159 protein-coding genes, 3 tRNA genes, 2 pseudogenes and 1 riboswitch (2 of these 165 running past the window's edge) are annotated in these 230,686 nt (G+C 35.4%); of the genes and pseudogenes, 101 read left to right on the plus strand and 63 right to left on the minus strand.

Annotated elements, in window-relative coordinates:
* From GCQ56_RS04020 to GCQ56_RS04085, 14 genes are all read right to left on the minus strand, one after another.
* A protein-coding gene (locus tag GCQ56_RS04020) for an MGH1-like glycoside hydrolase domain-containing protein (RefSeq protein WP_152733091.1) crosses the window boundary here: on the minus strand, positions 1-353 show its 5' portion. 1,675 nt of this gene lie to the left of the window's left edge; 353 of the gene's 2,028 nt are visible here — the first part of the coding sequence; the start codon lies at positions 351-353; its stop codon lies off the left edge, out of view.
* A gap of 218 nt (positions 354-571) precedes the next feature.
* Positions 572-3,721: a glycoside hydrolase family 2 TIM barrel-domain containing protein gene (locus GCQ56_RS04025; RefSeq protein WP_152733092.1), complete on the minus strand. Its 3,150-nt coding sequence runs from the start codon at positions 3,719-3,721 to the stop codon at positions 572-574.
* A 118-nt stretch (positions 3,722-3,839) separates the two neighbouring features.
* Positions 3,840-5,468, minus strand: a complete 1,629-nt coding sequence (locus GCQ56_RS04030) for a dipeptidase (RefSeq protein WP_152733093.1) — start codon at positions 5,466-5,468, stop codon at positions 3,840-3,842.
* A gap of 81 nt (positions 5,469-5,549) precedes the next feature.
* Positions 5,550-6,848: a S28 family serine protease gene (locus GCQ56_RS04035; RefSeq protein WP_152733094.1), complete on the minus strand. Its 1,299-nt coding sequence runs from the start codon at positions 6,846-6,848 to the stop codon at positions 5,550-5,552.
* Between the two features lie 15 nt (positions 6,849-6,863).
* Complete coding sequence (locus GCQ56_RS04040; protein WP_152733095.1) at positions 6,864-7,904, minus strand: proline racemase family protein; 1,041 nt, start codon at positions 7,902-7,904, stop codon at positions 6,864-6,866.
* Positions 7,905-7,914: 10 nt separating this feature from the next.
* Positions 7,915-10,173 (minus strand): DPP IV N-terminal domain-containing protein, encoded by a 2,259-nt coding sequence (locus tag GCQ56_RS04045; protein ID WP_152733096.1) that lies wholly within the window; start codon positions 10,171-10,173, stop codon positions 7,915-7,917.
* Positions 10,174-10,176: 3 nt separating this feature from the next.
* Positions 10,177-11,136 carry an ornithine cyclodeaminase family protein gene (locus GCQ56_RS04050; RefSeq protein ID WP_193323707.1) on the minus strand — a complete coding sequence of 320 codons (960 nt, stop codon included), beginning with the start codon at positions 11,134-11,136 and terminating at the stop codon, positions 10,177-10,179.
* Positions 11,137-11,197: 61 nt separating this feature from the next.
* Positions 11,198-12,580, minus strand: a complete 1,383-nt coding sequence (locus GCQ56_RS04055; protein WP_152733098.1) for an aminopeptidase P family protein — start codon at positions 12,578-12,580, stop codon at positions 11,198-11,200.
* Positions 12,581-13,322: 742 nt separating this feature from the next.
* Positions 13,323-13,928 carry a lysine exporter LysO family protein gene (locus GCQ56_RS04060; protein WP_152733099.1) on the minus strand — a complete coding sequence of 202 codons (606 nt, stop codon included), beginning with the start codon at positions 13,926-13,928 and terminating at the stop codon, positions 13,323-13,325.
* A gap of 25 nt (positions 13,929-13,953) precedes the next feature.
* Complete coding sequence (locus GCQ56_RS04065; protein ID WP_152733100.1) at positions 13,954-14,226, minus strand: LysO family transporter; 273 nt, start codon at positions 14,224-14,226, stop codon at positions 13,954-13,956.
* Between the two features lie 136 nt (positions 14,227-14,362).
* A complete protein-coding gene (locus GCQ56_RS04070; RefSeq protein ID WP_152733101.1) occupies positions 14,363-15,895 on the minus strand; it encodes a RagB/SusD family nutrient uptake outer membrane protein in 1,533 nt (510 codons plus the stop codon).
* Positions 15,896-15,913: 18 nt separating this feature from the next.
* Positions 15,914-19,099, minus strand: coding sequence for a TonB-dependent receptor (locus GCQ56_RS04075; RefSeq protein WP_152733102.1), 3,186 nt, complete (start codon positions 19,097-19,099; stop codon positions 15,914-15,916).
* 693 nt (positions 19,100-19,792) lie between these two features.
* Positions 19,793-20,812, minus strand: coding sequence for an aldose epimerase family protein (locus GCQ56_RS04080; protein ID WP_152733103.1), 1,020 nt, complete (start codon positions 20,810-20,812; stop codon positions 19,793-19,795).
* Between the two features lie 92 nt (positions 20,813-20,904).
* Positions 20,905-21,177, minus strand: a complete 273-nt coding sequence (locus GCQ56_RS04085) for a DUF493 family protein (RefSeq protein WP_152733104.1) — start codon at positions 21,175-21,177, stop codon at positions 20,905-20,907.
* A 242-nt stretch (positions 21,178-21,419) separates the two neighbouring features.
* Between GCQ56_RS04085 and GCQ56_RS04090 the strand changes: the two genes are divergently transcribed.
* From GCQ56_RS04090 to GCQ56_RS04100, 3 genes are read left to right on the plus strand one after another with little or no spacing between them, the layout of a single operon-like run.
* Positions 21,420-22,541 carry an efflux RND transporter periplasmic adaptor subunit gene (locus GCQ56_RS04090; RefSeq protein WP_152733105.1) on the plus strand — a complete coding sequence of 374 codons (1,122 nt, stop codon included), beginning with the start codon at positions 21,420-21,422 and terminating at the stop codon, positions 22,539-22,541.
* Between the two features lie 6 nt (positions 22,542-22,547).
* Positions 22,548-25,712 carry an efflux RND transporter permease subunit gene (locus GCQ56_RS04095; RefSeq protein WP_152733106.1) on the plus strand — a complete coding sequence of 1,055 codons (3,165 nt, stop codon included), beginning with the start codon at positions 22,548-22,550 and terminating at the stop codon, positions 25,710-25,712.
* A 53-nt stretch (positions 25,713-25,765) separates the two neighbouring features.
* Positions 25,766-27,058 (plus strand): TolC family protein, encoded by a 1,293-nt coding sequence (locus GCQ56_RS04100; protein ID WP_152733107.1) that lies wholly within the window; start codon positions 25,766-25,768, stop codon positions 27,056-27,058.
* Between the two features lie 70 nt (positions 27,059-27,128).
* On the opposite strand, the gene GCQ56_RS04105 is transcribed toward GCQ56_RS04100, so the two are convergent.
* The gene (locus GCQ56_RS04105; RefSeq protein ID WP_152733108.1) at positions 27,129-27,593 is read right to left on the minus strand and encodes a PaaI family thioesterase; all 465 of its coding nucleotides are present in this window, start codon (positions 27,591-27,593) and stop codon (positions 27,129-27,131) included.
* Positions 27,594-27,704: 111 nt separating this feature from the next.
* Here GCQ56_RS04105 and GCQ56_RS04110 point away from each other — a divergent pair, with 111 nt between their 5' ends.
* From GCQ56_RS04110 to GCQ56_RS04165, 12 genes are all read left to right on the plus strand, one after another.
* Complete coding sequence (locus GCQ56_RS04110) at positions 27,705-28,832, plus strand: glycerate kinase (RefSeq protein WP_152733109.1); 1,128 nt, start codon at positions 27,705-27,707, stop codon at positions 28,830-28,832.
* Between the two features lie 77 nt (positions 28,833-28,909).
* A riboswitch (cobalamin riboswitch) is annotated at positions 28,910-29,129 on the plus strand.
* A 129-nt stretch (positions 29,130-29,258) separates the two neighbouring features.
* A complete protein-coding gene (locus GCQ56_RS04115) occupies positions 29,259-31,787 on the plus strand; it encodes a TonB-dependent receptor (RefSeq protein WP_152733110.1) in 2,529 nt (842 codons plus the stop codon).
* 83 nt (positions 31,788-31,870) lie between these two features.
* On the plus strand, positions 31,871-33,367 hold the full coding sequence (locus GCQ56_RS04120; protein ID WP_152733111.1) for a PepSY domain-containing protein: 1,497 nt from the start codon (positions 31,871-31,873) through the stop codon (positions 33,365-33,367).
* A gap of 375 nt (positions 33,368-33,742) precedes the next feature.
* Positions 33,743-34,324 carry an RNA polymerase sigma-70 factor gene (locus GCQ56_RS04125; protein ID WP_152733112.1) on the plus strand — a complete coding sequence of 194 codons (582 nt, stop codon included), beginning with the start codon at positions 33,743-33,745 and terminating at the stop codon, positions 34,322-34,324.
* 165 nt (positions 34,325-34,489) lie between these two features.
* Entirely contained in the window at positions 34,490-35,479 is a 990-nt protein-coding gene (locus GCQ56_RS04130; protein WP_152733113.1) for a FecR family protein, read from the plus strand.
* 205 nt (positions 35,480-35,684) lie between these two features.
* Positions 35,685-38,984 (plus strand): SusC/RagA family TonB-linked outer membrane protein, encoded by a 3,300-nt coding sequence (locus GCQ56_RS04135; RefSeq protein WP_152733114.1) that lies wholly within the window; start codon positions 35,685-35,687, stop codon positions 38,982-38,984.
* 120 nt (positions 38,985-39,104) lie between these two features.
* Positions 39,105-40,682 (plus strand): RagB/SusD family nutrient uptake outer membrane protein, encoded by a 1,578-nt coding sequence (locus GCQ56_RS04140; RefSeq protein ID WP_152733115.1) that lies wholly within the window; start codon positions 39,105-39,107, stop codon positions 40,680-40,682.
* Positions 40,683-40,688: 6 nt separating this feature from the next.
* Positions 40,689-41,753 (plus strand): glycoside hydrolase family 18, encoded by a 1,065-nt coding sequence (locus GCQ56_RS04145; protein WP_152733116.1) that lies wholly within the window; start codon positions 40,689-40,691, stop codon positions 41,751-41,753.
* Between the two features lie 6 nt (positions 41,754-41,759).
* On the plus strand, positions 41,760-42,902 hold the full coding sequence (locus GCQ56_RS04150; RefSeq protein WP_152733117.1) for a DUF1735 and LamG domain-containing protein: 1,143 nt from the start codon (positions 41,760-41,762) through the stop codon (positions 42,900-42,902).
* A 25-nt stretch (positions 42,903-42,927) separates the two neighbouring features.
* Positions 42,928-44,331, plus strand: coding sequence for a BT_3987 domain-containing protein (locus GCQ56_RS04155; protein ID WP_227005983.1), 1,404 nt, complete (start codon positions 42,928-42,930; stop codon positions 44,329-44,331).
* A 112-nt stretch (positions 44,332-44,443) separates the two neighbouring features.
* Complete coding sequence (locus tag GCQ56_RS04160; RefSeq protein WP_152733118.1) at positions 44,444-45,406, plus strand: hypothetical protein; 963 nt, start codon at positions 44,444-44,446, stop codon at positions 45,404-45,406.
* Between the two features lie 539 nt (positions 45,407-45,945).
* Positions 45,946-46,380: a hypothetical protein gene (locus GCQ56_RS04165; RefSeq protein WP_152733119.1), complete on the plus strand. Its 435-nt coding sequence runs from the start codon at positions 45,946-45,948 to the stop codon at positions 46,378-46,380.
* A gap of 183 nt (positions 46,381-46,563) precedes the next feature.
* Here GCQ56_RS04165 and GCQ56_RS04170 read toward each other — a convergent pair whose 3' ends face one another.
* A complete protein-coding gene (locus tag GCQ56_RS04170) occupies positions 46,564-46,947 on the minus strand; it encodes an HU family DNA-binding protein (protein WP_152733120.1) in 384 nt (127 codons plus the stop codon).
* Between the two features lie 541 nt (positions 46,948-47,488).
* Positions 47,489-50,170, minus strand: coding sequence for an NB-ARC domain-containing protein (locus GCQ56_RS04175; RefSeq protein ID WP_152733121.1), 2,682 nt, complete (start codon positions 50,168-50,170; stop codon positions 47,489-47,491).
* A gap of 371 nt (positions 50,171-50,541) precedes the next feature.
* Here GCQ56_RS04175 and GCQ56_RS04180 point away from each other — a divergent pair, with 371 nt between their 5' ends.
* Both GCQ56_RS04180 and GCQ56_RS04185 read left to right on the plus strand, forming a co-directional pair.
* On the plus strand, positions 50,542-51,048 hold the full coding sequence (locus GCQ56_RS04180) for a DUF3124 domain-containing protein (protein ID WP_152733122.1): 507 nt from the start codon (positions 50,542-50,544) through the stop codon (positions 51,046-51,048).
* A 239-nt stretch (positions 51,049-51,287) separates the two neighbouring features.
* Positions 51,288-53,849 (plus strand): DUF3857 domain-containing protein, encoded by a 2,562-nt coding sequence (locus GCQ56_RS04185; protein ID WP_152733123.1) that lies wholly within the window; start codon positions 51,288-51,290, stop codon positions 53,847-53,849.
* 126 nt (positions 53,850-53,975) lie between these two features.
* Here GCQ56_RS04185 and GCQ56_RS04190 read toward each other — a convergent pair whose 3' ends face one another.
* Entirely contained in the window at positions 53,976-62,852 is an 8,877-nt protein-coding gene (locus GCQ56_RS04190; RefSeq protein ID WP_193323708.1) for an MBG domain-containing protein, read from the minus strand.
* Between the two features lie 642 nt (positions 62,853-63,494).
* Here GCQ56_RS04190 and GCQ56_RS04195 point away from each other — a divergent pair.
* The 3 genes from GCQ56_RS04195 (at position 63,495) to trxB (ending at position 67,249) form a co-directional block, all read left to right on the plus strand.
* The gene (locus GCQ56_RS04195; protein WP_152733125.1) at positions 63,495-64,853 is read left to right on the plus strand and encodes a phospholipase D-like domain-containing protein; all 1,359 of its coding nucleotides are present in this window, start codon (positions 63,495-63,497) and stop codon (positions 64,851-64,853) included.
* A 91-nt stretch (positions 64,854-64,944) separates the two neighbouring features.
* Positions 64,945-65,985: a DNA cytosine methyltransferase gene (locus GCQ56_RS04200; protein ID WP_152733126.1), complete on the plus strand. Its 1,041-nt coding sequence runs from the start codon at positions 64,945-64,947 to the stop codon at positions 65,983-65,985.
* Positions 65,986-66,256: 271 nt separating this feature from the next.
* Positions 66,257-67,249: a thioredoxin-disulfide reductase gene (trxB, locus tag GCQ56_RS04205; RefSeq protein ID WP_227005984.1), complete on the plus strand. Its 993-nt coding sequence runs from the start codon at positions 66,257-66,259 to the stop codon at positions 67,247-67,249.
* A gap of 109 nt (positions 67,250-67,358) precedes the next feature.
* On the opposite strand, the gene GCQ56_RS04210 is transcribed toward trxB, so the two are convergent.
* Positions 67,359-68,609 (minus strand): aminotransferase class I/II-fold pyridoxal phosphate-dependent enzyme, encoded by a 1,251-nt coding sequence (locus GCQ56_RS04210; RefSeq protein ID WP_299992822.1) that lies wholly within the window; start codon positions 68,607-68,609, stop codon positions 67,359-67,361.
* A gap of 140 nt (positions 68,610-68,749) precedes the next feature.
* Between GCQ56_RS04210 and GCQ56_RS04215 the strand changes: the two genes are divergently transcribed.
* The 9 genes from GCQ56_RS04215 to cysN all read left to right on the plus strand — a co-directional run bounded on the left by GCQ56_RS04215 (position 68,750) and on the right by cysN (position 77,489).
* A complete protein-coding gene (locus GCQ56_RS04215) occupies positions 68,750-69,580 on the plus strand; it encodes an outer membrane protein assembly factor BamD (RefSeq protein WP_227005985.1) in 831 nt (276 codons plus the stop codon).
* A 23-nt stretch (positions 69,581-69,603) separates the two neighbouring features.
* A complete protein-coding gene (locus GCQ56_RS04220) occupies positions 69,604-69,939 on the plus strand; it encodes a DNA-directed RNA polymerase subunit omega (protein WP_152733127.1) in 336 nt (111 codons plus the stop codon).
* A 65-nt stretch (positions 69,940-70,004) separates the two neighbouring features.
* The gene (locus GCQ56_RS20465; protein ID WP_227005986.1) at positions 70,005-70,562 is read left to right on the plus strand and encodes a flavoprotein; all 558 of its coding nucleotides are present in this window, start codon (positions 70,005-70,007) and stop codon (positions 70,560-70,562) included.
* 44 nt (positions 70,563-70,606) lie between these two features.
* A complete protein-coding gene (locus tag GCQ56_RS20470) occupies positions 70,607-71,230 on the plus strand; it encodes a phosphopantothenoylcysteine decarboxylase (protein WP_299993104.1) in 624 nt (207 codons plus the stop codon).
* Positions 71,231-71,267: 37 nt separating this feature from the next.
* A complete protein-coding gene (locus tag GCQ56_RS04230; protein WP_152733128.1) occupies positions 71,268-72,164 on the plus strand; it encodes a DUF4835 family protein in 897 nt (298 codons plus the stop codon).
* Between the two features lie 70 nt (positions 72,165-72,234).
* Positions 72,235-73,890 (plus strand): DNA repair protein RecN, encoded by a 1,656-nt coding sequence (recN, locus tag GCQ56_RS04235; protein ID WP_152733129.1) that lies wholly within the window; start codon positions 72,235-72,237, stop codon positions 73,888-73,890.
* Positions 73,891-74,008: 118 nt separating this feature from the next.
* Positions 74,009-74,848, plus strand: coding sequence for an enoyl-ACP reductase (locus GCQ56_RS04240; RefSeq protein WP_152733130.1), 840 nt, complete (start codon positions 74,009-74,011; stop codon positions 74,846-74,848).
* A 363-nt stretch (positions 74,849-75,211) separates the two neighbouring features.
* Entirely contained in the window at positions 75,212-76,117 is a 906-nt protein-coding gene (gene cysD / locus GCQ56_RS04245; RefSeq protein WP_152733131.1) for a sulfate adenylyltransferase subunit CysD, read from the plus strand.
* 100 nt (positions 76,118-76,217) lie between these two features.
* Positions 76,218-77,489: a sulfate adenylyltransferase subunit CysN gene (gene cysN / locus GCQ56_RS04250; RefSeq protein WP_152733132.1), complete on the plus strand. Its 1,272-nt coding sequence runs from the start codon at positions 76,218-76,220 to the stop codon at positions 77,487-77,489.
* 72 nt (positions 77,490-77,561) lie between these two features.
* Here the strand turns inward: cysN and GCQ56_RS04255 are convergent, their stop codons facing one another.
* Positions 77,562-79,031, minus strand: a complete 1,470-nt coding sequence (locus tag GCQ56_RS04255) for an OmpP1/FadL family transporter (protein WP_152733133.1) — start codon at positions 79,029-79,031, stop codon at positions 77,562-77,564.
* A 136-nt stretch (positions 79,032-79,167) separates the two neighbouring features.
* The gene (locus GCQ56_RS04260) at positions 79,168-80,685 is read right to left on the minus strand and encodes a hypothetical protein (RefSeq protein ID WP_152733134.1); all 1,518 of its coding nucleotides are present in this window, start codon (positions 80,683-80,685) and stop codon (positions 79,168-79,170) included.
* 101 nt (positions 80,686-80,786) lie between these two features.
* Between GCQ56_RS04260 and proS the strand changes: the two genes are divergently transcribed.
* The 4 genes from proS to GCQ56_RS04280 all read left to right on the plus strand — a co-directional run bounded on the left by proS (position 80,787) and on the right by GCQ56_RS04280 (position 86,532).
* Positions 80,787-82,262 carry a proline--tRNA ligase gene (gene proS, locus GCQ56_RS04265; protein WP_152733135.1) on the plus strand — a complete coding sequence of 492 codons (1,476 nt, stop codon included), beginning with the start codon at positions 80,787-80,789 and terminating at the stop codon, positions 82,260-82,262.
* An 89-nt stretch (positions 82,263-82,351) separates the two neighbouring features.
* Positions 82,352-83,035, plus strand: coding sequence for a hypothetical protein (locus tag GCQ56_RS04270; RefSeq protein WP_152733136.1), 684 nt, complete (start codon positions 82,352-82,354; stop codon positions 83,033-83,035).
* A 102-nt stretch (positions 83,036-83,137) separates the two neighbouring features.
* Positions 83,138-84,364 (plus strand): peptidase T, encoded by a 1,227-nt coding sequence (gene pepT, locus GCQ56_RS04275; protein ID WP_152733137.1) that lies wholly within the window; start codon positions 83,138-83,140, stop codon positions 84,362-84,364.
* A 149-nt stretch (positions 84,365-84,513) separates the two neighbouring features.
* The gene (locus tag GCQ56_RS04280) at positions 84,514-86,532 is read left to right on the plus strand and encodes an ATP-binding protein (RefSeq protein ID WP_152733138.1); all 2,019 of its coding nucleotides are present in this window, start codon (positions 84,514-84,516) and stop codon (positions 86,530-86,532) included.
* 11 nt (positions 86,533-86,543) lie between these two features.
* Here the strand turns inward: GCQ56_RS04280 and GCQ56_RS04285 are convergent, their stop codons facing one another.
* Positions 86,544-86,858 (minus strand): helix-turn-helix domain-containing protein, encoded by a 315-nt coding sequence (locus GCQ56_RS04285; RefSeq protein WP_152733139.1) that lies wholly within the window; start codon positions 86,856-86,858, stop codon positions 86,544-86,546.
* Positions 86,859-86,994: 136 nt separating this feature from the next.
* Here GCQ56_RS04285 and GCQ56_RS04290 point away from each other — a divergent pair, with 136 nt between their 5' ends.
* From GCQ56_RS04290 to GCQ56_RS04315, 6 genes are all read left to right on the plus strand, one after another.
* Positions 86,995-87,987: a YhdH/YhfP family quinone oxidoreductase gene (locus GCQ56_RS04290; RefSeq protein WP_152733140.1), complete on the plus strand. Its 993-nt coding sequence runs from the start codon at positions 86,995-86,997 to the stop codon at positions 87,985-87,987.
* A 254-nt stretch (positions 87,988-88,241) separates the two neighbouring features.
* The gene (locus GCQ56_RS04295; protein ID WP_152733141.1) at positions 88,242-88,808 is read left to right on the plus strand and encodes a hypothetical protein; all 567 of its coding nucleotides are present in this window, start codon (positions 88,242-88,244) and stop codon (positions 88,806-88,808) included.
* Positions 88,809-88,949: 141 nt separating this feature from the next.
* Positions 88,950-89,390, plus strand: a complete 441-nt coding sequence (locus GCQ56_RS04300) for a DUF6265 family protein (protein WP_152733142.1) — start codon at positions 88,950-88,952, stop codon at positions 89,388-89,390.
* A gap of 475 nt (positions 89,391-89,865) precedes the next feature.
* Complete coding sequence (pabB, locus tag GCQ56_RS04305; RefSeq protein WP_152733143.1) at positions 89,866-91,179, plus strand: aminodeoxychorismate synthase component I; 1,314 nt, start codon at positions 89,866-89,868, stop codon at positions 91,177-91,179.
* 36 nt (positions 91,180-91,215) lie between these two features.
* The gene (gene tilS / locus GCQ56_RS04310; protein WP_299992802.1) at positions 91,216-92,538 is read left to right on the plus strand and encodes a tRNA lysidine(34) synthetase TilS; all 1,323 of its coding nucleotides are present in this window, start codon (positions 91,216-91,218) and stop codon (positions 92,536-92,538) included.
* Between the two features lie 113 nt (positions 92,539-92,651).
* On the plus strand, positions 92,652-93,737 hold the full coding sequence (locus GCQ56_RS04315; protein WP_152733144.1) for a S9 family peptidase: 1,086 nt from the start codon (positions 92,652-92,654) through the stop codon (positions 93,735-93,737).
* Between the two features lie 38 nt (positions 93,738-93,775).
* Here GCQ56_RS04315 and GCQ56_RS04320 read toward each other — a convergent pair whose 3' ends face one another.
* The 5 genes from GCQ56_RS04320 to GCQ56_RS04340 form a co-directional block, all read right to left on the minus strand.
* Complete coding sequence (locus tag GCQ56_RS04320) at positions 93,776-94,375, minus strand: YdeI family protein (RefSeq protein ID WP_152733145.1); 600 nt, start codon at positions 94,373-94,375, stop codon at positions 93,776-93,778.
* A 93-nt stretch (positions 94,376-94,468) separates the two neighbouring features.
* Positions 94,469-96,004, minus strand: a complete 1,536-nt coding sequence (locus tag GCQ56_RS04325; RefSeq protein WP_227005987.1) for an acyl-CoA carboxylase subunit beta — start codon at positions 96,002-96,004, stop codon at positions 94,469-94,471.
* A 61-nt stretch (positions 96,005-96,065) separates the two neighbouring features.
* Complete coding sequence (locus tag GCQ56_RS04330) at positions 96,066-96,575, minus strand: biotin/lipoyl-containing protein (protein ID WP_152733146.1); 510 nt, start codon at positions 96,573-96,575, stop codon at positions 96,066-96,068.
* A 22-nt stretch (positions 96,576-96,597) separates the two neighbouring features.
* Positions 96,598-98,121, minus strand: coding sequence for an acetyl-CoA carboxylase biotin carboxylase subunit (gene accC / locus GCQ56_RS04335; protein WP_152733147.1), 1,524 nt, complete (start codon positions 98,119-98,121; stop codon positions 96,598-96,600).
* Positions 98,122-98,468: 347 nt separating this feature from the next.
* Positions 98,469-99,785: an SO_0444 family Cu/Zn efflux transporter gene (locus GCQ56_RS04340; RefSeq protein WP_152733148.1), complete on the minus strand. Its 1,317-nt coding sequence runs from the start codon at positions 99,783-99,785 to the stop codon at positions 98,469-98,471.
* A 203-nt stretch (positions 99,786-99,988) separates the two neighbouring features.
* On the opposite strand from GCQ56_RS04340, the gene GCQ56_RS04345 reads away from it, so the two are divergent.
* The gene (locus GCQ56_RS04345; protein WP_152733149.1) at positions 99,989-101,158 is read left to right on the plus strand and encodes a hypothetical protein; all 1,170 of its coding nucleotides are present in this window, start codon (positions 99,989-99,991) and stop codon (positions 101,156-101,158) included.
* 76 nt (positions 101,159-101,234) lie between these two features.
* Positions 101,235-101,780, plus strand: a complete 546-nt coding sequence (locus tag GCQ56_RS04350) for an FMN-binding protein (protein WP_152733150.1) — start codon at positions 101,235-101,237, stop codon at positions 101,778-101,780.
* On the opposite strand, the gene GCQ56_RS04355 is transcribed toward GCQ56_RS04350, so the two are convergent.
* The 6 genes from GCQ56_RS04355 to GCQ56_RS04380 all read right to left on the minus strand — a co-directional run bounded on the left by GCQ56_RS04355 (position 101,777) and on the right by GCQ56_RS04380 (position 110,644).
* Positions 101,777-102,343 carry a manganese efflux pump MntP family protein gene (locus tag GCQ56_RS04355; protein ID WP_152733151.1) on the minus strand — a complete coding sequence of 189 codons (567 nt, stop codon included), beginning with the start codon at positions 102,341-102,343 and terminating at the stop codon, positions 101,777-101,779. The two genes, GCQ56_RS04350 and GCQ56_RS04355, sit on opposite strands and share 4 nt — an antisense overlap.
* A 113-nt stretch (positions 102,344-102,456) precedes the next feature.
* Entirely contained in the window at positions 102,457-104,604 is a 2,148-nt protein-coding gene (locus GCQ56_RS04360; RefSeq protein WP_152733152.1) for a tetratricopeptide repeat protein, read from the minus strand.
* Between the two features lie 279 nt (positions 104,605-104,883).
* On the minus strand, positions 104,884-105,810 hold the full coding sequence (gene nadA, locus GCQ56_RS04365) for a quinolinate synthase NadA (protein WP_152733153.1): 927 nt from the start codon (positions 105,808-105,810) through the stop codon (positions 104,884-104,886).
* A 16-nt stretch (positions 105,811-105,826) separates the two neighbouring features.
* Complete coding sequence (nadC, locus tag GCQ56_RS04370; RefSeq protein WP_152733154.1) at positions 105,827-106,678, minus strand: carboxylating nicotinate-nucleotide diphosphorylase; 852 nt, start codon at positions 106,676-106,678, stop codon at positions 105,827-105,829.
* 12 nt (positions 106,679-106,690) lie between these two features.
* Positions 106,691-108,274: an L-aspartate oxidase gene (gene nadB / locus GCQ56_RS04375; RefSeq protein WP_152733155.1), complete on the minus strand. Its 1,584-nt coding sequence runs from the start codon at positions 108,272-108,274 to the stop codon at positions 106,691-106,693.
* A gap of 162 nt (positions 108,275-108,436) precedes the next feature.
* Positions 108,437-110,644, minus strand: a complete 2,208-nt coding sequence (locus GCQ56_RS04380) for a bifunctional alpha,alpha-trehalose-phosphate synthase (UDP-forming)/trehalose-phosphatase (RefSeq protein WP_152733156.1) — start codon at positions 110,642-110,644, stop codon at positions 108,437-108,439.
* Positions 110,645-110,877: 233 nt separating this feature from the next.
* Between GCQ56_RS04380 and GCQ56_RS04385 the strand changes: the two genes are divergently transcribed.
* Positions 110,878-112,689 carry a glycoside hydrolase family 15 protein gene (locus GCQ56_RS04385; protein WP_152733157.1) on the plus strand — a complete coding sequence of 604 codons (1,812 nt, stop codon included), beginning with the start codon at positions 110,878-110,880 and terminating at the stop codon, positions 112,687-112,689.
* A gap of 141 nt (positions 112,690-112,830) precedes the next feature.
* Here GCQ56_RS04385 and GCQ56_RS04390 read toward each other — a convergent pair whose 3' ends face one another.
* The 3 genes from GCQ56_RS04390 to purL all read right to left on the minus strand — a co-directional run bounded on the left by GCQ56_RS04390 (position 112,831) and on the right by purL (position 121,175).
* A complete protein-coding gene (locus tag GCQ56_RS04390) occupies positions 112,831-116,946 on the minus strand; it encodes a PKD domain-containing protein (RefSeq protein ID WP_152733158.1) in 4,116 nt (1,371 codons plus the stop codon).
* A 23-nt stretch (positions 116,947-116,969) separates the two neighbouring features.
* Positions 116,970-117,368, minus strand: coding sequence for a hypothetical protein (locus tag GCQ56_RS04395; protein ID WP_152733159.1), 399 nt, complete (start codon positions 117,366-117,368; stop codon positions 116,970-116,972).
* Positions 117,369-117,485: 117 nt separating this feature from the next.
* On the minus strand, positions 117,486-121,175 hold the full coding sequence (purL, locus tag GCQ56_RS04400) for a phosphoribosylformylglycinamidine synthase (protein ID WP_152733160.1): 3,690 nt from the start codon (positions 121,173-121,175) through the stop codon (positions 117,486-117,488).
* A 504-nt stretch (positions 121,176-121,679) separates the two neighbouring features.
* Between purL and mce the strand changes: the two genes are divergently transcribed.
* The 7 genes from mce to citF all read left to right on the plus strand — a co-directional run bounded on the left by mce (position 121,680) and on the right by citF (position 129,123).
* Entirely contained in the window at positions 121,680-122,084 is a 405-nt protein-coding gene (mce, locus tag GCQ56_RS04405) for a methylmalonyl-CoA epimerase (RefSeq protein ID WP_152733161.1), read from the plus strand.
* A 37-nt stretch (positions 122,085-122,121) separates the two neighbouring features.
* Complete coding sequence (locus tag GCQ56_RS04410) at positions 122,122-123,678, plus strand: acyl-CoA carboxylase subunit beta (protein ID WP_152733162.1); 1,557 nt, start codon at positions 122,122-122,124, stop codon at positions 123,676-123,678.
* Positions 123,679-123,689: 11 nt separating this feature from the next.
* Positions 123,690-124,040 carry an OadG family protein gene (locus tag GCQ56_RS04415; protein ID WP_152733163.1) on the plus strand — a complete coding sequence of 117 codons (351 nt, stop codon included), beginning with the start codon at positions 123,690-123,692 and terminating at the stop codon, positions 124,038-124,040.
* Positions 124,041-124,045: 5 nt separating this feature from the next.
* Positions 124,046-124,468 carry a biotin/lipoyl-containing protein gene (locus GCQ56_RS04420; RefSeq protein WP_152733164.1) on the plus strand — a complete coding sequence of 141 codons (423 nt, stop codon included), beginning with the start codon at positions 124,046-124,048 and terminating at the stop codon, positions 124,466-124,468.
* A 555-nt stretch (positions 124,469-125,023) separates the two neighbouring features.
* A complete protein-coding gene (locus GCQ56_RS04425; protein ID WP_193323717.1) occupies positions 125,024-126,136 on the plus strand; it encodes a sodium ion-translocating decarboxylase subunit beta in 1,113 nt (370 codons plus the stop codon).
* A 211-nt stretch (positions 126,137-126,347) separates the two neighbouring features.
* The gene (locus GCQ56_RS04430; protein WP_152733165.1) at positions 126,348-127,574 is read left to right on the plus strand and encodes an aldolase/citrate lyase family protein; all 1,227 of its coding nucleotides are present in this window, start codon (positions 126,348-126,350) and stop codon (positions 127,572-127,574) included.
* The gene (citF, locus tag GCQ56_RS04435; protein ID WP_227005989.1) at positions 127,564-129,123 is read left to right on the plus strand and encodes a citrate lyase subunit alpha; all 1,560 of its coding nucleotides are present in this window, start codon (positions 127,564-127,566) and stop codon (positions 129,121-129,123) included. Before GCQ56_RS04430 ends, citF begins: the two co-directional genes overlap by 11 nt.
* A 32-nt stretch (positions 129,124-129,155) precedes the next feature.
* Here the strand turns inward: citF and GCQ56_RS04440 are convergent, their stop codons facing one another.
* The 3 genes from GCQ56_RS04440 to GCQ56_RS04450 all read right to left on the minus strand — a co-directional run bounded on the left by GCQ56_RS04440 (position 129,156) and on the right by GCQ56_RS04450 (position 131,956).
* A complete protein-coding gene (locus tag GCQ56_RS04440) occupies positions 129,156-129,377 on the minus strand; it encodes a (2Fe-2S)-binding protein (protein WP_152733166.1) in 222 nt (73 codons plus the stop codon).
* Between the two features lie 117 nt (positions 129,378-129,494).
* Positions 129,495-130,274, minus strand: coding sequence for an HD domain-containing protein (locus tag GCQ56_RS04445; RefSeq protein ID WP_193323709.1), 780 nt, complete (start codon positions 130,272-130,274; stop codon positions 129,495-129,497).
* A gap of 218 nt (positions 130,275-130,492) precedes the next feature.
* Entirely contained in the window at positions 130,493-131,956 is a 1,464-nt protein-coding gene (locus GCQ56_RS04450) for an aminoacyl-histidine dipeptidase (RefSeq protein ID WP_152733168.1), read from the minus strand.
* Positions 131,957-132,326: 370 nt separating this feature from the next.
* On the opposite strand from GCQ56_RS04450, the gene GCQ56_RS04455 reads away from it, so the two are divergent.
* The 5 genes from GCQ56_RS04455 to GCQ56_RS04475 all read left to right on the plus strand — a co-directional run bounded on the left by GCQ56_RS04455 (position 132,327) and on the right by GCQ56_RS04475 (position 143,452).
* A complete protein-coding gene (locus GCQ56_RS04455) occupies positions 132,327-135,497 on the plus strand; it encodes a TonB-dependent receptor (protein WP_152733169.1) in 3,171 nt (1,056 codons plus the stop codon).
* Positions 135,498-135,515: 18 nt separating this feature from the next.
* Positions 135,516-137,129 (plus strand): RagB/SusD family nutrient uptake outer membrane protein, encoded by a 1,614-nt coding sequence (locus tag GCQ56_RS04460; RefSeq protein WP_152733170.1) that lies wholly within the window; start codon positions 135,516-135,518, stop codon positions 137,127-137,129.
* Between the two features lie 27 nt (positions 137,130-137,156).
* Entirely contained in the window at positions 137,157-138,083 is a 927-nt protein-coding gene (locus GCQ56_RS04465; protein ID WP_152733171.1) for a hypothetical protein, read from the plus strand.
* Between the two features lie 548 nt (positions 138,084-138,631).
* Positions 138,632-141,889 (plus strand): SusC/RagA family TonB-linked outer membrane protein, encoded by a 3,258-nt coding sequence (locus tag GCQ56_RS04470; protein ID WP_152733172.1) that lies wholly within the window; start codon positions 138,632-138,634, stop codon positions 141,887-141,889.
* 18 nt (positions 141,890-141,907) lie between these two features.
* Positions 141,908-143,452, plus strand: a complete 1,545-nt coding sequence (locus tag GCQ56_RS04475; RefSeq protein ID WP_152733173.1) for a SusD/RagB family nutrient-binding outer membrane lipoprotein — start codon at positions 141,908-141,910, stop codon at positions 143,450-143,452.
* Positions 143,453-143,895: 443 nt separating this feature from the next.
* Here GCQ56_RS04475 and GCQ56_RS04480 read toward each other — a convergent pair whose 3' ends face one another.
* The 3 genes from GCQ56_RS04480 to GCQ56_RS04490 all read right to left on the minus strand — a co-directional run bounded on the left by GCQ56_RS04480 (position 143,896) and on the right by GCQ56_RS04490 (position 150,439).
* The gene (locus GCQ56_RS04480) at positions 143,896-146,286 is read right to left on the minus strand and encodes a TonB-dependent siderophore receptor (protein ID WP_152733174.1); all 2,391 of its coding nucleotides are present in this window, start codon (positions 146,284-146,286) and stop codon (positions 143,896-143,898) included.
* A gap of 107 nt (positions 146,287-146,393) precedes the next feature.
* The gene (locus GCQ56_RS04485; protein ID WP_152733175.1) at positions 146,394-148,046 is read right to left on the minus strand and encodes a Zn-dependent hydrolase; all 1,653 of its coding nucleotides are present in this window, start codon (positions 148,044-148,046) and stop codon (positions 146,394-146,396) included.
* 260 nt (positions 148,047-148,306) lie between these two features.
* Complete coding sequence (locus tag GCQ56_RS04490) at positions 148,307-150,439, minus strand: HD family phosphohydrolase (RefSeq protein ID WP_152733176.1); 2,133 nt, start codon at positions 150,437-150,439, stop codon at positions 148,307-148,309.
* Positions 150,440-150,629: 190 nt separating this feature from the next.
* Between GCQ56_RS04490 and GCQ56_RS04495 the strand changes: the two genes are divergently transcribed.
* Entirely contained in the window at positions 150,630-151,421 is a 792-nt protein-coding gene (locus tag GCQ56_RS04495) for a C40 family peptidase (protein ID WP_152733177.1), read from the plus strand.
* Positions 151,422-151,459: 38 nt separating this feature from the next.
* A complete protein-coding gene (locus GCQ56_RS04500) occupies positions 151,460-151,909 on the plus strand; it encodes an NUDIX hydrolase (RefSeq protein ID WP_152733178.1) in 450 nt (149 codons plus the stop codon).
* On the opposite strand, the gene GCQ56_RS04505 is transcribed toward GCQ56_RS04500, so the two are convergent.
* The 7 genes from GCQ56_RS04505 to thrS form a co-directional block, all read right to left on the minus strand.
* The gene (locus GCQ56_RS04505) at positions 151,883-152,530 is read right to left on the minus strand and encodes a WbqC family protein (protein WP_152733179.1); all 648 of its coding nucleotides are present in this window, start codon (positions 152,528-152,530) and stop codon (positions 151,883-151,885) included. The genes GCQ56_RS04500 and GCQ56_RS04505 overlap by 27 nt on opposite strands.
* A gap of 95 nt (positions 152,531-152,625) precedes the next feature.
* Positions 152,626-154,014, minus strand: a complete 1,389-nt coding sequence (gene lepB / locus GCQ56_RS04510; RefSeq protein WP_152733180.1) for a signal peptidase I — start codon at positions 154,012-154,014, stop codon at positions 152,626-152,628.
* 38 nt (positions 154,015-154,052) lie between these two features.
* Positions 154,053-154,766 carry a 4-hydroxy-tetrahydrodipicolinate reductase gene (gene dapB, locus GCQ56_RS04515; RefSeq protein ID WP_152733181.1) on the minus strand — a complete coding sequence of 238 codons (714 nt, stop codon included), beginning with the start codon at positions 154,764-154,766 and terminating at the stop codon, positions 154,053-154,055.
* A 229-nt stretch (positions 154,767-154,995) separates the two neighbouring features.
* Complete coding sequence (rplT, locus tag GCQ56_RS04520) at positions 154,996-155,349, minus strand: 50S ribosomal protein L20 (protein ID WP_152733182.1); 354 nt, start codon at positions 155,347-155,349, stop codon at positions 154,996-154,998.
* A 92-nt stretch (positions 155,350-155,441) separates the two neighbouring features.
* The gene (gene rpmI / locus GCQ56_RS04525) at positions 155,442-155,639 is read right to left on the minus strand and encodes a 50S ribosomal protein L35 (protein ID WP_054722596.1); all 198 of its coding nucleotides are present in this window, start codon (positions 155,637-155,639) and stop codon (positions 155,442-155,444) included.
* A 33-nt stretch (positions 155,640-155,672) separates the two neighbouring features.
* The gene (infC, locus tag GCQ56_RS04530) at positions 155,673-156,269 is read right to left on the minus strand and encodes a translation initiation factor IF-3 (protein WP_370452663.1); all 597 of its coding nucleotides are present in this window, start codon (positions 156,267-156,269) and stop codon (positions 155,673-155,675) included.
* The gene (gene thrS / locus GCQ56_RS04535) at positions 156,245-158,197 is read right to left on the minus strand and encodes a threonine--tRNA ligase (protein WP_152733183.1); all 1,953 of its coding nucleotides are present in this window, start codon (positions 158,195-158,197) and stop codon (positions 156,245-156,247) included. The genes infC and thrS overlap by 25 nt, the downstream gene beginning before the upstream one ends.
* Positions 158,198-158,595: 398 nt before the next feature.
* On the opposite strand from thrS, the gene GCQ56_RS04540 reads away from it, so the two are divergent.
* The 3 genes from GCQ56_RS04540 (at position 158,596) to GCQ56_RS04550 (ending at position 161,210) form a co-directional block, all read left to right on the plus strand.
* Entirely contained in the window at positions 158,596-160,809 is a 2,214-nt protein-coding gene (locus GCQ56_RS04540) for a S9 family peptidase (protein ID WP_152733184.1), read from the plus strand.
* A 194-nt stretch (positions 160,810-161,003) separates the two neighbouring features.
* Positions 161,004-161,076 (plus strand) — tRNA-Gly (locus GCQ56_RS04545).
* 61 nt (positions 161,077-161,137) lie between these two features.
* Positions 161,138-161,210 (plus strand) — tRNA-Gly (locus tag GCQ56_RS04550).
* A 144-nt stretch (positions 161,211-161,354) separates the two neighbouring features.
* On the opposite strand, the gene GCQ56_RS04555 is transcribed toward GCQ56_RS04550, so the two are convergent.
* From GCQ56_RS04555 to GCQ56_RS04575, 5 genes are all read right to left on the minus strand, one after another.
* Positions 161,355-162,647 (minus strand): DUF3570 domain-containing protein, encoded by a 1,293-nt coding sequence (locus GCQ56_RS04555; RefSeq protein ID WP_193323711.1) that lies wholly within the window; start codon positions 162,645-162,647, stop codon positions 161,355-161,357.
* On the minus strand, positions 162,638-162,865 hold the full coding sequence (locus GCQ56_RS04560; protein WP_152733186.1) for a DUF4266 domain-containing protein: 228 nt from the start codon (positions 162,863-162,865) through the stop codon (positions 162,638-162,640). The genes GCQ56_RS04555 and GCQ56_RS04560 overlap by 10 nt, the downstream gene beginning before the upstream one ends.
* 34 nt (positions 162,866-162,899) lie before the next feature.
* Positions 162,900-163,895: an FAD:protein FMN transferase gene (locus GCQ56_RS04565; RefSeq protein WP_152733187.1), complete on the minus strand. Its 996-nt coding sequence runs from the start codon at positions 163,893-163,895 to the stop codon at positions 162,900-162,902.
* 7 nt (positions 163,896-163,902) lie between these two features.
* Positions 163,903-164,346 (minus strand): thioredoxin family protein, encoded by a 444-nt coding sequence (locus tag GCQ56_RS04570; protein ID WP_152733188.1) that lies wholly within the window; start codon positions 164,344-164,346, stop codon positions 163,903-163,905.
* Positions 164,347-164,508: 162 nt separating this feature from the next.
* Positions 164,509-165,057 (minus strand): hypothetical protein, encoded by a 549-nt coding sequence (locus GCQ56_RS04575; RefSeq protein WP_152733189.1) that lies wholly within the window; start codon positions 165,055-165,057, stop codon positions 164,509-164,511.
* A gap of 156 nt (positions 165,058-165,213) precedes the next feature.
* Here GCQ56_RS04575 and GCQ56_RS04580 point away from each other — a divergent pair.
* Positions 165,214-165,297: transfer RNA gene (locus tag GCQ56_RS04580), tRNA-Leu, on the plus strand.
* 53 nt (positions 165,298-165,350) lie between these two features.
* Here GCQ56_RS04580 and GCQ56_RS04585 read toward each other — a convergent pair.
* Positions 165,351-166,760, minus strand: a complete 1,410-nt coding sequence (locus GCQ56_RS04585) for a M64 family metallopeptidase (RefSeq protein WP_152733190.1) — start codon at positions 166,758-166,760, stop codon at positions 165,351-165,353.
* A 187-nt stretch (positions 166,761-166,947) separates the two neighbouring features.
* Here GCQ56_RS04585 and GCQ56_RS04590 point away from each other — a divergent pair, with 187 nt between their 5' ends.
* The 9 genes from GCQ56_RS04590 to GCQ56_RS04630 all read left to right on the plus strand — a co-directional run bounded on the left by GCQ56_RS04590 (position 166,948) and on the right by GCQ56_RS04630 (position 175,621).
* Positions 166,948-167,649 (plus strand): DUF554 domain-containing protein, encoded by a 702-nt coding sequence (locus GCQ56_RS04590; protein ID WP_152733191.1) that lies wholly within the window; start codon positions 166,948-166,950, stop codon positions 167,647-167,649.
* 94 nt (positions 167,650-167,743) lie between these two features.
* Positions 167,744-169,183, plus strand: a complete 1,440-nt coding sequence (locus GCQ56_RS04595; RefSeq protein ID WP_152733192.1) for a phosphotransferase — start codon at positions 167,744-167,746, stop codon at positions 169,181-169,183.
* Positions 169,184-169,490: 307 nt separating this feature from the next.
* Positions 169,491-170,225, plus strand: a complete 735-nt coding sequence (locus tag GCQ56_RS04600; protein ID WP_227005990.1) for a nucleotidyltransferase family protein — start codon at positions 169,491-169,493, stop codon at positions 170,223-170,225.
* 74 nt (positions 170,226-170,299) lie between these two features.
* Positions 170,300-170,929, plus strand: coding sequence for a hypothetical protein (locus tag GCQ56_RS04605; protein ID WP_152733193.1), 630 nt, complete (start codon positions 170,300-170,302; stop codon positions 170,927-170,929).
* Positions 170,930-171,288: 359 nt separating this feature from the next.
* Positions 171,289-171,954: a hypothetical protein gene (locus tag GCQ56_RS04610; protein ID WP_152733194.1), complete on the plus strand. Its 666-nt coding sequence runs from the start codon at positions 171,289-171,291 to the stop codon at positions 171,952-171,954.
* 375 nt (positions 171,955-172,329) lie between these two features.
* Entirely contained in the window at positions 172,330-172,929 is a 600-nt protein-coding gene (locus GCQ56_RS04615; protein WP_152733195.1) for a hypothetical protein, read from the plus strand.
* 4 nt (positions 172,930-172,933) lie between these two features.
* Positions 172,934-174,586 (plus strand): M43 family zinc metalloprotease, encoded by a 1,653-nt coding sequence (locus tag GCQ56_RS04620; protein WP_152733196.1) that lies wholly within the window; start codon positions 172,934-172,936, stop codon positions 174,584-174,586.
* A gap of 203 nt (positions 174,587-174,789) precedes the next feature.
* A complete protein-coding gene (locus GCQ56_RS04625) occupies positions 174,790-175,239 on the plus strand; it encodes a hypothetical protein (protein ID WP_152733197.1) in 450 nt (149 codons plus the stop codon).
* Between the two features lie 13 nt (positions 175,240-175,252).
* Entirely contained in the window at positions 175,253-175,621 is a 369-nt protein-coding gene (locus GCQ56_RS04630) for a hypothetical protein (RefSeq protein WP_152733198.1), read from the plus strand.
* 59 nt (positions 175,622-175,680) lie between these two features.
* On the opposite strand, the gene mnmA is transcribed toward GCQ56_RS04630, so the two are convergent.
* On the minus strand, positions 175,681-176,853 hold the full coding sequence (mnmA, locus tag GCQ56_RS04635; RefSeq protein WP_152733199.1) for a tRNA 2-thiouridine(34) synthase MnmA: 1,173 nt from the start codon (positions 176,851-176,853) through the stop codon (positions 175,681-175,683).
* Positions 176,854-177,060: 207 nt separating this feature from the next.
* Between mnmA and GCQ56_RS04640 the strand changes: the two genes are divergently transcribed.
* Complete coding sequence (locus tag GCQ56_RS04640) at positions 177,061-177,945, plus strand: DUF3078 domain-containing protein (RefSeq protein WP_152733200.1); 885 nt, start codon at positions 177,061-177,063, stop codon at positions 177,943-177,945.
* A gap of 60 nt (positions 177,946-178,005) precedes the next feature.
* Here the strand turns inward: GCQ56_RS04640 and GCQ56_RS04645 are convergent, their stop codons facing one another.
* Both GCQ56_RS04645 and GCQ56_RS04650 read right to left on the minus strand, forming a co-directional pair.
* Entirely contained in the window at positions 178,006-178,410 is a 405-nt protein-coding gene (locus tag GCQ56_RS04645; RefSeq protein ID WP_152733201.1) for a DUF6146 family protein, read from the minus strand.
* A 172-nt stretch (positions 178,411-178,582) separates the two neighbouring features.
* Positions 178,583-182,464 (minus strand): fibronectin type III domain-containing protein, encoded by a 3,882-nt coding sequence (locus tag GCQ56_RS04650; protein ID WP_152733202.1) that lies wholly within the window; start codon positions 182,462-182,464, stop codon positions 178,583-178,585.
* 372 nt (positions 182,465-182,836) lie between these two features.
* Here GCQ56_RS04650 and GCQ56_RS04655 point away from each other — a divergent pair, with 372 nt between their 5' ends.
* The 4 genes from GCQ56_RS04655 (at position 182,837) to GCQ56_RS04670 (ending at position 188,866) form a co-directional block, all read left to right on the plus strand.
* Positions 182,837-186,094, plus strand: coding sequence for an exodeoxyribonuclease V subunit beta (locus GCQ56_RS04655; protein ID WP_152733203.1), 3,258 nt, complete (start codon positions 182,837-182,839; stop codon positions 186,092-186,094).
* Between the two features lie 70 nt (positions 186,095-186,164).
* Entirely contained in the window at positions 186,165-186,971 is an 807-nt protein-coding gene (locus tag GCQ56_RS04660; RefSeq protein WP_152733204.1) for a toxin-antitoxin system YwqK family antitoxin, read from the plus strand.
* A 147-nt stretch (positions 186,972-187,118) separates the two neighbouring features.
* Positions 187,119-188,312, plus strand: a complete 1,194-nt coding sequence (locus tag GCQ56_RS04665; protein ID WP_152733205.1) for an isocitrate/isopropylmalate dehydrogenase family protein — start codon at positions 187,119-187,121, stop codon at positions 188,310-188,312.
* Between the two features lie 2 nt (positions 188,313-188,314).
* The gene (locus GCQ56_RS04670; protein ID WP_152733206.1) at positions 188,315-188,866 is read left to right on the plus strand and encodes an HDIG domain-containing metalloprotein; all 552 of its coding nucleotides are present in this window, start codon (positions 188,315-188,317) and stop codon (positions 188,864-188,866) included.
* Between the two features lie 45 nt (positions 188,867-188,911).
* On the opposite strand, the gene GCQ56_RS04675 is transcribed toward GCQ56_RS04670, so the two are convergent.
* Positions 188,912-189,577, minus strand: a complete 666-nt coding sequence (locus GCQ56_RS04675) for a DUF2284 domain-containing protein (protein WP_152733207.1) — start codon at positions 189,575-189,577, stop codon at positions 188,912-188,914.
* Positions 189,578-189,631: 54 nt separating this feature from the next.
* Between GCQ56_RS04675 and GCQ56_RS04680 the strand changes: the two genes are divergently transcribed.
* From GCQ56_RS04680 to GCQ56_RS04705, 6 genes are all read left to right on the plus strand, one after another.
* Positions 189,632-191,410 (plus strand): SLC13 family permease, encoded by a 1,779-nt coding sequence (locus GCQ56_RS04680; RefSeq protein ID WP_152733208.1) that lies wholly within the window; start codon positions 189,632-189,634, stop codon positions 191,408-191,410.
* A 41-nt stretch (positions 191,411-191,451) separates the two neighbouring features.
* The gene (cysQ, locus tag GCQ56_RS04685; protein WP_152733209.1) at positions 191,452-192,261 is read left to right on the plus strand and encodes a 3'(2'),5'-bisphosphate nucleotidase CysQ; all 810 of its coding nucleotides are present in this window, start codon (positions 191,452-191,454) and stop codon (positions 192,259-192,261) included.
* Positions 192,262-192,299: 38 nt separating this feature from the next.
* Entirely contained in the window at positions 192,300-195,116 is a 2,817-nt protein-coding gene (locus GCQ56_RS04690; RefSeq protein ID WP_152733210.1) for a S9 family peptidase, read from the plus strand.
* A 703-nt stretch (positions 195,117-195,819) separates the two neighbouring features.
* The gene (locus GCQ56_RS04695; RefSeq protein ID WP_152733211.1) at positions 195,820-196,281 is read left to right on the plus strand and encodes an Lrp/AsnC family transcriptional regulator; all 462 of its coding nucleotides are present in this window, start codon (positions 195,820-195,822) and stop codon (positions 196,279-196,281) included.
* A gap of 86 nt (positions 196,282-196,367) precedes the next feature.
* Entirely contained in the window at positions 196,368-199,709 is a 3,342-nt protein-coding gene (locus GCQ56_RS04700) for a PAS domain S-box protein (protein ID WP_152733212.1), read from the plus strand.
* A gap of 83 nt (positions 199,710-199,792) precedes the next feature.
* Entirely contained in the window at positions 199,793-200,713 is a 921-nt protein-coding gene (locus GCQ56_RS04705) for a hypothetical protein (RefSeq protein WP_152733213.1), read from the plus strand.
* Positions 200,714-200,733: 20 nt separating this feature from the next.
* Here GCQ56_RS04705 and GCQ56_RS04710 read toward each other — a convergent pair whose 3' ends face one another.
* Entirely contained in the window at positions 200,734-202,176 is a 1,443-nt protein-coding gene (locus tag GCQ56_RS04710) for a bifunctional UDP-sugar hydrolase/5'-nucleotidase (RefSeq protein ID WP_152733214.1), read from the minus strand.
* Between the two features lie 229 nt (positions 202,177-202,405).
* On the opposite strand from GCQ56_RS04710, the gene GCQ56_RS04715 reads away from it, so the two are divergent.
* Entirely contained in the window at positions 202,406-203,041 is a 636-nt protein-coding gene (locus GCQ56_RS04715; RefSeq protein ID WP_152733215.1) for a 7-carboxy-7-deazaguanine synthase QueE, read from the plus strand.
* Between the two features lie 99 nt (positions 203,042-203,140).
* Here the strand turns inward: GCQ56_RS04715 and GCQ56_RS04720 are convergent, their stop codons facing one another.
* Positions 203,141-203,884 (minus strand): hypothetical protein, encoded by a 744-nt coding sequence (locus GCQ56_RS04720; RefSeq protein WP_152733216.1) that lies wholly within the window; start codon positions 203,882-203,884, stop codon positions 203,141-203,143.
* Between the two features lie 461 nt (positions 203,885-204,345).
* Between GCQ56_RS04720 and rbr the strand changes: the two genes are divergently transcribed.
* Positions 204,346-204,924, plus strand: a complete 579-nt coding sequence (gene rbr, locus GCQ56_RS04725; RefSeq protein ID WP_152733217.1) for a rubrerythrin — start codon at positions 204,346-204,348, stop codon at positions 204,922-204,924.
* 55 nt (positions 204,925-204,979) lie between these two features.
* Here rbr and trmD read toward each other — a convergent pair whose 3' ends face one another.
* On the minus strand, positions 204,980-205,657 hold the full coding sequence (gene trmD, locus GCQ56_RS04730) for a tRNA (guanosine(37)-N1)-methyltransferase TrmD (protein WP_152733218.1): 678 nt from the start codon (positions 205,655-205,657) through the stop codon (positions 204,980-204,982).
* A gap of 268 nt (positions 205,658-205,925) precedes the next feature.
* Here trmD and GCQ56_RS04735 point away from each other — a divergent pair, with 268 nt between their 5' ends.
* The 4 genes from GCQ56_RS04735 to yidC all read left to right on the plus strand — a co-directional run bounded on the left by GCQ56_RS04735 (position 205,926) and on the right by yidC (position 212,309).
* Positions 205,926-206,363, plus strand: coding sequence for an Hsp20/alpha crystallin family protein (locus GCQ56_RS04735; protein ID WP_152733219.1), 438 nt, complete (start codon positions 205,926-205,928; stop codon positions 206,361-206,363).
* Positions 206,364-206,637: 274 nt separating this feature from the next.
* Positions 206,638-208,605 carry a DUF349 domain-containing protein gene (locus GCQ56_RS04740; protein ID WP_152733220.1) on the plus strand — a complete coding sequence of 656 codons (1,968 nt, stop codon included), beginning with the start codon at positions 206,638-206,640 and terminating at the stop codon, positions 208,603-208,605.
* Between the two features lie 199 nt (positions 208,606-208,804).
* Positions 208,805-210,409, plus strand: coding sequence for a CTP synthase (locus tag GCQ56_RS04745; RefSeq protein ID WP_370452664.1), 1,605 nt, complete (start codon positions 208,805-208,807; stop codon positions 210,407-210,409).
* Positions 210,410-210,449: 40 nt separating this feature from the next.
* On the plus strand, positions 210,450-212,309 hold the full coding sequence (yidC, locus tag GCQ56_RS04750; RefSeq protein ID WP_152733221.1) for a membrane protein insertase YidC: 1,860 nt from the start codon (positions 210,450-210,452) through the stop codon (positions 212,307-212,309).
* Positions 212,310-212,526: 217 nt separating this feature from the next.
* Here the strand turns inward: yidC and GCQ56_RS04755 are convergent, their stop codons facing one another.
* Positions 212,527-212,916, minus strand: a complete 390-nt coding sequence (locus GCQ56_RS04755) for an endonuclease domain-containing protein (RefSeq protein WP_152733222.1) — start codon at positions 212,914-212,916, stop codon at positions 212,527-212,529.
* A gap of 670 nt (positions 212,917-213,586) precedes the next feature.
* On the opposite strand from GCQ56_RS04755, the gene GCQ56_RS04760 reads away from it, so the two are divergent.
* The 15 genes and pseudogenes from GCQ56_RS04760 to GCQ56_RS04825 all read left to right on the plus strand — a co-directional run.
* A complete protein-coding gene (locus GCQ56_RS04760) occupies positions 213,587-214,717 on the plus strand; it encodes an amidohydrolase (protein WP_152733223.1) in 1,131 nt (376 codons plus the stop codon).
* A 221-nt stretch (positions 214,718-214,938) separates the two neighbouring features.
* Complete coding sequence (locus tag GCQ56_RS04765) at positions 214,939-215,610, plus strand: peptidoglycan DD-metalloendopeptidase family protein (RefSeq protein WP_152733224.1); 672 nt, start codon at positions 214,939-214,941, stop codon at positions 215,608-215,610.
* 115 nt (positions 215,611-215,725) lie between these two features.
* The gene (locus GCQ56_RS04770; protein ID WP_152733225.1) at positions 215,726-217,084 is read left to right on the plus strand and encodes a S41 family peptidase; all 1,359 of its coding nucleotides are present in this window, start codon (positions 215,726-215,728) and stop codon (positions 217,082-217,084) included.
* 656 nt (positions 217,085-217,740) lie between these two features.
* A pseudogene (locus GCQ56_RS20740) lies at positions 217,741-218,964 on the plus strand (malic enzyme-like NAD(P)-binding protein); the annotation flags it as partial.
* A 72-nt stretch (positions 218,965-219,036) separates the two neighbouring features.
* Positions 219,037-219,999, plus strand: a pseudogene (locus GCQ56_RS20745) (phosphate acyltransferase); the annotation flags it as partial.
* Between the two features lie 734 nt (positions 220,000-220,733).
* Complete coding sequence (locus tag GCQ56_RS04780; protein WP_152733227.1) at positions 220,734-221,258, plus strand: UpxY family transcription antiterminator; 525 nt, start codon at positions 220,734-220,736, stop codon at positions 221,256-221,258.
* An 18-nt stretch (positions 221,259-221,276) separates the two neighbouring features.
* A complete protein-coding gene (gene wecC / locus GCQ56_RS04785; protein ID WP_152733228.1) occupies positions 221,277-222,563 on the plus strand; it encodes a UDP-N-acetyl-D-mannosamine dehydrogenase in 1,287 nt (428 codons plus the stop codon).
* Positions 222,564-222,631: 68 nt separating this feature from the next.
* Complete coding sequence (gene wecB, locus GCQ56_RS04790) at positions 222,632-223,855, plus strand: non-hydrolyzing UDP-N-acetylglucosamine 2-epimerase (protein WP_152733229.1); 1,224 nt, start codon at positions 222,632-222,634, stop codon at positions 223,853-223,855.
* Positions 223,856-223,865: 10 nt separating this feature from the next.
* Positions 223,866-225,326, plus strand: coding sequence for an MOP flippase family protein (locus GCQ56_RS04795; RefSeq protein WP_152733230.1), 1,461 nt, complete (start codon positions 223,866-223,868; stop codon positions 225,324-225,326).
* Entirely contained in the window at positions 225,305-226,486 is a 1,182-nt protein-coding gene (locus GCQ56_RS04800) for a DegT/DnrJ/EryC1/StrS aminotransferase family protein (protein ID WP_152733231.1), read from the plus strand. Before GCQ56_RS04795 ends, GCQ56_RS04800 begins: the two co-directional genes overlap by 22 nt.
* Positions 226,487-226,491: 5 nt before the next feature.
* Complete coding sequence (locus GCQ56_RS04805) at positions 226,492-227,454, plus strand: glycosyltransferase (protein WP_152733232.1); 963 nt, start codon at positions 226,492-226,494, stop codon at positions 227,452-227,454.
* 18 nt (positions 227,455-227,472) lie between these two features.
* Entirely contained in the window at positions 227,473-228,249 is a 777-nt protein-coding gene (locus tag GCQ56_RS04810) for a WbqC family protein (protein ID WP_152733233.1), read from the plus strand.
* A gap of 70 nt (positions 228,250-228,319) precedes the next feature.
* Positions 228,320-229,522, plus strand: a complete 1,203-nt coding sequence (locus GCQ56_RS04815; RefSeq protein WP_152733234.1) for an acetyl-CoA carboxylase biotin carboxylase subunit family protein — start codon at positions 228,320-228,322, stop codon at positions 229,520-229,522.
* Positions 229,523-229,526: 4 nt separating this feature from the next.
* Complete coding sequence (locus GCQ56_RS04820) at positions 229,527-230,486, plus strand: hypothetical protein (protein ID WP_152733235.1); 960 nt, start codon at positions 229,527-229,529, stop codon at positions 230,484-230,486.
* Positions 230,483-230,686, plus strand: the start of a protein-coding gene (locus GCQ56_RS04825; RefSeq protein ID WP_152733236.1) for an O-antigen ligase. Its footprint extends 1,065 nt past the window's final position; 204 of the gene's 1,269 nt are visible here — the first part of the coding sequence; it begins with the start codon at positions 230,483-230,485; its stop codon lies beyond the right edge, outside the window. Before GCQ56_RS04820 ends, GCQ56_RS04825 begins: the two co-directional genes overlap by 4 nt.

The following is a 230,686-nucleotide window of genomic DNA, read 5'->3' on the forward strand; positions in this document are numbered from 1 at the left end:
TTAGCGTCGCTCAAATCGATTATTTCATTATTACTTGCATTGGTCAATTCCAACTGACAAAGATTCTTACCCAGCCATTGTCCCCACATTTTCATGCTTAAAGGACCGGCAAATCCTCCATAATAACTTGTACTATCCTGATGAGGCAAAGCGTAACCATGCCATGCACCCATATCGGAAAAACCAAATGGTTTTAAATCGTATTGCTTTGCAGGAATGCCCTGAATATTTAGCACGTTTGTATATTTATCCTGCAAGTCTGTGGCATTATTCCCTTTCTTCTCTTCCGCTTTTTGAGCACAAGAGGAGAGAGAGAGAATTGCTGCGATTAAACTAATGTGTATGAATTTCATTGTATCATTTGTTTTCCCCCTTCGGGGATTTATTTTTATTTCGATGTTTGCCACCCATGTAATGAGTGGTTATTTAAATTTAGTCACTCCGTGACAAAATGTTTTAATTCTTTGATTGCCCTCAAAGAGCTAAATTTGAATAACCGTCCGTTACGCGGACGGTTACACTATGCTTTTTCGTATACCCCCTTCGGGGAAAACGATCTGTTACTGATAGTTTACTTTGCTCTAAGCTTACTCAACTGATTCAAATCCTTTTCACCATTAATTGGTCTAAGAATAAAACTGTAATGATAAGGTTGAGATGGAATGCAATATTCTGCATGAACAGGAGCTCCCCATGAGTTGTCACCACCGACTCCCATTTGCTTGTAATCTATCTGGAAACTGATAACATCTCCTTGTTTGATTTCATTACCATGTTTGTTAGGCTTATCTTTGCCACCGTGATACAATTGTTTGTAATCAAATCCTAAGGCAGAAGCAGAAAGTAAAGGGGCTCCAATTGCCATTAATCCTTTGCCATCATTGTTTGTCAAGGCAATCCATCGTACATCGGTTTTGTTTCCCGTTTCCTGTGGACGAACGTAAGGGTGATATTGCTCCCAAACGCTTCCTTTGTAATGATCAACAATAGCGGCAGATTTTCTATCCGACATAGTTTCCTGAGGACCTCTTCCGAACCATTCCAAGTTGGCAAATTCTTTTGGCAATTGCATTTGCATCCCCAAACGAGGAATCATTGGCAAATCATTCGATTCAGGAGTAAAAGTGTTTTCAATGGTGATATCACCATTTCCTGATATGATGTATTTGCTTGAATATTTACTTGTAACTGTTGGAAGATCCAACTTCACAAGAATCTCAATTTGCTGAGGAGTATTTTGATTAACACCAATCGAAATCATTTTGCGTTTTTCTCCTGCATCCTTCCAGACCTTGCATCTGGCAGGGGTTCCATTCCCTAAGTCATTATCGGTAACCGCCCGCCAGAAGAAGGGTTCCAAACCTTTTTCGATTAATTCTGTTCCATCAAAACTGTATGAGTTAATGCTGCCATTCATTTTAGAAATGGTCAACTTAAATTCTTTTCCCTCAATGGATATTTCTTTCTGATTTTCCTTCATTTTCAATTTAGCCAATTGATTTGCTTCGCTCGCGACTATTGGCTTGTGAATCGGCAATTGGAATTGCTCCCAAGCTATTCGGTGTCCTTTTGGAACTAAAGGTTCTTCCTGAGTACTGTGCGCCTCAAATAGAATAAAGTATTCCTTACCTGGTTTAGCTTCAATTTTAGGAAGATTGATTTCAAACTCCCTGCTATTATGTGCTGACAATTCCGAAGAGTTTACTGTGCCTTTTGCAATTTCACTAGCATCTTCTTTTAGGTTCCAGCTAATTTCAACATGATCAAGATTGATAAAATCATATCGATTGGTTAGTTTGAATCTATTCGTAGTGTGGTCAATTTTCTCAATAGCTATGGGCTGATATACTTTCTTAACTTCCCAAATGTGTGGGTGAAGTTTTCTATCGGCAGTTACCAATCCGTTGGCACAGAAATTGGAATCGTTTTTTACTTTGTAAACACCCATATCGCCCCCATAGGCAAAAATAGTATCGCCTTGTTCATTTACTTTTCTGAATGTTTGATCTACCCAATCCCAAATAAATCCACCTTGTAATTGACGATGTTTGTAGATTAAATCCCAATAATCTTTAAGGTTGCCAACACTGTTGCCCATAGCATGTGCATACTCACACTGAATTAATGGGCGCTTTTGTACGTGTTCTACATATTTTATCATTTCCCACATACGATCGTACATTGGGCAGAAAATATCAGTATTAAACTCGCGTCCCGAATCTTCAGATTGAACTGGGCGACTTTTATCTCGTTCCTTTATGTACTTGTAGGTGGCATGGAAGTTTTGTCCTCTTCCGGTTTCATTCCCCAATGACCAGATAATGATAGATGCGTGATTTTTGTCTCTTTCAACCATGGAAACCGTTCTGTCCATGAATGCCTTTTTCCAGCTTGGTTTGTTGGCTAAGGTCTTTTCTTTGTTGTAAGGTTCGCAACCATGAGCTTCAATATTCGCTTCATCAACCATATACAATCCATACTCATCGCAGAGCTCATACCATCGTTCACGGTTTGGGTAATGTGAGTTACGAACCGAATTGATATTGAATTGCTTCATCAATAGAATATCCTGAATCATGGATTCTTCAGTAATAATACGACCGTTATCCATATCGTGTTCATGACGGTTTACTCCACGAACAGTGATTGGTACACCATTGATTTGGAGTAATCCATTTTTGATTTCACTGGTACGAAAACCAATTTTTCTTCGGATTACTTCTTCTGTTTTATTTCCTGATTTTAATTCTACTTGTAAGGTATATAAGTTTGGAGTTTCGGCAGTCCACTTACGAACGTTCGGGATTTTACTTTCAAAAGTAAATAGGTTATCTCCTTGCTTCAAATTACTTTCAGAATTTAAATCGATAATAGTTTTCTTCCCATCAAATACAGTAACCTGTACTGATTTGTTGGTAGTTTTTGTAGGAATTTGATTCACTTTAACATCAAGAGAGAATGTTCCGTTGGTATAGTTTTCATCCAATCCTGCTTGCACAAAGAAATCTCTGATGTGAGTTTTAGGGCGAGCATAAAGATATACATCGCGTTCAAAACCACTCACTTTCCAGTAATCCTGATCTTCTAAATAACTACCATCGCTAAAACGATAAATCTCAACTGCCAATTGATTTTTTCCAGGCTTAACGTATTTGCTTAGATTGAATTCAGCTGGTGTTTTACTTCCTTGAGTATAACCAACTTTTTTCCCATTAACCCATACATAAGCGGCAGATCGAACACCTCCAAAATGGATGTAAATTTCTTCGCCTTTCCAACTCTTTGGAATGGTAAAAGTACGTTTGTATGATCCTACAGGATTGTAATCGTGAGGAATGTAAGGTTCGTTATTTGGAAAAGGGTAAGAAACATCTGTATAAATTGGTACGCCATATCCTTCCAGTTCCCAATGTGCAGGAACTTTTATATCGTTCCATTTGGAAACATCATAGTCGTTTTTGTAAAAATCGATTGGTCTGTCAGCAGGTTTTCTCACCCAGTTGAATTTCCACATTCCATTCAGACTAATATAATAAGGGGAATTTGCCTTATCATTTAAAATGGCTTTTTTCTCTGTTTTATAGGCAAAGAAGGAAGCTCTTGCTTTTTCCTTATTAATTCCAACTACCTGAGGATTTTCCCAGTCGTTGTTGCTTGTTTTCTCTTGGGCAATAATACCCTGGTAGAAGAGAATTAGCATGATTGTTAAAAGTGTTCTCATTATTTGCGTTATCAAGTTTGAAGTTATTTATTTTTTTTATGAGTTGAAAAAGGATTCCGGATAAAAAATGAATGCAAGCTTCTGGAAACCCCTTTTCTCTCATTAGTGTTGGAATCGGTTAAGATCCTTGTTTGTTGTTTGTGTATTTAGTAATTAATGTATTCCTGATTTGCTTGTACACGTCAACAACTTTTTGCATGTTTTCGTGGCATTTTTTGGTCAGGAATTCTTTTGCCTTTTTTGGGCTTTTATCGTAAAGTGCTTTTGCTTGCTTGTCGTTTTCTTCAATTTGCTGAAAGAAATCATTTTGAAGAGGTTCTCTCATTTTAAATAAATCTTCAATGGCATCTTGCCAACGTAAGTAGAGAAGATTATCTACAAAATCAATTGCCCAACGTGCCGATCGAGGATCATATTGATTGGGATCATAAATTTTGTAAGATTCATGTATTTCTTGTGTTCCACAGTAAATAGGAATGTATGGCGATGTGTACTGATTATCTTGAAATACCCAGTAAATTCCACCAATTGGATCAGGTAACCACGATCTCAACTGACAAATCATTCCATAATTCCCCTTGGATACATTTCTTCGATTGGTGATATCCAATAATTCTCTCATTGCCTTGGTTGGGAATGGGGTGGTCATTGGGCTTTTTACCAGCTTACCTTCTTTGTTTGGAACATACCAATCAGGATCGGATGTTTTGTCGTAAATGGTACCTTCAAAAGTTGATCGCTGGAAAGCCATAATATCCTTGACAGATATCTTTTTCTCTGGCTTTACAGAGAACGGATACATAGAAATATCTTCAACATATTGATGATAGGCATCTTGTCCTTTAAAAGGATCACTTAATTTTCTATTGGGCCATTCCTTTAGATTTGGAGCAAATTGTGAATAGAACAGCCAGAATCTGCCACTTGACCATTCGCGTAGCGTTGGACTGTATGCTTCTTGCCAAATAAAAGGTTTGCCTGATTTAGGATTGTACCAACCCTTATCAATAGCAATTTGTTGATAATTTTTTGAAGCCATGAACCATTCAGGTTGGCTCAAATCAATTTCTTTAATGATACTCCAGTTAGGAACGATAGCAATGTGATCGTCTGGGACACGTTGTGCAGCCCAAATGGCACCTGACTTACCTGAATTTGGTTCCCAATCTTTTCCAACAGCAACAATTTCCAAAACCCAAACTTCGTTAGGATCCGCAATACACAGTGCTTCTGATTCAGGCCCACAAGACGGAAGGAAGCCATATTCTTCCATTAAGGATGTAATTAGTTTAATGGCTTCGCGAGCAGTTTTGCAGCGCTGTAAGGCAAAGATTTGAGCTTGCTCCACAGTCATGATCTGTTTGCCACTCTCGCGATCAACCTGTAGTTCTTTTCGTTGGCTCAATGTACTTTCTGCGATAGCCAATTGAAACTCATTCATGTGTGAATAGGCTGAGTGGAAATAGGTAAATGTCTGCTGCACTTGTGGAATGTAGCCAAGGATTTCACCATATTCATCTAAATCTCCATTAATTTCCTGTAATCCATAATAGACAGCAGCTTTTGATCCTGCGGGAAACTTTTTACCATGAACTACTCGAATACGAGTATCATTTCCACCATATGTGTGAGAGGTTATAACTGAACCATCAACAGTTGCTTTCTTACCTGCAACAATATCAGTACAAGCATAACTTTTGGGTAAAAGCATGCAGGCAAGTACTGTAAGTATGAATAGTTTTTTCATGATTTTATATTTTTACCTTATCCTCTAACTCCTTCTCATCAAGGAGAGGGAGTTAGAGGATGAGGTCTTAATTGTTCATTATTAATTCTCGATTGGCAATTCCAACCACTCCTCCAATGTTTTGATGATCTCATTTCTCATCTCAGCAGGAAAGTGTCTAATTCTGGTGCCATGTGCTCCTTCAGGATTCACGAACTTTTTGCAATTAGTATTTTCTTTCAGGTTAACAGCAGTTGCCGACCAGGTGTCCCATTCTCCATAAATGAAAAGTATTTTTTCGGCATCAGATTGCAACCAGGTATTCACTTTTTGCATTGATTCCGGATTGAATTCTCTGATTGGATCATTTGGAAATACATGATCAAAAGTCAAATCCTTATTGTAGCTAATGTATTGCTTGAAAGGCTTAACTTCGTAGCTGTACATTCCAATTTCAGTAAGTGCCTGATGGTAGAAAGCCAAACTTGGTTTTAAACTGATTTCATCGAAGAAATCCATGCCAGAAACTCGTTTTAAGTGATTGAATAAATCTTCAGGATTCGCATTGGTAGAAGGAATATCTTTGCATTTAATGCCTCCCCATTGCCAGAATGCAAAAGAATACTCCAAAATGCTTAAATCAAGTGCTTTTTCCAATCCCATCGAGAAGGAATATCCCTTTTCTTCGGCATGAGATTTAGCTAATGGAAGAAGTTCTTTTTTATTTTTAAAGCACGCCAATTGAAATTCATAAATTTTATCTCTACACTCTTTACTACCTACCGTAGCCAAATGCTGGTGTATTCTTTTATCTTCACGAGCGAAATTAAGAGGTGCTACGTAGGGAACACTTACATCTACATCATTTGGATAAAAGTATCGATGATACATGGTAGTTTGTCCACCTTTACTAATACCGGTTGTAATCCATTTGTTTTTATAGATTTTTTTCAATGCCTGAATTACTACATGTTGATCAGCGGCAGCTTGTTTGATGTTCAAATATTGCCAATCCAAACTATCTGGCATAGAATTTTTAAAGTATCTGTGCTCAATAGTTAACTGATTTGCATTTAGAAGTTTACTTAGTTCACCTGCTTTTTCTGTCCAGATATTATATCCCTGAATTTCTACAACCATTGGTTTTTCGATGGCATAATGCCCAAGCAGAACTCTTTGTTTAAAAGTTCCAGCTTCTGGATTTTCATGATCTAAAGGTTGAGTGAAATACAATTCGTAGTATTCAGAATATGTTGTGTCTCCTGTTATTTTTTCAACACTAACATTTGGAAGCGCCCTTAAACTTTCTTCCAGATTTAATGGTTTTGTCTGAAAACAGGATGACAGACCTATGGTCAGAATAAAAAGGAGGCTGTAAAAATTGATAGTTAGTTTGTTCATAATTAGGTTTTGTTTTTATCTGAAAATAAATCCATTTTTTAATGGATCTTTTGGATCGAAATAGAATTCATTTTGTCCGGTGATTGAGGCAGTTCCACTCACTTCAGGTATGATTGCATCAATACCTTCGTAGTTGCATGTTTCAGCAACTTTTACACTCATTGTAGAACCTAAAATACTTTCAATGATTATTTTTTCATTTAACTGCAACTCACCTTTCCCAAAATGGATGGCAGCTCTTCCACTTACACCGGAACCAGTAGCAGAACGATCTACTTCACCTTCAGCAAAAATGCAGACGTTGCGTGAATGATGAGTTGAATCTTTGGCTTTGCCAATAAAGATTGTACCATAAAGGAAACTCAAATCGTCTTCAAGCGGATGTTTTATTTCAAATTGATCCATTACGGCAGACTTTATTTTTCTACCGTAGTCAATCAGTTTATTGTAATCAGTTTCGTCCAATTTTAATTCCAAATCTTCGGCTTGTACATAAGCGTAGAATGCTCCACCATATCCCAAGTCAAATTTTACTTTTCCAATTTCAGGAACATCAACAACTTGATCTTTTAAAGACATAAAAGATGGAACATTTTTAAAGGATACTTTCTCCACCTTACCATTTTTACGGAATGCCTTACAGGTAATTCTTCCTGGAGGTGCATCAATTCTGATGATTGGATTTTCTTCATCTAGAACAATCATTCCGGTATCCAGAACAAGGGTAACCAAAGCTATCATTGCATGTCCACACATGGTGCTATAGCCTTCGTTGTGAAGGAAAAAGGTGCCAAAATCACCATCTTCGGTGGTGGGTTCTGTAATAATAGCACCATACATATCGGCATGACCACGAGGTTCCCACATGGTTCCAGTTCTTATATAATCGAATTTATCTCTAAAATACTTTCTTTTTTCAAGAATGGTATTGCCTTTAATTTCAGGAAGCCCACTGGTAAAAACACGTAATGGTTCACCTCCTGTATGAAGTTCAATCGTTTTGATTTTTAACCAATCCTTTGGAGCTTGCCAGTTCCAATTATCTGTAATTTTCATAGCTAATAGATTAGTTGATTTTGTACTCTTTTGGAGCATCTTTGTGTAATAGATTATTTACAAAAAAGTCCCAACGCTTACGTATGAAATATTTGTCGTAATAGCATGTTCCATGATCTTTTCCTGGAAGTAGAATTAATTCAAAATCTTTATTGGCTTTGATCAACTCATCAGCCATACGAACAGAAGCTGCAGGATTCACATTGTTGTCCATATTGCCATGAACCATTAATAATTTCCCTTCTAACTTCTCCGCTAAAAAGAAATTTGATTGCTCATCGTAATGTTTTTGCGCTGGAAATCCCATATACAATTCAGGCCACCAGGCTTTCGCACTTCTGTGATCATGATTTCCGGCAGATGAAACACCAACCTTGTAAAAATCAGGATGTGTTAGTAAGGCATGAGTGGCATCATAACCTCCAGCTGAATGCCCATAAATTCCAACATTCTCGATATCCATGTATGGATATTTTTTTGACAGATCTTTTATTGCTTTGATGTGATCAGGCGCACCGATATCACCAAGGTTTTTATAGGATACATCGTGAAATTTCTTTGACCTGAATGCGGATCCTAATCCATCCACAGTAACAACTACAAAACCGATTTGAGCCATTGGTACATCCATATTCACCAACCCTCTTCTGAAGGTTTTTGGGGTACGAATGGTTTGCGGACCTGAGTAGGTAGCGTCGAGAACAGGATAGTTTTTTGACTTTTCAATATTAAATGGACGATAAATAAGCCCATAGATATCGGTTTTATTATCACGAGCTTTTACGGTATACATTTCAGGAGCTTTCCAACCCATTTTAAGAATGTCTTCAATATCGGTTTTGTCAATATCCATTACCTTCTTGCCATTCCTTGCATTTCTAATTACAAAACGATCTGGAAGATCAACTCGAGAGTAATTATCAAATACATACTTGCCATTTGGACTTACATTGCAAATGTGATAAGCATTTTCAGGAGAAAGTAATTTTAATCCGCTACCATCAAAGTTGATAGAGTAGAGGTAAGTATAGTATGGATCTCCTTTCTCTTTTCCACAAGCTCTGAAGTAGATTTTTTCCTTTTTTTCATCCACTTTACAGATTTCTCTAACTACATAATCTCCATTGGTAACTTGATTTTTCAATTCTCCACTTTGATAATTGTAGCGATAAATGTGATGCCATCCATCTTGTTCCGATGTCCAGAAAACATTATTTTCATCTTTGTTTACTTTGTAAATATGCATGTTGGGATCCACATAAGTATCAGCTGTTTCTGAGATAATAGCTCTTGATTTTCCAGTTTCTACATCAACCTCTATCAATTCACGTTTCTGATAACCACGGTAGTAACGAAGAGTGTACGCTTTGGTGTTAGATTTCCATTGAAACCCATATTCCAGAAAAGTAGCATTTTCAGGAAGATCACAATCAATTTTTTTGCCAGTTTTGGTATCGAATATTGAATAGCAAACTCTGGTTAAATCTTTATCACCGGCAATTGGTCTTTCGTATGAAAACACTTCAGCTCTGAATCCTTCTTTGGGTGTGCTCTTATACATATAAAGTTTCTGAGTGTGCTCTCTATTGTACTTTGCACAAATCAAATATCTTGAATCAGGAGACCAATAGGCGTCAATTTCATACTCCATTTTTTGATTAGCACTTTCATTTTTTACGAAGTACCACGAAATGGAAGTTCCATAACTCAAGCTTTCATTTCCATCAGTCGTCAACTGTTTTTCCTGTTCACCTTCCTTTAGGAATAGATTATATTCTTTTATGTAGGCAACTTTCTTTTTATCAGGTGAAACCAATTGCTGGTCGTTGTATTTTTTAGGCTTTACTCTCCTGCTGATTTTATAGGTTTTTAAATCAGCTTCAAGTAAGAAAGTATCTAATGCGAATTGTAATTGAGTTTTATTTATCAGCTCAATACTTTTCAATTTTAGATCAAAAGGCTTTGCTTCTTTTCCAGTCAATTCACTTAATTGCTTGCCTAATTTTTCCTGATCAAAAAGCATTGATTTCTTTTTGCTTTTGATATCAACAAGGAAATATTCCAATCCTTTTCTGGTTTTTGTGGAGTACCAAAGAGAATCTCCTTCACCAATCCAGTTAGGATGAATATTGGAATTGTATATTTTATCTTCGATATTGCACCAAAGCCATTTTTCAGCTTCTTGGTAATCCTTTAATTCACCCTGTGCAAACAGTTTGCAAGATGACAGGAGAAGAAACAAGATGATTAGAGTTTGTTTAGTTTTCATGAGTTAGAGTTCTACTTGTGTGCCAATGTTTTCTTGAATTGCTTTTTGATACATGTACTCTGCTACCACGACATCGAAAAGTGCCATGCCAACAGATTTAAAGAATGTGGTTTCGGAATTATCCTTTTTCTTTGCGACTATCAGATTACTAATTGGATGAATTTGCTCCTTTGCCAAGATTTTATTGGACAATGGAATTACCAGATCACCACTTTCTTTTGAGGCAAAAGGAGTGTCGACCCAAACCTTATCAAGTAAAAGAAAAAGTTCGTCCGGAAATTCTCTCATGTCAGGTTTATAGGATCCGATTCCAATAAATGTTTTTCCGCTTAATAGTTTCTTATTATTTGGAATTACCGGCATTTTTGAAGAGGTTGTACAAATAATGATATTTGATTTGAGAACCAATTCTTCGGTACTTTTAGCCGATCTGATATGAGTTTCAGGTAAGGATTGTTTTAGTTTCGAAATGAATTTATTTAGCTTCTTATAGTCCAAATCGAAAACAGTAATTTCTTCAATTGGTCTTACATTGGAGGCAAAAATAGTTTGAGTGAATCCTTGAATACCTGTTCCTATTACCCCTAGTTTACTTGAGTTTTCAGCGCTGATGTGCTTGATACCAATTCCACCAACAGCTCCTGTTCTGATTGCTGTTAAAGCAGCACCGTTTAACAAAGCTAAAGGTTCTCCACTTTTACCATCGTTAAGGACCATGGTGCCATAAATAGATGGCTTTCCTATTGTTGGATTGTTTGGATTCACACTCACCAACTTGGTTCCGAAATAATTCTGCGTGAAACATGGCATCAACAAAAGGGTATTGTCATTTTGATGAGCATGCATGCGATCGGGCATGTGAAAAGAATCTGTATGAAATAGAGTAAAAGCCTTTTCAATAGCTTTCATTACCTCTTTGGGTGACAGTAAATTTTCTATTTCAGATTTATTTAGAATGAGCATGTGATTGGAATAGAGGAGGGGAGAAATCGATTTCTCACCCTCCATATAAAAACAAACCTAACTATGATCTTTGTGCTTCAACCTCTTCGATGGTTTTAGGAATTGGTTTACCAAGCAAACGAGCGCCATTTTCTGTAATTAAGAAATCTTCCTCGTTACGTAAACCACCAAAATCTTTATATTCTTCAACCTTATCGTAGTTGATAAAGTCTGTAAAGCGTTTCTCGGCTTTCCACATATCAATTAATTCGGGAATAAAATAGATTCCAGGTTCAATGGTTAAAACGAATCCAGGTTCCAGTTCTCTACCTAAACGCAACGATTTTAATCCAAACTGAGTACTCTTGGCTTCACCGTTATAACCAACATAAACTTCACCTAAGTTTTCCATGTCATGCACGTCCATACCCATCATATGTCCTAAACCACACTGAAAGAAAAGTGCGTGAGCTCCCTGTTGAACAGCTTCATCTAAATCACCTTTCATAAAGCCCATGTCTTTCATTCCTTCTGCAATTGTTCTTGCCGCTTTTAGATGTACATCTTTAAATTTAACTCCAGGACGCAATTCTGCAATTGCCGCTTCGTGAGAATTTAAAGCTATTTGGTAAATCTCTCTTTGTCTTTGTGTAAAAGTTTTATTCACTGGGAATGTGCTCGACATATCACCAGCGTAGTGCATGCCATTTTCGGCACCACAATCAATCAGCATCATGTCTCCACTTTTTAAGGTATTGCCATGATAATGATTGTGTAAAGTTTGACCGTTAATTGTTGCAATTACAGGAAAGGAAAGTTGTCCACCAGCTCCAATTGCAATTTCTTGTACCGCGGCAGCAATTTCAGATTCTTTCATTCCTGGTTTTGCCATTTTCATTGCTGCAAGATGCATATCAGCGGTAATATTTACAGCATCTTCAATTTGAATAATCTCTTCAGTTGATTTGTAATTTCTTTGGTTTACAACAGCATTGATAAATTTAACAGATGCATTCTTTGCTGCAATATTTGGGTGAACTTGTAGCAAATCAAATAGTTTTATTTGATGTTCTGGACGATAGGGTGGCAAATAATGAATTGTTCTGTTTTGCTTTACGGCTTTTTCCAGGTAAGATTTCAAATCTGCAGCAGGCGCTGTTTCATTTATACCAACAGCAGCACTTTTCTCTTTAATGGTTGGCTGGGTTCCCATCCAAACAATGTGGTCGATTGTCAATTCATCGCCAAAAATAATTTCCCGGTTTTCATCAATATCGATTATGGCATTTAAACCTGCATAATCAGAACCAAAAAAATATAGAAAGGTACTATCCTGGCGATAATGGTAGGTATTGTCAGTATAGTTCATTCCACATTCATCATTACCTAAAAAAAGTAGGATTCCGGAGTTAACTTGTTTTTTTAATAGATCTCTACGTTTTTGATAAGTCTCTTTTGTAAACATAAATTCAGGGTTTTGGGTGTTAACACAAATTCGACAGGATACAAGAATCCTGATTCGATATGTACTGATTGATATAATTTATTGAATTATTGGATGGTAGAGAGAAGGTTATTAACAAATCCAACATTCGTACAGACCTTTGTACGAATTGTTATAGTGAGTTATGTAGTCGTTAAAAAGAAACATACAAATGAATTTGTTCATGGTAAATTTAGAAAAAAAACGCAAAAAAGTATTTTAAATTCGTAAAAACTACACCCGATTAAATATTTATTAATCAGGTAAAAGTTCAATTTTTATTGAATTGATAATTTTTAGATTATTATGTTTCTATAAGGATTTTAGTGGGTAATAATTAAAAACGTTTTTTGCTTTACCTAAACAGGCAAGGCTCAAAAAAGCAATTTTTTGTCTTTGTCTAAACTTACAAAGCTTAAAAAAGCAATTTTTTGATCTTTGTCTAAACTTACAAAGCTTAAAAAAGCAATTTTTTGATCTTTGTCTAAACTTACAAAGCTTAAAAAAGCAATTTTTTGATCTTTGTCTAAACTGATAAAGCTTAAAAAAGCAATTTTTTGATTTTTGTCTAAACTGACAAGACTTAAATACTAATATTTCACGCTTTACTATTTTAATAAAAGGTTAAATTTCTGACGCATAAGTTTCTTCTATAGGGCAATCATTATTTATTTCCAATAAACAACAAGAATCCGATAAGTTGTGCGTTTGAACAAGAATGGCATTAAAGTACTTCCAATATAAAGGGAACTAGAAATGGGACAAGAATTGTGAGTACTATTCCACTAAAAACTGCAATAATGGCCCATTCTTTACCTGTATATTTCGAGATAATTGGCAATGTTGTATCCATTGCTGTTGCACCACCGGAAGCTATACCTGCAAGTTTTCCGAAGTATTTTACAAAAATAGGAACTGCAAGTAATGTTATAATTTCGCGTAATATGTTTGAAAGTAAGGCTATTACTCCTAAGGTTTCGCCACTAATTTGAGTTATGAAAATGGAGGATAAACTATAGTATCCAAAACCAGCACCTACAGCTAAGGCTTCTTTTATTTGAATTTCGGGTGTGAAAATTGAGATTGCAGCAACACCAACTAATGATCCGACGATTACACATAGTGGTACGAGAATAATTTTAATGTTGGTTTCTTTAATTACTTTCCAGGATGATCGGTCGGCTCCAATGCCAATTCCAACCAGAAACATAAGCAAGTAAAGTGCGTACATTGAAAAATCAGATTCCATTATTACGTCAGGTAGAAATCTGGTTAATCCTAAAATCAATCCTAATGCAAAAAATCCAAGTATAATTAAGCTGTTCTTCATGGTTCAGAAAATTCTGTTCGTTAGGTTATTTACTTTTAAAAAATAGTCTATAGGTAATGTATGCGAAAATTAAACTCCCCAATACTGCACCAATGGTAAGTATCAAAGCTTGCAAACCAATAGTGTGCAAATTGTTTATAATCTTCTCATTCAATCCTACTCCTATCCCCAATAGGAACAACAATAAATAGATCGACCAAGTGGTCATTTTGTCAACTCCTTTAATGATTTTTGGAAACTTACCAAGGAAGAATCCCAATCCTATACCCAGAGTCATTAATACTAAAACTGTAATCATGATAAATTAATCTTTTTTGTTCTTTGGGGTGAAATTACATAAATTTTATTGTAATATTTTCGACTATCGATTTAGAAGAAGTGCCCTCGCTAAAAAGAGGGCACTTCGAGCTAACCATAACTAATAATTACCTAACCTAATCGATGCTATTGTTTGAGTTGGTTTCGGTTTCAGGGATAGGGAAGAAGTGATCTGAGTCAGTTACGCCTGATCTGCCATGATTATTCATGGTTTCAGTTAATTTTCCCCATCTTCTTAAATCGTGGAATCTTGATGCTTCCATTGCAAATTCACAAATTCTTTCATGCTCAATTTGGGTTCTAACATCTGTTATACTAGAACCTGTCATAGCAGGCATTCCTGCTCGTGTTCTTACTGTATTGATATGCGTAATTGCAGCTCCAGTTTCATTCAACTCATTCAAGGTCTCTGCATACATTAACAATACGTCTGCGTATCTAAGCAAAGGAATATTGTTCCCAATTGAATTGGCATTTAGTTCATCCTGACTAGCAGGAAGATACTTTCTAAATCCTGTTTTGTTATAAGGAACACCTGCCCAGTCCCACCATTCGTAAAATGTAGAACCATAAACTCTTGGATTATCTGTATCATTGAAATACTCATCTTCGAAGAAAAGAGTTTCATACAATCTATGATCATACCGACCATCAGTAGCAGTCTTTCCTTCTTTTTTGAATTCAGTTAAAAGGAAATCACTACCAGCAATTTCGTCCCAACCGCCAAGACCAGCTGGTTTAAGCCATCTGTGATAAGGGAATTTAAACCATGCGCCATTGTCGGTATTCGTAGACAATTGAAGTTCAAATATTGCTTCTTCAGAGTTTTGGTTCGTCCCATCAAATAGAGATAAGAAAGAATTTACCAAATTGTATTTTCCACTTCCGACAACAGAAGCGAAAGCAGTTTTTGCTTCGTTTAAATATGTGTTAGCATTTTCAGCATCTTCACTTGAACGATACAAACTTGCCTTACCCAGATATGCTAAAGCGGAATATTGAGTTGCTCTACCAATATTCTCCTGAGTATATTCTGTTGGCAAATTGGCAGCAGCAGCTTTAAAATCATCTACAATAAAACTCCAACATTCGTTTCTTTCACTTAAGGGCCGATCGATATCGGAAATTCCTTTAGCATAAGAACTTTGAAGGATAATTTCTTTCCAATTTAGTAATAATTTAAGGTGATAATAACCTCTTAAAAAGTGAGCTTCAGCAACAATTTCATCCTTTAGTTTTGTCGGAATTTGCTCTTCTGTCATAGCTCCAACTTTTTCAATTACCTGATTGGCATAGTTGATTCCTTGATAATGAATGTTCCAATAGCTGGAAGTTTGAGTATTACCTGGACTAACATTGTAATTGTAAATAGAAAACCAATCTTCGTAATTGTAAGGATCGTTACCTAATTTAATCAAATCAGATGGAAACAATTCAACTGTAAATTTAATCTCTGCAAATCCCCAGTAGCTTGTCGCACATTCCAATTGAGAGTAGGCGGCAGCCAATCCGGCTTCTGCATCCGATTGATTTCTCCAAAAATTATCTCCTGTCAATTGATCTGGAGATTTTACCTCTAGAAAATCTTCATCACAGGCTGTAAATGTCAGCCCTAAGCAAATGAAGAATAAATATATATATCTTTTCATTTTGTTTTTTCTTGTAAATTAGAATGATAATTGAATACCAGCAAAGAATGATTTATTGATAGGATAGAAACTTCTGTCGATACCTAAGTTTCTAACGTCACCACGTCCAACTTCAGGATCAATTCCAGAATAATCGGTTAATGTCCAAACATTTTGTGCATTTACGTAAATTCTACATTTGGTTAAACCTAAGCGACTGATTGTTGCTTTTGGAAGTGTATATCCAAGTTCAATATTTTTCATACGAAGGAACGAACCATCTTCAAGGAATCGATCAGATTCACGTGAATTTAAATTTGGATCACCTAAAACGGCTCTTGGAATATTGGTTTTAGTATTTGTCTCAGTCCATGCATTTAGCGATGATCTTAGGAAATTTTGACCGGAAGCCATATTTTCCAAATAGTACCGATTACCATTGTAAATTTTATTTCCTTGCACACCATAGAAAAGCATAGAGAAATCAAAACCTTTGTACGATGCATTAAGGTTTATACTGTAAGTAAAATCAGGAATTCCTGATCCTGAATAAACTTTATCTTTTTCATTTAATTCACCATCACCATTGGTATCAACAAATTTAATATCACCAGGTTTTGCATTTTCTTGTAGCAATGCACCTTCAGCACCTGTGTGAGCATTCACCTCATTCATTGATTGAAAAATTCCATCTGTTTTGTACAGGAAGAATGCACCAATTTCATATCCTACTTTAGTTTGAGTTGGGAAATGAGAATCACCAAATTTTAAACCTTCACCAAATAAAGATTGATCGGTGTTAGCCAATTTGATTACCTCATTTTTAGTTGTAGTTAAGGTTGTGTTAATGTTAAATTTAAATTCTCCATTTTGTTTATAGTAAGATAATTCAAATTCAAGACCTTTATTTTCAATTTCACCAACGTTTAATACCGGATTATCTAATCCTGCAGATCCAGGCAACTGTCGGTAAATTAGCATGTCTTCAGTAGAAGTATTGTAATAATTTACACTACCAATAAATGCACTATTTAAGAAGGCGAAATCCAAACCAAAGTTTTTAGAAATAGTAGTTTCCCACTGTAATTCTCTATTCTCAAGACCTTTTGCAATACTACCAGTCCAAGGGTTGGCACCAGAACCTCTTACAGCTCCTAAAGCATAATCCGTACTAGTACTAATTAATGCCTGATGATCGTATAGACCTAAAGTTCCTTCATTACCTAATTTTCCCCAACTTGCACGTAGTTTTAAGTTGTCAATAAAATCATTGCTCGACATGAAATCTTCCTCAGTTATTCTCCAACCAAAGGCAACTGAAGGGAATGTTCCATAACGTGAATCCGATCCAAATTTTGAAGATCCATCTCTACGAGCGGTAACTTGAAATAAATATTTGCTATCGTATGAGTAGTTAACTCTACCTAAAATAGAAGTTCTGGTGTATTTGTTTCTGCTGCCATAGGCTGCGTATGTTCCACCTTCTCCGGCATTTAAAGTTGTCCAGCTTGGATCTAAGAATCCGCCAGGTACATCTTCAGTTACCAAATCTCCATCTTCAACAGAGTAAACCGTTTTCTTACCAGTTACATTTGCTCCAATCCAGTCATTGGTTGTTTTAGATGCGGTGTAACCAAGAACAGAAGTAAATGAGTGTTTGCCAAAATCTTTCTGAAGGTTTAACAAATGCTCCATGATTTGGCTGCGGTAGTTATTTCTTTCTTCACCATAGTAGATCCAATCTTCACCATCTTTAGGGCTTCTATCGAATTTTGAATGATAATTCCATTCTTTTTTATTGCTGTTAACCAAGCCAAGGTTTACTTGATATGATAACCAGTCAGTAATTTTTAGTCGTCCTGTTACATTTGCAGAGAAATATTGCAAATCAGTTTCACCTTTTACATTCAAATGATTGGCATATGGATTTGCATTTGTAGGCATATCTCCAGAAGTAAGCTGTACATTACCATCTTCGTCAAAAGGAGTGATAAGTGGAGTCAATTTATAGGTATCTCTTAAAGAAAATTTCTTACTTTCAGAGTTGGTTTCGGCATATGAAATATTTCCATCTACTTTTAATCGACCTTTGGTCATACCTAGCTTTGCACGTAGGGTCTTTTTAAGGTAATCACTTCCTATAAGAGTTCCTTCTTCGTCATTCCAACTTCCAGATAAACCATAATATCCAAGATCGTTACCACCATTAATACTTAGGTTGTAATTTTGTTGAAGAGCCGTTCTGTTAACTTCTTTTTGCCAATCTGTATTTGCCTCAATTGGCGCCGTAATGTAGTTTGGTAGTGCTACCTGATCTCCAGAAGATGCATATTGATTGTAATTGTCATACATCATTTTATGAACCTTTACATATCCTTCAGAATTCAATAAGTCCAATTGATCAATCGCCTTTGTTTGACCAACATGCATATTAAAATCAACATTGATTTTACCTTTTTTTCCTTTTTTGGTGGTGATTAATACAACGCCATTGGCAGCTCTAGATCCATATATTGCTGCAGCAGCACCATCTTTTAAGATCTCGAATGATGCGATATCGTCAGGATTTAAAAGTGACATTGAACCAGGTAAACCATCGATAATATACAGTGGATCATTATTACCTACGGTTCCAAATCCACGTATTGTAATACTTGATCCAGAGCCTGGAGCTCCACCAAATTTTGTGATGGTAACACCCGCAACCTTACCCTGTAATGAGTTAACAGGATTTGACGATGGTGTTTTAGCCAAATCTTCAGCCTTAACAGAAGCTACAGCTCCAGTTAAATCACTCTTTTTCTGAACACCATAACCAACAACTACAACCTCGTTCAAGCCTTGTACATCTTCCTTAAGAATAATGCTAAAGTCAGTTTGATTCTCTACTACAACTTCCTGGTCGATGTAACCAATAAATGAGAACTGAATTACAGAATTCTCAGGTACTGATAATTGGAATTTTCCATCAAAATCGGTTACTGTACCAGTGGATGTTCCTTTTACTATAATGTTAACACCAATTAATGGTAGGTTTTGATCATCAACTACGGTTCCCGAAATGTTTTTTTGATTTTCTTGTAGAGAGGTAGCTTTTACAGAATTTGCTGCATTACAGGGTAGTGGACCCATTATTACAGCTAAAATGCAAAGTTTCATGATCCATGAAACGAAGCCAGACTGCACGGAAAATATCCCCGCAGCAGTTTTTGCGTTTTTTTTCATAAATTTAGATGCGTTAAAAGTTAGTTTGTTGTTCTTAAGTTTTAAGCATGGAACAACAAGCAATTATTATTTGAGAACAGGGATTGTTGGTAGCTTTCCCTGTTGTCTTTAATTCTGTTTTTTACTTCATAAAAGAAATTTTAGATTACAATTGTTCCTCATTTCGATGGAACATATCATTTACTTTCATTAAAGTATTATAGCATACTAGTTTGGTTGCTCAAGAATTGGAGCACTGAGATTTTGAATAGTTGGTAGCTATTCAAATTAGAAGCGGTGATCAACAAATTAAACATTCAAAAAGTCCACGATGTGAATGTCTGTATACGAGTTGTACAATTATTTGCTTTTGCATGGTAATGAATCTAAGAAAATGATTGGTTAATATTCACTTCAACAATTCAATAATTTGGTTTAACTGAAAACCTTTGCAGCAAATATATGTAAAAATAACTACCAGTACATACTAGTTGGTAGTAAAATTTTAAAAATATTTTGTGATTAGATAGAGTGAAAGTGCCTGAACTATTGAAAAAACAATGGGTGTAGTGAAATTATAAAATTGAGAAAAATTTCAGGTGTTTTTTGATTTCTAAATAGAAAAGTTTTTGAATGTGAGTTAAAATATGATAAAAGTCATATTTCAATGGAGAGCAAAATAAAAAAAGGCTGGTTTACTAACCAGCCTTTGAATTAAAATATCAGTTTGTAATTCGTTTGTTGTTTGTAAATTTCTCCGGGTTCGAGCCAGCCATGTTTAAAAGATGGATGGTTTGGAGCATCGGGATATCCTTGAGCCTCTAAAGCAACACCTGCAAATGCTTCGAACCTTCTTTTTTCTCCAGCACTGATATATTTGCCAGTGTAAACCTGAAGCCCTGGAAAAGTAGTGATGACTTCCATACTCACTTTTTTATCAGGAGAAATTAATTCAGCAACTTTTCTTGGAGTTTTTGTTGTTTCGCCAAATGCAAAGCAATCATCATAGTTTTCTATATCTTCTATATCTTGATTGATAGTTTTCTTTGTTCTGAAATCGAAACAAGTGTTTTCAACATTTAATAATTTTCCACTCGGAATTAAAAAATCATTTGTTTCCAATAAATAATTCGCATCAATCTGTAATTCATGATCTAATATGTTTGAACAGCTATCAGATAAATTGAAATAAGAGTGTTGTGTAAGATTGATAGGTGTAGTTTTATCAGTAGTAGCTTCGTATTTAATTTGAAGTTCATTTTCATCTGAAAGGCTATATATCACAGTTGTATTTACATTTCCAGGGAAGTTTTCTTCGCCATCAACGCTTAAATAGCTTAGGTGTAATTCAGAATCATTTACGACTTTAGCCTTCCAAACTTTTCTATCAAAACCGATATTACCACCGTGTAAATGATGAGGAGAATGATTGCAGGAAAGTTGTAATTCTTTTCCATTAATTGTGACTTTACCATGATCGATTCTATTTCCAAATCGACCAATTAGGGCTCCAAAATAGGGATAGTTATCTAAATAATTCTTGCTGGTATATTCTTGTAATGTATCAAAACCTAGAACCATTTCTCTATCAACTCCTTCCATGGGAGCAATGAATGAAGTTAGAATTCCACCATAGTTTGTGATTTTGGCTTGAACGCCATTTTTATTGGAAAGGGTAAATAATTTGACATTTTCCCCCGAAGGAGTACTACCAAAATCTGATGTACTGATCATTTGAAGTTTTCTTAGTTTTTATTTTTTTGAATGACGAATTTAAATAAAAAATTGATGGCGTAAGTTTTATTCTACCTGTGTTAAAATCATATTTATAAAGACATAATACCTTTTATACCCTGAGCTCTTGAATATACTTCCACAACATCATCCGCCGAATTCATAATTTTTTTTACCGTTACACCTATAAATCGAATATCCTTAGATGTCTTATATGAAAATTCAGTATCCTCAGGAAATAGGTTCTTTACGGCATTTATTTTATCCTCGTTATTAGGAACAATAAATTTGAACATATACAACGATGGCCATTGTGTAGATTCAAATAATTGTTGCTTAATTCTGTTGTATTTATCCTGATCCATGTTTCATTTTTTTTAGAGCAAACAAAAATCGTAATTTTTTCTGAAAACTTACAATCGTATTTACAAGAGAACGAATAATACCGTTAAAAAGTTTTATTTCAGATAAAAGTATTTTACTTAAATAGTTGTTAAGATGAACCAAATTATTATTTAACTAGATCTTTAAATAGTATCTTTACTTGTTTATAAGTAGATTAATCTATTTGAAACAATATCAAAACATCCACTAACTAATATCATAGATGAATAGAAAAGTAATAATCGTACTCTTGGTCGTGCTAACTTTAGCCGTGTCATTTTTTGCGATGAAAGGATTGACGAGTTTAAAAAAAACTCCTAAAAAGAATCAAGACCGTAAAAAAGTTCCTATTGTAAAAGTTGAGTCAGTAGCTTATCACGCTATTTCTGCCCCTATAATTGAAAAGGGAAGATTAGCTTCCAATTTGGAAGTAAACCTAAGTTCGGAAGTTGCTGGACGAATTGTTGAAACTGGAGTTCCTTTAAAGGTAGGGCAGAAGTTTAAAAAAGGACAATTGCTAATCCGCATTTACGAAGAAGATGCCAAGATGGATTTGCGTGCTCAGAAAAGTCGTTTCCTGAATAAACTTGCCGAAAATTTACCGGATATAAAAGTTGATTATGCTGAAAATTTTGATGTATGGATGAGTTTTTTCAATTCCATTGATTTAGAAAAATCTATTCCTGAACTGCCAAAAGTAAAATCAGATCAGGAGAAAGTTTTTATGGCAAGCCGAAATATATTAGGCGACTATTATGCAATTAAAAGTGCAGAGGTAAAACTTGCTAAAAGAAAAATATATGCTCCTTTTAATGGTTCTTATGTGGCTGTGAACACACAAATTGGTTCGGTTGCAGGAATGGGATCTAAATTGGCAGGTATTATTGAATCAAACAAATTGGAATTGCAGGTTCCTATTGAATCAAGAGATATACGTTGGTTACAACTGAATGAAAAGGTTGATGTTCTTGATTCTAATGGAGAAGTGCTATGTACAGGTAAACTGGTAAGAAAATCTGATTTTGTAGATCAGGGAACTCAGTCTATTTCTGTTTTTGTGAAGATTGAGAGGACAAACAATCAGGAATTGTTTCAGGGACAATTTTTGACTGCACGTTTCCATGGTAAAACAATCGAAAATGCAATGGAAATTCCTCGAAACGCAGTTTTTGGTTCTAATAAAGTATTTGTAGTTGAAGAGGACTTATTAAGAGAAAAAGAAATTGTTGTAATAAAACGTAACGAAAATACTTTGGTTTTTAATGGGTTGAAAGAAGGAGAAGTGTTGGTGATAGAACCTCCTGTGAAAGCAACTGAAAATATGAAAGTACAAATTCAGAAATAGCGTATAATGAGAAATATTATATCACAATTTGTAAGATATCCGTTTTACGGGAAAATGATTATAGCCGTAATGCTGATTGCAGGTGGTGCTTCTTTGTGGTTTATGAAGAAATCATTTTTCCCGCAAACAGAGTCTAAAACTATTACCGTTTCAATGGTTTTTCCTGGCGCTTCGCCTAAAGAGGTAGAAGAAGGAATTACCTCTCGTATGGAAGATGCAGTTCGAGGTATTGTTGGAATAAAAGAGATGAATTCGGTTTCCTCGGAGGGGTTTGCTCGTCTAACGATTACCACTACTGGTGATTACGATTTAGATGAAACCCTTGCAGATGTTAAGAATGCTGTTGATGGAATTCCATCATTTCCTACTGGAGCGGAAAAGGCTGTAATTGCTAAGCGTAGAGCAACTACGCCAGCAGTTCGTATGGCGGTTACAGGTAATGTAGATTTGCTGACCTTAAAAATATATGCTGATAATATCTATGATGATCTGATGCGTTCTAAGAAAATGTCTCAAATTACGCTTTCTGGTTTTCCAAAATTGGAGTTATCGGTGGAGGTAAAAGAGGATAATTTGAGACGATACAATCTTACCTTTAATGAAATTTCGAGAGCTATTGCCAATAATAATATTGATATTTCAGGTGGTGCGATAAAAAATAAGGTTGAGGAAATCTTAATTCGAACAAGAAATCGCTCTGTTGATCCGGATCAAATTGGAGAAATTATACTAAAGGCAAATCCAGATGGTAGTTATATCAGGATTCGGGATGTAGCAAAAATCCATTTTCAGTTTCAGGATGTTCCTAATTCAACGTATATGAATAAGAACCCTGCGGTTTCTATTAATGTTAATAAACTGAATGAGGAAGACCTTGAAGAAATATCAGACTTTTGTAACAAGTATGCGAAAGAGTTCAATGAAAAATATGATGATGCAACTTTGGAAGTTACATTCGATTTTGTGACTTTGTTACAATCAAGATTGTCTTTGTTATATAAAAATGGAGGTTACGGTCTATTATTGGTTGTAATTTCTCTAGCTTTATTCTTAAGCTTCCGATTATCTCTTTGGGTTGCCTGGGGAATTCCAGCTTCTTTTTTAGGCATGTTTATTATTGCCAACCTAATGGGGGTTACCATTAATATGATTTCCCTTTTCGGGATGATTCTTATTATTGGAATTTTAGTTGACGATGGAATTGTAATTGGGGAGAATATTTATTCTCACTTTGAGAAAGGAAAAAGTCCTAGAAGAGCTGCAATTGATGGAACTATGGAGGTTGTTCCTGCGGTATTAACCTCAGTTACTACTACTATGGTTGCTTTCTCGCCACTTTTATTGGTTACAGGGAATATGGAGTTTTTATATGAGATGGCATTTATTGTTGTTGCCTGTCTTAGTTTATCCTTATTCGAGAGTCTTTTCGTTCTGCCTAGTCATGTAGGAAATGAAATTGTTTTAAATCGAAAGAGAAAAGACAATGCTTTTAATCGTTTTAGACAAAAAATAGAGAAAGGAATTCTTTACGTTCGTGATCATGTATATGCAGGAGTTCTTGATAAACTGGTGCAATGGCGTTGGTTTGTAATTTTTATACCGGTTGCATTGTTCTTTGTAACCATGGGCTTATTTCAGGGGGGATTTATTCAAAGCACCTTTTTTCCGAATGTAACTTTCGATACTTTCAACATAAACATTGCCTATAAGCCAGGCAGTAATAAGGAAATTACGATTCAGAAGTTGAAGGAGTTTGAAAAAGCTGTATGGGAAGTAAATGATGAATTGAAGAAAGAATTTCAAGATACAGCGACCTTTATAAAATATACAGGATTATCAACAGGAAATGCTTTTGGCGGACAAGAGGTTGGACCACATGCAGGTAATTTATCGGTAACACTTCGCGATATGGAAGGAGCACCGGTATCTAGTTTTGATATTTCGGGTAGAGTGAAAGAGAAAATTGGTGAGGTTAATGATGTGGAGAAATATACCATCGGTGCCTTTAACAGATGGGGAGCACCGGTTTCGATATCTCTTCTAGGTAATGATTTGGAACAATTGAATCAGGCAAATGATTTCTTTCAGGGAGAGCTTCGTAAAATGGCTTCATTGTATAACATTAATGATAATAACCCTTTGGGAAGTCGTGAGGTTAGGTTAAGATTAAAACCTAAGGCTTATTACCTGGGAATGGATTTACGATCGATTACAAGCCAAATTCGTCAGGGGTTTTTCGGAGGACAAGCTCAGCGTTTGCAAGAAGGAAAAGATGAGATAAAGGTTTGGGTTCGTTATCCGAAAAGTGATCGAATTTTTATTGGTCAAATGGAGGACATGAGGATTCGTACACCGAAAGGAGAATTTCCGTTGTCAGAATTGATTGAATATGAGATTTTGAGAGGTCCGGTTAGTATTCAACGTTATAACGGAGCCAGAGAGATCCGTGTAGATGCAGAGTTGATTGATCCAAGCGAACCCGTTCCTCCAATTTTAGAGTACATCGAAACTACAATTTTACCAGAGTTGGAAGCCAGATTTCCAGATGTTCGACCAGAATATCAAGGACAACAAAAAAGATCGGCTGAAGATATTGAGGAGTTGAAAATCTATTTCTCAATTGCATTCATGCTTATTATTTTTATTGTGATGATTCACTTTAGAAGTTTCACACAAGGGATAATTGTATTGATGATGATTCCTTTAGGATGGCTGGGATCTGCCTGGGGGCATGGAGTAGAGGGATTTCCGGTTTCAATGTTAAGTGTATGGGGAATGGTTGCTCTTTCGGGCGTGATCATTAACGACGCTGTGGTTTTCCTCTCCAAATACAACTTATTTGTGGAAGAAGGAATGCTACCAATTTCGGCAGTGAAAGAAGCTGGTAAGGCTAGATTTAGAGCCATAATTTTAACAACCATAACTACTACAGTTGGCTTGTATCCATTGATTCTGGAAAATTCATTTCAGGCACAATTTTTAATTCCTATGGCAATTGCATTGGCTTATGGAGTTTTGGTGGGAACCATGTTTATTTTAATGTTTTTCCCAGTCTTAATTATGGTATTAAATGATATTAAGAGAATTACTCAAAGTTTTTGGGAAGGTAAAAACTTAGATTCTCGTGATGTTGAGCCTAAGGTAAAGGAATCAAAAGTGAGTTTAGATTAAATAATGAATTGCACCAGGCTTTAGTCTGGGGTTCAATAATAAATAAAATTCAAATGATAAGAAAAGTATCATTCTTAGTCATCTTCTCTGTTTGCTGTCAGTTCATGTTGATGGCACAAGAAGAGCTAAGCCTTTCCAAAGCCATTGGATTAGGTTTGGAAAACAATTACGAATTAAAAATATTTCGAAAAACCGAAGAAATCAGTGAACTGAACAATTCGTGGGGAGCCGTTGGCAGATATCCAAGTATTCAATTCAATCTTCAGGGAAGAGGAATTAAAGATTATAATGAAAGTAATGATTTTAATAGGTTGAGTGTAATTCCGTCTTTAGATGTTAACTGGACTTTATTTAATGGTTTTGCCGTTAAAATTCGAAAAGATAAATTTGATGATTTAAATCAATTGTCGAAAGGAAACACCATTGTTGCCATTGAGAATAAAATTGAGTTGATCATTTTAGCTTACTATAAAATATTGCTGGAAAAGGAGCGTATGGAGGTGAGTCGAAAAATTATGGATCTGTCAGCAGATAGATATGAAACAAAGAAGATTGGCAAAGAGATTGGAAGTTCGGTAACCTATGATTTATTGCAGGCTCAAAATGCGTGGTTAGAAGATCGCTCAGCATTCTTATTACAAGAAGTGAATTTCAACAATTCGGTTCGGGATTTAAATTTTTTATTGGGAGTAAAGGAAAGTAAAACCTATCGTTTTTCTGATGAATTTAAAGCTGTACCTGAAGATTTTAAATTGGCAGACTTGTTAGATAAAATGTTAAGTGATAATAGTCGTCTTAAGAACAGATACATTCAGGAGATGATTTTGAAAAGAGACGTGGATTTGGCTAGAATTAATTTCTATCCAAAACTTAGTCTGGGAACTGGAATTCAGGGAAATCGTACCAAAATAAAGTACGATGGAACCCCATCAAGTACAAACGATTCACATAATATCTATGCCAATCTAAGTTTAAATTTCATGATATTTAATGGTAATACTAATCGAAGAGCACTTCAAATTGCCAAAATTGAAGAGGAGATTGGTGATATTGCAACAGAAGATGTAAAGCATACCTTAAGTAACTTACTGGCGCAACAATTTGAGTTGTACCAGGTGAGAATGGAATTGTTTAAGCTTGCACAGGAAAATTTAGATGCTGCTGATTTAAATCTCTCCATCTCAAAAGATAAGTATGAATCAGGAAGTATCAATTCGTTTAACTATCGCGATATCCAGATTATTTATCAGAATGCCGCTTTATCACGATTAAATGCGATTTTTAATTTGATACAATCAAGAACGGCATTGGTAAGAATAACAGGTGGTATTTTAAATGAGAATTAAGAATACCTGTGGAATAAAAAGAGAGGCAATTCAGAAAGGAATTGCCTTTTCTTATTCTTGAATTTGGAGTTTATTTTTCTCCAAAATTATCTGGTACAATAACCGCGATAACTTCACCGGTTACACAAAGTTGCCCACCGGCATAAAGTTCAGAAGTAACTGTAGCTTTTTTCTCGTTGATACTGGCTATTTTACCTCTAATTTCTATTTCGCCTTCAATTGGCGTAGGTTTTAAGTATTTTACTTGTAATGATGCGGTAACACATCTTGGCGCATTGTGCTCACAAAGTTCAATTCCCTGCTGTTTTGCAAAAGCTAATGCAGCCGATCCGGTTCCATGACAATCTATTATGGATGCCAGCATTCCGCCATAAACAAATCCAGGAATAGCGGTGTGATACTCCTTTGGTACAAATTTGGTAATCGTTTCCTCACCGTCCCAATAGGTTTTAATTTGGTGTCCATGCTCATTTAACCTGCCACAACCATAACATTGTGCGAAATGGTCTGGATAATAATCTTGTATTCCTTTCATTCTTTATATTTTAGTATTTGTTGTTATTGTAAACTAATTATTCATTCTTTTTTGTAATTCAATTAAAGGTAATTCATATCTTGCTTATCTGATGATAAAGATTGATCAAAAATGCTAAAAATTGCAATAGCACCTGACAAATTTAAGGGTTCCTTAAGCGGATTGGAATTTTGCGAAGCTGTTGATAAAGGGCTTCGAAAACATGCTCCAAATCTTGAGATCGTAAATTTACCTCTTGCCGATGGAGGTGATGGAACGGTTGAAGTTTTAAAATATTACTTGAATGGAGAGTTGATTACACTTCCAGTATGCGATCCACTGATGCGAGAAGTGCGAGCAAGTTATTTGTATTCAGAGGAAAAGAAAACGGCTTATATCGAAATGGCTGAAGCTTCTGGAATTCGATTGTTGTCGGATGAAGAGTGCAACCCTTTATATACTAGTACTTATGGAACAGGACAGTTGATTGTCGATGCTCTGGATAGAGGAGTGAAGCACATTATTCTTGGTATTGGAGGTAGTGCTACTAACGATGCAGGAATTGGAATGGCTAGGGCATTGGGATATCGCTTTTTCGATAATGACATGCAGGAATTGAAAGGCGTGGGTAAGGATTTATTGGATTTAGATAGTATTGATACACGTCTAGTAAATCCAAAAATTAAAAAAGTAAAATTTGATATTGCCTGCGATGTTGATAATCCTTTGTATGGTGCTAATGGAGCGGCTTTTATATATTCTTCACAGAAAGGTGCATCACCAGAAACGGTTGAAGAACTAGATAGAGGTTTAGTCAACTTCAATGATTTGATAAAAAAGCAATTTCAAAAGAACTTGCAGAAAATACCTGGAGCAGGCGCTGCTGGAGGATTAGGCGCTGGTTGTATTCTGTTTCTGAACGCAAAATTGAATTCGGGAATTGAATTGATCAAACAGGAAGCTCAGTTTAATGATAAAATCAAAGAGGTTGATTGGATCATTACCGGAGAGGGGAAGTTGGATACTCAAACTTTCTCGGGAAAGGTAATTCGAGGTGTAATGGATTCCATCACCAATCAAAAATTAGCTTTGTTTTGCGGTCAGGTTGATTTAAATGAAGACGAGTTAAAGCAACTCAAAATTGATCATCTCACACAAATATCATCTTACGCAAAAGATGTGAATGATTCCATACAAAATTCTGGAAAATACCTTGAGAAAGCTGCAGAAGAATTTGCCAGATTACTACACATAAGTTGATTCATTAAAGTTTAAATATGTTTAAGAACACTTCAAGTTAGATTTTGTTTTCTTTCATGATCTCATAAAAAAAGTAATACATTTGTCTCGAATTTGGTGTTCGATTCATCTTTTCGGATGATAGAATGAAAAGGGAATCCGGTGAAAATCCGGAACAGTACCCGCTACTGTAATTCTCATTTTGCATGAAGCGAAATAGAATTGTTACTCCACAAGCCACTCATGATTGTAGAATTATGGGGAAGGCTGTAACAATTGAGAAAAGTCAGGAGACCTGCCAAACGACAACTATTTGCATTTTGCTTCCGGGAACCGAAGTATATGTATTGAACAGACGCGCGAGTTCGATATTTATTTTTTGTGCCATTATTAGGTGGTGTGGAGGCAAGGTGTTGTATTTATTTTTTTTATCAAAAAAACAAGACCATGCTTAAACGATCGATTTTATTGTTGATCACATTTTTGTGTTTGCCAGCCATTATTTGGGCTCAACAAAATTTAAATGGAGTTGTACTCGACAAAGACACAGGAAAACCAATTGAAGGTGCCAATGTGTATCTAAAAGAACTGAAATTGGGAACCACCTCACAGAAAGATGGAAGTTTTCAATTCAAAGACATTCAATCTGCCAATTACCAACTAAGTATCTCCTTTGTAGGATATGAAAATTGCAAGTTCTCTATTGATTCAAGCAAAGAGAACAAGGCAATTAAAGTTGAAATGACAAGAACCATTACCGTTCTTGATGGAGTAAATGTCTCTGCCAAAGCTGTAAGAGAAACCGAGCATGTGGTGAAAATTGCCGCTCCCTTGAAAGACATTCCACTTACCACATCTTCGGTAGGAAAAGATTTATTGGAACAAACCGATGCCAATAGTATTCATGAAGCCTTAAAGTATAGCACAGGAGTGAAGCCATTGGTGAATTATGGAGGTTTCCAAACCTTTACCATGAGAGGTTTTGGAGCTCCTGTTATCATGCTGGATGGTGTGCGTGATGAGAGAATGAACTTCTCCAATAGTGCACCATTTACCTCTTTGGCTACGGTTGAACGTATTGAATTTTTAAAAGGTCCTGCCTCTGTACTGTATGGACATACCGCAGTAGGGGGTATCCTAAATGTGGTTCGTAAACAACCAACGAAAGATTTTCAAGGGAATTTCTCTGCGAGTTATGGAAGTTGGGACACACGTAGAGTTCAACTTGGAACTGGAAATAGCATTAATGACAAGTTATCTTATCGTTTTGATACTGGTTTTTCCGATACTGAAGGCTGGAGAGATGCCGAAGATAAGACTTTAAATGCCTATTTGGCTTTGAATTATGAATTGAGTGAGAGCGATTTGTTTGAATTTAGATTGGCTGGTAATAACGATACCTATGGTACTGAAACCGGATTGCCATCGGTTAAGTATGATGTGTTCGATCAGGACGATAATTTGTTGTATCAACAAGGAGAATTGCCAAAAAACTTTGATCGATCGCAACGCTACAACGATCCGGCTGACTTCCTGGATCATGAGAATGTAAATGTCTCGCTAAAGTATACAAGAAAGCTGAGTGAGAATTCTAAACTACAGATTCACACGGCCTATTCCGATGACTTGATTGACTATTTCTCGACAGAGGAATTGTCTTATTTGACTTCTGATGAGGCAATTTACGATAGCTATTATATGAGTGGTGATTCGAAAAAATACATTTGTCTGGATACCATTCAACGAACATTCCCACTGCGCTTTTCGCACGAAACTAAAACTTTGCAAAATACTGTAGATTATAGCACCAGGTTTGATTTTGCTGGTATGCAGCATAATTTTAATGCAGGTTATTTTTACATGTATATCGATAGAAAATCATTTAGTGGCTATAATGTTTATGATCCAATCTATGAAAATAAGGATGTAAAAGGAGAAGGATTACTTGGAAAAGTGGCTGTTGTTGATCCTGTTTTGAATCAAGGTGATTTGCAAACTAAATTTTCAAAAGTAAAGATTTACAATGAAAATGTACATGGTTTTTTCTTCCAGGATTTAATGGATATTTCTTCGAAAGTAAAAGTGTTGATTGGTGCTAGATACGATCGTTTCGATATGGGGAATCAATCTGGGATAATTAGTAGTGGAAGAAATATCACCGATAAAACGGAACAAAAAACCATTGTCAATCACTCCTTTACTTATCGTTTGGGAACGGTTTATCAGCCATCTGAAAATTTATCGCTTTATGCTTCTTATGCCAATTTCTTCAAACCTAAAAGAACAGTGCTCAACGAGAACTATATTTACTTGGATAAGGATGGGAAAGAGTTTACCCCAAAAGATGGAAAAGAGGTGTTCGAAGCCGAAGATGGTTACCAGTTAGAAACTGGATTTAAATACCAAAGCAATGCCAAGCTCCACATTAATGGTAGTATCTACTACATTAAAAAGAACAATATTGTTGAGTATTTGGGAAAATCAGAAGATGAGAAAAAGATTTACGGACAAGTAGGTGTTGTAGATTCTAAAGGTTTCGATTTGGAATTGAATTACAAGCTACTGGAAAGTTTGAGTTTTATTGCTGGTTACGGATTCAATATTGCCAAATACAGAGAGTTCTCCGATAACGAATTTCAAAATTCTAAACAGGGAAATTATATCAGAAACAATCCTAAAAACCATGTGTTTGCCTGGGCTTACTATTCAGTTCAAAAAGGAACTTTTAAAGATTTTAGCCTAGGATTTGGTATTGATTACAATGATAAAATGTACGTAAATAGCTCAAACACCTACAGTCTGCCTGGATATTGCCTGTTCGATGCATCACTTTCTTATCGTAAAGACAAGATATACTGTAAGCTGAAGGTGAATAATCTGTTCGATAAGAATTACTATTCAAGCTCGGTGTATTCCAATCAGTATATTCCGGGAATGGTGAGTAATACCAATTTCACCATTGGTATGGACTTTTAATTTAATCGGCTATCAGCACACAGCGAGCAGCTTTCAGATAGCTGGAGATGTACAGCTGATTGCTGGTAGCTTATACATCTATCATGAAAAGATTAAAAAATATTCTGATCCAGATTCACAATTTTACGGGTACACTACTCAGTTTAATGTTCCTGATTTGGTTTTTATCGGGTTTTGTGCTCATTTATGCTGGTTTTCCTCATGCTCCACAAGAAAAGATTTTCGATAAGCTGGAGGTGTTTAGCCAGAGAGATTTGGCAGCCATTCAATTGCCACCATCCGATTTTACCGGAATTGTAACTCTGGAAAAAATGAATGGAGAACCCGTTTACAGGTGTTCAAAGGGGAGAGGAAGTCAGAAAGTATATTCTGCTCTTAGCTTAGAGGAGATTCCAGAAATATCTAAACAACAAGCCATTCGTTTAACAGAGAAATTTAGTGGTAGCCAGGTTCAAAAAGTTGAGAAAAGAGAACAGCTTGATCAGTGGATGCCTTGGTCATACTATCGCCCTTTATTGCCTTTTTACCTTTGTTATGTAGATAATGAAGAGGCTAGCAGGCTTTATGTGTCGGCTAAAAGTGGCAGTATTGTTCAGGAAACCGATCGCGCCAGCCGATGGGCAGCCCGATTGGGCGCCATTCCGCATTGGATTTATTTCAAATCCTTACGACTAAAAACCGGCTTGTGGCTCGATGTAGTCGCCTGGATTTCGGGCATTGGTGTTTTGGTGAGTATCACAGGATTAATTGCGGGTATTCTTCGACTAAGACGAAGAAGAGAAAAAGAAACCTTATCAGAATTAACACCTTATAAGAAGTTTTGGTACAAGTGGCACCACATCACCGGATTTGTATTTGGTGTGTTTGTCTTCACTTTTATTTTAAGTGGATTGGTTTCGGTAAGCGATATTCCTCAATGGATGGCTCCCGTACATTCCGAATCTTCCGCACGCAGTATGTGGAGGCAAGAGTTGCAATTGAGAGAATTTCCACAGCAGATGAATTTGGCAGACATTTTAAAATCGGAACAAGATATTAGAAAAGTACTTTGGAAAACCGTAATGAATAAACCTTGCTTGTGGGTATATGGTAATGATTTTAATGTACCGCATGTGTATCAGTTAAGCGCCAATAGGTTTCAATTAAAGGCAACATATACAGAAGTAGACTTGAAGAAATATCTCGATCAAATTTCTTCCAAGCAGCAAAAGCAAATCAGTTTACTGCAGGAATACGATGCTTACTATCAGCACTCCAAAAAAAGGAATCATCCCTTGCCTGTCTGGAAAATCGATTTTAAGGATGAGGATCATACTAGTCTATACATTCATCCAAGCACAGGCGATATACTTTCTGCTTACAACACCAATACCCGATGGCGCCGTTGGTTGTATAGTGGCTTGCACACTTTCGATTTTCCTTTTCTAGCAAAACACGAATGGTTGCGAAAGTTCATCCTAATTTTTCTGTCGTTGGGCGGTACTTTTGTAAGTGTTTCGGGAGTGGTTTTAGGAGCTAAATGGATAAAGAAAAAAGTGATTGGAAAAATTAGCAAACCAGAACTTGGGCAGAATGTTTAATTAATCGTTGAATAAATAATTAGTATTTGCAGAAACAGACTGTAGATTTTAATTGTTTAAAATCAATATAAATAAGAAGCTAATAAGGAAATATTAATTACCGACATCACTATTACTAATTAACACATATTATTTAATGTTTAAATTTATTTAACTGTCTCTAAAATAGTTTTTATGATGTTGAAATAATGAAAGTTGTGAGTTATTTACTTCTCATGGAAAAGTTGAGTTTTTCTTATAAGATCAATGGAGTTAATTCTATCGATATCAGTAGTATTAGTGCTTTATAATAGGCAATAATATTTTTAAGCATTGTATAAGTTTACAAATATTTTCTACGTTTGTGTGTTAATTTCCCACAATTAGTATAGTGTAATGAATGATTTTTATGATCGTGATTTGGTTGAAGGGTTGATAAAAGGAGACATGAACTCCTTTCGAAAACTATTCGATGAAAAGTATACTTTATTTCATTCTTTTATAAAAGGAATGATTAAGAATGCTTGGTTAGCCGAAGACATTACACAAAATATATTTATGAAAGTTTGGGTCAATCGTGAAAAACTTAACCCCAATCAATCCATTCACAATTATTTATATGTTTTGGCAAAGAATGAAGTTCGTGATCATTTTAGGTTAAAATCAAATGAATCGCATCAGGAAGTTCAGGAAAATCATAGAGTTTTTGTTGAAGATTTTGAAGAATCAATGGATGTACAAACGATGACTCAATGTGTGGCTGGTATTGTTTCAAAAATGCCAGAGCAACGTAAAAAAGTTTACCAGCTGAGTCGCGAAAAAATGCTTTCTAATAAGGAAATTGCTGAACAGTTACAATTATCAGTTCGAACCATTGAACGTCATCTGTTTTTAGCATTGCAAGACATCAGAAAAAACCTTCCTCTGTATTATCTCTTCTTATTTATAAATTTTGAAGGAATTTTAGTTTGTTCTTAATTCCTTTCTATGTGTTTATATTTAGTGTTTTACAAGTGGTCTTTTCGTCTGCTATTACTAAATGTTAAAAAAAAGTAAAAAAAAACTCTTTTCCATTGCGTAGTACCCCTTCCTGATTCGTTCTATTAATGTCGACCGATTAAAAGATGCATTTTTTAGAACCATATGACGAAAGATCAATTACAAAATTACTATTATAACCGATGCACGCCTCAGCAAGCACTTGAAGTTGAGCAATGGATTTCTGCGATTCAAGATGAAAGTCGGGATGAGGCTTTGCTTATGGAGATCTTGAATGAGATCAATGTTGATAAGGATGATCGCCTTGTCAATAGAGCATTTGAAAAATTTGAGAAAGCCGTCCATTTGCATGAGTATGATAAAGGTGAAAAACCTTCTGTTTTGCGAAGATTTGGGGAATGGTATCGAATTGCCGCGGCAGTTTTGTTGATTCCTATTCTATTGTCGAGTCTTTATTTTTATACAGAGACAACCAATCCTAAAGAATGGGTAGAAGAGTATGTGCCATACGGACAAAGTAAAATGGTTTGTTTACCTGATAGTTCTAAGTTGTGGTTGAATGCAGGAACCAAGTTAATTTACCCGAAGAAATTTAATAATTCTCTTCGACAGGTATATGTGGCAGGTGAGGCATATGCTGAAGTAACAAAAGATAAATCTCGCCCATTTGTTTTGTCAGCAGGAGAGGTGACAGTTGAAGTTTTAGGTACGAAATTCAATGTGAAATCGTATAGCGAGGATTCGCATATAGCGGTATCCTTGATGGAAGGTTCGGTTCGGATGAACGCTTTTTATAAAGGAGAAAGTAAGACAAAATTATTGAAGCCTGGCGAGATTGTGAGGTATTCGAAAAGTACAGGAGAATTACAAAAAAGCGATTTTATTGTTGCAACACGTAAGCTATGGTACAACAGTAAAGGTTTTTACTTTATGGATGAATCCTTAAGTGAAATTGCAGTGGCTCTCGAAAGATATTTTGATGTAAGAATCAACATCGAGAATGAATCTCTTAAAAAGGAACGCTTTTACTCGATGTTTGTTAACAATGAAAGTTTGGACGAAATATTATCAGCTTTAAATGCGAATGAAAAGATGATAATAGAAAGAAAAGCCAATATGATATACATAAAATGAAAAACATGAAGTATAACCCCAAATCTTGAAAATTGCCAATGAAGAAACGCTAACCAAAAAAGAAAAAGGCAGAGAATCTCGTACATTCTCCACCTAAATTTTTCAGTTAAATTCTAATTAACAAACTAAAAAACATTACAAGAATATGAATTTAATTTCAGGAAACCTCAATCTGGCGCAGTTAAGATTGAAAAAATCAATAATAATGTTGATTATAGCGCTGTTTGGAGGGATTACACCCATATTTTCACAGAAAATATCGGTTAATTTCAAGAACTTAACAATAAAAGAAGCTGTTGAAGTTCTACAAACAAAGCACAATTATTCTTTTTCTATGAATACCAGTGATATAGATATGAATAAGCGTGTGAATTACAAAGCAAAAGAAGTTGAACTTACAGATGTTTTAAATAAAATATTTGAAGGACAAGGCTTTGAATGTATAGTAAAAGATAATATTATCACGGTAGCTAAAAAAGATACTGAAAAGAATCAGACCACAGCAAAGAAAAAAGTAAAACTTAAGGGTAAGGTTTTGGATGAATCCGGTGAAACCATAATTGGAGCATCGGTAAGTATCAAAGGAACCACTAATGGGACAATTACAAATATTGATGGAGAGTTCGAATTGACAGGAAGCACTTCAGAAATATTGGCCATTACTTTTATTGGATATGAAGATCAGGAATTTGCAATTACAAAATCTCAGTATTTTGATGTTGTATTACTTCCTTCTGTTGTTGGGTTGAACGAGGTTGTTGTTACAGCTTTGGGAATCAAGCGTGCCACAAAAGCATTGAGTTATAATGTTCAGCAAGTATCCAGTGAGGATATTGTTTCAAATAAGGATGCCAACTTTGTAAATACACTTTCAGGTAAAGTTGCTGGTGTAAACATCAACAGCAGTTCTTCCGGAGTAGGTGGAGCAAGTAAAGTTATCATGCGTGGTACAAAAACCATTGCTCAATCGAGTAATGCATTGTATGTAATCGATGGTGTGCCAATGTTTAATTTTGGTGGTGCTGGCGAGACTGAATTTGGATCCAATGGATCTACAGAAGCGATTGCAGATATCAATCCTGAGGACATTGAAAGTGTATCGGTTTTAACTGGGGCAGCAGCAGCAGCTCTTTATGGTAGTCATGCATCCAATGGTGCTATTGTAATTACCACTAAAAAAGGAAAAGCAGGTTCGACCTCTTTAACTTTAACTAGTAATGTTGAAATGATGCAAACCTTTGCATTGCCTGATTTCCAGAATTCTTATGGAACGGGAGATTTAAGTTCGGATGTTCAGGTTTTGGATAAAAGTTGGGGACATAAATTGAATAATGCTAACCGAATGGGTTATTCACCCAAGGATGATTTTTTCGAAACAGGAATGGTGTTCACAAATTCGATGTCATTTTCTACTGGAACAGACAAGAACCAAACCTATTTATCTGCAAGTACGATCGATTCGGAAGGTATTGTTCCAAACAATAGTTACGATCGACAGAATTTTACATTTAGAAATACAACCAGTTGTTTGAATGACAAACTAAAAATTGATTTTGGTGGTTCATACATCAAACAAGAAGATATGAATATGGTAAATCAAGGGGTTTATGCCAACCCATTGGTGACAGCATATCTTTTCCCTCGTGGCGATGATTGGGATGATATAAAAATGTATGAGCGATATGATTCTTCTCGTAAGATTTATACTCAATATTGGCCACAAGGTATTGATGAGTTTGCTGGACAAAATCCATATTGGATTGCTCACAGAAACTTACGCGAGAACAAGAAGAATCGTTACATGTTAAATGCTGGTTTTAGCTACGATGCTTTAAGTTGGTTGAATTTTGGAGGTCGTGTTCGTATTGATAATTCGATTAATGATTTTACTGAGAAATTATACGCAACATCTAACAGAACTCTTACCGAAGGATCGAATAATGGTTTGTATGGAATTGCCAGAAATGAAGCCAAGCAAACTTATGCCGATTTTCTTGTGAATATCAACAAGAACTTTACTGAAGATTTTTCGCTTCAAGCAAATATTGGGGTTTCCTATTCAGATATGAAAGAGGATGTATTGTCGAATCGCGGACCAATTCGTGCCGATGGTATTCCAAATTTATTTAATGTATATCAGTTAGACGATGTAACCACGAAACGTGAGCAGTCGGGGTGGCACGATCAAACCAAATCGGTTTTTGCAAGTGCTGAATTGGGCTACAAGGGAGCTTATTACCTAACTCTTACCGGTCGTAACGATTGGGCTTCTCAATTGGCAGGACCTCATTCAAATGAGAGTTCTTTCATGTATCCATCAATTGGTACTTCATTTGTTTTGTCTGAGATATTCGAATTACCAATGCAAATTCAATATGCAAAGCTTAGAGCTTCTTATGCATCAGTAGGTCTTCCTTTTGCGCGCTTTTTAGCAAATCCAACCTACGCTTGGGACAATGCCAATAAAGTATGGGAAACCAAAACACATTATCCTCTTTACGATTTAAAACCGGAAAGAACCCAATCATGGGAAATTGGTTTAACGGCTAAATTGATGAAACATTTCGATTTGGATGTGAGTTTGTACAGCACAAAAACATTCAATCAAACTTTCGATCCTCAAATCTCAGTTTCTTCTGGTTATTCTACTTTGTATGTTCAAACTGGTAGTGTTAAAAATAGAGGTATTGAGCTTGCTTTGGGATATAAAAATACTTGGAATGACTTTACCTGGAGTTCTAATTTCACATTGAGTTCTAATGAGAATGAGATTTCAGAATTAGTTGACAATTATGTCCATCCTGAGACAAAAGCAGTGATCACCAAAGATCGTTTGGATATTGGTGGTTTATCAAATGCCAGATTCATTTTGAAAAAAGGTGGAGGTCTTGGAGATTTGTACTCTATTGCTGATTTGAAGCGTGATAGCGACGGGAAAATTTTCGTAGATCAGAATGGAAATGTTGCTGCAGAGTACAATGTGGAAGACATAAAGTTGGGATCGGTATTTCCTGATGCGAATATGGCATGGAGAAATGATTTTAGATACAAAGGTTTCAACCTTGGGTTTATGGTATCTGCTCGTTTAGGTGGTATTGTATATTCTGCAACTCAGGCTACATTAGATCGTTATGGTGTTTCTGAAGCTTCAGCTAATGCTCGCGATAATGGTGGGGTAGTTGTAAATGGAGGCGATATGGTTGATGCCCAAAAATGGTATACTACAATCGGAGCAAAATCGGGTATTCCTCAATTTTATACTTATAGCGCAACAAATGTACGTTTGCAAGAGGCAAGTATCGGTTACACTCTTACAAAAGATAAGTTCTATAATTTTGCTGATGTGACATTTACATTGGTTGGAAGAAACTTGTTTATGTTCTACAATAAAGCTCCATTCGATCCTGAATCAGTTGCTTCTACAGGTAACTATTACCAGGGAATAGATTATTTTATGATGCCGAGCCAACGTAGTTATGGTTTTAATGTGAGAGTTAAATTCTAAGCAATTTAATCATGATAATTATGAAACGAACATGAATTTTAGCATACTAACTTACTCACAGAAGTATGATAAAAATTCATCGAGAGTTCCATCTGATAAATAAAAATAAATTATAAACGGATGAAAAAATCAATTATAAATTTGTTGTTCTCTGCTTCGATTTTATTGGGTACTTCTTGTACTTCGAATTATGAGGATTACAATACCAATCCATACGATGCCAATGATGACGAAATGCAGTATGATGCATATAGTTTAAGGGCAGCAATGGTGGCGATGCAGGGTTATGTAATACCTGCGGATGTAAATTTAAATCAGTTTACCGAATGCTTGCTTGGAGGTTCTTTTGGAGGATACTTAGCAGATTCAAATTCCGGATTTGTTGGAAAGAACTATGCTACCTATAATCCTGAGCAACACTGGATTCAGGTTCCATTTAATGATATTATTCCAAAAATATATGCCAATCAAGTACAGTTAAAGGCTGTTACCACCGATCCAATTCCTTTGGCGGTAGCAGAAATTATTAAAGTAGCAGCCATACATCGCGTTACAGATATTTATGGCCACATTCCTTACTCTCAAATTGGAGTAGATGGAAAATTGGAAGCTCCTTACGATTTGCAGGAAGATGTATATAGTAAAATGTTGGAAGAATTAGATCATGCGATTGAGGTGTTAACACCTAATCAAACGTCTGATTTTAGCCCTTATGCTGATAAGGTTTTCGATGGTAAAGTGTTGAACTGGATTAAGTTTGCCAACTCTTTAAAATTGCGATTGGCCATGAGAATTGTTTATGCCAATCCAACTTTAGCTCAAACTAAAGCTGAAGAGGCAGTAAATCATGAGGTGGGATGCATGTCTACCAACGATGACAATGCATACAATACGGTTGCTAAATCACCATTTAGAGTAGTAATGTATGAGTACAATGGAGGTGATTCACGTGTTTCTGCCGACATTACTTCTTATATGAATGGATATGCAGATCCACGTAGAGAAAAGTATTTCACCATGAGTGCTTTCGAGGATACTGATAATCCTGCATTTGATAATGGATACTATGGTTTACGATCAGGAATTAACATTGCATCATCGGCAACAGCTCACAAGTACAGCAACATGAACATTGGTGAATCAAACAATAAGTTGCTTTGGATGAATGCTGCGGAAAGTGCTTTCTTAAAAGCTGAAGGTGCATTACGCGGTTGGAATATGGGTGGTTCTGCCAATGATTTCTACAATCAGGGTATCGAATTGTCATTCAACCAATGGGGTGTTTCTGGTGCTGATGCTTATGCTCAGAATACTGCCAGTATTCCTGAAAACTATAAGGATCCTCTTGGAGCGAATGATAACACTGGCGTTCCTGCTTCCATAACTATTAAATGGAACGATGCGGATGATTTCGAACTTGGTTTGGAGCGCATCATTACACAGAAATGGATTGCCAATTTCCCATTGGGTCATGAAGCATGGTCTGAATTTCGTCGTACCGGATATCCTCGTTTAATGGAAGTGCCATACAACCAGAGCAATGGTGTTGTTGATGGTGCTGAAATGGCTCGTCGTTTACCTTATCCTTTAAGAGAGTACAAGGAAAATGCGATCAATTTGCAGGGTGCTATCGACAAGTTAGGTGGACTTGATAATATGGCTACTAAAGTATGGTGGGATTGTAAGAATAAAAACTAGCAGAACATGAAGAATATATCAAAATATAAATTTGCACTATATGGAATGGGTCTGATTGCTTCATTTCTGTTTAGCTCTTGCGAAGACTGGACAGAAAATGAAACATTGGATATTAACCAGCCAGGTATCGAAGATGAAAACCCTGCACTTTATGCAGATTATTTGGAAAGCTTAAGAGCTTATAAGAACTCGGATCATAAATGCATTTTTGTGAGTTTCGACAATAAGGAAAAGCAGCCTTTTAATCGTGCACAACATATCAATGTGATTCCTGATAGTACTGATATTGTTTCCATACTCTATCCTAACAGTTTGGTGGAAAGAGAAATGGAAGAAATGGAAGAAACAAGAGAGGACAAAGGAACCCAATTTGTATTTACCATTGGTTTCGATGCCATTAAATTAAGCTATACGCTTTTAAAAGATGCAGAGGACAAGGCGAAAGAAGAAGGCGAAGAGATTACATCTCCACTGCCAACTTTTATCAATTATATGGTAGACAGTTTGCACAACTCTTTTGCTTTGGTGAACAAGTACAATTACGATGGGGTATGTTTCTCTTATGAGGGAAAAAGCATTCTTCATATGACTGATCTTGAGAAAAAAGAGTACATGAGTTATCACAATGCTTTTATAGGTATTTTGAAAGACTGGAGCTCTAGAAATGAGGATAAAATGGTATTGTTCCAGGGAAAACCTCAAAACCTTTTAGATAAGACTTTCTTACCTGATTGCAAATACATTATTATACCATGTGATGCTGCTGGTAACGGTTCAAAATTAAGCTACAACATTTATTCTGCAGCTGTTGATGGAGTACCAACCGACAGATTTATTGTTACTGCAGAAACTATTTCTCTTGATCCGGCGGATATGAAGACTGGATATTGGGCTGATGGTGAAACTCATTCTGTTGAAGGCACCTCTGTTTGGGTGGCTTCTGAGCATGAAGGTTTCACAGTTGCAGGTATGGGGATTAATAATGTGAGTAATGATTTCTTTAGTCCGGAGCGTGTTTATCATTACACCAGAATGGCGATAGATAACATTAATCCATCACTTAAAAACTAAATTGAAATGAAACACTATATATTATATGCAGCTTTATTTTTAATGATTTTTTCATTTGGCTGCGATGGCTCGGATGATGATTTCGACAATAAAGTATATGTAAGTAGTTCTTCTAAAACCAGCGAATTATTGGTGAAAGCAGGAGTAAATGATGTTGAAAAAAGCATTCAGGCTGCTATTGCAAAACCAAGCATGCAGGATATTATTGTGAATTACAACATTGATCCGGCATTGGTAGCTACTTATAATTTAGCTTATTACGACAATGCAGAAATGCTACCTGCTGAAAACTATTCATTACCTGAAAATACGGTAAGTATTACTGCTGGTAATGTTCTTTCGAAAGAGATAAAAGTTCTGTTTAAGGATTTGAGTCAATTGGATCGGGAGATTGTATATGTTTTGCCTGTAAGCATGGATAGCCAAGATATCGAAGTGTTGGAAAGTGCCAGAACATTGTATTATGTGATTAAAGGTGCTGCCTTAATTAATGTGGTAGCTGATATCGAAGAGAACTATTTGACTGTGAACTGGACAAACCCTGATGTTTGTAATAATTTGTCTCAACTGACAATGGAAGCTTTAGTTCGCATTAGCAATTTTGATAGAATGATTAGTACCGTTATGGGGATCGAAGGACAATTCTTAATTCGTTTAGGAGATGCCGGATTTCCAAGCAATCAAATTCAGGTAGCAACAAGTAATGGTAATTTCCCTGATGGAGATTCTAACAAAGGTCTACCAACCAACGAATGGGTACACATTGCTTTAACTTACGATTCAGCTACGGGAGAAATGATTGTTTACGTGAACGGAAGCAAGCAGTCCGAAACTACCAAATCTTTAGGTGATGTGAACCTTGGACAAGGTGGAACAAGCGGATTCTGCATTGGTCGTTCATGGGCTGATGAAAGATACCTGGCAGGGGAAATTTCGGAGTGTAGAATTTGGAATGTGGTTCGCAGCAAGGAAGATATTGCAGCCAATCCATATTATGTAGATCCAGCTTCGGAAGGTTTGGTTGCCTACTGGAAATTTGATGATGAATCAGCTCTTTCAGTTCAAGATCATACTGGAAATGGAAATAATGCAGTAGCAAATTCTACCTTACGATGGACTCCGGTTACTTTGCCTGCACCGGGTGAGTAATGGAAGTGTAATTAATAACAGAAAAATGATGAAATATAATATATCATTCAAAAGAAATGTGATACTTACTGCTGCCATTGCAATGATGGGCTTTTTTACTGCCTGCGATGATAGCATTGATGTTACAAGTGTTGATGAAAATCAATACACAACAAGCTCCGATGCCATTGCTTACCTTGTAAACAATGCAGGAAATCGTGGAACCGCAATGGTAGAGTTTCGCAATCAGGGGCAGGCAGAAATGTATTTGGCATCTTCAAAAAATGCGGAGAGCGATGTGGTAGCCAATTTGAAATTCGATGAGGAAGTACTTCATGCTTACAACGATGAAAACAGTACAGAATATGAATTGTTTCCTAAGGAATTGGTAAGTTTCAATAGTGACTTTCAATTGAAAAAGGGAAGTAATAAGTCTGGAAAAGCATTGGTTCAATTTGCAACATCCGATGCTTTAAGTGCTCAGAAAACCTATGTAATTCCAGTTCGTGTTGAAGTAAAATCAGGTAGCATTAAATTGTCTGAAAAAGAATCGGTTTATCTGATTTTTGTGAAAGATTTAAGCACGATTCCTACGGTTGACAAGGCTAGTGGAATAAAGATTATCAGTTGTATGGAGGTGAATGATACCAATCCATTGAACAACTTGTGTTTTACACTGAAAGAGAGTGGGAAGCCATTAATCGATATTGTTATTCTTTTCTCTGCCAACATCAATTACAACAACGAAACGGGTAAAGTATATGTATACAACAATCCTAATGTTCAGCACATTTTAGATAACAGAGAGAAATATTTAAAGCCTTTGCAGGACAGAGGAATGAAAATCGTACTGGGTATCTTAGGAAATCACGACCGTGCAGGAGTATCGAACTTAGCTGATGAAACGGCAAGAGTTTTTGCTCAGGAATTGAAAGTGGTTTGCGACTCTTATCACTTAGATGGAATCTTTGTTGATGATGAGTATTCAGCATATCAAAACCCGGCTCCTGTAGGATTTGTATCTCCATCATCGGCAGCAGCTTCTCGTCTTTGTTTCGAGGTAAAACAAGCTATGCCAGATCGATTGGTTTGTGCCTATGCTTATGGATCTACATCATCTTTGCCAGATATTGATGGTCAGCAATCGGGTACTTTTGTTGATTATGGTATTCATGATTACGGTGGAAGTTCAGATTTAAGCTCGAATTATCCGGGAATGCCAAAATCAGGAATGGCTTTGTATTCTCAGGAATTCAATCGTGGTTATTGGACTGCTGATTCAAATTTGGAAAACATGCGTAACGATGGTTATGGCTCGCATATGATTTTTGCTATGGATCCGTTCCGAGACAATTTCGATCGTCAGAAACAAGCAATGGAAAGCATTGCCGACAAGCTGTTCGATGATGAATTGGTGTACGATGAAAAGCCATTTAAGAAAGACTGGTAGAATTACAAAAGGGATTTGATATCTCCTTTTTTACCAGGTTGAAATTGTTTAAGTGTTCTCCCGGGAACAATATCGGGAGAGGCTTTAAAATTTAATAATAAAACTGAAACAGATGAAATTACGAAATAAACTGTTGTATTTGCTGGTGATGGTTTTGCCTTTGGGCTTTACTGCCTGCGACGACGACGATGATAATGATATTCTGCCAACAGAGGAAGTAAGCGAATTGATTCTTGAGAAATCTACGGTAGATGTGAAAGTGGACAATACCGGGAATGTAAAAATTACACAAGGAGGAGGAGAATATCATGCTTTTTCTTCAGATCCGGATGTTGTATCGGTTGAACTTGCAGACAATGTTCTTACCTTAAGTGCTTTGTCAAGAGGACGAACTTCGATAATTATCTCAGATAAAAATAGTCAATACAAGGAATTAAATGTAGTGGCTTTTTACGATGTGCTTGAAGTGGAGTCGACTGAAATTATGGTTAAAATGCCTTTGGGACATCCTAAAACCATGAGAATTCCGATTACAAAAGGGAATGGAGATTATGAAGTGAGCACCGAAAGTGAAATCGTTTCGGCAACAATTGAAAATGACAGTGAAATTGTACTTGTGGCGACTAAAAAAGGAGAAGCAACAATTACCTTAACGGATTCTTATGGATTGACATTGGATATTCCGGTAACAATCAGCTCTACTACGATTCCTTACGATGCTAAAGAATTGGAAGAGATTATGGCGAATGAAGAGAGTCGTTATATTTTCAACACCAATGATATGCACGAGTATTATTTAAGTGAAGAAAGCTCGTATGTTGATGGAATGACCATGATTGGATTGAATAGTAGTTATGGCTATTACTATAAGTTGTTTTTCACTGGCGACAAGTCGGTTGGGGTTAAATCTGATGGAGTATTAGACATTGATCTTTACTTTGCAGGCATTACCTTAAAAGAGTCTGTTACTGTTGAAATCATCAAAAACGATGGCAATAAGGTCTGGGCTGTGTACTCCTACATAAAAGATGAGAAGTTGAATTTCGGTCATTTGTGTCAGAATATTAACCTTTAAATTACACATATAACTCATTGTCTCGTTATATGAGTATACTCTGAAATTCAAGGGCAATCTTATTGTTCCTGGTTGCCCTTGATCTTCTCTTTTTACATTAAAAAATACATCTGTTTTTAGGTAAGATACACCTGATATAGATACTTATTGCCTTATTTGAAATTGTTGAGTTAATCTGAACTTAAAGTAAATCAATAGGATAGTGTTGTTTGTCTTGAAATTAGAGGTTCATTTCAAAAGAAGATTTTGTTTTTTCAATTGGTATGAATTTGTAAAGGAATAAGCACTACAATTGATAATGAAAATAGGAATTCCCATTATAGAGTGAACTCTTTTTGGTTTAAGATATGACTCCAATTCAGTATGGAATTGGGAGCAAAGGCACTAAAATAAGATAATAGCATGTCTCATTTTGGTATTAATTATACAATGAAAAGGGTGGAGCGCTACGAGTAAAATCAACCCCGATTGCTCGTGCTCTGCTCTTTTTTTTTACTACCTTTAATACTCAACCTAACTTATAACCTAAATAACCCAACATGAAGTATATTCTACTAGTAGGAATGGTACTTTTTACAACTGTAGTACTAGCTGGGAAAGCCAAAAAACAGAGGCAAACAAGCGAAAATACCATACAGTTTCTAAGTCCAATGCCTTTTAACATCGTTCACCCAAACGATAGCCTAAACCTTAAAATATTACTTACAGGCAATCAAAAAATAAGTACTTATCAAATGCATTTAGAGAAGGGTGGACTTTCAGAGCTAAATTGCAGCAAGTATTTTTCCTCTTCCTTACAAGAGATTTTTACAAATGAAACTATCCTTTGCAATAAGGAGGAAGTTATTGTATCCTTAAAATTAGTTGTAAATGGAAATGCCATACCGGGCAATTACAAATTCCACACGCAAGTTCTCGATGAGAATGGGATATCATCACATGCTATTCTTACTTTTTATGTAGATCGACGGTAGGTAAATGTTGATCCTAGAGAATGAAGTGAATAAGATGTTCAAATTTAAAGGGATTCCTGATTAGAAATCCCTTACTTTTTTGTTTGTTACAGACGAAAACAAAATGATTGGCAAAAGCACGCGTGCTTTTGAGTGAAACCTAAGGTGGTTTTGTGTCAAAGTACAGAAGGTTTTTGCCTGGGACTAGATTTTGTGAAATCCAGCATCTTTTATACTCTTTAAAATACGAGTCCCAGCGCGGTAATTTACGCCTACCTTTTTAATAGAAGCAGCGCTTACCTTATCGGCAGTATCTTCGCCTTTACTACTGATTGATGGGTATAGGCTACCAATCTTTTCCAGTCGAACGATTCTACCTTGTGCCAACTTGTTCTGAATTTCGTTTTCAAGAGCAATAATAACACCTCGGATATCTGCTTCGGATAATGCACTAAATTTTTCAATATCATCTACAATCTCATCAATAGTAGCTTCTTTACCATTTACAATTTGAGCATAGAATTTTTTAACGCCACCACCTACTACTCCGGGTTGGCCTTTTTCCATAACTTTATAATCTATTGACATATCAATGTACTTTTAAAATAGCAATATTCGTCTCGAACAATTGTCTGTAACTATTCAAAAAAATCGCTTGATCAAAAGAAACCGACCTTTGGGAATAAATTGTACCTGAGATCATTTAAATACTGCATATTTAGGTTAAATTGCAAGGGCCCATCGGCCTCATCTTCCAAGAGTGACTGTCCAAAGTTCAAAACCCGGTTGATGACCAGCCGATGGGTTACCTTATTTTATTCAATTCCCTCATAAAGAGAAATATCTCATAAAACAGTATTTAATTTAAGTCCTTTTTGTTTACTATAAAAATAATTTGCCTGTCAAGTTGAGCTGAACAGTAAAAAAAAATACAAACAGGACGACTTTATCGACCAAGTGGATGAAAGTGACGGTGAAATTATGGGAAATGAAAAAGACCTCGGATGGGAGGTCTTTAGTTTGGAACGACAAATTGGATGAGTAGTTACAGATGGCGTGGTAATTTCTGTTCAAACTTTGATAATTTGCACATTACTTGCCATTGCTCATACAAAATGTTAGGGTCTTCTTATTTTGTTTCGAGCGCCATCTTAAGTTTAATGGCTAAATCCGATTCAGCCATTCGTTCGAATGGATTTATTTTTTCTTCTGGTTTTTCTAGTGATTCAATTCTTGAATATTTAAATACGAAAGGTTTATGATAATTCTCTGTCAATTCTTCAAAAACCTTTTCACAAACCTCTTTCCCTTGTTGCCAATTATTCGTGCGAATACAAATTTCAATAAAGTGAGTTAATCCATCAAGAACATAATTACGGCAATTTGGAGTTAGAGTTTTTAAACTAGTTTCCTTAATCAAATTAAATAGACGCATACCAGGATACTTATAAATTTCAAAGAAACGAATTCGTTGTTCATCATAAATTATGCGATATTCTTCTGTTGTCACCTCTTTAAATCTTTTTTGTGTTTTAAGTTCGTCTCTTTCGTTAACAACAAGAATCGATAAATAGGTCATAAGATTACCTAAAAATTCTAAATATATTTCAGTAGAAATACGTGGTCTAGACTTCAAATAACCAATAATTATATCTACTGCTTTATATCTATTGTCTCTATCTCCACTAGACCAAGCAAATGATGAATATTTACTAATATACTCTGGTGATTTGGATAAAATATGAGAGTGATCTTCAAATAATTTTAATGCTTTCTCTGACTTACCTTTTGAAGAAACTAGATAAGTTGCGAAGTTTATTAGAGCTTTTAACTTTATGGATAATGGACTTTTTTCTCTTTTAAGAATATGTTTATAATTATTTTCTATTTCAGCTTCATCACTTAATAAACGACTAGAATCAGCATGTTCTAAAAGAGCCATTTCTGTACCGACACTTCTATCATTATTTATTAGATTAAAACGATTAGTAATATTACCATCATATTCCTCACCTTTATTCTCATAATGTTCTTTCATTATTCTGTATACCTCTGACGAATATACACGAAAAAACTTATCCTCTACAACTAATATTTTCAGTTTAATCAATTCATTTAGTGAAAGTTGAAATTCATCTTCCTGATCTTCTCTATTTACAATGAATTTTAGATTTTCAAGCAATCCTGTCAGATCATCCTCACTAACAAGTAAGCTAACCGCCAAAAATAGATTTTTAGCTTCTAATGATAAGTAATCATAAATTCTATTGTAAAGAAAATTCTTAGCTGCTTCGGATTTATTTATTTCACACAGCATAGCTGCCTCTAAATCAGATTTCTGAGCAAGTAAAATTGCAAATTGGAGAATAAATAATGGACGTCCAGAGGTTATTTCATGTATTTTTTCTTGGAATGAACGCTTCTTTAATTCTTTTGAAAAACTTTCTGAAACATGAACTGAAAGTTCAACTTCAAGAGCTTTTTTTAGAAATACAATAGTCTGATCAACATCTAGTTCTCCTGTTTTAATTTCTTCACCAGTTATTAGAGTTGCTGCTCTTGTTGTTATAATAACTTTATGTTTATTTATGTCGAGTCTCTTGATGAAATTTGTAACATTCTCTTTTTCTGTCTTTGAGAAAGTTTCAAAGTCATCAATAATCATTAAAAGTTTTCCATCATATGAAAGTATTTTTGTTTCATCTGGGGATTCTTCATTATAAACTATTCTATTAGTATACCTTATAATTTGTTCTAGTGATGAAATGCTATCCTCAATATCTTCTATTCTACCTTTATAATAATTATAAAATCTATCTTTTGCAGACAGAAATAAAACATAGTCAAAAATCTTATTCTCACGATTACATAAAATATCACATGCATTCTGAATAGAAGCAGTTTTTCCTACACCTCCATGACCCCAAAGAGTTGCAAAGACAGATGACTTATTTTTACTTAAGAATTTTATAATATGGTCTGTAATACCTACTTCAATATATTCTTTATAATTGTTTTCATATATATTTATTATTGTACCATTACCAGACTTCTTTTTATAATTATCTTGGCTTACAACTATATTGGCAAACTCAGGAAGGTCTATATTTAGAACTTCAGTTTTTAACAGTTTATTAAACTTAGTTCGACCTGTTAATTTTTCATCTATAGAGGAAAATATATAACACTCTCCTTCCTCATTTATTCTTATAAATGGGGACAAACGGAAATAATCATTATTTGAGTCCAATAAATAACAATCACCAGTTTTAAATTCCCCTAGTTGTGTTGGACAAGTCCATAAAGAATAATCACTACCATCTGCCTTGAAATTAATACCCTGATAAATTCCATTGTTTTGACCTAAAACTAGAATTATATCTGAATCATTGAATATTTCGATTTGTGCCTGTTCAATATTTTCGATTAAAGTTTCTAACACACTCAATATGTCATCAATATCATCTTCATAAGAATAACCATGACCAATTCTAGAATTTCGAACTTTAGGGTATTCATTTATAGCAGCTTGAAATTTCTTTAATTTTTTGTTTCCAAAAAGTTCCGGTTTATTATCAAGTTTTCTTAATAAATTTACAACACTACCGATAGAAGGTTTTAAAATGCAATTGATTATGAATTCTTTCTCGTTATCAGGTAAATTATTTAAATTCTTATTCCACAAGTATCCAAGAAATAAAGTTAAATAAAATTCAATTTTAGACTGATACAAAACTTTAAGTTCATGTTTTTTCTGTAAAGTTTTCTGTAATTTAATCTTCTTGTTAATGTTTGCTAAAATATAATTCATTCTGTCTATTGTTTACTTGTAAATCCTTATTTTTACTTGTCTGTACCCTAATTGGTTAGCGGGTGAATAATACAAACCTTATAGGTTAGTGTTCACCTTTTTAAATAAGGTCATCATTTTATTAGATCAAAGTTATGAAAACAAAACGAATAATAATTAGTAAACAAAAAATAAATTTATAGCAAGAATTTCATTGACTGACTCCTTACGTGTGAGGAGAGTGAAAAAAGGAGTGGAGATGGGCTTGTGAAGAAATAGGAAGGGAACTTAATTTTTAAGCAATTGTATTACTAAACAGTTCATTTCCAAACTTAGAATGGGTATATTTGGTAGTAGAACCTGTCTTATACTCATTTATTAAATTGTAGCCTATGAAACTGTTTGCTTGTTTTATTGTATTCATCCTATTTTTTGCATCCTGCGATGAGCAAAGAAAGAAAAACTTCATTGAGCCAGTTAACTGGGAGGAGAGAAGGGCTTCGGTAGAGCGAATTGCCGATTTGAAACAAGCCAGTTCCTACTTGTCGGTTTACTCGGAGATTTACCAGTTTTCGGATCGTCAGACCTACGATTTAACGGCAACCATTAGCATGAGAAACATCAGTTCTACAGATACCATGTTTCTAATGAAAGCCGACTATTACAATACTCATGGAGATTTAATTCGTTCCTACATTCAAAAGCCTGTCTACATTAAGCCCATGGAAACCATCGAGGTAGTCATTGGTCAGGAAGACAAGGAGGGAGGCACGGGTGCCAACTTCATTTTCAATTGGGCTACCACACCAACAGCACACGCACCAGTCTTCGAAGCGGTCATGATTTCCACCAGTGGTCAACAGGGCTTGTCCTTCACTACTCAGGGAATTGAGCGATAAAAAAACAAAAGCGATTACATTAGAGTGCAATCGCTTTTTTGTTTGTATGGGTGGCAGATTTGTACTTTTATCTTATTTTAAGTTTTATAAAATAATTCCAAAACGAGAGGTTTTGAATGATTCTAATTAAAGGATGTAAATTCAGATAGCGCTTTTTAGATACTATCGGGTATTATTTTTTTGATAAATTTAGCACCTACCTTTATAGGGAAAGAAAATCTAATACTAAACCCAGATTAATGAAATTATTGCGCCTACTACTTGTGCTGATTTTTACGAGTCAAGCCTTTTTATCTATAGCTACACCTACTTTTAAAATAGGACCTTCACCATCTTGGAAATCAAAAGTTAAATTCAATAGTAATGTAAAGAATTTGGAAAATGAAGGTTCTATTAGTTATCTGCTTTTAGACTGGCAGGATAATGAAATTACAAAAGAATACAATTATAGGTATTGCATACGATTAAATAATGAGGATGGTGTTCAAAGCAATTCTCAGTTGGAGTTTACTTTCGATCCATCTTATCAGGAATTGGTTATAAATAAAATCGTTGTTCATCGCAATGGAAAAATTATAAACAAGTTAGACAGGAGTAAGGTTGAGTTGATGCGTAATGAAAAAAAAGCGGATCGTTACCTCTATGATGGCAGTTATTCAGCGGTTACAATATTAGAAGATATTCGTGTAGGTGACATCCTTGAATATGAATATACATTTAAGGGAGCCAACCCCATTTTTAAAGACTATGCTTATTCTATGGTATCACAGGCTTACAATGTAGAAATTCAGCATTTGTATTATGAGATGCTGCTGCCCAGAGATAAGAAGGTGAAAATTAAGAATCTGTTCGGAGGCACTAATCCTAAATTACGTAGCACAAAACAAGTAAAACGCCTGGTTTGGGATTTGCAGAATGTAGCGCCCATTTTTACTGATGACGACACACCTAGTTGGCACAATGCCTATCCGCGTTCAGAGGTTAGTTCTTTTAAAAATTGGAATGAGGTTCGTTCATTTATGCTCGAATTGTATCCAATAAATATTGATTGTTCGGGAATTGATGAGTTTTTAGCAGATAAAAAATCTGGTACGAAAGAAGAAGAGATAATTGATTTAATCAGATTTACACAGGATGAGATTCGATATCTGGCAATGAGTAATGGCGTTAACTCTCACAAGCCTCACCACCCGGAAAGAGTTTTCCATCAGCGATTTGGGGATTGTAAGGACAAATCTTATTTGTTGAGTCTTATGCTTAATCGTATTGGAGTTTCTGCCTGGCCTGCATTGGTGAGTACAAAGCACAAGAGGTTTGTCGATCAATTCTCGGCATCACCATTTGCTTTTAATCATGTAATTGTAAAATTTATTTGGAAGGGTAAGGAATATTGGGTCGATCCAACAAGTAATGGTGAAAAGGGAGGTTTGAGTGAGATTCAGAATCCTATGTATGGAAAAGCACTTGTAATTGATCAGAAAAGCAATACACTTGAGACCATTCCCGAAAATGCTTGTAAAAAAGTTGTTATAAATGAGAATTTCTGGTTAACCGATAGTGTTTCAAAAGTGAGATATGAAGTTGTAAGCAGTTTTTCTGGTGAGTTGGCCAATTCAAAGAGAAGTGTGAATATTGGATCCTCAATGGCTGAAAATAAGGATGATTATTTGGATTTTTGCAGTCAGTATTATGAGAATTTAAGTTGGCAAAAAGGTTCTGCTCTCTGTTTTCATGATGATGAAGAGAACAATGTATTCAAGGTTGTAGAGAAGTATTACATTGAAGATTTATGGGAACATAGAGGGAAAGACACCATAGAATTGTATTCGAGCTTTTATCCATACAATTTTTATGAGTTCATGAATTCTACAAACGATCAGGTAAGAACCACACCTTTAAAAATAAATTACCCAGTAGATGTAGAATTGAAAATAAATCTTCATTTGCCAAAACATAAAGAGCTAGGATTTATAGAAGAAACAGATAGCATAGTGAATGACATTTTTAAATTTAATTACAATGTTTCGGTAAATAAATTGGCGCATATGGTTACGGTAAGTTATCGGTATAAAACCTTAAAAGATCATGTGCCAGTTAAGAATTTAAAAAGGTATTTTAAAGATTATGACCTTGTAAGTGATAAGTGTGAATATGCAATAGAATGGGGGGTGAATGTAGATACTAAATTTAAATTATTTGGTCCTGCATTATTCATTACAGTACTATTATTGATTTGCCTGTTTTTTGTATTCAAGAAATTGTACCTCTGGGAGCTTAAACCTGAGATAAGATATCCCCAAGTAAGAGAAACTATAGGTGGTTGGCTTGGATTGGTAGCTCTAGGACTTTACATGACACCTATTTCCATTGCATATTTAATTTACGATTCAGGATATTTTAATCAGGCAACCTGGGATCAGTTTATAGAATTATATAACAACATGCCATTTTTATCCGGTGGGTTCTACTTTTTTGAATTGATCTATAATATTGCAACAATCTTGGCTGCGATATTTTTAATCGTATTAATGCATCAGAAAAGAACGATCTTCCCAAAGCTATACATTTACTTTCGAGTGGCTGTATTGGCGGGATTAATTATTGATACCCTATTAGGTGCAGAAATACTTGGTGCAGATACTATTGATTATAATGATCTAACCAGGAGTGTAGTAGGTGCGGCGATTTGGATTCCATACATGATGAAATCACAGAGAGTTAAGGAAACTTTTGTGAGAACTCGTAAGCGGAACAATTCTTCAAAGAATCTGGATTTGGAAATAGCTACTGAGCGGATCTAGTTCTTCGAATCCTATTTAAAAATTAAAAGCGATTGCACTGTATAGTGCAATCGCTTTTTTGATTTGAGATTGAGAAGTTGTAAGCTTGTTCTCGTCTTAGATTTAAACTGTATTATTTCCTGATGATTAGATTTTTATGAATCTCTTACTTTGATAATGATTATCTATTTTTATTCTCAGGATGTATGTGCCGGTTTTCAAATTCGAAACATTTATTCTTGATCCATTATTATAATTGTTAATGTTTTTGATCAAGCTTCCGTTTATATTCAGGATCTGAATTTCAGCATTGTGAGTGTTGTTGTCTGTCCAGTTGATAATTAACCAATCTTTTGTAGGGTTAGGGTAGGTGGTCAGTTTAAGAACCTCAATTTCCGAAATATCTGTTACAATGGTTACCGTCATCACTCCATTGTTGTAGTTAAAGAAATAATTATTGTCCTCGCCTGAATCTACAATAATATCGTAATCACCTGCCTCTGAATTCTCATCTGCCTCACAAGTTGCAACAGGAAGATCATCCAAATCAGATTCATCATCACCATTAACGAATCCATTAATGCTAAAAGTTAAATCAGGATTTGCTGTACCTTGCTCTCTTGTTTGATTGTCAGCACTTACTGTCAATTCAGCTTTGTGAATTGTTAAGGCACCATCTGCATAAGTAAGACTGTAGTTGTCTGCAGCACCTTCAGCAAGAGTAATTGCATAACTACCTGCATTTGACGAGGCATCAGCTAATGAACTAACTGTTGGTTGGCTTGTAAGAACGGATTCATCTTCACCATTCACAAAACCCGAATAGTATAGAGTCAACTCTGGATTTACCTCTCCATAGGTCTTACTTTTGTTATCAGCACTTACGGTTAATTCAGCTTTGTTGATTGTTAATGTTCCATTCCCAAGATTGAAGTTATAATTGTCGTCGTTACCTCCATTAAGCACAATATCGACATCACCAATTTCTGTTTGCGTATTGGCTAGAGAAGAACAAGTTGGTTTGGTATCTAAAACAGATTCACCATCTCCGTTCACAAAGCCTGTATAGCTCAAAGTAAATTCTGGATTGATCTCACCATACACCTTCGTTTGGTTGTCAGCAGTCACAAACAATTCTGCTTTGTTGATTAAAAGAATTCCATTTACATAGTCAAAATCGTAATTGTCAGCAGAACCTCCACTTACAGTAATTTCTACACCACTAACTTCGGTAGCCTTAGTTGCCATACACGAGGCAGTTGGTTCTGTGCTCAAAGCAGTTTTGTTTTCACCGTTAACAAACCCATTATAGTTTAGACTAAAAGTAGGATTGATTTCACCGTAATTCCTGGTTTTATCATCTGCTGTAGCGGTAAGTATGGCTTTGTTTATTAATAATGTACCATTCTGATATTTGAAAGCGTAATTATCAGCTTCTCCTCCTGAAACAAGAATATCCGCAGAACCATAAGCGGTCGTTTCATCGGCTGTTGAAACAAGTGAAGGCTGATTTGTCAACACACTTGCGTTTTCACCATTTACAAACCCGGAATAGCTTAGTGTTAAGTCTGGATTTGCTTCACCATAGTTTTTTACTTTGTCATCTGCTATTACGGTTAGTTCTGCTTTAGTAATACTTAGAATTCCATTCGTCAGATTGAAATTATAGTTGTCATCATGACCTTCACTAATCACAATTTGGACATCACCAATATCTGTTTGCGTATTGGCTAGAGAAGTACATGTTGGTTTGGTATCTAAAACAGATTCACCATCACCGTTCACAAAACCTGTATAGCTTAGAGTAAATTCGGGATTGACTTCACCATAAGTCTTCGTTTGGTTATCGGCGCTAACAAATAGTTCTGCCTTGTTGATTAAAAGCATTCCATTTACATAGTCAAAGTAGTAGTTATCAGCCGATCCTCCGTTCACCGTAATTTCAACACCGCTAACTTCTGTAGTTTGGTCTGCCAGGCATGAGGCAGTTGGCTCCGTATTCAAAGCAGTCACGTTTTCACCGTTAACAAACCCATTATAGTTTAGACTAAAAGTAGGATTGATTTCACCGTAATTCCTGGTTTTATCATCTGCTGTAACGGTAAGTATGGCTTTGTTTATTAATAATATACCATTCTGATATTTGAAAGCGTAATTATCAGCTTCTCCTCCTGAAACAAGAATGTCCGCAGAACCATAAGCGGTCGTTTCATCGGCTGTTGAAGCAAGTGAAGGCTGATTTGTCAACACACTTGCGTTTTCACCATTTACAAACCCGGAATAGCTTAGTGTTAAGTCTGGATTTGCTTCACCATAGGTTTTTACTTTGTCTTCTGCTATTACGGTTAGTTCTGCTTTAGTAATACTTAGAATTCCATTCGTCAGATTGAAATTATAGTTGTCATCATGACCTTCACTAATCACAATTTGGACATCACCAATATCTGTTTGCGTATTGGCTAGAGAAGAACATGTAGGTTTGCTATCTAAAACAGATTCATTATCACCATTCACAAAGCCTGTATAACTCAAAGTAAATTCAGGATTAACCTCACCATAAACCTTTGTTTGCTTATCAGCGCTAACAAATAGTTCTGCCTTGTTGATTAAAAGCATTCCATTTACATAGTCAAAATCGTAATTGTCAGCCGAACCTCCGCTCACAGTAATTTCAACACCACTAACTTCCGTAGAATTGGTTGCCAGGCATGAGGTAGTTGGCTCTGTACTTATAGTAGTTTTGTTTTCACCATTCACAAAACCAGAGTAAGATAGAGTCAATTCAGGATTTGCTTCACCGTAGTTCTTGGTTTTATCATCTGCTGTAACAGTTAATATCGCTTTGTTGATTAATAATGTTCCGTTTTGATACTTGAAAGCGTAATTATCAGCTTCTCCTCCTGAAAGCAGGATATCAGCTGAACCATAAGCAGTGGTTTCATTTGCATTTGAAGAGAGTGTAGGTTGGCTTGTCAGTACAGTTGCATCTTCACCATTCACAAAACCAGAATAGCTTAGTGTTAAGTCTGGATTTGCTTCACCATAGGTTTTTACTTTGTCTTCTGCTATTACGGTTAGTTCTGCTTTAGTAATACTTAGAATTCCATTCGTCAGATTGAAATTATAGTTGTCATCATGACCTTCACTAATCACAATTTGGACATCTCCAATATCTGTTTGCGTATTGGCTAGAGAAGTACATGTTGGTTTGGTATCTAAAACAGATTCATTATCACCGTTCACAAAACCTGTATAGCTTAAAGTAAATTCAGGATTTGCTTCACCATAAGTCTTCGTTTGGTTATCGGCACTAACAAATAGTTCCGCTTTGTTGATTAAAAGCATTCCATTTACATAGTCAAAATCGTAATTGTCAGCCGAACCTCCGCTCACCGTAATTTCAACACCGCTAACTTCTGTAGTTTGGTCTGCCAGGCATGAGGCAGTTGGTTCTGTACTTATAGCAGTCTTATTTTCTCCATTCACAAATCCACTATAGTTTAAGGTAAATTCAGGATTGGATTCACCGTAATTCCTGGTTTTATCATCTGCTGTAACGGTTACTATAGCTTTGTTGATTAATAATGTTCCGTTCTGATACTTAAAGCTGTAATTATCAGCGATTCCTCCCGAAACCAGAATGTCAGCAGATCCATAAGCTGTCGTTTCATCGGCAGATGAAGCTAGTGTAGGCTGACTTGTCAATGCAGTTGCATCTTCACCATTCATAAAACCAGAATAGCTTAGTGTTAACTCCGGATTTACTTCACCATAGTTTTTAACTTTGTCGTCTGCAGTTACAGTTAATTCGGCTTTACTAATGCTTAGAGTTCCATTCGTCAGATTGAAGTTATAGTTGTCATCATGACCTTCACTAATCACAATTTGGACATCACCAATATCTGTTTGCGTATTGGCTAGAGAAGTACATGTTGGTTTGGTATCTAAAACAGATTCACCATCACCGTTCACAAAACCTGTATAGCTTAAAGTAAATTCGGGATTGACTTCACCATAAGTCTTCGTTTGGTTATCGGCGCTAACAAATAGTTCTGCTTTATTGATCGCTAAAGTACCATTCACATAGTCGAAATCGTAATTGGCATCGGCACCTCCCGAAACTGTAATATCTAGGTCACCGACATTTGTTGAAGCATTAGCGATAGAGGAAGCGACAGGTTCTGTATCAAGTACGCTTGCATTTTCACCATTTACAAAACCATTGTAGTTTAAGGTAAAGTTTGGATTAGCTTCACCATAAGTTTTGGTTTGGTCATCAGCAGAAACTGTTAATTTAGCTTTGTTAATATCTAAAGTACCATTTATATAGGTAAAATAATAGTCGTTAGCTACACCTCCTGAAACTGTAATAATAGCAGAACCTGCATCTGTTGTTTCATCCGCAGTTGTGGAAAGAATTGGTTTAGAGCTTAGAACTGTTTCATCTTGATCATTTACAAAACCAGTATAGTTTAGGGTAAAATCAGGATTGTTTTCACCATAGGTTTTACTCTTATCATTTGCCGTTACAATAAGTTCTGCTTTATTAACCACTAAATGACCATTAATATATTTAAAACTATAGTTATCATCAGCTCCTCCTAACACTCTAATAAGTGCTACACCGTAATCAGATTTTTCGTCAGCATTAGATGTAGCAACAGGTTCTGATTCTAGCACCCTTGCATCGTCACCATTCACAAAACCAGTATAACTTACCGTAAATTCTGGATTGGCATCGCCAAATGTTTTACTTTTATCATCAGCAGTTACTGTGAGTTCAGTTTTTTGAATGTTTAAAGTGGCATTCACATAGTTAAAATTGTAATTGTCATCAATACCTCCCGAGACAGTAATATCTACTTCTCCGGCATTTGTTAAAGCATTAGCAGTGGATGAAGCGACAGGTTCTGTATCAAGTACACTTGCATCTTCGCCATTCACAAAACCGGAATAATTGAAAGTAAAAGCGGGATTATCATCTCCATAGTTTTTACTTGCGTTATTTGCAGTTACGACAAGTTCTGCTTTGTTGATGCTTAAAGTTCCGTTCACATTATTAAAGCTGTAATGGTTAGATTCCCCTCCAGTTAAAGTAATACTAGCTGAACCTACACCTGTGGTTGCGTCGGCAGCTGAACTAATTGTTGGTTCTGCAGTTAAAGCAGAAATATCGTCACCATTTACAAAGCCGCTATAGCTTTTAGTAAAAGAAGGATTGACATCCCCATAGGTTTTACTTTTATCATCGGATGTAACTGTTAATTCTGCCTTACTGATATCTAAAGTACCATTTACATAGGTAATATTGTAGTTGAGAGCTACTCCTCCGGAGACAGTAATAAGATTTGAACCAACACTTGTAGTAGCGTTCGCACTTGAATTGGCAATTGGAAGAATGTTAAAGACACTTGCATCTTCACCATTCACAAAGCCAGAATAGCTTATCGTTAGCTCAGGATTACTTTCACCATAAATCTTGCTTTTATCATCAGCTGTTACTGTAAGTTCAGTTTTTTGAATGCTTAAAGTGGCATTCACATACTTAAAACTGTAATTGTTATCAGTACCTCCTGAGACTGTAATATCTACTTCTCCAGCATTTGTTAAAGCATTAGCAGTGGATGAAGCGACAGGTTCTGTATCAAGTCCGCTTGCATCTTCGCCATTCACAAAACCGGAATAATTGAAAGTAAAAGCAGGATTATCATCTCCATAGTTTTTACTTGCGTTATTAGCAGTTACGACAAGCTCTGCTTTGTTGATGCTTAAAGTTCCGTTTATATTATTAAAGCTATAATTGTCAGCTTCCCCTCCAGTTAAAGTAATAGTCTCTGAACCTACACCTGTGGTTGCGTCGGCAGCTGAACTAATTGTTGGTTCTGCAGTTAAAGCAGAATTATCTTCACCATTTACAAAGCCGCTATAACTTTTTGTAAAGGAAGGATTGGCATCGCCATAAGTTTTACTTTTGTCATCCGCACTTACAGTTAATGTTGCTTTATTGATGGTTATTGACTGTTGAACCTCTGCCGCCGCATTATAGCTATCATTTCCTTCCTGAGAAGCTGTGATTGTTGCCGTACCTACTCCAACAATTGAAAGAGTTGTACCAGTAACCATTGCTACGGAGTGATCTGAACTGCTATATGTAATTCCTAAGTTAGAAGATGTCGTTGCAGTTAATTCGAAATTAGCATCACCATAAGTAACATTATTAAGTGCATTGAATGTTATTGCTTGATCTGATTTTGGTGTCGTAAATGTTAATTCTTCTCCATAGTTTGTTCCCGAATCATTAGTTGCAAATGCTCTTATGAAATAAGTTGTGCCTACAAATAGATTATTAATGTTTCCAGAAAAATCTCCTGTTGTTGTTGCAGCTCCTTTATCAAGTATATGGTTTGAAATTGTTGGAGAAGGATCTGTACTCCAGCAAAAACCGTGAGCAGTAGGTGATGTGTCTCCAAGATCTAAAATGTTTCCTTTAGCTGTGGCATTTTGATTTGTAACATCAGTAATTCTTTGTGTTTTTACCATTGGCAAAGGACTCATTGTATAGAGAAAAGCTTTCCCATTATGTGGTGATTCAAAATCTCCAATCATGACTTCATCAAAGCCATCCTTATTTACATCACCTACAATTGAAATAGAATTTCCCAAGTTAACAATCCTGCTTTCTTCAATTATTGTGACATCAGGATTATTATCCATTTCAGCACCTCCATAATAAAAATAGGTTCGTTCGTTACCGAAATAACCAGCTCTTTCTCCAATAGCAATATCATCATAACCATCTTTATTGATATCACCACCTCCGGCTACGGATTCTCCAAAATAACTATCACCTCCTTTACCTGTTAATGTTACATCAGGAATATTGTCCATTTCGGTTCCTCCATAGAAAATATAAGTACGACCGGTATTTGAGTTAATAGAGTAATCTCCAACAATGATATCGTCGAATCCATCCTTGTTGACATCTCCTGCTTTTGAGACAGATTTTCCAAATTCAGATGCTTTCCCTTCTGATATGGAAACATCAGATACATTATCCATACTCGATCCACCAAAATAAATTTCTGTTCCATTCAAAGCACCAATGGCAAAATCATCAAAACCGTCTTTATTCAAGTCACCGGCCCCTGAGACAACCAAACCAAAATTGTTATTGTTAATCGTAGTATTCATGATCAAATCGGGCGTATTATCCATTGTTGATCCTCCATAAAATAGATAGGAACGCCCCTTGGAATTATAACCATATGCTCCAACTAGTACATCGTCAAAACCATCATTATTCACGTCACCCGCTCCAGCAAACGAACAACCGAAATAATTATTAATTTCCTCTCCTGTCAGGATTACATCAGGCTTACTATCCATATCAGTGCCACCGAAGAAAATATAGGCACGTCCTTTATTTGAGACATAAGCCTCAGCTCCAATCATCACATCATCAAAACCATCATTATTAACATCTCCAATACCAGCTACCGAGTTTCCAAAATATGTATTTACACCTTCGCTTCCTGTCATTATTACATCAGGTGTAAAATCCATTTCAATACCTCCGTAATAAATATATGCACGCCCCGTATTTTTATTAAAACCCTGGGCTCCAATCAACATATCTTCAAAGCCATCATTGTTAACATCTCCAGCACTTGAAACAGATTTACCAAAGGCATTTTCTTTCCCCTCCCCAAGAATTTCAAAATCAGCTACATTATCCATCTCATCGCTACCATAATAGAGCAAGACACGACCATTGTAATAGTCATATGCGCCGTGACCAAATAGTAAGTCATCGTAGCCATCTCCGTTGATATCACCACCTGTGGTTAAGCGAAAACCATTATAATAAGAATCTTCTGTTATTGTTAAGTCGGGGTAATTGTTTAGTCTCTCTCTCCCTAGGTGTATATATATGCGACACTTTTTATGATCGAGCGAATAATATAAAGAAACAACATCGTCATAACCATCCTTATTAACATCACCTGCTCCAGATACCAATATACGTTTATTATAGCCTGACAAGGCATTATCCTCCACTAAGTAGTTATCATAGTGATTGTCCATATCTAAACCTCCATAATACAGGAAAGTTCTACGATCCGAATAGTAAGATCTGCCTCCAACTACAAAATCATCAAACCCATCATTGTTTGCATCACCAATTTCAGATATTGAAATACCAAAGTTACCACCTTCTGTTTCACCAGTTAATATTAAGTCTGGAGTTGTACTCATGCTTTCTCCACCATGATAAACATATACACGACCTGTGTTTGAACTGTACCCATAAGCGCCAATAAGAATATCTGCGTATTCATCATTGTTAATATCTCCAGCCTCAGATATAATTGTTCCATATCTATCACCTGGTGATTCCCCTGTCAAAATTAAATCAGGAACATCATCCATGGTGACACCTCCATAATAAATATATACTCGACCTGTATTGGAGTTATATCCATATGCTCCGATCATAACATCAGCATAACCATCATTGTTAATATCTCCTGTTCTTGATATTCCATAACCAAAATGATGTTCAGGACCCTCTCCGGACAAAACTAAGTCGGCAACATTGTCCATTTCAGCACCTCCATAAAAAATATAGGCTTTCCCTGTGTTTGAATTGTGTTCATCACTTCCTACTATGATATCATCATAACCATCCTGATTGATATCTCCAGCTCCTGATACCGCATCTCCAAATGAAGCATCTCCCAAATCTCCTTCTAAAATTAAATCTGGTGTATCATCGAATTCCTTACCTCCATAATAAATAAAAACACGGCTTGTTGGATAGTAGCTGTCTCGTCCAGTTATGGCTATATCATCATACCCATCATTGTTAATATCCCCAACAATATCTGTGCAAAGTCCTAAACCTGAATTGCCACCTGTATTATTGGATTCCTCAAAAGTTTCCAAAAGCTTTTGAGCATTACTATTGATACTTCCGCTAAGAAGTAGGATAAGAACAAAGCCAATTAGAGTAAAAATTTTCATAAAGTAGAATGTATTAGGTATAGAGAAATTTTGTTGTGATTTTAAGAAGATATTATTCATCTAAATCGTATGTATTTAATGAATGAAACAAATATATATATTAAGTACTAAAATGTTATTTTAATTAATAGGTTTTAGTACACATATATATAATTGTTGTTATATAAACATTGGTTCTATCGATCTATTATAAGGAATTTAGTGACAATGTAGAATAACTCTAAATTTAAATTTGTAGAATTTATTGAATCACAAGAATTAATTCTTTGACGTTTTTGAAAGTAAATAGTGGTGTTTGGTTTGGTTTGGTTTGGGAAGAGGAAGGTTGTGTTTTTTGTGATTTGATAGTATTTCAGACTGGATAAGATGATAATCGAATCGTTGTTATCCTCTATAACTCATATATTAATAGCGGGAAAAAAAGGTAATGATCCCTAAAAGCTATAGAGTTAACTGAAAAGTAGGTTTAGTACTAGAAAATAGTTAAGTTGAGTGAAGGTTTTGATCTTTTCTGTTATAAAATATTTGAACCAGAGCAAAAATATATTGAATACTAATCTTAGTATGTTTCTATGTACAATAATATTATTTAATTTTAAGAATTAAGTCTTAAATGTTGTTAACTTAAACATATAAATAAAGATGGCATTCTATTCTTATTTTGATTCTCCGAATTTATACCCTAATAAATTTGATTTCCATCAAGAGGGTGGATCACCCAAGCTGCTTGATAAATTAATGCAATTCATTCAGGAGAGAAAAGATCGTATTCAGCAAATAGATATAGCTTGGTATTTGTTCAATAACCGTGTATTTTATAATTTTTTGAAGGAGCTGGTTTACGGTGGAATTAAAGTAAATGTTGTTACCATTCCTTTGGAAGGCTTTGATCCAAATAATCCAAAGAAAATCAAATTTAGTCGCTCGAATCAGTATAGCGATCGAACTTTTTCGAAGTACGATTTGGCAAAAGACATTTTCAGTGAGCATTATAAACTGAAGAATACAGATGAATTTACGATCCGCTTTTTTCCTCATTTGTATGTTCGTAGTCCTTATGTGAAGAAATTCTCGAGAGGTAAATTACCTTATTCATTACACATAAAGGCATGTTACATTACTATGAAAGATGGTTTTGCCTCAATTTTAAGTTCCTCTAATTTTGCAGTACGCGATTTGGTTAAAAATGAATCCTTACTTATAATCGAGAATGAGGAAGCTTACCAAAAAGCATTTGAATGCTTCTTTAAAGATTTAAATGTCAATGCTGTTGATATCCATAAATTTTCACGAGAATTAAATACCAGTTGTAACAACTACCCTTTGGTTGAATCAAACAATACAGATAGCGCTTTTTTTTCAGCTCCATTTTATCTCGATTCCTCTTTTTTGATGGAAGCAAAATTGATTGATTTACTAAAAGGGGCAAAAGAAGAGATAAGAATTTGCGCTCAACATCTGGCAGCCTTTAATTATACAGTTCCATCGCAATTTCATAGTAAATTATCACATGATGTGAGGAAAAAAGGAGTACTGGGAGAACTAATTGCATGTGCTAAAAGGGGCATTAAAATTAGTTGTTTGTCTCAAACTTTTTCAGCTCCATCAGATATAGTTGGTAATTTCGATGAGTTTAAATTTCGAACTCCTCAAAATGTGAAGAGTTTTCAAGAATTTGCTTCGGAATTGTATAGGTGTAAAACGGTTTCCTATTTTGTGAATGAATCTGTTCATTCAAAGTATATTCTTATAGATGATATCCTGGTTTTTTGCACTTACAATTATACGCCTACACAATTTATATATCTTGATAAAGTGAATATATCTTCATTTAAAAAAATGCCTGAACTTTCCTATTCAGGAATCCATTGTGAAGTTGCAAGTCATGTTGTAATTACAGATTCAAAACTCGCAAAAGAGTTCGCATCGAATTTTGATGATATTTGCAGTTGTAATGAAAGTAAGCAAGTTATATGTTGTACTGAAAAGGGATGTGTGTAAAAGGATAATTGTTAGCCTTCATTTTATATCTTTGCGATGATTAAGGGGAAATTCTTAGTGTATATTTAAGGTATTTAATTGTAGTGTTTTTATGAGAGTAGTTTCTTTTTTTGCAGGTGCAGGTGGTCTTGATTTGGGTTTTGAGAAAGCTGGCTTTAAGGTGGTTTGGGCAAATGAATATGACAAGACAATTTGGGATACTTACGAGAAGAATCATTTGAATACGAAATTAGATCGTAGAAGTATTGTGGAAATCCAATCAGATGAAGTTCCTGGTTGTGATGGCATTATTGGAGGACCTCCTTGTCAGAGTTGGAGTGAGGCTGGAGCCTTAAGAGGAATTAAGGACAAAAGGGGACAGCTCTTTTATGATTTTATAAGAATTTTAGAAGCCAAGCAGCCGAAGTTTTTCCTTGCTGAGAATGTTAGTGGGATGTTATTGCCTCGTCATAAAGAAGCATTGGAGAATATTAAGGAGCTTTTTAAAAATGCAGGTACTGGCTACGAATTGTCATTTAAACTCTTAAATGCATCCGATTATAATGTGCCTCAGGATCGTAAACGAGTCTTTTTTATAGGAATTCGAAAAGATCTAGGTTTTAAATTCAAGTTTCCAAGTGAAACACTTCCGAAAGTAGATCTGAAAAATGCAATCGGAGATTTAACTTTAACTGCTATTCCAGCATTGGAAAAAAACTATTCAAATCACGAAAATTGTATCATTCCCAACCATGAATACATGATAGGGGGCTACTCTAGTATGTTCATGTCTCGTAACAGAGTTAGAACTTGGGAAGAACAATCGTTTACCATTCAGGCAGGTGGTAGACATGCTCCGCTTCATCCACAAGCTCCTCCGATGGTTCTGGTAGAGAAAGATAAAAGAGTTTTTGTTTCGGGTAAAGAAGATTTGTATAGAAGATTAAGTGTGAGAGAATGTGCTCGCATTCAAACTTTTCCTGATGATTTTAAATTCTATTATCAAAAGGTTGCCGATGGATATAAAATGATCGGTAATGCAGTGCCAGTTAATATGGCTTATTTTTTAGCTACTACTATTAAAAAACAGATTGAATTCAATAGTATAGAGAAGAAAGTTGCTTCGCAGTCTTCGGAAACTAGTATCGTTTAATTGGTACGTTTTAATTAGGATAAAAAACTGCTCTTTTTTGTTAACTAATAGTTGCAATTCAGTATTCTTCTCTTTATTGATTTACTTCACAAATTGGTTAAAATAAATGATATTTAATCTGTATAACTATCAGGTGGATTATAGTTTAAAGATTCGAGTTAATTGATGCTTTCATCAACATTTTCTATGGTTCAATACACTTGTAGTTATCTAGATATTTTGTAGATTTGCTACTCAAAATCTTATTTAGACACAGAATAATTAAACATACATGGAATTTAAGTCAATGAATCTGAAAGAAAATGCACCTGTGACTCCGGAGGGTGATGTGGAAAATGTAAAATGCCTGATTGTTGGTTCTGGTCCTGCTGGTTACACAGCTGCTATTTATGCTGCAAGAGCCAATTTAAATCCTGTTTTAATTGAAGGATTGCAGCCTGGTGGACAGTTAACAACGACTACTGAAGTGGATAACTTTCCTGGGTATGCTGATGGTGTTACGGGACCTGCGATGATGGCTGATTTAAAAAAGCAAGCTGAGCGTTTTGGTACAGATTGTCGTTGGGGACTTGTTACAGAGGTTGATTTCTCATCTTATCCACATAAGGTAATTGTTGATGGTAAGAATGTAATCATCGCTGAAACGGTTATTTTGGCTACAGGAGCAACAGCTAAATATTTAGGTTTCCCAACTGAAGAAAAATATATGGGATCAGGTGTGTCTGCTTGTGCAACATGCGATGGTTTCTTTTATAGAGGAATGGATGTTGCTGTTGTAGGTGGTGGCGATACTGCTGCTGAAGAAGCTACTTATTTGGCAGGTCTGGCTAAGAAAGTGTATTTGATTGTACGTAAGGATTATTTACGTGCTTCGAAGGCTATGCAAGATCGTGTGATGAAGACAGAGAATATTGAGGTTCTTTATGAGCACAATACAAAAGAATTGTATGGCGATGGAGTTGTGCAAGGTGTGAAGTTGATTAAGAGAATGGGAGAGGCTGATGAGCAAGAAGTTGACGTTAAAATTGATGGATTCTTTGTTGCAATTGGACATACACCAAACTCAACGGTATTTGCTGATTATTTAAAGACAGATGAGCAAGGGTATGTGATTACAGAGCCAGATACTACCAAAACAAATGTTCCTGGTGTATTTGCTTCAGGTGATTTAAAAGATCCTCATTATCGTCAGGCAATTACATCTGCAGGTTCAGGGTGTATGGCTGCAATGGATGCAGAAAGATTTCTGGCAGAAAGAGAATAATTATACAATTATATAGAAGAAACCCGACTACACTAAAGGTGGTCGGGTATTTTTATGCAAAAAAAAACGGCATCCTTTCGAATGCCGTTCTTTGATATATTTGAAAATATTACTGATTAAAGATATCAGCAAATTTCTCGTTACTGTATTTTCCATCTTTCAACTTCTGTGCTACATCTTTAAATGCATTAACAGTATACTCAACATCTTCTAAAGTATGAGTTGCAGTTGGAATTAAACGAAGTAATAATTGACCTTTAGGAATTACTGGGTAAACTACGATAGAACAGAAAATATTGTAATTTTCTCTCAAATCCATAGTAACCTGAGTTCCTTCAGCTACACTACCTGATAAATAAACAGGAGTTACAGGAGATTCAGTTACTCCAATATCTAATCCAGCCTCAGTTAATCCTTTTTGCAATGCATTTGATACTGACCATAGCTGTTCACGTAATTCAGGCATTGTCTTTAACATTTCAAGACGCTTTATAGAACCTTCAACGATTGGCATTGGAAGAGATTTCGCAAAAATTTGAGATCTCATCGTATACCTTAAGTAAGTACCAACTTCTTCGCTACATGCGATAAAAGCACCAATACCTGCCATTGCCTTAGCAAAAGTACTAAAGTGTAAATCTACCTTATCTTCAACACCGAAATGTTCGATTGCACCAGCACCAGTTTTACCCATTACACCAAAACCATGAGCATCGTCAACCAATAAACGGAAATTGAAATCATCTTTCATAGCACAGATTTCATCCAATTTACCTAAGTCTCCAGCCATACCGAAAACACCTTCAGTAATTACAAGAATACCACCACCTGTTTTTTCAGTCCATTTGGTAGCACGCTCTAATTCTTTACGAAGGTTATCCATATCGTTATGAGGGAAAACAAAACGCTTACCTGGGTGAAGTCTAAGACCATCCATAATACAAGCGTGAGATTCTGAATCATAAACGATTACATCGTGACGACCAACCATTGCATCAATAATTGACACCATTCCCTGGTAACCAAAGTTCAATAAGAAAGCATCTGGTTTTCCAACAAATTCAGCTAATTTAGACTCTAACTCTTCGTGAAGGCTAGTTTGCCCTGACATCATACGAGCTCCCATTGGATAAGCTAATCCCCATTTTTCAGCTGCTACAGCATCTGCTTTTCTAATTTCAGGATGATTTGCTAAACCAATATAATTATTCAAACTCCATGTTAAGACTTCTTTCCCACGAAACTTCATTCTAGAGCTAATTTCACCTTCTAATTTAGGAAAGGCGAAGTAACCATGAGCCTGCTTTGCGTATTGTCCAATATTCCCTTTTTGGGTTTTAATTTTGTCAAAAATATCCACGATATATGCTTTTTTGAGTTATTTTCTTTCTAACTGTGCAAAAGTAATCTTTTTTGAAATTAAACCAATAAATATTAAAGAATTGTATAATATGAGGGGAAAGTATATAATAATTCAGAGGAAAACTTTATCTTTGCAAAATGCAAAAAATTATAGTAGCAGAGCCTATGAGAAAAATAATCTTCCTGTTCGTGCTTTTTGCCTTTGTTTTAACGGGGTGTAGCGATTATCAAAAACTATTAAAAAGTAATGATAATTCGTTGAAGTATAAAAAAGCAATTGAGTATTACAATGCGGAACAATATGTGAAAGCCGCAACCTTGTTCGAAGAATTACTCCCTATTTATAGAGGAACGAGTAAAGCAGAAACAATAAGTTACTATATTTCTTATTGTTCTTATGGACAAGGCGATTACATTTCGGCAGGATATTTTTTTAGAAATTTTCTAAAAACTTTTCCAGATAGCCCATATTCGGAAGAAAGTCTTTATATGAGTGCTTACTGTTATTATTTAGAGTCGCCTAAACCACGTTTAGATCAGACTCCAACAACAAATGCTATTGATGCAATGCAGTTGTATATTAATCGTTATCCGAATTCTACGAGAATTTCTAAGTGTAATGATTATATAGATGAATTACAGGATAAATTGGTTTATAAATCATATTTAAGTGCAAGAAATTATTACGATAGAGGACATTCTCCTTCTGCAATTATTGCATTACAAAATAGTTTAAAGGATTACCCTGGATCTTCGTATCGTGAAGATTTGATGTTTATGCTTTTAGAATCGAAACATCAGTTGGCATATAAAAGTGTAGCAGGGAAGAAACGTGAAAGATATAACAATGCAAAAGAGGAGTATTTTTCTTTTGTAGATGAGTACCCTGAAAGTAAGCACATGAAGCGTGCTGAAAAAATGATTGAAGATATTGAATCATACTTAAGTAAGTTTAATACGAATAATTAAAATAGATCTAATTCTTAGACAGTATGGATTACAAAAAAACAAATGCAGCAAGTTCAACAATTACCCGTAACATGACCGAAATGAGCGAGGATGTGGGTAATGTATATGAATCTGTAATGATTATGGCGAAAAGGTCAAATCAGATTGCTGTTGAGCTGAAAAGTGAACTGAATAAGAAATTGCAAGAGTTTGCATCTTATACAGATAACTTGGAAGAGGTTTTTGAAAATCGTGAGCAGATTGAAATCTCTAAGTACTATGAAAGACTTCCAAAGCCAACTCTAATTGCAGTTGAGGAGTTTATCAATGGAGATATTTATTACAGAAATCCTGCGAAAGAAGCAAAAACAGAAGAGTAATAACTAGATAGTTTTCAGGTTCCCTTTTTTAACAAGAGGGAACTTTTTTATTTTAACTTATGCTTATGTTAAAAGGTAAAAATATCTTACTTGGTGTTACGGCAAGTATTGCAGCATATAAAGCTGCGACTTTAGTGCGATTATTAGTTAAAGAAGGAGCAACTGTTAAGGTAATAATGACTCCTTATGCAAAAGAGTTTATATCTCCTGTAACAATGGCAACCTTGTCGAAGAATACGGTTCTATCGGATTTTTTCAAGCACGATGATGGTGAGTGGAACAGTCATGTAGATTTAGGGATTTGGGCAGATGCTTTATTAGTAGCTCCAACTACTGCCAATACAATGGCAAAAATGGCTCATGGTATTTGTGATAATTTGTTACTTACAACATATTTATCGGCAAAATGTCCAGTTATTCATGCTCCGGCTATGGATTTGGACATGTTTAAGCATCCAGCAACTCTTCGTAATATGGATATTTTACGATCATATGGAGATTCATTTATCGAACCATCGAGTGGAGAATTGGCTAGTGGATTGTATGGAAAAGGTAGAATGGAAGAGCCTGAAATTATTGCTAAAAAGCTGAGTGATTTTTTCGAGAATAAAAAAAAAAGCTAAGTAATAAGAGAATCCTGATTACCACAGGTCCAACTTACGAAAAAATTGATCCGGTAAGATTTATCGGAAATTTTTCATCAGGAAAAATGGGTTATGCCATTGCAGAAGAATTGGCTGATAATGGCGCCCATGTTGTTTTAATAAGTGGACCAACTTCACAACAAACAACGCATTCAAATATCGAGAGAATTGATGTTGTCTCAGCCAAAGAAATGTATCAAGCAACTGTTGAGCGTTTTTCGGATTGTGATGGGGGAATTATGACTGCTGCGGTAGCTGATTTTACACCACTTGATCCAATGGATAAAAAGGTAAAAAGAGGCAAAGAGAATTACTCCATAGAATTGACTCCAACAAAGGATATCGCAGCCTCCTTAGGGCAGTTGAAAACAGACAAACAATTTTTAGTAGGTTTTGCATTGGAAACTAATGATGAGGATTTTAACGCCAAGCTAAAGTTGGAGAAGAAGAACTTAGATTTTATAGTTCTGAACTCGTTAAATGATAAAGGAGCGGGTTTCCAGCACGATACGAATAAGATATCAATTATAAATAATAAAGGAACTGCTAAGCGTTTTGATTTAAAGCTCAAATCAGAAGTGGCAAAGGATATCGTTAATGAATTAATCGATTTTGTGGAGAATAATTCTTCAACTGTTTCGTTTTAATTTTTAACTTTAGCTGTAATCTTTTGAATATATAATTATGCGTAAAATTTTTGTACTGTTATTGGTTTGTTTGTTATCATTTCCTGTTTTTTCTCAAGAATTAAGATGTAATATTCAGATTGTAAGTCAGCAGATTCAAGGAACCAATAAGCAGGTTTTTAGAACCATGCAAACTGCTATCAACGAGTTCATGAATTCTCGCCGCTGGACTGATCATGTTTATAGTTATGATGAAAGAATAGAATGTACATTTCTGTTTAATTTAACTGAGCAAATATCGGCAGATGAGTTTCGTGGAAGTTTACAAATTCAGGCAAGTCGTCCGGTTTACAACTCCTCTTACAATACAGTTTTGTTAAATTTTAAAGATGATGATGTACAATTTAAATATGTAGAATATCAATCAATAGATTTTAATGAAACTATAACACCAACTAACCTAACTGGATTGTTGGCTTTTTACGCAAATTTAATTCTTGGGTTGGATTATGACACTTTCGCAATGGATGGAGGAACTCCTTATTTTTCAAGGGCAGAAGCTATTGTAAATAAGATGCAAAATTCGAATGTGCCAGGTTGGAAAGCTTACGAGAGTCGTGACAATAGATATTGGTTGGTTGAGAATATTTTGAATAATGCATACAGTCCTGTTCGTGAATGTTTGTATAGATATCATCGATTGGGTTTGGATAGAATGTCTGATCATTTGACGGAATCGAGAGCTGAAATTGCTGAGAGTATGCGTTTGCTTCAAAAAGCATACAGAGCCAAACCAGGAGCATTTATTTTAAAGATCTTTTTCGATGCTAAAGCCGATGAGTTGGTACATATTTTCTCAGAGTCTTTCTCTGACGAAAAGAAACGTGTTTTCAATATTCTCAATGAGATAGATCCCGCTAATATTAAAAAATACAATAAAATCATTGGTCAATAATAAAATCAGGACTAGTAAATGATTTCTGATTGATTATTTTTGCCAAAAATTACATTTCATTCGTACTAATATGCTTCAGTCAATTTCGATTCAAAACTTCGCACTTATTAATCACCTGGAAATAGATTTTTCTGATGGATTTTCTGTAATTACGGGAGAAACGGGTTCGGGGAAATCGATTTTATTAGGTGCTTTATCGCTTGTTTTGGGACAAAGATCTGAAGGCAATGTTCTTAAGAATAGGGATAAAAAATGTGTAATCGAATGTTCATTCTCGATAGACAAATACAAATTGGAAAACTTTTTTGAGGAGTATGACTTGGATTACGAAAAGGAGACATTGGTTCGTCGTGAAATCGCACCTAATGGGAAAACACGTGCTTTTGTAAACGATTCACCTGTAAATTTAAAAATTCTTAAAGAGCTTGGAGTTCGATTGGTCGATATTCACAGTCAGAATCAGAATTTGGTTTTGGGAAGTTTCGAATATCAGGTAGGAATAGTAGATACTTACGCAAAGAATTCAGACTTACTTTTAAAGTATCAAAAGCAATATGCTGAATTTTTGAACCTGAAAAAGGAACTTAAACGGCAGGTTGAACTTGCAGAAAAAGAGAAAGCTGATTTGGATTATTTCCAATTTCAACTGGAACAATTACTTGAAGCTAACCTGGTAGAGGGTGAACAAAGAGAAATGGAGTCAGAGTTGGAAACTTTAAGTCATGCGGAAGAGATTAAATCTGCTTTGTATACTTCATACGGACATCTTTCAGAGGGTGAAGGTTCCGTTATTTCACAATTGAGAGAAGCTAGAAATGCCATGTCTCAAATTCAGAATGTTTTTCCTGAGGCAAATGATTATTTTGAGAGATTCGAAAGTTCCTATATTGAATTGCAGGATTTGGCTCAGGAATTGGATCGCAGTAATGAATCGGTTGAATTTGACGCGAGCAGAATAGATTTCTTGAATCAGCGATTGGATGCAATTTACTCATTACAGCAAAAGCATAGAGTGGATAGTGTGGAGGAATTGATTCAAATTAGAGAGGAATTGAATCTGAAAGTTGGGAAAATAGAATCAAGTGATGATTTAATTGAAGATTTGAATAAACAATTAAAAGAACAAATACAAAAGCTTAATAAATCGGCTGTAAGCCTTACAAATAGCAGGAAAAGAGCTATCCCAAATATAGAGAAAACTATAGTTACTCAATTGGTTCAATTGGGAATACCTAATGCTAACTTTAAGATTCAAATTTCTAATAACGAAGATTTTCAGTATTTAGGAGCAGATAACTTGTGCTTTTTGTTTAGTGCCAATAAGAATGGTAAGCTTGAAGAGGTACAGCGTGTTGCATCAGGTGGTGAGTTGTCTCGTTTGATGCTAAGTATTAAGTATTTAATATCATCATCAACAGCTTTGCCTTCTATTGTTTTTGATGAAATTGACACTGGAGTTTCAGGAGAAATTGCCGATAAAATGGGTGCTATGATGACTCAAATGGCTGAAAATATTCAGGTAATAAGTATTACTCACCTTCCTCAAATTGCAGGAAAGGGTAAGTATCACTACAAGGTATACAAAGCAGATGACGAGCGTGAAACCTATTCAAATATTGTACTTCTTGATAAGCAAAATCGTCTTGAAGAATTGGCTAAGATGTTGAGTGGTGCAGACCTTACACAAGCAGCACTTGAAAATGCTAAGGTGCTGTTGGATAGCTAAATAATAATTTGCATTTTCAATTAAAGAATTTATTCAGTCTTAATTAATGTGCTTATTTGGAATCATTATGGAATTTAATGGTTATCTTTGAGGCTGAAAAAATTGAAAATTTCAAATTATGTCTTATAATTTATTAAAAGGAAAAAAGGGTATTATTTTCGGGGCTTTGAATGATATGTCAATTGCCTGGAAAGTTGCAGAATTAGCAGTTGCTGAAGGAGCCGAGATTGTTTTAACAAATACTCCTGTTTCTATTCGTATGGGAACTATCGATGAATTGGCTAAGAAATGCAATGCACAAGTAATTCCTGCCGATGCAACCAATCCTAAAGATTTAGACGAATTGTTTACCAAATCTATGGAAGTTTTGGGCGGAAAGGTAGATTTCGTTCTGCATTCAATCGGTATGTCTCCTAATGTTCGTAAGGGACACTCTTACGATGATTTAAATTACGAGTACCTTAAAAAGACCTTAGATGTTTCCGCAACATCATTCCATAAAGTATTGCAATCGGCTAAAAAACTAGATGCCATTAATGAATGGGGATCAGTAGTAGCATTGTCATACGCAGCTGCACAGAGAACTATGTTTGAGTATAACGATATGGCTGATGCCAAAGCTATGCTTGAATCTATTGCACGTAGTTTTGGTTACATTTATGGTCGCGAGAAGAGAGTTCGTGTGAATACAATTTCTCAATCTCCAACAATGACTACTGCAGGTAGTGGAGTTAAAGGTTTTGACTCGTTAATTGACTTTTCAGAAAGAATGTCACCATTAGGAAATGCAGATGCTCAGGAATGTGCAAACTTCTGTATTACACTTTTCTCAGACTTGACAAAAAAAGTGACCATGCAGAATTTATTCCACGATGGTGGTTTCTCAAGTATGGGTATGAGTTACAGGGCAATGAGTCAGTATAATAAGAGTTTCAATCCGTGTGATTGCAAAGAATAATATTCAAACATATTATCTTAAAATCCAGATTGAAAAATCTGGATTTTTTTTTGCGAAAAATCTTAATCTTTATAGATATAATTGATTTTTAAAATCTAACGATAATATGTACATTTGCCCTTAATTTTCTAAAACTTGAAGAGATTTTAAGGATAGAAACAGTATTGGTAATGACTTAGAAGGCTGGTAGTGGTGAATGTAAAACTTTCATCTGATAGAAATCTTTGAAATTGCCTCCCGAGGAATCGGTAATAGAAGTGTGAATCTAATTTTTAAAAAGCTAAGAACAGTTAATTACTAGCTAAAATTGGATAAGAAAATTAGGCTTAAAGCCTGTAACGAAGTAAAATAAATTTTTTTCGAATGAAGGAATACAATATAAATCACTTAAGAGAACTTGAAGCGGAATCTATTTTCGTGATTCGTGAAGTTGCTGCTCAATTTGAAAATCCTGTGATGTTATTTTCAGGAGGAAAGGACTCAATTATCATGTTCCATTTAGCTCGTAAGGCTTTTGCGCCGGCAAAGGTTCCTTTTGCTTTAATGCACGTAGATACAGGGCATAATTTTCCTGAAACAATTCAGTTTCGCGATGAACTGATGGAGGAAACCGGAACTCGTATAATCGTTCGTTACGTACAAGATTCAATTGATCAGGGAAAGGCAATTGAAGAAACTGGTTTTGATGCTAGTAGAAATAAATTACAAACGGTAACCTTGCTTGATGGATTAGAAGATTTGCAAGTGGATTGTGCTATGGGCGGTGGTCGTCGTGATGAAGAAAAAGCACGTGCAAAAGAGCGTTTCTTTTCTCACCGTGATGAGTTTGGTCAGTGGGATCCAAAAAATCAAAGACCAGAACTTTGGAATTTGTTTAATGGTAAAAAGAATATGGGAGAACATTTCCGTGTATTTCCAATTTCCAATTGGACAGAGATGGATGTTTGGCAATATATCTACCTGGAAAATATAAAAATTCCTAATATCTATTTTTCTCACGAACGTGATGTTTTCCTACGTCATGGTAATCTTTTATCAGCTTCGGATTTTATTCCAATGCGTGATACCGAGAAGGTAGAAAAGCGTATTGTTCGTTTTAGAACTATTGGAGATGCTACCTGTACAGGTGCTGTTGAGTCAGAAGCAAATACATTAGAAGATATTATTGAAGAAGTTGCTGCTACAAGAACTACAGAACGTGGTACACGTCATGATGACAAGCGTTCAGAAGCTGCAATGGAAGATCGTAAGAAAGAAGGATATTTTTAAGCAAAAGCTTAAAGGAAAGAATATAAGTGGTTTTTAGCCACTCTCAAAAAATAAAACTTATAGCTAATAGTTAACAGCTAGTAGCATAAAGCTTAAAAAAATGTCAGAGAAAACATCAGGATATTTAGATATGGAACTTTTACGATTCACCACTGCGGGTAGTGTTGATGATGGAAAAAGTACTCTTATCGGAAGATTATTATATGATAGTAAAGCTATTTTCGAAGATCAAATGGAAGCTATCGAAATTAGTAGCCAAAAAAGAGGTGACGAAGAAGTGGATTTAGCCTTACTTACCGACGGCTTAAGAGCAGAACGTGAGCAGGGAATAACAATTGACGTTGCGTACCGATATTTTGCAACTCCTAAAAGAAAATTTATTATTGCTGATACTCCTGGACACATTCAGTATACCAGAAACATGGTAACCGGTGCTTCTACGGCTAATGCAGCTTTAATTTTGGTTGATGCACGTAATGGTGTTATTGAACAAACATTGCGTCACTCATATATTGCGAACTTATTACAAATTCCTCATTTAATTGTTTGTATCAATAAAATGGACTTGGTTGATCATTCTGAGGAAACTTACAATAAGATAAAGGAAGATTATCAGAAAGTTGCTGAGAAATTGAATATTAAAGATGTTCGTTTCATTCCTATTTCGGCAAAATTTGGCGATAATGTTGTTGATCCATCTGAAAATATGGATTGGTACAAGGGTGAAACTTTGTTGAACTTGTTGGAAACTATCGAAATTGTTGATGATAGAAACCATTCAGATGCAAGATTTCCTGTACAATACGTAATTCGTCCTCAGTCTGATGAATATCATGATTACAGAGGGTATGCAGGTAGAGTTGCCAGTGGTGTTTTCAGACCAGGAGATAAGGTAAAAATATTGCCTTCAGGTTTGGATACAACTTTAAAATCAATTGACACTTTCGATGGAGAAATTGATATGGCATTTCCACCACAATCGGTTACTTTAACTTTAAGTGAGGATATCGATATTTCAAGAGGAGATATGATTGTTTCTGCTGAAAATGCACCTAAAGTTGTGCAGGAAGTTGAGGCAATGGTATGTTGGATGAACGAGAGAGCAATGATGCCTCGTGGTAAATACACCATTAAACACACTTCGAATGAGACTCGTTGTATGATTCGTGATGTGAAATTTAAGGTAAATGTAAACACTCTTGAAGAGATGACTGATGACAAGCAAGTTGGTTTGAACGATATTGCTTGTATTAGCTTTAAATCAGCAAAACCATTATTTGTTGACTCTTACAATGATAACAGAATCACTGGCAGTTTCATCATGATTGATGAAGGTACAAATGAAACTGTAGCTGCTGGGATGATAATATAATTTCCAATTACAGGAAAATAAAAATGGCTAACACTTTTGGTGTTAGCCATTTTTTATTTGATGTTAATTAACTTAGAATTTGAATCCAAAAGTCATTCGCAACTGATGATTCTTGTTATTCAGTGTTACAATATCACTTCCTTCATAAAATACGTAATCTTCATCGTACTCTTTGTATTGATATGCTAAATCAAAAAAGAAATTGTTTTGTTTAAATCCAAATCCTCCGGAATATAACTCGCAACTTTCATCTATTCTTCCTTTGTACGGATCGCCTATCTTTGCATATCCACCGCGTAAACTTATATTGTGCGACAATCTGTATTCTCCACCAATTCTTAGGTTGTAAGTAGATTGGTAGGAATTAGCTATGTCTTGATTTAGTCCGATGTAATCTTCACCATCAAATTCTGCATCCGAATAATCTATCATTTCATAATCAACGCTTAAAATAGCTTTTTTACCAAAAAGATAAGCTCCACTAAGAATAGTTCTGAAAGGAGTTTCTAGGTCAAAGTTATTTCTAGCTACATTTTTAGAGTATTCTGCATGATATGCATTACCATCTTCTGGAAATTCAGGAGAACCACTCATTTCAGCACTGAACTGTGAACTCATAAAAGTATTGTATCGCTCATCTAAATTGTAATAAGTAGGAGTGTGAATAGCAGCTCCTAAACGTAAATTTGGAGTAGGGCGAAAAATAGCTCCTATTTTAAAGTTGGCACCAGCACCAGTTGTTTTTTGAAATTCTCGAAAGGTAAATTCATCTAGAGCACTCTCATTAGGAATAACATTTCCGTCTAATCCAAAAATAGTTTCTTTATATGTTGTTGTTGATTTGTAATAAACATCTTGAATTCCAATGGTAGCACCTAAATATAATTTATGAGATATGTTTATTCCAGCCGAAAGAATGTACTCACCAATATATCCTTTTTCGTCGATATATTTCATTTGGTCCATTACATCATTTTCGTAAAGAACAGATTGATATGCCAAATCATCATCTGGATTGATAAGATAGGTATCATAAGCCAATTGTTCTTCAAAAGGATATAAGTCATCAGGATTAGTTCCATTAGCCATATTTGCCCATAAATCTAGACGAGAGGTAGGTGATTCAATTGTCATTAAGAAACCTTCACGATTAAAGTTCGCCACTCGATTGTATCCAATGGCAAAATTAAAGTTCTGAATACCTTTGCTTGGTGCCATACGAGGAACTACACTACCAACGTAGCCTATATTTCCTATTGTAAAGCTATATTTATCTTCTGAGACATTACTGTTTTCAGATTTTGTTAATTCAATAGATGGTGTAAATGTAAATTCTGAACTACGATAAACAGCAATCCCAGCAGGATTAATGCTAAGACTGGAAAAATCACCACCTAGAGCTCCGAAGGCACCACCCATTGCAGTAGAACGAGCTGTTCCGTTATATTCATGTTTAGAGAATCGTAATGCATCATCTATGGTTTGAGCACTTACTGCTCCAACGATACATGTCATCATTAGAATTAAATATATACGTTTCATACTTTAAGATTTTAGTAATGGTAGTAGAGAACATTTGAAATCAGTATTAATGATTTCACTGTTCAATTAATTTTATATTTTTTTATTTATAATCAAGGAGAGCTGGAGGACTTGCTCTCTTTGATTATATACTATATTATCTTCTTCGACTGCTTCCAGATGAACTTGAGGAGCTTCCGGATGATCTTGAACTACCTGAAGATCTTGAACTACTTCCAGATGATCGATATGAACTACCTGAAGATCTTGAACTACTACCTGAAGATCTGTAGCTACCCGATGATCTACTTGAAGATCTGGATGAACCACTCTTGTAAGTTCCAGATGATCTTGATCTACTCGAGGAATTACTTCTTACTTTAGAGTACGTAGACTTACTTGTTGATCTATTTGAATACCCTGAATTCCTTGTACTTCTTGATGAATTGTAAGAAGGTCTGGTAGCTGTTCTTGTTTTATTATAACTTGGTGAGCTATTTCTTCTAGTATTCGAATATGTACTGGATCGGTTAGAGTTATTTCCCGTTTTAGATCCATATCTGGTTCTTGAATATGAGTTTGTTCCATTTGAACTTTTTCTTGTGGAAGAATTGTTATAATTACTTCTTGAGGAAGATCCACTACTGTTGGCATTACTGTAGGTCCGTCTTGTTGAAGAACTATAGCGTGATGCTGCTCTACTTCTTCTTGTATCAGATGAAGTATAACTTGAAGCTCTTCTGGAACTGCTAGTTGTAGTTGCTTTAGTACCGGACGATGATCTTCTTGTTGATGCAGTTGTTCCTGCTTTGGAGCTTGATCTGCGACTTAGGTCCGAATTACCCGTTGTACCAGCTTTATATCCTGATGATCTTCTTGTGCCTCGGTAAGTTGGTGTGTTGTAGTAGCTTCCGTTATTTCCTGCATAATGGTGGTGGTGATGTCCATAATATCCATAGTAATGATTGTATGGGTAATAATGTCCATAATGGTTATAAGGATAATATCCTCCCCATGCAAAACTAGTACCCCAATACCAGGAATCCCATCCGAAACCTACTCCCCAACTGGAATATCCATATGGGTAATTATAGGCAAAGTAATTACCATATTTCATAGTATGAAAATCATAGTAACTGTAAAGTCTGTGATTTGTCCATGATGGAGTCCACCAAACATTATCACCATCAACGTATACATTCCAGTCTGGATTTCCTGCTAACCACATTGCCAAACTGTAACCACTACCATCGTAATAGCCAAAGCCCTGTGGGTACATTTCTCTAAGTCTGGCAGCTTCTTGGGCATCTCTATCCGATCCAGTAAATCCACCTAGGTAATAACCAGAATCTTCCGCTTGAAAAATCAAAGTGTCAACACTTCCAATTGAATCATTCTCTAAAATGGCAGCATATTGTTCCTGAATTTCTTTAAAGTTTCTGTCATCAACTTTTGACGTACTAATTTTTGGATTGGTTTTTGTTTGAGTTGTTGATTTAGTGGCAGGTGCAAGTTGGTTACTTTTGGGAGTAACCTCTGCTTTTTGCACTAGTAAAGGTGCATCGTTAGGGTTGTAATAAATATCGTCCTCATATAGGGCTGCACCCATATATGAAGGCGAACATCCTGTTGCAAACAGGGCTGAAATTAAAAGAATTTTGAAATAGGTTTTCATAGCTTGTCCTCCAGTTAATGAATATCTAAGATAATTTTATACTTTTGTAAGGAATTTTATTCAGCCTAAAAGTAGCAAATACTATACCAAAACTATATCGAATGGCAAAAGTTTTAACGAGCAGAAGCGAAAATTACTCGCAATGGTATAACGATCTGGTTATCAAAGCAGATTTAGCAGAGAATTCTGCAGTAAGAGGATGTATGATCATAAAGCCTTACGGTTATGCAATCTGGGAAAACATGCAAGCGGTTCTTGACAAGATGTTCAAGGATACCGGGCATCAAAATGCATATTTTCCACTATTAATACCAAAATCATTTTTAAGCAAGGAGGCAGATCATGTTGAAGGATTTGCAAAGGAATGTGCAGTTGTAACTCATTATCGTTTAAAAAATGATCCCAACGGGAAAGGTGTTATCGTTGATCCTGATGCGAAGTTAGAAGAGGAGTTGATTATTCGACCAACTTCAGAGACTATTATTTGGAATACATACAAAAATTGGATTCAGTCCTATAGAGATCTTCCTATTCTTTGTAACCAGTGGGCAAATGTAATGCGTTGGGAAATGCGAACTCGTTTGTTTTTGAGAACTGCCGAATTCTTGTGGCAAGAAGGTCATACTGCTCATGCAACCAAAGAGGAAGCATTAGTGGAAACGGAGCAGATGATCAATATTTATGGTGATTTTGCAGAGCAATATATGGGAGTTCCTGTATTAAAAGGACATAAAACTGAATCGGAAAGATTTGCCGGTGCTCTAGATACCTATTGTATTGAAGCATTAATGCAGGATGGAAAAGCTCTTCAAGCAGGTACTTCTCACTTTTTGGGACAGAATTTTGCAAAAGCATTTGATGTGAAGTTTGCAAATAAAGAGGGTAAGGAAGATTACGTTTGGGCTACGTCATGGGGAGTTTCAACTCGATTGATGGGAGCATTAATTATGGCTCACTCCGATGATAAAGGTTTGGTATTGCCTCCAAAATTGGCTCCAATCCAAGTAGTGATTGTACCAATTTATCGCAAGGCTGAGGAGTTAGAGAAAATTGCAGCCAAGATTGATCCTATTGTTGCTAAGTTGAAAACTTTGGGAATCTCTGTTAAATTTGATGATAGCGATAATCGTAAGCCAGGTTGGAAATTTGCTGAGTACGAATTAAAAGGTGTACCGGTACGTTTGGCAATCGGTAACCGTGATTTGGAAAATGGAACCATTGAATTGGCTCGACGTGATAATTTAACTAAGGAAACCTTACCAATTGATGGTATTGAAGAAGTAATTGAGAAATTATTGGTAGAGATTCAGGATAATATTTTCCAGAAAGCATTAGACTTTAGAGCTGAGAAAACAACTAAGGTTGATTCTTACGAAGAGTTTAAAGAGCTGTTGGAATCAAAAACAGGTTTCTTCCTTGCTCATTGGGATGGAACAGCAGAAACAGAAGAGAAGATTAAGAATGAAACTAAAGCAACCATTCGTTGTATTCCTTTTGATGGTGAAGAGGAAGAGGGTGTTTGTATGATTTCAGGTAAACCTTCGAAGAAGAGAGTTGTTTTTGCCAAAGCATACTAGAAGAATAATACACAATCATAATAAAACAGTCATCGATATTTCGGTGACTGTTTTTTTGTATATTTATATTCCTCTAAAACAACTATACAATGAACATATTGAATACAAAAACTGCAATCCTTAATACAATTAGGGATAAAGCCACACTAAAACAAAAGGTTTATCAGAACACTAAGGATATTTTTGAAGATCTGCGCAAAGTTTTGGAAGATCTGGTAATTGAATACAATGCAGAATTATTAGATGCGGATGAAAAGGTATTGTTGGAATATGAAGACAAAGGTGAGTTTGAATTTCAAATAAAGGTTGCTTCGGATATCTTAATATTTAGTTTACATACCAATGTTTTTCAGTTCAACAGGGATCACAATGTTTGGGAACAAAACTATGTGAAAAGTAATCCCGATAATGCTTATTCCGGTATAATAAACATCTATAATTTCCTTGCTGATTCCTTTAAGTACACACGATACGAGGATTTAGGCTATTTGGTAGCTCGTATTTTTATTAATCGAGAAAAGCACTTTATTGTTGAAGGTAAGAGACAAATGGGTTTGTTGCAAACTGATTTATCGGCAAGTAAGGCAAATAAGGAAAGTTTACGAGTAATAGTAGAAACTGCTATCAACTATTCTTTAAATTTTGATTTGTTGGTGCCACCATACGACAATGTTAAAATCATGTCGGTTGCACAGATTTTTGAGAAAATACAGAACGCCAGAATTCCAACAGGAAAAAGATTAGGATTTCAGTTTAAGTCGGATGATGTTTAAATTGAAAAGAGATAGAATTTTAAAATATCATTTGTAATATTGTAACGCTTCACCAATTACTGGGAAGCGTTTATTTATGCATTATTAAAACAAACACTAGATATGAGTACCGTAACCGATAAATTTATCCGATACGTAAAATTTGACACAGAATCGGATACAGAAACAGGATTAACTCCAAGTACTCCAGGTCAAATGGTTTTGGCTGAGGAATTGAGAAATGAATTGGAAGAAATTGGTCTTGAAAATGTGAGTTTAGATGAGAATGGCTATCTAATGGGAACACTTCCATCCAATTTAGATCATGAAGTACCTGCAATTGGTTTTGTTGCTCACATGGATACAAGCCCCGATTTTTCAGGTAAAAATGTAAACCCTCAGTTTGTTGAGAACTACAATGGAGAAGATATTGTCTTAAATCAGGCAGAGAATATTGTAATGAAAGTGGCAGATTTTCCTGAATTAACACAATACAAAGGACAAACTTTGATTACTACAGACGGTACTACGCTATTAGGTGCCGATGACAAAGCGGGAGTTGCTGAGATAATTACCGCAATAGAATATTTAGCAAAGCATCCTGAAATTAAGCATGGAACTGTTCATATTGGTTTTACACCTGATGAGGAGATTGGTAAAGGAGCGGATTTTTTCAATGTGAAAAAATTCGGAGCCGAGTTTGCTTATACATTGGATGGTGGTGAAATAGGAGAGTTGCAGTATGAAAATTTCAATGCTGCTTTTGCTAAAATAACCTTTAAAGGCAGAAATGTTCATCCGGGAATGGCTAAGGATAAAATGATCAACTCGATGTTGATTGCCAATGAATATCTTACGCGATTACCGAAAGAAGAAGTTCCTGAAAAAACCGAAAACTACCAGGGATTTTACCACTTGATTTCTATGGATGGTGGAGTAGAGAGTTCAACTCTTCAATACATTATTCGTGATTTTGATATGGATAATTACGAATCTCGCAAGAAATTTGTTCAAGATTTGTGTGAGGAATTCAATCAAAAGTATGGCGAGGGAACTGTAAGTATTGAGATGACCAACCAGTATTACAATATGCGTGAAAAGGTGGAGCCGGTAAAATACATAGTTGATATAGCGGAAGAAGCCATGAAACAAGTAGGGGTTGATCCTATGGTGATTCCTATTCGTGGAGGAACTGATGGCAGCCGATTATCGTATATGGGCTTACCTTGTCCGAATATTTTTGCTGGAGGACATAATTTTCATGGACGATTTGAATACGTTCCAGTTGAATCTATGGAGAAAGCAGTTGAGGTAATTCTTAAAATTGTAGAGCTAATCTCCAAACGGTAGTTAGAATAAATATTATAAGTAAAAGCAACCCAATTGGTTGCTTTTTTTGCATCTAAATAATTGCTACATTTAAAGGACTCGAATTGATAAATAGGGATTCCTGTTTGCAAAAGGAACTGTATCCTTATAAATGAAAAAAGAAATTCTTAATGAAAAAGAGTTTACTAGCGATATGTTATTTTCTATTAATAGTACTGTATGCCAGTGCTCAAAAAGAGATTCGAGTTGGAGCATTCAATTATTATCCTGCCATATATCAAGATACCAATGGAGAAATAAAGGGTTTTTATGTTGACGCATTTAAAGAAATTGAGGAAAAAGAAAATTTACAATTTAAATATGTCTTTGGTTCGTGGGATCAATGTTTACAATGTATAAAAGATGAGGAAGTTGATTTTTTAGTTAGTGTGGCATACACTGAAGAAAGAGTACTCTTTATGGATTATGCATCGGTGCCATTGTTAACGGTTTGGGGAGAGGTGTATGTTAATTCCTCTTCAAATATTGATGGAATTCGTGATTTAGAAGACAAAAAAGTAGCTATCATGAAAGCGGATATTAATTCCTGGTATTTGCAGGAATTAACAAGAAAGCTATCCGTTAACTGCACCTTTGTCTATGGAGAGGATTCTGATGATGTTTTTAGTAAAGTGGCTAGGAATAAGGTGGATGCAGGAGTTGTGAACAATACATTTGGAGCAGCAAAATCCAGAGAGTATGATTTGCATTCAAGTGGGATTATTTTTAATCCTTTTGATATTTATTTTACGGTTAAAAAGGGGAAAAATAAAGACATATTAAACTTACTGAATCAATATTTAGAGGAGTGGAAATACAAGAGTAATTCTGTTTACAATATAGCTAGACGAAAGTGGTCGCATGGTGATGTTGGAACCATACAGATTTTTCCTAAATGGTTGAAAAATGCCACTATTATGGTAGTTGGAATATTGGTTGTTTTAGTAAGTTTTCTAGTTCTATTACGTTACCGGGTAAATGTTGCGACCAGAAAGGTCAGAAATACGGAGGATAAATTGAGTAGAGCTATATTATTTGCTCCATTCCCAATAATGATTCATGCTGAAGATGGAGAGGTAATTGCAATTAGTGATTCATGGACAGAAATAAGCGGTTATTCCCATAAGGAGATTCCTACAATTTCAGATTGGACGGAAAAAGCTTACAGGCAAAAAAGTACTGTTGTTAAAGAATCTATAGATAGACTTTACTCTTACAATAAGAAAATTGAGGATGGAGAGTTCGAAATATTCACTTCTAACGGAGAGAAGGTGATTTGGGATTTTAGTTCTGCTCCATTGGGGACTTTTGACGATGGCAGAAGACTTGTTATTTCAATGGCAAAAGATGTTACTGAACGTAAGTTATATGAATCGGAATTAATTACTGCAAAAGAGCGAGCAGTTAAAAGTGATATACTAAAATCCGCCTTCTTGGCTAATATGAGTCACGAAATTCGTACTCCAATGAATGGGATAATTGGTTTTGCAGATTTGCTTAAAACTCCACAATTAAATAGTGAAAAGCAGGAAAAATACATTAAAATTATTACTAAAAGTGGTAAAAGAATGCTCAATATTATAAATGATATTGTGGATATTTCAAAGATTGAATCGGGATTAACTGAAGTGAATATTCAGGAAACAAATATTAATGAGCAACTCGATGAAATTTATAATTTTTTTAAACCAGAGGTTGAAGATAGGGGAGTGCTTTTGCGCTGTAAGGATCAACTAATAAAACGAGAGGAAAAGATTAATACAGACGATGAAAAAATATTTGCTGTATTAATGAACCTTGTGAAAAATGCATTGAAATATTGTGAAAGAGGTTTTATTGATTTTGGATGTGTAAGAAAAGAGAATTGCTTGGAATTCTATGTGAAGGATACTGGAATTGGGATAGCTAAAGACAAACATAAAGCCATATTCGAACGATTTATTCAAGCTGATATATATGATGTTAATGCTCGACAGGGTGCAGGTTTAGGACTGGCAATATCAAAAGCTTATGTAGAAATGTTGGGCGGAAATATATGGGTAGAGAGTGAAATAGGAGAAGGTGCTAATTTTTATTTTTCCATTCCTATTCTAATGAACATGCCTAAGAAAGAAGTAAGTCCTCTTCAAAATCAGACTCAAAAAAATTAAATTAATTCTCCTTATGAGATTTCTTTTTCAAGAAGTTTGCCTCCTTTAAACATCGCAATAAGTATTGGATGAATATCATTACCCAACTTACTTAAACAGTACTCTACTTTAGGAGGCACCTCAGGATATACTTTTCTCTCCACAAATCCCGATTCTTCCAATTCTTTTAGATTTTTGCTCAGCATTCTGTCGCTAACATCAGGAATTAATTTTACCAATTCGGAATAGCGTTTTGTTCCCTGTTTTAGGTGCAAAATAATAGTTGCCTTACGTTTTCCTTTCACGTAATTGATAAATGTATCGATGGGACAAACTCCTTTTTCCAAATCTTTTAATTTTTTATGGGTTGATAATCAGCAATTCAGAACAAAATGTTAGTATCTTATTGAATTGTAAGTTATTGATTTGTAGATTAAATACCCGTAATTTTGTTGCAAGATAAGAATAAATAAGAAATCTGATATGAACAAAGAATTTAAAGCACTTCGAATTAGCGAGGAGAATGGACAATATATACGTAAAATTGAAACCAGAAAGATTGAAGATTTGCCTGAAGGTGAAGTTTTAATTCGTGTGTATTTTTCATCTTTGAATTACAAGGATGTCTTGTCGGTTTCAGGCAATAAAGGAGTAACACGAAAATATCCACATACACCTGGAATCGATGCTGCTGGAATCGTAGAACATTCTTCTTCAACAAAATTTAAAGTGGGTGATGAGGTGATTGTAACCAGTTATGATTTGGGCATGAATACCGATGGCGGATTTTCGGAGTACATTCGAGTACCTGAATCATGGGTTGTATCCTTACCAAAAGGGATGAATTTGCGTGAAGCAATGATTTTCGGGACAGCTGGTTTTACTGCAGCACTTTCGGTTTACAGATTATTAGCTGCAGGACAGACGCCCGAAATGGGACCAGTTGTGGTAACCGGAGCTTTAGGTGGTGTTGGTAGCATTGCTATTAGCATTTTAGCCTCTTTAGGTTTTGAAGTGATCGCAGCAACTTCTAGTGCAAATGGAGGAGAGGAAGAATTGCATGACTTAGGAGCTGCTAGTAGAATTTCATCTGAAATAAGCGATGATCTATCGGGAAGACCATTGTTAAAACCTCTTTGGGCAGGTGCCATTGATGTGGTTGGTGGAAATACCTTGCATACACTTTTGAAGGCTTGTAAACCAATGGGAAATGTAACTTGTTGCGGGAATATCGGATCTGGTGATTTGGTGATGACTGTTTATCCGTTCATCTTAAATGGAATCAGTTTAATTGGTATTGATTCCCAAAAATGCCCAATGGAACTTAGACAAAAAGTGTGGAACAAATTGGCTTCAGAGTGGAATGTGTACAAGAATAAGGAGCAAATTATTGAATCCTCATTAGAAAATTTGGATACTTATATCGATCTGATGTTAGAGAAGAAAAGTAGAGGTCGAGTAATTGTGAAATTATAAATACTACAAAACGAAGTAGATTAAAGGCAGCCATTAGGTTGCCTTTTTATATTCTGAATCAATAATAAACGGAAATAAATGAATTGGATTACTTTCTGTCGAAATTATTGTAGAATTAAGATCACACTCAGCTTGATGTAACTTTTCTGCATAAGTTGAGTTGAAGATTGTATTGATTTTCATTATTAATAAGTTACTGGTTAGTTTACGCAACCTTCTATAAATATGTGCATCTGACAGTAAAAGAATTGATTATGAAAATATATAGATTTATTTTGTTTTTTTCACTTTGTTTAATGATAGCTTGTGACAAAGATTCCGAAACTCAGTTAGATGAAGAAAAAGAACAGTTTGTACCTACTGATGTTTTTGTGAAGGTGAAAGCTAATTATACAATCGATCAAGTTTTTAGTTTTATTAATGGATTTGAGCATGAAGTTGAAAATATTCATTCTTTAACATTCACTTCAGACTTTCCTTCAGATAGTTTGCAATATATACTGGATTTTTTAAATGCAAAAACATACACAAATGATGGAAATGTATGGTTTGTAAATGGATATTTACATTATCAAACAAAGCTTGTAACCATTTTTCCAAGACTATTTGATATGAAAAATAAAAGTTATCAGTCGGATTGGATTGAGTCAATGGAAATATTAAAATTAAATGAGGTCATAGAAGGAGAAATTGCTGGATCTATAATATATTTCCATGTTCCGGAGGGAGACGAGAAGGCGTGGGTAAGGAAGTTTGAAGAATATGAATTTGTTGAATGGGCTGAAGTAAATCATATTCTTAATTTAAATCCTTATCCTTAAATGAAAATTTAAATAGATAGCAAGAATAATAAATGAAGTCTATCGAATTACAAAGAGCAATTGTTTTGATTACGCTGTATTCTGACTAATTTTCGTCATTGGAAACCTATAGATATTAGAAAGATCACTAAATAAATTTCTATGAAAAACCTCGCCATTCTAATTTTATCAATCATCACCACCTCCTGTTCAACATCCAAGATAGAAAAGTTAGAGTTTCTGGAAGGAACGTGGCAGATTGAAGGTAAGGAGCAATTCGAAGTGTGGGAACAAAACGGAGAAGAGTTAAAAGGCTATGGATATAATATCAAGGAAAACCATAAACAGATTAGCGAAACTTTAGCTATAAAGATGGTCAACGGAAAAGTAGTTTATCAGGCAACAGTAGCCAATCAGAACGAGGGAGCTACGGTTTCATTTCAATTGAACGATACCATTAATGATTATTATTCCTTCGAAAATGCAAAACACGATTTTCCTAATAAAATACAATACTACAAGCTGAGTGAGAATAAAGTAAAGGTGAAAGTTTTAGGTGATGAGAACAAAGGATTTTCATTTGAGATGAATCGTGTGGAATAACTCCTCTGCATTTTTGAGATAGCTTGCATTTATTTTTCAATAAATTCCTATAAATCCATACCTTGTTTTTAAGTCTTTAAGACCTGTTGACACTACTTTGATATTTGTCGATACAAGCCAATGATTTGTCGTTGCTAGCCAAAGGCTTGTATGTACACGCCAATAACTTGACGGAACATCCCAATGCTTTGTTCTTACTACTCTAGCTTTCTGCGGCGCCGGAATATTATAAATGTCAGCTTACAAGCTGCAAACTTACTACAACAAGCATTAGATGTGTCCAGATAAACTTAAAACCTACAACAGCAAAGCATCAACAAGCAGGAATAAAGGATAGAATTTCGTTAACACAAATTATAGTACTTAAAATCACTTCTAGTACACTAGTTCATTGGTGTAGACTTGGATGATTAGAGTAAAAAAGTTTTACCTAAAGCAGAAAGCTTCTTGTGTATCTTTTACTTAAATTTGCGGCATGCGAAAAAAGCTTACTTTTCATATATCCAATACCAGGAAATTCAAGGAGCAATTGCTGTTTTGGAGCAAGAAGTTCGATCATGCTTGTATTTTAGATAGTCATGAAGTAAATCAAAAAGCCAATTCGAAGGCAGAGTACAATACTTACGAATTGGTTGCCGGAATTGATGCTTTGCAGATAGTAGAACCTAAACAGGACTTTTTCTACCATTTAACCGAAGCTGTTGATCAAGCCAAGGATTGGTTATTTGGTTATTTGGGGTACGATTTAAAAAATGAAATTGAAGAGCTAGAGTCGAACAATCAGGATGAATTGTATTTTCCTGAAATGAATTTCTTTCGTCCGCGCTGGGTTTTTATTTTGGATATTGACACTCTAATTGTTGAATTTTTTGAAGAGGAATTTAACGAGGAACAGATATTCAGGTTAATTGATGAAATTGATAATCTGGATTTACCAAAAGAGCAGGAAGTGAATGTTCCTGAAATTAATTGTAGAATAAATCGTGATGAATACCTGGAATCAGTTGGCAAACTGAAAGATCACATTCGAAGAGGTGATATTTATGAGGTGAATTTTTGCCAGGAATTTTATGCGAAGGATACTTTCATTAAACCACGACAAACTTACCGAAAGTTGATGGAAGTTTCGCCAACACCCTATTCTTGTTTTTACCAAATAGGAGAGCAGTATTTGCTGTCTGCAAGTCCGGAGCGTTACATTAAAAAACAAGGGAAGAAAATTATATCACAACCCATAAAAGGAACTGCAAAACGTGGTGCCGATGCTGCAGAGGATAAGCAGATTAAGGAGGATTTGTTTAAGGATCCTAAGGAGAGAGCCGAGAACATCATGATTGTTGATTTGGTTCGAAACGATTTATCGAGAACTGCTGCAAAAGGTTCTGTTATTGTTGAGGAATTGTGCGGAATTTATAGTTTTCCACAGGTTCATCAGATGATTTCTACGGTTGTTTCTGAATTAAGAGAAGATGTTCATTTTGTAGAGGCGATTCGAGAAAGTTTCCCGATGGGATCGATGACCGGAGCACCAAAAGTGCGCGCTATGAAGTTGATTGAGAGATATGAGTCAACAAAACGAGGCTTGTTTTCGGGAGCAGTTGGATATTTTACGCCTGAAGGTGATTTTGACTTTAATGTAGTGATCCGAAGTATTCAATACAATGCAAGAAATAACTATCTTTCGTTTATGGTTGGCGGAGCCATAACCATGCAATGCGAGCCTGAAAAAGAATACAATGAGTGTCTGCTAAAGGCAAAAGCAATTATGAGAGTTTTAAAGAATGTTTAAACTCAATTATTCATTACCAATTATATCATTGATATTGTGTTTCGAAAATTAGTCCATTTTGTAGAAGAAGAAAACCTGTTTTATCGTGATGAGAAGATATTGGTTGCGGTTAGTGGAGGTATAGATTCTGTTGTTTTACTGCATTTGCTTAAGCAAATGGAAATTGATTGTGCTATTGCGCATTGCAATTTTCATTTACGTGGCGATGAATCGGATGGTGATTTCGAATTTGTAAGAGATTTGGCAGAACAATATGGAATTCCTTTTTATTCTAAAGATTTTGATACTAAGGAATATGCTGCAGAAAATAAGCAGTCGATAGAAATGGCAGCACGCGAATTGCGCTACGAATGGTTCGAACAGCTTCGTGAGCTACTTTCCTATCAATATATCGCGGTTGGTCATCATGCCGATGATGTTGCCGAAACGGTTCTAATCAATTTGGCTCGTGGTACAGGTATTCATGGTTTAACGGGAATCAAAGCCAAGCTGGGGAAGATTATTCGCCCTCTTTTACCATTTACAAGAACGGAGCTGGAAGCTTATGCAAAAGTGAATAATTTGCAGTACAGAGAAGATTCTACTAATAAAGAAACAGACTTTGTCCGCAATAAAATTCGCCATCAGATAATTCCGGTTTTAGAAGAAATTAATCCTTCTATACGAAAAACAATGACGGAGAATGTGGCTCGTTTTCGTGAAGTAGAACAGATTTATAATGATGTAATTGAAGAGAACCGTTTGCATTTGGTTTTTCAGCGCGATGATCAATTGATGATTTCCATTCAGAGATTGCAAGAGTTACCTTCACCAAGTTCGCATCTATTTGAAATTTTGTCACCATATGGTTTCCACCATCGCGATGTGAAAATGATTGCCAAATCATTGGATTCAATTTCTGGGAAAAGATTTTTCAGTTCTACGCATCAATTGTTACGCGACCGAAAGTATCTGATTTTGTCAAACTTGGAAGAAGTTGATCAGAATATGTACGAAATCGAAGAGGCCGATTGTGAAACGGATATACCAATTGAGATGGAAGCTTCATTTATTAATAGAACTCCTGATTTTAAGTTTCCAACGAGTCCTAAGATAGCTTGTTTCGATGCGAATAAATTAAAATTCCCTTTGCTTATTCGTAAGTGGAAAGAAGGAGATCAGTTTCGCCCAATTGGAATGAAAGGCACTAAGAAAGTTTCGGATTATTTCATCGATAAAAAATTCTCCTTAAGCGATAAGGAAAGCACCTGGTTGTTGTGCTCTGGTGAGAGAATCATGTGGATTGTAGGGCATCGCATGGATGATAGGTTTAAGATAACCGATAAGACTACCAAAATATATCGATTGGAATTGAAATAATCTACTGTGTGAGTTAATTGAGTTGTTGTTCAATATCTTCTTTTTTCTTAAAATCTCCTTTAGATTTTATAAATTAGTCCTTTCAATTATACAATCAACCCAAACTACCTAACATGAATTTATTAAGAAGAGGCATTGGTATATGTCTGTTACTCCTGGTTTCACTTGCTACGTTTTCGCAAGTTGGAGATATCGTTAAGGAAGATTTAAAAGACTTAAAGAAATACAATCAGAATTTGGATCACCGTCTGGATCGTCTGCAGAAAATGGTAGATGACCTCATTTGGTTCGAGAGAGTAGGAGATGTGGCTCACATCGATAAATTGTACATTTATGGTCCTCCAAAATGGAAAGAGAAAAATCCAACAGCTAAAGGAGCCGGAAATCCAGTTAAATTTTGGACCTATGTATTTGTTCCTAAAAATATTGATGTTAATAAGAAATATCCATTGATGGTTTTACCACACGGTGGTGTTCATGGTGATTTTACTACCTATTACACTCATATCGTTCGTGAATTAATTGCACAAGAATACATTGTAGTTGCAGCTGAATATCGTGGTAGTACTGGTTATGGAAAGGGTCATTATGAGAAGATCGATTATGGTGGATTGGAAAACGAAGACGTTTATGCCAGCCGCAATTACATGATAGAAAATTACGATTTTGTAGATGAGAATCGTGTTGGAATCATGGGTTGGAGCCATGGTGGAATGATTACGCTTTTTAACTTATTCAATCATCCGAAGGATTATAAAGTAGGTTTTGCAGGAGTTCCGGTAAGTGACCTCGTTGCAAGAATGGGATATATGACTCAATCGTACAGAGATTTGTATTCAGCAGATTATCACATTGGTAAAACTGCAAATGATAATTTGGCTGAATATCGTCGTCGCTCGCCAGCATGGAATACTCATAAATTTCAGAATACACCATTGCTAATTCATACCAATACCAATGATGATGATGTGAATGTTTTGGAGGTGGAGCATTTGATAAAATCGCTAAAGGCAGATGGTAAGAAATTTGAATATGAAATTTTTCAAGCTGTTCCTGGAGGACATTCATTTGATAGAATGGATACCAAAAAAGCGAAGGAAATACGTGTAAGGATCTACAAGTTTTTAGCCAAGCAATTGCAGCCCAATAAACCTATCAATACTTTAAAAGACATCCAGAAAGCTGGATATAAATTTTAATATAAAAGAGCTTACCTAAATGGTAAGCTCTTATTGTTTTAACAGTTTCTATACTTGTCGTTTAATCCGATGCCTTTTAGTATCATCGGAATTATTTTTTCTATCCTTTTCAATTTTGTGGCTTCTCGTTTAGCTTGCGCTATGTGCAAAGCGTACTCTTTTTGTTTGTATGCAGTGAATTTTGCAAACATATCAGCTGCCTTTAAATCGGCATCCAAGGCTTGTTTTAATTCAGTTGGGATTTTAAACTTAGACGATTTTTTAGCAATAGGAACGGTCTTACCTTCCTTTTGATTTAATATGGCTTCTTCCAAATAGTATAGAATGGTATCTTCATCAATTTCATTCAAGGAAGTAAATCTCATTTGCCTCATAGCATTTGTTTTGCCTTCCTGAGCATTGAGCAAAAGTTTTTTGGTATCAGAAAGCAAAGCACCTTGAAAAAACCATAAGCCAACATAGCCTTTAAAAGCTCCCAGACCAACTACATTTTTATCTGCTATTGTATAAGTTGGAGCTCCCCATTTTATACACTCTACCAATTCTGTTTTTTGAATGATACTTCTGAGTAAGTTAAGTTCATTTTTCCATTCGTTTTTGATCTCAAGATACTCTTCAACGTTCGCAGCTCTTTGCATGACTTTTTGATTCTTTTTATTTACAATCTACAATATAACAAGAAAAGCACAGCCTATTGGCTATGCTTTTAATATTATGGTTTTCTTAGAGTTTTACAAAGGAATATTTCCATGCTTTTTAGGAGGATTCTGTTCGCTCTTATTGGCACACATTTCCAAAGCCTGAATCAATTTATAACGACTTTCTTTAGGTTGAATAACCTCGTCGATATAACCCAATTCGGCAGCTTTATATGGATGAGCAAACTTATCTCTATAATCATCAATAGCTTCAGCTCTTTCTGATTCTGTTAGACCTTTGTGCATGATATTTACAGCACCTTCGGCACCCATTACAGCAATTTCACCAGTAGGATAGGAGTAATTTATATCAGCACCAATATGTTTCGATGCCATTACATCGTAAGCACCACCATAAGCCTTTCGGGTAATTAAAGTAATTTTTGGAACAGTTGCTTCAGCAAAAGCATACAATAGTTTTGCTCCATGCTTAATAATTCCACCATACTCTTGAGCAGTTCCAGGTAGGAATCCTGGTACATCTACAAAGGTGATTAATGGAATGTTGAAAGCATCGCAAAAACGGACAAATCGAGCTGCTTTTGTAGAGCTATTAATATCCAAAACACCAGCCATATTTGCAGGATTATTGGCAACAATACCTACAGGTTTACCTGCAAGTCTCGCGAATCCTATGGTAATATTTGGCGCATATAAAGGCATTACCTCAAAAAAGTTGTGATCATCAACAACAGTTTCTATAATGTCTTTGATATCGTAAGGTTTGTTTGGATCTGCTGGAACAATATCCTGAAGTTTTTCATCTTCACGATGGATGTTATCTGTACAAGGTTTAACCGGAGGATCCTCCATATTATTGGAAGGAAGAAAACCGATTAACTCACGTAACATCATCATTGCTTGTTCGTCGTTATCGGCAGTAAAATGAGCAACACCACTTTTAGAGTTGTGTGTAAGAGCTCCACCTAATTCTTCTTTAGTAACTTCTTCGTGCGTTACAGTTTTAATAACATCAGGACCAGTAACAAACATGTAGCTCGTATCTTTTACCATCATGATAAAATCCGTAAGAGCAGGAGAATACACGGCTCCACCGGCACAAGGTCCCATAATTGCAGAGATCTGAGGTATCACTCCCGAACCTCTCACATTTTGGTAAAAGATATCAGCATAACCAGCTAAACTTTGGACACCTTCCTGAATTCGAGCTCCACCAGAATCGTTGAGACCAACTATTGGTGCACCCATTTTCATTGCAAGCTTGGTAATTTTTACGATTTTATCGGCGTTTGCACGACTTAAGGATCCACCAAAGACGGTAAAATCTTGAGCGAATACATAAACCAAACGGTCATCGATTTTTCCGTAACCGCAGACTACACCATCTCCAAGAATCTTGTTCTTTTCCATTCCAAAATCTGTCGATCGGTGAGTTACCATTTTATCCACCTCTACAAAAGTTTCAGGATCTAAAAGATCATAAATTCTTTCACGAGCAGTTTTTTTCCCGGCAGCATGATGCTTATCAATTCTAGCTTGCCCGCCACCTTCTTCAGCAGCTTTATTTAATTCTTCAAATTTTTTGATTTTATCTTCTAATGTCAACATTGCTTTGTTTTGTTTCTGTTCTACAAATTTAAGAACAAAGGTTTTTAGTTAAGGTTTCTTTTTAATCGATGAATACAAGAGGTTGATTCCCGTCAATGGTGTCTTCTTCTTTCACAAAGATTTCTTTCACCAATCCGTCTTTCATTGCTTTGTATTCACTTTCCATTTTCATTGCTGATACGATAATAACGGTATCGCCTTTTTTAACTTCATCGCCTAAACCAACAGGTATTTTAACAACCTTTCCTGGCATTGGAGATGTAATTGTACTTTCAGCAGTTTCCAGATTACCAGCATTCCTTGCCTGTTGATATTTGGTTTCTGCGTCAATAATTTCAGCTTCGTATGAGTGATAAAAAGTGTTGACTGTATATTTCTTAGGAGTTCCGTTCTCGATTAATTCTACATTGTATGAACGCCCTTTGTACATTACTGAATAAACGCCAGTTTCTACTTGTTGCATATCCAGATCGTACTCCTTGTTGTCGACCATTATTTTTACAGAGTTGCCATCTTCAGCCAGAAGCTCAACTTTTGCAATTCGGTCGTCCAATTTTATTTCAAGTGCCATAACGATTTAATAATTTTAAGATTTAATTTTCACTAGCTCTGTACATGCCACGACGACGACCAAACTCTTTCCAACCACTGTTTTTAGAGCATTTTTGATCGACCTGAACATTTTTAAGTTTGTGATGATAATCAATAAAGGCGGCAACAATTGCCAGATCTTCAAACTGCTGTTTGGCTTCATCATCTGCTAACAGAAATTCTTCGTTATTTTGAATAAAATGGGTATCGTAGTTACCTGATCTAAAGTCTTCACAATCCATTATTTTCTCTAAGAATTTAATAGATGTCTTGACTCCGGTAATTTTGTATTCGTAAAGAGCACGACGCATTCTTTCGATTGCTTCCTCTCTTGTTCTTGCCCAAATAATCAATTTAGAGATCATTGGATCGTAGTGAATAGGGATTTCATAGCCTTCATAAACATAGCCATCGGTTCTAACTCCTAATCCCATTGGTTCGGTAATATGAGTTATTAGACCTGGACTAGGCATGAAGTTATTGTCAGTATCTTCTGCATAAATTCTACACTCTATTGCGTGACCAAATTGAAAAACTTCTTCTTGTTTGATATTCAATTTTTGACCTTCAGCAATAAGAATTTGTTGTTTTACAAGATCATAACCAGTGGTTCGTTCCGTTATAGGATGCTCTACTTGCAATCTGGTATTCATTTCAAGAAAGTAGAAATTATGGTTGTTGTCGGCTAAAAACTCAATGGTTCCTGCACCATGGTAGTTTACGGCTTTTGCTGCTGAAACCGCTGCTTCACCCATTTTTGCTCTTAACTCTGGAGTTAATAATGGAGAAGGTGTTTCCTCAACAACTTTCTGATGTCTTCGTTGGACGGAGCATTCTCGCTCGCACAGATGAACTACATTTCCATGTTGATCACCAAGGATTTGAAACTCGATATGATGAGGAGAAGAAATGTACTTCTCTACATAAACAGTATCATCGCCAAAGGCAGATTTTGCTTCTGATTTGGCAGCACGAAGACCTTCAAGAATATTCTCTTCTTTATCGACCATTCGCATGCCTTTACCACCACCACCGGCAGAGGCTTTAATCATTACTGGCAGGCCGATTTCTTTAATTGCTTTTAATGCAGATTCGTCATTTTCCATATTTTCCTTGGTTCCGGGAACAACAGGAACGCCACCATTAATCATGGTTTTTCTGGCGGTGATTTTATCTCCCATTGTGGATATGACTTCTGGTGTAGGGCCAATAAAGATGATACCTTCTTCCTGACAACGCTTCGAAAATTCAGCATTTTCGCTTAAGAATCCGTAACCAGGATGAATAGCATCAGCTCTGGAGCATTTCGCTACTTCAATAATTTTATCAATGTTTAGATAACTTTCTGCTGAAGCTGCCGGTCCAATATGGAAAGCCTGATCAGCATACCTTACATGCATAGATGTTCTATCTACTTCGGAATAAACAGCAACTGTTTGAATTCCCAATTCCCTGCAAGATCGCATTACGCGCAGGGCAATTTCTCCTCGGTTAGCGACGAGGACTTTTGAAATCTTCTTAATCATATTTTTGGTTAATCGTTGATGAAGACCTATAATGGTCTTGTTATAAATCAATTATTCATCCATTAGATTAGGAATTGTTTCCCAAAAAAAAGATAACGCACAGCATATATATGTTGTGCAGCATATCAAAAGTAATTAAAAAATCGAAGTTTCCAATTAATTAAATATAAACATGTGTCGATGTGAGTTGACATAAAAAATGACATTTGTCATGTTTTATGTGGGGTTTAGAGACCTTAAAATCGCTTATTAAATTGTAGTTTTTTTTATATCAAATGTTATTTTTAATAAGTCTTGAATAGTCTGTAAGTGAGAATGTAATGTGCTTTATTGTATGAGAGAACGAACTATATTGTATCCTTAAATTCGAAGCCCAAACTTTCAACTTCTTTTTTAATCTTATTTAGATCAATTTGTTGACCAACCATTCTTAAAATTTTCTGTTCCAGATTGACTTCAGCTATTTCAATATTCTTCAAAGAACCGATGTGTTTTTCAACACTATTCTTACAATGGTTACAATTCATACCTATCACAGATACAATTACTTCCTCTTTTGCAATTTTAACTTTGGGATTATTTATTACTTTTTTAGAGGATAAGTACTTCTGTAGATATCCATTTGCAATTAATAGTGACAGGGTAATACTGCTTCCCCATTGTAACCAATTTGGTAATTCCCAATGTCCTTCGTGTCCTGTCATATGGTGATGTAATCCACTTAAAGTAAACCAATCTCTTGGTAAGAAATTATCGATAAGTAAACCAAATAATAATGCTCCTGAAATTATCGAAATTAGATATGCCCACATGGTTTTTTTACCCAGAACTTTATTTAATACAGTAATAGTTGCTGCATTGGTTGCAGGACCTGCCATAAGGAATACTAAAGCTGCTCCTGGCGAGATTCCTTTCATTAATAATACAGCCGCAACGGGAACCGATGAGGTCGCACAAATATAAAGTGGTATTGATGCTATAAGAATTACGATCATTCCAAGAAAATCATTACCTATAAAACTTGAAAAGAAATCATCTGGAATTAACACGGAAATTACTGCCGCTAAAAGCAATCCAATGATTAGCCATTTTGAGATATCTTGCAGAAAATCTACAAAGGCATATTTGAACATTGTATACACTTTTGATTTTTTCTTTGATTTTGTTTCACAGTTTGAATCGCATTCACAATCTTTCTTTTCTTCAGTAGAACAGCAAATGTCTTCCTGATGATCTATTATTTCATTTTGCGAATCATCAACACGATTGGTTAGAAGACCACCAACAAATCCAGTAAACAAAGCTATGAATGGGCGAATTATTGCAAAAGGTAAACCTAGAAGAGAGTAGGTCACCAGAATAGAATCTACACCTGTTTGAGGAGTAGAAATAAGAAATGAAACGGAAGATCCTTTGCTTGCTCCACTTTTATAAAATGAGATTCCTGTTGGTATTACTCCACATGAGCAAAGAGGAAGAGGTACTCCAATAAGAGAAGCATATAAAACAGATTTGCTATTTTTTTGTCCCAAATATTTGTCTATAAATTTCTGAGGGAAAGCAACTTTTAATAATCCGGCAAAGAAAAAACCGAGCATGAGATATGGTGACATTTCATTCAATATCTCTATGAAATCTATGATGAATTGGTTTATATATTCCATTGGTAAAGTAGTCTAATTTTATTTTTATACACTTCCAAAAGTATTAAAATATATGGATTATTTGATGTTTTGAATTGTCTGAATTAGGCTAAAATTGAAAAATACCTACATGTTGGTATTTTTCTTTATTAAGACTCGTTCTATTTTTGTCGCAAGATATTACCACTACATGGTTGTTGATTTAAAACCTAATTTAAAACTAGATGAAAAAAGGATTATTACTATTAGCAGTTTGTTTTGCATTTATTGCAACAAAAGCTCAGGAGCAGGAAGCACCGAAAAGTATCGGGTCTACAATTTTAGAGAGAATTAAAGATGAGAAGTTGAGTATTGGCGGATATGGTGAGGTGCATTACAATCAGCAAATTAGTGGGCAAACTCGTTATAACGGAAATATGGATGTTCATAGAATGGTTTTATTTTTTGGATACCAATTCAACGAAAAAACATCATTTGTTACAGAAATTGAATACGAGCACGTTAAAGAATTATATGTAGAGCAAGCATTTTTGAACTATAACGTTAAGCCAAATGTAAGTTTACGAGGTGGTTTGATGTTAGTTCCAATGGGAATTGTGAATGAATATCACGAGCCAACTACATTTAATGGTGTTGAGAGACCAAGTGTTGACAAGTACATTGTTCCAACTACATGGAGAGAGATTGGTGTTGGTATTAATGGAAGATTGGCAAATGCACCATTAAAGTACCAGTTATATATCATGAACGGATTTAATGGATTCGATGGTAGTGGTAAGCTAAGAGGATCTGATGGTTTAAGAAAAGGGCGTCAAAAAGGTGCTGAGTCAACTTTCACATCTCCATCATTATCTGCAAAAGTAGATTACTATGGAATTAAAGGATTGAACTTGGGTCTTTCAGGGTACTTTGGTAAAACTCAGTCATCAGAATTTGATGGATTAGATAAGGATGATGATTTTGCTGAAGAAGTTGCTGATTCAACTCGTGTTGGAATTAGCATGGTAGGTCTTGATTTCCGTTATAAAGTTGATGCATTTCAGTTTAAAGGTCAGTACATTCACTCTTTCATCAACGATGTTAAGGAATACAATGATAAAACTGGTAAGGATCTTGGAAAACAAATGCAAGGTTACTATGTAGAAGCAGGTTACGATTTACTACATGGAAAAGAACAAGCTTTGGTTCCATTTGTAAGATATGAGAGCTATGACACTCACCATAAAGTTGATGGTATTACAGCAAATAAGGCTTATGATCGCGAGGATTGGTTCTTTGGATTAAGCTATCACCTGGCAAAAGGTGCTGTTGTAAAAGTAGATTATCAAAACTTTAAAGATGGTGCTGACAACAAAAAACACTTCATTAACTGTGGAGTAGGAGTTTGGTTCTAAGAATTATTAAATAGATATTTTTACTGCAAGATGAGGTTGAATTACCCCATCTTGCAGTTTCTAAGTATATAAGAGTATGAGAAAAAGTAAACTTTTTAGGATTCTATTGGTGTGTATGATTCTATGTTTTGGAATGGATTCATTTGGTATGAAGTATCCTAAATCCATTCAAAAACGAATCAATAAAGCCTTAAAGTCATCTTTTGGTACAGATGAGTTATCTATGGGAGAGGTGAATATAAATGACATCAATTTAGATGCTTATGTAGGATTAACAAAAGTTCGTCTGGAATCAATTATAAACAATGAAGAAATTATTGGTTTCTCTACTTTTGCCAGTTCGAAGGGAAAAAATGATTTGTTTGATTATATGGTTTTGTTCGATAATGAATTGAAAATACAACAAGTTGTTATATTGATTTATCGATCATCATATGGAGGTGAGATAATGGCTAGATATTGGCTGAAACAATTTGTTGGAAAATCGAATGGAGAAAATATGGAATTCGAGAAGGATATTGACAGTATCTCTGGCGCAACTATTTCTGCTCCTGAAATAACGAAGGGAATAAAATCATTAAGTCTTTTAATGACTGATTTGAGATTAAAAGAGAAAATTTAATTTGCGAAAAACAAATGCTCAATTAAGATTCGAAGACCAATTAATATTAAAACAATACCTCCAATAATTTCGAATTTTTGACTCATTTTACTACCAATTTTCTTACCAAGAAGCATTCCAAGCATAGAAGCAATAAATGTAACTCCACATATAATTATGGCAGGTGTCCAAATAAGTTGACCTATTAGAGCCATACTAAAGCCAATAACCAAAGCATCTATGCTTGTTGCTATGGAGATTCCTAATAATACAGAAAGCTTAAGGGGATTGAAGCTACAATCCTGATCTTTATTTGTGATACTTTCATAAATCATTTTGCTACCTAATCCGCTTAAGAGAATAAATGCGATCCAATGATCAAAATCTGTTATTAAATCTTTCAATTCCCACCCTGCAAACCAGCCAAGAATGGGCATACCTCCCTGAAATATCGCCAGGAAAAAAGCAATTTTAACAGCTTGATTAAATTTAATTTGTTTGATTGCAAGTCCGCTGCATACCGATGCAGCAAAGGAATCGACAGATAAGCCAAGGGCTAAAAGATATATACTTACTAGTTCCATTTGTAAATGTTTGGGAGTGCAAATATAAACTCTTCCTATTTTCTTAAACAAAAAATTGACGATTTCGCATCAGGAATTCGTCAATTTGAAATATTTCTAAATATGCTTAAAGCTTATGCAGATTTTAAGGTGATAATAAATTCACTTCCTTTATTCTCTTCGCTATTAACCCAGATATTTCCTCCATTTTTTTCAACAAACTCCTTACAAAGTATTAATCCTAGTCCACTACCAGCTTCATCGTTAGTGCCATAAGTGGTGTAGTTACAATCCAATCTGAATAGTTTGTCTTGATTTTCATTACTGATACCAATTCCAGTATCTTTTACTTTCAACATTACAAAATCATCTTCGAGTGAAGCGTATATTTTAATTTCACCTTCAGGTTCTGTAAATTTTAAAGCATTACTAATAAGGTTACGTATTATGGTGTTCACCATATTTACATCTCCATAAGCCATTGTATTCGGTTTAATATCAGAATATAAATGAATGGACTTATCAGCCGCTTTCAATTTAAAAATGGATAAGTTGGTTTGAATTAATTCGTATAAATCAAATTGTTCTGGATAAAATTCTAATTGTCCTCTCTGGCTTTTAGCCCATTGTAGCAGGTTCTCTAATAGAGTAAAAAGACTTTGTGCTGATTCGTTAATATTAGCATTATATTCTCCAATCATTTCAGCATTATTAGAACTATTTACTTCGTGTTTTATTAACTCAGAAAACCCAAGAATAGCATTAAATGGCGAACGCAAATCATGCGCAATAATGGAGAAAAATTTGTCTTTTGTGGCATTGGTAATTTTCAATTGCTGATTGGACTCTTCCAGCATGCCATTAATTTTTTTAATTCTTAAATTAACTTTAACCTTAGATCTAAAAAGGATTACAATTAAGATTAGGAGTAGGATAGATAGAATGGAAAAAATAATAAGAAAGGTGGTAACCGTTTTCTCTTTATCCAACTTCTCTTGAGTGTATTGATTTTTTACACGAAGCAGTTCGTTTTCCTTTTCTTTTTTATCCGTTTCAAACTGAGTTTGTAAATGAGCAATTTTATCGGATCTACTTGCATTAAGTAGACTGTCTTTTAGAGTGTTGAAGCTTTCGAATGTTTTGTATGCTTTCTTATAATTACCAACAGAATAATAGTATTCCGATTGTAATTGTAAGAAATTACGTTGCATAACCTTAATTTTTAGTTTTTTACAAAGAGCAAGTCCTTCTGTTAAAAGATCATTTACCTCTTGCAGTTTACCCGAGTCTAAATAAACTTTAGCCAAAGACTCTAAATTGTAAATCAGTTCAGTTTCAAGTTTTAGTCTTCGGTTTATTTCAATTGATTTATTAATGTGTTCAATTGCTTTTTTAATGTTTCCTACCTTAAAATAATTTTCACCTATATTATTTAAAGCAAGAGCTTTTCCTTGTTCATCTCCTAGTTCTGTTCTTATTTTTAAACTTTTTTCGAAGTAGGTTAATGCATCTTCATAATCATTGTCTTCTTGAAATAATATGGCCATGTTATTATAAATAACAGCCATAAAATCTTTGTCATTTTCCTTTATTGCTATCTCTAAAACCTCCTTGTAGCTTGCTAATGCTTTTTCACTCTGTTTTTCATCGGCATAAATAATTCCCATATTCAATAAAAGAGTCTTTTTTAAGGATGTAGCATTAAGCTTTTCTGCTATTTTTGAAGCAGCAATATATTTTTGAATTGCAGTCTCAAGGTCACCTCTTTCCCAATATATAATACCCAAGCCATTTAGGTTGCTAGCAACAGTTCTTAGATCACCAAACTTCTCGCACAATGCGATTGATTTATTGAAATATTCGATTGCTTTATCATATTTACTCACGTCTGTGTAATGTGTTCCGTATGAATAAAAAATCCTACTAATCCGAACAGAATCGTTTAATTCTGCAGCTTTTGCATTTGCATGATGCAAATGGTTAAGAGCTTTATCGAATTCACCCTTTGATGAGTAACATGAAGAAGCTTCTAAATTAGCTGAAATGATATTATTTTCTTCAGCATTATTCATCGCATTGCTTAATGCCAAATTGGAAAAATATATCGCACTGTCAATGTTAATGTTTCTATACTCTCTCGAAATATCAATTAATAATTTGGTTTTTAAACTATCAGGAGATGTGTGTAATTTGCTTTTTAAGTTCTCAGGTGCAGATAGAGCTGAGGATAAAAAGGAAATGAGAAAAATGATGGAAAAAACAAGTTTTAGGGGAAATTGCATTTTGTTAATTCGTAGTTAGTTGATATTAATAGTTATTAGATGAGGAGTTTACGCTTATATTTTGATTTGGTTTGTGTTTAGATTTAGAAAGACACTATTTATTTTTATTACATTTAAGGTGAAATTTTTAATGAATAGATCTAATGTGTTCATACAGAACGGAAAGATACCATTATTTATTCATTGATTGCGAATAAAACAAGATGAAATATTAATTTTTCTTAAAATAAAAAAAGCATTAAAAACCCCTTTCATTTTTAAATGAAAGGGGTTTATTTTTTATCCTATTTTAAGCATCCGTTGAATAGATAGAATTGCTTTGTTTGATATTTTGTCAGGAACTTTAACTTCGTACTGATTTTCCAGTAAGGCTTCGTAAACCCCTTGCAGTTTTACCTTCTTCATCGAACCACAAATTGTTTTTGGATGAATAAGAATGAATTCTTTATCGGGATTGTCTTTTTCTAATTGATGCAATGTTCCCAATTCAGTTGCAATAATAAATTGCTTCTTAGTTGACTCGGCAGAATGTTTAATTATTCCGGCAGTGGAGTAGAAGTAAGTATTTTGTAGATTCAGGATAGTATCGTCACCAGCACAATTGCTTTCTGGATGAATTAATATGTCAGCTTCCGGATATTTATTACTCATATCCAAAATCATATCTGTGGTTATTCGTTCATGAACACAGCAATCGCCATCCCATAAATCCATTTGAATCCCTGTTTGCTTTATAATGTAGGCTCCAAGGTTTTTATCAGGAGTAAAGAATATTTTTTTATCCTTTCCTAAGTGTTCAATTACTTTAAGAGCATTTGATGAGGTACAACAATAATCGGTTTCAGCTTTAACCTCTGCAGTTGTGTTTACATATGATACAACAACGCCACCAGGATTTTCAGCTTTCCACTTTTGAATATCTTTACCAGTAATACTTTCTGCCAATGAACATCCACACTTTTGAGCTGGAATTAATACAGTTTTATTTGGGGATATAATTGAGGCCGTTTCTGCCATAAAATGAACGCCACAAAAAACTATTGTAGTAGCTTTTGTTTCGCCTGCTTGTCTTGCCAATCCAAGAGAATCACCTATGTAATCAGCTACATCCTGAACTTCGGGATGTGCATAGTAATGTGCAAGAATAACTGCATTTTTTTCTTTCTTCAGCTCCTCAATCCGTCTGACTAACTCTTTATTTTCCATTATTGGGAAAGTAATTTTATGATTGGATAATATTTTGACTAATATCTAATGCGATTACAGAATGAGTAAGAGCACCAATTGAAATACAATCAACACCTGTTGCTGCAACACCTTTTAATCGGGATAAATTCATGTTTCCAGATGCCTCGCTAATGGCTTTACCATTAATTATACCTACTGCTTCCGTCATCATTTCGTTATTCATATTATCAAGCATGATAATATCAGCACCAGCACTTATGGCTTCTCTTACCTCATTTAAGTTGGTAGTTTCAACTTCAACTTTAATGGTTGAAGGAACCGCTTTTCTAATTTGCTTCACTGCAGGAGTAATTCCTCCAGCTAATTTAATATGATTGTCTTTGATCATTACCAAATCATACAATCCGATTCTATGATTGGTACCACCACCAGCTTTAACAGCATACTTATCCAGACTTCTTAGTCCAGGTACAGTTTTTCGTGTATCAAGAATTTGAACTTTTGTTCCTCTAACTTCGGCAACGTATTTTGCAGTCTCGCTAGCTATGCCCGACATTCTTTGCATCAGGTTTAATGCCAATCTTTCTCCGGTAAGAATTGCTCTAAAGGATCCTTCCATCTCAACAATAAGATCTCCTTTTTTGATAGCATCACCATCCGTAAATTTTGGATTCCAGCTAAAATTTGGATCTAATTTTTTAAAAACCATCTCAGCAATTGGTAATCCGGCAATAATACCATCAGCTTTTGCTGTCATGCTTGCTTTAGCGCTTGTAGTTTCAGGCACTAAATTATTTGTCGTAATATCACCTTCTCCAATATCTTCACGAAAAGCATGATCAATTATATATTCTAATTCTTGAATATCTAATCCTGTTTCTTCCATAAGGTTGAATAATTATTCTTGAGATTTTTGTTCTACGGGAACAAAAGTAATTTCTTTATTGATTTGTTGTATAGAATGGGATAGAAAGTCTTCATTTTCGGCAGTAAAATCTTCACGATAATGTCCGCCGCGACTTTCTTTTCTAGCTAAGGCTCCTGTAGTTATCAGATTTGAAACAATGATTAAATTTTTCATCCTGTTACTAAAATATTCACCATTCTCGTATGGGAAATCATCATTCAGTTTTGAAATCGTATTTTTTAGGCTTGAAAGATTTTCTTCCGATCGAATAATGCCTGCTTTGGTATTCATTTCCTTAGCGAGCTTATTAACCGAGTCTAAAAATATTTTCTCCAGTTCTGTATTAACTTGAATTTTAGCTGAATTTTTAGAGGTTGAAGAGTATTCTATTTGATTTTGATGAGCATGAAATACAGCTCTTTTTCCAAACACCAAACATTCCAGCAATGAATTTGATGCAAGTCTGTTGGCTCCCATAACACCAGTAGCTGCTAATTCTCCGCAGGCATATAAATTTTGAATGTTGGTTTCTCCGTTAATTCCAGTTTTAATGCCACCAACTGTATAGTGAGCAGCAGGAGCAATTGGAATTTCAGTTAAAAGGTCGGCACCAGATTCCTTACAACTTTTGTAGATGGTAGGAAATCTTGATTTAATTTTATCACCATCAAGGTGTCTGAGACTAAGAGTAACATGATCATCTCCTAGAATTTGCATTTGTTCAAAAATTGATCTTGCAACGATATCGCGAGGAGCCAATTCGGCTAAGGGATGAATAGATGACATAAACCTTTTTCCTTCTGAATTTAGCAGATGTGCACCTTCGCCACGAACGGCTTCACTAATTAAGAAGGTATAGCCATTATTGGAATAAAATGAACTGGGATGAAATTGTATAAATTCCATATCACTTATTTCGGCTCCAGCAGAATAGCCTAGAGCTATTCCATCACCAACAGTCGTATTCGGATTTGTGGTTCGTTGATAAACAGCCGAGGCACCACCTAGGGTCAATATTGTTGATTTGCTATGTACTTTAAGATTTGAATTGTCTTCAGGATTGTAACTTTGAGCACCATAACAAATACAATTGTCTACCAAAAGTTTGTGAACCATTTGATCTTCAAAAACAGTAATGTTTGGCACTTTTTGAACCTTTTCAATAAGAAATCGAATCATCTCCTTGCCAGTAGAATCTCCGCCAGCGTGTAATACTCTTCTTCGATGATGTCCTCCTTCAAGGGCTAATGAAAGTTCGCCATTTTCTTTGTCGAATTTCATTCCCATTTCGATCAATTCTTTGATTCTTTCCGGACCTTCATTCACTAAAACATCTACAGGAGTATAATCGCACAAGCCACGCCCGGCAATTAGAGTGTCTTCTAAATGATATTGTGGAAAATCATTAGAATCGGTTACCGCAGCAATTCCTCCTTGAGCATAATAGGAGTTGCTCACATCTAGTTTTGATTTGGTTAAAATCGCAACAGATCCAAATTGAGCAGCAGTAAGAGCCGAATATAATCCAGCGAGTCCACTTCCGATAATCAGAAAATCGAACTGTTTGTGTAACATTATTGAAAAATCTTGGTTCGTGCGAAAATAGCTATTTTCATTCTATCATGTGCAAATTTAGATGAAAATTAAGGACGGTGAAAGAATTTGTGAATCATTGTTGTAACAAGTCAACAATAAAGGCGACTCGAAAAGTCGCCTTAAGTTGCTTATTTTTAGCTATTATTTAATTAAATCCGATAGAAAGCTTCGGACAGTTTTGACTGAATCTACTTTATATTTGGCAGCAGTATGCTTTAAACCAACCTTAATTGTATTGGCAGATTCGGGAAGTTCTCTAAACATATACTCGTCTGTCCAATCGTCACCCATTGCCATGATAAAGTCAAAGTTTTGATTTTGTAGGAATTGTAAAGCAGCCATTCCTTTGTTAATACCGCCACTTTTTACCTCAATAACCTTATTTCCTTCTAAAATTTCAAGATTGTGATTGGCAATCATTGTTGTCAATTCATCTTTCAATTCATTGGCTCTAAGTTCACCTTGTTCAGGCTCGGATTTTCTGTAGTGCCACACCAACGAATAGTTCTTTTCTTCAATAAACGAACCAGGTGTTCTATCTACAAATGTTTCTAAACTTGGTCTTATGCTCGGTTTCCATGCATCATTAGTGTTCGCAAGCATTTTCCAATCTTTTCTGTATTCTTTAATCCAAACACCGTGTTCAACAATTAGATTGATTTTGTGGCCTTCAAACCAATTCTCCAGACTTTCTCGGTCTCTTCCACTTATTATTGTGATGATATTATGAGGATCTTCTTCTAATTTATACAGTATATTGTGTAATTCTTCATCAGGTTTAGCGTCATTCGGATTCTTTTTAAATCCGGCTAAGGTTCCATCATAATCCAAGAAAATGGATCTTTTTTTAGCAGATTTATAATTCTCTTTTATCGATTCAAAAATTGTCTCGTTTATCTTTTTAGCATAGAAAGATTGCTGGATCGATTCAACTTTTTTGAGAGACTTTACAAATTCGCTTGCCCACTTAAAGACATCATATCTTTTTATTCTATCCTGTAGGTAAATCATTCTTTCTCGCTGCTCATCCAAAGGCATGGTTAAAGCTTGATGTATACTTTCAGCAATTTCACCTATATTGTTAGGGTTAATCATTAAAGCTTCACCCATTTCTTTCGAAACGCCTGCCATTTCACTTAAAATCATAACACCAGTACGATTGGTTCTCGAAGCCACGTATTCTTTAGCAACCAGGTTCATTCCATCTCTAACCGGAGTTACCAATGCTACGTCACAGGAACTATACAACTCAATTAAATTCTCGAATGGTAAGGATCGGTAAAAGTACCATACTGGCGTATAATTTATACTTCCAAAACGACCATTTACATTCCCAACCAATTCATCAACTTCTTTTTTAAGATTGATATAATGCTCCACTGTTCCTCTTGAAGGAACTGCAAGCATTATTAGGGTAACTTTACCAATAAATTCTGGATATTCTTCTAAAAACTTGGCAAATGCCTGAAGTCGGTTCGGAATTCCTTTGGAATAATCCAATCGATCTATCGAAAGAATAAGTTTACGATTTGGGGAGACGAGGAAGTATTTTTCCAACTCTCTATGTAATTTCGATTTTTCCTGTAAGGGTTTTTGAAAAGTTTGTGTTGCAGCTTCCCTAAATTTATCGTAATCGATACCCATTGGGAAAGCATCAACAATAATGATTCTATCTTCAATGTGAATTTCGTTAAACGAGATTTCATACCCCATTAATCGTCGTACCGAACTGCAAAAATGGCGTTGGTAATCGAAAGTATGAAAGCCAATGAGATCGGCACCTAGCATTCCGTTTATTAACTCTTTTCTCCAGGGAAGGATTCTAAAAACTTCGAAGGAAGGGAAGGGTATGTGAAGAAAAAATCCTACCGTAACACCTGGTTTTTTCGACTTAATCATTTCGGGAACCAATAGAAGTTGATAATCGTGAATCCAGATTGTATCTCCTTCTTCTATTGTTTCTAAGGCTTTATCCGCAAATTTTTGATTTACTTTAACAAAAGCATCCCAAAGTTCAGGATCGTAATCGATGTATTGAGCAAAATAATGAAAAAGAGGCCAAATGGCACGGTTGCTAAAGCCATCGTAGTACAAATCAATCTCTTCTTTCGATAAATGAACAGATACGCAATCTTCATCGATCAATTTATCTTCAATTCGATTTTTAAGATCGTTGTCCAAATCATCACTTGGTAGTCCAGGCCATCCAATCCATTTACCATTGTATTCTTTATAGACTGATCTCATTCCAGTCGCTAATCCTCCCACACTGGGAATCAAATCAATTTGATCATTTTCTACGTTAATACTAACTGGGAGTCTATTCGAGACAATGTGAATTCTATTCATAAAATGTGGTTTTTTATTTTGGTTGTAATGTTACTTTTATTCGTGAAATTTCTCTATTTTCCAATTTGAATATCACAGAATACAATAAAATTTAACACGATTTAATCTGATAATAATTAATTTAGTGTTACTTAATTGTATAGTTGACTGTGTATTGTGTGTTGTTAATCAGTTGTGAATGGATTTATCATGACTGATCATTTTATGGTTAAGCTCTAAAATAGTCATTTTTTATGAAGAATTTAAATTACGGGGTAATAGGAAATTGCCGAAGTGCTGCTTTAATTTCGGAAAGAGGATCGTTGGATTGGTTGTGTTTGCCTCAATTTGATTCATCGTCGGCTTTTGCAAAAATCCTGGATAAAGATAAGGGTGGGAGTTTCGAGATTGTTCCTGAAAATTTATTGGAGGTAAAACAAGAATATCGTTCTAAAACAAATATCTTAAAAACCAGATTTGAATGTGTTGATGGTGTTTTTGAGATTCTGGATTTTATGCCGAGATATTTATCTGATAATAATAGCTACTATGCACCACCCGATGTTATTCGTTTTTTTAGATTGGTATATGGTAAGCCAACATTTAGAGTAAAGTACAACCCACAATTGGATTATGCTCGAAATCAGACGCAAAATTTTATATCTGAAGAGGGTTTTATAAAATCTTATACAGCAACAGGTAATTATGATTCACTTTATTTGTATTCTAGTTTTAAGAATGAGGATATCTTGAATAGTGAATTGATTTCTTTAGAGAAGAATGAATTTTGTGTGATTAGTTACGACCAAAAATTATTGGAACAAAACATTGAGCGAGTTTATTTAAAGCTACAAAGAACCAAAACTTATTGGTTGAATTGGAGTGAGAAAACAAAGATATTACCTGAATATAACGAGCAGGTTACCAGAAGTGCCTTGGTGTTGAAATTGCTCAGTTATCAGAAAAGTGGTGCTGTCTTAGCCGCTCTTACTACCTCTCTGCCTGAAACGATTGGTGAGGTTAGAAATTGGGATTATCGTTTTTGTTGGATCAGAGATGGGTCGATGGTGGTTAAAATTTTAACTCAGTTGGGGCATTACAATGTCGCGAAACGATACTTGAAATTCATTATGGATATTATACCTGAAAAGAATGAGAAGATTCAAATCATGTATGGGATTAATGGTGAAAAAAAACTAACCGAATATGAATTGGAACACCTTTCGGGATATGAGAATTCGCAACCTGTTCGTGTTGGTAATGCAGCTTACAAACAAAAGCAAAATGATATTTACGGTATTTTACTGGATCTGATTCATCAGCAATTCGAAACATTTGAGAATTCCTTAGAACATAGTGAGGAATTATGGACGATTGTTCGAAGTATTGTGAAGGTGGTTGAGGTAAACTGGAAAAAGCCCGATAGGGGAATTTGGGAGATACGTGGGAAGAGTTTGCACTTTACGTTTAGTAAAGTAATGTGTTGGGTTGCTTTTGATAGAGCTGTGAAAATTGCAAGTTTATTAAAACAAGAATACTACATTAGTAAATGGACGGTATTACGACATTCAGTAAAAGATGACATTTTAAAGAAGGCATGGAGTAGAGAGAAGCAAGCTTTTACTCAATATTACGGATCAGCAGATATGGATGCTTCGGTTTTACTAATGGAGACTTATGATTTTATAGAGGCTAAAGATCCTAAATTTAAGTCGACTGTTTTAACGATTCAAAAAGAGTTGGAACACGATGGTTTAATGTTTCGATACAAGAATCAGGATGATTTCGGCACACCAAAATCTGCTTTTACAATCTGTTCATTTTGGCTAATCAATAGCTTATATAAGATTGGGAAAAAGAAAGAAGCCAAAGAAAAATTTGATAAGTTACTGCAATATTCCAATCATCTTGGTTTATTTGCCGAGGATATTGATTTTGATACAAAACGTATGTTGGGAAATTTTCCACAGGCCTATTCACATTTAGCTATAATCGAAACGGCACTCAACTTTTCCAATTATAAATTTGATGATGATGATAATCTACTTGACCAGTTAACAAGTTAGATGTATACTTAAGAAGTTGTTATCATAATATCAAGTTAATATTAGCTTATTTTTCGTTTAGATAAGATTACTGTATGCTACAAATAAAAAGAGCTTGCCATCATATGGCAAGCTCTTTTGTTACTGTTAATTTCTATGTTTTTATTTCACTAAAAGTTTTCCTTTGTAAATTTTCTCTCCGGAAAGATTAATGATATGAACTCCTGGTTTTAATTGTTCACGATTGATAATAAAGTTATTATCAGTAATATTTTCGATGATTCGAACAACTCTACCACTTGCGTCAACCACAACTAAACGATATTTTTTATTCGTTTTATTTGGGAATTTCACATTGGTTTTATCTATCATTGGATTAGGATAAATAATAAGCTTATTATTCTCTTTATCTAAATCATCAATAGCAGTAGCCACGTCAACAAAAATGTAATCTGTTTTAGTTTTTGAAGCTGTTGCTCCATCCGTATCGGTTACATTAAGTGTAACACTATAGGTTCCTGTTTGCTCGTAAAGTACCGTTGGGTTTTGTTCGGTTTTATCAGCGATGGTTCCACCAGGAACAATCCATTCCCAACTTGCAACATTTCCATTCGATTGATCTGTAAATACAATTTCATCACCAACGCGAATTGATGTAGAACTCGCAGAGAAATCAGGTTCTAATATTGATCCTGCATCTTCGTAACCTACTTTTACTTTTACTGCAAGAGCAGAGTTTGCTTCAAAAATAGAAGGAGAAGAATATGGATACCATGTATCATTAAATTTTAGATAGGCACTATTGTCCCAAGTAATTTCTCCATCAAGAGGCAAGTGATAAACAGCGAAAGTATCCAATGGATTTTCAAAAAAGATTTTATAACCTACAAAAAATTCGTTTTCAACTTCAACTGGAGTTTCTAATACTATTTCGTTGAATTGTTTAAGTTGAAATTGAGACAATGGAATATCCTGAGAATATACCTCTTTACCAGGAGCATCAGTTCCATTCCAAATCTTTAGTTGAATTTTAGGATCACCTGATTTAGCTTCAACAATAACAGGGTTGATCTGAATACTTCTTACCACATTAAGGTTGGTATTAATCATTTCAAATTTTTCAGCAAATTCGGGCATACTGTAGCTATTGTGACCAGTTACATAACCCCATGATGTTTCTCCATTAAAGCTATAAACAGAAAGCTTCTCTTCATCTGTAGCTAAAACATTATACAAAAGATCATCTTCCTTGTCATCTGCATCAACTACAGTAATGTAATCAACTTTGGTTTTAGTATCTGTAAAATCACCTGATCCTGTAATTTTTAATGTAATGGTATAAACTCCAGCTTCGCTAAATGTAACAACTGGATTTTGTACCGTATTATCATCAGTAGTACCTCCGGCAAAATTCCATTCCCAAGCTTCAACTGTTCCCGTTGAATTATCGGTAAAGGTAACCTCATCTCCTACATTAACTGATGTTTTATCTGCTGCGAAATTAGCTTTAACAGATTTAACAACAACCGCTGATTCAAGCACCTTAGTATTATCACCATTAGCATTAGAAACTTTCAAAGAAACTTTAAATTTTCCAGCAGTGTTGTAAAGTATATCTTCTGGATGCTGAACAGTACTTGATGCAGTTTCAGCACCTTCAAAAGTCCACTCATAAGCAGTTACTTCTCCGATAGATCTGTCTTTGAAATTTACTTTCTCACCTACAAAAATCGTATCTATTGTTGTTCCAATGTTTGCAACTGGAGTAGAGTTACTATAATCAGCATCTGCGTAGAATAGTCCGTTTGCATGTGTACCAACACCAATAAAACCATCACCTCTATTTTTCACCATAGACACAACAGTATTTCCGATTGTGTTAGGTGCTTCTTGAGTCCAGTTTGTAGCGCTTCCTTCTAATTTGGTAGTACTATACAAACCAGTACTTGTTCCGGCATAATAGGTTGTGTCAGTAGGTGAAACAAGAAATGATACTGTTCTCACTGAAGGACCACTTCCTGAAACATTTCCATTTTCTTCTAATTTACCACTAACAGCAGTCCAGCTGCTACCTCCGTCAGCTGAATAAAATATGCTTTCAACTTTGTAATTCGAGAATGAAACTAGAATTTCATTAGCATTCAAAGGATTTACAGCAATTGAACTAACGTAAGCGCCAGATGGCATTCCCTCTCCAGTAATTTCTGTTTTTTTAGCATCTGCTGAGTGAGAATTTTCCAGTTTGTATACTTTTCCTTTTGACGAGCCATAATATAAAATGTGGCTTGGATTTGTTGAAGAAGCATATGCAGTTACAGTACCATTAGCTTTTGATTCTTCTAATTTTTCCCAATTTTGGTCAGTAGCAGAGTTTGAGTATAGAGAAATTTCGAAGATATTTGAGTTTCTCCAAATGTAACTTCCTCCAGTATAATAAACTATTTCACTATTGTTTGCATCAACTATAAAAGGGTTGATGAAAAGTTGTCCATCTGCACTTGCTGGATTAATACGAGTCCAGCCACCATTAGAATAAAACAAATACATACCACCTCTTTGCCACGATACAATCTGGGCTTTTCCTTGATCTGTTATGGCACAAAAACTTCCGTCTCCAGAGAATGCTTCATCCCAATCGCCTCCAGTTGTCACATCGTCAATATTCCAAGTACCATTGTCTTGAAATCCAGCAAGCATCTGTTTATTTGAGAAATTATCGTGATCGATAGCAACCGTATAGGCTTGAGTTGTAAGATAACCGTTGTTTAATGAAGTCCAATCTACAGGTTCCTCAACATTATCGGATGCATCAGTATCTTCTGTCTGTTTGTAGTTAGTCGTTAAACTCAAACCACCATCATGTCCACATATCATACTAGCATTATCTGATTTAAATGCCATAGAATGTACATCAGGGTGATGATTTTCATATTGAGAAACATTATTTTTAGTTGAATATCCTCCAATCCAATAGGTATTGTTTTTCGTTGCAAAACCATCATCAGAACGATGAAGGTTAGTTCCACCAATAAATACTATATTTTCATTATCAGGAGCCACTTTAATAATCATATTGTATGAACCTTGAGAATCGTATCCGCCTACATCCCCCGATTCTGCAGGAATATTATTTGAGCGGTTTGTCCACTTGTAATTAGAACTGGTTTCGTACTCAAGTTTCCACAAACTGTGACCTTCAAAACCTCCATTTGAAGTTGCTCCCAATAAATAAACTGATTTTTCATTTGATGGAGCGTAAGATAACACTATTCGATCGTAATTAGTAGGAAATTCATCAGGAGTAATGTTAGCCCAAGTACCACTTGCACCACTTTCTGATCTGTAAATTCCTTTTTGACTACCATCTGCACTAAGTGAAGCATACAATACACCAGTTGGGGTACAAATAATGTCACTAAAGTAGGCATTTGTTTGTATAACAACTTCCCAGCTATTTCCTTCATCGGTTGATCTTCTGATACCATCAGCGGTTGCAACATAAACATTTCCATTAGTTGGATCAACACAAACATTCCAACAGTAATCAAATGGATCGTATGATTCAGGAGTATTCGAAACTGTAGCTTCTAATGATTCCCATGTTTCACCATTGTCTGTTGATTTGAAAACTCCATCTCCTCTGAATGGAGCTCCGCCCCCAGAAGCACTGTTTCCATGCAATTCTCCAGTAACATAATACCAGATGTTTTCTTTTCCAGTTCTGGTATCCTGTGCAATAGCGGTAATGCTTTGCAAATCATTTTTTGCAGTTTTTTTACTCCAATTTGCACCGTTATCAGTTGATTTCCACAGTCCGCCAGCAACTCCACCGGCAAGTATGGTATTGTTATTTTTAACATCAATGGCAAGAGCTCTTGTTCTACCTCCAACATTTCTTGGTCCGGCATTAGTGAAATTTAATCCTCCTGCTTTGGTAAAACTTCTTAAGCCAGATTGAGGCGAAAGAGCAAAATTTAACTCTTGTACTCTGATGTTAGCAGGTATTTTTCCAGTAGTAGGATCAACTAGCATTCTAGTTTCATACTTAACTCTTCCATTAGGATCATCTGCTTTTCTTAAGACTCCGTTTCTCTTATCCGAAATTTTAGAAAGTTTTCTATGATTGGCTGATTTAGATGTTAACTCTTTATATGTAGCCTCTGTAATAACAATATCGTTATTCTTCAGATTGCTCTTTTTTTTGACTTTAAATGGGGTTTGAGCACAAACGGTAAATGAAATTACCAGTGCTGCAACAACCATAAATATATTTTTCATAGTAATGGTAATGTTGATTTGAGTTACTTGACTTTAATAAGTTCAAAAAATGCAGGTTCGTAACGACCTTCTTTCATTAAAATAATACAAGAGATGTTGTTTTTGTCTTCTAACAATTCTACTTGTGATTTTGAAATGTGAATTACAATCTCATCATTTTTAGAAAGAGTTTGGTTAAAAGCTGCTCCATAAGCTTTTATTGATTGTACCTTACCTAAAAGTTTGTAGGAATCATCTTTTGATTCAATTCTACAATCGGTAACAATTAAAGAACAAGTCCCTGGTGCAATTTGTTTATCACCATCAACATAAATATCATGCTGAGCGACTGGTTTTGGAGCCTTGGTTTTATTTACTTTATTCGGCGGGGCGCACGACATAGTAAATAACGCTAAAGCGATAAATGGTAAAATTTTTTTCATGCTATTTGTGATTTTAGTTAGCAGAGCACAAGTTATGAAAAAATATATTACGATCTTATGATTTATAAATAAAAAAAAAGCCTCCCATTTTGGAAAGCTTTTTTTTATTTATTGATGTTATTTCTGATTTGTAATCCAGTTTTTAGCATTTACAAATGCTTCAATCCATGGAGTAACTTCATCATTTATTCTGTTATTATCGTAGTGAGCCCAGTTCCAAGGATAAGTTGCACGCTCCAAGTGTGGCATCATAGCTAGATGACGACCATCTTTTGATGCGATTGCAGCTGTTGCAAATGGTGAGCCGTTAGGATTTGCAGGATATTCATTATAACAATATTTCATTGGGATTTGATATTCTTCTTCAGAATAAGGCAAATCGAACTTACCTTCCCCGTGTGCAACCCAAATACCTAATTTCGATCCGGCTAAAGACGAAAGCATTACTGAATTGTTTTCAGGAACTTCTACGCTTACGAAACCAGATTCAAATTTATGAGAATTATTGTGTAACAATTTTGGATGTTTTTCATGATCAGGGTAAATTAAGCCCAATTCCGAAATTAACTGACAACCATTACAAACACCTAAACTTAAAGTATCTGTTCTCTTGTAGAAGTTATCCAAGGCAGTCTTAGCTTTTTCATTATATAAGAATGCACCAGCCCAACCTTTAGCCGAACCTAATACATCCGAATTGGAAAATCCTCCTACAAAAACAATCATGTTAACATCGCTTAAATCTTCTCTTCCCGAAATTAAATCTGTCATGTGAACATCTTTCACATCCATCCCGGCAAGGTGCATCATCCAAGCCATTTCACGATCACCGTTAACTCCTTTTTCACGAATTATTGCAGCTTTAACTCCTGATTTATTTGTTCTTTTAGGATCGATTCCATATTGCGAAAACTTACCAGTAAAGCTTTCAGAGAATGAATATTTCAATTCGTTCTTCTTATAAGATTCAAATCTTTCAAGGGCTAAATCAGCTCCTGATTGATTGCGATCTAGTAAGTAGGAGGTTTTGTACCAAAGATCTCTTAATGTTGTGATATCGAAATTGAACGATTGAGAATCTTTTACCATGTTTAGGCTGCCAGCATTAGCAGGAGCACCAATTACATGGAATCTTAATCCGTTTTCGCTTAGTGATTTTTGAACTGACTCAAGATCTTTTACCTGGAAAATTACACCTGGATTCTCACTGAAAAGAACTTTGATTAAATCTTTTTCTTCAATGCTGCTAAGATCTATGTTTGCTCCTAAATTGTTATCGGCAAAACACATTTCAAGCAAAGCAGTAATCATACCACCAGCTGAGATATCGTGACCTGCTAGAACTTTACCATTTAGAATTAGATTCTGAAGAGTTTCAAATGCAGAAACGAAATAGTCAGCATCTGTAACATTAGGAGTTTGTTTTCCTAGCTTATTCACGATCTGAGCAAAACTACTTCCACCCAATTGGAAATCATCTTTAGAAAAATCAAGGTAAATTAAATGAGAATCCTGATCATTTTTCATGACAGGAGAAATTATTTTATTGATATCGATAATTTCACCAACAGTGGAAATAATAACAGTTCCTGGAGAATAGACAACATCATCTTTCCCATACTTCTGAGTCATAGAAAGAGAATCTTTACCCGTAGGAATATTAATGCCTAATTTTATAGCAAAATCACTGATCGATTCAACAGCATTATATAAACGAGCATCTTCACCTTCGTTTTTACAAGGCCACATCCAGTTTGCAGAAAGAGAAACTCCTTTTAATCCTTGTTCTATTGGAGCCCAAACCATGTTAGTTAATGATTCAGCAATAGATAAACGACTACCATTTTCAGAGTTAACTAAAGCAGCAATTGGAGTATGTCCAATAGAAGTAGCAATACCTTTTTCACCTTGGAAATCTATAGCAACAGCACCTAAATTGTTTAAAGGCAACTGAAGAGGACCAGCGCATTGCTGCATAGCAATCTTACCAGTTACCGATCGGTCAACTTTGTTTGTTAACCAGTCTTTACATGCAACAGCTTCCAATTGAAGAACATTTTCAACATATTCTTCTAATTTATTTGAATCATATTCAACCGCTTCGAATCCTTCCGCAACAGTCTTGTCATTCATTATAGTTTTTGGTGGTTTACCGAACATCTCGGATAAGCCCAGATCTATTGGATTTTTACCAGTTTTTTTATCTTCAAAGGTGAATCTCATATCACCAGTTGTTTCTCCAACAACATACATAGGTGCACGTTCTCTATCCGCAATGCGTTGCAAAAGATCTACATCTTTTTCCTTCATCACTAAGCCCATTCTTTCTTGTGACTCGTTACCTACAATCTCTTTTGCAGATAAAGTTGGATCACCTACAGGTAAACTATTTAAATCGATCTTTCCTCCGGTTTCTTCAACCAATTCAGAAAGACAATTTAAATGACCACCTGCACCATGATCGTGAATAGAAGTTATAGGGTTTATATCAGCTTCGGCCATAGCACGAATTGCATTGCAAACTCTTTTTTGCATTTCAGGATTAGAACGTTGAACGGCATTCAATTCAATTGAGTTAGCAAACTCACCTGTAGCTACAGATGATACAGCACCTCCACCCATTCCAATTCGGTAGTTGTCACCACCTAAAAGAACAACTTTTTCACCAGTTTCTGGTACATCTTTTAAAGCTTGTTCATGACGACCGTATCCAATACCACCGGCTTGCATGATTACTTTATCGTAACCATATTTTTTGTTGTTTTCGAAATGTTCAAAAGTAAGCACCGAGCCTACAATTAGAGGTTGACCAAATTTATTTCCGAAGTCAGAAGCTCCATTCGATGCCTTAATTAAGATTTCCTCAGGAGTTTGGTATAGCCATTCTCTTGCTTCTGTTGCATTTTCCCACTTGCGTGATGCCTCTAGTCTTGGATAAGAAGTCATGTAAACTGCAGTACCAGCCATAGGTACAGATGCTTTACCTCCTGCTATTCTATCTCTAATTTCACCACCGGTTCCGGTAGCAGCACCATTAAAAGGCTCAACTGTAGTTGGGAAATTGTGAGTCTCAGCTTTTAGAGAGATAACAGTGTCAATATCTTTGGTTTTAAAGAAATCAGCTTTGTCGTGAGTTGCTGGAGCAAACTGCTCTGCCTTAGGACCAGCTAAAAATGCACAATTGTCTTTATAGGCAGATACAATTCTATTGTGATTTTCTTTCGAAGTTTTCTTGATCAATTGGAAAAGTGAAGATACTTTTTCTTCTCCATCTATAATAAAGGTACCATTAAAGATTTTATGACGGCAATGTTCGGAATTAACTTGTGAAAAACCAAAAACTTCCGAGTCGGTTAATTTTCTTCCTATTTTTTCTGAAACGTCATTTAAATATGAGATTTCTTCAGAACTAAGAGCCAAACCTTCTTTGTTGTTATATTCTTCAATGTTCTCAATATATAATATTGAGTCAGGTTTCTTATCGATAGTGTAAATTTCCTGATCCAATTTAGTATACAATGCTTGTAACATTGGATCAAATTCAGGCTTTTCTGATTTTGCCAGGAAGTATTGTTCTATTCTTAAAATGCCTGAAAGTCCCATGTTTTGGGTTATTTCAACAGCATTAGTACTCCAAGGGGTAATCATCTCTTTTCTTGGTCCAACGAATGTTCCTTCTAACACTTCTTGATCGGCAATAAAAGCATTTCCGAACAACCAGGAAAGTTTGTCAAGATCTAAACCACTTAAAGGGTTTGTAGCCTGAACAACAAAATGTACTTCGTCTTTTTTGAAGAATACTATCATTTTAACGTCAACTTAAAAATTTATAAAAATGGTTGAATGTTGTTTCAAAGTGCAAATATAAACAAAAGAGTTGCAAAACGAGCGTGAAAATGTATTAGTAATTAAGTAGTTTTTTTCATTATTAAAATCCAACTAGCTCTTTCTGGTGATTTTTAAAAGATCGATATAAATGTTTATCAGTAACTGGACAAAATTTAGATTGAAAATCTATTGAAAACATGTTGCGCAATACCTAAAAAAGTTTCAGTTTTTTTAAAAAAGCGCTTTCCTTTGACCTCGAATTCAAAAACAATTTCTTTTTACGCAAAGGTTTTCGCTCACATTGGATTTTCAGTCAGAGTTTAAGTTATATTTCGTATCTTATTTCGCTGAAAAACAAGAAGGTATTAGGTGTTATATCTTCTATTTCTACATGTTGAAGAACAACTTTTGCAATGTTAAAGATCATTGATTGAGATTTTTAGAATAAATATTTTTGTCACTATTAATTTAAAATATAAGAATATGAAACCGTCGCATATTGAACATATCGGTATCGCTGTAAAAAGCTTAGAAGAAGCAATTCCATTTTACGAGAAAGTTTTGGGATTGGAGTGTTATGCTGTTGAAGAGGTTGTAGACCAAAAGGTAAAGACTGCTTTCTTTAAAGTTGGAGATACTAAGATTGAATTGTTAGAATCTACTGATCCAGCAGGTCCAATTGGTAAATTTGTTGAGAAAACAGGAGGCGGAATGCATCACATGGCTTTCGCAGTAGAAGATGTGCAAGAAGCATTGAATGATGTCCAGGAAGCAGGTTGCCAGGTGATTGATAAAACTCCTCGCGATGGTGCTGAAGGATTAAAGATTGGTTTCTTGCATCCAAAATCAACCATGAGAGTGCTGACAGAGCTTTGCGGCGACAAATAAGAAAACTCAATATTTAAATAACAACACAATTTAAGTTATGGCTAGTCAGGATAAGATTAAAAAATTAATTGACTTAAGAGCAGAAGCTAAGCTTGGTGGAGGTGAAAAAAGAATTGCATCTCAACACAAGAAAGGCAAATACACAGCTCGCGAAAGAATCGATATGCTTCTTGATGAAGGAAGTTTCGAGGAATTTGACATGTTTGTTTCTCACCGTTGTACCAATTTTGGTATGGAGAAAACCAAATTTTTAGGAGATGGTGTTGTAACCGGTCAAGGTACAATCGACGGAAAATTAATTTTCGTATTCTCTCAGGATTTTACAGTATTTGGAGGTTCATTATCTGAGACTTTTGCACAGAAGATTTGCAAAATCATGGATATGGCAATGAAAATGGGTGCTCCTGTTGTCGGATTAAACGATTCAGGTGGAGCTCGTATTCAGGAAGGTGTTACTGCATTAGCAGGATATGCTGAAATTTTTGAAAGAAATATTCTTGCTTCAGGTGTTATTCCTCAGATTTCTGCAATTTTCGGACCTTGTGCTGGTGGTGCCGTTTATTCTCCTGCTTTGACTGACTTTATCATGATGACTGAAGAGAAATCTTACATGTTTGTTACCGGACCTAAGGTTGTGAAAACAGTTACAGGTGAAGATATCACTGTCGAAGATCTTGGTGGTGCAAAAATGCACGCTTCTAAATCAGGTGTTTCTCACTTTATGCTAGAGGATGAGGAAGAAGGTATCATGATTATCCGTAAGTTGTTATCTTACATGCCATCAAATAACTTGGAAGAGGCTCCAATTCTAGAATGTAACGATCCAATCGATAGAATGGATGACATTTTGAACGAGATTATTCCAGAAAATCCTAACATGCCTTACGATATGAAGGATGTTATTTATTCTATTGCTGATGATGCTGAATTCCTTGAAGTCCACCGCCACTATGCTAAGAATATTATAGTAGGATTTACCCGTATGGGTGGTATGTCAGTTGGTGTGGTTGCAAATCAGCCTAACTTCCTAGCCGGTGTGCTTGATATTGAGTCATCAAGAAAAGCAGCCAGATTCATTCGTTTCTGTGACTGTTTCAATATTCCAATCTTGACATTGGTTGATGTTCCTGGTTTCTTACCTGGTTCAAGTCAAGAGTTTGGTGGTATCATTACTCACGGTGCGAAACTAATGTTCGCTTATGGTGAGGCAACGGTACCAAAAGTAACTATTACATTAAGAAAATCATACGGTGGTGCTCATGACGTAATGTCTTCTAAGCAACTTCGTGGAGACTTGAACTATGCTTGGCCATCAGCTGAAATTGCAGTAATGGGAGCTAAGGGTGCTATTGAAGTCCTACATGGAAGAAAGCTTGCTGAACTCAATGATGATGATAAAATGAAGTTCATTGAAGAAAAAGAAGTTGAGTACAACGAAGCTTTTGCTAATCCATACAATGCAGCTTCTTACGGTTACATTGATGATGTAATTGAGCCAAGAAATACTCGTTTCCGTGTGATTCGCGCATTCCAGTCATTACAGACTAAGAAATTGGTGAATCCTCCTAAGAAACATTCTAATATTCCATTGTAAAAAATCGTTCTATGTTAATGAATATTTTATCTATAGGAAGTCAGGGCGGATGGACAATAGCAATTGTAGGGTACTCTATCGTATTTCTTGCGTTAGTATGTCTGGTATTTGTGTTCATCAACTTACCTAAATTATTGCAGCTTAATTTGAGAAAGAAGCTTGTGAAAGAAGGTAAACCTTGCGCAGATGTTGATGATTTGAACATCGAAGGTAATGTTAATGCTGCTATTGCAATGGCTTTGCATATGCACTTTAATCAACTTCACGATGAAGAAAGCAATATCATCACAATTAAAAAAGTTACTAAGAATTATTCTCCATGGAGTTCTAAGATTTATGGAGTAAATAATCAACCAAGATAAAAAAAATGAAGAAGTTCAAATTTACGATAAGAGGGCAGGAATACGATGTGGAAATCAAGGATTTTCAAGGATCGAATGCCAAAATTGAAGTGAACGGAACAAGCTATGATGTTGATGTACATGTTGAAGAGAAAGCATCTAAGACTCCAAGATTAGTTCGTAAACCTGTAGTTAACAAGCCAGGTGAAGGTAAAATCCAAAAAGGTGCTGCCGGATCAGCTGTTGTTAAAGCTCCACTTCCAGGTAGCATTATTAAAATCAACGTTGCTGTTGGTGATACCATTAATCCAGGAGATACTCTATTGGTGATGGAAGCAATGAAGATGGAGAATAATGTTATGGCTGAAAAAGGTGGTACTGTTAAAGCCATTAAGGTTGCAGTTGGCGATAGCGTACTTCAGGACGATGTTCTTGTAGAAATAGCATAACATTATTGATACATAAAGTCAAAGACTTACATAATGAGAAAACTTTATACAATGTTATTCTCAATGATTTTAGTGATGGGTTTCGCTTTGAATTCCATAGCTCAAGATCAGGGGAGTAATGAAGCGAAACTGACAGACGGAAAATGGATTAACCATCAAGATGGTTATATTCCTAACCCTCTTGGCTTATCGGATAAAACTGTTAAGCGTTACAAAATTATTGAGTTCAAAGCGGATAAGTCGTTTACAATGGACTCGATTAAGCAAAGATTTACTGGGCATTGGAGCATGGATGGTAATACCTTGACTATGTCCTTCAATCCAAAAGAAGTAACTCATTTGTTTAAAAATTCTGATCCTAATTCAGGTTCAAATGCCTATGTAACTACAAAGGAACTTCTTCAAATTAAAGAGCGTATTGCCAAAATTGAAGGAGATAATTTGAACTTTGGTAATCCTGTATTGGATTGTGAGCGCGAAGCGAGTGCTATCGTTGGCTTGAAAAACTTTTATGAATTTACTGGATTCGCAAACGTTACCGGCGGTCACTTGTTGATGGTGCTTATTGGTTTGATTTTTATATTTTTAGCAATTAAGTATGATTATGAGCCTTTATTGCTAATTCCTATTGGTACTGGTATTATCATTGGTAATATTCCGATGTTTCAGGCTATCGACTTTAATTTAAAGTTAGGTATATATGAGCCAGGATCGGTAATGAATATTCTTTATTCCGGGGTAGTTAACGGATGGTATCCTCCATTGATTTTCTTGGGAATTGGTGCAATGACCGACTTCTCATCATTAATTTCGAATCCAAGATTGATGGTGTTAGGAGCAGCTGCTCAGATTGGTATTTTTGCTACTTTCTTAGGTGCTTTGGCAATGGGATTTGCTCCACCAGAAGCTGGTGCGATTGGAATTATTGGTGGTGCTGATGGACCTACTGCAATTTTCCTTTCGTCGAAATTGGCTAATGGTATGAATGTAATGGCAAATGGTGAAACTGTGAAGAACTTGATCGGACCTATTGCAATTGCAGCATATTCATATATGGCATTGGTTCCTGTTATTCAGCCTCCAATTATCAAGTTATTAACAACTAAGAAGGAAAGAAAAATTAAGATGAAGCCACCACGTGCGGTAACTCGTCTTGAGAAGATTATTTTCCCTATTGTTGGTTTGCTGTTAACAGCTTATATTTCACCAACAGCTGTGCCTTTATTGGGAATGTTGTTCTTTGGTAACTTGTTAAAAGAATCGACCGTAACAAATCGATTGGCTGATACAGCAAGTAATGCATTGATTAATACAATTACAATTTTATTAGGTGTAACTGTTGGTGCATCAACTCAAGCTGATGTATTCTTAACAAAGGATTCTATCATGATCTTTGGTCTTGGAGCTGCTTCATTTATTGTAGCTACAGCTGGTGGAGTTATTTTTGCTAAGGTTATGAACTGGTTTTCACCAAAAGATAGACCTATCAATCCAATGATTGGTGCCGCTGGTGTATCTGCTGTTCCTGATAGTGCACGTGTTGTGCAAGTAATGGGATTAGAAAATGATCCTACAAATCACTTGTTGATGCATGCTATGGCTCCAAATGTTTCCGGAGTTATTGGTTCTGCTGTTGGAGCAGGTATATTATTGAGTTTCCTGATGTAAGCAAACATCACATTTTATATTGCAAAAGGATTGTCGGTTTCGGCAATCCTTTTTTTTGTTGTTAAAATGAAAAATGTCATTGTTTTATACTACTTGAAGTATTATATTTATATCAACTAATTATTAGATGTAAATGGTTTTAATGGGAGAGGCGGGAGAATTAGTAGATTTTCCGTTTCTCCTTTTCTTTTGGTCTTAATTTTCCGAGCTTATGGATGATAAATTAAGAATTGGAGTGACTGGGAATTTTGATTCCAAAATAAGAGGTGACTGCAAGGTTCAAATTAAACTTCTACATTCAGGAGGAATTGCTTTAGATCTTCATTCTAAAGTAAAAGCCTTTTTCAGTAAATCCATTACTGATTTGGTCATGGATATGACCGATTATTTTTCAATAAAACACGCAAAAGTAACAATCTGGGATAGTGGTGCTTTGAAGTATGTAATTGCTGCTCGTATTGAGGCTTCGATAAAACAAATTATTGTTACTGATAAAGAATTCCTTTTTAAACCTATTGATGAATGTGCTGAAATTTCGAAGCGTGATAGGTTTCGGTTTTCCCGGTTGTATCTTCCTGGTAATACCCCTTATTTAATGATTAATGCTGGCTTGCATAAGCCAAATGGTTTAATTTTAGATCTTGAGGATGCTGTGTCTCCTGTAAAGAAAGAAGAAGCTCGTTATATTGTTAGGAATACCCTGCGTTCACAAAAATTTTATGGAGCGGAGCGTATGGTTCGAATTAATCAAGGAGAGCTAGGCCTAGTGGATCTGGAATTCATTGTAGCACATTGTGTACAGCTAATATTGATTCCGAAGTGTGAAACTGTTGATGATATTCAGCAAATTGATCAGAAAATCAATCAAATTAAAAAGGATAAAAGTATTGATCGTGAAATTTATTTAATGCCTATTATAGAAAGTGCTCTTGGTATAGAAAATGCTTTTGCTATTGCGAATTCTTCTGAAAATATAGTAGCTATGGCAATTGGCTTAGAAGATTTTACTGCTGATATTGGAGTCCAGAGAACTATTAATGCACAAGAATCGCTTTATGCACGAATGAGAATTGTGAATGCTTGTCATGCAGCTAATATTCAAGCTATAGATTCTGTTTTTTCTAATGTTGCTGATATGGATGCTTTAGCAAATAATGTTATAACTTCTAAATCCATTGGTTTTCAGGGAATGGGATGCATTCATCCTAGGCAAATAAGAGTTATTCATGAAAATTTTGCTCCTGATGAACTTGAAATAGAAAAGGCGATGAAAATTGTCAGTGCATTTTATAAAGCTCAAGAAAAAGGAATGAACGTTGTTGCTCTCGGGAATAAGATGATTGATCCACCAGTGGTGAAAAGGCAATTGAAATTATTGGATTTAGCTATTGGTTTAGAAATTGTAAATGCTAACTGGAGGGAATCATATGACTGTTAAAATGATTAAAAATGCAGCGGGTAGGATGATCCCTCAGGAAATAAATGGAGAAGTAGTGATTCCTTTTGAAGGTTTAGGTGTTCATAAACCAAAAGCATACAAATACAATTCTCGTATCTCGGTAAATTGTGAATATCCGTTGAATGGAGATAAAAGGATTGGTTCATTAAAAGAAACGTTGATAAAAGCGGGCTTAAGAGATGGAATGATCATTTCAACCCATCATCACTTTAGAAATGGGGATTTGGTGGCTAATAAAGTGTTTGATATTGCAAATGAATTAGGAGTTAAAGATCTTATCTGGTTTCCATCGGCTTCTTTTCCGTGTCATGAACATTTGATTCCTTATTTGGAAGACGGCACAATTGCGGGTATTGAAGGGAGTATGAATGGTCCATTGGGTAAATTCTGTTCAGAGGGAAAAATGAAAAGAACGGCTGTTTTGCGATCTCATGGTGGAAGGTATCAGGCATTGCAAGATGGAGAGGTAAAGGTTGACATTGCTGTGATTGGCGCTGCTAGTGCAGATCCATTCGGAAATGCGAATGGTTTGGAAGGGCAATCAGCATCAGGATTATTAGGATTTGCTTTAGGTGATGCACAATTTGCTGATAAGGTGATTGTTGTTACAGATAATATGGTGCCATTTCCTTGTATTCCTTGGCAAATTCAAGGCAATTATGTCGATTTTACAGTAGAGATGGATAAAATTGGTATTCCTGAAAAAATTATATCTGGAACAACACAAGTAACCAAAAGTCCAGATCGACTGCATATTGCAGAACTTACGGCTAAATTTTGTGATGAAGTGGGTATAATAAAAGATGGATTTTCATTTCAGGCAGGAGCAGGAGGTACCTCTTTGGCAATTGGGAATTATTTTGCGCAAATCATGAAAAGTAAAGGTGTTAAGGCGCGATTTGCACGTGGGGGTAGCAATCAATATCTCGTGAAAATGCTAGAAGATGGTTTGGTAGATTATATTCTTGACGGTCAAACTTTCGATTTGGAAGGAGTTAGATCTATGAGAGAAAATCCAAATCATGTGTGGACGAGCCCGTTTACCAGTTACAATTACCATGGAAAGGGGAATTTTGCTAGTATGATTGATGTTGTTGTCTTGGGAGCAACAGAGGTGGATCTTGATTTTAACGCCAATGTAGTAACTCACTCAGACGGTTATCTTCTTCATGGAATTGGTGGATGGCAGAATTGCTTGTTCGGTAAAACCGTGATATTGCCTATTCCGTTATTTCGTAATCGGATTCCAATAATAAGAGACAAGGTAACTACTTTGTGTGGTCCAGGAGAGCTTATTGATGTAATTGTAACCGAAAGAGGGATTGCTATCAATCCATTGAGAAAAGACTTAATTGAAAAATTAAAAGGAAGTAAATTACCTATTAAGACGCTCGAGGAATTAAAAGAAGAAGCGGAAGAAATTTGTGGAATACCCGAGGAGATTGAAGTGACTGATGAAATTGTAGCAGCTATAAAGTGGGTTGATGGAACGGTATTAGATGTTGTGTATAGGGTTTGTGTAGAATAAAAAAAGCTCCGGAATTTCCGAAGCTTACTATCTTACCAAAGTTTAAATTTACTTGCTGAACTAGTCTCTTTATTTACAACCTTAGGAATCTCAGCATCTAAAATGCTATTGATATAAGGCATGCATTTCCCGCATCCGGTATTGGCCCCAGTATATCTTCGAATTTCTTCTATTGTAGTTGCATTTTTATCATGAATTGCTTTGTCTATGGATTTTCTGTCTACCATTTGACAGTTACAAACTATATCTCTCATTGTTTATTTAATTTTATCGAATTTTATGCTGTAAATATATATATTCTTCCATATAAAACAGCTCGATTTAGAAAATAAATTTGAATGATTCTAAATAAGGAGGTGTTGTATCTTGATTTATAGCTCGTTTTCCAGGAATATTTTCATCTGGCGATACATATCGATAACAGAATCTTTCTTAGGAAGTGTATCGTAAATCAATTTTAGATATGTTTTTTCACTAACTATTCTAAAGCTTTGTTTTAGATTTAAATCAAATATCCAGGACATTTGTTGAAGTTTAAGATCATTCAAGGTTAAAACGTCCTTGTAATCTACCACTTTTTCATCCATTATCGATTTGAAAACCTTTTTGGAAATGTCAGGCTTATCAGCCAATTCCATTTCCAATCTTTTGTTCGAGCCTGGTTTGTAATTCGAATAGTATTTCGAAACAATATTTAAAATGTCAATTCGGTCGGCTTCACGAATTAATTGGATAAAAATGCGATTCTTTTCATCCATTGATTTTGGAATTTCACTGCCAGTATGGTATTTAATACAATCTAAAATGATTTCAAGTTCTTCATCACTTATTAAAGAGGTAAATTCTTGCTCCTTAATAAATGCGATACCAAGATCAATATGATTAATTTGATCTGTGTCAGCAAAAGTGTTGTATTTTAATAATTGTTCGAATCTTCCTACATCATGAAGAATTGCTGCCGACTTAGCCAAAAGAATATCAACTTCACTCATATTAATTGTTAAAGCTAAGGCTTCAATAATCTTGGTTGTGTTGAATGAATGATTTTTTTTCAGGTCGAGGTTTACTTGAATTTCTTCCGTATCGCAAACTAGGCTTTCGGTATATTTCTCAAACCACGATACTATATTTTCGTAAATTTCTTGATTCACATTCTTAAAATTAAAATAGCGTACAAAACTACACTTTTTGCGCTCAAACAAAAAGAATATTCATCCTGTTTGCCTCTTGAATGTCGCATTAATTAAGGGAAAATGACAAAAGTATGCTGGGGTATGTTCAGATGATGATTTTATATGACTAATTGAATTTAATAAAAATGCGATTCAGAAACTGAATCGCATTTTAGCCTTGTCATAATTGATGACAATTAATTATTTGGTATGTTTTGAAGAATATCGACAAGATGTTTCCAAAATTTATCAACTGTTTCGATATTAATACGCTCGTCAGGAGAATGTACATCTCTTAATGTTGGTCCAAAAGAAATCATATCCATTTCAGGATATTTTTCTAAAAATAATCCACACTCAAGACCTGCATGAATAGAGCGAACTATTGGTTTCACTTCAAATAATCTTTCGTAAGATTCTGCAGCAACGGTTAAAATTTCAGAATTTGGATTAGGTGCCCAACCTGGATAACCATCGGTATGTTCAATTTTTGCTCCACCCATTGTTAATGCACTACCAACCATTTGAGCAATATTGTACTTTTCGCTATCAACATCACTTCTTTGCGATGTGGTAATTAAGATGTTTTCATCCTCTGTAAATTTAACAGAAGCTAAATTCGTTGAAGTTTCAACCATTCCAGGCATTTTGGAACTCATAGTAAAAACACCATGTGGACAAGCGTAAAGTGCATCAAATAGATTATTACTTGTTTGGCGATCGATAACGAAATCTGGTTTATCTACAGATTCTAATGTGATTTTTAATTTCGGTTCGTTAATATCCCAAACTTGCTCCATTTCTGCAGCATATATATTAAGATCAACTCTTACATTTTCTTTAAATTCGTTAGGTAATGTAATTACAGCAAATGCTTCTCTTGGGATTGCATTTCGTAGGTTTCCACCATTAAAAGCACTAAGTCTGATATCGTACTTCTTGTTTATCTGCCAAAGAAAGCGGTTTAATATTTTATTGGAGTTACCACGTCCTTTATTGATTTCATCTCCAGAGTGACCACCAAGTAAGCCTTTTACATCAATTCTAATGGCAAAATGCCCTGCAGGAATCTCTTCTTTTTGGTATTCCATTGTTGCCAATGTATCAATACCGCCTGCACAACCAATAAAAAGTTCACCTTCGTCTTCAGAATCCAGATTTAGTAGAATTTTTCCATCGAAGAAGCCTGGTTGTAACGCAAAGGCTCCGGATAAACCAGTTTCTTCATCCACAGTGAACAAACATTCAATAGGACCATGTTCGATATCATTAGATGTAAGTAAAGCCATTTCTGCAGCCATACCAATTCCATCATCTGCTCCAAGAGTAGTTCCTTTTGCTTTTACCCAGCCATTATCAATCCATGGAATAATTGCATCAGTATCAAAATTGTGTTCGGTTTCATTGTTCTTTTCACATACCATATCCATGTGAGATTGCAGAACAACTGTTTTTAGGTTTTCTTTCCCTGGAGTTGCAGGTTTCTTTATAAGAACATTGCCAATTTCATCTTTTTTGGTTTCTAAATTGTTCTTTTTTCCGAATTTAATAAGGAATTCAATTATTTGATCTTCTTTTTTCGAAGGACGAGGGATTTGACAAATATCCTCGAAGTGTCTCCAAATCTCCGCAGGTTGAAGAGTGTCTAGTATTTTTTTCATTGTTGTTTATTTTTTTTCAAATGTAAGTATTTCTATAGTTTATTAATCAAATTTAATAGTGAAAGCATTTATTATTGTGTTATGATAGACTAAATAAAAATAAAGGTTATAATATATAATTTTAATTCTAGGTTTAAGTTGCATTAATAATTGAATAATCTATTGTAAATAAACAGTTATAGGTCATTTGTGTTAATGCTTCATAAAAGCCCAAAAAATCCATATTACATGAAGAATCGCGAAATGATGGAAAAATAAAATGAAAACAACAAAATGTAATTGTTAAATAATAATAAAAAATGTACATTTAACAATTATTAACAACTAACCATTTATATCATTACTTAATTACTAATTAAAAAATTGTTTTATGAAAAAAATGATTGGACTGTTTGTTTTTCTAATAATTATAGGGGGACAAATAGTAAATGCTCAAAGCAAGCAGATTACCGGTACTGTGACAGGTGCTGAGGATGGACTTGGAATGCCTGGTGTATCTGTAGTAATCAAGGGTACTACTATTGGTGCCAGTACGAATATTGATGGAAAATATTCTCTTACAGCTAGCCCGTCAGATGTGCTGATGTTTAGCTTTGTGGGGATGATTTCCCAAGAAATTACAGTTGGTCAACAATCTGTAATCAATGTAGTACTGGAATCTCAATCCATTGGAATGGATGAGGTCATTGTAACAGCTTATGGTACTTCTACAAAAGGATCTTTTACAGGATCGGTAGCAGTAATGGATGCTGAAGCATTAGAAAAGCGTCAGGTTTCAAATGTGTCGCAAGCTTTATCAGGATCTGTAGCGGGTGTACAGGTGCTAAGTAATAATGGACAGCCAGGTGCTTCAGCTACTGTTCGAATCCGTGGTGTAGGTTCGATTAACGCGGATTCGGATCCTTTATACGTAGTGGATGGTATTCCTTATGATGGGGATTTATCTTCTATCAGTACTACTGATATTGAGTCGATGACGGTATTGAAAGATGCTGCCTCTACAGCATTGTATGGTTCTCGTGGAGCTAATGGTATTATCATGATTACTACAAAGAGAGCTAAGAAGGGTAAGGCAAAGATCAATTTTGATATGAAATATGGTGTGAATTCACGCGGTATTGAGAATTATGAAGTGATGACAAGCCCTCAGAATTATATGGAAACTGCTTATCAGGCGATTTATAATGCAGGTAGATATAATTTAAATTATTCTCCTACGGAGGCAAATGCATATGCAAATGCTAAAATTACAACTAAAGGTGAAGGTGGTTTAGGGTATCAAATTTATACGGTTCCAGATGGTCAATTATTGATTGGAGCAAATGGTAAGTTGAATCCAAATGCTACTTTAGGTTACAGTGATGGTGAATACTATTACACTCCAGATGATTGGGAAGATGAAACCTTCAAAAATCAAACAAGACAAGAGTACAATTTATCTATATCAGGAGCTAATGATAAAAGTACTTATTATCTATCTTTTGGTTATTTAGAAGATCAAGGAGTTGTTTCCGGCTCTGGTTTAGATCGTTTTTCAGGACGTATAAAAGGAGATCATCAAGTTAAAGATTGGTTAAAGGTAGGTGCAAATGTAAGTATTAATAAGATCGAGAATAATTATCCAGGATCGCAAACTTCTACTAGCTCTAGTGCCAATGCTTTTTTTATAGCCAATTTTATTGCACCTATATATCCAATGTATGTTCGTGATGCTGATACAAAGCAAATTCAAACTAACCAAGGTCGTAAGATTTATGATTATGGTGACGGTAATAGTACCAATATGGACCGTTCATTTATGGCAATTGCGAATCCAGCAGGTGATTTGACATATAATAAGAGAGATTATGTAATGGATATTGTTAATAGTACATGGTTTGCTGAAATTTCTCCAATTGATGGATTAAAAATTACGGCTCGTTATGGATTAAATGTTGACAATACACGTTTGAATTCCCTAGGTAATGCTTATATGGGACAAAGTGCTGTTGGTGGTGGATCTGCTTACCAATATCAATCCAGAACCACGGGTTTTAATCAGCAGTATGTAGCGAATTATCAGTTTGCATTAAATGATGATCATCAATTTGATATTACTGCAGGTTACGATGGTTATGAATATGCAACAGAGTATGTTGATGCTTCAGGAAGTAACCTATATAATCCTGAATTGTATTACGTGTCAAATACCATTGATAATCAATTAGGTGGAGGAGCAAAGGATACTTATGCTACCAAAGGTATATTTGCAAGAGCAAATTACTCTTTTATAGATACTTATTTCTTTAATGTTGCTTATCGTCGTGATGCTTCTTCTCGTTTCCATCCTGATAATCGATGGGGAAATTTCTACTCTACTAGTGCGGCATGGATTATTTCTAATGAATCATTCATGGGATCTGTTGGTTGGGTTAACATGTTGAAATTGAAAGGTTCTTATGGTGAGCAAGGAAATGATGCTATTGGTAATTATTATGCTTGGGCGGATCAATGGGAAGTAACAGGTGCAGATGGAGTGTTTTCTGATGGTATTAGAAGCTATAAAGGAAATCCTGATATCACATGGGAAACATCTACATCATACAATATTGGTGTTGATTTTGCATTGTTAGACAATAAGTTAGCTGGTACTTTTGAGTATTTTGGACGTAAATCGTCGGATATGTTATACTATAAACCAGTTGCTGGTAGTCTAGGATATACTTCTATTCCAATGAATATTGGATCGATGACAAATTCTGGTCTTGAAATTGATTTATCTTATACAATCTTGAAGGATAGTAATTTTGAATGGGTGTTCAATGGTAATGCTACATTTATTAAGAATGAGATTAATGAATTGCATCCTGACTTGGAAGGAGAATTTATTGATGGTAGTTTTGTTTATACAGAAGGCGAATCAAGGTATCGTATGTATTTAGTTGATTATGCTGGTGTAGATCCTGTAAATGGTAAAGCATTGTATTGGGCTGAAGATGAGACAGGAAATAGAATAAAAACAGATGATTATTCTGTTGCAACAGATTTTAAAGTAGCAACTGATGATTTAATGCCAACAGTTTATGGTGGTTTTGGAACTACAATTAATGCATTTGGTTTTGATGCATCTGTACAATGTGCATATCAATTAGGTGGTGAAATATATGATTCAGGTTATCAGCGATTAATGCATAGTGGAACAGGTGGTTCTGCAGGAACGAATTGGCATAAAGATATTTATAGTGCATGGACACCTGAGAATACCAATACAGATGTTCCTCGTTTGAATGCGAACGATAAATATGCGAGTTCTACTTCAACACGCTGGTTAACAAGTTCAGATTATTTAAGCTTAAACAATATTACATTGGGTTATACCTTACCTAATGAACTTGTTAAGAGATTAAAAATTGATAAGCTTCGCGTTTATGTAGCAGCAGACAATGTGGCATTATGGTCAAGTCGAAAAGGTCTAGATCCACGTCAGAGCTATACGGCATCCACCACTGCACGTTATACCCAAATTAGAACAATATCGGGTGGTATTAACTTGTCGTTTTAACAATTTTAAAAGATTGATATGAAAAATAAATATTTATATACGTTACTTATACCCGTTTTATTGTTTTCGTTTGGGTGTGAGGATTTAGATACATTGCCAGAGGGTAATATTATTACTACTGATCAAAAAGAAGAAGTTGTAGCAAACGACCCATCAAAGGCTGCAGCGAGTGTGAATGCTGTTTTTGCACAATTTAATGCCTATTTACCTAATGAAGATGCATTAAATGCTGAACGTCATAATGATTTTGGCTATCCATCAGTAATGCTTTTTACTGATGCCAATGGTAACGATGTGGTTCAAGAGGATAATGGCTACAATTGGACTGGAAATAACCTTGAATATTCAGATAGGTTGTTTACATCAAATGAGTGTCAGATTCTTTGGAATGATATGTATGCTATTATTAGTAATGCGAATAATGTAGTTGGTTCTCTTGATATTAATACTGAGGAACCACTATCGCAATTTTATCTAGGACAAGGATTAGCTGCCAGAGCCTTTAGTTATTGGGTGTTGGCTCAATTGTTTCAGTTTAATTATGTAGGACATGAAACATCTCCATGTGTTCCATTAATTACGAATGAAAATTCAGATCTTGCAGCTTTAAATGGAGCTCCTCGTGCAACGGTTCAGGCTGTGTATGATACAATTACTAGTGATATTGACAATGCTATTAGATTATTGAAATCTGCAGAAGAAGCAGATGAAAGTGTAACTCGATCAGATAAACGCTATATTAGTTTAGCTGTTGCTTATGGGCTTCGTGCACGTATTAATCTTACGATGCATAAGTATAGTGAAGCAGCTGCTGATGCAACTAGTGCAATTAATGCGAGTGATGCAGAGCCTGCAAGTATTGGAGAGGTTAGTCAGCCTACCTTTATGTCTGTAACGGAGTCTAATTGGATGTGGGGAATGATTATTTCTGAAACTGATGATGTTGCTACATCAGAAATTATTAATTGGATTTCTCACATGGGATCTCTTAATTATGGTTACTGTTGGTATAATGGTGGAAAGCAAATCAATAAAACACTTTACAATACCATTTCTAGTACAGATGCACGTAAAGGTTGGTGGCTTAATGAAACTAAAACATCTCCTAATTTAAATGATGAGCAGCAAGCTAAAATGGATGAAGTTGGTTATCCTGCTTATACCCATGTTAAATTTGCTCCAGATAATAATGAAGTTGGAATTAAAGTGAATGCAAGTGATGTGCCTCTAATGCGAATTGAAGAGATGTATTTGATTAAAGCAGAGGCAGAAGCTATGAGCGGTGGTGATGGTAAATCTATATTAGAGAACTTTATTAGTACTTACCGTGATCCAAGTTATTCAACTTTGGCAAGCAGTCCTTCTGATGTTCAGGAAGAAGTGTTCCGTCAGCGTAGAATTGAATTATGGGGTGAAGGTTTGAATTGGTACGATATAATGCGTTTAAATAAAGGAGTTGATCGTAAAGGCGCAGGTTATCCAAATGCTACAATGATATTTGATATTCCTGCAGGAAGTGATATTCTATTGTGGAGATTACCTGAAGCTGAAATACAGGCTAATCCAGCATTGACGAATGCTGATAATAATCCAAATGCTCCAGCACCAACACCTGTGCCGGATGTAAATTAATAATGTAAACTGTAAATGTTTAATAGTATGAAATTCAATAAAATTTATATAACTGTACTGTTTTTAATGGCAGCATTGTTCGTTGGATGTAGCGACTTTGATGATACAGTTGAGTTAAGCCCCGAGGTATCAGATAGTAATGCTGCTGTAAGGTTTACTCCAGATAATAAGTCTGATTTTGAATTAGATCCAAATGTTAGTCTTGAAATTACTTTAACAGTTATTCGTGATAATGAAACAGCAGCATTGGATGTTCCTGTAGTTGCTGTTTTAAATACTGAGGACGGTTTTATCTTTCCGGAAGTGTTGTCGTTTGCAGCAGGAGAAGCAAGTGCTGATTTAACGATTAGAATGTCTGATGCTGCTCCTACTGGTGTAGCTTTGCCTTTTGCACTTACATTTGGCGATGATTTTACAAATCCTTATAAAACCGAATATGCTACTTTTTATGGCAATGTGTCGATAATAAAGTGGAATAATTTGGGTACTGCTCAGTTTTATGATTCCTTCTCATTCTATAAAGTTGCTGAGGTAACTTTAGAGCAGCGTGATGATAAGCCTGAAATGTATCGAATTAATACTCCATACTCTAATGGAATCTTACTTGATGCAGAATGGGACGGATGGCTTGGTGGAACAAGCCAGGAGAAAATTACTTTTACTGTTGATGAACAAGGAGGAATTACTTGGAATGATTTCTGGTATACCAGTTTACTTTACCAAGGAAATGCTGGTCAGGATATTAAAGCTTATGAACCTGCTGCATTGGAAAAAGATGTTGTAGATCCAAGTGTTGTTGTTAAAAATGATGCTGATGCTATTTTATACTTTGAACTACACCCTTCTATGTACATTGATGGCGTTGGTGGTTTCGGCGAGAAAGCAGTTTATCTTGGTTTCCCAGGTTTCGATTTAGCAGGTGCATTAGGTGTACCGGTGTATGGCGGAATGTAAAATGAATATCGCTAATTGTATAAAAACTGAATGCCTTTGAATTTTTAGTTAGGATATTCAGAATAAAATACAAAATCAATTAATATTAAAAGCTGTTCCTATTTAGGAACAGCTTTTTTTGTGTAATAATGTAAATATTGATGATAGAATTTGTGGGTATGATTGGGGCTATTTTATATTTTTTTAACAAGAATCGTTTTTAATAAATTAATTCTTGGGATAAAAATAAGCTAAAATAGAAAATGTAAATATGTTAATAATTGCAAATAATTGTTTGCGTAAAAGTTAGATTAGATTTATAGACATTAATTCAATAAATCAGATAATTAATGTCCATTAAAAGGTTGTAGAAGGATTAATAATTATTTAGAGCTTACCGTTTGCGTTCTTAACAGGATAGTAAGTTAGTATTTAAGTAACCCTTTAGTTTGTGGAGCTGATTGATGTGTTAAAATTTGTTAAAACCATTAAAAGTAGTATTTTTAACCTCAAGAATTACCATTAACCATTTTGCATCTTTACTTAATTACTAACTAAAAAGTTTTTTTATGAAAAAAATTATTGGACTATTTGTTCTTCTCATATTTATGGGAATGCAAATAGTAAATGCGCAAAGCAAGCAAATTACTGGTACTGTAACAAGTGCTGAAGATGGTCTGGGGATGCCCGGAGTATCTGTTGTTATTAAAGGTACTACCGTTGGTGCCAGTACAAATATTGACGGTCAATTTTCTATTGAAGCTGCAGCGTCAGATATCCTGATGTTTAGTTTTGTGGGAATGGTTCCTCAAGAAATTACTGTTGGTGACCAAACTGTCATTAATGTAGTATTAGAAACTGAATCTATAGGTATGGATGAAGTTATCGTAACTGCATTAGGTGTAACTAGAGAGAAGAAAGCTCTTGGTTATGCAGTACAGGAAGTTGGAGCTGATGACTTGAATAAAGTGAAACAAACAGATGCAATTAGTGCACTTTCTGGAAAAGTTTCAGGTGTTCAGGTTTCTACATCTTCTAACTTTGCTGGATCAAAAAGAATTTTGATTCGTGGAGCAAATTCTATTTTTGGAGGTAACCAGCCTTTGATCGTATTGGACGGTATTCCAATGGATAACTCGAACTTTAATTCAACTAGTGCCCAAGCTGGTTTTGGTGGAGTTGACTATGGTAACATGATGAATGATATCAACCCTGATGATATCGAAAGCATGTCTGTACTTAAAGGACCTGCTGCCGCGATTTATGGATCTCGTGCATCAAATGGTGTTATTATTATCAATACTAAGAAAGCAAAAGCTGGTAAGGATGATATTAAAGTTGATTTTAGTTCATCAGTAACTATTGAAAGAGTAGCAGAACTTCCAGAATTACAAAGACGTTATGGTGGTGGTGCTATTATTGATGATTCTGATGGTGGTGTTAACGGTTTCGAGCAAGTTAGCATTGAAGGAACAAATTACTTAGTCCCTCAATACGCAGTAGATGAGTCGTGGGGACCAGCTTACGATCCTAGTCTTCAAGTTTTGCATTGGGATGCATTTGATCAGGAAAGTTATCCAAATGATTATCTAAAGCCTCGTTCATGGACTGCTCCTAAAAACGATGTTGAAGAATTCTTTGAAACAGGTGTTTCATATGTAAACTCATTAGCTGTTTCAAGAACAGGAAAAGATTACGGTGTACGTTTTTCTTATACAAACACTCATAATGAAGGTATCGTTCCTAATTCAAAGTACGATAAGCATAACTTTACAGTTTCTGGTAACACTAAGTTTTTAGATAAGTTTACTGTTAATGGAGCTATTAATTATGTGCGTTCTGAAACTTATGGTCGTCCTACTTTCGGTTATACAGATAACAGTTTCTCTCAGAAGTTTTTCCAGTGGGGACAGCGTCAGTTAGACATGAAGCGTTTGAGTAATTATAAGAACAATGATGGAACTCAAAGAACATGGAACCGTAGAGCATGGAATAATCCTAATCCTAAGTATGCTGATAACCCATATTGGATCGTAAATGAGAATATTACTGATGACGAGCGTGATCGTTTCTTCGGAAATATTAGTATCGATTACAAAATTATGGATGGTTTAGTGGCTAAGGCTAGTGTTTATGGTGATACATATACTTTCTCAATGAGAGAGAGAACTGCAGTGGGATCTAATTCTACTCCAAGTTACTACGAAGCAAAGCGTATTAACTCTGAGTTCAACTATGAATTTACTTTAAGCTATAACAAGCGATTTAACGAAGACTTTAATATTACGGCAATGGCTGGTGCTAATGCACGTAGAGAAAGATATGATTTCTTAAGAGGTCAAACTTCTGGTGGTCTTGTCGTTCCTGGTATTTACAATTTAGGTAATTCAGTTGGAAATGTTTCAACTAATGATATTACAACTGAAAAATATACAAATTCTGTATTTGGTAGTGCTTCATTCGGATTTAAGAATTTTTGGTTTATTGATGTAACAGCTAGAAATGATTGGTCTTCAGCTCTTCCAGATGATAATAATTCATATTTCTATCCATCTGTTTCATCAAGTTTTGTTTTCTCGGAATTAATAGAGGAAGCGACTTGGTTAGATTATGGTAAGTTTCGTTTAGGTTGGGCACAAGTTGGTAATGATACTGGTGCTTATAGAGTTTTTAGTACTTATGAAAGTTATGGTGATGGTCCATTCCAGGGTGCTCCTGGTTATGCTGTTCCAACTACAAAATTAAATGAGAACTTAAAGCCTGAAGAAACAACTTCGTATGAGATTGGTATGGAATTAAGTTTCTTCCAGAGTAGATTTGGAATCGATGCGACTTATTTCAACAATGTGACTAAGGATCAGATTATTCCTTTAGATGTATCATCTTCAACTGGATATAATAACAAGTATATCAATGCAGGTGAAATGGAGAATAAGGGTATTGAGTTAACTCTTAAAGGTACACCTATTAAAACAGCTGATTTCTCTTGGGATATCAATGTTAACTATACTAAAGTTAATAATGAATTAACTGAACTTATTGACGGTATTTCTACTTTGGATATTCAGAGAGCTCCTTTTAGTGGTGCTTATTTGAGAGCAAGTGTGGGTGATACTTACGGTATGCTTTGGGGATATGATTATATCAAAGATAATCAAGGTAATAAAGTAGTTGGCGATAATGGTCACTATTTGGCTACTGATAACTTGGTTCCTATTGGATCTGTGTTACCGGATTATAATGTAGGTATTCGTAATGCAATGACTTACAAGAATTTTGATTTTAGTTTCTTATTTGATATCCAAAAAGGCGGAAAATTCTTCTCATTATCACACATGTGGGGAATGTACTCAGGTATGTTAGAAGCAACTGCACAGACTAATGATCGTGGTGGAAATGTACGTGAATCAGTTTCTGCTAATGGAGGTATTAAATTAAATGCTGTTAAAGGTACTGTTACTTACGATGCTGATGGAAATTATACCGTTTCGAATACATCTGAAAATGACACTTATGTAAGTGGTTCAGGTTGGGCTGCAAGACATTACCATGGATATGGTACTCCAAGTGCTCAGAATATTTTCGATGCTGATTACATCAAACTTAGAGAGATCACATTAGGATATAGTTTCCCTAAATCAATGATCGGACCTCTTCGTTCGTTAAGACTTTCTCTATTCGGTAAAAACCTTTGGACTGGTGGTTTAGATAAAAAAGGATTTGACCCTGAGGCTGCAGTTGGTGGTTCTGGAAATATTCAAGGTATTGAAGGTGGTTTCAATCCAAATACAAAGAGCTTCGGATTTAACTTGCAATTAGGGTTTTAATAAAAAAAAGAAATTAATATGAAAAATAATATATTTTTAATGTTAGTACTACTGTTGTTTGTTGGCAGTGCTTGTGATACTAATTACAGGGGCAATCCCAACGAACCAGAAGTAGCACCGACTTATTCAATCTTTAACGCTGCGGTTAAAGAGATGATGGACGATACTCACGACGAATGGTTCCTTGGAAGATTTACTAATGGAACAATGCAATATTGGGCACAAACTGAATATACTGAAGAAGATAGATATCAATATCGTGAATCAATGCGCGAGAATTTTGGTGATTTCTTTTATAATTTAGAAAATCTAAGACAGGTAATTTTATTAAACGAAGATCCAGCTACAGCAAATGAAATGTCTGCTTATGGAGCTAACGTGAATCAAGTTGCTACAGCTCGAATTATGATGGCATGGGCCTTTAATTTAATGGCTGATACTTGGGGTGACGTACCTTATTGGTCATATTCAACAGTAAATGAAAGCTTTCAGGCTTTAATGATTAATGATGATGTATTGAAGCCAGCTTATGCTGCTCAATCAGATATTTATCCTGATTTATTGAAGCAATTAGAAGAAGCTGCTGATATGATTGATGAGAGTGCTGATGCTTGGACTATAGGTGATCCTATTTATAATGGAGATGCAGCACTTTGGAAAAAGTTTGCTAACTCTCTTCGTTTAAGAATTGCAGTTAAGATTGAGGCTGTTTACCCTGGTGCTACTGCTCATATTACTGATGCTATCGCTGATGGAGTTTTCACTTCTAATGCTGATAATGCGTTCATTACATATGAAAATAATGAGGCTAATGGTTCTCCATTCCAGGTTGCTTTTGCTTCTCGTTCAGACTTTGCTGTATCGAATAGCTTTATGAACTTACTAGATGGAACTTCTGGTGGCTTCGGTACTGACCCTAGAATCTCTAAGTATGCACAACCTAACCAGTTCGGTAATTATGTAGGTGTTCCTAATGGTGTTGAAAATGCGACATCTGTTGCATTTAAATGGGAATCTCTTCCAGGCGTATCTATTATTGGTTTAGATAATACTGGTGCTCATGGATATACTGCTGCAACTCAAGCATTAATGAGTTACGCAGAGGTTGAGTTCTTAAAGTCAGAAGTTAATGGCTGGAGTCAAACTGAATATGAAGCTGGTGTAGCTGCTTCTATGGAAGAGTGGGGCGTTGATGCTGCTGATGTTACTGCTTTTGTAGGCGCTTTACCTGCAGCAAGCGAGGAGAATGTAATGACTCAAAAGTATGTTGCATTATATATGCAAGCACATACAGCTTGGGCTGATTATCGTAGAACTGGATTCCCAACTACTTTGACTATGCCAAATGATGCATACACTATGAATGTAGTGACGGATGATGCAGGAACTGTAACAACGTTTAATTACACATTTGAGCCAATTCCAACTGTAACAGATCTTCCATTTAGAATGGAATATCCTAACAATGAATTTACTTTGAATGAGGTGAATTATAAAGCGGCAGTTGCATTACTATCTGATGGTAATGAAATTACTTCTAAGCTTTGGTGGGATGTAAACTAACATCTTATAAGAATAAAATATTAAGAGCTGGACTATGTGTTCAGCTCTTTTTTTATTTGTTTTTTCGAAAAAATTAAGACCTTATTTGAATGATATTAATTGAGTAATGAATCAAAACCCTACTTCGCAATAATTGTAGAGGTTTATAGTATGTAAATTTTATAAAGTTCAGATTTGATTTTGTGAAAATAGTAACGGCAACACCTATAAATTATAGGTCAATATTATACGCAATCAACAATTACTTATAGAACATATTAGTATTGATTTAATAAATCATTTTAAAAGTTAGAACACAAACCCATAATTATTGATCGTGATAAGGTAGTTTTAAAGTTTTTCCTAGGGATCTAAACTGAAATTTTAATATAAATAGGAACCAAATGGTTCGTTAAGACTACTTTTCTAGCATATCAATAACTAATTAAGAGCAAATAAGTTTGCTACAGAGTGAATGAGAAGCCTAAAATAAAATTCCTACCCGCTGCACTTATACCCGAAGAATAGGGTCTGTACCTTTTATTAAGAATGTTTTCAATAGTTAGATAACCATTCCAGTGTTTGTTAATTTTATAATTATTGCTCAAATTTAAGCTAAGCCAATCTGGAGAATAAGGGTTTCCATTGCGGTCTTTTGCATATAGATAGGCTTTATCTTTCTCAGTATTTGCTAAATCATTAAAATTAATTTCGCCGTTGTATTCAAGTTCTAATTTAGAACTCAACTTTTTTGATTGATATTTTAGATTAAATGTGCTAAACATTGGAGGAACATGACGTACAGGACTCCCATCCTTATATTCTCCGTAGGTTAGGTTTAAATTCCCCTCCGCAGTTAATCGATTGCTTACTTTTAGAATAGAGTTGATATTTATTCCCCAAACCTGAGCATTGTCCGCATTGGTTATAGCCTGAATTTTACTTTCAGCACCGTCATAAATCATTGTATTTTCTCCATTTAGACTGTAATTGGTTCGTACCATAGCTTGATCTAAATAGGAGTAAAATGCATTAATCTCAGTAAAGAATACTTTGGCAAAAGTCTTACTAATATTTACCTCAAAATTATAGATGTATTCAGGTTTTAAATCCTTATTAGGAACCACTACCGAACCTGGCTCAGAATCAAAAACTTTACCGATATCGTCAATATTTGGGGCTCTGAATCCACTTGTAGCATTAAGTTTTAGAATCCAGTCGTTTTCAGATTGGTAAGTGATTCCGATACCACCATTTAAAGCACCTGTTGATAAATCTAAATTACTAAAAGGAAATTCATAAAAAGTATTGTCTAATTGTGAATCAATCCAAATATGAGAATACCTTACTCCCGAATTCAGAGTCCACTGATGATTAAGTTTCCATTTTAAATTGGAATATAAGGCAAAACTTGATTGTTTTGAATTGTCAGGATATCGACTTGCTATAGCAGTTTTATTGCCATTTAGAATATCTTGAGAATATCCTTTTGAGTCTAGTTTGTTTACATGCCATTCTGTTCCATAAAACAGATGAACATTATCGGTAATTATTTTTTCTGCATCCGCGTTTATGGAGTATATATTCAACTTTTCAGTCCTATTTCGTTTGGTTTGGGATTGAAATTTACGGTCGTGCCTGCTTTCCTGATAGTTCTGATACGCCGCTATAATTTTAAACGAATCGTAGATAGTTGTGGCTTCTGTATTATTGTAGTTTAACGAATGCAATTGTAATTTCTGAGGTCCATAGTACCATACGGAATATTTTAATTCATCATTTTTGTATTGTATTAATCTGTCGTAACGCGGAATATTTGAGCTTGTGGTATATTGAAAATTATATAGGAGCTCAGAATGCTCATTAATTTTGTAGCGAAATTTCTGAACTGTATTAAACTGATCGTAACCACTTTGTTTTTGTTTTTTCGGATCAGAATTACTCACTATTTTATCGGAACCATTTTCTCTAATTACATATTCGTATTGTAAATAATCATCTGGTCCATGAGAACCCATTTTTAGATCATCAAAATCATTGTAACTAAAACTGCCGGCATAACTAAATTTTTCCTTTCCAAAATTGTAATTTACATGATTCATGATTCCCTTATTTGCGGAAGAATAAGAGCTTTTAATGGTGTAATTAATGTTGGATTTGTTGGAGGTGGAAAAACGCGGAGTAAACGTGTGAAAATCCATTACGCCACCTATGGCATCGCTTCCGTATATGATGGAACCAGGACCTAATATCACTTCTGTTGATTCTAAACTATTGTGATCGATATTGATTACATTTTGCAAATTGCCGCTACGGTATATTGCATTGTTTAATCTTACTCCGTCCAGAACCAATAGAACCCGGTTTGCAGAAAATCCTCTAATCATAGGACTCCCGCCGCCTAATTGGCTTTTTTGAATGTAAACTTGTTTTGAAACTTTTAATAGGTCAGCACTAGTCTGAGCAGTATTGTGTTTTATTGTTTCTTCATCTATTTTGAGAATCTTAAGTGGAATTTCGTTGGAATTTTGTTCCCACTTATTTGCAGAAACAATCACTTCTTTAATAGGGAAAATATTTGATGCTAATTTTACAATAAAGGAATTTTCTTTTATTTGCTTATAGCTTAGTTTTTGATTTCGGTAGGATGGGTGTTGAAAGAAGATGGCTTCACTATTTATAAAGTCGGAAATTTCAGCATGACCAGTTGTGTTTGATAAAACAGAATTCTGTGTATCAAAAATATAAACATCTTCAATGGGGTGATTCGTTTCTGAATCAATCACGGTTAACGTTTGGGCAAAACTAAGTTGACTAAGAATAGAGAGAAGAAAAAGTAGACCTAAGCGAATCATTTTGTTGTTTATTACATAATAAAGTTCAAATATATGATTAATAATTTAATTTGGATATCAAAAAAGGCATCTCATTGGATGCCTTTCTGTTTAATTTTCGATAATTTTTAATTCTTTGCAATTATTGATTTTTCTCCTTGGTCGTAAATCAAATCCTTTGGAATTTTTGCTCTTTGAATTCGATAAAGATCTTGGAGGAGTTCATTTCTAATATATCCTTTGTCTTTTATTAATTGATCGGCAGCAGCATAATCTCCACTGCCTTGAATTTCCAAAACAAGTGTAGCCAATGATTCAATGGCTTTTTTCATTTTGTAATCATTAATTTTGTACGTTCCCGTTTTTGAATTGTATTTAAACGCCTCCTGTTCTTCAAAGTAGTAGAAACGTATCATGTTGGCTACACCTTGTGCATCAGTAACTCCAAAACGAATTGATCTAAAAACATCAGCCATGTAGGTTACATAGTTTTCTATCATTTCAATTTCTTCTAATTGCCTCATTTCATGAACCTGATTCAGAAGGTACATTCTTAAAACGTCATTTTTAAGTTCGTTTATCACATTAGAGTGTTCTTTTAGAGCATCTTTAACTTTATTGTCGCTACTATTCGTCGAAATGCCTAATCCATTAGAAATTTCATAGAAAATAGTATTAAGGAAAAATGACTCGAAATTGACATTTTTACGCTGTTTTTCATCTATAATCAGTTCACTAATTGGATTTAGAATTTGATCAAATTTTGCCTGCATAACATTTTTAAAGTGAAGTTTACGGGATCCACATTTTATTTGATCATTTCCAATAGGAAGATTCAAACCGATTAGTTTGTTTCCTGCATTGCAATAACCAGAATTATACAATACGTCGTAAATTACGATATTAGCTGATTTTGGATCTGTATCAGATTTAAATTTATCAGCAACAGGTAAATTCTTTTGCAGAAAAGGAAGAAGAGATGCGTATTTTTCTGTTCTAGCAGTCCATTCATTATTTTTTAATAATATAAATGCACCATAAGAGTATTTTGTCCAAATCATGTGATCCTCTGTATTCACTATCGGACCTGCAATGAAATCTAATACATTATCCGTAAGGTTCATCCAAAGATGATCACTTTCATGAAAATTATCAACGAGTAAATCTTTTGCTCTTTGCTGTAAATAGGTTTTAAAACTTTCAGATTCGGCAAGTTGAGCCGCATTATTAAGATGTGTAGCAGCTTTATTTAGTTCTGATTGGTAGGCCACTTTATAAGGAACTACTTGCAGATTACCACTAGCTTCACGTTTTAAAGTGGTGAATGGATTGTATTTATTATCATCGTTCAGATTAAAAAATTCTTCCTGATTTAAATCTGTTGGAAAAAAGCCTATGCCTAATGGTCGGGGAGGGAAATCCTCAGTAAAAGGAGTGAATCCGTCCAATCGATCCCAGGGACCGTAATTAATCATAGCATATTCTCTCATATGAGGATCAATCATTCCATTTAAAAGCTCTTCTTTATTGCCATAAGCCTGCAACCAATAAACTTCATCAATGGCATTTGCTGCTTTAATTAAATGTGAAAATAGTTTTATCTGATTGGGAGATAGAGCACTCAGGTCGGCCGAAAGTTTTACCTTTGCGTAATTTGCCAATTTACGTTGCATTACAGAATCTGGTGTTTTATTTTCTTCAACTTTTTTGTTTGGTTGACAAGAAAATGCACAAAAAATAAAAATAATCAGCCCCAATAAATAGAAGTTATTCCGTATCATAATGGTAAGGTTTTGATGTTATCAAAAGTAAATGTCAATAAAATCGAACATGAAAAGATCGACTGGGCGAATAGGGTTTTTCATAGAGTATGAACACTGTATATCACTCTTTATAAGTTACAAAAAATACTCTCTGAAAAAAAATTGAATAGAAGGGGATTTTGAGGAAGATCTTTTCGTTTGAAATGATAGGAATAAAAAATCAACACTTGAATAACTTATAGTGTTATTACAAATGTTGATTTGATATTTAGTTAATGCTATGCTTTGTCTTTATTTTCTTTAGGATATTCTATTCTTGCATGATAAACATTGACCAAAGCGTTGGTGAATATGTCCTTTATTTCATTTATATTTTTGAATGTGATATCTGCATTAGCAAATCGATTTTCGCGAATTTGTTTGTCAATAATGTTATCGATCAATTCTCGAATGGTATCAGGAGTTTTAACTTTTAAACTTCTTGATGCAGCTTCAACACCATCAGCCATCATTAATACTGCAGTTTCTTTCGTAAATGGATCTGGTCCAGGATACTTAAATTTTTCTTCGTCGATTTCCTTTTCGGGATATTTATTTTTAAACGAAGTATAAAAATACATTACTTTTCCTGCTCCATGATGCGTTTCTATAAAGTCGATTATTTGTTGAGGCAATTTGTGTTTTTTTGCAATTTTCACTCCATATTTTACATGATCGGTGATAATTTGAGCACTTTTATCAAATTCTAAACTGTCATGTGGATTTTTGTTTGACAATTGATTTTCGATGAAATAAACTGGGTGTTTCATTTTCCCAATATCATGATATAAAGCTCCGGTTCGTACCAACAAAGGGTTTCCTCCAATTTTATTAATTGCAGCCTCTGCTAAATTGGCAACTTGCAGGCAGTGTTGAAATGTTCCAGGTGATTGCTTGGTAAGTTCACGTAATAGAGGGTGGTTTTGATTTGATAACTCAATTAAAGTAACATCTGACATGAAGCCAAATAATTTTTCAAAAATATAAATAAGAGAATACGAGAAAGTAAGTAATAATCCATTAATCGCAAACCACACAAAGTTAAACCATTCAATTTCGTTAATCTTACTAATTTGCGTTATCGCAAAAGCGAAATAAACCACACTATAAGTTAGGAATGTGATAATTCCAGTTAAAACTAGCTGTCCTCTTCTCTCCAAACGGGGAAGACTATAAATAGCCATAATACCAGCAGCCAATTGTAAAAAGACAAACTCAAATCCATTTGGAGCTAAAAATCCGGTAATAAGTACGGTTATAATAAAAACAAATAATGCTGTACGACTGTCCATTAAGGTTCGCACAACTATTGTTATTAATGCAAATGGAATGATGTAAATATTTATCTTAGGAAACTTTAAGACCAAACTAGTAATGGCAACAAACATGAGTACCAGTAGGAAAATGAACAACATTTTTTTATTGTCGTGTAAGATTGCTCGTCGAAAGTTTCTCAGGTATAAAAATAGCAATACAATACAGGAAATGATTAATAGTCCTTGTCCACCAACTATTAAATAATGATTCTGTGACGAGCCTAAAATATTTTCATAGTCTTTCTTAAGCGATTCTAGAATAATAAAGGTTTTATCGTCGATAATATCACCTTTAAGAACAATTCGAGTTGCATAATCAACCTTTCCTTGGGTAAGAGAAATATTGGAAAGCATGCTGCTTTTCACTTGATTCGACATCTCTTCATCGAAGAATAAATTGGGAATTAAATAAGAATCAAGATTTAGATCCTGAATAAATCCTTGAAATTCGGGAGTTTTAAAATCAGATTTAACCTGATTGCTTAGGTTTTGGTAGGCAGATCGAGATGAAAATACTTTATCTACAGCTATCAATTCATTAACATTATTGCGTGACTTATTTATGATTTTTGGTAATTGAAAGCCATATTTTTGTTGCTCTTCCTGAAGTTCGACAATGCCAGCTTCATAAAAACTTGAAAGATTTGTTTTTAAATAATTATAGGTTAATAATTTTTCAGCTTCTATTCTTTTATCTGAATAATTGAGTTTTTTAAAGCCTGATGATTTTTCAAAATTTTTCCATTTTTTAGCAAATCCAGATTCCAGTTTTTTAATAATTTTTGGATAAACGGATGTGTCGGTTTTGAAGAATGGATTGTATCTGGTAAGAATACTATCTCTATCCTGATTTAGTTCTTTTTCTGTTTTTAAAATTGAAAAATCGAAGGGTGCAATGAGTGTTTCATGCATCCATGGCTTGCCTTTTTGGTATTCATATTTGAAATTTCCGATATTGGGAAACAAAAGAGCAATTAAAATAACAGTAATAGTTGTTATACAAAATCGATATATGTTACTTATGTTCTGACGAATCCATCTGAAGTATTTATTCATTCTGTAGTTCGATTTAAATGTTATTGCACTGTTGAAAATCTTTGTATAAAATTAATCGAATATCTTTTGGTAAAAAATATTTATTGCTTTCTTTTATCTACGTATTATCAAAGCAATTTTATGAATCAGAATATAAAAACATAATTATATTTTTTATATTTGATTGATACGAACATTAAGCAACTTTTAAATGAATTACGGTATTTCCGAACTTAGTATTATTCCAGTCAGAAGTGAACCTACTGAAAAAAGCGAAATGGTTACTCAGGTATTATTCGGAGAACACTTCGAACTGATAGAGGAGCGTGAAAATTGGAGTAAGGTACTATTGGCTTTCGATAAATATGAAGGTTGGGTAGATTCTAAGATGATTACCAAAATTGATAAGGCTTTTTTTACACAACTAGAAGAAAATAGAGCTGCTGTTGCCAATGACACATTTAATTTAGTTTTTCAGGAAAAGGATTATTCGAATAAATTAATCGTACCCGGAAGCTCATTTCCATTCTGTGATCAGGAAAATAAATCATTTTTGATAGGTGATAAAAAATATTTTTATCAAGGAATGGTGAGCGATAATGGTTTTGATGATCAAATACGGGATTATATTATAGAAGCAGCCTTAAAATACTTCAATTCGCCTTATTTGTGGGGAGGAAGAACTCCTTACGGTATCGATTGTTCAGGATTAACTCAAATTGTTTACAAATTGAATGGAATTAGCCTTCCTCGTGATGCAAGTCAGCAGGTATTGGTGGGTGAACCATTAACATTTGTAGAAGAGGCACTTCCGGGTGATTTGGCTTTTTTTGATAATGAAGAAGGGAAGATTACTCATGTAGGAATTATTTGGGACCGACACAAGATCATCCACGCTTCGGGGAAAGTAAGAATTGATAATGTAGATCATCAGGGTATTTTTAATGTGGATACCAAGCAATACTCTCATAAGTTGCGCGTAATTAAAAGAATCATAAAATAGTAAGTGAAATAAGTTACTGCATTAAATCTTAAATTTTCATGTATACCTATCATTATCCACGACCAGCTTTAACGGTTGATTGTGCCATTTTTTGCAAAAGTAAAAATCAAACATTTGTTTTGCTGATTCAACGTGCCAACGATCCATTTAAAGAAATGTGGGCTTTCCCAGGTGGTTTTGTAGATATGGATGAGGATATTGATACAGCAGCCTATCGGGAATTAAAAGAAGAGACGGCTTTTGAAGGGGTGCAATTGGAGCAGTTTAAAACCTATGGAGCTATTGATAGAGATCCAAGGGGGAGAACGGTTTCTGTTGTGTATTTAGGGGAAATGGAAGAAGAATCCTTACCCATTGTTAAAGGTGAAGATGACGCGTTAAAAGCCCAATGGATCAATTTAAATGAATTGCCAGCTTTGGCTTTTGATCATGAGCAAATCATGAAGGAACTTTTGTTGCATTTAGGAATTAACCAGGCAAGATTCTAAATAAGTTAAGCCTTCCGGACCAAGATTAAAAACAACATCCAATATGCTTAGATTGGCTTGAAAGCCATGTTTTTCTCCAAAAACCTGAGTGTATGGACTTGGCTTGAAGAGCAAATCCATTTTGTTTTTAGATGCTTTTGGATGAATACCATCACGATAATCATCAATGTTTTCATTACCAATTTCGACATAATCACTTGTCAATTCAACATTTGGTTCAATCTCAAGCATGGAGCAAATTTCTTGTTGTATTTCCATATTAAACTCTAGCAGATTATCCCATTTCTGATTGAAAAAGCGTTCCAAATCATCAATGTAATACTCGTAAAATGGAGATGACTTGTATGCCGATTCAATGCCCTTTAAATGAAGTTTTTGCCAGTTTGTGTCATATGATATTTTAACATCCCTAGTTAAAATTTTCTTGCTCGTTGCTTTAACCACTGGTATTGATAAGGGAAGTACTCCATTAGCTCCATAAATATTGCATCTGTTTCGGTACGATTGCTTTGAATAGTTTTCCCACTGTTCAATTAGCACTTTATCGTACTGAATTAACTTGCAATAATATTGAATTGGGGCAAAATATGATGTTGCCAGTATAGCTTGAGTATTTTCCATTTTGGTGATATCTAGAGAGTGCGAAACTACAAAAATCATCTTAAAAGAAAAAGACACCTAAATGGTGTCTTTTCATTATTTTATTTTTGAATAATTTAGTGAATCCACTTAAATATTCTATTCCATCTTACTTTATTGAATCCACTCTTATTTTTATCTAGCGAAAGCCAAACGAAAGATGCTTTTCCAACAATGTGATCTTCTGGTACATATCCCCAGTAACGAGAATCCGCAGACATATGACGATTATCACCCATCATCCAGTAATAATTCATATCAAAAGTGTATGATTTTGAGGGCTCTCCATTAATGTAAATTGTAGAATCTTTAACAGCTAAAGTATTGCCTTCGTAAGCATTAATCGCTCTTTCGTAAAGAGGTAGCGTTTCCAGACTAAGTTCAACGGTTTCACCTTTTTGAGGAATAACAAGAGGTCCAAAATTATCTCTGTTCCAATTGTTATTAGCGCTAAATGGGAAAACATCCTCTGGAGCACCAACATTGTATGTCATTTTAACCATTGAAGAAACATTGCTTAGCTTTTCCAGCTTAGCCGCCTTAGCTTCGGATAATGGCATTTCATATATGGAACCACTCTGACCAATTTCGCTTTTGGTAACATTCATTTCATCCAATTTTCTTGGATTTATTAGAGTTCCATTGGTTCGAATTTGATATCGAAACTGCATTTCTTCTATTTTTTCCTGAATTTTACCATTGATGTACAATTGCCCATCTACACTTAGAATTGTATCTCCAGGCATAGCTACACAACGCTTAATGTAATTCTCACGTTTGTCAACAGGTCTGGTTCTTATCTCTTTATTTTTCGCGTAATATTTTTTTGCAAAATCTTTGTATGCTTTGTCCGACTGAAGTTTTCTACCTTTCTTCATATCCGATGCTTTTAGCGAATTGGTAAAAGCTCTGATTTGAGAATGATAATCGGGATTTTCAGCGCCAACCACTATAGTATCACCGGCCGGAAAGTTAAAAACAACAACATCGTTTCTTTTTATTTCACCAATACCAGCAAGTCTTTTGTATTTCCAATTGATCCACTCTAAATACGATTTAGTTTTAGTGGTACCTGGCATTGTGTGATGCGCAAAAGGGAAGGATAGAGGAGTATTCGGTATTTTTGGACCGTATGCAACCTTGCTAACAAATAGGTAATCACCAACAAGTAATGACTTTTCCATCGACGAGGTTGGAATTGTGTATGCTTCGATAAAAAACATTCTGATGATGGTAGCAGCAACAACAGCAAATATAATTGCATCAATCCATTCAACGGCTACACTTTGTTTTTTAACTCCTTTTTTCTTCCAAAAAGCCCAATGTACTTTTTTACTGATATAAACGTCGAATAGTATTGGTAAACCAAGAATTAGCCAAAAGTTACCAATCCAGATTATCATTAGTAAAGCAATAATCAGAGCTACTGAAAATTTAAACCATTTGTTTTTTAATATATCCCTCATTCAATCTATTTTAAATGATTACTTAAATTTCATGTTTATTATAGTTGCAACAAGTCATTCATACCGTAAAACCCAGATTTTTCGGGCATGAATTCAGCCGCCAATACAGCTCCCAGCGCAAATCCTTTTCTACTATAGGCTTGATGCTGAATTGATATTTCATCGACCTCAGAATGCCATGTAATGGAGTGAGTTCCTGGAACCGCACCATGCCTTTTCGCTAGTATGCTAAGTTCGTCCTCCTTCATACTGCTTGCTTCAATCCACTTGTCTTTTTTAGGGTGATTCTCAAGAATTCCATCCGCTAATGTAAGGGCAGTTCCACTTGGTGAATCCAATTTGTGAATGTGATGAATTTCTTCCATATCCACATTGTATTCACTAAAAGGTGCCATAAGTTTGGCAAGTTTTTTATTTAATTCGAAAAATAAATTTACTCCTAAACTAAAATTTGAAGCATAGAAAAAGCCATTTCCTTTTTGACAATAATCTTTTACATTTTCCATTTTATCCAACCATCCGGTTGTGCCTGATACAACAGGAACATTAGCCTTAAAGCATTCTAAATAATTATTGTAGGCTGAATCCGGATTTGTAAACTCAATGGCTACATCAATATCAGTAAGTTGTTCAGAGCAAAGTTCATTAGAGTTGTTCTGATCAATAATTAATCCAATTTCGTGACCGCGACTAATGGCAATTTGTTCAATTTCCTTGCCCATTTTTCCGTAGCCGATGATTGCAATTTTCATTTGTGGTTTATTTATGGGAATTGTATGGTTAATAGTTTCCCTTATATTAATGATTCCAAAAATAGTAAATCCGTTTTACAACAAGGCATAGTAATATTTTTAATTGCTGTCTTTTTCGATATTATTGGTTAAATAAGCAGTAATCGGATAAATTTAGAGGATAAAATTAGCGCATAAAAAAAAGGGATTGTGATTCACAATCCCTTTTCAAAGTAATTAATTTATAGTACTATTTAGCTGTTTGTGCTTTTCCTACAACAGCTTTAAATGCTTCTGGATGATTCATCGCTAAATCAGCAAGAACCTTACGGTTAATCTCGATGTTAGCTTTGTGCATCAAACCGATTAGTTGAGAGTAAGATAAACCTTCTAGTCTTGCAGCAGCATTAATACGCTGAATCCACAATGCACGGAAGTTAGTTTTCTTCTTCTTTCTATCACGGTATGCATATTGCAAACCTTTCTCGTAAGTATTTTTAGCTACGGTCCAAACGTTTGCTCTTGCACCAAAGTTTCCTCTGGTTTCTTTTAAAATTTTCTTTCTTCTAGCTCTTGAAGCTACAGAATTTACTGATCTTGGCATAATTCCTAATTTTTGAATGTTAGCGTTCCACTTAAGGACTCTTTGGTGCTAAATCACTCGGTTAATAAACTTAAAAAATCAATTAATGATTCTTACAACATGTTAAGCATTAACTTAACGTTTTTCTGGTCTGCTTTGTTAACAGTTCCAAAATAGGTAAGATTTCTCTTCCTTTTAGTGCTTTTCTTTGTCAAGATGTGACTCTTAAAAGCGTGCTTTCTTTTGATTTTTCCAGATGCAGTCAAAGTAAATCTTTTCTTTGCACTGCAATTTGTTTTCATCTTAGGCATTGTACAAACTAATTATTGATTATATAAACTATATTACTTTTTCTTTGGTGTTATGAACATTGTCATACGTTTTCCTTCCAAACGAGGCATTTGTTCTACTTTACCTAATTCTTCCAGATCCTGAGCAAATTTCAGTAATAAAATCTCACCCTTATCCTTAAAAAGAATAGAACGACCCTTAAAGAAAACGTAAGCTTTCACCTTTGCTCCTTCGTTAAGGAATTTTTCGGCATGCTTCAATTTAAAGTTGTAATCATGTTCGTCGGTATTTGGTCCGAAACGAATTTCTTTCACAATAACTTTAACCGCTTTAGCCTTCATTTCCTTTTGTTTCTTTTTCTGCTGATAAAGAAACTTTTTGTAATCGATGATTTTACAAACGGGTGGATCGGCTTTTGGTGAAATTTCAACTAAATCCAATTCTTGATCTTCAGCAAATTTCAATGCTTCAGAAATTGAATAAACTCCTGGTTCTACGTTTTCTCCGACAACGCGAACACTGCGGGCTCTAATTAACTTGTTAATTTTGTGTAGAGCCTCCTGAGGCTTTCTTGGTCCTCTGTTTCTTTGATGAAATCCAGCTATGGCTTGGTCCTCCTCTTTAGTTAGTAATTCTCGATAGAAGACAATTGAGCTTCTACTTCTTTGTTAATAAATTCTGTAAATTCTGTAATAGTCATTGATCCCATATCTCCTTCTCCTTGTTTACGAACCGAAACAGTATCTTCTGTTGCTTCTTTTTCGCCAACAATAATAAGGTATGGGGTCTTTTTCAACTCGTTGTCACGGATTTTACGTCCGATTTTCTCGTTGCGATCATCTAATACGGCGCGAATATCGGAATTATTTAACGAATTTAAAACTTTTTTTGCATAATCGTTGTATTTTTCGCTAATCGGCATGATCACAGCTTGTTCAGGTGTTAACCACAATGGGAATTTACCACCTGTATGTTCCAGTAAAACGGCAACAAATCGTTCCATCGAACCAAATGGTGCGCGGTGAATCATAATTGGTCTGTGTTTTTGGTTATCGCTACCCACATATTCCAATTCGAAACGTTCAGGTAAATTGTAATCTACCTGAATAGTACCTAACTGCCACTTACGTCCGATTGCATCCTTAATCATAAAGTCAAGCTTAGGACCGTAGAATGCTGCTTCTCCGTATTCAATAACAGTATTCAATCCTTTTTCTTCAGCTGCTTCAAGAATAGCCGCCTCTGCCTTATCCCAATTTTCTTCTTTTCCGATGTACTTCTCACGATTTACTTTATCTCGTAAAGAAACCTGTGCGGTATATTCTGTAAAATTAAGAGCCTTGAAAATAATGAAGATAATATCTATTACTTTCTTGAACTCATCTTTTAACTGATCTGGAGTACAGAACAAGTGAGCATCATCTTGAGTAAAACTACGAACACGTGTCAATCCATGAAGTTCTCCACTTTGTTCGTAACGATAAACGGTTCCAAATTCTGCAAAACGAACCGGAAGATCTTTATATGAACGAGGCTTAAATTTGTATGCTTCGCAATGGTGAGGACAGTTCATTGGCTTCAACAAATACTCTTCCCCTTCTTGTGGAGTTTGAATTGCCTGAAACGAATCTTCACCATACTTATCGTAGTGACCAGAAGTTTTGTACAAGTTAATGTTACCGATATGAGGTGTGATGATTTGCTCATAACCGAATTTCTTCTGTACTCTCTTCAAAAAGTTTTCAAGGCTTTCGCGCAATTGAGCACCTTTAGGCAACCAAATTGGCATTCCTTGTCCAACATTCTGCGAGAAAGTGAACAATTCCATTTCCTTACCCAATTTACGATGGTCGCGCTTCTTCGCTTCTTCCATCATCAGTACATACTCATCTAAGAATTTCTTCTTTGGGAAAGTAATACCGTAAACACGAGTCAACTGTGGACGTTTTTCATCACCTCTCCAGTAAGCACCAGCTATCGAATTTAGTTTAATAGCCTTAATGTAGCTTGTATTTGGCAAGTGAGGACCTCTACATAAATCGGTAAATTCACCTTGCTTGTAAAAGCTGATAGTACCATCTTCCAATTCATTGATCAACTCAAGCTTGTACTCTTCATTTCTCTCTTTGAAGAAAGTAAGAGCTTCCTCTTTTGTTACATCTGTTCTTGTATATTCGTTCTTGCTTCTAGCAAGTTCAAGCATTTTTTGTTCAATCTTAGGAAGGTCTTTATCGGTAAGTGCCGTTCCGTTTCCTAAATCTACATCGTAGTAAAAGCCCATTTCAATTGCCGGACCAATACCAAACTTAACTCCAGGGTACAATGCTTCTAATGCCTCAGCCATTAAGTGAGCCGAAGAATGCCAAAAAGCATGCTTTCCTTCTTCATCATTCCAAGTATGAAGCTTAATACTTGCATCTTCAGTAATCTGGCGTGTTAGATCATACAACTGCTCGTTCACGCTAATAGACAAAACTTCTTTTGCCAATCGACTAGAAATGCTTTTTGCGATCTCAATACCTGAGACTCCAGCTTCAAACTCTTTTACTGTTCCATCTGGAAATGTAATTTTAATCATCCTATTGTGTTTAATTTTTATTCACACTGCTACAAACCAGCATGATATACTTAAATAGAAAAATGAATTTCGATAAGTTAATGCGCTTGTTTTTTTATCAAAAATCAAGCTTTCGGAAATTCAATCCACAAAGATATAACTTTCTTCACAAATCAGACTTGAAAATGTAAATCTAAATGAAGTATTTAAGGAGATTTTTTAGAATCGAATTTCTAATGGATAAGGACTGATCGCACTCTATTTGGATAAATTGTGATTGTTTATTTGATAATTTGGTTCCCAGAATAGGCATTTATTGACTTATATCAGTCTTTAAATTTTCTTTTTCTGTAAAAAAAGTAGAATCTTTGAGTCTTGTTAAAAACAACCTATACTAATTGTAAAATAATTCAACTATTATGAAGAATTTCAGACCGATACTTGCGTTGGCGTTTGTAATGTGTTTTTCGATTTTCACTTTTGCACAGGAGAATGTGAAGAAAATCACAATGGAAGATCTGATGCTGAATAGAACATTCAGCCAAAAATCGGTATACGGATTGCGTTCTATGAATGATGGCATCCATTACACCACTTTGGAAGAAGGTGGAACGAAAATCGTGAAATATAGTTTTGCTACCGGAAAAGTAGTGGAAACGCTTTTAGATTTAACTGCGCTTAAAGATGCTGAAATTAAATACATCGGCGAATACGAGTTCAGTTCAGATGAGAGAAGAATTTTATTGATGACCAATTCGGAAAGAATCTACAGAAGATCTTTTACTGCAGATTACTACGTGTTTACTTTTAAGAACAAGGAGTTGGTACCGCTTTCGAAGAATGGAAAGCAGCGCTTGGCAACTTTTTCTCCAAATGGAAACAGAATTGCATTTGTGAGAGACAATAACATTTTTATCCACAATGTGTTGTTTGGTTCCGAAATCAAGATTACAAAAGACGGAAAGTTCAACGAAATTCAGAATGGTACTCCAGACTGGGTTTACGAAGAGGAGTTTGAATTTAATAAAGCATTTGCCTGGTCGCCTGATAGTAAGTTTTTAGCTTACATGAAATTCGATGAGAGTGAAGTGAAAATGTTCAATATGAACAAATTTGAAGGTTTGTATCCTCAAGTTAAAGAGAATGCATTGTATCCTGAAAACTACGCTTACAAATATCCTAAAGCAGGGGAGAAGAATTCTGAGGTAAGCGTTTGGGTGTACAATGTGGAAGATCGCATCACCAAAAAGATGGATGTAGGAGAGGAGAAAGATCAATACATTCCAAGAATTAAGTGGTCGAATGATCCTAAAATACTAAGCATTTACAGATTGAATCGTCTTCAAAATAAATTGGAGTTCTTGTTATCGAATGCAAAAACAGGAAAGTCTGATGTCATGTATACTCAGGAAAACAAGTATTACGTTGAGGAGAGAAACTTCGATTTCTTAACCTTCCTAAATAATGGCAATCAATTTATTTATGCAAGTGAAGATGATGGATTCAATCATTTGTATTTGTATGATATGGCAACAGGTAAAGCTGTTCAGCAAATTACTTCTGGTGATTGGGACATGACCGACTTTTTAGGTTTCGATGAGAACAAGAAGATGTGTTACTACGAAGCTGCTGAAATTTCACCATTGGAAAGAAATACCTATTCGATTAAACTGAATGGATCGGCTAAAAAATTGATTACTCCTGAAAAGGGAACCAATAGAACAGTATTTAGCACCGGATACAAATACTATATCAATTACTTTTCGAGTGTAACCCAACCTAACCGAGTTAGTTTGTACAATAGCAAAGGAAAGCAAATTCGTATTTTGGAAGAGAATAAGGAGTTGGTAGAGAAATTGAAAAATTACCAATACAATCCAAAAGAATTTACCATGTTGCCATCGGCAGATGGAATGACCATGTTGAACGCCTGGATCATTAAGCCATACAATTTCGATCCATCTAAGAAATATCCTGTTTTAATTACTCAGTATAGTGGTCCAAACTCACAAAGTGTTAAGAACAGTTGGAGTTTTGATTGGTATCAGTATCTGGCTCAGGAAGGATATGTTGTAGCTTGTATCGATCCAAGAGGAACAGGAGCAAGAGGACAGCAGTTTAGAAAATGTACCTACATGCAATTGGGTAGATTGGAATCTGACGATATGATTGCTGCTTCAAGAGCATTGGCTGAAGAATCGTTTACAGATGAAAAAAGAGTTGCCATTTGGGGTTGGAGTTTTGGTGGTTTCATGTCTTCTCTTTGTTTAGAGAAAGCTCCGGATGTATTTTCTACAGCAATAGCTATTGCACCAGTTACCAATTGGAGATATTACGATTCGGTATATACCGAGCGTTTTATGAGAACTCCACAGGAAAACCCTAAAGGCTACGATGACAATTCTCCAATAAATCATGCAGATAAGTTGGAAGGTGCTTTATTGCTTTGCCATGGAACGGCAGATGATAACGTTCATGTACAGAATGTGTATGAGTTTGCAGAGCGCCTGGTTCAGGCGGATAAGCAATTTGAGATGCAAATTTACACTAACAGAAACCATAGTATTTATGGTGGAAAAACAAGATTGCACTTGTATAAGAGATTCAATAAATTTTTACGTGACAACATGTAGTTCGTAAAATTGAAATAAAAGAGAGAAAGAGGAAGAATTATTAAATTTTTCCTCTTTTCTTTTGTGCAAATACTCAGAAATTTAGCTCTTCTGTTTTAATTTTTTTGCAACTTTTTTTCAAAATACACTTGCTACAAGCGTTGAATTATCTATATTTGCATCGCAAAACTTTAGAACAGTGTTCTATTAAAAATGCGAGAATAGCTCAGTTGGTAGAGCATAACCTTGCCAAGGTTAGGGTCGCGAGTTCGAGTCTCGTTTCTCGCTCAAAAAAATTGTTGAAGTTTTCCTTGATCAACAATTAAAGAGCAAAGTATAAAAGGAAAATGCGAGAATAGCTCAGTTGGTAGAGCATAACCTTGCCAAGGTTAGGGTCGCGAGTTCGAGTCTCGTTTCTCGCTCGAAATTATTACCTCGAAAGAGGATTACTGTACAAGCATTACAAAGCCGTTTCATTTTATGAAGCGGCTTTTTTGTTTTTAATCTTGAGACAAAAAAATAGGCTGCTCTTGCAAGCAACCTATTAAAATATCTTTATTTGATTCTTAAAATGTAAATCCAAAATTAAGACTCACCAGCCAGGCATTTAAGCCATCGCTTCTATCGTAATAGGCAGCACGTAATCCAATACTTTTGAATTGAGCTGTCTTGTTTTTTCGGAAGGGTGATTTGAAGTTACCAATTCCCATTACAGGAGAATATTGGAAACCAACTCCTACCTTATAGCTGGTAACATCCGACAAATCGTAATCGGAAGTGTAGAACTCCGGAGTATTTGTTGCACTTGCTTCGCCAAACTCGTAGAAATCATCAGCAGCAGTTTGTGTGTGATATCTAAAAAATGGAGAAACAATAAAGGATGGAGAAACCATCATTGGTAACTCTACACTTGCCGTATGCGCTGTAATTCCCCAACTGTCGGTATAAAAACGATAGAAAGTTTTTAACCTCATAAAATCGCTTAAATAATAATTCCATCGCATTGAAATTGGAATTTTAAGACGATTGTCATCCAGTTTTTCAACATTACTCAAACCTCTTAAAGTGTTCATGTCATCGTTGATGTTTGCATCATCAAAAAATACACGATGGAATGGGGTAGAGAGCAATCCGCTTTGCGATACAGCTTCAATCGAGAATAAGGCTTGCAATCGCTTATTGATTACCTGCGAATAGCTTAAACCGAATTTAAGAGTTGTTCTGGTGTCATCAGAAAGGTTTGCTTTAGCTGTTCCTCTCACTTCAACAGGATACAATAAATTCCAGGTATCGTTCATAAACAAACCATCGATGGTAAGCGATCGATTCTGATCTTTGGAATTAAATGTATAGGAACCACCAGCATGGAATGATGTGACATCGTACTCAACCGAAGCACCACCTAAAATGCTGTAAGCATTTCCAGATTTCGCTAAAGTATGAGAATATGCCGCATTAAAATGAATACGAGCATCCATACTTGAGGCAGATGATTTATGATCTGTCTCGAAATAATCAATATTGTCCGTTGAGGCAGATGAATAGATGTCAACGCCAAAGTTTACATCCAAACTCGAAAGCGAATCTAGAGGAACATGAACCACAAAACTAGGTGCTACATTGTCCAGCTCCTCAGTTCCGATACCACCCGTTACCGGCGAGTGATCACCATCCTGCTCGTAGTAGTTGAAAAGAAAATTCACCTCCGTATCCTTAAAATCTTCAGGTGATTTCTTGGTCTTTACTTTCTTACGACTCTCTTCCTGCCTGTCGTCTAAGCTGTTCTTATCGGTTTGAGCGTTACTAAGCAGCGATACCGAAAGCAGCAAAATAAGAGTATAAATAGTCTTTAGTTGCATCCGCATCCTCCTCCTGATTTTCCACCATTGGCACCCGCAGCACCTTCTCGGTAGGCTTGAAAATTAGTTTCATAAACTTCCAGTTTCTTGGCTTGGAGAGCCATTTCCTCGTCGTTAAGATAGCTTTTTTGGTAGGCTGCAACCGAAACACAACTGTTTAGTGCAATCATTGCCAAAAATCCTATCAGTAACAGATTTAGTTTTCTCTTACTTTTCATTGATTTTCTCAATTTGTATGTGATGTTTACTTGTTTATTTTTTGTTGTGATATTCTAATTTTAGATTGTCCGATGTCATCATTTTTTGATCATCAGTAACCAGAATACACTCAATTCCTTTTAAATTGTTGATGAGCTTTAAGCCAGCCTCTTTGCCCAAAACAAAAACGGAAGTAGCCAAAGCATCAGCCAATTCGGCATTAGGACAAATAATACTAACACTACTCAAGCCTTTAACAGGATATCCGGTTCGGGGATCGATTATGTGACTGAAACGTTCTCCATTAATGGTGACGAATTTTTCGTAATTGCCCGATGTGACAATAGCTGTTTCATCGATATTCAGCCAGGAAAAAATCTGATCCTTTTGTTTGGGGTTCGAAATGCCAATTTTCCAGCTTTTGCCGCCTTCATCCTTCCCCCAGGAAATTAAATCTCCCGATGCATTTACCAAGGCACCATCCAATCCCAATTTCGACATGATACCTAAAGCTTTGTTCGCAGCATAACCTTTACCAATTGCGCCAAAACCTATTTTCATTCCTTTGTTTTTAAGGTAAACGGTGGTGTTTTCGGCATTAAGAATAATGTTTTTGTAATTGATTTTTGAGACAGAGGCTGCAACCGCTGCAGAGTCGGGCATCTCTTTCATGCTGCCGTCAAATTTCCAGATCTTGTCCATAGATGCATAGCTGATGTCAAAAGCACCATGCGTTAAATCGGATATCTTTTTGCTTCTTCTGATCAGGTTAAATAACTCCTGATCAACTTTCACCGGGCGAATGCCTGCACTTTTTCGAATGGCAGAAGTCTGTGAATTTTCATCCCATGAAGAAATCAGTTTTTCGATTCTCTTGATTTCGTTTATTCCCTTTTGAATGGCTTCACGAGCTTTGTTTTCATTGGCACTCACTGCCGTGATTTCGAAGCGTGATCCCATTAATAACAAGACTTCGGTGTAGGCTTTGTTTTGTGCGGCAAGATTCGCCTGAAACAGGATGAACAGACAGCTGATAATTAAAATCCTCATATCAGTCTTACTTTATTATGCTTTCGATGTGAGCGATGTACTGTGCAGGACTCAGCTTTTTATAGCCTGTTTTTCCTACAACTTTACCTTCCTTATCTAGTAAGATAATCGTGGGAAACTGACCTTTCTTGTTGTATTTTTCTGCCAGAGCTTCGTTTTTGGCAGTTTGTTCTTTCGAAAGGCGGTTCTTTTTCAAACGTGGGAAATCCACATCCAGAATCACAAGTTCCTTATCTGCAAAAGATTTAAATTCGCTGGTGTTTAAAATGGTCTTTTTTAATAGGATACAGGACCTGCACCAATCCGAGCCCGAGAAGTTGATTAAAACATGTTTGTTGTTTTCTTTGGCTTGATTAAGAGCTTCTTCTAAATTGCTTTGCGCAGAAAGATTCGAAGTTCCGAGTAGTAGAACTGCTGCAAAAAGGAAAAGACTTTGTGCAATTTTCTTCATAAGTATCATTTTAGTGTATGTATGATTAAACGAATAATCAATACTTTTATTTTTCTAAAATCAAATGTATGAAAAAATATCTCCTGCGACTTAAATTCTCTGTTAAAAGATGTAAAAATCTAGATGTGTAAATGTGATCTTTGAATTTACGACATGAAGGAACTACAATTGAACTCCGTTATTGTGTAGAATGCTAATTACTTCCGTTCCCAGGTTTGGTTTTACCAAACTTAACATCTGAATGATCTTCTGGTTTTCGATATCGGTTAAGCCCAATATGATGTATGCAGAATTGCGATCTTCAGGAGCATCTTTTATCAGTTCCAATAAAATGTTGGTTCCCGAATGGAACTCTTTATTCGATAAAACAGAAAGGTTTACGAAGAATTGGCTGGCAGCACGTATAATTTGTCCATCTTCTTCAACCTGAATGAAAGGAAACAAAGCCAGAACCGCTTTTGGATTTTTAGTACGAATAACACCACTTAAGGCAGTTAAAAGTTTAGTACGCTCTTCGCTACTGGTTTTCGAAATCAGAAACTCATACATACGAAACAAGACAGGAATCATCTTTTTATTTCTGGTTTCCCCATATAAAAAGAAGGTTCTGAAAGCCATTACCTGCAATTCATTTTTATCCAGATCGTTCCACTTGTCCGATTCCAATGCCACTTTGTCTAAGTATGAGTAGTCTTTTTTCTGTCCTGCCATGTGTTAAAAAAATAGTTGAGTGCAAAGATATCAGGATTGCGGCTTTCGAAAAACAATTGATAGAATTTATTTTCCCATTTGAATTTAATATGAATTAAGCTTATCAATGGTTTCTGTTTTGCAGTTCTTACTTTTTTGTTAATTTTGCTAACCCTTGCTCAGGTGGTGGAATTGGTAGACACGCCAGCTTGAGGGGCTGGTGGCCTTATGGTCGTGCAAGTTCGAGTCTTGTTCTGAGCACAAAAAAAGCGATTCAATTCTGAATCGCTTTTTTTATATCTAAGAGTTAATTGTTATTTCGTATTCTGCTCGATAATCAAACCAATAGCTCGCTGGCAAGCCGGACAAAATTCATCGTGGCGGGTAAACATGATACAGTTGGCAGCACTTCTGTACAATCCGGTGGCTTTGTATTGAGCCCCTTCAAAAGCACCCACTTCACCGCTGTGTTTCATGTTGGAAAGTAGTTCATTATCCCAGCTACGCTTCTTGATAAAGAAGTCTTCCATTACTTTCTCTTCTACCTTAGCTTTGCGCATTTCCACGCGCTTTTTCTGAACATCGATACTGTGTATGTCGTATTTTTCCTTTTCCCATGGCGTTGGTATAGGAGTTCCTGGTGTTACAATATCTTTCCATTTAATGGTTGCCGGATCGGTATTGGCAGTTACGTTCAATTCCCATGGCTCTAAATGTTCAGCATCCATTTCGTAAGCAGTTGCCGAGGTGTAATACTCATCAGCTAAATCGGCAAAATGGTGTCCAAATTCGTGAACAAACAGGTATTCCTGGAAAGCATTATCAACTGCAGCTGTAATGTATAGGTTGTAGATTCCGCCACCACCATAAATGGAATCGTTCATTAAGATAGCTGTAAATTCGTAAGGAACCGCAGCTGCAGCATCACGAATGGTTTTGTTATCGTATCCCAATGCGTAACGCTGAGAATCGAAAGCACCATAGGTAACCGATAGGGCAGAACGAGTGTGAATGTCCTGATGAGGATGATTTACACCAGAATCAGGCGATGGTGTTTCAACAGCTCTGATTGAGAATTTATCTTTAAAAGAAGCATAAGGTTCTGTATTTAAAAGAACTTCAGCAAAGCGCTTAGCATCCTTCTTAAATTTCCCCATATCTTCTTTAGCATAACCTTCACCCAAAACTACAATGTCAACTTGTTTTTCAGGTTTTCCATTTACCACAATATCAATTGTATTGTAATGATCTTTTACAGGATTGATAAAGGCACGATGATGCTTAGGGTTTACTTTGTAAGTCCAAACTGGATCGAAACCATTTTTGATGTTACGTTTCGAGATGGTCACATCAACCTCTTTTTTAGGCCATGGAAAACGAAGGGATTCATGAAAACTTCCCCATTCTTTTTCTGCCTCAGGCGTGGTTTCCCATTCTCCGTAAATGCTTGAATATCCTCTTGAATAAAGCAGTTTCCCACTTGCAGCATCTTTAACTTCAAAGAAGTACTTTCCCAATCTCAATTCATCAATTAAAACGGTTTTACTTCCAGCCCACTCTCCATCGTTAACCATTTGGTCGAACGCAAAATGTTCTTCATTTGCTGTTCCCACATGATTGTAATCCAATCGCATGGTAGCATTGGTAAAGTAATCGGCATATTGTGCATTAGCTAAAAGGGAAATGCCCGTTAGCAGTATAGCAAACATAAAAATTTTCTTCATAGTATTGGTGTTTTTTGTCGTGTTGTTTTGGCTGTACAAGATAAGGAATATCTCTTGTTCGAAAGATGTTTAATGTCATATCCTAAATCAGATTCTTTCAAAAAAAGCAGTCGTCTTTTTGATTTATTCCGTTCAGCTTCCAATAATTTCTTTTAATTTAGATTTTCGCAAATTAAAGACTCTTTTTATGATAGGAACATTGGTAAATGTGGCAGCAATTCTTGTGGGAGGAAGCGTGGGTTTGATATTTCGTTCAAAAATTCCGGAAAGATTGTTTACAATCGTATTTCAAGCTATTGGGATTTTTACTCTTTATCTGGGGATAAGTATGGCGTTGGAAGCCAGTAAATTCCTGATCATGATTCTTAGCCTGGTGGTAGGAGCGCTTATTGGAGAATTCCTGCAATTGGAAGAGCGAGTTGAAAAATTGAGCGAAAAACTAAAAAAAAGAGTTGGGAATAAGGATGCCAATTTCTCTACGGGATTGCTTACTGCTTTTATGTTGTTTTGCATGGGAGCGATGACCATCCTGGGAAGTTTTGAAGAGGGAATGGGCAAAGAGCCAAGTTTACTCTTTACCAAATCGTTGATGGATGGTATTTCCTCGGTTGCTTTGGCAGCAGTATTGGGAATAGGTGTTTTGTTCTCGGTTGTGCCTCTATTAATTTATCAGGGAGGACTCACTTTATTGGCGGCATTATTTGGAGAGATCATTCCGGAATTCATTATTGATGAGATCACTGGAATTGGAGGCGTGTTGATTATTGGTCTTGGTCTGAGTATTTTAGAAATAAAAAAGATAAAGGTTTTAAATATGCTTCCGGCTTTGCTGGTTGAGATACTTTTGTGCTATGTATTGCTTCAATTGGGCTACTTGAAGATGGTTTAATTGTAAGCTAGGAGTAAAATGCCATTAGGTACTATATATTTTTGTAAATTTGTACGTCCGAAAATTATCCGGGAATTCATAAATTGAAATTAGATTGAAAAAAGAGACTAAAAACGCCCTTATCCGCTTGTACGAAAATTGGGCAGACGATAAAGTTATAGATACAGAAGATTTGCCACAATCGGGTTCATACCGAGAGTACATTCGTATTATTGGCGAGAAAAGAACGGTTCTTGGTGCCTACAATGCCGATAAAAAAGAAAATCATGCATTTGTAAGTTTCAGCAAGCATTTTGCTTCTAAAAAATTGCCTGTTCCCGAGATCTATCATCAGGACGATGAGCAAAATATCTATTTGCTACAGGATTTAGGAAAGACTACTTTATTTGATTACATTCTTCACCTAAGAGTGGGAGAGGGTTTTGCTACCGATTTGGTTGTGATCTACAAAAAGATCATTACACAGCTGGTACGCTTTCAGGTTGAGGGTAAAGAAGGATTGGATTATTCGGCATGTTACCCAAGAGATAGTTTCGATAAGCAATCGATGATTTGGGACTTGCACTATTTTAAATATTATTTTCTGAAATTGGCTAAGATTCCTTTCGATGAGCAATTGCTAGAGAATGATTTTCAGAAATTTTCAGATTACCTTTTGGATGCACCTCGTGATTACTTTTTGTATCGCGATTTTCAGTCCCGTAACGTAATGTTGGTAAATGGAGAACCTTGGTTCATCGATTATCAGGGAGGAAGAAAAGGAGCCTTACAATACGATTTGGCGTCTTTACTTTACGATGCTAAGGCAGATTTACCTCAAGAAGTACGTGATGAGTTGCTGGATCACTATCTTCAGGAGATTCAGAAAGTACAGGCAGTGGATGCAAAAGCCTTCCATTCCTTTTTCCAGGGATATGTATTAATTCGTATCATGCAGGCAATGGGTGCTTATGGTTTCCGTGGGTTTTACGAGAGAAAGGAACACTTCTTAAAGTCGATTCCTTTTGCCCTTCGCAATTTGGAAACCATTCTGAATCGTGTGGATATGCCTGTAGAATTACCGGAATTGACCAAAGCACTTCGCGAAGTGATTGGTTCGGAATTTTTACAGCAGGTAGGCAAAGAGGAAGAGGTGAAATTGCATGTAGAGATCAACAGTTTCTCGTATCGTAGGGGAATTCCTTTGGATAAAACGACGAACGGAGGTGGATTCGTGTTCGATTGCAGAGCGATTCACAATCCGGGAAGATACCAGGAATATGTGGAGATGACAGGGAAAGATCAACCCGTGATTGATTTCTTTAAGGAAAAAACGGAGATGGATGAATTTTTAACATCCGTTTTCAGCATAGTTGATATGAGTGTGGACAAGTACATTAGCAGAAAGTTCCACAATTTACAGGTTAGTTTTGGTTGTACAGGAGGCAGACATCGTTCGGTGTTTTCTGCTGAAAGTTTGGCAAAACACTTACGAGAAAAATTCGATGTTAACATTACACTGAAACACATCGAGAGAGAAATAGAAGGCAATTAAGAATGGGAAGGAAACGTTGTAAATTATCGCCAAAAGAATATGCCGATAAGGTTTGCAATAAGGAGGAGTTTGTTTGTCCGAAGTGCAATCGAGTCGCCAAGAATGCAAATAAATTGTGCAAGGCGGAGAGAATTAAATTAGATAAAGACAAGATTTTTTACCGATAATTTGAATTAGATTTGAGTGGTGAGATTTTGAATTTTACATCTTATAGCTTGAGGCTTGTAGCTTTTTTACAGAGTACCATAATCTGATAACCGTTCATTGATCACTGTTTACTGGTCTTTGTTTACTGATAACTGAAATAATGTTGAATGCAATGATTTTTGCGGCGGGTTTGGGAACTCGTCTTAAACCTTATACCAATTCGAAACCCAAAGCTTTGGTCGAATTGGCTGGAAAGCCACTTTTGGAAAGAGCCATTGGTAAATTAAAGGATCTTGGAGTTGATCGCATTGTGATTAATGTGCATCACTTTGCCGATTTAATTGAGGATTTCCTGAAGGAGAATGATAATTTTGGTGTAGATATTCGCATATCAGATGAAAGAGAAAAGTTGTTGGATACTGGGGGAGGTCTGAAAAAGGCAAAAGACCTGTTCATTCCCAATGCTCCTGTCCTGATTTACAATGTTGATATTCTCTCTACTATAGATTTGAATGAATTGATTGAAGGTCATCAAAAATCGGAAGCTTTGGTGAGCATGGTGATGCGGAAACGAGAGAGTAGTCGTTATTTGTATTTTAATGCAAACAAACAACTGACAGGATGGAAGAATTGTAAAACGGGAGAAACCAAAGTAGCTCGTACCGATATGAATGAATCGCAGCCAATGGCTTTTTCAGGCATTCATTTGGTGGATGCAAAATTGTTCGATTTAATTGAGGAGGAAGGAAAATTCTCCATCATCGATTTGTATTTGCGATTGGCAAAAACTCAAAAAATGATTGCCTTCGCCGATCAATCGGATCTTTGGTTCGATCTGGGAAAACCAGAACAATTACAGAAAGCAGAGGGTTTAATTAAGAATTACGAATTATAAATTACGAATGTTGGACTATTTAACTGTTCGACCATTTTACCTTTAGATTATTAGACATTTTAAAATATAAAAACATGAATTTAAAACCTATCATCTTCGCAGCAGTTCGCGTGGTATTGTATGCCATTCCTGTGGCAGCATCAGCTCTTATTATCAAAAGCGATGCAGGAATATTAATTGATGGAGGAAAGTTTGGTGAAGGCTCGCAAACTGAGTGGATGCAGCAAATGTTCTTGTTGCTAACCAGTTTTGCATTTATTTTGGCAGGAGTTCGTTCCCGAAAGCATCAAGCCATTTCCTACCTGTTTGGTGGTGGAGCATTGGTGGCCCTAATTCGTGAGTTCGATGTATACTTCGACAAGATTTATCATGGAGCCTGGTTTCCGTTTGCAATGTTTGTATTGCTACTGTCCCTGTTTTTGGTTTATCGCAAGCGCCAGCAAATCTGGGAAAACCTGGAAGAGTTCTTCACAACGCCAGCATTTGGAACTTTTATTGCAGGATTCTTAGGGGTATTTGTATTCTCTCGCTTGTTCGGAACCAAGAAAGTTTGGAGAGCATTATTCGATGTGGAGAAACTGGAACCAGTTCAGCGCTGGGTGAAAAATGCAGTAGAAGAGGGAAGTGAATTGTTTGGCTACACCTTGTTGTTTATTGCTGCGGTAGAATTCTTCGTATATGTAAGTAAGAAATTGAAAGAGTAAACAGTTGCTTAGCATCTAAAGATGTCTGGCAAATAAAATAGTTGAAAGTGTGCCTTCGGGTGCACTTTTTTTATAGGGTTAAATCTTGTAAAAGGATCTTTTTTACTGATGAAAATACGAATCATTAGTATTTGAATGAAAAAATGGCAGTGAAAACACACCTGCATATTTGTCTGTTAACTGAAAATAATATAATTTAGTATGTGATCATAAAAATAAACATTGAAGTATAGTAATAAGATGTTTGAAATGATTATTGAGAAGTAGGATTCGAGGCGTTGGATTGATTGGAGTATAAAATTGAGAGTAAGATTCACTCACCAAGGTGAACATCAATAAATAACCAAAATCGATTAACAATGGCTAGACAATTAAATGATTCCATGTCATCCGAAGTGCATATTAACAATTCACTTCGTCATTCCCGTAGCTGTAAACAAACCAAAGGTGCGGCAGAATTCGCTAATAAAATTGATCCATTCATTAGTGTATTGGATGAAAAGCACCTCGAAACCAAAAAGGTTAAATTGTTGCAAGACAATGCTTACGACGATTTGTTGTTTAACGAAGGCGGATTAGACGATCGTATCCGAACCATATCCGATGCTGCAAAGCAGCACGATAGGGAAAATCCTGCTCAATCGGTTTACAAGCTCTTATTTCCTAATGGGGGTTATTCTTCCATTCTTCGCTATTCGTTCGCAAAAAAAGCCGATGCTGCCGAGGAAATAAAAGAGCGAATTAAATCTCTGGGCGCAGAACACAGCCTCTCTGCTCAAATTACTCCCTTAGAAGAAAACATTGCCAAAGTACGAAGCTCCTTAAGCGCATTGCAACAAGCAAAAACCAATGTACGAACGGCAGTTGCCAACGAAGAAGTAGCACAGGCAAATTTGCGCAAGCAGTACGAGCATAACTATTTGGATGCCATAAAAATGTTTGGCAAAACTTTTGCCAATCGCCTGTTCCCGCAAACTGTATCAAAGAAAAAAATAGAAGAGATAGAAGAAACAGTTGATGCATAGTCCTACAAAAGAATGGAAAGTATGCTTTGTAAACTTACACAGCATACTTTCCAAAAATAAAACACCTCATGTAAGTTAACACAGCATGTTTTTAAAAATAAAAATGGCTTGTGTAACATTACACAGCATATTACAAAACCGTAGAACATACTTTGTAAGCTAGCACAGCATACTTTCAAAAATAAAAATAAGATGTGTAAGCTTACACAGTATACTTTCCGAAATGAAAATAGTCTTTGTAAGCTTACACGGCTAGTTAGACAAAAGTGAAATGGGCTTTGTAAGCTTGCACGGCATATTTTTCGAATTGGAAGCAACTAATGTAGTTCTTGAACATCAATTAACTAAACGAATATAAACTAACTCAAAAGAATCATGAAAACTTTAAAATTAAAACACCTGATTATGCTTACGTGCATTTGTCTTTTATTAGGTGTGGGGTGTGATGATAACAATCAGGAAACATCTCTTAATGAAAATGAGGTTGGCTCTTTGTTAAATGTATTTGAATTAAAGTATGGAGATAGCAAAGAGATAAATGACAATGAGCAAAGCATAATTCTCTCAATAAATGACATTAAAGATAACGTTCGAGTAGATTGTTCGCTTATGGATTTTGGAGATAGTTCTGAAGGATCGCTGAATATTAGAGTACATGTTTATTTACAACTAGGTGATGGGGATTCTTATCTCGAGGTAAAATCTAAACCTTGTGGGGCTTTACCTTATAAGAACGATGAGAATGATGTACAAGATGTATTGAGCCAAATTAATGAACTGAAATCTGCACCAGCTAATTTAGATGATGATTCATATTACAATGATGAGTTCATTAATTTGTTTGGTGAAGGCACTGCAATAGAGGGAACCCCTTTTAAGATCTTCATCGCAAAAGCCATCCCCTTTTATTACAATCAACCAGATGCCAATATTGATGATTATAAGTTCATATTTATAATTACTCGAAAAAACTAAATCAATGAAAAAATTATTAGTTCTAATTATTCTTATCCTGATCAGTTTTTATAATTCGAGAGCGCAAGATAATTGTTTAACTTCAGCTTCCACTCCACCAGAATGGATTTTTAGTAAGTCTACAAAATCAAGTCAGATTTCAATGACATTCATATTAAATGTTTTTGTTCATATAGTTAGAAGTGGTAGTGGTCAGGGATTAAGTCAAAACATTACATCAACAATAATAAACTCTTTGAATAGTAATTTTTCCGAGACAGGAATTCAATTTACTTTATTAGGTTCTGATTTTATAGATAACGATTACTATTATGATGATTTTAATGGAAAAGAGGATGAGCTTTTTTCGGTCAACAGGAAAACTAATGCAATAGATATTTATGTGCTGGGTGAATCCACGATTTGGATCGGGGCAGGTTTAGCACAGAATATCCCGTCAACAGCATTTATAGTTCATGGTAGTTTTTATAGTACATCAAGTCTTCCTCATGAAATGGGACATTGTTTAGGCTTATATCATACACATCATGGAACAGTAAATGAAGGCGGAGGAGATGTTCATCAATGTGCTGAACTCGTTAATGGAAATAACTCAACTACATGTGGTGACTACATTGCTGATACGCCTGCAGATCCTAATCAATGGTCTAGAAATAGTTGTAACTACATAGGAACTGGTACTGATTCAAATGGAGATAGATATAATCCTGATGTCTCAAATATAATGTCATATTCATATAAGCCATGTCGAATATCGTATTCCCAAATACAAATAAATAGAATGCGAGATTTTATTAAAAATACTACTATATTACAAAATACGTTAAGTTACTATATTAATGGAGTGAAGTTAATTTGTACTTCTGGAGAATCATTCTCATTAGAGAATCTACCTGCAAATACAACAGTTACTTGGTCCTCCAGCTCCAACATCACATTCTCCTCAGTAAATACAGGTGAGAGTGTAACAGTTAAGGCGAGTTCATCAACTGTATGTGATGCGGGTTGGATAGAAGCTACTCTAACCAACAGCAATGGTGATATTACTTTGCCACGGAAAGAGGTTTGGGTAGGGAAGCCCTCTTTTACATTATTTGGAACAACTAGTTTAGATGTTGGTGCGCCAGGAATTGTTTTGGTAGATTATTCAAGTGGGGATCATTTTTCACAAGGAATTCAAAATTCAGATTGGTCTTTTACAGGTCCGCTGGATAACATTGAGGGGGATGCGATGAAAGCACATTATAGGGCAAGTAGGAGAGAAGGGGGAATAGGTTTCATTTACTCAACACAAACAAACCAGTGTGGTTCTTATGAAAATAGGTTGTTTTTTGAGGTGGAAGAGCCATTATTTATGCTTGCAAGTCCTAATCCAGCCAATGAATATACCGAATTGAATTTTTACAGTGCTAACGAAATTACGGAGTATCAAAAGTCATCACCAGTAATGATAAGTGTTCCTGTTACAGAACAATCAAATGGAATAGGAGAGTATGAAATTCAAATATGGCATGAGAGAAAAGGTTTGGTAAAGCAAATGAAATCGAGAAGCAAGAAACTACAAATACCCACCAATAATTTAGATGAGGGAATTTACTTTCTACATATAATTGTTAATGGTAAAGTTCACAAGCAACAGTTGAAGGTTCAAAGATAAATTTTATTGAATAGCTGAGAGTCATATTGAAATGTGACTCTCAGTTTTTTTAAACAAAAATCATTTGTAAAGCACACGCAAGGTATTAGATAAGATAAAGCTGACAAAAGTACTTGATAGAGAGTTTTAAGTAAAATCAATGCAACCATTTTAAGGTTTGAACATCAGTAGATTAAAAGAAACGCTAACCAAAAATTGAAATCATGAAAACAATTGGATTTAAACATTTGTTCATTTTCACCTGTCTTTTCTTGTTCATTGGGGTAGGATGTGAAAAAGATGATGAATTGCCTTCTTATCATGCAAAAGGAACAATTATAGAAATAACAGGTGGATGTTATGGAGAAATAGTTATAATTGATGTGGAAGAACCTCAGGGAATTGGTTTGCCATTTACTGTGTTAGGTGAAGAAGATGAAATAATTACTTATCAAAATGCAATTGGCGTACCTTATTTTGCGAAAATAGGTATCCCTAATTCTATTCCCCAAGCAGTTGGAATTCGATTGAATTTTGAATATCGTGAGTTAACAGAAGATGAGGAGGAACAATCACATCTTTTTTCTACCGACCCACCGATAATATGTCCTCATAATATTGCTCCTCCTGTTGTAAAACGATTAATAATCAAAAAAGTAGTTAGTTATGAATAAATGTTGAAAAATTATGAAAGTGAAAATTAAATTATTGCCATTTCTATTATTGGCATCTATCATGCTAATTGCCAACTGTTGTGATGAAGATAGTGAAGAAGAAAACTGTGCTTGTGGTGTAGAAAACCCACAAGAAAATATACAGTGGCTTCAGGAGCTTTTGGAAAAAAGCTTTTGTACTGAAATATACTTATATACCTACGAAGGAGAAGAATTTATTGGAGTTCACGATTGCCCAGGAACTTACGATGGAGGTTGGGTAATATACAATTGCGACGGTACAGTACACTGTAAATTTATAGGCATAAGTGCAGAATGTGATTGTACTGCTGATTTCCTTGAAAATTTTGAAAAAACATTGATTTATGTGCAGGATGAATAATCAGTTGATTCACAAAAAAGAAAGCCACTCAAAAATGAATGGCTTTATAAATATTATAGTTAATCAATCACACCAGAACCAATCAATTCCCCTTCTTCGTACCAGGCAGCGAACTGACCCGAAACTACGGCACGTTGAGGTTCATCAAAATGGATGTATAAACCTTCCTCTTTAAATACGATGGTACCTTTTTGTAAAGGCTGGCGGTAACGAATTCTGATGTCGTATCTTCTTTCACAATCCTCAGTTGGGCGTAAATCTTCACGAATAAAGTGAATTTCCTCTTTAGGAATAAACAAAGCCTTACGCATTAGCAATGGATGCTCGTGTCCCATTCCAACATAAACGATATTTTCTTTTACATCGGTTCCAATTACGAACAAAGGTTCAGCTTTTCCGCCAACATTTAATCCTTTACGCTGACCAACAGTGAAGAAATGAGCTCCGTTGTGAGTTCCCACTTCGTTTCCCATATCAGCTGTGAATTGATACGGTTGCGAAATATCTTCCAAAGCTGTTGACTGTGGAATGATCTCCTTGGCTTTATCAGCCATGATTTCAATGATCTTTCCTTTTTTAGCTTTCAGTTTTTGCTGAAGAAATACTGGTAGATCTACTTTTCCTACAAAACAGATACCTTGAGAATCCTTCTTCTCAGCAGAAGCCATTTTTTCGCGACGCGCAATTTCTCTCACCTCAGGCTTTTCGATATGCCCAATTGGGAACATCGCTTTCGACAATTGTTCCTGCGAAAGCTGGCATAAAAAGTAAGACTGATCTTTATTGTTGTCTTCTCCGGCAATCAATCGATATATTTCCTTACCATCTTTAACAATGGTTTCCTTTTGGCAATAGTGACCTGTTGCAACGTAATCGGCACCTAATTCTACAGCTTTCTTTAGGAAAACATCGAATTTAATCTCTCGATTACACAATACATCCGGGTTTGGTGTTTTTCCTTTCTCGTACTCGGCAAACATATAATCGATTACTTGTGCACGATACTCAGTGCTCAAATCCACAAAGTGGAAAGGAATGCCCAATTTCTTGGCAACCATTTGAGCGAATAAAACATCCTCTTCGAAAGGACACTCTTCCGATTTTAATCCGACTGTATCATTCCAGTTTTGCATGAAAAGTGCTTCCACTTCATAGCCTTGCTCAATTAGTAAATGAGCAGCAACACTTGAGTCGACTCCACCCGACAGTCCGATTACAACTTTTTTCTTCATCAATTTAATCTCCTTGTTTTTCAAGGGGCAAAAGTATTCATTTTTTGGCTATGTGCCAATTGTGCATGACGAATTGCAGATATACTTTTATATAAATATTGTTATGAATTTTTAAGAATTGCTAAAATGAGTTAACTTCGATTAAAGATAAAAAAGCGGAATTTGTTCATTCCACTTGATAATAACTGATAACTAAAATTTAATTATATGAGAAAAATTGCCCTATTAGTGCTTGTTACAATGTTTGCTTTTACTGTAACAGCTCAGGAAAAACAAGATACTTCCTACTGGAAAAAAGGAGGATTGGCTTCCATTACATTTTCGCAAACTTCATTAACCAATTGGTCGGGAGGTGGAGACAATGCAGTTTCTACTAATGCCCTTTTAGATTTGCATGCAAATTTCAATAAGGGAAAAAACAGTTGGGAGAACACCATGAAATTGGAATATGGATTGGTAAAACAAGGTGACGAAGGAGTTCGAAAAAGTATTGATAAGATTGATTTTACATCGAAGTATGGATATAAAAATGGAGGACATTGGTTTTACACTGCTTTACTTGATTTTAAAACTCAGTTTGCAAAAGGATACAATTACAGCAGCGAGGATGGAGTTGATGATGTAAAGGTTTCAAATTTTATGGCGCCTGCATACATCACTTTCTCTTTGGGTATGGATTACAAGCCAAACGAAATATTCTCGGCTTATCTTTCACCTTTAACTAGTAAAATGACCTATGTAAACGACGATGATTTGTCTGATGCAGGAGCATTTGGTGTTGATGCAGGAGATAAGTTCAGAGGTGAGTTTGGTGCATTTACAAAGTTGGCTTTGGCAAAAGATATCATGAAGAATGTGAATTTGCAAAGTACCTTGGATTTATTCACCAACTATTCGGAAAGCTTTGGGAACATTGATGTTACCTGGGATGTGATGATAAATATGAAAATCAATAGTGTGTTGACTGCTACAATTAATACTTCATTGGTTTACGACGATGATGTAGACTATATTAATGATGAAGGTGTAAATAAAGGACCAAAAATTCAGTTTAAAGAGATTGTTGGTTTAGGATTGGCTTATAAGTTTTAGATAAATAAATTGGATCATGAAAAAAGGAAGAATCACGATGTGGTTCTTCCTTTTTGTTTTTTACCTCCCTCGCCGAACAAGTGTTATTCCAGTTTTATCCTCAACAAAAAGAAAGTAATGATACAATTTGTAATTGATATCAAAACCATATTTTTCGAAAGGACTGTAATCGATATAGTTTTCAAAATAAGGATGACCTTGAGTATGTAGTCTGTTCCATTCCGAAATGTATTGTTGATTCCAATTTCGATAGTAGCTATTTGAATGGGCTGTAGAGCTTGTATTTCTTGTTGCAAACCAACTTTCGAAACCAATATCTAAAATTAGTAGTTCATATTCAGTACTATCTTTAATGATTGCTTCGGCAGTTTCCACCTTCTGTGTTTCTGATTTATTTAAAGAAGAATAACTACTGCAAGCTCCAATTATTAGCGAGATGAATAGAATTAAAATCAAGTTTTTCATTGTAAAAACGATTTTAAGATGAAAAGATAAACTGTGCAGTATTGATAAAATCAATTTCTTTAGAGAGTATATAATAAGTAACGTTTAAGGTATGAAAAAGTTGCAGAATAACTGCTATTAAAAGAAAAAGGCAGATGATAAACACCTGCCTTTAAAAGTATGTAGTAATTGATTACAATTTAATTAATTTTTTAGTGATGATTTCTTCACCATCTTCAATCGAAATGAAATACATTCCTGAAGGAAGTTCTGAAATATCAATGTTATTATTTTCCATATCAAGAGTCATAATCTTAATGGTTTTACCCGTAATTGAACTAATACGAACTCTCGATTGAATGTTTCCTTGAATAAACAAATTCACGAAATCTTTAGCAGGATTTGGATACAATTTCAATTCTTCAACCGGAGGAGTATCACTTAATGGTAAACCAAAAGTCATGGTCTTGCTAGCTAAAGAAGGAGCTGTGTCGGAAATGTTAATGGTGTAGTCTTCTACTTCACCCTGGCTGAAAACCTGACAAGCACTTGAAGCAGCTCTTCTGTGTTTCAGAATAACTCTCATTCTTGTGTGTCCCAATACTGCATCAGCAGGAACCGAAACATTTGTAGAAGAAATACCAGAACTAACCGTATAACCAGAAGTTACTAATTCGTTATTTGAGAAAGTACCATCGCGATTAAAATCGATATATATTTTCCAGTTGCTTGTGTAGGTCCTTGATTTGTATGCCAATGAGAAGTTTAAAGTGTAATTTCCACCTGGAGCAACACTTGCAACCAATCCGGTATAATCACCATATCCACCATCATCGCCCGAAGGATTACTCATATCAGCAAACTCAACCAAATCAATGTATTGATATCTGGTCTTTTTACCATAGGATTCACAATATTCAGGAGTTGGAGATTCACCTAAAGTAGTTAAGGATTGAATTCCGGTGTAGTCACTATCACCTGAATCATTTGTAGCTCTAACTTGATATTCGTAAGTGGTTTCAGCAAATGCACCTGTGTAATCAAAACTAGTTGAGGATGTTGAGAAAGATTCCCATGCCCCATCAAGCTCTCTAACCTGAACATCGTAGTTATCTGCGAACTGTATAGAGTTCCAACTTAATTCGAAAGCACTTGAAGTAATATTGGAAGCCATTAAGCCAGTTGGAATTTCAGGAACAGGAAGAGGATCGGTTGTTAAGTTACCTATAGCAGAATAAGTTCCTGAACCAACATCATTATTGGCCCTAACACGGAATTCATAAACTGATGATGCATCAGTAGGACTGTAATCTTGTGATGTTGCATTGGTATTAAATGATTCCCAATTGCCACCTGATATTCTAATGTCTACATCGTAATCGTCGGCATCAGCAACTGCATCCCAATTGATGGTAAATGAATTGTAGGTTACATTTGAAGCAGTCACATTTTGAGGAATTCCCGGAACGGTTGGTTCTTCCAAAGTTGTTGCGGAAACAATTCCTGAATAGGCACTTGAACCAAATGCATTATTTGCTCGAACTTGAAATTCATAAGTTGTATTTCCTGTTAAGCCTGTGTAGTTATATGTAGTTCCAACTTGGTTGATGGTAGTCCATGAACCTCCATTAGGACGAACCTGAAGGTCGTAATCATCAGTATCTGCTGTAGCATCCCAACCAATTGTCATGGAGTTGTATGCAATTGCTGAAGCTGCTAAATTAACCGGAGTTACAGGAGCTGATGGAGCTTCAAGAGTTGTTGCGTTAGCAATAGCAGAATAGCTACTTGATCCTATTCCATTATTTGCTCGAACGCGGAACTCATAAGTTGTTTCTGCAGTTAATGATGTGTAATTGTATGAAGTTCCAACTTGATTGATGGTAGTCCATGTACCAGCATTTGGACGAACTTGTAAATCATAGTCATCAGTATCTGCTGTTGCGTCCCAACTAATGGTCATTGAGTTGTAAGTGATGTCTGTAGCGGTTAAACCTACTGGCGTGTCAGGAGCAGTTGGGGCAACCAAAGTTGTTGCATTTACGACTGCCGTATAATCACTTGAACCAATATTGTTGTTAGCTCTAACTCTGAATTCATAAGTTGTTTCGGCACTTAGTGAAGTATAATCATAGGATGTTCCAATTTGATTGATTGTTGTCCATGTACCACCGTTTGGTCGAACTTGTAAATCATAGTCATCGGCATCGCTTGTAGCATCCCAGCTAATTGTCATCGAATTGTAGGTTATTGCCGAAGCAGATAAGCCTACTGGAGTATCAGGAGCAGTTGGTGCCTCTTCTGTTGTTACAGAAGCAGTAGCAGAATAACCGCTTGAGCCAGCATCATTATTTGCTCTTACCTGAAATTCATAAGTTGTACCAGCCGTAGCTCCAGAGTAATCGTAAGTTACAGCTGTTGTATTATAGCTTGTCCAGCTTCCACCTTGTTCTCTAACTTGTAAATCGTAGCTAGTTGCTCCGTTTACACTATTCCACTCAATCGTGAAAGTGGTTTGAGTAACATTAGTTGCAGTTAAACCAGAAGGAACTGAAGGTAAGTTATCATCAGTTAATGCTTTGTGGGCATTCATTCTACCTGAACCTAATTTTCCTGCATATTGACTGTCGTTTAAAGCGTCAATTGGATCTGTGTTGTCTACCAATTTACTCCAAACTTCGCTAGGTGTAATATTACCTGCATATTTTGATACAATTAAGGCAGCAACACCCGAAACGTGAGGAGCAGCCATTGATGTTCCCTGGAAAACACCATACTTATCATCAGGGAACGTACTAAGAACAGCTGTTGGATCTTCATTGGTTGTTTCCAATTCACCACCTGGAGCAGCAATATCAACCCATGTTCCATAGTTTGAATAGTACGATTTTACATCATTTTTATTGGTTGCAGCTACAGCGAGTACGCTATCGTAATATGATGGATAATATCTACTTTGAGAATTGCTGTTCCCCGCTGAGAAAATAACAATACCACCATTCATTGGAGCATTAGGTCCACCTGCATTGGCAATAAAATAGTCGATTCCATCAAGAACCGCCTGATCGTATTGGTAAGGATAGGAGTAACTCCAGCTATTTTGTGAAATAACAGCACCATTGTCGGCTGCATAAGTATAGGCTTCAGCAAAACCACCATTGGTTGATCCAAATACATTACATGACATGATTTTAACACCATCGTTATTTCCACTACCACCGGCAACACCACTTACACCAACACCATTATTGGTAACCGCAGCTACAGTTCCAGCAACATGAGTACCATGGTCACCAACATAAATATCACCAGTATCATCAGCGAAATTATATCCATAAACATCGTCAACATAGCCATTGCTATCATCATCAATTCCGTTTCCTGGAATTTCACCAGTATTTACCCACATGTTTGCAGCCAAATCGATATGGTCGAAATCTACTCCACCATCTTCTACTGCAACAATTACACTAGGATTACCAGTTTCAACTTGCCAGGCTTCCAATAGACTAATATCGGCACCAGCTGTACCATCATTTTGTCCGGTATTTTCATAATGCCATTGCTCAGAGAATAATGGATCATTTGTACCAGAAGCTAATGCAGTTGGTTCTATTTCTTGTCCATTTTCAGCACCAACAAGACGAGTGGCGTGAACACCTTCAGCCATGGAAATTTCGGCAACATTACTATAAGAGCTTATTAGTTGAGAAACCGGTGTTGAAGAGTTAAATTCAAGTTCGTACCATAAGTGCAAGCCATGTTTTCTGTGCTTGGCTTCGAATTTACCAGCATGACGAAAAACACGACGCATTTTATGAGCTTTAAATTTTTCATTTACTCTGTTAAGTCCTTCAATGTTGGTTTTAACAAATTCCGGTTTGTTTTTTAAGGACACTTTTTTTGCTTCGAGAAGAACTTGATGCAGGGCATCTACTTTTTGGTTTTCTTTTTGTTCGAATTTAATACGGATTATTCCTTTGTATTTTCCATCCGCATTAATGGCTTTGGTTTGGGAATATCCAGTTCCCACAATAAAGATTAAACAAATAAAAAGAGTAAAAAATCTTTTCATAATTGGTTGGTTTAAAAAGTGAATATTTTGATAATAATGAATAAGTTAGTTAAAAAAGATCTGTTAATCAATACTATTGTTTTAAAATGATTTAGAGTGAAATAAGGATGAATGTTATGTATGTTTTTAATGTAAATGATATAACAGCTCTATAGGGTAGGATTATAAAAGAGAATGACAATTTGATTGTTTAGGAGAAGATTATTTAAAATTAAACTATTTTAAAAGTTAAGTAAATAAGAAATTTGGTCAAAAAAAACAATATGATTTTTAATGCCAAATATTTTGTATCAGGTTTATTAAAATAATATTGAACTTTTCATTCCTATACGATTCATAAATTCGTACTTTCGGATTGTAATACGATAAATAATGTCAGAATTAAATATATATAGAGCATCAGCCGGATCTGGAAAGACTTATACCTTAACAGGAGAGTTTTTGAAATTGGTTTTTCAGGATCCATCAAACTACAAAAGTATTCTTGCCGTAACCTTTACAAATAAAGCCACGGATGAGATGAAATCCAGGATCTTGAAAGAAATTCATGTGATTTCTTCTGGGAATGATTCTCCTTATGCAGATGCTTTATGTGAAGAAAATAAATTAAGTGCTGCTGAATTGAAGCAGCGAGCAACAGAAATTTTGAATAGAATGCTACATGACTATTCTCGTTTTTCTGTGACTACTATTGATAGTTTCTTTCAGAAAATTGTTCGCTCATTTACACGTGAAATTGGTTTGCAAATGGGCTATAATATTGAGCTTGATCAAGGACGTGTTTTGAATGAAGTAACGGATTTATTGTTGCAAGATGTTGATGATGATAAACAATTGAGATCCTGGCTTACCTCATTTGCTGAAAATAAAATTCACGAAGGAAAAACCTGGAACTTTAAGCAAGATATACTTGTTTTAGGAGGAGAGGTGTTCAAAGAGGATTTTCAGAATTTCTCGGGAACACTAATTGATAAATTATCCGATAAGAAATTTTTAAGTGGGTATCGAAAGATATTGAATGAAATAAAAGAGGAGTTTGAAACTTACTTTGCTCAAGTTGGAGAAAAAGCTAGAAACGTAGTGGAGAATCATGCTTTGGATGTTTCTGATTTCTCGTATGGAAAATCGGGTGTAGCAGGATATTTAACAAGTCTTGGTACGGGAACTAAATTTGAACCAGGAGCCAGAGCAAAAGCTGCAATTGATACGCCTAAGAAATGGTACGCAGGAAAAGCTTCCGCAGAAACCAAAAAAGCGGTTGAAAGTGCATTTGATGCCGGTTTGAATCAGCTCTTGAAGGATGCTGTAAAATATTACGAAGAGCAGGGAATGCTTTATCGTTCTACCGATAAGACCTTGAGTTATATCTACACCTTAGGAATTCTTACTGATCTTTCGAAAAAAGTGAGAGAATTTTCAGAGAGTGAAAATATTTTTCTTTTATCAGATGCCAGTAGACTTCTGAGAAATATTATTGGAGAGAATGATTCTCCTTTTATTTATGAGAAAATAGGGAATGTATACAAACACTTTATGATTGATGAGTTTCAGGATACTTCATCGATGCAATGGGATAATTTTAGACCATTGGTTGGAAATTCTTTGGCAGAAAATCAACGCTCTTTGGTTGTGGGTGATGTAAAACAATCCATTTACAGATGGCGAAACGGAGACTGGAAATTGCTTGCAGATCAATTGGATATTGACTTTGAGAGTTTTGGTGTAAATGGAATGAGCTTGAATTACAATTGGCGAAGTACCAAAAATGTTATTGATTTTAATAATGCTGTTTTTGCTCTTGGAGCTCAACTATTACAAAATGACTACAATGCTTCAATTCCAAATGAAATATCTGAAAGTTTAAGTGAGGAACAGGAAAAAATCGTAAATGCATATCAGGATGTATACCAGCATTATCCAAATAAAGGTGAGAAATTACCGGGATACGTGAAATCGCATTTTATTGAGAAAGATTCAGAAAGAGATTGGACCGAGCCAGTTTTGGAAGACATTCCACTAAAGGTTGAGGAATTGCAAGCCAATGGATATAGCGCCAGAGATATTGCAATTTTGGTTCGAAATGGTAAAGAAGGTGGTTTGGTTGCTGATACACTTATGGCATATCGTGCGAGTGAAATGGCAAGGGAGGATGTGAATTACGATGTGATTTCAAATGATTCTTTGTATCTGAAAAATTCTTCGGCAATCAATTTTTTGGTTCATTTGCTTCAATATTTGGTTAATCCTGATGATAAAATAAACATTGGCTTTTTACGACAAGAGTATTGTTTGTATGTGAAGGATAAGTCAGATTTGTCTGGCGACGAATTGTATGTTGTGGGTAAGGATGATAATTTTAATGATGTCTTTCCAACTGAATTTGTTGAGGCGATTTCAGAATTGAAACGTCAGCCTTTGTATGATTTAACTGAGAAATTGATTCAGATGTTTAATCTGAATGAAAATCCTCAAGATTATCCATTTTTAGAAGCTTTCCAGGATTTTGTTTTGGGATTTACAAAGAGTGATTCTCCTGATTTGAATTCATTTGTACTGCATTGGCAAGATCGAAAAGATAAGGAAGTGATTTCCGTTTCAGACGATCAGGATGCGATTCGCATTATGACCATTCACAAATCGAAAGGACTGGAATTTAAGGCTGTAATTTTACCATTTTGCAATTGGGATTTAGACAATACAAAACACACAAATATTCTCTGGTGCCAACCTAAAGTGGAAGGGTTTAATGTTTTGGATGTATTGCCTGTTCGTTATGCAAGTACTTTAAAAGATACCATTTATTACGAGGAGTATTTTTCTGAGAAATTGCAATCCTATATTGATAATTTAAATCTCTTATATGTGGCTCAAACTAGAGCTGAGGAGGTGTTTATCAGTTATTCTCCATTAACAGGCAATAAGGAGCTAAGAACGGTTGCTGATTTGCTAAAATTTGCCTTCGAAAAGTCGAATGAGTTTCCATCGGATTTCTTTGGCAATAAGCTCATTTCATTAATAGATAATTGGAATGATGAAGGTAAAGTGTTCGAATTGGGAGAAATAAAGGGTAAAAAGAAAGATGAATCTGATAAAAGAGAAAAGGAGAAAATGATCAATTATCCTGCTTCTCTTCTAAATGATCGTTTGGTTTTACGTTTTAAATCAAAGGAAGGTGTTATGAGCAATGATTCTATTAAAACGTTATCTCCTGCAACAAGAGGGAATATATTACACCGATTGTTTGAATTAATAGAATATCAGGATGATTTAAACGATGCTGTTAGTCTGTTGCAAAGAAATGGAGAGTTAGATGGAAAGCAAGCTGATGAGGTTAGAGATTTTGCAAGAGAACTTTTAAATGACCCTAAGTTTTCTTCTTGGTTTTCGAAGGAATGGACGGTCGTAAACGAGCGAGATATTTTAAAAGGGAATGGTGATGTTTACAGACCCGATAGAGTTATATATAATGAAAAAACAGCCATTGTGATCGATTTTAAATTTGGTAAGAAAAAGCATAAAAAATACGAAAAACAGGTGTCGACTTATAAAAAATTAATTCAGCAATTGGGTTTCGATGAGGTTAAAGGTGTTGTGCTTTATGGTAAACTATCTGAACTTGTAGAAGTATAGTTTAGATCCTATTAAACAGTTAAAAAAATGATTATCTTGCTGAACATATCTTAAAAAATAAATACACCATATGAGATTTATAATTATTCTGCTAGCATCTTTATTCCTATTTAATTCGTGTGATATAATTGTATCTGGAATTGAATCTTTTTCGACCATTAAAGAGGAAACAAAAAAACAAAAACGTGAAAAAGAGGATAAGAAATTTAGTAAGTCCTTACAGAAGAAAAATGGGGAGAAAAAATATCTTTATGAAAATGGCAATATTAAATCTGTTGTTAATTATAAGGACGGAAAAAAAATAGGAACAAGTTTTACTTTTTATAAATCTGGAGAGAAGCAATACGATATTCCTTATGTAGATGGAATGAAGCATGGTAAAGTGTTGTGGTATTATAAAAGTGGAAAAATTTATAGAGAGACAGAGTATAAAAAAGGAAAGAAATCGGGATTCCAGCGTAAATATTGGGAATCGGGAAAGCTGAAATCAGAAATGGAATATCATGATAACATGCTTAGTACTGGACTAAAAGAAATATCAAATACAGGTAAAGTTAAATCTACTCCATCAATTAGGGTAGAAAGAATTGACAGGTTAAAGACTGCAGGAGAGTACATTCTTAAAATGAAATTGAGTAACGATAGAAGCAAGGTTGAATTCTTTTTTGGTGATTTAGTGGATGGAAAATATATTCCTGAAGATGGTCGTGGTTTTAGTAGAATGGATGTCAAAAAAGGTGTTGCTACTTTTAAGTTTAAAGTGAATAGAGGAAAACAGGTGATTACCGACTTTAAAATCATAGCAATTGAAACAACTCGATACCAAAATAAAAGAGTTATCACGAAAAATGTTCCAATATCCATTCGGAATCAATAGTAAAAAATCAATTTGATAGATATAAAGCTCCTTTTAAGGAGCTTTTTTTATTTGCGAAAACTGATAAAGCAATTTTTCTTCTCAGATCTTAATTTCTTATCTTTAAGAGAGATAACTCATCACACTAATTTACTAAAACACTGAACAATGACTACGAGAACTATTGTAAGCATGCCAGGCGATGGTATTGGGCGTGTTGTACTTGACGAGACCAAGAGAATTTTATCTGCATCAGGCTTCCATGCCAATTATATCGAAGCTGATATTGGATGGGAGTTTTGGTGTAAGGAAGGTAACCCACTTCCCGAGCGTACTATTAAATTATTAGAGGAGCATAAAATCGGTTTGTTTGGAGCTATTACTTCTAAACCAAAGGATGATGCATTTAATGAACTTGCTCCCGAATTAAGAGAAAAAGGCTTTGTGTATTCCAGTCCTATTGTGGGATTGCGTCAACATTTTAATTTGGATATTTGCATTCGTCCATGTAAAACTTATCAGGGAAATCCACTGAATTTTATTCGCAGAAGCACAAGTGGTTCGTTTGAAGAACCAATGGTTGATGTGGCTATTTTTAGGCAGAATACAGAAGGTTTGTATGGAGGAGTTGAGTGGTCCAATCCCGACAATACGGTTTATGCTGCATTAACCAGTCATCCGAAATTCGTGAAGAACTTTGGTGCCGTTCCTCGTGAAGAACTGTCAATCTCAACTAGAATTTTCACAAAAAATGGAACTACAAGAATTTTAAGAGCTGCTTTTGATTATGCCCGAAAATACAAGTATAAATCGGTTACAGTTTGTGAAAAGCCGAATGTGATAAGGGAAACCTCGGGGATGATGTTTAAGCTGGCTCAGGAAATTCAGAAGAAGGAATATCCGGAAATAGAATTGTGGAATACCAATATTGATGCTCAAATGATGTGGTTGACCAAGAACCCAGAGAATTACGGTGTTATTGTAGCTGGAAATATGTTTGGAGATATTGTTTCGGATGCTTTCGCCGGATTAATAGGAGGTTTGGGCTTTGCTTGTAGTGCACAAATGTCAGACGAAGGAGTCGCTGTTTTTGAGCCTACTCATGGATCTGCACCAAAATATGCAGATTATGAAATTCCAATAGTAAATCCAGTAGCAATGGTGGAATCAGCTTGCATGATGCTGGATTATATTGGCGAAAAAGAAAATGCCAGTAAAATTAGAAAGGCAGTTGCTGAAGTAATCCTCGAAGGAAAGGTTCAAACCTACGATATGATGAAAATGTCAGGAAAGCCTGAAGTGATTCAAAATGGAGCTGCATCTACTATTGAAATGGCAAATGCAATTATTGAAAAATTGTAATTATGAGAGAAACTGTGAAACAATTGTGGCCCGAATTGATTTGGATTTCAAATGAAAATTTACGAGAGAGAACAGCTCAAGTGTGGGAAATAGCTCTCGAAAGAAGTGTTCTTTCCGCTGATGATTTGAAAAAGATACCTTTCACCTTACTTTGCGGACCTGGTCTTAAAGTTAGTTTTATGGATCACAAGCAATGTGTTGTGCATGTGGCTAAGGAGAGTGGAGAAAAAATGAATTCTTTTTTTAAGGATGAGCTACCTGTTGATATGGATGTTTTGATCTCAGGTGCGATTTTGTGTGATGTAGGTAAATTACTGGAATATGTTCTGGACGAAAGGGGAAAAGCTGTACAGGGAACCTATGGGAAATATTTACGACATCCATTTTCGGGTGTTGTGTTAGCCGAAGAATGTGGAGTACCGCCTGAGGTTTGTCATATTATTGCCACTCATGCAGGAGAGGGAGATATGGTAAAACGTAGTACAGAAGCTTATATAGTGCATCATGCCGATTTTATGACATTTTTACCATTTAAGGAACGTTTAAAAATTTAAATCAATATGAATTACAGCTATCTTAATTGAAGATAGCTGTTTATTTTATTCTTCTTTTAAGATAGCACCCACACTACTTACATATTCTGATGGTTCATTTTGTTTTGCCCATTTAATTTTGTGTTGAAATAAATCACTCATAATTTTACTCACATTAAAACCAAATGCAACCAAATTGTATCTTACCTTTTCTGGAATATGGCATTGATTTCCTTTAATAAGAGCACATATTTTACAAATTTCACAACTGTTTGCTGCAATCATTTTACCATTTACAGGTTCAATTTCTGATAGGTATGATTGTAGTTCTTCTTTTATAAAATTATAAGCTGTTAATGAACGATCTTTTTGACTAATAAAATCAAATTGGTTAGGAGAGGTGTAGAATAAATACAAGTTTAATTTTGGATAATTTTTCGCATAATCAATGAATGGAGGACAATTAGGAGGGCAGGTCCATTTTTGATTGTAATTTGGGCATCCCGTTTTACAATAGGAATTGAATTCTTCTGGAGATAAATAAGCTAATATTTCATTGGTTGAAACATCCAGTTTTTTGAATTGAATTTTTATTTCATTGTTTTGATATGTCTTAATGATGTACTTATTCTTTGTCTCAATCATGATTTTTAATCCAGTTTGTGCACAAAAATAGAATTTTTCATTGTGTTGAAAAATCATGTGCCACATAAGTGTTAAGGATTGTGACATCGGTTGCGGTATTTTTGTATCTTCGTATCTTGAATTACACCCAAAAATTTATTTATGCTCTCATTTGATGCGATCGTTGTTTTAATCGTATTGGTTTTCATACTGATTTCCTTCTACAAAGAATGGATAGGTCCAGCATTTACTTTCCTCATAGGAGTGGTTATTCTTGGCATATCAGGAATTTTGACCCCATCTGAAATATTAAGTGGTTTTGCCAACGACCAGGTTGTTGTAATTCTTATGCTTTTATTAATTGGTGATATTATTCGTGACCTGGGAATTGTAGAAACTTTATTCGACCGGGTCTTTCAAAGAGCTAAAGGATATAGGCAATTCATGGCTCGAATGATGTTTTTGGTCGGTGGATTTTCAGCATTCTTAAACAATACACCGCTTGTTGCAGTTATGATGCCATATGTTCACAACTGGAGCAAACGTAACAATATTTCTCCTTCGAAACTTCTTATCCCATTGTCGTATGCAGCTATTCTTGGAGGTTGTATTACATTGATTGGAACATCTACAAACTTGATTGTGAATGGAATGGTTAAGGATCAGACAATTGTTCCAGCCTTGTCATTAAGCATGTTTAGCTTTGCTTATGTTGGAATTCCAATGATGTTTATAGGATCAATTTATTTATTAATTGTTAGCAAAAAATGGTTGCCGGAAAAGGCTGATGCTTTAGGTGAATTTTCAGAAAATACCAGAAAATATATCGTAGAGGCACATGTGAAGCCAAACTCCGATTTAATAGGAAAAACGATCGAGGAGGCAGATTTGAGAAATCTTAAAGGTTTGTATCTTTTTCAGATCAACAGAGGAGGTGTCCGGGTAGCTGCTGTTTCTCATGAGTTTAGATTGGAAGAAGGAGATCGATTGCTGTTTGCCGGAGATACAGAAACCATTGCCGATCTGGTTTTACCTAACTCAGGACTTACCCTGCCAACTGTGGGAATGCTAACTCACAAAAAGCATTTGGAAGTTGTCGAGATTGTAATTTCTCACAATTCTACTTTGATTACTAAAACGGTAAAAGAGGCTAATTTTAGAGGTCAATTTGATGCTGCGGTAATTGGTATTCATAGGAATGGTGGAAGAGTAAGCGGGAAGATTGGGGAAGTAAAATTACGCGCTGGCGATGTATTGTTGCTTCTTGGAGGTGATGATTTTGTGGAGCGAACTCACCGAATTCAGGATTTTTATTTTATTTCCAAAGTAAAAGAGTTTAAAAAACAGGAAGGTTACAAGGTTGGTTTATTGTTGGGAGGAACGGTTTTAGCCGTAATTTTATCTGCCTTAAATATTGTGCCATTATTTATGACCTTAATCGTAATGATTATAATAATTCTGGCACTCAAAATATCCAACCCTAAGGATATTGCCACCATGGTCGATTTTAATCTGGCATTAATCATATCCCTCTCGCTCGCATTTGGAACGGCGATGATCAAATCTGGTTTGGCTGAGATAATTGCTGATTTGTTGATATCAGTATTTCTTCCAATGGGAAGAGTTGGTGTACTTTTTGGTATTTATTTGATTACTTCAGTTTTGGCTGCTTATATTACCAATAAGGCTGCCGTCGCTATAGTGTTTCCTATATCCTTAACAATGGCTTTAAATTTGCATTTGGATCCGGAACCGTTTGTTTTAATTGTTGCCTTTGCAGCAGCAGCTAATTTCATGACTCCAATTGGCTACCAAACCAACTTAATGGTTTACGGACCAGGAGCATACTCTTTCAAAGATTTCTTTAAGATTGGATTTCCCCTAACAATCATTTATATGATAGTAACTGTTTTGATGTTGTCATATATTTATTTTTATTAGTTGATTTTTTAGCAGAAAAAGAATTTTAGGATACAACATACATGAACTTTAAGCAAAGAAAAGAACTACTTTATTTTGCAATTTTAGCATCATTGAAGGCAGGAGAGGAGATTTTAAATGTCTATCAGTCTGATGATTTTGAAATACAATTAAAATCAGATGATAGTCCTTTAACCATTGCAGATCAAAGAGCGCACAAGGCAATAGTTTCAATTATTGATGAATTGGGAATTCCTGTTTTGAGTGAAGAGGGAGAACATTCAAGCTATGAAGAACGAAAATTGTGGAAGCAATGCTGGATTGTGGATCCTTTGGATGGAACAAAGGAATTTATCAAGAGAAACGATGAATTTACAGTTAATTTAGCTTTGATTGATGAAGGAAAACCTGTTTCAGGTGTTATCTACGTTCCTGTATATCGTCGATTGTATTTTGCGGATATAGAATTAGGAGCATTTCGTACGGATGATATTGAAAACTGGGAAGACGGTTTAGATAAATTAATTCAAGCTTCACGTCAATTGCCATTTGAATACAATAGTGATGAAATAAGAGTTGTTGGTTCTCGTTCTCACATGAATGCAGAAACACAATCTTATTTTGAGGAGCTAAAAAAGGATAATCCTGAAGTTAAGATTATTGCGAAAGGTAGTTCACTTAAACTTTGTATGATTGCAGAGAACGAAGCTGATATATATCCTCGCTTCTCTCCTACAATGGAGTGGGATATTGCTGCTGGTCATGCAATTGTATCTGCTTCTGGAGGCAAGGTGCTTCATATTGACTCCAAAACTGAATTAACCTATAATAAAGAGGATTTGTTGAATCCGTCTTTCATGTGTAAACGATAACAATCAACCTTAAATACAACTAAAATAACAAACCAATAATGAAAAGATTACTTACTTTCGGTCTGCTATGCTTTATCTGTTTCCAGATGGTAGCACAGACCCAAAAGGTACCATTAAGTCATACTGATTATGATGGATGGAAAAACCTTAAAAATCAAAAGATTTCGAACAATGGAGAATGGATTACTTATGAGGTAAATCCTCAAAAAGGAGATGGATTTCTGTATATATATCAGGTGAAAACTAAGAAATTAGATTCTATTGCCAGAGCTTACGACGCCATTTTTTCTCCAGGGTCAGAGATTTTGAGTTTTAAAATAAAAACTCAGTTTGATACCATTCGTAAGGCAAAGTTAGATAAGATTGAGAAAATGGATATGCCTAAGGATTCTATTGGAATTTGGAATCTGTCGGAGAATAAGATTTTGCGTTTTGGGAACTTAAAATCATTTCAAATGCCCGAAGAAAAGGGAGACTGGATGGCTTTATTGTTAGAAATGCCTAAGGAAAAAAAGGATTCAACTGAAAGTGATTCTACCCAAATTCCTTTGAAGAAAAAGAAAGGTAAAGACAAAAAGAATGGAAAGGATAAAGTTGAAAAAGGCTTACTGGTAATTAAAAATTACATCTCTGGCAAGGAGTATCGTTATAAAGATGTAACTGAGTTTTCATTATCCAGAAATGGGAATGCGGTTAACTTTATTCAAGTAAAAGGGGACAGTATAAAAACTGCCTTGGTGAATAAATTCTCTGGAAAATCCGAGGAATTAGAGGCGGTTTTTGAACAAGAAGGAACAGCTAAAAAAGCTTCTATTTCACCAGAAGGCGATAAATTAGGTTTTATTTTTTCTGCTGATACAGTGAAAAATAAGTGCTATTCTTTGTATTACGCAGATCTTAAACAAGCCGTAAAACCTATTGTTGATACTTTATCCAATGCAATTCAGGATAATTGGACCGTAAGTGAAAATGGCAAGGTTTACTTCTCTCGTGATGGAAAGAAGATGTTCTTTGGTGTTGCACCTAAACCAGTAAATGAGAAGAAAGACAGCTTATTGGATGAAGAAAAATACAGAGTAGATGTTTGGAATTGGAAAGATCCTTTGTTGCAGCCACAACAGAAACTTCAAGCTGAGAAAGAGAAAAAACGTACTTGGTTAGCGGTTTATCATACCAAAGAAAACAAAATTGTACAATTGGGAAAGGAAGATATGCCTAATATTGAGCTGTTTGATCATGGAAATGCTAATCTTGCAATGGGTCGATCAAGCTTGCCATATCAGCAATTAACCTCATGGGACGATTGGTATTCTGATTACTATGTGGTTAATCTGGAATCGGGGAAAAAAGAATTGATTTTGGAAAAGAAAAACTCTGATGTGAGTATTTCTCCTGATCAAAAATTTATGTTGTGGTTCGAAACACAGGATAGTGTATGGTATTCGTATCAATTCGAAAACAAGAAGAAAGTGGCTTTAACCAATAAGATAAAAGCCGAATTTTATAATGAAAAACATGATACACCTAATGATCCTGAGCCATATGGATTGGTTGGTTGGACAAAAGGTGATAATAATTTGATAATTCAAGATCGTTATGATTTTTGGATGATTGATCCTACAGGAAAAAATGCTGCTGTAAATCTAACAAATGGATTTGGTCGTAGAAATAATATACGATTTGATTATTTGAAATTGGATGAGGATGAATTGTTTGTGGATTTTAAGAAGCCTCTATTGTTAGCTGCCTTCCATGAATTCAATAAAAAATCGGGAACTTTTAGATTAGAAAAAGAAAGCGATCCCAAGGAAATTATTTTCAGCGATGCCAGTTATACAAGTCTTAAAAAGGCGAAAAATGCTGATCGTTTAATTTGGAAACGTTCAACTTTTAAAGAGTATCCAAATCTTTGGACAGGAGGTTTGGATTTGTCGGACAAAAAGCAAGTATCAGATGCAAATCCACAGCAAAAAAACTATTTGTGGGGAGATGTTGAATTGGTAGATTGGACATCAGGCGATGGTGAGAAATTACAAGGATTACTATACAAGCCTGAAAATTTTGATCCAAACAAAAAGTATCCAATGTTGGTTTATTTTTACGAACGAACTTCGGATCGCATGCATCGTCATCATGTTCCTCAACCCAATTGGTCGATCATAAATCCTTCCTATTGTGTGAGTAATGGTTATTTGGTATTTATGCCGGATATTACCTATCCGAAAGTTGGATATCCAGGGGAATCAGCCTACAGTTCAATTGTTACCGGAACCTTGGCTATGATGGATCGTTACGATTTTATCGATAAGGAAAATATTGCTTTACAAGGTCAAAGCTGGGGAGGGTATCAAATTGCTTATTTAATTACCAGAACCGATTTGTATAAATGTGCAATGGCTGGAGCTCCAGTAACCAATATGACTTCTGCCTATGGAGGAATGCGATGGGGAAGTGGTATGAGTCGAATGTTCCAGTATGAGAGAACTCAAAGTAGAATTGGAGGAACTTTATGGAACAGTACTTTGCAGTATATTGAAAATTCACCAGTATTCTTTGCGCCAAAAATAAAAACGCCATTATTGATTATGCATAACGATAATGATGGTGCTGTGCCTTGGTATCAGGGTATTGAATTGTTTGTGGCCATGCGTCGTTTGCAAAAGCCTTGTTGGATGCTTACCTATAATGATGAGGCACACAATTTACGCAAGCGACCAAATCGAGTAGATTTATCGATACGAACCATGCAGTTTTTCGATTATTATCTGAAAGGGAAACCTGCTCCTGTTTGGATGACAGATGGAATACCAGCAGTTAAAAAAGGAAAATTTGATGGTTATGAATTAAAGGAGTAATACTGATATACATTTGGAATTTAAATGGTATAATACCATTACAAAAAGTATAGAATGCGTCCCAAGCGGGACGCATTTTTTATTTACAATAATGTTTTGATCCGGAGATCAAAAGTTTTAACTGATCAAACGCTTTTTTTAGGTCAAATTATGCTTCTATTCTCGATTTAGCCACATTTTTTAATTAGCCACATGCTTCGAGGCTTGCAAAAGGTGTATCAACTCTTGATTTTGGTGTATCGAAGCAGGTATGAGCTTCTTCAACTCTCGAAATAGACGCATCGAAGCATTATAAAGGTGCTTGTATTCATGGATTTATAGAGTAGAAGTTTTATTTTATCGCTTTAAGCTACCAGTTTACCTATTGGAGTAATTCTTTTAATAAATGAATGGGTGTGTTAATACAGAAGAATGTATGCAAACAAAACCCTTCATTTCCGATAAATGAAGGGTTTTTGAATCTTAATTGTTAGTTAAGAGTGTTGTGTGTTTGTTGTTGTGTTGCTTCTGGTTAGGTTTAACCAATATTATTTAGTGTTGTTGTTGTTTTCCGTATTATTTGCTAGCAAAGTAAATACCTTTCCAAGATAATTCATACAGTTTCTGTATAAATAAGTAAATATTACCGATATTGCTACGTCTTAAAGTGAAAATCACTTTGTGTTTTACGCAAACGTTATAAATAGGAGTAAAAATTTCTTTTATGGAAAGTTTAGATCAAACGGATAAAACTATTTTAAGAATTTTGCAGAATGATTCAAAGAAAACTGCGAAAGAGATAGCTGCAATGTTGAACATTACAGTTTCTCCGGTATATGAGAGAATTCGCCGATTGGAAAATCAGGGATTTATTAAAAAATATGTAGCCATTCTCGATAAAAAAAGAATAGAAAGAAGTGTTACAGCCATCTGCCAGGTTTCCATGCGATATCATGATGAGAAATTTATTGATGAATTTGAAAAGCAAATTCAGGATTTAAAAGAAGTTCAGGAGTGTTATCACATGGCAGGACAAGTTGATTTTATTCTTAAAATTCATGTGAGAAGTTTGGAAGAATACCATGAGTTTGTACGCTTTAAATTATCTAAAATTAATAATATTGGAGTTTTGAATAGTACATTTGTTATTAAAGAAATAAAACATAGCTCGGAATATTACATATAGTTTTGTTACGAATTCAAAGTATTTCTTAATGTGATTTTAGTAACTTAGTATGAGTTCTAAGAATTTTTGCTCACTTCAATTACATTATGGGAGATAATTCTCAAAACATACCACCAGGCAAGTTTAGAAAGCAACTTTCCGAATATCAACAAGAAATTGATCTGCTTAAGGCACAAAATAAACGCCTTAAGAAGAAGGTTGATAGCCTGGTCGTGAGACAGTTTTCAGATGAGTTGGAATTACTTTTTAACGCTACCGGACAAGGAATCATTATTCGAGATGCTAATGGTAAGATTACTTTTGCCAATCCGGCAGCATCGCATATTCTTGGAGTTAAGAATGAAGCCTTATTAAACATCAACAGTTTCGAACCATCAAAAAAAAATAGATTACTTGATGGTACGATCATTACAGCAGATGAACATCCTGCAAAAATTGCTTTAACCACTGCTAAGGAAGTTCATCGTTCTATATTGGGTGTTTTTAATCCTGAGAAAAATACTTACATCTGGATAAGTATTACAGCTACACCAATGTTTGAACAGCAAAGCGATATTGTAAAAAGTGTTTATACTGTTTTTGAAGACATTTCTGGAAAAATTGAAGCTGATAATTTGCTAAAAGAAAATGAAGCTAAAGCAAAGGCTTTGATTAAAACCATTCCTGATTTAATTGTTCGTATCTCCAGAGATGGAAAAATAATTGATGTAAATGGTAGATTAAATGGACTGTTTAATGGAATATATCCGAATATAAATTCCGATATACGACAACTATTTGAGCCTGAATTGTCTTTGAAATTTATTGATGCAATGGAGGAGGCTTTTGAAAGCCGTAAAGTTCAAATCTTCGATTACAGGATGAATCTTCAAAATAAAGGAATTTGCTACTTTGAGTTTAGAATTAATAGTGTCGGAGAGCGTGAGGTTACTACAATAATTCGTGATGTTACTGAGCAAAAAAGATCACAGCGAAAAATGGTGGAGGCTACGCGTAGGTTAACCACTTTAATTGGAAATTTAACGGGAATGGTATATCGTTGTCTTGCCGATGAATATTGGACGATGCTCTTTGTTAGTGATGGGGTTAAAGATCTGACAGGTTATACTTCTGAAGAATTAAACTATAATGCAGCTTTAGCTTATAATGATGTAATTTATTCAGAAGATAGAGATTACGTAGTTAAAGAGGTGGAAGATGGTGGGGTTCGAAATAAAAGATTTGCATTAGAATATAGGATTATAACTAAATCAGGACAACTCAAATGGGTTTTTGAACAAGGGCTTACAATAAAAGATAAACTTGGAAGACCTTTGTTTATAGAAGGATATATTGTTGATATTACCGAAAAGAAAATTGCAGAACAAAACCTTGTGTTAAGCGAGAGTAAGTTTCGTTTGTTGTTTAATTCATTAACAGAAGCCATTTTTGTACATCCATGGAGCATAGAAGGTTTTCAATCCTTTGTTGAAGTAAATGATATTGCTGTTGAAAGATATGCTTATACCAGGAAAGAGTTTTTAAAAATGAGTGTTATTAATTTAGTCCCTGATGATCAACTTTCGGAGAATAAATTTAAAAAAATGCGAAAGACACTATCTGAAAAAGGGTGTTTATTTTTAGAGGGTGTACATAGAACTAAGCATGGGAAAGAATTTCCGGTAGAGTTAAATGCTAATTTAATTGAATTAAACGGAAAAAAATACATACAGTCAGTAGTACGTGATATCAGTGATCGTAAACGAGCAGAGGATGAGTTGGCGCATAAATCTCAGTTTGAGGAATCAATTAGTAAAATTTCAGCAGATTTTGTTCGTGCATCGATAACCGAAATTGATGGTGCTATTAATAAAGCTATTGGTAAAATAGGAAAATTGATTCATGCAGATAGAGCATATATATTTCTATTGAAGGATGGTGGTAATAGTTTTGAAAGATCCTATGAATGGTTTCTTAACGATCGAGTAAAAGAATTTCCAACTACAAGCTTTTTTAGAGGTGAAGATATTGAGTATTGGCTGTATGAGCTCAAAAAACATGGAAATTTCATTGTTAAAAATCTAAATGATCTTCCTAATAATGCATTTTCGAATATGAATCATGATCCAAGAGAATATGTGAAGTCATTGTTTACTTTTCCTATTTTTACTCAGGATAAATTGTTAGGATTTGTTGGATTTGATACGATTGATAGGGAGAGAGAATGGGGAGATGATAGTGAGCTTTTATTGAGGACATTTACGGATATTTTAGCAGGAGTTATTAGTAGGAAACGTTACGAACAAGAATTAATATTTGCCAAAGAAAAAGCAGAAGAAAGTGATATGCTTAAATCAACTTTTTTGGCATCGATGTCTCATGAGTTAAGGACACCATTAAATGCAATTATTGGTTTTAGTACATTGGTAAAATCTGATTCTTCTCCTGAGAAAATCGTGAAATGGAATGATATTATAAAGTCCAGTGGTAAACATCTGCTTAAAATTATAGAATCTATTTTTGATGTATCCTTGCTTCAGGCAAAGGAAGCAAAAGTGAATTATAACAGAATTTCTTTGGACGATGTATTTCTTACTATTCAGCAATATATCAAGGCTGAATTAAAGAAATTGGATAAAACAAGTTTACAAGTTGTATTTAGTAAAGAAGGTGAGGATGATATTTATCTAAATACCGATAGAACAAAAATTATTCAAATGATAACTAATCTGTTAAATAATGCAATAAAATACACAGATTTTGGTTGCATTGAATATGGATATAAGGTAGAAAATGATGATCTTGTATTTTTTGTTTCAGATACAGGAATAGGAATATCAAAAGAACATCAGGAGGTAATTTTTGACATTTTTAGACAAGTTGATGAACCATATTTTGGTTTGCAATCGGGTGTGGGTTTAGGGCTTGCAATTTGCAAAGAAATAGCAAAGCTCTTAGATGGAGAATTGTGGTTGGAATCTGAAAAAGGAAAAGGATCTTGTTTCTTTTTTAAACTCAATAAGGCTATTTGTAAAGAAAATTGTGTTGAGAATGAATTTAGTAATGATATTTCAGTTCCTTACCTAAAAGGGCGTACGATTTTGGTTGTTGAAGATATTCAGTTTAATTATCAGTTAATTGAAGAAATGCTATTGTTGACTTCAGCCAAGGTAATATGGGCACAAACGGGTTTTGTAGCAGTTGATAAAGTTCGGAATAACAAAGAGATAGATTTGATACTTATGGATGTTAAGATGCCCCAAATGGATGGATACAGAGCTACCATAGAAATATTGAAAATGAAACCAGGTATTCCTATTATTGCTCAAACAGCCTACGCACTACCTGGAGATCAGAAAAAGGCAATAGATGTTGGTTGTAGGGCTTATCTCACAAAGCCTATTGATAAATCGAAGCTGTATGTGTTGTTGTCAGAATTCATAGGATAAGAAATGAATTATTATGAATATTATAGGTTTTGAATATCCATATTTTTTATACAGCTTTGTTAACATCTAAAAAATAAATAATCGTGAAACTATCTAGCTTTTTAAGTCTTATTATATCTCTGGTATTTTTTGTGGGTTGCAACACAAATGCTAAACAAAATAAGAATCGTGAGAATTTAACATCAAAAAATCAGTCTAAGACATATCTACCTAAATTGGTAACCGATCAATTGGCTAAGGAAGTTGAGGAACAATCGGGGATGGTGTATTATAATAATTTATTTTGGGTAAATAACGATAGCGATTGCCCTGCCGAATTGTATGCCTATGATTTATCTGGAAAGCTTAAAAAAACCATTAAAATTTTAAACGCTAAAAATATAGATTGGGAAGATCTTACCGATGATGAAGAATTTTTTTACATAGGAGATTTCGGAAACAATAATGGAATTCGAAAAGATCTGAGAATTCTTAGAGTTGCTAAATCAGAGATAGGAGAAGGTGGGAAGGTTGAATTGAATGCAGACATCATTACTTTTGACTGGAAGGATCAAATTGATTTTAAAAAAAGAAAACACGATCATGATTTCGATTGTGAAGCATTCTTTTCTTATGGAGATTCGCTTTATCTTTTCACAAAAAATTGGGCAAATTACAAGACTAGAATGTATGTGATGAATAAGAAGTTAACGCATCATTCATTGCAGCCTAAAATGGAATTTGATATTGATTTTATGGTAACAGGAGCTGATATTAGTTCTGATGGTAAGAATCTTGCCTTGGTTGGATATAAGGATTACAAAACTTATATGTATTTGTTTTCGAATTATTCAGAATTAAATTTTGATCAAGGGAAACAGGTTCGCATAGATATGAGCCCTTTGGGAGGTGCACAAACTGAAGGTGTAGTATATGATGATGCGGATGCATTATTTATTAGTACTGAAGCGACTAAGCAACCACAAGCCCTTTATAAAGTGGATTGGGAGCAATGGATGAATTGAACTCATTACTCCCTTAAAATTTATTTCATTCTAAAATAGCGATCTGACTTAGGATAATCTACTTGGCTGTTAATATTGGTGAGATATGAAATGATACTTTCAGCATCTGTTTGGCTTTGTTTTACGCCATTTTCAGGGAAAAAAGAATGATGGACTGCTGCAATGTAATCGTTCATTCCAAGTGTAAGTATGGTATCATCCGGCAGAGTATTGCCTTGTAGATCTTTGATGATGACATCTTGATCTGCTTGACTGATTTGAATTCCTGAATAATAAAATCCTGAACCAGAATTACGAAGAAATTTTTTGATATCAAAAACTGACATTTCATAGATTATGGTTCCATTATTAAAGGGGGAAATTTCATAAATTTCTCGTTTGGTGATATCTCCTTCATCAAGACTTGATCTTACACCTCCTGAATTCTGAAAGGAAAGATCAACATTCAATTGTAGTCGCAAAGCATCAGTGTAAAAACATCCAACCTGACTTCTACTGTGATATCTATTTGAGTAGCCAATTACATCAGTAAGGTAAGGTTCATCATTGTAATCATCAATAATTGCTTTTATCTCAGAATCAAACTCGCTTTGTTTATTCAAATCAATCAATTCAAAACTAAGATCTGTAATTTTTTTATTTTGAAGAGTCAAGTGAATTTTACCTAAATAATTAAGATAGCCACCTGATTGAAATATTGGAATTCCATTGACTGTTCTGTTTACTTTTGCATGAGAATGACCACCAATTATTAGATCAAAATAGGGAAACTTATTCGCAACTTGATTATCTCCAAGTACGTTGTCGTTTCCATTGTCTCCCAAATGGCTTAAGCAGATGTATAAATCCGATTCTTCTTCAGTTTTTATATTTGAATAAAGAGAAATAATATCTTCCGGTCTGTTGAAAGAAATATCCTGAACTCTCCAGGGATGTGTAGAAGGAATGGTTGCATCCTCTTTTCCATTGGTCTCAACCAAGCCTAAAAATGTTACTTTAATATTGTCTTTTGTAATACTTACATATTCTAATGGATCTGGCAATATACTTCCATCTGTATCTACATTTGCACAAATCCAGTCGAAGTTTGATTGTTCCATTCTATCCTTCAAATTCTCTAAGCCATAATCAAATTCATGATTTCCTAAAGTGGCTACATCAAATTTTATTTTGTTCATCAAATCGATTAATGGATAACCTTTTTGAGGGTGATTGTCAACGGTAGGATTTCCCGAAAACAGATCTCCTGAGCTTACAACTATTACTTCATTTTTAATTCGTTGGTCATCTACTATGTATTTCACTTTCGAAAAATTATCTATCTGGGCATGTACATCATTAACACAGAAAATTGTAAGTGTTTTTACAGTATCATCAATAGGAGGAGCTTTTTCATCTTTACTATCTGAACATGATGCAAAAATGAGCAGGGCAATTAAAAAGTAGAATAAATTATTTTTCATAGTTGTGATTTGATTTATTGTAAAGACAAATGTATTTAATTTTTGAGAGTAATATTAATATTTCGTTCGATAGAGTCCTGTAAAGTGTTTCATGTTTCTTCTGTTGAAGTAGAATCAATTTAAATAATCTTGCTCTTTGATTTTGAAATCCTTAAAAAGCGTGTAATTTTGCAGTCCGTTTACTGAACAACCAAAATATTCGGATTGTATTACTGTAAATAAGAGAGATTTGAAAGATAAGTACAAAGAAATATTTGATAAAGGAACAGATTTACCTCTGGTTGAGGATTTCTATACCATACAGGGCGAGGGATATCATACGGGAAAACCAGCCTATTTTATTCGTATTGGTGGGTGTGATATCGGTTGCAGATGGTGCGATAGTAAGATATCGTGGAATCCATCTGAGCATCGATTAATTTCTGTTGAGGAGGTAGTAAGAAAAGCGGTTGAGTCGCCAGCTAAATCGGTTGTTGTTACTGGTGGAGAACCATCACTGTATAATTTGGAACCCCTTTGTACTGAATTAAAGAAGCATAATATTGAAAATTTTCTGGAAACTTCTGGAGCTTACGAAATTAGTGGGCAATGGGATTGGATTTGTTTATCGCCTAAACGAAATAAACTTCCTGTGCCATCTTCTTACAAAAAAGCAAATGAGCTAAAAGTGATCATTTATGATTTGGAGAAAGATTTTGAATGGGCGGAGGAGTTATCTAAAAACGTTAGTGATGATTGTTTGCTATATTTACAGTCGGAATGGAGTCAATATGTGCACAATGTAAAACCAATTGTGGAGTATGTAAAGAACAATCCAAAGTGGAATATATCATTGCAATCACATAAGTTTATGAGAATTCCATAAGAGAAAGATATAATATCATATATGGTAGAAAGGGCATTCAAATTTTTGAATGCCCTTTCTTTGCCCTAAACTAATAAGCTAAAGTATAAACTATTGCGATTAAAATGTAACTCCAAATACAAGGAATAAGTTTTCTGCCATTGGGTTAGCAACAACAGAAGCTGAAAGAGGAAGAGAGAATTTTTCAGTAATGCTCACTACTTTTGAGGCAGTAAAACCTAGATTTACAAAACCTGAAGTGTCACCATAAAAGCCAGACTCACCTTTATCCTCATCAGCATCAATTGGTGTAAAGCCTGCAAATAAATCAATATCAACTTTTTTGTACGAGAAGCTATGTCCAAGCTCTATATATAAAGAATACTGCTGATCTCCGTTTGCATCTTGATCGGCTCCCAAAAAGTTCATTGCTGCCATTATGCTGATAGGGAATCCATCTGTTCCATTAAAAGCTAATGTTCCTTCAAGAATATGACCAGTGGATTCCTTCTTATAGTCAAAATAGCTATTGTTTACTGCTATGTCGTCTGTGGGAAAAAAGTAGTCGGTTAATGTTGCTGTGAATAAATCATCGGCAAAAGTGTATGATACATATATATCTGCTTCGGCTCCATCCTTGTCACCATTTTGTGCATACGACCCCCAGACCCCGATTGCAAATCCACCTTTGCTGTACTCAACAGCAGGTTGAATTACTGGTCCGGTTGAAAATTGTGTCCCTCTCCAGATGTATCTGCTCATTAAATCAGCTCCGAAAGAGAGTTCGCCTTCCTGTGCAGATGATGTTCCTATCAGCATTATCATACCGATTAACAATGTGATAAATTTTCGTGCTTTCAACATAGTAATAGATTTTAGGATTAATAAAAAAGGTAAATAGTTATATCTCAAAATTGTGGTTTTGTAATTTTTTCAGATAAAAACAAATCCCACCCCCTCGAAAGAGGGGGTAGGAGCTTGTAAGAATCAACTAATTTTTATCTTAACCCATGCATCTTAGGGGTTTTATTTTCAAAAGTATTAAAATATTTAATCCAATCACTATTTTTACAGGGGCATTTCACTAAAAAGTGTATATTTTTTTGCGCAAAGGTTTTAAAAGAAGGGGTGTTGCGTTAAAAAATGTCTTTTTGAATAATTGTTATTGCTTAAAGTGTAGACAGGGTGAGTTTTTGCAACTTAATTTATGATTGTAGTTTTTTGTATTGAATATAAATTGTGATATTTTCTAATGAAATCATATTTGTTGCCTGAAAAAATATCGATCTTCGTATAACAAAATTAAAAATCAATAAATAAAAACTATGGACAAGAGTTTAAAAGGGACCGAAACAGAAAAGAATCTTTTAAAGGCATTTGCTGGTGAATCTCAAGCTCGAAGTAGATATACTTATTTTGCAAAGCAAGCTAAGAAGGAAGGTTATGAGCAAATTGCTGCTATTTTTATGGAAACTGCAGAGCAGGAAATGCAGCATGCAAAACGTTTTTTTAAGTTTTTAGAAGGTGGTGATGTGGAAATTACAGCTGCTTTTCCAGCTGGTTCTATTGGAACAACTGCCGAAAATTTAAAAGCTGCAGCTTGTGGTGAAAACGAAGAGTACACCGAATTGTATCCAGAGTTTGCAAAAATTGCAGCAGAGGAAGGTTTCAAAAAAGTAGCTTCTGCATTTAAGTTAATTTCTAAGGTTGAAGAAATGCACGAGCAAAGATACCTGAAACTTTTGGCAAATCTTGAGGCAGAAAAGGTATTTGAATCTGAAGAAAAAGAGGAATGGTATTGCCGAAATTGCGGATATGTTCATGAAGGAACAAAGGCACCTAATATGTGTCCTGCTTGTGAGCATCCTCAATCCTATTTTGAGAAAAAAGCGAAGAACTACTAGTAGTTTACATCCTATATTAAAAAGAGCCTCTGATTTCAGAAGCTCTTTTTTTATTTTACTCGTCCAGCAAGTCTGGACGTAATCTTTTTGTGCGCTGATAAGCTTGATCTTCTTGCCATTTTTCAATCTTTTTATGATCTCCGGAAAGTAGAATGTCCGGAACTTTCCATCCTCTGAATTCTGCAGGTCTGGTATAGATTGGCGGCGAAAGTAAATTATCCTGAAAAGAATCAGTTAAGGCTGAAGTTTCATCATTCATAGCGCCAGGAATTAAACGCACTACACTATCGGTTATAATCGCAGCAGCAAGCTCTCCACCAGTTAAAACAAAATCACCTATTGAGATTTCCTTACTGATAAAATGATCTCTGATGCGTTGATCTATGCCTTTGTAGTGTCCGCAAAGAATCATGATATTTTCTTTTAAAGACAATGTATTTGCTGTTTTTTGATCGTATTGATCGCCATCGGGAGTGGTGAAAATGATTTCATCATATTTTCTTTGATCCGTTAAGTGTTCAATAGCTTTAACAACAGGCTCCAGACGCATTACCATGCCGGCACCACCACTAAATGCGTAGTCGTCTACTTTATTGTGCTTGTCTTCCGAGAAATCACGAATATTGTGTATGTGAATTTCAACAACACCCTTGTCTTTTGCTCTTTGTATTATGGAATGGTTCAACGGACTTTCCAATAGTTCAGGAACCACTGTTAATATATCAATTCTCATTTTTTCAAATTTTGTGTAAAAGTATACATCACATACTTCTGTTGCAAGTAATTTAAAATTGAGAGTGAGAAATGTGTTCATGATGACAAAATGACATTGAAAAACGCAAGAAAATAGACAATGTGGCATTGATGATGTATCTTTTGATGACGAAAGTGAAGTGAAAAGCAAACGGCACAGACATTGAAAGATGTTGATCGAAAATAATTAGATAATGATCGGAATCCGGAACCGAATAGTAAATAAATTTAAAAAGGAGATTTAAGTTATGACAGTTTTAAGATATTCGAAAAGACCAAGTGATTTTTTTACAAATCAGTTAATGAATCAATTGTTTAGAGAAACACAAGATAGTTTTAGAAATGTAGCAGAAAGAGAGAGTAGCTTTCGACCTGGTACAAATGTAATGGAAGAAGAGGATTACTATTTAATTGAAATGGCGATACCTGGATTCTCTAAAGAGGAGGTCAGCGTAAAAGTAGAAGAGGGTTATATAAAGATTTCGGGACAGAAAGAAACGGGTAAGACTGATAAGAAATACCTTAGAAAGGAATTTGGTTTTAGCAAGTTGGAACGCAGTTTTAAACTTTCAGATATGGTAAATCAGAAAAATATTTCGGCCGAAGTAAAAGATGGAATATTGAACGTAATTCTTCCGAAAATTAAGAAAGAGGAACAGGCAGTTCAAAATATAGAGATTAAATAATTCGTTTAAAGTGGTTTAATCCAAATAAGGCTTATGAGCAGATGAAAAACCGAATAATCGGTAATATTTGGCCTAGTTAATTAGTTTGTTTTAGTTAAGAGGTTCATGCAAAGCGTGAACCTCTTTATTTTAGGGGAAAAGAAAAAAGCTGAAAATCTTTGAGGATTAGGACATAATTAGTTAAATTCGTAAGTGGATGCCTTTAGAATTCCTTGAAACTGTATTGTTAACGCGGGTTTTCGTTCGGTCGAAAATCTAATCTAACTCAAATTGCATGAAAGATCTGTCAAACCCCTCACATGAGAATGAATTAAATGAAAATTTAGAAGAGAAAGATAAGACTGCTGAGTCTCATGAGACCAAAAATGTAGAAGAAAAATCAATTGAAAGTACAGAATCATCTCCAAAAGCTGAGATTGAAAAAGTAGAAGAAATCAATCAGCCTGAAAAGGAGGAAGTTTTGGTGAATTCTGCAGCAGATGCTCTTGTGGAAAATGAAGAGAAAGACTCTGACCTACAAAAGGAACCGGATTACACTCTTATGGAGAAATCGGAACTAAGAGACAGATTAATTTTCTTGTTAGAGAATGATTCACTCGAAGGAGTGAAAGAAAAAATTGCTTCTATTAAATTGAATTTCTTTAAGAAACACAATGAAGAAGTTGCCGCGACTAAAAAGAAATTTTTAGATGATGGTGGCAAAGAAGATGAATTCGATTTTGGCAAGGATGAAGTTGAAGTACAGGTTAAAGAATTGTTTAGAAAATACAAGGAGAAAAAATCAGAAGTTAGCCGAAATTTAGAACACGAGAAAGAGGAAAACTTAAAGAAGAAATACCAGATTATTGAGGATATTAAAGATTTGGTGAATAGAAAAGAGGCTTTTGATAAAACCTTTCATGAATTTAGAGAACTACAAAAGAAATGGCACGAAACAGGAATGGTACCACAACAGGCATTAAAAAATCTGTGGGACAATTACCATCATCATGTAGAAAATTTCTATGATTATATCAAAATTAATAAAGAATTGCGTGATCTTGATTTGAAGAAAAATATGACTTCAAAAATTAGATTGTGTGAAGAAGCAGAGAAGTTATTAAATGAAACATCAGCAGTGAAAGCTTTTAATACACTTCAGAAATATCACGAACAGTGGAGAGAAATTGGGCCTGTACCTCGCGATGAGAAGGAGAATTTATGGGCTCGATTTAAAGAATCGACAACCATTATTAATAAAAAGCATCAAGAATTTTATGAAGGTTTAAAATCGGAACAGAAAGTTAATTTAGAGAAGAAGGCGGTTCTTTGCGAGAAGGCTGAAGAAATTGCCAATCGAAAGATTGATTCGCATAAAGATTGGAATGCTACTTCCAAAGAGATAATAGATCTGCAAAAAGAATGGAGAACTATTGGTTTTGCACCAAAGAAAGACAATAATAGAATTTATCAGAGATTTCGTGCAGCTTGTGATTTGTATTTCGATAGAAAAAGAGAATTCTATTTGGTGTTGAAAGAAAAGTTAAATGAAAATTTGGTTAAGAAACAAGAACTTTGCAAAACGGCAGAAAGCTTGCAGGATAGTGATGATTGGAAAGTAACAACCGATAGGCTGATTACCATTCAGAAACAGTGGAAAACAATTGGTCCTGTGCCAAGAAAAGTTTCAGAAGATCTTTGGGTAAGATTCAGAGCCGCTTGCGATAAATTTTTCAATAACAAATCAGAGCATTTCGAGAATGCGGATTCAGGACAGGTTGAGAATTTGAAATTAAAGGAAGCTTTGATTGAGAAGGTAACTGCCTGTGAATTATCTGAAGACAATGATGAAAATTTAGAATTGTTGAGGCAGTTTCAGAAAGAGTGGTCTCAGATTGGTCATGTCCCTTATAAGAAAAAGGATCGCGTTCAGGAAGCATTCCGTAAAGCAGTTAATGGCTTGTACGATAAAATGAACATGGATAGTGAGAATATGGAGGTTCAGAAATTTAAGTCCAAGATTGATAATTTACTTGGTATGAGTAATTCTGAAGATAAGATCATTTTCGAACGCAATAAGATTGTAAATAAAATCAGACAGATGGAAAGCGATATTGCTCTTTGGGAAAACAATGTAGGCTTTTTCTCATCTTCGCCAAACTCTAGTGTTGTAGCTGAAATAAAAGAGAAAATAGAGAAAGGAAAACAAAATCTTAACATCCTGAATCAGAAATTGAAAGTGATTGATGGTTTGGTTTCCTAGATCAAATAGAATAATTACAAAGAAAACATTCTCACGAAATTGGGAATGTTTTTTTGTTGTGATAGGTAGAGCGACAAGATTTTCAGTCTTTGCAAAATAAAATAATCATGCATTCATGGTCTGAAACATGGAAATTGTTTCTTAAAAAACTATAAAATGACTACTTTTGCAGCTTTATTAATCCAGTAAAACGTATAGAATAGTGTCAACAACCAAATACATCTTCGTTACAGGTGGGGTAACCTCCTCATTGGGAAAAGGAATCATTGCATCATCATTGGCAAAATTGCTACAAGCAAGAGGTTATTCAGTTACCAACCAAAAATTGGACCCTTATTTGAATGTCGATCCAGGAACATTAAATCCGTATGAACACGGAGAGTGTTTCGTTACCGACGATGGAGCTGAAACCGATTTGGATTTGGGACATTACGAGCGTTTTACTAATGCTCCTACATCTCAGGCGAATAATGTTACAACTGGTAGAATTTACCGTAACGTTATCAATAAAGAGAGAAAGGGAGATTTCTTAGGGAAAACCGTTCAGATCATTCCTCACATTACCGACGAGATCAAAAGAAACATTAAAATGCTTGGTACCAAGCAGAAATTTGATGTTGTAATTACTGAGATTGGTGGTACGGTAGGTGATATTGAATCATTACCATATATCGAGGCTGTTCGTCAGTTGAAGTGGGAGTTAGGACACGATGCTCTTGTTATTCATCTGACATTGGTTCCTTATCTTGCTGCATCAGGTGAGTTAAAGACCAAGCCAACACAGCACTCTGTAAAATCATTATTAGAGACCGGAGTTCAGCCGGAAGTATTGGTGTTAAGAACAGAGCACGAATTGCCTGCTGATGTACGTCGTAAGGTGGCATTATTCTGTAATGTTGAGCCAAAAGCGGTAATCCAATCTATCGATGTATCCACTATTTATGAGGTACCATTAAAAATGCGAGAAGAAAAGCTTGATCAAACAGTATGTGAGAAGTTGGGCTTGGATTTGAAGAAGGAACCAAAATTAAAAGAGTGGACGAAATTCTTAACTCGCTTGCAAAATCCAAAATCAGAAGTGAAAATTGGTTTGGTAGGTAAGTATGTAGAATTACACGATGCTTACAAGTCAATTGCAGAATCATTTATTCATGCAGGATCGGTAAATGAGTGTAAGGTGAAAGTTCAGTGGATTCATTCTGAGAAACTGAACGAAAAAAGCTATCAGGAAGAACTAAAAGACCTTAAAGGTATTTTGGTTGCACCAGGATTTGGACACCGTGGATTAGAAGGAAAGATATTAGCAGTAAAATACGCTCGTGAAAACAACATTCCATTCTTGGGAATTTGTTTGGGTATGCAGGTTGCAGTTATCGAGTATGCTCGAAACGTACTGAAATTGGAAAATGCAGATTCATTGGAAATGAATCCAAAAACGCCACATCCGGTTATTAACCTGATGGAAGAGCAAAAGAATGTTACCGAAAAAGGGGGTACCATGCGTTTGGGAGCCTACGATTGTACTTTGAAAGAAGGGTCGAAAGCATTGAAAGCATACGGGCAAAAAGAAATTTCGGAACGTCACCGTCACCGCTACGAGTTCAACAATGAGTATTTGGAACAATTCGAAGCTGCAGGAATGCAAGCAGTAGGTATGAATCCGGATACTGGTTTGGTTGAAGTTGTAGAATTGGACGGACACAAATGGTTTGTTGGTGTGCAATTTCACCCAGAGTACAAGAGTACCGTTATTAAACCACAGCCATTGTTCGTTGATTTCGTGAAAGCGGCAATGACAGAGTAGTCTACAAAAAGAAATTGATTAAAGAAATTAAATAAAAGAAATGGATAAAAATTCGATTTGGGGATTGGTGATCATCGGAGCGATTTTGATTGGGTATACTTACCTGACAAAACCTTCAGATGAGGAAGTCAAAGCCATGAAAACGAGAGACTCTATTGCCAGCGTTGAGCGTTTGCGTAATGAGACACTTGAAGCTGCAAGAATTGAAGGATTAAAAAAGCAGTATGAAGAACAAAAATCAGATACTGTAGCACTTAAGAAAGCTTACGGTGCTTTTGCTGGAGCTGTTCAACAGAAAGAAGAAGTTATTACTCTTGAGAATAAGTTGGTGAAATTAAGCATCAATACACTCGGTGGTAGAGTTAGTAATGTTGAGTTGAAAGAGTACCAAACTCACGATGCCGAGAAGCTAATGCTTTGGGGTGAAAAGAATTCTAAATTCGGGTTGACATTTTATGCGGATAATAAAGCAATGTATTCTCAGGATTTGTTCTTTACTCCAGTTAATGCAGTAAAAACGGTTGACGCAACTACAGCTAAACAAGTCGTAAGTATGCGTTTGCTAGCAGGTCAGGGGAAATATATTGAGTACCGATATACTCTGGAGCCAGATTCGTATAAAGTTGGTTTTGATATCAATGTAGTAGGAATGCAAAATGTAATTCAAAGAGATTTAACTTTCAATTGGGCTGCTGATATTCCTAGTCAGGAAAAAGGTCGTAAGTTCGAAAATCAGTATACTGCTCTTTATTACAAATTCTTGGGTGATGATATCGAGAGTCTATCTGCATCAGGTGAAGATGAAGAACCTATTAGTACTAAGGTGAAATGGATTGGTTTTAAGCAACAGTTTTTCTCTTCTGTATTAATTGCTGATGATTCTTTTAAAGGAATTGAGTTGAAATCGACAGATATGGAGGAAACTTCTCCTATCCTAAAGAACTTTTCAGCTGCTATATCATTGCCATATCAGGGGTCTCAATTAGAGAACTACCCAATGAATTTCTATTTCGGTCCTAACAAATTCAAAACTTTACGTGAATACGGTAAAGATTATGATGGCGTGGATATCGAATTGCACAAATTGGTTGATTTAGGATGGATGATTTTCGGATGGGTTAACAGATATTTTGTTATTCCAATCTTTAACTTCTTAGAAGGATTTATCTCTAACTATGGTATCATCATTTTGATTTTGACCATTATTATTAAATTGATTTTGGCTCCTTTAACTTACAAGTCGTACATGTCGACTGCGAAGATGAAGGTGTTGAAACCAGAAATTGATGCGATTAACGAAAAGATTCCGAAAGACAAAGCAATGGAGCGCCAGCAGGCAACTATGGCATTGTACAAAAAGGCAGGTGTGAATCCTATGGGTGGATGTTTGCCAATGTTGGTACAGTTCCCATTCCTTATTGCATTGTTCCGATTCTTCCCATCGTCAATCGAGCTACGTCAGAAAAGTTTCTTGTGGGCTGAGGATTTATCATCATACGATTCAATTGTTGATTTAGGATTTCATATTCCAATGTATGGAGATCACATCAGTTTGTTCTGTTTGTTAATGGCAATTACCAACTTGATTTACACTCGTATGAATGGTCAAATGCAATCATCGCAGCAAATGCCTGGTATGCAAACCATGATGTACTTAATGCCAGTAATGTTCCTTTTCTGGTTCAATAGCTATGCATCAGGTCTTTCATACTACTACTTTATTGCAACCTTATTTACTGTTGTTCAAACTTGGGCAATTCGTAAGTACTTGGTTGACGATGATAAAGTTTTGGCTATGTTAGAGGCTAACAAGAAGAAACCAGCTAAAAAGAAATCTAACTTCCAAAAGAGATTAGAGGAAGCTGCGAAGCAAAAAGGTTATAAGCCTCCTAAAAAATAAGATCAATTAGTTTCTATATATAAAGCTCCACATTTTTGTGGGGCTTTTTTTGTTTACCTCAACCCCCAACCCCTTCTCCTTGAGGAGAAGGGGAGTATACCACAATAGTAAAATTGTTGAGTGTTCCCTCTCCTTAAGGAGAGGGTTAGGGTGAGGTATGTGAAGCATTGTTTTTTTATGAATCGCGTTCCTTAAACCCTTTTAGTAATTGATAATATTAGGGTGAGGTGATATTCACGATTTTTTCCTTCAATTTACGAATTACTAATTCAGGAGAATGATGGATTTCATCATTTGTAAATCGAACTACAGTTATGCCCATATAGCCAAGTTCAGCTGTCCTTCCTTCATCATATTCTTTATTGTCTTCAGTGTTGTGAATTTCTCCATCTATCTCAATAACTAGTTTTAACTCATGACAATAAAAGTCGGCTATAAAATTACTAATCGGATGTTGTCTTCTGAATTTTAAACCTTTGATTCTTCTATTGCGAATGATTTCCCAGAAAATCATTTCTGATTCTGTCATTGTTTTACGAAGCTCTTTGGCTCTTTTGTGTATTTCAGGAGTCGCATCATAAAAGAGACACTCTTTGTAGTCAACCATACCGTGGAATATTATTGATTATGTAATTTATTGAATAAATTGTTTAAGTGCAATTTTAATAACCTCATTCCCTTACCGCTTCTCCTCGAGGAGAAGGGGAGCATTCTGCTAAAGTAAAATTGGTGTCCATTCCCTCTCCTTCAGGAGAGGGCTAGGGTGAGGTTTTTAAAAGTGAATTAAGCATTTTGGAATGTTAATGAGATTCACGACGGAAATTAGGATATATTCTCAAGGAATTATCCCTTCCCAGGGGATATCCCGAAAGAGAGAGGGGTGCTTTAAATTTAGAACTCTTATTGTTTCACCCTTTAGTCTGTCGACAGTTTCCCTAAAAGGAAACATTTCGTTATAAAGGTAGTACGTTATTTTGCTCCATAGGAGCTTAATATTGGTAACCCTGGGTAAAATGAACGAAGTGAATGTCACCCCGGGTTTTAGTGGTAGTTTAAAACTCGTCGTGCATGCCGATCTAGTTTGGAATGTTAATGATATTCACGACGGAAAGTAGGATATATTCTCAAGGAATTCTCCCTTCCCAGGGGAGATCCCGAAAGGGAGAGGGGTGTTTATACTATTCAATTTTTCAATTAATTTTCATTTCTTCATTCAACTTATCACTATCTTGTATCTACTTTTTAAAGCTATTTTATCAACCCATATTCTTTAAAAAATGAACCCAAAACTCATTGCTCTTCGCCACCAACTGCATTCCCAACCCGAAATTTCGAATAGGGAATACAACACTGCCCAAACCATTGTCGATTTTATACAGAAGTACCAACCCGATGAGGTAATAGAATTGGGAGAGACAGGTAGAGCATTTGTATTTAATGGAGTAGAAGAAGGCAAAACAACGGTCTTTCGTGCCGAGTTGGATGCATTGCCAATAAGCGAAAAATCGGGGGTGAAGTATGTTTCTAATTATCCTGGAATTGCTCATGCTTGCGGACACGATGGACACATGGCAATACTGGCTGGACTGGCACAGGAAATTGCAAATCATCCACCGCAAAAAGGGAGAGTGGTATTGCTTTTTCAACCAGCCGAAGAGGTAGAGCAAGGAGCAAGAGATGTGCTGAATCATCCAAAGTTTGCTGCCCTACAGCCCGATTATCTGTTTGCACTACATAATGTACCGGGAGAAGAGGCGAATACCATTCTGTTGCGACGCGGAAGCTTTTCGGCAGCATCAAAAGGAATGACAATAAAGTTAATGGGAAAAACCTCGCATGCAGCCGAGCCCGAAAATGGCACAAATCCGGCAATTGCCATCTCAAAAATAAGTCGTGAACTAAACGATTTACTCAACGATAAGAAACTATTCAAGGATCTCAGCTTGCTTACCTTTATTTACATCCGAATGGGAGAGGTATCTTTCGGAACATCGGCGGGTAGTGGTGAAATGGGCATAACCCTGCGAGCATTCGAGAATCATGATATGCACTTACTAACTAGTAAATCAGAGGAAATTGTACAACGAATAGCTAATGAAGAAGGACTGGAATGTAGCATAAACTATCACGAAGAATTTCCAGCAACAGTAAATAACGATACTTGTGTTGATATGATACAAATGATCGCCCAGCAAAACAAGCTCAATTTTAAATATCTCGAGAAACCCTTTAAATGGTCTGAGGATTTTGGCTATTTTTCGGAGAAATACGCGACAGGTTTCTTTGGTTTAGGCGCTGGGCTCCATCAGCCTGCCTTGCATCATCCCGATTACGATTTTCCAGATGAGATCATCGAAACAGGACTGTGCATTTTTACCGGTCTCTATCAAAAAATAAATGGAAAATAATCTAAGTTGAATTTTTTATATTATCTAATCTCTTGTGCCTTATATTTTTAAATCTCTTATCTGACTCGAAATAGTTTCAAGTTACAAGACACAAGCTGCAAGTTTTCCTCTTGAGGCTTTTAACTAGTAACTTTCAGCTATTATAAACGCCATTTATTTGCACGTAGTTAATAATAAATACTAAATTTTTAATTGAACTTAGGTCAATAAACAACAATAATATGCTATCACAAGTACTAAAAAACAATCAACATCTCTTTACAGATATTTTCCCATTCAACTTAAACGAAGAAAAACATTTTGTTTTGGATCTATCCGTCGATAATCAGGAACTCTATAGTATCGATCTTACTTCGGTTGAAGGATTACAGAATTACATTTCCGAAGGCTTGCATAAGGTTGGAGCTAAATACGCCGTAGGTGGATACAACGAGGATAGACTCATTTATCGAAAAAGTGCACACTTTGGAGAGGGGGAAGATGCACGAAGCATTCATTTGGGAACCGATGTCTGGTTGGCGGCTCATACAAAAATTGCTGCTCCAATCGAGGGCAAGATTCACAGCTTTAAAAACAATGATACCTTTGGTGATTATGGTCCAACCCTTATATTGGAGCACTGCATAAACCATACGACTTTCTATACCCTTTACGGACACCTATCGGTTCAATCCCTCGAAGGGAAAAGTGTAGGGCAAATGATTCCTCAGGGCGAAGTATTTGCCGAATTGGGCAAGGAGAACGAGAATGGCAACTGGCCAACACACCTGCATTTACAGATCATTGCCGATATGAATGGTCATCAGGGCGATTTCCCTGGAGTATCGAATCTAGCTGACCGGGATAACTATTTGAAAACCAGTCCGAATCCCAATCTCATTTTAAAGATTTGATAGGAAACACAATTTGATATAGAATTTTCGCGATAGTTTTCATCTTGTCAAGTATCTAACTAGTGAAAATTTGCATGTCGTGCTTTATATTTATTCGAATTAATTTATGTAATCAATGAAATTAATAACTATTACTACACTTCTCACGTTCTTCTTATTCCAATCCACAAAAGTACAAGAGTATAACCCCACATACTTTCAGAAAGCAGAGTTGTTAGAAGATTTATCTTTTGTGCAGGAGAAAGTAGGGAACATGCATCCTCTGTTTTTAGATGAGGTGTTTGCAGAAAAATGGCGAGTGAAGTATGATTTATTGGATAAGCAATTGCTGGATAGCCTGTCGATAAACCAGTTTTATGTGCAGCTGTCTACATTGGTAGGAGAATTGGAGGATACTCATACCGGGGTATCTTTTCCTTACAGCGAAAGAAAAAAGTACATGATTGGTGGAGGAGGAGTTAGCATGCCTTTCTCCATTACAATTAAGGGGCATAAACTGTATGTAAACGAATATTTTGGAGAAGACAGAACTCTTGCTATTGCCGGGAAACAAGTCTTGGCTATCAATGGCATTAGTTCTGAGCAAATTATAGTCGATATACGAAGTATTGCTGGTGTGCGTGAGCGTGAGTGCAGTGATCAATCGGTAGAGAAGTTGTTTGCCATGTGCTTTTGGGCTTTGTATGGAGAAGTGCAAAACTATCAGTTACAAGTATCAGATGTTGATTCTCTTGTTAAGATAGCTGCGGTAAACAACGCTACCTATTTCGAATTGAAGAAGAAGTTCGCCAGTCAGCAAAGACCGGAATTTTATCAGTTGGATTTTTCGGATAACAACAAACTGGCAAAGCTAAAAATAGCCTCCTTTTATGGTGGTGAGAAGTACAATGCTTTTTTAAAGGGAGCATTCGAAGAGATCAAAGCCAAAGGTTCTAAGCAATTGATTATTGATGTTCGCAACAATCCGGGTGGCAGAAGCCGTGGAGTGGATAGTTTACTGAATTATCTGACCGATAAATCTTACTCGCAATATAAAAGCATTGGCGTGAAAGTGAGTGAAGAGCTGAAAGCCAACTACCAGCAAAAGCGTGCAGAATCTTATGCTCTTATAGCTAATTTGCCAAACGATACTCTGGTATATTTAAACAGTGAAACCTTCATTCATGAACCAACAGTCAAAGAATCTGCATTCACGGGTGATGTATTTGTAGTAATTAATGAACGCTCAAACAGCGCTGCAGCTACTTTTGCGGGTGTAGTAAAAGAAAATCAATTGGGAAGCATTATTGGCAATAAGGCAACAGGTGAGCACATCCGTTACTATGGTGATTTTTTATCCTACGAATTGCCAAATACCAAGTTAATGATATACGTTTCTCCAAAGGAATTTATTCAATTTGGAGGCAGTAATTTGGATAAAGGAGTTGAACCGGATGTTCTACTCAAAGACTTTGAATTTAGAGGTATTCTATAGTTTAGGACATGCCTAGCATCTTTGAGATGCTTGGCATGTTTACGACTATCAATAAAAAACCTTAGAACAATATATACCGCCAGATAGTTAATAATTCTGGCGGTTTTTTGTGCTTTAACACCTCATCCCCCGACCCCTTCTCCTCGAGGAGAAGGGGAGTATTCCAAAAAATTAGCAGTTCCGGTTCCCTCTCCTTTAAGGAGAGGGTTAGGGTTAGCTTAGTTTGAATTGTGAGATTCAAATAAATAAGAAATCTTAGAACAAAATATGCCGCCAGATAGTTAATAATTCTGGTGGTTTTTTGTGCTTTAACACCTCATCCCTCGACCCCTTCTCCTCGAGGAGAAAGGGAGTATTCCACAAAAATTAGCAGTTCTGGTTCCCTCTCCTTTAAGGAGAGGGCTAGGGTGAGGTATATTTAAAAATGGGTGAGCTATTTATTCAAAATCATGCTGAACAACATTCTTTTACCTCTTTCCATTCAGCCAATAATGTCGGAATTTTAATAGAGTAAAACTTACCCAAGCAGGACTGTGAAGTTGAACCGTTTTACGATACACTCAACATAGCTTCGCCTATCAGTCCTCTCCATGTGCAAAACTTCTTATGCACACATTCTCAAAAGCAAAAAACAATTCCATTCCAAAACATTAGCCATGGCTAAATTTACCAAAGAGGATGCTCTTCGATATCACGAAGGCAATCGACCCGGGAAAATTGAGGTGATCCCAACCAAACCACATTCCACACAATTAGATTTGTCGCTTGCCTATTCGCCAGGGGTGGCAGAGCCTTGTCTCGAGATTGAGGCAAACCCTAAAGATGTGTACAAGTATACCGCCAAAGGAAATCTGGTGGCAGTAATTTCGAATGGTACAGCTGTTTTGGGCTTAGGCGATATCGGTGCCGAAGCAGGTAAGCCGGTAATGGAAGGAAAAGGTTTGCTGTTTAAAATATTTGCAGATATCGATGTATTCGATATTGAGGTAGACAGCAAAGATGTAGATGAATTTGTAAAAATAGTTAAGGGAATTGCGCCAACCTTTGGTGGAATCAATCTCGAAGATATTAAAGCACCAGAGTGTTTCGCTATCGAAGACCGATTGAAAAAAGAGTTGAATATTCCTATCATGCACGACGATCAGCACGGAACCGCAATTATATCGGCTGCAGGATTGCTGAATGCTGCTGAGATACAGAAGAAGAAGCTGGGCGATATCAAGTTGGTGGTGAGTGGTGCAGGAGCATCGGCAGTGGCTTGTACTCGTTTGTACATTTCTTTGGGCATCAAGAAAAAGAATATCGTTATGCTCGATAGTAAGGGAGTAATTCACAAATCGAGACCTAATTTGAGTGGCGTTAAAAAAGAGTTTGCCACAAATGATAAAGCAGAAACTCTGGAAGAAGCAATGAAGGGAGCAGATATGTTTCTGGGTTTATCGGTGGCCGATTTATTGAGTCCTGAGATGATAAAGACCATGGCGCCAAATCCAATTGTTTTCGCTATGGCCAATCCAAATCCAGAAATTGCTTACGAATTGGCCATGAAAACCCGTAAGGATTTGATTATGGCAACCGGTCGATCGGATCATCCAAATCAGGTGAACAATGTGTTAGGATTTCCATTTATTTTCCGTGGAGCTCTGGATGTAAAGGCAACTGGAATTAACGAAGACATGAAGATTGCTGCGGTAAAAGCACTGGCTGAATTGGCTAAAGAAGATGTGCCAGATATTGTGAACACAGCCTATCACGAAATGAATTTGACCTATGGTAAGGATTACATCATTCCGAAACCATTGGATCCACGTTTGTTAACTGTTGTTGCACCAGCTGTGGCGAAAGCTGCCATGGATTCAGGTATTGCACAAGAGCCAATTCACGATTGGGAGAAGTACAAAAATGAGTTGGAGAAACGCATGGGACGCGACAACAAATTGTTGCGGGCATTAACGGATAAAGCCAAACGCAATCCTAAGCGTGTAGTATTTGCTGAAGGAGCTAATTTTAAAGTGCTAAAGGCAGCACAAACAGTATTACACGAAGGCATCGCAAGACCTATTTTATTGGGTAATCCAGAGCATATCAATAAATTGATTAAAGAGAATGATTTGGATTTGGAAGGTGTACCAATTATAAATTGGAGAGCTATTGAGGAGAGAAAAAGACGGGAAGAGTATGCGAAAATATTGTTTCGCAAGCGGAATCGAAAGGGCTTAACCTATACCGAGGCGGTGGATAAAATGACCAATCGAAACTTTTTTGGTGCCATGATGGTTGAAACGGGTGAAGCCGATGCTTTTATTAGTGGATCAACTTCAAAATATGCCGATACCATTCGTCCGGCTATTCAAACTGTAGGTATCAAGTCTGATATCAATCACATTGCGGGTATGTATTTGCTGATGACCAAGCAGGGACCAATTTTCTTTTCGGATACCACAGTAAATCCTCGTCCTGATGCTCAAACTTTGGTAGATACAACTTTACTTACAGCTGAGGCGGTTCGAAAATTTAATATTGAGCCGGTAATTGCCATGGTCTCCTATTCCAACTTCGGATCCATACGAGAGGGAAGTCCTTGTCGTGTTCAAAAAGCTGTAGAGATTCTTCATCACGAGCAGCCTGATTTAATTGTTGATGGAGATATTCAAATGAATTTTGCTTTGAATGCCGAACTTCGAACTAAAATGTTCCCATTCTCAAAATTAGGTTGGCGAAAGGTGAATACAATTATTTTCCCGAATTTGAGTAGTGGTAATATTGCATACAAAATGATGCAGGAAATTGGTGGTGCCGAGGCGATTGGTCCAATCCTATTGGGTATGAATAAATCGATACATATTGTGCCTCTGGAGAGTTCGGTTCGCGAAATTGTAAATATGGTCACTATAGCTGTGGTTGATGCACAGTAAGTGTTTTTTTAAAGAAGGTGAATTTGAATTGAACCTGTCGGGATTTATTTTCCTGACGGGTTTTTTAGGTTTAGGGCAGAATTCCTAAATGAAATTGCGATTAGATATTTTCATCAATAATTATCATTATTTAAAGGAGAAATTCAATGCCTTGATCATCTATAATAATTATAGATTGCTAGTTGTAACCCATAGTGGTTAAGGGTTTTATGGATATTCCTTTGAAAAGTGATTTAAAATAAAATAAACAAAAGTGAAGTGTTTAATTTTTCTTATCTATTGGTAATCAGGATAAAGTGTGGTTTGATCAGCTAAGAGAGTCCTCTCACCAAAATAAATTAGATTCAGTCTAAGTAATAGGCAATCAAATTTGCTCAATTGAGGAAATGTCCCGAAATTTTATTTACCGTTTAGAAAATGCTAAAAAAGTTTGCCCTGCATTTTTCGGTGTTTATGGATAGATAAAAGCATCCATATATAAATTGAATTGCTACCCAAATAGAACTATCAGCACACACATGAGAAGTGTTAAACTTTTCTTGTTAGGAAATGTTTAAAGAATATCGGCAGAAGCATTTTCTGTGACCGAGGAAGCGAAGCTATGCCGATACCCTATAAAATAGATAACGATACACCTTGAAAAATGGTTTAATCGGGCATCAACCACCCATCAACCTAATCCATTTTTCTTGCAGTCCTTTCATTCACTAGTATAAACCTTAACTCAATCAACCATGCGAGGCTTACAGAGGCCTTATTTCTGGCACGCGATTTATACAAAGTCGCGTGCCGAAAAGAGGCTGTACAAAGAATTGTGCTCAAAAAATATTGAGTGCTACCTTCCGTTAAAGAAAGAGCTCCGTCAGTGGAGTGATCGAAGTAAATGGGTTGAAGAACCTCTACTACGATCGTACTTGTTTGTTAGAGTCAGCGAAAGAGAGTACTACGACGTAATGAATTCAAATTACGCGGTTCGGTATGTAACTTTTGGTGGCAAAGCTGTGCCTATACCTGAAGACCAAATTCAGGCGCTTCAACTTTTCCTTGCCGACGAAAATCGAAAAGTAGATCTCAGTCATGAGAATCTGGAAAAAGGAGAACTGGTTGAAGTGGTTGGAGGTCCTTTAAAGGGAATCCAAGGTGAGATCATGCAAATAAGGGGAAAGAATAGAATTGTCATTCGATTCGATTCTTTGGGAACTTGTGTTTATACTGATATTTCAATGGACAAAATCAAACAAGTTCAATCCGTCTTTTAAGTTTATCCAGATAATTTTATGAAGCAATTTGAAGTAGTTACCACAATTGGATTGGGGTATATCGGACTTCCTACGGCCTCACTTATAGCAAATAGTGGGATTCGTGTGAATGGTGTAGATGTAAATCCGAAAGTTGTTGAAGCTGTAAATCAAGGACGAATTATTATTGTAGAGCCTGATTTAGACAAGCTTGTAAAGCGTGTTGTTGAAGACAATTTATTGTCGGCACATACCGAACCAATGGAAGCTGATGTATATACTATTGCAGTTCCTACTCCCTTTAAAGGCAATCATGAGCCTGATATTTCCTATGTTTTGGAGGCTACCAACTCAGCAATTCCTTTATTAAAAGCAGGTGATTTATTTATTATTGAATCGACTTCACCGGTTGGAACAACTGAGAAAGTTCGTGATTTGATTTACCTAAAACGTCCAGAATTAAAAGATCAACTGCATATTGCTTATTGTCCTGAACGTGTGTTGCCAGGTAATATTATTTACGAATTGGAACACAACGATAGAGTAATTGGAGGTGTAAATGAGGAGTCGACTAAAGTAGCGTGTGAATTTTTCAGAACTTTTGTAAGAGGTCAGCTACATGAAACCAACTCAAGAACGGCTGAAATGTGCAAGTTGGTTGAGAATTCTTCGAGAGATGTACAAATTGCCTTTGCTAATGAGTTATCAATTATCTGCGATAAAGCAGAAATTAACGTTTGGGAATTGATAGAATTGGCCAATCGACATCCTAGGGTAAATATTTTAACTCCTGGTAGTGGAGTTGGAGGACATTGTATTGCTGTAGATCCGTATTTTATAGTTTCTGAATATCCTTTGGAAAGTCAAATTATTGGAAAGGCACGAGAAATTAATAATTACAAAGCATTCTGGTGTGTTGAAAAGATAAAAAATGCACGCTTACAATTTAAAATTGATAATGGATATGATGCTAAAATAGCATTGATGGGCATGGCATTTAAGCCCAATATTGATGATTTGCGTGAATCCCCGGCTAAATACATCACTCAAAAAGTAGTGCAAAGCAATCAAGAAGGAATTTTGGTTGTAGAGCCGAATATTAATGAACATGAGCTGTATGCTTTGACAAATTACAAACAGGCTTTTGAAGAAGCTGATATGGTAATTTATCTGGTGGCTCACGATGAATTTAAAATTCTTCCTTTTTCGAAAGAAAAGGTAACCCTTGATTTTTGTGGTGTGACTCGTTATCAGGAGGAGCTTCCTGAAGAAGTACTCATAGAGGTAGAACGAAGAGTGAACAATACACAGAAAAATAGATCATGACTACTACTGTAGAACACAGGAATTAGTGTTACTACGAAAGAAAATTTACAATTTAAATCTTTTGACTTATGAGTGTTAATGGAAAATATAGGGTTTTATTGGTGTTTGGAACCCGACCTGAAGCGATTAAAATGGCACCTTTAGTTAAGGAATTTCAGAAATTCCCTGAAAATTTTGAAACAATAGTTTGCGTTACTGGTCAGCACAGAGAAATGCTAGATCAGGTATTGAACTTATTCGAAATAATACCTGAATACGATTTACAAATTATGAAATCTGGTCAGGATTTATATGACATTACCAGTAGAGTAATGTTAGGTATGCGTGATGTGTTTAAAATTGCAAATCCTGATTTGGTTCTGGTTCATGGCGATACAACAACATCATCGGCTACTGCTTTAGCCGCTTATTATCAGCAAATTCCAGTGGCTCATATCGAGGCAGGTTTGCGAACTCATAATTTATATTCTCCATGGCCTGAAGAGGCGAACAGACAAATTACTGGAAGATTGGCTCAGTGGCATTTTGCACCAACCATTATGGCTCAAAAGAACTTAATGGATGAAGGAATAAGTAAAAACAGAATTTTTGTTACCGGAAATACTGTAATTGATGCGCTACAGCTTACCTTAACAAAAATACATCGATCGTCGCGTGTGGTAATGGATATTGTAAATGTCTTGCAAGCTAAAGGAATTCCTACGGGAAAGGTAGCAGAATGGGTTTATCGAACCAGAAAAATGGTACTGATTACAGGGCATAGACGTGAAAATTTTGGAAGAGGATTTTTAAATATATGTGAGTCGATTAAATTTTTGGCAGAGAAACATCCTGATGTTGATTTTGTATATCCTGTTCATTTGAACCCAAATGTTCAAAAGCCAGTTTACGAAATTTTAGGCAATACTTCCTTAAATGGAGACAGAGAAAATCAAAACATTTTCCTTATCGATCCGATTGATTATTTGCCATTTGTATACTTAATGGATCTTTCTCACTTGATTTTGACAGATTCGGGAGGCATACAGGAAGAAGCACCATTCCTTGGTAAACCTGTTTTGGTAATGCGGGATACAACTGAGCGTCCTGAGGCATTAACAGCAGGTACAGTGAAATTGGTTGGAACCGATTCACAAAAAATAATTGAAGCTGTGGACCTGCTTTTTAGTGAAGAGGTTACCTATAGGAAAATGGCTCAAGCCATCAATCCATACGGTGATGGGAAAGCTTGCATCCGTATTGTACAAGAGTTGAAAAAAACATCCTCGGTTCGTGAGCGAGTTGTTGCATAGACGATAAAGAATGTCGGAACTAAAGAGCCAAACCATACGAGGAGTTTTCTGGAGCTTTATTGAAAAGTTTGGTAGTCAGTTTATTCTGCTAATTTCTCAAATTGTTCTAGCCAGACTATTGGATCCTCGGGATTTTGGTTTGCTGGGAATGCTTGCCATTTTTATAGCCATTTCACAAGCCTTTATCGACAGTGGTTTCGACAATGCTTTAATTCAAAAAAAGGATGCCAATCAAACGGATTACTCAACGGTATTCTTTTTCAATATTAGTATAGGAGTTGTTCTGTATTTGATATTGTTTTTTACCGCTCCGCTGATTGCTGATTTTTTCAGATCGCCGGAATTGGTTCAATTGACAAGAGTTGTTTGTTTGATTTTAGTTGTCAATTCTTTTGGACTGATACAGTTTGTGAAGTTCAAAATTGAGATGAATTTTAAAGCCATTGCTCAGGTAGTTGTTATTGCGAATTTGTTATCAGCTGCTTTAGGAATTGTATTGGCTCTATTAAATTTCGGAGTTTGGGCACTTGCTGCACAGGTAATTGGAATTTATTTTTTTCGATCTATACTGTTTTGGGTAAAAAGTACATGGAGACCTTCAATGGTTTTTTCCATTAAATCGTTTAAAGGATTATTCAATTTTGGATCCAAATTGCTTTTGTCTGGTTTAATCAGTCAAACCTTCGAGAACATTTATCTTTTGGTGATAGGAAGAATGTTTTCGGCAACAGCCTTAGGATTTTACGATCAGGCAAAAAAGTTTCAGCAGGTTCCAGTAGCGACATTGGCTCAGGTAGTTGGTAATGTTACTTTTCCTGCCTTTTCGAAAATACAGAACGAAAATGAAAAATTAAGGTTGGGCTTTCGAAAGTTGATCAAGCTATTGGTTTTTGTCAATTTCCCTTTAATGATTGGTCTGGCTATTATGGCAGATCCTTTATTAGTTGTTGTTTTAGGAGACAAGTGGGAACCATCGGTGCCATATTTTCAATTGCTGTGTATTGCAGGTATGATTTACACATTGCATTCCTCCAATCTTAATATCCTAAAGGTAAAAGGCAGATCGGATCTGTTTTTGTATCTGGAAATAATAAAAAAAGCAATAGTAGTTCTTGCCATTGTTATAGGATTAAAATGGGGAATTATAGGTTTGGTTGTAGGGCAAATATTCACCTCGTTCATTAGCTTTTTTATCAATGCATTTTATACTGGAAAATTAATTTCCTACACCATATCAGACCAACTTAAGGATGTTAGTCAGACCTTTTACATTACAATTGTTACGGCTGCTGTAATGAGTTTAGGTTGGTTAATCCAGAATCAAATTTTAGCTCTCTCATATCAGATACTTAGTGGTATCGGAACCTACTTACTATTGGCTTTTGCAACGAAACAAGAAGCAGTTAGCGATGGGATATCAATTCTTAAAGAACTAATACCTACACGAAGATGGAAAAACGCAAAATATTAGTAACCAGACCACAACTACCACCTTTAAATGAGTTTATTCCGCTGTTAGCAGATATTTGGGATAGTAGGTGGCTAACTAATAATGGGAAATATCATCAGGAATTTGAAAAAGCTTTGGCTAGTTATTTGGGCGTTCCATATGTCTCTTTATTTGCGAATGGAACATTGGCTTTGATGGCAGCTTTGCAGTGTTTGCGAATTAAGGGAGAGGTGATTACCACACCATATAGTTTTGTGGCTACTACACATTCTTTGTGGTGGAATGGAATAAAGCCTGTATTTGTTGACATTGAACCAGATTATTGCAATCTGGATCCAGCAAGAATTGAAGCTGCAATAACTCCACAAACAACAGCAATTTTGCCTGTTCATGTTTACGGTAATCCTTGTGATGTTGACAGCATTCAGAATTTGGCAGATATTTATGGCTTAAAGGTTATTTATGATGCAGCCCATGCTTTTGGTGTTCGATTGAACGGATCCAGTGTTTTAAATTATGGTGATTTGTCAATTGTTAGCTTTCATGCCACTAAAGTGTTCAACACCATAGAGGGTGGAGCAATTATCAGTCATGATATTAAAACCAAGAAAAGAATTGATTACCTGAAGAATTTTGGAATTGCCAATGAAACCACAGTTGTTGCTCCTGGTATTAATGCTAAAATGAATGAATTACAGGCAGCTTATGGTCTTCTGCAATTAAAGTATTTCGATACGGTTATTGATGGCAGAAAGCACATTACAGATCGGTATAAGAAAGGTTTGAAAGATATTCCGGGTTTGCGTTTCCTGGATGAACCGATAGGAGTGGATTACAATTATTCCTATTTCCCGGTGTTTATTGATGATTTGGAATTTGGAAGAACTCGTGATGAAATATATGAAGAGTTAAAATCGCAGGATATCTTTGCGCGCCGATATTTCTATCCATTAATAAGCGAGTTTGCAGCTTATAGAGGTTTGCCTTCGGCAAAAGGATTGGATATTGCACATGAGATTTCCCGTCAAATTATTTGCCTGCCTTTGTATCCTGATTTGCCTGATGATGTAGTCGATTTGATTATTTCTATAATCTCATATATGTCGCAACCCGATGGAAAGAAAGTACCTATTAAAATTCTTCACTCCTACGAGAAGAAGAACAAATTGCCTAAAAAATAGATCCTATGGATAAGCCTCTTGTAAGCGTAAAAACCATAACATACAATCATGGAAAATACATTGCTCAGTGTATTAAGGGGATTGTAAATCAGAAAACCAATTTCTCTTTTGAGTTTATTATTGGTGAAGATTGCAGTACGGATAATACAATGGAAGTAATTCAGGAATACGCAAAGCGATACCCTGATATTATTCGAGTAATTACAAGTGAAAAAAATGTTGGAGCAAGTGAAAATGATCATCGTACCGATATGGCTTGTAGAGGGAAGTATGTAACTTTTTGTGAGGGAGATGATTACTGGACAGATCCATATAAGCTGCAAAAGCAAATCGACTTTTTAGAAGCCAATCCTGATTATGGAATGGTTCATACCAATTTTTCCATTGTAAAGGGAGATAAGGTATCTAAAAGTTTTCGTGGTGACGAAATGTTACCTACAGGACATATTTTAGATCAACTGATAAGAGGAAATCATGTTGCAACTGCATCGGTATGTATGAGAAATAAAATTTTGCAAAAGATTCGTGCTGAGGAACAGATTAAAAGAAACGTATGGAGAATGGGAGATTATCCGCTCTGGTTGGAAGTAGCATCGATGACAAAAATTCACTATTTGAAAGATGATACGATTACCTATCGTATACATTCCGATTCGGCAACGCACGGTTTAGATTGGAATGGGGATTATTATTTTTTTAAAGACAGATATGGCATAAAGAAACATTATATAGACAAATTTAACAGGAAGGAATTGCTTCCGTTCATATCTAAAATGTACCACAGAGAACTTTTGAAATTTGCCATTTTTTTGAAGGATGAACAATTGAGAGAAGAATGCAACAAATACTATAAAGAAAAATCGGAAAGCGTCGAGTTACCTTATCGTTTGTTATCACAATTCAAAGTGTTTGATGCTCTTTATTGCTTTGTGTATTCATCAAGAAAAAAACTTAAAACTATCGTTTAACCAGTTTATTAGAAAGCAATGCGGAATGCCAATCAGAAATCGGAAATAAGTGTAATTGATCGTAATCATGAAAAATCAACAGAGGAAGTTGGGACCTGTTTGTCGATTATGCAACCTTACTTATTTCCTTATATTGGGTATTTTCAGCTGATTGAAGCATCTACCGAAATTGTGTTTTATGACGATGTGAATTACATAAAAAGAGGCTGGGTAAATCGAAATAGGATTTTATTAAATGATCGAGATTTTCTTTTTACAATTCCTGTAGAGAAAGCAAGTCAGAATAAAAAGATCAATGAGATTGTTCCTGCCATCGATGATAATTATAGAAGAAAATTATTCCTTCAACTGGAATCTGCCTACTCAAAAGCTCCGTTTTATAATGAAGTAATCAACCTATTGATTGATACTTTTGAAAGAGATTATCAAAATATTGGCGATATGGGAATTCAGTCTGTTTTAGCAGTGTTTGAATATATTGGGAAAACAGTTCTATGGAGGAAATCATCGGTAAGTTTTCCTCAAAATGCTGGAATTGACAAAGCAGATCGTTTAATCGATATTACAAAACAGTTGGGGTATAAAAAATATGTCAATCCAATTGGAGGAAAAGAAATTTACCAGAAGGAATATTTTAAAAATCAGGGAGTTGATTTGTATTTTCTGAAATCAGGCAACATAAAGTACAGGCAATCTTCTAAGGAATTTGTACCCTATCTATCTATTATTGATGTACTAATGTATAACGACAAGCATACGGTGTTGAATTTTTTGAAGGAGTATGATTTTTTGTAGTACCCTGAAATATTAATTTCCCAAATCAACCTATAGATACAATTTAATTGTATTAGAAAAATCAATAGTTATGCAAGAAAAGAAAAAGTTACTCATGTTGGGAGCTAGTAGTTTTCAAATACCTTGCATAAAATATGCAAAGTCAGAAGGCTACCATGTAATTACTTGCGATTATTGTCCTGATAATCCTGGACATAAATATTCCGATGAATATCATAATGTAAGTACTACTGATTTGCAGTTGGTTTTAAAACTTGCCCGCAAATTAGAAATTGATGGAATTTTAGCCTATGCATCCGATCCTGCAGCACCAACAGCAGCTTTTGTTGCTGAAAAAATGGGATTGCCAGGGAATCCCTATAAATCGGTTAAGACATTATCAGAGAAAGATTTGTACAGATCTTTTTTGAGATTGAATAAATTTAATACACCATGGTATGGCGGGTTTAATACTTTAAAAGATTTTTCCAGTTCAAGTTCACAGTTTACCTATCCGGTAATTGTAAAACCTGTTGATTCGAGTGGAAGCAAAGGAATAAGTGCGGTAAACGATTTTTGGGAAATGGATAAGGCAATTACTCATGCCACTCAATTCTCCCGTTCAAATAGGTTTATCGTTGAAGAGTTTATTGAGAAAAAGTATCCTCAGCTCGATGGAGATATTTTTGTGCACAATGGGAAAATTATTGCTTACTACTTGGGTGATCAGCGAAATGATGTTGCCATCAATCCTTTTGTTCCCTCCAGTATTAATTATCCCTCGCTTTTGCCTGATTTTATTCATGATAAAATTAAATCGGAACTGCAGAGAGCCATAGATCTTCTTAAGATAAAATTTGGAGGTTTTAATATCGAAGTGATTGTTGATGAGAAAGATGAAATTTATCTGATTGAAATTGGTGCTAGGAACGGAGGCAATTGCATACCCGATATCATTAAGTGCGCCAGTAATGTAGACATGATAAAAATGAGTGTTGATGCGAGTATGGAAGTAGAGCCTAAAATATTGAATCGTAAGAATATTGAGAAGTTTTATACAAGTTATGTGATCCACTCCAATAAGGATGGCAAATTCAAATCTGTAAAATTGGATGATTCCATTTCTCAATATGTTCTTGATATTAGGTTAATGGTTAAAGAGGGTGGTGATGTTTATAAGTTTAATGGATCGAATTGTACGGTTGGAGTAGGCTTATTAGAATTTCCCAATTTGAATGTCCGAAACAAAATGATGGACAAAATAGAGGAATTAATAGCTGTTGAACTGGAATAGAAGAATGGGTAAAGCAATTGGTGGATATTTTGAATTGGAGAATCGATTTGAATCAGAATTGTATTCTAATTTAATTCGTTTTAATACGGGTCGAAACTGTCTGGAGTATATTCTAAGAGCGAGAAATTACCGGAAAATTTATCTACCTAAATACAGCTGCCATGCTATTATGGAACCGATTTTGAAATTGGATATTGAATATGAAAAATATTTGATTACAAAGGATTTGGAACCACAACACATTCTTGAAATAAAAGATGATGAATGCATTCTGATAGTCAATTATTTTGGAATGAAAGGCAAATACATTTCAAACATTAGTAAGAGAGTAAACAATTTAATAGTTGATAATTCGCAGGCGTTTTTCGAACCTCCCTTAAAAGATGTAGATACATTTTATTCGGCTCGTAAATTTTTCGGTGTTGCTGATGGTGCTTATTTAAGTACAGACTGTAATACTTTTATGGATTTTGAACAGGAAATATCATGGAAACGCAGTGAACATCTGCTAAGAAGACTTGAGAATGGTGCCAATGATGGATATCCTGCATTCCTAAAGAATGAGGAGTATTTGTGTGGAAAAGAAATTAGATTAATGTCCGAGTTTACGCAGAAAATACTGGCTGGAATCAATTATACTTCAGCAAAGAACCGAAGAAATAGAAACTTTCAATATTTACATTTAAAACTAAAGTCATTAAATAAATTGACCTTTAACGATGCTGAAATTGATGGACCAATGGTTTATCCAATTTACATTGAGAATGAGTTGTTAAGAGATGAACTTATTCGACAAAAGATATTTGTTGCCAGTTATTGGTCTAATGTTTTGCAGGAATGTAAACCCGAAAGTACGGAATATAAACTGGCAAAATATCTACTTCCACTTCCAGTAGATCAGAGATATGGTCTTTTAGATATGGATAGAATTTGCAATGTTCTTTTAAAAACTGTTGCTGAATGAGATATGTAGAAATCGGAATTTGGTTTTTAATCTTTTTTGTGGCTTTTTATTTGAAAAGCTTTACCATTGGAGGTCAGGAATTGGCTTACCTGTGGAAAATGCCCTTACTCTTATTCCTGATATCAAGGGTGGTTGGACAGGAAACAAAACATGCTTTTTTAGTATTAGGTTATCTGTTTGCGGCGAAGAATTTGGTACAT

The sequence above is a fragment of the Marinifilum sp. N1E240 genome, from assembly GCF_009295825.1.
GTDB lineage: Bacteria > Bacteroidota > Bacteroidia > Bacteroidales > Marinifilaceae > Marinifilum_A > Marinifilum_A sediminis.

Coding starts and splice junctions, on each gene's coding strand:
- GCQ56_RS04140 (WP_152733115.1), top strand. CDS start 39,105: ATGAAAAAATCAATTATAAATTTGTTGTTCTCTGCTTCGATTTTATTG.
- GCQ56_RS04450 (WP_152733168.1), bottom strand. CDS start 131,956: ATGAAAAAAATACTAGACACTCTTCAACCTGCGGAGATTTGGAGACAC.
- GCQ56_RS04095 (WP_152733106.1), top strand. CDS start 22,548: ATGAGAAATATTATATCACAATTTGTAAGATATCCGTTTTACGGGAAA.
- GCQ56_RS04120 (WP_152733111.1), top strand. CDS start 31,871: ATGAAAAGATTAAAAAATATTCTGATCCAGATTCACAATTTTACGGGT.
- recN (WP_152733129.1), top strand. CDS start 72,235: ATGCTTCAGTCAATTTCGATTCAAAACTTCGCACTTATTAATCACCTG.
- GCQ56_RS04075 (WP_152733102.1), bottom strand. CDS start 19,099: ATGAAAAAAAACGCAAAAACTGCTGCGGGGATATTTTCCGTGCAGTCT.
- GCQ56_RS04060 (WP_152733099.1), bottom strand. CDS start 13,928: ATGAAGAACAGCTTAATTATACTTGGATTTTTTGCATTAGGATTGATT.
- GCQ56_RS04590 (WP_152733191.1), top strand. CDS start 166,948: ATGATAGGAACATTGGTAAATGTGGCAGCAATTCTTGTGGGAGGAAGC.
- GCQ56_RS04735 (WP_152733219.1), top strand. CDS start 205,926: ATGACAGTTTTAAGATATTCGAAAAGACCAAGTGATTTTTTTACAAAT.
- GCQ56_RS04345 (WP_152733149.1), top strand. CDS start 99,989: ATGAAAAAAGGATTATTACTATTAGCAGTTTGTTTTGCATTTATTGCA.
- GCQ56_RS04165 (WP_152733119.1), top strand. CDS start 45,946: ATGAAGTATATTCTACTAGTAGGAATGGTACTTTTTACAACTGTAGTA.
- pabB (WP_152733143.1), top strand. CDS start 89,866: ATGCGAAAAAAGCTTACTTTTCATATATCCAATACCAGGAAATTCAAG.
- GCQ56_RS04260 (WP_152733134.1), bottom strand. CDS start 80,685: ATGAAAACCTATTTCAAAATTCTTTTAATTTCAGCCCTGTTTGCAACA.
- GCQ56_RS04480 (WP_152733174.1), bottom strand. CDS start 146,286: ATGATTCGCTTAGGTCTACTTTTTCTTCTCTCTATTCTTAGTCAACTT.
- GCQ56_RS04025 (WP_152733092.1), bottom strand. CDS start 3,721: ATGAGAACACTTTTAACAATCATGCTAATTCTCTTCTACCAGGGTATT.
- GCQ56_RS04765 (WP_152733224.1), top strand. CDS start 214,939: ATGCTATCACAAGTACTAAAAAACAATCAACATCTCTTTACAGATATT.
- trmD (WP_152733218.1), bottom strand. CDS start 205,657: ATGAGAATTGATATATTAACAGTGGTTCCTGAACTATTGGAAAGTCCG.
- GCQ56_RS04175 (WP_152733121.1), bottom strand. CDS start 50,170: ATGAATTATATTTTAGCAAACATTAACAAGAAGATTAAATTACAGAAA.
- GCQ56_RS04100 (WP_152733107.1), top strand. CDS start 25,766: ATGATAAGAAAAGTATCATTCTTAGTCATCTTCTCTGTTTGCTGTCAG.
- GCQ56_RS04710 (WP_152733214.1), bottom strand. CDS start 202,176: ATGAAAAATAATTTATTCTACTTTTTAATTGCCCTGCTCATTTTTGCA.
- GCQ56_RS04395 (WP_152733159.1), bottom strand. CDS start 117,368: ATGAAAAAAATTTTACCATTTATCGCTTTAGCGTTATTTACTATGTCG.
- GCQ56_RS04540 (WP_152733184.1), top strand. CDS start 158,596: ATGAAGAATTTCAGACCGATACTTGCGTTGGCGTTTGTAATGTGTTTT.
- GCQ56_RS04720 (WP_152733216.1), bottom strand. CDS start 203,884: ATGTTGAAAGCACGAAAATTTATCACATTGTTAATCGGTATGATAATG.
- GCQ56_RS04680 (WP_152733208.1), top strand. CDS start 189,632: ATGCTCTCATTTGATGCGATCGTTGTTTTAATCGTATTGGTTTTCATA.
- GCQ56_RS04130 (WP_152733113.1), top strand. CDS start 34,490: ATGACGAAAGATCAATTACAAAATTACTATTATAACCGATGCACGCCT.
- GCQ56_RS04115 (WP_152733110.1), top strand. CDS start 29,259: ATGCTTAAACGATCGATTTTATTGTTGATCACATTTTTGTGTTTGCCA.
- GCQ56_RS04650 (WP_152733202.1), bottom strand. CDS start 182,464: ATGAAAAGATTTTTTACTCTTTTTATTTGTTTAATCTTTATTGTGGGA.
- GCQ56_RS04760 (WP_152733223.1), top strand. CDS start 213,587: ATGAACCCAAAACTCATTGCTCTTCGCCACCAACTGCATTCCCAACCC.
- GCQ56_RS04040 (WP_152733095.1), bottom strand. CDS start 7,904: ATGAAAATTACAGATAATTGGAACTGGCAAGCTCCAAAGGATTGGTTA.
- GCQ56_RS04740 (WP_152733220.1), top strand. CDS start 206,638: ATGAAAGATCTGTCAAACCCCTCACATGAGAATGAATTAAATGAAAAT.
- GCQ56_RS04660 (WP_152733204.1), top strand. CDS start 186,165: ATGAGATTTATAATTATTCTGCTAGCATCTTTATTCCTATTTAATTCG.
- GCQ56_RS04295 (WP_152733141.1), top strand. CDS start 88,242: ATGAAAATATATAGATTTATTTTGTTTTTTTCACTTTGTTTAATGATA.
- GCQ56_RS04700 (WP_152733212.1), top strand. CDS start 196,368: ATGGGAGATAATTCTCAAAACATACCACCAGGCAAGTTTAGAAAGCAA.
- nadA (WP_152733153.1), bottom strand. CDS start 105,810: ATGGAAAATAAAGAGTTAGTCAGACGGATTGAGGAGCTGAAGAAAGAA.
- GCQ56_RS04350 (WP_152733150.1), top strand. CDS start 101,235: ATGAGAAAAAGTAAACTTTTTAGGATTCTATTGGTGTGTATGATTCTA.
- GCQ56_RS04135 (WP_152733114.1), top strand. CDS start 35,685: ATGTTGATTATAGCGCTGTTTGGAGGGATTACACCCATATTTTCACAG.
- GCQ56_RS04465 (WP_152733171.1), top strand. CDS start 137,157: ATGAAATTCAATAAAATTTATATAACTGTACTGTTTTTAATGGCAGCA.
- GCQ56_RS04155 (WP_227005983.1), top strand. CDS start 42,928: ATGATGAAATATAATATATCATTCAAAAGAAATGTGATACTTACTGCT.
- GCQ56_RS04640 (WP_152733200.1), top strand. CDS start 177,061: ATGAGAAAAATTGCCCTATTAGTGCTTGTTACAATGTTTGCTTTTACT.
- GCQ56_RS04805 (WP_152733232.1), top strand. CDS start 226,492: ATGGATAAGCCTCTTGTAAGCGTAAAAACCATAACATACAATCATGGA.
- GCQ56_RS04150 (WP_152733117.1), top strand. CDS start 41,760: ATGAAACACTATATATTATATGCAGCTTTATTTTTAATGATTTTTTCA.
- GCQ56_RS04585 (WP_152733190.1), bottom strand. CDS start 166,760: ATGAAGAAAATTTTTATGTTTGCTATACTGCTAACGGGCATTTCCCTT.
- nadC (WP_152733154.1), bottom strand. CDS start 106,678: ATGGAAGAAACAGGATTAGATATTCAAGAATTAGAATATATAATTGAT.
- GCQ56_RS04340 (WP_152733148.1), bottom strand. CDS start 99,785: ATGGAATATATAAACCAATTCATCATAGATTTCATAGAGATATTGAAT.
- dapB (WP_152733181.1), bottom strand. CDS start 154,766: ATGAAAATTGCAATCATCGGCTACGGAAAAATGGGCAAGGAAATTGAA.
- GCQ56_RS04475 (WP_152733173.1), top strand. CDS start 141,908: ATGAAAAATAATATATTTTTAATGTTAGTACTACTGTTGTTTGTTGGC.
- GCQ56_RS04430 (WP_152733165.1), top strand. CDS start 126,348: ATGGATGATAAATTAAGAATTGGAGTGACTGGGAATTTTGATTCCAAA.
- GCQ56_RS04315 (WP_152733144.1), top strand. CDS start 92,652: ATGAATTTATTAAGAAGAGGCATTGGTATATGTCTGTTACTCCTGGTT.
- GCQ56_RS04610 (WP_152733194.1), top strand. CDS start 171,289: ATGGCTAGACAATTAAATGATTCCATGTCATCCGAAGTGCATATTAAC.
- GCQ56_RS04110 (WP_152733109.1), top strand. CDS start 27,705: ATGCTAAAAATTGCAATAGCACCTGACAAATTTAAGGGTTCCTTAAGC.
- GCQ56_RS04600 (WP_227005990.1), top strand. CDS start 169,491: ATGTTGAATGCAATGATTTTTGCGGCGGGTTTGGGAACTCGTCTTAAA.
- GCQ56_RS04645 (WP_152733201.1), bottom strand. CDS start 178,410: ATGAAAAACTTGATTTTAATTCTATTCATCTCGCTAATAATTGGAGCT.
- rpmI (WP_054722596.1), bottom strand. CDS start 155,639: ATGCCTAAGATGAAAACAAATTGCAGTGCAAAGAAAAGATTTACTTTG.
- GCQ56_RS04620 (WP_152733196.1), top strand. CDS start 172,934: ATGAAAAAATTATTAGTTCTAATTATTCTTATCCTGATCAGTTTTTAT.
- cysQ (WP_152733209.1), top strand. CDS start 191,452: ATGAACTTTAAGCAAAGAAAAGAACTACTTTATTTTGCAATTTTAGCA.
- cysN (WP_152733132.1), top strand. CDS start 76,218: ATGTCAGAGAAAACATCAGGATATTTAGATATGGAACTTTTACGATTC.
- GCQ56_RS04800 (WP_152733231.1), top strand. CDS start 225,305: ATGGAAAAACGCAAAATATTAGTAACCAGACCACAACTACCACCTTTA.
- GCQ56_RS04325 (WP_227005987.1), bottom strand. CDS start 96,004: ATGTTGACATTAGAAGATAAAATCAAAAAATTTGAAGAATTAAATAAA.
- GCQ56_RS04300 (WP_152733142.1), top strand. CDS start 88,950: ATGAAAAACCTCGCCATTCTAATTTTATCAATCATCACCACCTCCTGT.
- GCQ56_RS04170 (WP_152733120.1), bottom strand. CDS start 46,947: ATGTCAATAGATTATAAAGTTATGGAAAAAGGCCAACCCGGAGTAGTA.
- GCQ56_RS04630 (WP_152733198.1), top strand. CDS start 175,253: ATGAAAGTGAAAATTAAATTATTGCCATTTCTATTATTGGCATCTATC.
- GCQ56_RS04500 (WP_152733178.1), top strand. CDS start 151,460: ATGTATACCTATCATTATCCACGACCAGCTTTAACGGTTGATTGTGCC.
- GCQ56_RS04055 (WP_152733098.1), bottom strand. CDS start 12,580: ATGTTTACAAAAGAGACTTATCAAAAACGTAGAGATCTATTAAAAAAA.
- GCQ56_RS04290 (WP_152733140.1), top strand. CDS start 86,995: ATGAACAAAGAATTTAAAGCACTTCGAATTAGCGAGGAGAATGGACAA.
- GCQ56_RS04145 (WP_152733116.1), top strand. CDS start 40,689: ATGAAGAATATATCAAAATATAAATTTGCACTATATGGAATGGGTCTG.
- proS (WP_152733135.1), top strand. CDS start 80,787: ATGGCAAAAGTTTTAACGAGCAGAAGCGAAAATTACTCGCAATGGTAT.
- GCQ56_RS04030 (WP_152733093.1), bottom strand. CDS start 5,468: ATGAAAAAACTATTCATACTTACAGTACTTGCCTGCATGCTTTTACCC.
- wecC (WP_152733228.1), top strand. CDS start 221,277: ATGAAGCAATTTGAAGTAGTTACCACAATTGGATTGGGGTATATCGGA.
- GCQ56_RS04795 (WP_152733230.1), top strand. CDS start 223,866: ATGTCGGAACTAAAGAGCCAAACCATACGAGGAGTTTTCTGGAGCTTT.
- GCQ56_RS04495 (WP_152733177.1), top strand. CDS start 150,630: ATGAATTACGGTATTTCCGAACTTAGTATTATTCCAGTCAGAAGTGAA.
- GCQ56_RS04625 (WP_152733197.1), top strand. CDS start 174,790: ATGAAAACAATTGGATTTAAACATTTGTTCATTTTCACCTGTCTTTTC.
- GCQ56_RS04230 (WP_152733128.1), top strand. CDS start 71,268: ATGCGTAAAATTTTTGTACTGTTATTGGTTTGTTTGTTATCATTTCCT.
- GCQ56_RS04280 (WP_152733138.1), top strand. CDS start 84,514: ATGAAAAAGAGTTTACTAGCGATATGTTATTTTCTATTAATAGTACTG.
- mnmA (WP_152733199.1), bottom strand. CDS start 176,853: ATGAAGAAAAAAGTTGTAATCGGACTGTCGGGTGGAGTCGACTCAAGT.
- GCQ56_RS04440 (WP_152733166.1), bottom strand. CDS start 129,377: ATGAGAGATATAGTTTGTAACTGTCAAATGGTAGACAGAAAATCCATA.
- GCQ56_RS04560 (WP_152733186.1), bottom strand. CDS start 162,865: ATGAAAAGTAAGAGAAAACTAAATCTGTTACTGATAGGATTTTTGGCA.
- GCQ56_RS04360 (WP_152733152.1), bottom strand. CDS start 104,604: ATGCAATTTCCCCTAAAACTTGTTTTTTCCATCATTTTTCTCATTTCC.
- GCQ56_RS04320 (WP_152733145.1), bottom strand. CDS start 94,375: ATGCAAAGAGCTGCGAACGTTGAAGAGTATCTTGAGATCAAAAACGAA.
- GCQ56_RS04505 (WP_152733179.1), bottom strand. CDS start 152,530: ATGGAAAATACTCAAGCTATACTGGCAACATCATATTTTGCCCCAATT.
- GCQ56_RS04665 (WP_152733205.1), top strand. CDS start 187,119: ATGACTACGAGAACTATTGTAAGCATGCCAGGCGATGGTATTGGGCGT.
- GCQ56_RS04080 (WP_152733103.1), bottom strand. CDS start 20,812: ATGATCAGTACATCAGATTTTGGTAGTACTCCTTCGGGGGAAAATGTC.
- GCQ56_RS04355 (WP_152733151.1), bottom strand. CDS start 102,343: ATGGAACTAGTAAGTATATATCTTTTAGCCCTTGGCTTATCTGTCGAT.
- GCQ56_RS04425 (WP_193323717.1), top strand. CDS start 125,024: ATGGTGCTTATTGGTTTGATTTTTATATTTTTAGCAATTAAGTATGAT.
- GCQ56_RS04380 (WP_152733156.1), bottom strand. CDS start 110,644: ATGAATAGAATTCACATTGTCTCGAATAGACTCCCAGTTAGTATTAAC.
- GCQ56_RS04460 (WP_152733170.1), top strand. CDS start 135,516: ATGAAAAATAAATATTTATATACGTTACTTATACCCGTTTTATTGTTT.
- GCQ56_RS04185 (WP_152733123.1), top strand. CDS start 51,288: ATGAAATTATTGCGCCTACTACTTGTGCTGATTTTTACGAGTCAAGCC.
- GCQ56_RS04420 (WP_152733164.1), top strand. CDS start 124,046: ATGAAGAAGTTCAAATTTACGATAAGAGGGCAGGAATACGATGTGGAA.
- cysD (WP_152733131.1), top strand. CDS start 75,212: ATGAAGGAATACAATATAAATCACTTAAGAGAACTTGAAGCGGAATCT.
- purL (WP_152733160.1), bottom strand. CDS start 121,175: ATGATAGTATTCTTCAAAAAAGACGAAGTACATTTTGTTGTTCAGGCT.
- GCQ56_RS04125 (WP_152733112.1), top strand. CDS start 33,743: ATGAATGATTTTTATGATCGTGATTTGGTTGAAGGGTTGATAAAAGGA.
- GCQ56_RS04690 (WP_152733210.1), top strand. CDS start 192,300: ATGAAAAGATTACTTACTTTCGGTCTGCTATGCTTTATCTGTTTCCAG.
- GCQ56_RS04670 (WP_152733206.1), top strand. CDS start 188,315: ATGAGAGAAACTGTGAAACAATTGTGGCCCGAATTGATTTGGATTTCA.
- GCQ56_RS04180 (WP_152733122.1), top strand. CDS start 50,542: ATGAAACTGTTTGCTTGTTTTATTGTATTCATCCTATTTTTTGCATCC.
- GCQ56_RS04270 (WP_152733136.1), top strand. CDS start 82,352: ATGAACATATTGAATACAAAAACTGCAATCCTTAATACAATTAGGGAT.
- lepB (WP_152733180.1), bottom strand. CDS start 154,014: ATGAGGGATATATTAAAAAACAAATGGTTTAAATTTTCAGTAGCTCTG.
- GCQ56_RS04490 (WP_152733176.1), bottom strand. CDS start 150,439: ATGAATAAATACTTCAGATGGATTCGTCAGAACATAAGTAACATATAT.
- GCQ56_RS04485 (WP_152733175.1), bottom strand. CDS start 148,046: ATGATACGGAATAACTTCTATTTATTGGGGCTGATTATTTTTATTTTT.
- mce (WP_152733161.1), top strand. CDS start 121,680: ATGAAACCGTCGCATATTGAACATATCGGTATCGCTGTAAAAAGCTTA.
- wecB (WP_152733229.1), top strand. CDS start 222,632: ATGAGTGTTAATGGAAAATATAGGGTTTTATTGGTGTTTGGAACCCGA.
- GCQ56_RS04655 (WP_152733203.1), top strand. CDS start 182,837: ATGTCAGAATTAAATATATATAGAGCATCAGCCGGATCTGGAAAGACT.
- GCQ56_RS04820 (WP_152733235.1), top strand. CDS start 229,527: ATGGGTAAAGCAATTGGTGGATATTTTGAATTGGAGAATCGATTTGAA.
- GCQ56_RS04390 (WP_152733158.1), bottom strand. CDS start 116,946: ATGAAAAATATATTTATGGTTGTTGCAGCACTGGTAATTTCATTTACC.
- GCQ56_RS04255 (WP_152733133.1), bottom strand. CDS start 79,031: ATGAAACGTATATATTTAATTCTAATGATGACATGTATCGTTGGAGCA.
- GCQ56_RS04470 (WP_152733172.1), top strand. CDS start 138,632: ATGAAAAAAATTATTGGACTATTTGTTCTTCTCATATTTATGGGAATG.
- GCQ56_RS04410 (WP_152733162.1), top strand. CDS start 122,122: ATGGCTAGTCAGGATAAGATTAAAAAATTAATTGACTTAAGAGCAGAA.
- GCQ56_RS04770 (WP_152733225.1), top strand. CDS start 215,726: ATGAAATTAATAACTATTACTACACTTCTCACGTTCTTCTTATTCCAA.
- thrS (WP_152733183.1), bottom strand. CDS start 158,197: ATGATTAAAATTACATTTCCAGATGGAACAGTAAAAGAGTTTGAAGCT.
- yidC (WP_152733221.1), top strand. CDS start 210,450: ATGGATAAAAATTCGATTTGGGGATTGGTGATCATCGGAGCGATTTTG.
- GCQ56_RS04190 (WP_193323708.1), bottom strand. CDS start 62,852: ATGAAAATTTTTACTCTAATTGGCTTTGTTCTTATCCTACTTCTTAGC.
- GCQ56_RS04160 (WP_152733118.1), top strand. CDS start 44,444: ATGAAATTACGAAATAAACTGTTGTATTTGCTGGTGATGGTTTTGCCT.
- GCQ56_RS04090 (WP_152733105.1), top strand. CDS start 21,420: ATGAATAGAAAAGTAATAATCGTACTCTTGGTCGTGCTAACTTTAGCC.
- GCQ56_RS04675 (WP_152733207.1), bottom strand. CDS start 189,577: ATGTCACAATCCTTAACACTTATGTGGCACATGATTTTTCAACACAAT.
- GCQ56_RS04780 (WP_152733227.1), top strand. CDS start 220,734: ATGCGAGGCTTACAGAGGCCTTATTTCTGGCACGCGATTTATACAAAG.
- GCQ56_RS04240 (WP_152733130.1), top strand. CDS start 74,009: ATGTCTTATAATTTATTAAAAGGAAAAAAGGGTATTATTTTCGGGGCT.
- pepT (WP_152733137.1), top strand. CDS start 83,138: ATGAGTACCGTAACCGATAAATTTATCCGATACGTAAAATTTGACACA.
- GCQ56_RS04065 (WP_152733100.1), bottom strand. CDS start 14,226: ATGATTACAGTTTTAGTATTAATGACTCTGGGTATAGGATTGGGATTC.
- GCQ56_RS04415 (WP_152733163.1), top strand. CDS start 123,690: ATGTTAATGAATATTTTATCTATAGGAAGTCAGGGCGGATGGACAATA.
- GCQ56_RS04330 (WP_152733146.1), bottom strand. CDS start 96,575: ATGGCACTTGAAATAAAATTGGACGACCGAATTGCAAAAGTTGAGCTT.
- trxB (WP_227005984.1), top strand. CDS start 66,257: ATGGAATTTAAGTCAATGAATCTGAAAGAAAATGCACCTGTGACTCCG.
- GCQ56_RS04565 (WP_152733187.1), bottom strand. CDS start 163,895: ATGAGGATTTTAATTATCAGCTGTCTGTTCATCCTGTTTCAGGCGAAT.
- GCQ56_RS04195 (WP_152733125.1), top strand. CDS start 63,495: ATGGCATTCTATTCTTATTTTGATTCTCCGAATTTATACCCTAATAAA.
- GCQ56_RS04035 (WP_152733094.1), bottom strand. CDS start 6,848: ATGAACAAACTAACTATCAATTTTTACAGCCTCCTTTTTATTCTGACC.
- rplT (WP_152733182.1), bottom strand. CDS start 155,349: ATGCCAAGATCAGTAAATTCTGTAGCTTCAAGAGCTAGAAGAAAGAAA.
- GCQ56_RS20465 (WP_227005986.1), top strand. CDS start 70,005: ATGTTAAAAGGTAAAAATATCTTACTTGGTGTTACGGCAAGTATTGCA.
- GCQ56_RS04815 (WP_152733234.1), top strand. CDS start 228,320: ATGCAAGAAAAGAAAAAGTTACTCATGTTGGGAGCTAGTAGTTTTCAA.
- GCQ56_RS04215 (WP_227005985.1), top strand. CDS start 68,750: ATGCAAAAAATTATAGTAGCAGAGCCTATGAGAAAAATAATCTTCCTG.
- GCQ56_RS04085 (WP_152733104.1), bottom strand. CDS start 21,177: ATGGATCAGGATAAATACAACAGAATTAAGCAACAATTATTTGAATCT.
- GCQ56_RS04570 (WP_152733188.1), bottom strand. CDS start 164,346: ATGAAGAAAATTGCACAAAGTCTTTTCCTTTTTGCAGCAGTTCTACTA.
- GCQ56_RS04455 (WP_152733169.1), top strand. CDS start 132,327: ATGAAAAAAATGATTGGACTGTTTGTTTTTCTAATAATTATAGGGGGA.
- GCQ56_RS04555 (WP_193323711.1), bottom strand. CDS start 162,647: ATGCAACTAAAGACTATTTATACTCTTATTTTGCTGCTTTCGGTATCG.
- accC (WP_152733147.1), bottom strand. CDS start 98,121: ATGATTAAGAAGATTTCAAAAGTCCTCGTCGCTAACCGAGGAGAAATT.
- GCQ56_RS04200 (WP_152733126.1), top strand. CDS start 64,945: ATGAGAGTAGTTTCTTTTTTTGCAGGTGCAGGTGGTCTTGATTTGGGT.
- GCQ56_RS04045 (WP_152733096.1), bottom strand. CDS start 10,173: ATGAAAACTAAACAAACTCTAATCATCTTGTTTCTTCTCCTGTCATCT.
- GCQ56_RS04220 (WP_152733127.1), top strand. CDS start 69,604: ATGGATTACAAAAAAACAAATGCAGCAAGTTCAACAATTACCCGTAAC.
- GCQ56_RS04755 (WP_152733222.1), bottom strand. CDS start 212,916: ATGGTTGACTACAAAGAGTGTCTCTTTTATGATGCGACTCCTGAAATA.
- nadB (WP_152733155.1), bottom strand. CDS start 108,274: ATGTTACACAAACAGTTCGATTTTCTGATTATCGGAAGTGGACTCGCT.
- GCQ56_RS04695 (WP_152733211.1), top strand. CDS start 195,820: ATGGAAAGTTTAGATCAAACGGATAAAACTATTTTAAGAATTTTGCAG.
- GCQ56_RS04615 (WP_152733195.1), top strand. CDS start 172,330: ATGAAAACTTTAAAATTAAAACACCTGATTATGCTTACGTGCATTTGT.
- GCQ56_RS04810 (WP_152733233.1), top strand. CDS start 227,473: ATGCGGAATGCCAATCAGAAATCGGAAATAAGTGTAATTGATCGTAAT.
- GCQ56_RS04050 (WP_193323707.1), bottom strand. CDS start 11,136: ATGCTCATTCTAAATAAATCTGAAATAGAAAATTTACTGTCACCCAAA.
- GCQ56_RS04385 (WP_152733157.1), top strand. CDS start 110,878: ATGAAGAATTTAAATTACGGGGTAATAGGAAATTGCCGAAGTGCTGCT.
- rbr (WP_152733217.1), top strand. CDS start 204,346: ATGGACAAGAGTTTAAAAGGGACCGAAACAGAAAAGAATCTTTTAAAG.
- GCQ56_RS04605 (WP_152733193.1), top strand. CDS start 170,300: ATGAATTTAAAACCTATCATCTTCGCAGCAGTTCGCGTGGTATTGTAT.
- GCQ56_RS04070 (WP_152733101.1), bottom strand. CDS start 15,895: ATGAAAAGATATATATATTTATTCTTCATTTGCTTAGGGCTGACATTT.
- GCQ56_RS04105 (WP_152733108.1), bottom strand. CDS start 27,593: ATGAAAGGAATACAAGATTATTATCCAGACCATTTCGCACAATGTTAT.
- citF (WP_227005989.1), top strand. CDS start 127,564: ATGACTGTTAAAATGATTAAAAATGCAGCGGGTAGGATGATCCCTCAG.
- GCQ56_RS04575 (WP_152733189.1), bottom strand. CDS start 165,057: ATGGCAGGACAGAAAAAAGACTACTCATACTTAGACAAAGTGGCATTG.